Origin of the sequence: Christiangramia sediminis (assembly GCF_020552705.1) — a bacterium.
GTDB lineage: Bacteria > Bacteroidota > Bacteroidia > Flavobacteriales > Flavobacteriaceae > Christiangramia > Christiangramia sediminis.
The window spans coordinates 57,672-288,357 of the sequence record NZ_JAJBZG010000002.1; the positions used below are offsets into that span (position 1 = coordinate 57,672).

General features: G+C 36.8%; 182 protein-coding genes (2 of these 182 only partly in view). 57 read left to right on the top strand and 125 right to left on the bottom strand.

Going from position 1 to position 230,686, the window contains the following annotated elements; genetic code table 11:
- Both LGQ90_RS04695 and LGQ90_RS04700 read left to right on the top strand, forming a co-directional pair.
- Window positions 1-238 carry the 3' portion of a sulfur reduction protein DsrE gene (locus tag LGQ90_RS04695; RefSeq protein WP_229338675.1) on the top strand. It extends 185 nt beyond the left edge of the window, so 238 of the gene's 423 nt are visible here — the last part of the coding sequence; its start codon lies beyond the left edge, outside the window; its stop codon occupies window positions 236-238.
- Window positions 239-303: 65 nt separating this feature from the next.
- The gene (locus LGQ90_RS04700) at window positions 304-1,893 is read left to right on the top strand and encodes a bifunctional metallophosphatase/5'-nucleotidase (protein ID WP_423738443.1); all 1,590 of its coding nucleotides are present in this window, start codon (window positions 304-306) and stop codon (window positions 1,891-1,893) included.
- A 573-nt stretch (window positions 1,894-2,466) separates the two neighbouring features.
- On the opposite strand, the gene LGQ90_RS04705 is transcribed toward LGQ90_RS04700, so the two are convergent.
- From LGQ90_RS04705 to gntA, 5 genes are all read right to left on the bottom strand, one after another.
- Window positions 2,467-6,957 carry an AAA family ATPase gene (locus LGQ90_RS04705; RefSeq protein ID WP_229338679.1) on the bottom strand — a complete coding sequence of 1,497 codons (4,491 nt, stop codon included), beginning with the start codon at window positions 6,955-6,957 and terminating at the stop codon, window positions 2,467-2,469.
- A gap of 116 nt (window positions 6,958-7,073) precedes the next feature.
- Window positions 7,074-7,502 carry a hypothetical protein gene (locus tag LGQ90_RS04710; RefSeq protein ID WP_229338681.1) on the bottom strand — a complete coding sequence of 143 codons (429 nt, stop codon included), beginning with the start codon at window positions 7,500-7,502 and terminating at the stop codon, window positions 7,074-7,076.
- A gap of 181 nt (window positions 7,503-7,683) precedes the next feature.
- Window positions 7,684-7,965 carry a hypothetical protein gene (locus LGQ90_RS04715; RefSeq protein WP_229338683.1) on the bottom strand — a complete coding sequence of 94 codons (282 nt, stop codon included), beginning with the start codon at window positions 7,963-7,965 and terminating at the stop codon, window positions 7,684-7,686.
- Between the two features lie 60 nt (window positions 7,966-8,025).
- On the bottom strand, window positions 8,026-8,583 hold the full coding sequence (locus tag LGQ90_RS04720) for a hypothetical protein (protein ID WP_229338685.1): 558 nt from the start codon (window positions 8,581-8,583) through the stop codon (window positions 8,026-8,028).
- A gap of 16 nt (window positions 8,584-8,599) precedes the next feature.
- A complete protein-coding gene (gntA, locus tag LGQ90_RS04725; protein WP_229338688.1) occupies window positions 8,600-9,262 on the bottom strand; it encodes a guanitoxin biosynthesis heme-dependent pre-guanitoxin N-hydroxylase GntA in 663 nt (220 codons plus the stop codon).
- Between the two features lie 172 nt (window positions 9,263-9,434).
- On the opposite strand from gntA, the gene LGQ90_RS04730 reads away from it, so the two are divergent.
- From LGQ90_RS04730 to LGQ90_RS04755, 6 genes are all read left to right on the top strand, one after another.
- Window positions 9,435-10,451: a helix-turn-helix domain-containing protein gene (locus LGQ90_RS04730; protein WP_229338690.1), complete on the top strand. Its 1,017-nt coding sequence runs from the start codon at window positions 9,435-9,437 to the stop codon at window positions 10,449-10,451.
- Window positions 10,448-11,185 (top strand): DUF3891 family protein, encoded by a 738-nt coding sequence (locus tag LGQ90_RS04735; protein ID WP_229338692.1) that lies wholly within the window; start codon window positions 10,448-10,450, stop codon window positions 11,183-11,185. The genes LGQ90_RS04730 and LGQ90_RS04735 overlap by 4 nt, the downstream gene beginning before the upstream one ends.
- A gap of 47 nt (window positions 11,186-11,232) precedes the next feature.
- Window positions 11,233-11,679 carry an MgtC/SapB family protein gene (locus LGQ90_RS04740; RefSeq protein WP_341481954.1) on the top strand — a complete coding sequence of 149 codons (447 nt, stop codon included), beginning with the start codon at window positions 11,233-11,235 and terminating at the stop codon, window positions 11,677-11,679.
- A gap of 143 nt (window positions 11,680-11,822) precedes the next feature.
- Window positions 11,823-12,332 (top strand): hypothetical protein, encoded by a 510-nt coding sequence (locus LGQ90_RS04745; protein ID WP_229338694.1) that lies wholly within the window; start codon window positions 11,823-11,825, stop codon window positions 12,330-12,332.
- A gap of 1 nt (window position 12,333) precedes the next feature.
- Window positions 12,334-12,735, top strand: coding sequence for a hypothetical protein (locus tag LGQ90_RS04750; RefSeq protein WP_229338696.1), 402 nt, complete (start codon window positions 12,334-12,336; stop codon window positions 12,733-12,735).
- 107 nt (window positions 12,736-12,842) lie between these two features.
- Window positions 12,843-14,165, top strand: coding sequence for a DUF5723 family protein (locus LGQ90_RS04755; RefSeq protein WP_229338698.1), 1,323 nt, complete (start codon window positions 12,843-12,845; stop codon window positions 14,163-14,165).
- Window positions 14,166-14,208: 43 nt separating this feature from the next.
- Here LGQ90_RS04755 and LGQ90_RS04760 read toward each other — a convergent pair whose 3' ends face one another.
- Window positions 14,209-14,913 carry an arylesterase gene (locus LGQ90_RS04760; RefSeq protein WP_229338700.1) on the bottom strand — a complete coding sequence of 235 codons (705 nt, stop codon included), beginning with the start codon at window positions 14,911-14,913 and terminating at the stop codon, window positions 14,209-14,211.
- Window positions 14,914-14,984: 71 nt separating this feature from the next.
- Between LGQ90_RS04760 and LGQ90_RS04765 the strand changes: the two genes are divergently transcribed.
- The 4 genes from LGQ90_RS04765 to LGQ90_RS04780 all read left to right on the top strand — a co-directional run bounded on the left by LGQ90_RS04765 (window position 14,985) and on the right by LGQ90_RS04780 (window position 21,881).
- Window positions 14,985-15,665 carry an ABC transporter ATP-binding protein gene (locus tag LGQ90_RS04765; RefSeq protein WP_229338702.1) on the top strand — a complete coding sequence of 227 codons (681 nt, stop codon included), beginning with the start codon at window positions 14,985-14,987 and terminating at the stop codon, window positions 15,663-15,665.
- Window positions 15,666-15,667: 2 nt separating this feature from the next.
- On the top strand, window positions 15,668-18,226 hold the full coding sequence (locus LGQ90_RS04770; RefSeq protein WP_229338704.1) for an ABC transporter permease: 2,559 nt from the start codon (window positions 15,668-15,670) through the stop codon (window positions 18,224-18,226).
- A gap of 105 nt (window positions 18,227-18,331) precedes the next feature.
- A complete protein-coding gene (locus LGQ90_RS04775; protein ID WP_229338706.1) occupies window positions 18,332-19,363 on the top strand; it encodes a helix-turn-helix transcriptional regulator in 1,032 nt (343 codons plus the stop codon).
- Window positions 19,364-19,742: 379 nt separating this feature from the next.
- The gene (locus LGQ90_RS04780; RefSeq protein WP_229338708.1) at window positions 19,743-21,881 is read left to right on the top strand and encodes a M3 family metallopeptidase; all 2,139 of its coding nucleotides are present in this window, start codon (window positions 19,743-19,745) and stop codon (window positions 21,879-21,881) included.
- 162 nt (window positions 21,882-22,043) lie between these two features.
- On the opposite strand, the gene wrbA is transcribed toward LGQ90_RS04780, so the two are convergent.
- A complete protein-coding gene (gene wrbA / locus LGQ90_RS04785; protein WP_229338710.1) occupies window positions 22,044-22,646 on the bottom strand; it encodes an NAD(P)H:quinone oxidoreductase in 603 nt (200 codons plus the stop codon).
- A 96-nt stretch (window positions 22,647-22,742) separates the two neighbouring features.
- On the opposite strand from wrbA, the gene LGQ90_RS04790 reads away from it, so the two are divergent.
- Window positions 22,743-23,327: a pseudouridine synthase gene (locus LGQ90_RS04790; protein WP_229338711.1), complete on the top strand. Its 585-nt coding sequence runs from the start codon at window positions 22,743-22,745 to the stop codon at window positions 23,325-23,327.
- A gap of 19 nt (window positions 23,328-23,346) precedes the next feature.
- Here LGQ90_RS04790 and LGQ90_RS04795 read toward each other — a convergent pair whose 3' ends face one another.
- From LGQ90_RS04795 to LGQ90_RS04810, 4 genes are read right to left on the bottom strand one after another with little or no spacing between them, the layout of a single operon-like run.
- Window positions 23,347-23,922 carry a biliverdin-producing heme oxygenase gene (locus tag LGQ90_RS04795; RefSeq protein ID WP_229338713.1) on the bottom strand — a complete coding sequence of 192 codons (576 nt, stop codon included), beginning with the start codon at window positions 23,920-23,922 and terminating at the stop codon, window positions 23,347-23,349.
- Complete coding sequence (locus LGQ90_RS04800) at window positions 23,885-24,445, bottom strand: response regulator (protein WP_229338715.1); 561 nt, start codon at window positions 24,443-24,445, stop codon at window positions 23,885-23,887. The genes LGQ90_RS04795 and LGQ90_RS04800 overlap by 38 nt, the downstream gene beginning before the upstream one ends.
- Window positions 24,446-24,504: 59 nt before the next feature.
- On the bottom strand, window positions 24,505-26,718 hold the full coding sequence (locus LGQ90_RS04805; protein WP_229338717.1) for an ATP-binding protein: 2,214 nt from the start codon (window positions 26,716-26,718) through the stop codon (window positions 24,505-24,507).
- Between the two features lie 7 nt (window positions 26,719-26,725).
- Window positions 26,726-30,385: a chemotaxis protein CheB gene (locus tag LGQ90_RS04810; protein ID WP_229338720.1), complete on the bottom strand. Its 3,660-nt coding sequence runs from the start codon at window positions 30,383-30,385 to the stop codon at window positions 26,726-26,728.
- Window positions 30,386-31,003: 618 nt separating this feature from the next.
- On the opposite strand from LGQ90_RS04810, the gene proC (LGQ90_RS04815) reads away from it, so the two are divergent.
- The 3 genes from proC (LGQ90_RS04815) to LGQ90_RS04825 are packed head-to-tail and all read left to right on the top strand — an operon-like array spanning window position 31,004 to window position 33,855.
- A complete protein-coding gene (gene proC, locus LGQ90_RS04815; RefSeq protein WP_229338722.1) occupies window positions 31,004-31,813 on the top strand; it encodes a pyrroline-5-carboxylate reductase in 810 nt (269 codons plus the stop codon).
- A 32-nt stretch (window positions 31,814-31,845) separates the two neighbouring features.
- Window positions 31,846-32,619 (top strand): glutamate 5-kinase, encoded by a 774-nt coding sequence (proB, locus tag LGQ90_RS04820; RefSeq protein WP_229338724.1) that lies wholly within the window; start codon window positions 31,846-31,848, stop codon window positions 32,617-32,619.
- Window positions 32,620-32,655: 36 nt separating this feature from the next.
- Window positions 32,656-33,855: a glutamate-5-semialdehyde dehydrogenase gene (locus LGQ90_RS04825; RefSeq protein WP_229338726.1), complete on the top strand. Its 1,200-nt coding sequence runs from the start codon at window positions 32,656-32,658 to the stop codon at window positions 33,853-33,855.
- Between the two features lie 66 nt (window positions 33,856-33,921).
- On the opposite strand, the gene LGQ90_RS04830 is transcribed toward LGQ90_RS04825, so the two are convergent.
- Window positions 33,922-37,896: a T9SS type A sorting domain-containing protein gene (locus LGQ90_RS04830; protein WP_229338728.1), complete on the bottom strand. Its 3,975-nt coding sequence runs from the start codon at window positions 37,894-37,896 to the stop codon at window positions 33,922-33,924.
- Window positions 37,897-38,048: 152 nt separating this feature from the next.
- Here LGQ90_RS04830 and LGQ90_RS04835 point away from each other — a divergent pair, with 152 nt between their 5' ends.
- The 4 genes from LGQ90_RS04835 to LGQ90_RS04850 all read left to right on the top strand — a co-directional run bounded on the left by LGQ90_RS04835 (window position 38,049) and on the right by LGQ90_RS04850 (window position 45,279).
- Window positions 38,049-39,923, top strand: coding sequence for a M61 family metallopeptidase (locus LGQ90_RS04835; RefSeq protein WP_229338730.1), 1,875 nt, complete (start codon window positions 38,049-38,051; stop codon window positions 39,921-39,923).
- A 116-nt stretch (window positions 39,924-40,039) separates the two neighbouring features.
- A complete protein-coding gene (locus LGQ90_RS04840) occupies window positions 40,040-42,043 on the top strand; it encodes a monovalent cation:proton antiporter family protein (RefSeq protein WP_229338732.1) in 2,004 nt (667 codons plus the stop codon).
- A gap of 47 nt (window positions 42,044-42,090) precedes the next feature.
- Window positions 42,091-43,761 (top strand): AarF/UbiB family protein, encoded by a 1,671-nt coding sequence (locus LGQ90_RS04845; RefSeq protein ID WP_229338734.1) that lies wholly within the window; start codon window positions 42,091-42,093, stop codon window positions 43,759-43,761.
- Window positions 43,762-43,791: 30 nt separating this feature from the next.
- On the top strand, window positions 43,792-45,279 hold the full coding sequence (locus tag LGQ90_RS04850; protein ID WP_229338736.1) for a S10 family peptidase: 1,488 nt from the start codon (window positions 43,792-43,794) through the stop codon (window positions 45,277-45,279).
- Between the two features lie 4 nt (window positions 45,280-45,283).
- Here the strand turns inward: LGQ90_RS04850 and thrC are convergent, their stop codons facing one another.
- From thrC to LGQ90_RS04885, 7 genes are all read right to left on the bottom strand, one after another.
- Window positions 45,284-46,579 (bottom strand): threonine synthase, encoded by a 1,296-nt coding sequence (gene thrC / locus LGQ90_RS04855; RefSeq protein ID WP_229338738.1) that lies wholly within the window; start codon window positions 46,577-46,579, stop codon window positions 45,284-45,286.
- Window positions 46,576-47,496 carry a homoserine kinase gene (locus tag LGQ90_RS04860; RefSeq protein ID WP_229338740.1) on the bottom strand — a complete coding sequence of 307 codons (921 nt, stop codon included), beginning with the start codon at window positions 47,494-47,496 and terminating at the stop codon, window positions 46,576-46,578. The genes thrC and LGQ90_RS04860 overlap by 4 nt, the downstream gene beginning before the upstream one ends.
- Window positions 47,497-47,498: 2 nt before the next feature.
- Window positions 47,499-49,946: a bifunctional aspartate kinase/homoserine dehydrogenase I gene (thrA, locus tag LGQ90_RS04865; protein WP_229338742.1), complete on the bottom strand. Its 2,448-nt coding sequence runs from the start codon at window positions 49,944-49,946 to the stop codon at window positions 47,499-47,501.
- Window positions 49,947-50,374: 428 nt separating this feature from the next.
- The gene (locus LGQ90_RS04870) at window positions 50,375-51,241 is read right to left on the bottom strand and encodes a DMT family transporter (protein WP_229338744.1); all 867 of its coding nucleotides are present in this window, start codon (window positions 51,239-51,241) and stop codon (window positions 50,375-50,377) included.
- Window positions 51,242-51,273: 32 nt separating this feature from the next.
- On the bottom strand, window positions 51,274-51,729 hold the full coding sequence (locus LGQ90_RS04875) for a J domain-containing protein (RefSeq protein ID WP_229338746.1): 456 nt from the start codon (window positions 51,727-51,729) through the stop codon (window positions 51,274-51,276).
- A gap of 253 nt (window positions 51,730-51,982) precedes the next feature.
- Window positions 51,983-53,446, bottom strand: a complete 1,464-nt coding sequence (locus LGQ90_RS04880; RefSeq protein WP_229338748.1) for an AAA family ATPase — start codon at window positions 53,444-53,446, stop codon at window positions 51,983-51,985.
- Window positions 53,447-53,457: 11 nt separating this feature from the next.
- The gene (locus LGQ90_RS04885) at window positions 53,458-54,588 is read right to left on the bottom strand and encodes a vWA domain-containing protein (protein ID WP_229338750.1); all 1,131 of its coding nucleotides are present in this window, start codon (window positions 54,586-54,588) and stop codon (window positions 53,458-53,460) included.
- A gap of 239 nt (window positions 54,589-54,827) precedes the next feature.
- On the opposite strand from LGQ90_RS04885, the gene LGQ90_RS04890 reads away from it, so the two are divergent.
- Entirely contained in the window at window positions 54,828-55,649 is an 822-nt protein-coding gene (locus LGQ90_RS04890; RefSeq protein ID WP_229338752.1) for a phosphatase PAP2 family protein, read from the top strand.
- A gap of 13 nt (window positions 55,650-55,662) precedes the next feature.
- Complete coding sequence (locus LGQ90_RS04895) at window positions 55,663-56,775, top strand: endonuclease/exonuclease/phosphatase family protein (RefSeq protein WP_229338754.1); 1,113 nt, start codon at window positions 55,663-55,665, stop codon at window positions 56,773-56,775.
- On the opposite strand, the gene LGQ90_RS04900 is transcribed toward LGQ90_RS04895, so the two are convergent.
- From LGQ90_RS04900 to LGQ90_RS04910, 3 genes are read right to left on the bottom strand one after another with little or no spacing between them, the layout of a single operon-like run.
- The gene (locus LGQ90_RS04900) at window positions 56,744-57,148 is read right to left on the bottom strand and encodes a response regulator (protein ID WP_229338756.1); all 405 of its coding nucleotides are present in this window, start codon (window positions 57,146-57,148) and stop codon (window positions 56,744-56,746) included. The genes LGQ90_RS04895 and LGQ90_RS04900 overlap by 32 nt on opposite strands.
- 23 nt (window positions 57,149-57,171) lie before the next feature.
- A complete protein-coding gene (locus LGQ90_RS04905) occupies window positions 57,172-60,522 on the bottom strand; it encodes a PAS domain S-box protein (RefSeq protein WP_229338758.1) in 3,351 nt (1,116 codons plus the stop codon).
- A gap of 57 nt (window positions 60,523-60,579) precedes the next feature.
- The gene (locus LGQ90_RS04910; protein ID WP_229338760.1) at window positions 60,580-61,944 is read right to left on the bottom strand and encodes a capsule assembly Wzi family protein; all 1,365 of its coding nucleotides are present in this window, start codon (window positions 61,942-61,944) and stop codon (window positions 60,580-60,582) included.
- A 77-nt stretch (window positions 61,945-62,021) separates the two neighbouring features.
- Between LGQ90_RS04910 and LGQ90_RS04915 the strand changes: the two genes are divergently transcribed.
- A complete protein-coding gene (locus tag LGQ90_RS04915) occupies window positions 62,022-62,756 on the top strand; it encodes a tyrosine-protein phosphatase (protein WP_229338762.1) in 735 nt (244 codons plus the stop codon).
- Here LGQ90_RS04915 and LGQ90_RS04920 read toward each other — a convergent pair.
- The 8 genes from LGQ90_RS04920 to LGQ90_RS04955 all read right to left on the bottom strand — a co-directional run bounded on the left by LGQ90_RS04920 (window position 62,749) and on the right by LGQ90_RS04955 (window position 72,672).
- Window positions 62,749-65,154: an exopolysaccharide transport family protein gene (locus LGQ90_RS04920; protein ID WP_229338764.1), complete on the bottom strand. Its 2,406-nt coding sequence runs from the start codon at window positions 65,152-65,154 to the stop codon at window positions 62,749-62,751. The two genes, LGQ90_RS04915 and LGQ90_RS04920, sit on opposite strands and share 8 nt — an antisense overlap.
- 3 nt (window positions 65,155-65,157) lie before the next feature.
- Window positions 65,158-65,934, bottom strand: a complete 777-nt coding sequence (locus LGQ90_RS04925; RefSeq protein WP_229338766.1) for a polysaccharide biosynthesis/export family protein — start codon at window positions 65,932-65,934, stop codon at window positions 65,158-65,160.
- 8 nt (window positions 65,935-65,942) lie between these two features.
- Window positions 65,943-67,910, bottom strand: a complete 1,968-nt coding sequence (locus LGQ90_RS04930; RefSeq protein ID WP_229338768.1) for a polysaccharide biosynthesis protein — start codon at window positions 67,908-67,910, stop codon at window positions 65,943-65,945.
- Between the two features lie 4 nt (window positions 67,911-67,914).
- Window positions 67,915-69,075, bottom strand: a complete 1,161-nt coding sequence (locus LGQ90_RS04935) for a DegT/DnrJ/EryC1/StrS family aminotransferase (protein ID WP_229338770.1) — start codon at window positions 69,073-69,075, stop codon at window positions 67,915-67,917.
- Complete coding sequence (locus tag LGQ90_RS04940) at window positions 69,068-69,682, bottom strand: acetyltransferase (RefSeq protein WP_229338772.1); 615 nt, start codon at window positions 69,680-69,682, stop codon at window positions 69,068-69,070. Before LGQ90_RS04940 ends, LGQ90_RS04935 begins: the two co-directional genes overlap by 8 nt.
- The gene (locus LGQ90_RS04945; RefSeq protein WP_229338774.1) at window positions 69,682-70,287 is read right to left on the bottom strand and encodes a sugar transferase; all 606 of its coding nucleotides are present in this window, start codon (window positions 70,285-70,287) and stop codon (window positions 69,682-69,684) included. The genes LGQ90_RS04940 and LGQ90_RS04945 overlap by 1 nt, the downstream gene beginning before the upstream one ends.
- A gap of 45 nt (window positions 70,288-70,332) precedes the next feature.
- Window positions 70,333-71,496 carry a glycosyltransferase family 4 protein gene (locus LGQ90_RS04950; RefSeq protein WP_229338776.1) on the bottom strand — a complete coding sequence of 388 codons (1,164 nt, stop codon included), beginning with the start codon at window positions 71,494-71,496 and terminating at the stop codon, window positions 70,333-70,335.
- Window positions 71,497-71,571: 75 nt separating this feature from the next.
- A complete protein-coding gene (locus LGQ90_RS04955) occupies window positions 71,572-72,672 on the bottom strand; it encodes a hypothetical protein (protein WP_229338778.1) in 1,101 nt (366 codons plus the stop codon).
- Between the two features lie 398 nt (window positions 72,673-73,070).
- On the opposite strand from LGQ90_RS04955, the gene LGQ90_RS04960 reads away from it, so the two are divergent.
- Window positions 73,071-74,039, top strand: a complete 969-nt coding sequence (locus LGQ90_RS04960; protein ID WP_229338780.1) for a glycosyltransferase — start codon at window positions 73,071-73,073, stop codon at window positions 74,037-74,039.
- Here LGQ90_RS04960 and LGQ90_RS04965 read toward each other — a convergent pair.
- The 30 genes from LGQ90_RS04965 to LGQ90_RS05110 form a co-directional block, all read right to left on the bottom strand.
- Complete coding sequence (locus LGQ90_RS04965) at window positions 74,036-75,004, bottom strand: polysaccharide deacetylase family protein (RefSeq protein ID WP_229338782.1); 969 nt, start codon at window positions 75,002-75,004, stop codon at window positions 74,036-74,038. The two genes, LGQ90_RS04960 and LGQ90_RS04965, sit on opposite strands and share 4 nt — an antisense overlap.
- An 11-nt stretch (window positions 75,005-75,015) precedes the next feature.
- Window positions 75,016-75,918 carry a hypothetical protein gene (locus tag LGQ90_RS04970; protein WP_229338784.1) on the bottom strand — a complete coding sequence of 301 codons (903 nt, stop codon included), beginning with the start codon at window positions 75,916-75,918 and terminating at the stop codon, window positions 75,016-75,018.
- A 304-nt stretch (window positions 75,919-76,222) separates the two neighbouring features.
- Complete coding sequence (locus LGQ90_RS04975) at window positions 76,223-77,125, bottom strand: GNAT family N-acetyltransferase (protein WP_229338787.1); 903 nt, start codon at window positions 77,123-77,125, stop codon at window positions 76,223-76,225.
- 18 nt (window positions 77,126-77,143) lie between these two features.
- The gene (locus tag LGQ90_RS04980) at window positions 77,144-78,253 is read right to left on the bottom strand and encodes a glycosyltransferase (protein WP_229338788.1); all 1,110 of its coding nucleotides are present in this window, start codon (window positions 78,251-78,253) and stop codon (window positions 77,144-77,146) included.
- A gap of 113 nt (window positions 78,254-78,366) precedes the next feature.
- Entirely contained in the window at window positions 78,367-79,461 is a 1,095-nt protein-coding gene (locus LGQ90_RS04985; protein WP_229338790.1) for a glycosyltransferase, read from the bottom strand.
- Window positions 79,448-80,608, bottom strand: coding sequence for a glycosyltransferase family 4 protein (locus LGQ90_RS04990; RefSeq protein WP_229338792.1), 1,161 nt, complete (start codon window positions 80,606-80,608; stop codon window positions 79,448-79,450). The genes LGQ90_RS04985 and LGQ90_RS04990 overlap by 14 nt, the downstream gene beginning before the upstream one ends.
- Window positions 80,601-81,344 carry a glycosyltransferase family 29 protein gene (locus LGQ90_RS04995; protein WP_229338794.1) on the bottom strand — a complete coding sequence of 248 codons (744 nt, stop codon included), beginning with the start codon at window positions 81,342-81,344 and terminating at the stop codon, window positions 80,601-80,603. The genes LGQ90_RS04990 and LGQ90_RS04995 overlap by 8 nt, the downstream gene beginning before the upstream one ends.
- Window positions 81,335-81,967, bottom strand: a complete 633-nt coding sequence (locus LGQ90_RS05000; protein WP_229338796.1) for an HAD family hydrolase — start codon at window positions 81,965-81,967, stop codon at window positions 81,335-81,337. The genes LGQ90_RS04995 and LGQ90_RS05000 overlap by 10 nt, the downstream gene beginning before the upstream one ends.
- 15 nt (window positions 81,968-81,982) lie before the next feature.
- On the bottom strand, window positions 81,983-82,738 hold the full coding sequence (locus LGQ90_RS05005; RefSeq protein WP_229338798.1) for a glycosyltransferase family 29 protein: 756 nt from the start codon (window positions 82,736-82,738) through the stop codon (window positions 81,983-81,985).
- Complete coding sequence (locus tag LGQ90_RS05010) at window positions 82,728-83,471, bottom strand: 3-deoxy-manno-octulosonate cytidylyltransferase (protein ID WP_229338800.1); 744 nt, start codon at window positions 83,469-83,471, stop codon at window positions 82,728-82,730. Before LGQ90_RS05010 ends, LGQ90_RS05005 begins: the two co-directional genes overlap by 11 nt.
- Before the next feature lie 33 nt (window positions 83,472-83,504).
- Complete coding sequence (locus tag LGQ90_RS05015; RefSeq protein WP_229338802.1) at window positions 83,505-84,206, bottom strand: acylneuraminate cytidylyltransferase family protein; 702 nt, start codon at window positions 84,204-84,206, stop codon at window positions 83,505-83,507.
- 10 nt (window positions 84,207-84,216) lie between these two features.
- Window positions 84,217-85,755: an aldolase catalytic domain-containing protein gene (locus tag LGQ90_RS05020; protein WP_229338804.1), complete on the bottom strand. Its 1,539-nt coding sequence runs from the start codon at window positions 85,753-85,755 to the stop codon at window positions 84,217-84,219.
- A gap of 2 nt (window positions 85,756-85,757) precedes the next feature.
- Window positions 85,758-87,419: an ABC transporter ATP-binding protein gene (locus LGQ90_RS05025; protein ID WP_229338806.1), complete on the bottom strand. Its 1,662-nt coding sequence runs from the start codon at window positions 87,417-87,419 to the stop codon at window positions 85,758-85,760.
- A 222-nt stretch (window positions 87,420-87,641) separates the two neighbouring features.
- A complete protein-coding gene (locus tag LGQ90_RS05030) occupies window positions 87,642-88,913 on the bottom strand; it encodes a hypothetical protein (protein WP_229338808.1) in 1,272 nt (423 codons plus the stop codon).
- A gap of 14 nt (window positions 88,914-88,927) precedes the next feature.
- Window positions 88,928-89,605 (bottom strand): acylneuraminate cytidylyltransferase family protein, encoded by a 678-nt coding sequence (locus tag LGQ90_RS05035; RefSeq protein ID WP_229338811.1) that lies wholly within the window; start codon window positions 89,603-89,605, stop codon window positions 88,928-88,930.
- Entirely contained in the window at window positions 89,605-90,648 is a 1,044-nt protein-coding gene (locus LGQ90_RS05040) for a nucleotidyltransferase family protein (RefSeq protein ID WP_229338813.1), read from the bottom strand. Before LGQ90_RS05040 ends, LGQ90_RS05035 begins: the two co-directional genes overlap by 1 nt.
- Before the next feature lie 2 nt (window positions 90,649-90,650).
- The gene (gene neuC, locus LGQ90_RS05045) at window positions 90,651-91,808 is read right to left on the bottom strand and encodes a UDP-N-acetylglucosamine 2-epimerase (RefSeq protein ID WP_229338815.1); all 1,158 of its coding nucleotides are present in this window, start codon (window positions 91,806-91,808) and stop codon (window positions 90,651-90,653) included.
- Window positions 91,809-91,811: 3 nt separating this feature from the next.
- Window positions 91,812-92,822 (bottom strand): N-acetylneuraminate synthase, encoded by a 1,011-nt coding sequence (gene neuB, locus LGQ90_RS05050; protein ID WP_229338817.1) that lies wholly within the window; start codon window positions 92,820-92,822, stop codon window positions 91,812-91,814.
- Window positions 92,819-93,442, bottom strand: a complete 624-nt coding sequence (locus LGQ90_RS05055; RefSeq protein WP_341481955.1) for an acetyltransferase — start codon at window positions 93,440-93,442, stop codon at window positions 92,819-92,821. Before LGQ90_RS05055 ends, neuB begins: the two co-directional genes overlap by 4 nt.
- Window positions 93,432-94,574 (bottom strand): LegC family aminotransferase, encoded by a 1,143-nt coding sequence (locus LGQ90_RS05060; protein ID WP_229338821.1) that lies wholly within the window; start codon window positions 94,572-94,574, stop codon window positions 93,432-93,434. Before LGQ90_RS05060 ends, LGQ90_RS05055 begins: the two co-directional genes overlap by 11 nt.
- Window positions 94,574-95,758 carry a UDP-N-acetylglucosamine 4,6-dehydratase gene (locus LGQ90_RS05065; protein ID WP_229338823.1) on the bottom strand — a complete coding sequence of 395 codons (1,185 nt, stop codon included), beginning with the start codon at window positions 95,756-95,758 and terminating at the stop codon, window positions 94,574-94,576. The genes LGQ90_RS05060 and LGQ90_RS05065 overlap by 1 nt, the downstream gene beginning before the upstream one ends.
- 7 nt (window positions 95,759-95,765) lie before the next feature.
- On the bottom strand, window positions 95,766-97,160 hold the full coding sequence (locus tag LGQ90_RS05070) for a nucleotide sugar dehydrogenase (protein ID WP_229338826.1): 1,395 nt from the start codon (window positions 97,158-97,160) through the stop codon (window positions 95,766-95,768).
- A gap of 2 nt (window positions 97,161-97,162) precedes the next feature.
- A complete protein-coding gene (locus LGQ90_RS05075; RefSeq protein WP_341481958.1) occupies window positions 97,163-98,443 on the bottom strand; it encodes a nucleotide sugar dehydrogenase in 1,281 nt (426 codons plus the stop codon).
- A gap of 102 nt (window positions 98,444-98,545) precedes the next feature.
- Window positions 98,546-99,688 (bottom strand): dTDP-4-amino-4,6-dideoxygalactose transaminase, encoded by a 1,143-nt coding sequence (gene rffA / locus LGQ90_RS05080; RefSeq protein WP_229338829.1) that lies wholly within the window; start codon window positions 99,686-99,688, stop codon window positions 98,546-98,548.
- Complete coding sequence (locus LGQ90_RS05085) at window positions 99,672-100,391, bottom strand: GNAT family N-acetyltransferase (protein ID WP_229338832.1); 720 nt, start codon at window positions 100,389-100,391, stop codon at window positions 99,672-99,674. Before LGQ90_RS05085 ends, rffA begins: the two co-directional genes overlap by 17 nt.
- A gap of 29 nt (window positions 100,392-100,420) precedes the next feature.
- Window positions 100,421-101,419, bottom strand: a complete 999-nt coding sequence (locus LGQ90_RS05090) for an SDR family oxidoreductase (protein ID WP_423738447.1) — start codon at window positions 101,417-101,419, stop codon at window positions 100,421-100,423.
- 106 nt (window positions 101,420-101,525) lie between these two features.
- Window positions 101,526-102,395 (bottom strand): glucose-1-phosphate thymidylyltransferase RfbA, encoded by an 870-nt coding sequence (gene rfbA / locus LGQ90_RS05095; protein ID WP_229338836.1) that lies wholly within the window; start codon window positions 102,393-102,395, stop codon window positions 101,526-101,528.
- Window positions 102,392-103,126, bottom strand: coding sequence for a hypothetical protein (locus LGQ90_RS05100; protein WP_229338838.1), 735 nt, complete (start codon window positions 103,124-103,126; stop codon window positions 102,392-102,394). The genes rfbA and LGQ90_RS05100 overlap by 4 nt, the downstream gene beginning before the upstream one ends.
- Before the next feature lies 1 nt (window position 103,127).
- Window positions 103,128-104,186, bottom strand: a complete 1,059-nt coding sequence (rfbB, locus tag LGQ90_RS05105) for a dTDP-glucose 4,6-dehydratase (RefSeq protein WP_229338840.1) — start codon at window positions 104,184-104,186, stop codon at window positions 103,128-103,130.
- A gap of 9 nt (window positions 104,187-104,195) precedes the next feature.
- On the bottom strand, window positions 104,196-105,203 hold the full coding sequence (locus LGQ90_RS05110; protein WP_229338841.1) for a LacI family DNA-binding transcriptional regulator: 1,008 nt from the start codon (window positions 105,201-105,203) through the stop codon (window positions 104,196-104,198).
- Between the two features lie 117 nt (window positions 105,204-105,320).
- On the opposite strand from LGQ90_RS05110, the gene LGQ90_RS05115 reads away from it, so the two are divergent.
- The 4 genes from LGQ90_RS05115 to LGQ90_RS05130 all read left to right on the top strand — a co-directional run bounded on the left by LGQ90_RS05115 (window position 105,321) and on the right by LGQ90_RS05130 (window position 107,838).
- Window positions 105,321-105,785, top strand: a complete 465-nt coding sequence (locus LGQ90_RS05115) for a thiol-disulfide oxidoreductase DCC family protein (RefSeq protein WP_229338843.1) — start codon at window positions 105,321-105,323, stop codon at window positions 105,783-105,785.
- 242 nt (window positions 105,786-106,027) lie between these two features.
- Window positions 106,028-106,348 carry a phosphoribosylpyrophosphate synthetase gene (locus LGQ90_RS05120; RefSeq protein ID WP_229338845.1) on the top strand — a complete coding sequence of 107 codons (321 nt, stop codon included), beginning with the start codon at window positions 106,028-106,030 and terminating at the stop codon, window positions 106,346-106,348.
- Between the two features lie 98 nt (window positions 106,349-106,446).
- Window positions 106,447-106,944 (top strand): Dps family protein, encoded by a 498-nt coding sequence (locus LGQ90_RS05125; protein WP_229338847.1) that lies wholly within the window; start codon window positions 106,447-106,449, stop codon window positions 106,942-106,944.
- A 12-nt stretch (window positions 106,945-106,956) separates the two neighbouring features.
- Entirely contained in the window at window positions 106,957-107,838 is an 882-nt protein-coding gene (locus LGQ90_RS05130; protein WP_229338849.1) for a mechanosensitive ion channel family protein, read from the top strand.
- 73 nt (window positions 107,839-107,911) lie between these two features.
- Here LGQ90_RS05130 and LGQ90_RS05135 read toward each other — a convergent pair whose 3' ends face one another.
- Window positions 107,912-111,631, bottom strand: a complete 3,720-nt coding sequence (locus LGQ90_RS05135; protein ID WP_229338851.1) for a metallophosphoesterase — start codon at window positions 111,629-111,631, stop codon at window positions 107,912-107,914.
- A gap of 56 nt (window positions 111,632-111,687) precedes the next feature.
- On the opposite strand from LGQ90_RS05135, the gene LGQ90_RS05140 reads away from it, so the two are divergent.
- Window positions 111,688-112,872 carry a Pycsar system effector family protein gene (locus LGQ90_RS05140; protein WP_229338853.1) on the top strand — a complete coding sequence of 395 codons (1,185 nt, stop codon included), beginning with the start codon at window positions 111,688-111,690 and terminating at the stop codon, window positions 112,870-112,872.
- Here LGQ90_RS05140 and LGQ90_RS05145 read toward each other — a convergent pair.
- The gene (locus LGQ90_RS05145) at window positions 112,864-115,230 is read right to left on the bottom strand and encodes a GAF domain-containing protein (RefSeq protein ID WP_229338855.1); all 2,367 of its coding nucleotides are present in this window, start codon (window positions 115,228-115,230) and stop codon (window positions 112,864-112,866) included. The genes LGQ90_RS05140 and LGQ90_RS05145 overlap by 9 nt on opposite strands.
- A gap of 136 nt (window positions 115,231-115,366) precedes the next feature.
- Between LGQ90_RS05145 and LGQ90_RS05150 the strand changes: the two genes are divergently transcribed.
- The gene (locus tag LGQ90_RS05150) at window positions 115,367-116,488 is read left to right on the top strand and encodes a TlpA disulfide reductase family protein (protein ID WP_229338857.1); all 1,122 of its coding nucleotides are present in this window, start codon (window positions 115,367-115,369) and stop codon (window positions 116,486-116,488) included.
- A gap of 48 nt (window positions 116,489-116,536) precedes the next feature.
- Here LGQ90_RS05150 and LGQ90_RS05155 read toward each other — a convergent pair whose 3' ends face one another.
- Window positions 116,537-117,223, bottom strand: coding sequence for an SIMPL domain-containing protein (locus tag LGQ90_RS05155; RefSeq protein ID WP_229338859.1), 687 nt, complete (start codon window positions 117,221-117,223; stop codon window positions 116,537-116,539).
- 49 nt (window positions 117,224-117,272) lie between these two features.
- Window positions 117,273-117,920 (bottom strand): rhomboid family intramembrane serine protease, encoded by a 648-nt coding sequence (locus LGQ90_RS05160; protein ID WP_229338861.1) that lies wholly within the window; start codon window positions 117,918-117,920, stop codon window positions 117,273-117,275.
- A gap of 52 nt (window positions 117,921-117,972) precedes the next feature.
- Between LGQ90_RS05160 and LGQ90_RS05165 the strand changes: the two genes are divergently transcribed.
- The gene (locus tag LGQ90_RS05165; RefSeq protein WP_229338863.1) at window positions 117,973-118,878 is read left to right on the top strand and encodes a lysophospholipid acyltransferase family protein; all 906 of its coding nucleotides are present in this window, start codon (window positions 117,973-117,975) and stop codon (window positions 118,876-118,878) included.
- A 190-nt stretch (window positions 118,879-119,068) separates the two neighbouring features.
- Here LGQ90_RS05165 and glmM read toward each other — a convergent pair whose 3' ends face one another.
- Complete coding sequence (glmM, locus tag LGQ90_RS05170) at window positions 119,069-120,454, bottom strand: phosphoglucosamine mutase (RefSeq protein WP_229338865.1); 1,386 nt, start codon at window positions 120,452-120,454, stop codon at window positions 119,069-119,071.
- Window positions 120,455-120,578: 124 nt separating this feature from the next.
- Between glmM and LGQ90_RS05175 the strand changes: the two genes are divergently transcribed.
- On the top strand, window positions 120,579-121,172 hold the full coding sequence (locus LGQ90_RS05175; protein ID WP_229338866.1) for an acyl carrier protein phosphodiesterase: 594 nt from the start codon (window positions 120,579-120,581) through the stop codon (window positions 121,170-121,172).
- Window positions 121,173-121,219: 47 nt separating this feature from the next.
- On the opposite strand, the gene LGQ90_RS05180 is transcribed toward LGQ90_RS05175, so the two are convergent.
- The 6 genes from LGQ90_RS05180 to LGQ90_RS05205 all read right to left on the bottom strand — a co-directional run bounded on the left by LGQ90_RS05180 (window position 121,220) and on the right by LGQ90_RS05205 (window position 130,366).
- On the bottom strand, window positions 121,220-122,326 hold the full coding sequence (locus LGQ90_RS05180; RefSeq protein WP_229338868.1) for a M12 family metallopeptidase: 1,107 nt from the start codon (window positions 122,324-122,326) through the stop codon (window positions 121,220-121,222).
- Window positions 122,327-122,537: 211 nt separating this feature from the next.
- Window positions 122,538-123,581: a M12 family metallopeptidase gene (locus tag LGQ90_RS05185; protein ID WP_229338870.1), complete on the bottom strand. Its 1,044-nt coding sequence runs from the start codon at window positions 123,579-123,581 to the stop codon at window positions 122,538-122,540.
- A gap of 453 nt (window positions 123,582-124,034) precedes the next feature.
- Window positions 124,035-125,612 (bottom strand): hypothetical protein, encoded by a 1,578-nt coding sequence (locus LGQ90_RS05190; RefSeq protein WP_229338872.1) that lies wholly within the window; start codon window positions 125,610-125,612, stop codon window positions 124,035-124,037.
- Window positions 125,613-125,700: 88 nt separating this feature from the next.
- Window positions 125,701-127,425, bottom strand: a complete 1,725-nt coding sequence (locus LGQ90_RS05195; RefSeq protein ID WP_229338874.1) for a hypothetical protein — start codon at window positions 127,423-127,425, stop codon at window positions 125,701-125,703.
- An 80-nt stretch (window positions 127,426-127,505) separates the two neighbouring features.
- A complete protein-coding gene (locus tag LGQ90_RS05200; RefSeq protein ID WP_229338876.1) occupies window positions 127,506-128,963 on the bottom strand; it encodes a hypothetical protein in 1,458 nt (485 codons plus the stop codon).
- A 395-nt stretch (window positions 128,964-129,358) separates the two neighbouring features.
- Window positions 129,359-130,366, bottom strand: a complete 1,008-nt coding sequence (locus LGQ90_RS05205) for a response regulator transcription factor (protein WP_229338878.1) — start codon at window positions 130,364-130,366, stop codon at window positions 129,359-129,361.
- A gap of 382 nt (window positions 130,367-130,748) precedes the next feature.
- Between LGQ90_RS05205 and uvrA the strand changes: the two genes are divergently transcribed.
- From uvrA to LGQ90_RS05230, 5 genes are all read left to right on the top strand, one after another.
- Window positions 130,749-133,580 (top strand): excinuclease ABC subunit UvrA, encoded by a 2,832-nt coding sequence (gene uvrA, locus LGQ90_RS05210; protein ID WP_229338881.1) that lies wholly within the window; start codon window positions 130,749-130,751, stop codon window positions 133,578-133,580.
- Window positions 133,581-133,592: 12 nt separating this feature from the next.
- A complete protein-coding gene (locus LGQ90_RS05215) occupies window positions 133,593-134,282 on the top strand; it encodes an LOG family protein (protein WP_229340053.1) in 690 nt (229 codons plus the stop codon).
- Between the two features lie 77 nt (window positions 134,283-134,359).
- Window positions 134,360-137,173 carry a gluzincin family metallopeptidase gene (locus LGQ90_RS05220; RefSeq protein WP_229338882.1) on the top strand — a complete coding sequence of 938 codons (2,814 nt, stop codon included), beginning with the start codon at window positions 134,360-134,362 and terminating at the stop codon, window positions 137,171-137,173.
- A 194-nt stretch (window positions 137,174-137,367) separates the two neighbouring features.
- Window positions 137,368-139,767, top strand: coding sequence for an alpha-ketoacid dehydrogenase subunit alpha/beta (locus LGQ90_RS05225; protein WP_229338884.1), 2,400 nt, complete (start codon window positions 137,368-137,370; stop codon window positions 139,765-139,767).
- Window positions 139,768-139,907: 140 nt separating this feature from the next.
- On the top strand, window positions 139,908-140,780 hold the full coding sequence (locus tag LGQ90_RS05230; RefSeq protein ID WP_229338886.1) for an alpha/beta fold hydrolase: 873 nt from the start codon (window positions 139,908-139,910) through the stop codon (window positions 140,778-140,780).
- 63 nt (window positions 140,781-140,843) lie between these two features.
- On the opposite strand, the gene LGQ90_RS05235 is transcribed toward LGQ90_RS05230, so the two are convergent.
- Both LGQ90_RS05235 and LGQ90_RS05240 read right to left on the bottom strand, forming a co-directional pair.
- Window positions 140,844-141,683 carry a 1,4-dihydroxy-2-naphthoyl-CoA synthase gene (locus LGQ90_RS05235; RefSeq protein WP_229338888.1) on the bottom strand — a complete coding sequence of 280 codons (840 nt, stop codon included), beginning with the start codon at window positions 141,681-141,683 and terminating at the stop codon, window positions 140,844-140,846.
- A 102-nt stretch (window positions 141,684-141,785) separates the two neighbouring features.
- Window positions 141,786-142,190: a DUF2059 domain-containing protein gene (locus tag LGQ90_RS05240; RefSeq protein ID WP_229338890.1), complete on the bottom strand. Its 405-nt coding sequence runs from the start codon at window positions 142,188-142,190 to the stop codon at window positions 141,786-141,788.
- 153 nt (window positions 142,191-142,343) lie between these two features.
- Between LGQ90_RS05240 and LGQ90_RS05245 the strand changes: the two genes are divergently transcribed.
- Complete coding sequence (locus tag LGQ90_RS05245) at window positions 142,344-142,793, top strand: hypothetical protein (protein WP_229338892.1); 450 nt, start codon at window positions 142,344-142,346, stop codon at window positions 142,791-142,793.
- On the opposite strand, the gene LGQ90_RS05250 is transcribed toward LGQ90_RS05245, so the two are convergent.
- From LGQ90_RS05250 to LGQ90_RS05270, 5 genes are all read right to left on the bottom strand, one after another.
- The gene (locus LGQ90_RS05250; RefSeq protein ID WP_229338894.1) at window positions 142,790-143,629 is read right to left on the bottom strand and encodes a CvfB family protein; all 840 of its coding nucleotides are present in this window, start codon (window positions 143,627-143,629) and stop codon (window positions 142,790-142,792) included. The two genes, LGQ90_RS05245 and LGQ90_RS05250, sit on opposite strands and share 4 nt — an antisense overlap.
- A 98-nt stretch (window positions 143,630-143,727) precedes the next feature.
- The gene (locus LGQ90_RS05255; protein ID WP_229338896.1) at window positions 143,728-144,072 is read right to left on the bottom strand and encodes a DUF2853 family protein; all 345 of its coding nucleotides are present in this window, start codon (window positions 144,070-144,072) and stop codon (window positions 143,728-143,730) included.
- Between the two features lie 67 nt (window positions 144,073-144,139).
- A complete protein-coding gene (gene menD / locus LGQ90_RS05260) occupies window positions 144,140-145,873 on the bottom strand; it encodes a 2-succinyl-5-enolpyruvyl-6-hydroxy-3-cyclohexene-1-carboxylic-acid synthase (RefSeq protein WP_229338898.1) in 1,734 nt (577 codons plus the stop codon).
- 50 nt (window positions 145,874-145,923) lie between these two features.
- Entirely contained in the window at window positions 145,924-147,075 is a 1,152-nt protein-coding gene (locus tag LGQ90_RS05265; RefSeq protein ID WP_229338900.1) for a chorismate-binding protein, read from the bottom strand.
- 2 nt (window positions 147,076-147,077) lie between these two features.
- Window positions 147,078-147,497 (bottom strand): PaaI family thioesterase, encoded by a 420-nt coding sequence (locus LGQ90_RS05270; protein ID WP_229338902.1) that lies wholly within the window; start codon window positions 147,495-147,497, stop codon window positions 147,078-147,080.
- A 45-nt stretch (window positions 147,498-147,542) separates the two neighbouring features.
- Here LGQ90_RS05270 and LGQ90_RS05275 point away from each other — a divergent pair, with 45 nt between their 5' ends.
- Both LGQ90_RS05275 and LGQ90_RS05280 read left to right on the top strand, forming a co-directional pair.
- Complete coding sequence (locus LGQ90_RS05275; RefSeq protein ID WP_229338904.1) at window positions 147,543-148,178, top strand: alpha/beta hydrolase; 636 nt, start codon at window positions 147,543-147,545, stop codon at window positions 148,176-148,178.
- Between the two features lie 99 nt (window positions 148,179-148,277).
- Window positions 148,278-149,540: an Nramp family divalent metal transporter gene (locus LGQ90_RS05280; RefSeq protein ID WP_229338906.1), complete on the top strand. Its 1,263-nt coding sequence runs from the start codon at window positions 148,278-148,280 to the stop codon at window positions 149,538-149,540.
- 117 nt (window positions 149,541-149,657) lie between these two features.
- Here the strand turns inward: LGQ90_RS05280 and dnaK are convergent, their stop codons facing one another.
- From dnaK to LGQ90_RS05295, 3 genes are all read right to left on the bottom strand, one after another.
- Window positions 149,658-151,583: a molecular chaperone DnaK gene (gene dnaK / locus LGQ90_RS05285; RefSeq protein ID WP_229338908.1), complete on the bottom strand. Its 1,926-nt coding sequence runs from the start codon at window positions 151,581-151,583 to the stop codon at window positions 149,658-149,660.
- 105 nt (window positions 151,584-151,688) lie between these two features.
- Window positions 151,689-152,984 carry a Y-family DNA polymerase gene (locus LGQ90_RS05290; protein ID WP_229338910.1) on the bottom strand — a complete coding sequence of 432 codons (1,296 nt, stop codon included), beginning with the start codon at window positions 152,982-152,984 and terminating at the stop codon, window positions 151,689-151,691.
- Complete coding sequence (locus LGQ90_RS05295) at window positions 152,981-153,349, bottom strand: S24 family peptidase (RefSeq protein WP_229338912.1); 369 nt, start codon at window positions 153,347-153,349, stop codon at window positions 152,981-152,983. The genes LGQ90_RS05290 and LGQ90_RS05295 overlap by 4 nt, the downstream gene beginning before the upstream one ends.
- Before the next feature lie 107 nt (window positions 153,350-153,456).
- On the opposite strand from LGQ90_RS05295, the gene LGQ90_RS05300 reads away from it, so the two are divergent.
- The 3 genes from LGQ90_RS05300 to LGQ90_RS05310 all read left to right on the top strand — a co-directional run bounded on the left by LGQ90_RS05300 (window position 153,457) and on the right by LGQ90_RS05310 (window position 156,809).
- Window positions 153,457-154,890 (top strand): L-serine ammonia-lyase, encoded by a 1,434-nt coding sequence (locus LGQ90_RS05300; protein WP_229338914.1) that lies wholly within the window; start codon window positions 153,457-153,459, stop codon window positions 154,888-154,890.
- A gap of 14 nt (window positions 154,891-154,904) precedes the next feature.
- On the top strand, window positions 154,905-155,609 hold the full coding sequence (locus LGQ90_RS05305; protein WP_229338916.1) for a CPBP family glutamic-type intramembrane protease: 705 nt from the start codon (window positions 154,905-154,907) through the stop codon (window positions 155,607-155,609).
- A gap of 165 nt (window positions 155,610-155,774) precedes the next feature.
- Window positions 155,775-156,809, top strand: a complete 1,035-nt coding sequence (locus LGQ90_RS05310) for a formylglycine-generating enzyme family protein (RefSeq protein WP_229338919.1) — start codon at window positions 155,775-155,777, stop codon at window positions 156,807-156,809.
- Here LGQ90_RS05310 and LGQ90_RS05315 read toward each other — a convergent pair.
- Window positions 156,806-157,264: a nuclear transport factor 2 family protein gene (locus tag LGQ90_RS05315; protein ID WP_229338920.1), complete on the bottom strand. Its 459-nt coding sequence runs from the start codon at window positions 157,262-157,264 to the stop codon at window positions 156,806-156,808. The two genes, LGQ90_RS05310 and LGQ90_RS05315, sit on opposite strands and share 4 nt — an antisense overlap.
- A gap of 64 nt (window positions 157,265-157,328) precedes the next feature.
- On the opposite strand from LGQ90_RS05315, the gene panB reads away from it, so the two are divergent.
- Genes panB through ypfJ form a run of 3 tightly spaced genes read left to right on the top strand, consistent with a single transcriptional unit; the run spans window position 157,329 to window position 159,807 of the window.
- Complete coding sequence (gene panB, locus LGQ90_RS05320) at window positions 157,329-158,147, top strand: 3-methyl-2-oxobutanoate hydroxymethyltransferase (RefSeq protein WP_229338922.1); 819 nt, start codon at window positions 157,329-157,331, stop codon at window positions 158,145-158,147.
- A 59-nt stretch (window positions 158,148-158,206) separates the two neighbouring features.
- Window positions 158,207-158,911, top strand: a complete 705-nt coding sequence (locus LGQ90_RS05325; protein ID WP_229338924.1) for an RluA family pseudouridine synthase — start codon at window positions 158,207-158,209, stop codon at window positions 158,909-158,911.
- Between the two features lie 50 nt (window positions 158,912-158,961).
- Window positions 158,962-159,807 (top strand): KPN_02809 family neutral zinc metallopeptidase, encoded by an 846-nt coding sequence (gene ypfJ, locus LGQ90_RS05330; protein ID WP_229338926.1) that lies wholly within the window; start codon window positions 158,962-158,964, stop codon window positions 159,805-159,807.
- Between the two features lie 10 nt (window positions 159,808-159,817).
- Here ypfJ and LGQ90_RS05335 read toward each other — a convergent pair whose 3' ends face one another.
- Entirely contained in the window at window positions 159,818-160,687 is an 870-nt protein-coding gene (locus tag LGQ90_RS05335; protein ID WP_229338928.1) for a DMT family transporter, read from the bottom strand.
- Window positions 160,688-160,697: 10 nt separating this feature from the next.
- Window positions 160,698-162,242, bottom strand: a complete 1,545-nt coding sequence (locus LGQ90_RS05340) for a hypothetical protein (RefSeq protein ID WP_229338930.1) — start codon at window positions 162,240-162,242, stop codon at window positions 160,698-160,700.
- 148 nt (window positions 162,243-162,390) lie between these two features.
- Between LGQ90_RS05340 and LGQ90_RS05345 the strand changes: the two genes are divergently transcribed.
- The 4 genes from LGQ90_RS05345 to leuB are packed head-to-tail and all read left to right on the top strand — an operon-like array spanning window position 162,391 to window position 166,695.
- Window positions 162,391-163,563 carry a 2-isopropylmalate synthase gene (locus LGQ90_RS05345; RefSeq protein WP_229338932.1) on the top strand — a complete coding sequence of 391 codons (1,173 nt, stop codon included), beginning with the start codon at window positions 162,391-162,393 and terminating at the stop codon, window positions 163,561-163,563.
- Between the two features lie 5 nt (window positions 163,564-163,568).
- A complete protein-coding gene (gene leuC / locus LGQ90_RS05350; RefSeq protein ID WP_229338934.1) occupies window positions 163,569-164,951 on the top strand; it encodes a 3-isopropylmalate dehydratase large subunit in 1,383 nt (460 codons plus the stop codon).
- Window positions 164,951-165,574 (top strand): 3-isopropylmalate dehydratase small subunit, encoded by a 624-nt coding sequence (gene leuD, locus LGQ90_RS05355; RefSeq protein WP_229338936.1) that lies wholly within the window; start codon window positions 164,951-164,953, stop codon window positions 165,572-165,574. Before leuC ends, leuD begins: the two co-directional genes overlap by 1 nt.
- Before the next feature lie 5 nt (window positions 165,575-165,579).
- Entirely contained in the window at window positions 165,580-166,695 is a 1,116-nt protein-coding gene (gene leuB, locus LGQ90_RS05360) for a 3-isopropylmalate dehydrogenase (protein WP_229338938.1), read from the top strand.
- Between the two features lie 65 nt (window positions 166,696-166,760).
- Here leuB and argH read toward each other — a convergent pair whose 3' ends face one another.
- The 34 genes from argH to LGQ90_RS05530 all read right to left on the bottom strand — a co-directional run bounded on the left by argH (window position 166,761) and on the right by LGQ90_RS05530 (window position 208,227).
- Window positions 166,761-168,038 (bottom strand): argininosuccinate lyase, encoded by a 1,278-nt coding sequence (gene argH / locus LGQ90_RS05365; RefSeq protein ID WP_229338940.1) that lies wholly within the window; start codon window positions 168,036-168,038, stop codon window positions 166,761-166,763.
- Window positions 168,039-168,185: 147 nt separating this feature from the next.
- Complete coding sequence (locus LGQ90_RS05370) at window positions 168,186-169,256, bottom strand: M20 family metallo-hydrolase (protein WP_229338942.1); 1,071 nt, start codon at window positions 169,254-169,256, stop codon at window positions 168,186-168,188.
- Window positions 169,256-170,032 (bottom strand): acetylglutamate kinase, encoded by a 777-nt coding sequence (gene argB, locus LGQ90_RS05375; protein WP_229338944.1) that lies wholly within the window; start codon window positions 170,030-170,032, stop codon window positions 169,256-169,258. The genes LGQ90_RS05370 and argB overlap by 1 nt, the downstream gene beginning before the upstream one ends.
- Window positions 170,033-170,119: 87 nt before the next feature.
- Window positions 170,120-171,070 (bottom strand): N-acetylornithine carbamoyltransferase, encoded by a 951-nt coding sequence (locus tag LGQ90_RS05380; RefSeq protein ID WP_229338947.1) that lies wholly within the window; start codon window positions 171,068-171,070, stop codon window positions 170,120-170,122.
- Window positions 171,071-171,211: 141 nt separating this feature from the next.
- A complete protein-coding gene (locus LGQ90_RS05385) occupies window positions 171,212-172,360 on the bottom strand; it encodes an aspartate aminotransferase family protein (protein WP_229338949.1) in 1,149 nt (382 codons plus the stop codon).
- A 2-nt stretch (window positions 172,361-172,362) separates the two neighbouring features.
- Window positions 172,363-173,157 carry a pyrroline-5-carboxylate reductase gene (proC, locus tag LGQ90_RS05390; protein WP_229338951.1) on the bottom strand — a complete coding sequence of 265 codons (795 nt, stop codon included), beginning with the start codon at window positions 173,155-173,157 and terminating at the stop codon, window positions 172,363-172,365.
- 116 nt (window positions 173,158-173,273) lie between these two features.
- A complete protein-coding gene (gene argC, locus LGQ90_RS05395) occupies window positions 173,274-174,239 on the bottom strand; it encodes an N-acetyl-gamma-glutamyl-phosphate reductase (RefSeq protein ID WP_229338953.1) in 966 nt (321 codons plus the stop codon).
- Complete coding sequence (locus LGQ90_RS05400) at window positions 174,236-175,423, bottom strand: argininosuccinate synthase (RefSeq protein ID WP_229338955.1); 1,188 nt, start codon at window positions 175,421-175,423, stop codon at window positions 174,236-174,238. The genes argC and LGQ90_RS05400 overlap by 4 nt, the downstream gene beginning before the upstream one ends.
- 177 nt (window positions 175,424-175,600) lie before the next feature.
- The gene (locus tag LGQ90_RS05405; RefSeq protein ID WP_229338957.1) at window positions 175,601-176,239 is read right to left on the bottom strand and encodes a GNAT family N-acetyltransferase; all 639 of its coding nucleotides are present in this window, start codon (window positions 176,237-176,239) and stop codon (window positions 175,601-175,603) included.
- 337 nt (window positions 176,240-176,576) lie between these two features.
- Complete coding sequence (gene ilvA, locus LGQ90_RS05410; protein ID WP_229338959.1) at window positions 176,577-177,851, bottom strand: threonine ammonia-lyase IlvA; 1,275 nt, start codon at window positions 177,849-177,851, stop codon at window positions 176,577-176,579.
- Window positions 177,851-179,320: a ketol-acid reductoisomerase gene (gene ilvC, locus LGQ90_RS05415; protein ID WP_229338961.1), complete on the bottom strand. Its 1,470-nt coding sequence runs from the start codon at window positions 179,318-179,320 to the stop codon at window positions 177,851-177,853. The genes ilvA and ilvC overlap by 1 nt, the downstream gene beginning before the upstream one ends.
- The gene (gene ilvN, locus LGQ90_RS05420; protein WP_229338963.1) at window positions 179,317-179,856 is read right to left on the bottom strand and encodes an acetolactate synthase small subunit; all 540 of its coding nucleotides are present in this window, start codon (window positions 179,854-179,856) and stop codon (window positions 179,317-179,319) included. The genes ilvC and ilvN overlap by 4 nt, the downstream gene beginning before the upstream one ends.
- The gene (gene ilvB, locus LGQ90_RS05425; RefSeq protein WP_229338965.1) at window positions 179,856-181,589 is read right to left on the bottom strand and encodes a biosynthetic-type acetolactate synthase large subunit; all 1,734 of its coding nucleotides are present in this window, start codon (window positions 181,587-181,589) and stop codon (window positions 179,856-179,858) included. The genes ilvN and ilvB overlap by 1 nt, the downstream gene beginning before the upstream one ends.
- Window positions 181,590-181,600: 11 nt before the next feature.
- Complete coding sequence (gene ilvD / locus LGQ90_RS05430; protein ID WP_229338968.1) at window positions 181,601-183,274, bottom strand: dihydroxy-acid dehydratase; 1,674 nt, start codon at window positions 183,272-183,274, stop codon at window positions 181,601-181,603.
- Between the two features lie 302 nt (window positions 183,275-183,576).
- Window positions 183,577-185,100, bottom strand: coding sequence for a carbon-nitrogen hydrolase family protein (locus LGQ90_RS05435; protein ID WP_229338970.1), 1,524 nt, complete (start codon window positions 185,098-185,100; stop codon window positions 183,577-183,579).
- Between the two features lie 87 nt (window positions 185,101-185,187).
- A complete protein-coding gene (locus LGQ90_RS05440; protein WP_229338972.1) occupies window positions 185,188-185,820 on the bottom strand; it encodes a response regulator transcription factor in 633 nt (210 codons plus the stop codon).
- Window positions 185,795-186,601 carry a sensor histidine kinase gene (locus LGQ90_RS05445; protein WP_229338974.1) on the bottom strand — a complete coding sequence of 269 codons (807 nt, stop codon included), beginning with the start codon at window positions 186,599-186,601 and terminating at the stop codon, window positions 185,795-185,797. The genes LGQ90_RS05440 and LGQ90_RS05445 overlap by 26 nt, the downstream gene beginning before the upstream one ends.
- A gap of 827 nt (window positions 186,602-187,428) precedes the next feature.
- Window positions 187,429-187,818, bottom strand: a complete 390-nt coding sequence (locus tag LGQ90_RS05450; protein ID WP_229338976.1) for a hypothetical protein — start codon at window positions 187,816-187,818, stop codon at window positions 187,429-187,431.
- Window positions 187,819-188,904: 1,086 nt separating this feature from the next.
- Window positions 188,905-189,141 (bottom strand): hypothetical protein, encoded by a 237-nt coding sequence (locus LGQ90_RS05455; RefSeq protein WP_229338978.1) that lies wholly within the window; start codon window positions 189,139-189,141, stop codon window positions 188,905-188,907.
- Between the two features lie 438 nt (window positions 189,142-189,579).
- Window positions 189,580-190,449 carry a 5-oxoprolinase subunit C family protein gene (locus tag LGQ90_RS05460; RefSeq protein WP_229338980.1) on the bottom strand — a complete coding sequence of 290 codons (870 nt, stop codon included), beginning with the start codon at window positions 190,447-190,449 and terminating at the stop codon, window positions 189,580-189,582.
- On the bottom strand, window positions 190,439-191,170 hold the full coding sequence (pxpB, locus tag LGQ90_RS05465; protein ID WP_229338982.1) for a 5-oxoprolinase subunit PxpB: 732 nt from the start codon (window positions 191,168-191,170) through the stop codon (window positions 190,439-190,441). Before pxpB ends, LGQ90_RS05460 begins: the two co-directional genes overlap by 11 nt.
- On the bottom strand, window positions 191,170-191,910 hold the full coding sequence (pxpA, locus tag LGQ90_RS05470; RefSeq protein ID WP_229338984.1) for a 5-oxoprolinase subunit PxpA: 741 nt from the start codon (window positions 191,908-191,910) through the stop codon (window positions 191,170-191,172). The genes pxpB and pxpA overlap by 1 nt, the downstream gene beginning before the upstream one ends.
- On the bottom strand, window positions 191,911-193,131 hold the full coding sequence (locus LGQ90_RS05475) for an Nramp family divalent metal transporter (protein ID WP_229338986.1): 1,221 nt from the start codon (window positions 193,129-193,131) through the stop codon (window positions 191,911-191,913). It abuts the gene before it with no gap.
- A complete protein-coding gene (locus LGQ90_RS05480) occupies window positions 193,128-194,291 on the bottom strand; it encodes a DUF2891 domain-containing protein (protein WP_229338988.1) in 1,164 nt (387 codons plus the stop codon). Before LGQ90_RS05480 ends, LGQ90_RS05475 begins: the two co-directional genes overlap by 4 nt.
- Before the next feature lie 118 nt (window positions 194,292-194,409).
- Window positions 194,410-195,948 carry a YifB family Mg chelatase-like AAA ATPase gene (locus LGQ90_RS05485; RefSeq protein WP_229338990.1) on the bottom strand — a complete coding sequence of 513 codons (1,539 nt, stop codon included), beginning with the start codon at window positions 195,946-195,948 and terminating at the stop codon, window positions 194,410-194,412.
- Between the two features lie 165 nt (window positions 195,949-196,113).
- Entirely contained in the window at window positions 196,114-196,974 is an 861-nt protein-coding gene (locus LGQ90_RS05490) for a BadF/BadG/BcrA/BcrD ATPase family protein (RefSeq protein WP_229338992.1), read from the bottom strand.
- Window positions 196,975-197,072: 98 nt separating this feature from the next.
- Window positions 197,073-198,071, bottom strand: a complete 999-nt coding sequence (gene gap, locus LGQ90_RS05495; RefSeq protein WP_229338994.1) for a type I glyceraldehyde-3-phosphate dehydrogenase — start codon at window positions 198,069-198,071, stop codon at window positions 197,073-197,075.
- A 16-nt stretch (window positions 198,072-198,087) separates the two neighbouring features.
- Complete coding sequence (gene pfkA / locus LGQ90_RS05500; protein ID WP_229338996.1) at window positions 198,088-199,074, bottom strand: 6-phosphofructokinase; 987 nt, start codon at window positions 199,072-199,074, stop codon at window positions 198,088-198,090.
- Window positions 199,075-199,199: 125 nt separating this feature from the next.
- A complete protein-coding gene (locus LGQ90_RS05505) occupies window positions 199,200-200,645 on the bottom strand; it encodes an alpha-amylase family glycosyl hydrolase (RefSeq protein WP_229338999.1) in 1,446 nt (481 codons plus the stop codon).
- A 30-nt stretch (window positions 200,646-200,675) separates the two neighbouring features.
- Window positions 200,676-202,535: a glycoside hydrolase family 13 protein gene (locus LGQ90_RS05510; protein ID WP_229339001.1), complete on the bottom strand. Its 1,860-nt coding sequence runs from the start codon at window positions 202,533-202,535 to the stop codon at window positions 200,676-200,678.
- A 57-nt stretch (window positions 202,536-202,592) separates the two neighbouring features.
- Window positions 202,593-204,899 (bottom strand): glycoside hydrolase family 65 protein, encoded by a 2,307-nt coding sequence (locus tag LGQ90_RS05515; RefSeq protein WP_229339003.1) that lies wholly within the window; start codon window positions 204,897-204,899, stop codon window positions 202,593-202,595.
- Entirely contained in the window at window positions 204,899-205,564 is a 666-nt protein-coding gene (gene pgmB / locus LGQ90_RS05520) for a beta-phosphoglucomutase (RefSeq protein ID WP_229339005.1), read from the bottom strand. The genes LGQ90_RS05515 and pgmB overlap by 1 nt, the downstream gene beginning before the upstream one ends.
- Window positions 205,551-207,071, bottom strand: coding sequence for an MFS transporter (locus LGQ90_RS05525; protein ID WP_229339007.1), 1,521 nt, complete (start codon window positions 207,069-207,071; stop codon window positions 205,551-205,553). Before LGQ90_RS05525 ends, pgmB begins: the two co-directional genes overlap by 14 nt.
- 127 nt (window positions 207,072-207,198) lie before the next feature.
- Complete coding sequence (locus tag LGQ90_RS05530; protein WP_229339009.1) at window positions 207,199-208,227, bottom strand: LacI family DNA-binding transcriptional regulator; 1,029 nt, start codon at window positions 208,225-208,227, stop codon at window positions 207,199-207,201.
- 224 nt (window positions 208,228-208,451) lie between these two features.
- On the opposite strand from LGQ90_RS05530, the gene LGQ90_RS05535 reads away from it, so the two are divergent.
- The 5 genes from LGQ90_RS05535 (at window position 208,452) to LGQ90_RS05555 (ending at window position 218,650) form a co-directional block, all read left to right on the top strand.
- A complete protein-coding gene (locus LGQ90_RS05535; protein WP_229339011.1) occupies window positions 208,452-211,400 on the top strand; it encodes a SusC/RagA family TonB-linked outer membrane protein in 2,949 nt (982 codons plus the stop codon).
- 24 nt (window positions 211,401-211,424) lie between these two features.
- Complete coding sequence (locus LGQ90_RS05540) at window positions 211,425-213,035, top strand: RagB/SusD family nutrient uptake outer membrane protein (RefSeq protein ID WP_229339013.1); 1,611 nt, start codon at window positions 211,425-211,427, stop codon at window positions 213,033-213,035.
- An 18-nt stretch (window positions 213,036-213,053) separates the two neighbouring features.
- Window positions 213,054-214,214 carry a SusE domain-containing protein gene (locus tag LGQ90_RS05545; RefSeq protein WP_229339015.1) on the top strand — a complete coding sequence of 387 codons (1,161 nt, stop codon included), beginning with the start codon at window positions 213,054-213,056 and terminating at the stop codon, window positions 214,212-214,214.
- A gap of 64 nt (window positions 214,215-214,278) precedes the next feature.
- Window positions 214,279-215,736 carry an alpha-amylase gene (locus tag LGQ90_RS05550; protein ID WP_229339017.1) on the top strand — a complete coding sequence of 486 codons (1,458 nt, stop codon included), beginning with the start codon at window positions 214,279-214,281 and terminating at the stop codon, window positions 215,734-215,736.
- A gap of 358 nt (window positions 215,737-216,094) precedes the next feature.
- Window positions 216,095-218,650, top strand: coding sequence for an adenosylcobalamin-dependent ribonucleoside-diphosphate reductase (locus LGQ90_RS05555; protein ID WP_229339019.1), 2,556 nt, complete (start codon window positions 216,095-216,097; stop codon window positions 218,648-218,650).
- A 311-nt stretch (window positions 218,651-218,961) separates the two neighbouring features.
- Here LGQ90_RS05555 and LGQ90_RS05560 read toward each other — a convergent pair whose 3' ends face one another.
- From LGQ90_RS05560 to LGQ90_RS05570, 3 genes are all read right to left on the bottom strand, one after another.
- Entirely contained in the window at window positions 218,962-221,541 is a 2,580-nt protein-coding gene (locus LGQ90_RS05560; protein WP_229339021.1) for a glycoside hydrolase family 5 protein, read from the bottom strand.
- Between the two features lie 21 nt (window positions 221,542-221,562).
- A complete protein-coding gene (locus LGQ90_RS05565; RefSeq protein WP_229339022.1) occupies window positions 221,563-222,462 on the bottom strand; it encodes a hydroxypyruvate isomerase family protein in 900 nt (299 codons plus the stop codon).
- A gap of 77 nt (window positions 222,463-222,539) precedes the next feature.
- On the bottom strand, window positions 222,540-223,244 hold the full coding sequence (locus tag LGQ90_RS05570) for an NUDIX hydrolase (protein WP_229339024.1): 705 nt from the start codon (window positions 223,242-223,244) through the stop codon (window positions 222,540-222,542).
- Window positions 223,245-223,353: 109 nt separating this feature from the next.
- Between LGQ90_RS05570 and galK the strand changes: the two genes are divergently transcribed.
- Together galK and LGQ90_RS05580 are read left to right on the top strand one after the other, a co-directional pair.
- Window positions 223,354-224,517 (top strand): galactokinase, encoded by a 1,164-nt coding sequence (gene galK, locus LGQ90_RS05575; protein WP_229339026.1) that lies wholly within the window; start codon window positions 223,354-223,356, stop codon window positions 224,515-224,517.
- Window positions 224,518-224,521: 4 nt separating this feature from the next.
- A complete protein-coding gene (locus LGQ90_RS05580; RefSeq protein WP_229339028.1) occupies window positions 224,522-225,562 on the top strand; it encodes a UDP-glucose--hexose-1-phosphate uridylyltransferase in 1,041 nt (346 codons plus the stop codon).
- 63 nt (window positions 225,563-225,625) lie between these two features.
- Here LGQ90_RS05580 and LGQ90_RS05585 read toward each other — a convergent pair whose 3' ends face one another.
- The 4 genes in view from LGQ90_RS05585 to LGQ90_RS05600 are tightly spaced (at most 36 nt apart) and all read right to left on the bottom strand, a layout consistent with a single transcriptional unit that may run on beyond the window.
- Window positions 225,626-227,275: a solute:sodium symporter family transporter gene (locus LGQ90_RS05585; protein ID WP_229339030.1), complete on the bottom strand. Its 1,650-nt coding sequence runs from the start codon at window positions 227,273-227,275 to the stop codon at window positions 225,626-225,628.
- Between the two features lie 36 nt (window positions 227,276-227,311).
- On the bottom strand, window positions 227,312-228,310 hold the full coding sequence (locus LGQ90_RS05590) for an aldose epimerase family protein (protein WP_229339032.1): 999 nt from the start codon (window positions 228,308-228,310) through the stop codon (window positions 227,312-227,314).
- Window positions 228,311-228,316: 6 nt separating this feature from the next.
- Window positions 228,317-230,137 (bottom strand): DUF885 domain-containing protein, encoded by a 1,821-nt coding sequence (locus LGQ90_RS05595; RefSeq protein WP_229339034.1) that lies wholly within the window; start codon window positions 230,135-230,137, stop codon window positions 228,317-228,319.
- 4 nt (window positions 230,138-230,141) lie between these two features.
- Window positions 230,142-230,686, bottom strand: partial view of a CocE/NonD family hydrolase gene (locus LGQ90_RS05600; RefSeq protein WP_229339036.1) — the end only. 1,309 nt of this gene lie beyond the right edge of the window; the window shows 545 of its 1,854 coding nt (coding positions 1,310-1,854); the start codon falls outside the window, past its right edge; the stop codon is at window positions 230,142-230,144.

Below are 230,686 nucleotides of genomic sequence, written 5' to 3' on the forward strand. Positions count from 1 at the left end.
AAAATTCGAGATCATTATCTGCGGTAAGAATATTGGTGATATTACCGATCCTGCCAAAATGGAAAAATTCATCACCAAAGCTGAAAATTTAGGTGTTAAGCTCGTAGCCTGTGGATTTTCGATGAACAAATTCAAAGTAGACAAAAAGGATGTGCCCGGGAAGATGGAAATAGTTGAGAATGGGATTCTTTATAATTTCCAACTTCAGAAAAAGGGATATATAAGTTTAAGCCTGTAAGTATGAAAGGATCTAGAACCCAAATTATTAGCTCAATAAGTTTGTTTGGACTACTTCTTCTAACGATGAGTTGCAAAACAGATGGAGAAAGTAAGAACAAAGCTTCAGAATCGCAGGATACATTAAGTATCAATATTTTGCAAACTGCCGATATACATGGACAGCTGGATACGCATCCGGAACTTTTCTGGGAAGATGGCGAGATCATCTTTAAGGATAGAGGTGGCCTGGCCAACATAAAAACGCTATTTGAGAAGGAACGTCAACAAAACCCAAATACAATAATCGTTGATGGCGGTGACCTAATCCAGGGAAGTGGTTACGCTGCTCTTTCTAAAGGCAGGGTTATTCCAGAAATCATTAAAAATATGGGATACGATGTCATAATCCCTGGTAACTGGGAAGTTGTTTATGGAAAAGAGATCATGCTGGAGGTGATGAATTCTTATGAGACTCAGGTGGTTGCCCATAATATGTTCCACGAAGAAAGCGAGGAGCCGCTTTTCCCTCCTTATTGGATCAGGGAAATCGAAGGTATTAAGATCGGTTTCGTTGGACTCAATGACCCAGATGTACAGGTACGGCAAAACCCTATTTTTAGCAAGGGTATCGGGTTTACTGGATTAAATAAAGAATTTGAAAATACACTGAATAAGCTCAAAAAAGAGAAAGGAGTAGATGTTCTATTCCTTGTAACCCATATTGGTGTATTCAAACAGGTAGAACTGGCTAATAATCCTATTGCCAAGGATGTGGATTATATCCTGGGAAATGACACCCATGAAAGAATAAGGCAGCCTGTACAGGGGAAATATGCGAAGGTGACCGAACCCGGAGCTTTTGGGTCATTTGTAGGAAAACTAAAGCTTGATTTTGTAAATGGAAAATTGGTTCAGGATTCCTATGAGCTCATAGAAGTAGATCCAAATAAATACCCAGCTAATAAAGAATTACAAGCGATGGTAGACAATGCCAAGACTCCATATAAAGAGAACCTGGAAACAGTAATTGGCTATACCAAAACTCCACTTTACAGGTATCTTACGGTAGAAAACCCCATGGATAATATGATCACCGATGCGGCGAGATGGAAGACGGGAGTGGATATCTCAATTTCGAACGGATTTAGATTTGGAAATCCTATTGTACCAGAAAACGGCAAGCCTGCTCCTATCACCAGGGCGAACTTGTGGAACTTGTTACCCGTAAATGAAAAACTTAAAACCGGGAAAGCATCTGGAAAACAGATAAAGGACTGGCTGGAACAGGAAATGCACAATACTTTTTCTAAGCAACCTCTGGACCGTTTTGGTGGCTGGTTAGTCCGGTTTTCAGGAATGAAAGTGGAATTTGATAGCCAAAAGCCAAAAGGTGAACGTATAGATAAGATTACCGTTAATGGAGAACCTATACAGGATGATAAGCTTTACAGTATTTCTGCCTGTGTGCGTCCCGGCGATCCATTAGACAATCTCTGCCGGATGCCTAACGTGAAGGATGTAGAAGTAATGGATTATACTATTCATGATGTTGTTGAAGAGTATTTAAAGAAGCATTCACCGGTATCTCCAGGGTTAGAAGGTCGTGCCTACTGTGAATCCCTTGGAGAATACTCTTTCTCTACAGTTCCCGGTACCGAATATAATTTCCAATAATCTCAATTTTTAAGACATGAATAAAACCAAAAAAACTATACAATTTGCCGTAATTGCTATTATAGTCCCGAATTATAGGCGACCGCACTACATTCCAAATGTGATAGGCTTTGTCCAGCGAGATTCCTGATTTAAGGAAAAAAGAATGATTGTCCGGACATCGGTTTCCCCCGATCTGGATCTGGAACTTCATAAAAAAGTGTTTTCAGATTTTGTAACGCAAATTTAAATCTCTTAAGCTTAAAGCTCTTCCTTTTGCAGGTTCGGAATTTTTATAAATCACTCCTATTCGAAGTGAAAAATACCTTTTTTGAGGTATAGTACTAAACCTGGTTGATTGATATATTTGTTCATAGGAATTAAATCAATGAAAAAACTAATTAAACAGGACAAAGAATTCAAAGAAGAATATTTAGCAACAAAAGAAAGTATACTCGTTCTTAGTTTGACGATTATTGCTATTTCTTCACTTTTGATTACAGTTATAATTAAATACCTATAAAACAAATTCTTTCAAGCCAATTTACCGCTTCTAATTTAGTATATAAGAGGTCTTTTAGATTCGAGTAACAATTACTTCAATACTACCCCTACTCCAATTTTATCCAGCAAATAAGGATTATGATCAATGATTAGTATGTCATTGGCTTTACTTAGTTTCTTCAGAATAGTATACAAAAGATCAATATCGGCATAATGCAATCCTGTGCTGGGCTCATCTAAAATATAAAGTACATTTTTAGCCTGATCCTGCAGCCAGTTTAAAAGCAATAATCGTTGCCGCTCTCCAGATGAGAGGGATTGTACAGGCTGATCTAACCTGAGATGTGCCAGGCCTATTCCCTCTAATTGATCTAAAAACTCAAGATTTTTAGCTGATATTTTATTCTGTAACAACCAACTTCTTAACTCGAGTATATTTAAAGCAAGTACCTGAGCTATATTTTTTGATTGAACTGTCTGAGCTAAGATGTGATCCTGATAGCGTTGCCCCTTACATATTTCACATTTTTCAATTGCATTTGCCGCTACATCTAAACTTGTTTCTATATAGCCTTTCCCCTTACAATTTGGACATTGACTGGTTTTTGTCTTATAAGAAAAGTCACGAGGCTTCAAACTGGATTCCGCAGCAAAAATTTTACTGATGTCTGCTAGCAAATTCAAATAAGAAACTAACAAAGTATTCTTATGTGATCTCAATTTTTTAGATTCAAAATAGTGCGCTTCCTTATACTCCTTCGGAAAACTGATGCTTTCGCAATTCACCGGTTTTTTAGTCTCTATACTGGGAATTAGTATATCTTTGACCAAAGTAGTTTTCCCAATTCCCGATTTACCGCTAATAGCAGTAATTCCTCCAACATAGACATCCAGTTTATTTTTCACTAACGTATGCCTGGACAGTTTATTAATACCAATAGTTTCTTTAGCAGTCTTCAAACTAACAGCTCTGGAGGGAGCTTTTAGGTAAGGGTGACTTTCACTTTGTTTCAGAAAATCCTGGGGTGTTCCCTGAAAAGTAATATTGCCTCCAAGTTTACCGGCTTGCGGTCCCAGCTCAATTAACCTATCTGCAGCCAGAATGATCTCCTTGTTATGTTCTATTACCAGAACCGTGTTCCCTTTTTCAATAAGTTCTTTCAGAATGTTAATCAGGTCCGGGATATTGTTGTTGGATAATCCTGCGGAAGGTTCATCCAGAAGATAAGTGATGCCTTTTAAGGGGCTGTTCAATTGTTTGATCAAAGCAACGCGTTGATTTTCTCCCCCAGAAAGCGTGGTAGATTTTCGATTTAATTGCAAATGATCTATATGCAACTGCTTTGCTCGTTTTATAGTATTAATTAGATAGGATTCAATTTTAGAAATCAATTTTTGATCTATTTCTTCATAATTTTCAATTACAGATATCCATTCTTTAACTGCTTTAAAATCAAGGGATTTTATATCATGAATCGATTTTTTACCAATCTGAAATTCTAAACGCTCAGGTTTTAGTCCACTTCCATCACAATGACTACATTTTGCAGAAGTAAATAATGATGTAAGCCTTTCAATATGTTTGTTTTTTCGGGTCTTATAATATTCTTCTTTTAAGTACTGGAAAAGTCCCTGCCATTTCATGCTCACCGCTTGAGTACCTTCTCTGGTTTTAGTTTTAAATGTCCATTCGGTTTTCCAAACTTTATCTCCTGTACCCTTAAATAATATTTCTTTTTGCTCATCTGTTAGTTCTTTAAAAGGAGTTTCCAGTGTAAACCCTTGTACTTTTCCCAACTCTTTCACGACTGCCATGTACTGACTGCTGGCCTGCCCGTAATAAGCTAAAGATTTATTGTGCTCAAAAAGTCCGTCATTAATACTTCTATTTGGATCAAGGACGATTTTATCAAGATCTGGTAGCAGCTCTTCGCCCAATCCATCGCAAATAGCACATTTTCCTAATTCATGATTATTGGAAAAATGACTGGCAGATAATTCTTCTCCTTTATACTGGGCTTTCCTGGAAAAGGCAAATCGCAACAACTTATCTATTCCGGTCTGTTTGGAAATATCTGAACGTTCGGTAAAACTTTTTTGTTTTCGAGTGACACAAATTGTGGGGCTTAAACCTTCAATATGATCCACTTCAAACTGAAAATTCACCCCAACCCTGGATTGCTGATAAGAGGAGAATTGCTTGGTCATCTCCTGTAATCCAAAGCCATGTAGTGTATCAATAACCAAAGAAGATTTTCCTGAGCCTGAAATTCCCGTGATTACCGATAATTGATTCTTCGGAAAATCTATATCCAGATCTTTTAAATAATGGGTTCGAGCACCCTTTATAGAAATTCTATCTCGTAATTGATCATTTACTTCTTTAAACTCTTGTTTATCGGCTTTCAAGGCATTCTTTACCTGCGTATCACAGGAAGCATTGAAAAGAGGATGATTTTCAAAACATATAATACCGGCAGTTTGTTTTTTAAGTTCATGCATCGCCTTTATTAACTGACGTACATTTTGCTGGTGTAAACCTATACTGGGTTCTTCAAGCAACAATAATGTCTTTTTAGATTGTTTGGCGAAATGCTTGGTAAGTTTAATTCGTTGTGCTTCTCCACCAGATAAAGTATTAGACGGTTGTCCCAGTTTTACATATCCCAAACCTAACTGTAACATCAGGGATAATATTTTTGTGATCTGCTTTTCCTCGTTAAAAAAGTCGAAAGCCTCCTCTATACTTAGATCATAGATCTCTGCGATAGTTTTATTATTCCAATGCACTTGCAGTACTTCAGGCTTAAAACGTTTCCCATTACAGCTCGGACAGATCTGATTGATCGTACCCATAACGTTCATTGAAAGTGTGATAACCCCGGCTCCTTCACATGTTTCACATCTTCCGGTCTTGTTATTAAATGAGAAAGCTCCTTTTGCTAATTTCAACTTTTTAGCCTCGGCAGATTTAGCCAGAAGATCCCGTATCTTATCGGCTAATCCTGTATAAGTTGCAGGATTACTACGTGGGGTTTTACCAATAGGTTGATCTGAAACTGTTAGCAGATTCAAATCTTTCTTTTCGGCGAACTCAGAAAGCAACTCCATTATTTCAGGTGTTTTTCTGCTAATTACGGTCAATTCTCCATTTTGAGGTTGAAAAGAACCTGCTGAAGTTTGCTTTGGTCTTTTATCAGTTTCTGAAATGGATTTCTTTAATTCAGAAAGTGTTGGACTAAAAAGATCTTCCGCATTTAAAAATTCCTGAATAGGACCATTGAAGATTACTTCTCCTCCATTTACCCCGGCTTCAGGACCTAATTCAACGATCCATTCAGCAGATCTTATAAAGTCCAGATCATGCTCCACTACCATCACCGTATTCCCACGACTAATCAATCTTTTCAGAATATGTCTCAAATAATACTGATAATCTTCAGATAAGCCGATAGAGGGTTCATCAAATACATATAGAATGCCCTGCAGACTGCTGTTTACCTGCTTGATCAATTTAATTCGCTGGCCATCACCCGAAGAGATATCCAGGCTTGGAGTGCTTAGCTTATATTCACTCATTCCCAAACGTATCAGATCGTACAATTGAACACAGATCTTATCGGCTAATACCTGCTCCCCTGCAGTATATTTCTGCTTCGTAAGTAAATCGTACAATTCACTTAAAGAAAGTTCCATCCAATCATTAAAATTCAATCCTTTCCATTTGAATTTTAAATGTTCAGCTTTAATTCGTGCTCCCTTACAACTGGGACAAACACTGGAACTGGCAAATTTTAGGATATTTGGGTTACGATCCCTCTTCAGAATATCGCTCATAATTGGAAGAATTCCTTTATAAAACCCTTCTTCCCGGGGCTTTGCTTTAAAACCTTCCCATCTTAAACGCGACTCCAAAGTATGTTTCCCATAAAAAACTTTAATGCGTTCACTCCCATTGAGCACCACATTCTTTTGATCTTCAGATAATTCTTTCCAGGGCATATCCACATTAAATCCGTGGGCTTCACATACCTTATTCAATTCATCTACTGTGATCTGAGAATAGACAATATACCCGCCAGGCAAGGTAGTTGTAATGGCGCCCTCCCTAAGCGTTTTGTTTTCATCCCCAACCAGTTTATTAAGGTCGATATATTCTGCTTCCCCAATTCCGCGACAGGTTCCGCAAGCTCCTTTTGGATGGTTAAAAGAAAACAATGATTTACTCATCGTTTCAGCCGCGGAATACCGGGCAAATATGATCCTGAAAACTGAAGCCAGCTCAGACAATGTCCCAAAAGTGGTATTAATAGATTGAAACCTTTTTGACTGCTCCACTTTTATCACCGGGGGCAAAGCTTCAATATCATCTACTTCGGCAGTTGGGATTAATTGCGCATTTTGTTGATTATATGCAGGAAGGCTTTCTAAAAAATAGCGATAGCCTTCATTAGCAATGACGTCCATGGCCAGCGATGATTTCCCGGAACCTGATAAACCGGTCACTACAATGAGTTGATTTTCAGGAATGCTTAAATGAATGTTCTTGAGGTTGTTCTGGTGGGCATTAAGGACGCGCATAAAGGCTTATTAGTTTTCTTTTGAAAAAAAATAAATATAGAAAGATTTTAAAGTCTTCCTATGTCTTTTGGCAATTGAAAAAAGATCTTTTAAACCTGATCGAGAAAGTGAAAAAATCAGCCTTCACTTAACACTACTAAAACTATAAAGCTTAAGCTAAAGATCACGTGAGCCACAATTAACTGAGCATAGAATTTATTTAAATCGATGTCTGGTGGTTGGGGATTAAGATAAAACATCACCTGCCAGCCAAGTATTCCTAAAACTCCCGCGATAATTCCAGAGATTAAACCGAATATCAAATAGGAAGATAACTCAAAGAAATCCCAGACCAGGGACATAATTACACCAAATACAAAGCCTATAAGCAGATGCAGTAACCAGCCCAGGACACTTTTTTTCCCGGCTTTTAGGGGAATCCTACTTGTATTTATTAATTGGTTAAGTAATTCTGGTTCTCTGAAATTATTCCCCGTGAGCATGGTACATACATAACTAAATGCCGTCATTAATAAAGTCGCCAGAATAGAGAATATCAAAAGCATTTGTATCAATTAATATCAGGTTTGTAAAACCAGGTAAAATATTTTTTTTTCAGACTTTTCTAATCTTTTCCTGAAGTTAATAAAACGAATTAAATCTTAAGATTATCAAGACTTAATTCATATGCATGATCGCTAAAAAAATAAAAGTCTTTTCAATTTAAAATTATAAAAACCCTAAACTTTACGATACGGCATTATCATTCACATAGATTGGCTTAAGACAAATAAAACTGACCTTTTTTGAAAGTTCATCTTCATATATTATTCTGATCTTATAATTTTCTTTTCTTTCTTCCGGATAAAACTCACCTGTCTTAACATCAAAACCGCCATCAGTAGTAAAAGCTATACTATTGATGCTATACTTTTTAATATTTTCTAATATTTCTTGCTCCTTCAAAGTAAAATCATACTTTGTTTTAAGATGTTCTATAACCTGAAGGTGCTTATCCTGGCAGTGCATCGTTTAAATTTTATATAAATACTTAGAGTTTCTAAAAGTTCATATAACCGGCATAAATTTTCAGCCAGACATTTCAGGACTTTTTTCTCTTTCTCTTTCCTTTTCGTTTGAAACCATGCGGTGATCACTCTTAAGTCCAACAATATGAATCATATTGGTAATTGTGGTATAAAGCATTAGCACCACCGTAATCATAGTCCCGTTAAGAATTGATGACAAAATCAGGCTGATCCAATATATGGCAGAGTACCATTTTACAGAAACCTTATCTGCCTCAATAATGGGAATATTAAATAACTGGAACATAACCAAAGCTCCTACTAATAGAACCGTATCTATTTTGGCAATATCGAGTACCTGATAATAATGCTCACTTTTAAGTTTTGATTCTGTTCCGGTGCTTATTCCCAATAGTGTCAATAAAAGGGTTAGGATGGTTGCTGAAGCCAGTATGATGGTATTACAGAGCATATTAATACCTTCATGAGATGAGATGATCAATTGCTTTGCCTCATAGCCGGAAACCTGACCAATTAAGAAAACTCCCAGGCCAGTAAACATAGTAGCCACCATTCCTCCATAAAGTGCTTTCTTATTTTCCTGAAAAAAATTTTTCATTTGTATTTAATCAGTTTTAGAATTTATTTAGCAAAGATTTATTAAGAAAAGGACATACCCATTCCTCACCGGTAGCTTTACCGCTATATTGTTTTGCTTCACTACTCTCGCCAAAATCCTCTAACATAGGATTTATAGAACCCTGCAGGTGGATATCCCTTTCCCTGATCTTATCCCGCACTTTATGATAAGCTCCCATCTCTCTTAATTTCTCGAACTGAATATGTAGATTAAATGCGATAGACGGGTAAGGACTCCTTCTGGCTTTTCTGGAACTTTTTGGATGCATTCCCACCACGTAAAAAGCGTGTCCCGCAAGACTGAAACTAAAATTTTCATCTTCTGGGTCATTACTAACGCTAGGATCCCAGGCATGATTATCGGTCTTATTAAGGTCTGAAAGTTGTTTCCACAGAACTAATTCAAACTCATCTTCATCAACTATTTTAGAATCAGAGAAAACGGCTATGAATGATTGAAAATCATTAGATTCAAAATCGTAATTTTTAATATAATACTTAAGATCTTTCAAAAGCCTTTGAGTAGTCGTGGGAAAACCTATTTTGCTATAATCCCGAACAATTACATTTTCCTGACTAAACACGGTTTGAGACATGATACAGGGATGATCCTCTTCCAGGATCCACTGACTGTATTTTTTTTCCAGATTAGTCTTCATAATTTCAACTTTTATTTAATTTTTAAAGTTGCCATTTTGAATAAAATATCCTGTGCGTTTTTACGAAGAGGCTTGACGATATTCTTCTTGTTATGAAAGGTTTAACTCAAATCAATAAAAAACTATCCTGTTGTGTTAATAAATTAGCATAACAAACTTAAACTAACCAGTAATGAAGACGATCTCAATAAGAGAAACCACTGCTAGCGGAATTTTACCAAGGTTAGCAGAAGAATTTAATGCAAGCTCGAAGGAACAATATGGAGAGTATTCTTTGAAAATACCATCTAAACATGGCCAGGGAACTATCTCAGGAATTAATTTCCCAAATGGAGTAGGACTTTTCAAATTTGACCTCCAGTTTAAAAATGACTTGTGTCTGGATTTTTGTTCCACCCTGGTACACCCCTTTAAATTTATATATGTTATTAATGGTAATCTAACGCATCAATTCACCAATGAAGAAGTTACCCATGAAATAGATGAAGGCCAATCTGTAATTTTAGGTGCCAGTTATAACAGTGGAAATAAAATTATTTTCCCTGCGAATAAAAAAATCCAGGTCATTTTTCTGGATGTGGACCGAAAGAAATTTGTTGACCAACTTACCTTTCCGCTGGAAGAAATGGATGAAATCTATCACCGAATATTTGCAGATACAAATGCCATACGCAGCCTCTATCATCACACACAATATAGCCTGAAAATGGCGCATCTGGTTAATGAACTAAACAATTTTAAATCCACTGGTTTAGAAAGAACAAGCTTTAATGGGGCTAAAGCTTTAGAATTATTAACCTACATGCTTATGTTATATAAGGATGATTCCCAGAATGAAGAGCAACAGACAATTTTGAGAAAAAGAGATCTTGTTAGAATAAAAAATGTGGTGCGGGCGATAGATCAGAATATTGCAGAATTAGACAATATAAGTTTGCTTGCTGAAAAAGAACAGATTAGTGAAGTAAAACTTCAGGAAGGTTTCCAGATATTATTCAACAGTACCGTGCATGAGTACATACAATCAAGACGTTTAGAAACGGCAATGCAGTTATTACTTAAAACCGATAAAACAATAAGCGAGATTGTATATGCCATCGGTTTGAATAGTCGCAGTCATTTTTCCAAAATTTTTAAGGAAAGATACGGTGTGTCTCCCCGTAACATTAGACAAAATAACAAGGTATGATTGTCAATGCAAAAAATGAAGGTTGGGAAATATTCTCACATTCTGGTCATGGGTTATTAGCCGGTAAAATTGCGAATGAAATCCAGGACAGGTATAAAAATGACAATTGGGTAGCTACACTTGTCGCAATAATAGAACATGACGACAGACAGTTGAATTTTGGAGAAAAAAATTATTTGACCAAAACTGGGGCTCCCAGGGATTTTTTACTCGACACTAGAAGCGTAAATGAAATAGTTAAACGGTCCAAAAGATTACTAAATCAGGCTGAAGAAAAATCTACCTGGATAGCGATGCTGATTATTCAGCACCTTAAATTTATTTACGAAGAAGATGCGAAGGATAAAAAAACCATTTTCAATTTTCTGAAAGAATTAGAAAAGACCCAGCATCAATTTATTAAAGAACATGGTCTTACAAAAGCAGAAGTAGATGCCATATATCAGGTGATGGTATTTGCCGACAGATGTTCGTTGATTTTATGTCAGGATGAAATACCAACTAAAAATCGTACCCTCGAAATAAATTCAAGTATTGATGGAAAAAAATTCTGGATAAAAGAAAAAGAGTCATCAGACATACAAATAGAACCATGGATTTTTGAAAAGGATAGTTTTACGCTAAGTGCTGAATATAAACTATTGAAGAAAAATTCCTTTTCCAGTAATAATGAATTTAAAACCCTGTTGAAGGAAAGTCCTGTACAAATAAAAAAATGGAAATTTAGCAAGTAATTCACCCCAAGTCCACTTTTACATTGTCAATATTCAAAATTAAAAAAATGATGGAATTAGATATCTGGGAGTTTATAATAAAAATTGGTGCTGCCGCCTTTAGTGGAGCCTTGATGGGATTGGAACGAGAATATAAAGGAAAACCTGCAGGTTTAAAAACTTATTCGCTGGTGGCACTGGGTGCGGCTACTTATATCACTATTTCATTATTGTTTGAAACTTCAGAAAGCACAGATATGACCAGGATCGTGGGCCAGGTGGTGGTTGGAGTTGGTTTTTTGGGAGCCGGGGTAATTTTACACAATAAGAATAATACCATGGTAAGAGGGCTTGCCACCTCGGCAACCATCTGGTGTAGTGCTGCCGCCGGATGCCTGGCGGGGTTCGGTCTCTACCTGCCCTTGCTGGCTTTTACTATTTTTGTTATCCTGATAAATCTGATCTTTGGATATTTTAATGGCAAATTCAAAGATGAGTCAAATAATAATGAATAATAAAAACTAAGAATGTTTATCTAATATAGATACTACATTTTTAAAGTTTTTTCTGATTTTTGCAGCCATTAGATTCACATAACTCGATATTCCTTAGAGTGCAAAAATTATATAAAAAATTACCTGTTTTCATCTTTCTAGTATTGCATTTTTTATTTCTCATAATTGCGATATTTGAAAATCAGGGAAAATCTTATCCAGCCATAGTTTTATCTATAATAGCTATTTTCCTTGTTTTTTTCTATTCCAGGAAGTTAGAAATAGATAATTCCCAACTGAAGAAAATTGATATTCTCCTGGTTCTCTTTTGCGTTCTGGGGGCACTTTTAACTTACTGGTTAAACACTGAATTTAAGGTGGGAGCCGTTCTTGCCTCAGGCATTGTAGGTTTATTAGGTTCATTCATACCATTTATCAACAGAAGATCTGATCTTCTACGTGAATTTCCTGTGCCCTTATATTGTGGTTCTTTTGCAGGGATGACCGCCCCGTTTATTGCAAATGGATATTCTTTTATATTTTTTTCAGGCCTTTTCTGTGGAGTTATTTTAGTTATTTCTAAGAATACTTTGCACGGCTATGGCGGGAAACTGGGTAGCGTAGCCTTTGGAGGTGTTACTCTAATGTCGTTAATCCTCTTCCTGTTTTTTTAATATGGATATATCACTCATTCTTATTGCGGGAATACTAAGTGCGATAGTCACTTTTTACCTGAACAATCAAATGCAACTCGGCGGGGTAATGGCTTCAGCAGGAGTTTCTGTTGTTGCAGGAGGCTTTTTCTATTTGTTCCCTGAACTTCTCAATTCTTATTTAACTACGAATTTACCGCTGATTATTATGGGAGCTTCCTTTGTTGGAATGGCTACTTCCAGAATAATTAAACAAACCTGGATCATTGGAGTTTCAGGATTATTCTTTTCTATAATTTTTCTTTTTACCGGTTCATTTTTTGAAGGTTATGGAGGTAATCTTGGCACTACCGCTGCTATTTCACTATGCTCTGCCTTCGGACTGAATCTTTTAATAAGAAAGGCTAACTTCTTTAAAATTTGAATCCTTAGTTCATATTTCCCTCATTATCTCTAAAATATACCCACATCAGGGTATTTTCTTGAGTTATCCTATCATTTAAGTTTGAATTCTAATCAATTCAAAACGAGATGAAAAAGATCAATTTAGCCTTTGCCTTTATGTTTATGGGGTATTTTGCGTTAAATGCCCAGTCTTATATTGGACATAGCGTAGACAACTATAGCGGTATTCATGGGATTATTCTTAATCCGTCATCAGTTGTAGATTCCCGAATGCGTACAGATATAAACATATTTTCACTAAGTGTTTTTGCGGGCAGTGATTATTACGCTATAGACTTAGGTAATCTTGCAGACAGCGATGACGGATTCGAAATAAGTGAGAATACTGAGAAATTCCCAAAACAGAATAATCAGTTCTTCTTAAATATCGATGCTTTAGGACCTTCTTTTATGTTCAACTTATCTCCAAAACATAGCCTGGGATTTACTACCAGAGTACGGGCATTCTTCAATCTTAACAATATCAACGGGGAATTATATGAAAACTTCAGTAATGATTTTGACCTGGCTGAAGATTTTAATTTTAATGTGGAAGATTTTTCCGGAACTATTCATTTATGGGGAGAAGTTGGGGCTACCTATGGAAGAGTTCTTCTTGAAGAAAATAAGCATTTTCTCAAAGGAGGAATTACTTTAAAATATCTGAAGGGCGGTGGAAGTGCCTTTAGCAGTAGCCCTTCGTTTTCGGGTGATTATAGCGGAATGAACGAGGTTCTTTCTACCATGGGATCGCTAAACTATGGGGCTACGATGGATTTTAATAGCGAAGATGTGGGATTTGACAGCAGTGCCTCAGGTTTTGGAGGGGATATTGGGGTAACCTATGAGTATCGAAATCCTCAGGGTCTTGATTCACTTGGCAAAAAGGACAATAAATATAAATTTAAGATTGCACTCTCTTTAACCGATATTGGAAGCATCACCTATAACGAAACCTCTAATACCAATTACAATTTAAATGGACAAATTCAAAAAACTGAGCTTTCAGAGAAAAGTCTTTCTGAAATATTAGAAGATAATTATACTGGTTCTGAAGAGCTGCTGGATAGTAAAATAAATCTGCCAACGGCTCTACACCTGGTTGCCGATTATAACATTCGGAAACGCTTATTTGTTAGTCTCAACGGTTCTTTTTCCCTGATTGGCCATGACAAAGAACAGGCAAACCGAATTATTAACACAGTTACAGCCACTCCCCGACTGGAAACCAGATTCTTTAGTTTCTATTTACCACTCAGCAAACGGCAGTATGATGGATTTGCAGCAGGAGCGGGATTGAGATTAGGCCCGCTAACCGTGGGGTCAGCATCAGCAATAACCAGCCTGTTATCTGATTCCAGTAAAACTGCAGATGTGTATGTTGGGTTGAAAGTTCCTATTTATCAATAGAAGGTCAGGTTTGAATTAGCTATATACTTGCTTTAAAAGACATCTACATTTGGGTGTCTTTTTTATTTTGAAGCACATCTTTCAGAACTTCCCATACATTATCGGCCACGATCTCCTGTCCTTCCACAGTTGGATGAATCCCGTCCTGTTGATTCAGATCAGGATTTCCGGCCACATCTTCAAGTAAAAATTTAATAAGATGAACCTCATTCTTTTTTGCAAGTTCCGGGAATATGGCTTTAAATTCAGAAGTATAATCCTGTCCCATATTTGGAGGAATTTGCATTCCTGCAAGAATAATTTCAATATCAGGATTCTGTTCTCTAACAAAATCTATTATTTGCTGAAGGTTATTTCTTGTTTCCTCTAAGGGAATTCCCCGTAAACCATCATTAGCTCCCAGTTCAAGAACAAATACATCCACATTTTGTTTAAGCACCCAGTCTATTCTATTCTTACCTCCGGCAGAAGTTTCACCGCTTAATCCAGCATTTACTACCTGGTAGGAAAGTCCTAAAGAATCTATTTTTTCCTGCAGAATTTCTGGAAATCCCTCGCCCTGTTCCAATCCGTAACCCGCGGTAAGACTATCTCCAAAGAAAAGGATCACCTTTTTCTTTTGTTGAGCGCTGTTTTCATTTTCTACTGATTCTTCTGAAGTCTCTTTTTCTTCCTTTTTTGTAGCCTCGCCACATGAGGAAATACTGATAAGTATAAACAATGATAAAAACAATGTGAAGCTTCTCATGTTCGGGTAGATTTTATTGAAATCATTTCTTTATTTTGTTCGTGCTGATAAAGAAACCTAAAACTTATAAGATGGCAAAAATTTTAAACGTTCAAAATCTGAAGAAAAGCTACAATAGTGGTTCCAAAGAGCTAACTGTACTTGAAAACATCAGTTTTGATATTGAAGAAAAGGAAACTTTCGCCATTGTTGGACCCTCAGGAAGCGGTAAGACAACTCTTTTAGGACTTTGCGCAGGCCTGGATCAACCAGATTCCGGAAAAATTGAACTTTGCGGAACTTTTATAAATGAATTAAGTGAAGACCAGAGAGCTCTATTAAGAAATAAAAAGGTAGGTTTTGTTTTTCAGGATTTTCAATTGATCCCCACACTTACCGCCTTAGAGAATGTAGCAGTTCCCCTGGAACTAAGAGGCGATAAAAAGGCTACCCAGGTTAGTAAAGAGCTTTTAGAAAAAGTTGGTTTAGGGGACAGGTTTGATCATTATCCTTCTCAATTATCAGGTGGAGAACAACAACGGGTAGCTTTGGCAAGAGCTTTCAGTAATAAACCAGATATACTTTTTGCTGATGAACCTACCGGTAATCTTGATGAAGAAACGGGAAAAAAGGTGGTAGAACTTCTTATTGAATTAAATCGGGAATCTGGCACCACGCTGGTGATCGTAACGCATGATATGGAACTTGCTAAAAAGACCCAGCGCATCTTAAGATTAAAAGGCGGAAAAGTATTGGAAACTATAAACGTCTAAATATGCCAGATTCAAAATTCAGTAAAACGAAAAAAGCTGACTTCGGCTGGCTATTAAAAATGGCTATAAGAGATGGAAAGGCCAGTAAAAGAAAACTGGTACTTTTCATGGCCTCTATTGTTCTGGGGATTGCTGCCGTGGTTTCCATTCAATCTTTCAGTAATAATTTAAAAGATAATATTGCGCTCCAGTCCAAATCCCTAATGGGAGCCGATTATACTATAGACAGTGACAAGCTACCCAATGAAAGAGTTTCCTTTATAATGGATTCCCTCGGCGGGCCCGAGGCTGAAGAAATAAGCTTTGCATCTATGGCAGCTTTTCCTGGAAAAGAAGGCACTAAACTGGTACGGGTACGTGGTATAGATGGGGATTTTCCATTTTACGGTGAACTGGAAACAGAACCTGTTTCAGCGGCAACAGCATATCAAACGGAGGGTTCAGCGCTGGTAGATGCCACACTCATGCTACAACTTGGCATTAAACCCGGCGATAAAATCAAGATTGGAAGTGTAGAATTGCCTGTGGCAGGCGCCCTGAAATCGGTGCCGGGAAGTGCAGCTATATTTAGCTCTATTGCACCTCCGGTTATAATTCCGCAGCGGTTTATTGAAGAAACCGGGCTGGTTCAGGTAGGTAGTAGAATTGGATATAAATATTACTTTCTGGCAGATCCTAAATTAGATCTCGAAAAGTTCGATGAAAAAATAGATCCAATACTTGATGCCAATGATGCCGATCTGGATACCCATACCTCAACCAGCGAAAGACTGGGTCGACGCTATGAAAATTTTGGTAAGTTCCTTAATCTTGTGGCCTTTATTGCCCTGTTATTGGGATGTGTGGGAATTGCCAGTGCTATTCATATCTACATTAAAGAAAAGCTGAGATCTGTTGCTGTTCTAAAATGCCTGGGAGCTTCCAAAAAACAAACCTTCTTTATTTACCTGATTCAAATTGCCATAATTGGTCTAATTGGTGGAATTGTAGGGACTGCTTTGGGATTAATATTACAACAATTATTCCCACTAATTTTACAGGATATTATTCCCGTTAACGTTGAAATTTCCTTTGACCCCCGTACCATTTTTATGGGTATATTACTGGGTGTTTTAATGTCTATTTTGTTTGCACTATATCCCCTGATGGGAACTTTATATGTTTCTCCTCTCCAGGCTCTTCGTGTAATTAATACTGAGGAATCAAAATCCCGGAAAGCAGGATTCTTTGTTCTTTGCGGAATCTTTCTTTTCATTTTCTTATTTGCCTTCTGGTTACTCGAAGACTGGAAGTATTCCATATTTTTTGTTCTCGGTATTATTATTACTTTTTCTTTACTGGCTGGGGTTGCTAATTTGTTTATGAAAGCAATAAAGAAGTATTTCCCTTCAGGCTGGGGATTTATTGCAAGACAAAGCCTGCTAAATTTATTCCGCCCACAGAATCAAACCCTCATCCTTGTGCTGGCGATAGGGATTGGAACCTTCCTGATTAGTACACTGTATTTTACCAAAGATCTTTTATTAGCGCAGGCTTCCCTTGAAGAACAGGCAAAAAGTCCCAATATGATCTTATTAGATGTTCAGTCAGGACAACAGGAAGCGGTTACCCAAACAATCAATTCAAAAGACCTGAAAGTCATTGAAAATATTCCTATTGTTACGATGAGGGTTGAGAACCTGAAAGGAAGATCGGTGAATGAAATACGGGAGGATACAACTTCAAAAATAAATGGCTGGATCCTGCAACATGAATTTAGAACCACCTATAGAGATTCTTTAATTTCATCCGAAGTATTAGAACAGGGCAAGTGGATTGGGGAAGATCCTCAAAATGAAACGATCCCCGTTTCTGTAAGTAACAATTTTGCCGAAGATGCAAAAGTAGAAATAGGTGATAAAATAGATTTCAATGTACAGGGCGTGTTATTGAATACGGTGGTTGAAAGTATCAGGACGGTTGACTGGAGCAGAATGCAACTCAATTTCTCCATTGTTTTTCCTTCCGGTGTGCTTGAAGATGCTCCGCAATTTCGGGTACTTACCACTAAAGTTCCCGATGAAAATAGTTCGGCCGATCTACAGCAAAGCCTGGTAGAGAAATTTCCCAATGTCACCATCATAGATTTAAGACAGGTCCTTACTCTGATAGAAAAGATATTGAATAAGATCTCCTGGCTTATCAATTTTATGGCCTTTTTTAGCATACTAACCGGCATCATTGTTCTAATTGGTGCAGTGAGAACCAGTAAATACCAGCGAATAAAAGAAAGTGTTTTACTCAGAACGCTGGGGGCAAAAAGCGATCAGATCTTAAAGATTCTCGCTTTGGAATATTTTTACCTGGGTTTGTTAGGAGCTCTTTCAGGAATATTATTATCTCTTGTGAGTAGTCTCTTATTGGGGTATTTCGTTTTTGAAACTACATTCATCCCATCCTGGATTCCATTCTTAGTACTTCTTCCAGGAATTATATTATTGGTGATGGCTATTGGGCTTGGAAATAGTCTTAGCGTAATTAAAAGTCCGCCCCTGGTGGTGCTCCGAAAAGAATTAAGATAGCAGTAATTTCAAGCAAGGTTTTATTAAAAGTTTAACTGATATTTTTATGCTAAAGTTTACAGGAGACCGTATTTTTAGGATTGGCTAAATTTTAACCAATCAAACATGGAAAATTATCATTTAGAATTAAATGATGTAGATGAATTTATCCCTCAACTGGCAAATGAATTTGGGTGTGATTTTTCCGAGCATCTTGGAGAATTTCAACTTAAAATTCCTGAAAGTAAAGGTAGAGGCACTATTAAAGGAATAAATTTTCCAAACGGGATAGGGCTTTATACCTACCACTGTAAATTAAATACAGATATAAATCTGGCGGTTTCTCAGCCGTTTATTAAGCCCATTCGGTTTATTTACTGTGTGAAAGGCGAAGTGGAAAGTTATTTTAATAAAAAAGAGGATCTAAACAATATTACAGATCACCAGTTTTTAATTGCAGCGCCTAAAGATAATGAGGTCCACAACTTAAATTTTATAAAGGACAGGGATATAATAATGTGTTACCTGGAAATTGACCGGTTAAAATTTCAACAATATTTCTCGTTTGATCTTCATGATCTTGAACCAGTCTTTTATAAGATCTTTAGTGATATTGAAGCATTGAATAGAATTTCTGAAACCGGAAGTTTCAGTCTTAAAACTGCTGATGCTATCAAGGAAATAAGGCATTGTGACGCCACCGGATTTCCCCGGGTAAATTTCATAGGTGCAAAAGCTCTTGAGGTCTTAAGCTATATGCTGGCCAGGTTTAAAAAAGAAAGTCAGCGTTTTGAAAACACTGAAATGCGGGAGAAAGACAGAAAAGCTATTGAGACTGCAGTAAATTATATAGATTCCAATATTTCTCAAACCGGTACCGTAAATGATCTTGCTCAAATTGCAGGGGTTAATACCAATAAACTTCAGGAAGGTTTTCAGGCTATCTATGGAAAAACTGTAAATGGCTATATTAGAGATGTAAGACTGAGTAAATCTCTTACAATGCTTTCGGCCGGGAATAAGAATGTAAGTGAAGTAGTCTATGAGCTGGGACTCTCCAGTAGAAGTTATTTTTCTAAAATATTTAAAGCGAAATATGGAGTTTCTCCACGAAAAGTACTTTCAGGAAGGTCCATCTCCGAAAAGTTTCATAAATAATTTTTTATTTACTGTATTTCTGCTACCCTATATCAAAATAGGGTAAAAATCCCCTTTCGTAATACACTATAATAGAATACTTTAAGCTTTAATCACTTCAAATAAAATGAAAATTTGATATTAAAATATAAGCAAGAAGATATGGGGTTATCATTTATCAATCATTATCATTTCAATAAATTAAAGGTTCTTATCTTCTTTTTTATAATTTCTCAAAAGGACCATATTGATTATTCCTGAATTAGCCATTTATAATATCAGATTTTCATTTTTTGCTTTTAAACCCTCCTTCTTTTAATTTCTAAAGATAATTGATAGAAACCTCCTTCTCAAATTTTTAAATCTTTGTATATTCAGGGCTATTTTCAAAGAAAAAAACATGAACCCAAGACTTAAAAAAGGCCTGAGTGTATTTGCTCTGGTTTCTATTATTGGCTATACTCATGGTCAGGAAAAAGAAAAAAAATCTATGAACACGAATCCTTTATTATCTGAATGGACCGGACCTTATGAGGGAGTGCCTGCCTTTGATGAAATGCAGGTAGACCTAATAAAACCTGCGATTAGAAAAGGTATGGAATTACACCTTGCAGATATTGATAAGATAACTGCAAATAAGGATAAACCTACTTTCGAAAATACAATTATTCCTATGGAAAAAGCGGGACAGGAACTGGATCGAGCTTTTACCTATTATGGTATTTATAGTAGTAATGTATCCAGTCCTGAGTTTAGAGAAGTTCAAAAGGAACTGGCTCCAGAGATCTCTGAATTTTCTTCAAAGATCAGCCAGAATAAAGAGCTTTTTAAGCGTATTAAAACAGTATACGAGAACTCTCAAAAAGAACCACTCCCAGCTGCAAAACAAAGAGTCGTTGATCTTATTTACGAAGATTTTGCCATGCAGGGAGCAGATCTTAATGAGGAGGATAAAAAAAGATATGCAGCAATAAATAAAGAATTATCAGGTCTTTATACCAAATTTTCCAATAATGTTCTGGCAGATGAAGAGAATTATGTGACTTACCTGGAAAAAGATCAGCTGGATGGCTTGCCAGAATCCTATATAAAATCTGCCGCTCAGGCAGCAGCAGATCGTGGGAAAGAAGGTAAATATGCGGTTACTAACACACGTTCGTCTATGGATCCATTCCTAACTTATTCAACCGAAAGAGAACTTCGTGAAAAAGTCTGGAACAATTATTATTCTCGAGGGGATAATGCTGATGAGTACGACAATAACGAGATCATAAAAAAGATTCTGAAATTACGTGATGAACGGGTAGAATTACTTGGTTATGAAAATTACGCACAATGGCGTTTGCAAAACAGGATGGCTAAAAATCCTGAAAATGCCATGGATCTTATGATGAAAGTCTGGCCTGCGGCTCTGGCGAGAGTCAAGGAAGAAGTGAGCGATATGCAGAAACTAGCTGATGCTGAGGGAAAAGACATTAGTATAAAACCCTGGGATTATAGATTTTATGCTGAAAAAGTTAGAAAGCAAAAATATGACCTGGATAGTGAAGAAGTGAAACAATACCTGGAATTAGGCAATCTTACCCAGGCTTTATTCTTTACCGCAGGAGAATTATTCAATTTTGAATTTACACCGGTAGAAGAAGGTAGCGTACCTGTTTTTCATGAAGATGTAAAAGTATGGCAGGTGAGTGACAAAGATTCAGGAGAGATCGTGGGACTATGGTACCTGGATCCTTATGCCAGGCAGGGTAAACGTTCTGGAGCTTGGGCGACAACCTATCGCAGTTACAGTGAATTAATGGGTGAAAAACCTGTGCTATCTTCAAATAATTCAAATTTTATTGAACCTGCTCCAGGGGAACCTGTTCTGGTTTCATGGGACGATGCTACTACCTTTTTTCATGAGTTTGGTCACGCACTGCATTTCCTTTCTGCAGATATTGAATATCCAACGCTTAATAGCGGAGTAAGAGATTATACAGAATTCCAGTCACAGCTTTTGGAAAGATGGTTATCTACAGATAAAGTGATCAATCAATTTCTTAGACATCATGAGACCAATGAAGTGATCCCGCAAGACCTGGTGAAGAAGATCCAAAAAGCTTCTACATTCAACCAGGGATTTGCAACTACAGAGTTTCTTGCTTCAGCGATCATGGATATGAAATATCACACAACAGATCCAGATAAAATTGAGCCCGATACTTTTGAAAGAGAAACGCTGAAAGAGCTTAATATGCCTGAAGAGATCGTAATGCGTCACCGTACGCCGCATTTTGGACATGTATTTTCTGGCGAGGGATATGCAACCGGTTATTACGGATATTTATGGGCAGATGTTCTCACTTCTGATGCTGCGGAAGCATTTTCAGATGCCCCGGGCGGATTCTATGATAAAGAATTAGCGCGTAAATTAGTTAAATATCTTTTTGCGCCAAGAAATGCCATGGATCCTGCAGAAGCCTATAAAAAATTCAGAGGGAGAGAGGCTAAAATCGATGCTTTGATGAGAGACAGAGGTTTTCCAGTAGATTAGATTTTTCTCTAATATTACAGGCATAAATTAAGTGATCCTGAAAATATTGATAAATTGTGTATTCTCAATTTACTATATTTTCAGGATAATCTTTTTTAAAAACTTCCTTTAAATTACATGATTATCGCTTTTAAACTATAAAATATTGAAAGCTATATCTCTCTAGCTCATTCCATTTTTGATGCTTTCAGCAACTTGAATAGTACGCATCACCTGATGCTGAATCGAAGTTTTAGATTGTTCATCAAGATTATCAACTCCCCCTTCAGAACTAAATCCGTAAGGATTTCCGCCAGTTTTGAAAAGCTCTGGTGAAGTATACCCCGGAGCGGCAACAATTGCTCCCCAGTGAAACATACTCTTATAAAGTGAAAGCAGTGTAGTTTCCTGGCCACCATGTGGATTTTGTGCGCTAGTCATGCCTGAAACAACTTTGTTTACCAGTTTTCCTTTACTCCATAAGCCACCGGTAGTATCAAAAAACGCCTGGACCTGAGAAGGCATATTTCCATATCTGGTTGGAAAACTAAAAATTATAGCATCTGCCCAATCTAAATCGTCGAGCTCAACTGTCTCAACATCCTGGGTTTCCTGATGATGCTTTTTCCAGGCTTCATTAGATTCCATAGCTTCCTGTGGTGCGGTTTCACGGAATTTTCTAAAGCGTACTTCGTGATTTCCTTCAGTTTTTGCAGCTTCAGAAGCCCATTGGGCCATTTTATGGTTTGTACCCGTTGCACTGTAATAAATTATCGCAATATTCATAATTAAGATTTTGATTTCATATTCTCTGTAACTTACTTAGATTAGTCCGAAACATCTTTTAAATTTTTTATAAATTTTTAAATGATTCCTATAAATATGAGTTTAGAACAACAGAGACATTTCAAGATATATAAGCCATATGGATTTCTAAGTCAGTTCATTACCAAACAAAGACCTGGCGGTAAACATAAATTATTAGGTCAGTTATATGATTTTCCGGAAGGAACAATGTCCATTGGCCGACTTGATAAAGATTCTGAAGGTTTGCTTTTATTAACCACCAATGGTAAACTCAGTACTAAGATCACCGCTGGAAATTGTGAAAAAGAATATTATGTTCAGCTTGATGGTAATATACCCGATCATGCTATAGCTGAATTAAGAAAGGGTGTAGAAATAAGTATTTTTGGTAAACCTTATAATACCCTCGAATGTAATATTAGGAAATTAGAAGGAGATCCAAGTCTTCCAGAACGCTCAAAGAAAATAAGGGATGAACGTCACGGCCCCACGAGCTGGGTTAGTATTATTCTTACTGAAGGAAAATTTCGCCAGGTAAAAAAAATGACCGCGGCTGTTGGATATCCAACGCTAAGACTTGTGAGAGTCCGAATTGGAAATGAAAAGATTGAGAATATGCTTCCCGGGGAAGTTATTGAACTGGAACAGGTAGCTCTCTAATTATAGTTTAAACCATAGGTTAGCAACTGGAAAGTGTGTAATTAAAAGCCTCTTTAAAGAGTAGAAAGGTCTCCTGTGCCTTTTTGGTTGCAGTTAATATCTCCTGCTCGTTGAACTCACGTGATCTAAGATATTTTAGGTATGCATTCCAACCAGTCATACTACTTCTTTCTCCATTAAAAAAATACTGATCTTGTAATGAACTGAGAGAAGTACAGTTTTTGATCTCTTTACCAATCAGCATCCCGCCCATTGCAGACCCCTCAATAACATAGGCTGCACCAATAGCTTCTGCTTCGTTCGAACATTTAAATTCAAGTTCGCAATCAAAATTTGATAGTCCAAGGTTTTCCAAATCCTGTTTAAGTCTATCGGTCTTATCTGTTCCGTAATTCGGTAAAAATTTATCAATTTCAGATTCTGCAGATTTATAAGCTATATAATTCTGGAAAAGCAGAAGTTTATATTCTTCCAGGCTAATGGAATTATCCATTATTTTATTGGCGATATTGTCTTTTTCAATATCATTATGTAGTTCTTTTGTCTCTTCCCGTAAATTACTCAGCATTTCCATCACCCATATTAAAACTGTCAATTGCCTCCTTTATCTGCTTGATATTTTCACGCTGTTCTGCGTTATCTGAATTAATTTTATCAAGATAACTATAGATCTGGTTAACAGTGATCTTATTATTTCTAATTCGCTCACGCAATTCACCCCTGGCTACCATATTAATCACCACTTTTTTAAGGAGTGGTTCTAATTTTTCACCAAGATTATTCATGTGTTTTTTCAGAATATAGCCAGAAGCTCCATTCAAAATGGTATTGGCAGCCAATTCTTCGTCATTGATAGTACCTGTAATAAAAATAAATTCCAAGGTGTCATCATGATCTTTTACCAATTCCAGAATATCAAGACCGGTACAATTTGGCAAATTATAATCTGAAAGAACCACATCTGGTGCAAAGTTCACTAGTAGATCTTTACAATCTTCAAGATTATCGGTCACTTCAATAACAGGTTCAGACAGGATCTTATGGATCTGCCTCTTTATCAGAAAAATATCATTTTGATTGTCCTCGACTAATAGAATATTAAGTTTTCTCCGGATCATTTGCTACAGGAATATGCGCGAAAATAGTTGAATCTATACTATTAAACAATGCTTCACAGTTAAACATAAAAGTAAAATGCAGAACCGCTATTTTCTTTACTTTCTGCCCAGATCTCACCACTATGCTTTTCAATAATTTTTTTCACGATAGCCAGTCCAATTCCGGTACCCGGATAATTGTCACCTGAATGTCTTGAAAATAAATTAAAGATCTCTTCTTTAAATTTCGGATCAAAACCTATTCCATTATCTTTCACATAATATACTGTTCTCCTCCCCTGAATCTCACTACCAATCTCTATTTGGGGGTTTTCAGCTTTTTCACTGTACTTCAGTGCATTGGTGATAAGATTAGACCAGACTTGGATTAGCATACGTTTATCCCCTACTATTTTAGGCAGGTTTTCTTCCACAATAATCCTGGTATGGGGATAATTAGATTTTATATTAAAAGAGGAAAAAATATCCTTTATCATGGTATCGGTAGAGTTCGTATTCTTATTGATATCCTGATTCGATACTCCGGCGAAAGAAAGTATATTGTCAATCAACTCCTGCATTTCTTCTACAGAACTCAGGATCGTATCAACAGCCATTTGTCCTTCCTTATGTAAATCGGTATAATGATCTTCTTTTAAAATATGGGCATAACCATCAATTCCTCTAAGTGGAGCTTTAAGATCATGTGATAATCCCTGACTAAACAATTCCAGTTCATTATGAGCTTCGATTAGCTGCTCATTTAGGGTATCTATTTCTTTCTTTTGATTTTCCAGAATAACATAACTCACACTTTCGCTTAGCTTTCTGGCTCCACTAATTTCAAAATCTTTCCAGGTATCAGAAACCCCGGTTAATTGTTCGGTCCATTTTTCAAAAGATTTCCGTGGCGTTAAGCGCTTTTTCTCCTGATCGTAGGTAGCTTTATTCTCGGGATTTCCTCCCCAGTCTACACTTTGTATAATTTCTGGTCTAAACCAGATAAGAAAGTCCCTTTCGCTTTGTCCTAATCTTAAACTCAATATCCCTGAACCTGTATTCTTGAAATTTTGAGACTCGGGAAAAAAATTTGAAAGATGATTGCTGAAGAAAAGACTATCCTTTTTCTTTGCTAGGAATTCTCTGGTAAGCTTTTTAATTTCTTTTTTACCAGGTGTCTCCCCTACCAGTTTTATTTTTCCATTTAATACTATTGCAGCTCCGCTACATTTAATTAGGTCTGTAAGCTTTGTAGATTGCGAACTCAATCCTTTTTTAATACTATTTTCCTGGTGAATCTGGCTGATAAGTTTAATTCTTAACTCATCCAACTTTTCAATATTTACCAGAAAATTATTGGAGCTCTTAAGTGAAAGTTCGTTGGAGAATATCTGGATTAAAAATTCACAGGTTTGACGCTGATAATAATTTATAAATTTTGGCTTGTAATGGTGGCAGGCCAAAAGTCCCCATAATTTCCCATTGCTTATAAGTGCCGCGGTTAACGATGCTCCCACCCCCATATTCTGAAGATATTCTATATGTATAGGTGAAACCCCTCTTAACTTAGAATTTGTTAGATCCAGCGGTGAATTGGTTAAAGGAGATAATTGTGGCAAGATCTTTACCGGAGAGTAATTTACATCTGATATAGTGCGAACCCGGTTCTTAAGAAATAGTTGCCTGGCTTGTTTTGGGATGTCACTTGCCGGATACTGGAGTCCAAGCCAGCTTTCCATTCCCTGATTTAATTCTTCAGCAATTACTTTTCCATTCCACTCCTCATCAAACTTATAGATCATTACCCTGTCATAACCGAAAATCGATTTCGTGATCTTCGCGGCATCCTCACAAAGGCTTTGGGAATCTTCAGAAGCATTTAAGGTATTTAAAATACTACTAAGTTCTTTCTGAAATTCGAAACTACTGGTCCTATCCTTTATTGGCTCAATATCCAGAATCAGGTTTTCGCTGGTGGTATGCGGAATTACTATAAACCGGTTGCCATTCAGCTTAGTCTCTTCAATGGGAAATACTCCTTCCTCCTTAATTGCCTGAAAGATTTTTTTTATATGATCCTCCTCAAGAATAGATTCAAGACCTGATCCCAAAAGCGATTCCGCAGGAATACCAAAATATTCCTTGCAATTTTCACTAACCTGACTAATTTTTCCTGTATCCTTCTCACAGGCAACTAATACACCGTTAGCCTGAGTAACTCCAATAATATGTATTGGTTCTTTTTCACAACTGGAAAGGTCAACTTCCTCAGGATACCGATCATTATCAGTCATTATGGGTTTAGGCTTTTAATTTAAAGTAGAAAGTACTTCCTACTCCTTCCTGTGAATCTACCCAGATAGAACCTTCATGCAACAGCACGATTTTTTCTACATGAGCCAGACCAACTCCGGTTCCTTCCATATCATCATTCCCCGGAACTCTGTTGAAGATCGTAAAAATGTTGCGCTGATCTTCTTTAGAAATACCCACTCCATTATCTACAATAGAGAAAATCCAATATTTATCTTCTTTGTAAGCTGAGATCCTGATTTCAGGATTTCTTTCTTTTGGAACATACTTTATAGCATTGCTAATCAAGTTCTGAAACAAAAGTCTCAACTCAACCTCATAACCTTTCAACTTTGGTAATGCTCCGGTGTGAATCTTAGCATTGGTATCTTTTATACTTTTTCCAAGGTCATATTTTACAACCTCAACGATCTCTTTAGTATCTACCAGTGTTTTCTTACCGTTTTTACCAATTCTGGAATGTTCCAGTAATGCACGGATCTGAGCAGATAGCCTATCGGAAGCATTTTTGATGTATTTTATATAATTTTCCCCTTTTTCATCCAACTTGCTTGCATACATTTTTCCAAGTACATCACTACCAAATTTTATAGTAGCTAAAGGTTCCTGAAGGTCATGAGAACATATAGATACAAATTGTTCAAGATCTCGGTTAGCTCTTTCAAGATCGTTTTTCTGCTCTTTTAACTGTTCCTGAGCTTTCTGTAATGCTGAAATATCTACGCAGGTATACCGAATCGTTTTTAAGTTATCATGTTCATCCTTTTCAGCAGTTGCATTAAGAATAACCGGCAAAATTTTACCTTTCTTAGTGGTCATGTTCTGCTCGATATTAACGAGTTCACCAGATTTCTTAATACTAGATTTTAGCTGAACCGTATTAAGCTGTGAACCTTTATCGAACAATTCCACAATAGATTTCCCTATAAGGTCTTCTTTAGAATCGTAACCAAGTTTTTGAACAGCTTTTCTATTACACTGGACGATTTCTGAAGTTTTTGGGTCTACACTTATATGCAGTACCGGATCATCTTCATAAAATGATTTGAAACGCTTTTCACTGGCAATTAATTTCTCTTTCGATTTTTGAATGGTTTCAATATCTATAAAAGAGATCACCACGCCGTTTATCTCGTCGTTAGATTCCATATAAGGAGAAATCCTTTGCAGGTAATTTTTTCCTTCCCTGGATACAATGTGCTTTTCGAGCGTTTTTCCTATTCGCAATACTTTCTGGCAGCGATCAAGAAAACTTTGTTTTCTGGTTAGCCCGAAACTATTGGTAAAATTATCAATAGGTCTTCCTATATCCCCGTTTATAAGACTGAAGTGTTTTTTAATTGCCGGGGTGAATTTCCTGATCTTTAAGTCTGAATCCAGGAATATAACCCCAATATCAGTACTTTTAAGAAGATTATTCATATCGGCATTCAATGCTGCGAGATCATCCATTTTCTGAATATTCTCCGCATTTACCGTATTAATTTCTTCGTTTACACTCTGAAGTTCCTCGTTAGTACTTTGTAATTCTTCATTCGAAGCCAGCAGCTCTTCATTCGCTGCCTGTAATTCTTCGTTACTGGTTTCAATTTCTTCTAAAGAGGTTTGAAGGTCTTCCTTGGTTTGTTTTAATTCATTCTCAAGACTGCCAACATATTCCTTGGTCTGACTGGAAGGACTAATTTTAGCAACCTCTTCTACTCCATCAATATTAAGTTCTTTCTCTATAAAAGTGATCACATAATTTGTTTCTCCTTCCAGACTATGATCTTTGAAAGGCTTCACAATAATATCTGCACCTATTTTTTTATCTTTCTGCTGAACCACAGCATCGCGATAAACTACTTTTTTATCTTCTTTAAATGCTTTGTTGAAAGTAGACTGAACAGAATATTTAAGTTCGGTATCGAGCATGTCCAATAGGTTTATAGAAAAACCACTTACAGGCAGATTCGCATATTTTCTAAATTCTCCAACTGCCTGAAGAATGTTATAGTCAGAATCCACAAAAATTGAAGCTCCCCCGAATTGATCTAATATAGTTTCATTTAATTCGCCCTGCAGTTTTTGGCGAATTGGGTTGGATTGAGATCTATAGACTTTTCTTTCCCTGTCAGATTTATTTTCCAGCAGTGCGGCCGTAGAACTTCCTGTGGCTGACGCATGACTTATTCCGTTTTTAAGTCTCGTACTGGGTTTTATATTTTTATAGATCTTCCATCTGCGATCTATCTCACTAAAATTTTCTTTAAGGCTATGAACACTTTCACTAGTTCCCAGAACCAAAACCCCATTTTCTTTTAGAGCATAGTGCAACATATTAAGTGCCTTCTTCTGAATACTATTTTGGAAATAGATCAGAAGATTTCGGCATACCACCATATCCATATTGCTAAAAGGTGGGTTTTTAATAATGTTATGCCTGGAGAATATTACAGATCTTCTTATCCGGTCTGAAACCTGGTATCCATTGCTTTTACTTAAAAAATATTTAAGTAAAAAATCTTTGGAGACATCTGCCACAATACTTTCAGGATAGATCCCTTTACTACCAATATCCAGGTGAGGTTGGGAAATATCTGTAGCAAAAATCTTGATCTCAATATCTTTTCCCTGGTGTTGCATTTCTTCATGCAAACACATAGCGAAAGAATAAGCTTCTTCCCCGGTACTGCAGGCAACATCCCAAACTTTTAAAATATCTCCATCTTTCTTTTCCTCGATCATCTTTGGAAATACATCTCTTTTTAGTACTTCCCATACCTTTTCATCACGAAAGAATTTTGTAACCCCAATAAGGAATTCTCTGTATAGAATTTCTACTTCTTCTTCTTCTTTCGTTAAAAAGTCGTAGTATTCTTTTAAATTTTGACACTTACAAATATTTACCCGGCGGGCTACTCTTCTGGCCAGGGTTGCATATTTATATTCTCTGAAGTCCAGCCCTGCTTTCTCATCTATATAATTAAGGATCTTGTTCAATTCCTTTTCATCGTATTGAACATCACCATCCTTAAAATGAAATATAGGAGGACTCGATATAAAGTTTCTTAACTCAGGACCCATTTCATCAACAGAAAGAATATAATCTACCAGGCCCGTATTGATAGCACTTTTGGGCATACCGTCAAATTTAGCCTCTTTGGGATCCTGCACCATTATCATTCCGTCATTCTCCTTGATCGCACGAGCGCCCCTGGTTCCATCACTTCCCGTACCACTCAAAACAATACCTATAGCTCTTTCTTTCCGCTGTTTTGCCATAGACTCAAAAAACATATCTATAGGCAAATTTAAAGTCTGATTCTTGGGCTTTTCGGTTAGCCTTAAAATTTCATCTTCCAGGATAAGGTTATTTGCAGGCGGGATAAGGTAAACATGCCCATGTTTAACCTCCATTTGATCTTTAATCTGTACAATTGGAAGATTCGTGTTCTTTTTTAGAAGTTCCCCCATCATACTTTTATAATCCGGAGATAAATGCTGAATCACTACGTAAGCATTTTTATCACTTGCAGGAATTTTCTTAAAAAATGCTTTGAGGGCTTCCAGTCCGCCAGCACTTGCTCCTACTGCAATTATTCTTGGTTGGTCAACATTATTTTCATTTACAGTTTCTACTGTAGAAGTCTCTTTGGTACTTTTCATTAATTTGAGTAGTAGTGTTTTACATCAACAATCTCACAGATTATTAACAATCTGTAATAATATAATTTTTTTCATTTATTTAATACTACAAAACGAACATTTATTACGTCAAATGCTTCGTATTCATTGATAGTATTCGCAATATACCGCTCATTTAATGGAAAATTCATGCCAAAGATAAATCTGAAGACTTTCTAAACATTTTCATAGACCATAAAAAACCTGACATAATTGCATAAGCTTGCCATTTCTGCAAAGATTCTGAATCTTTAAGAATTCTAAATTAGAAATAACATTTTTTTAAGAAACGCGGAATTAGGTTGAAATTTTGGAATAATCGAAAATTACATATTCCCATAAAAGGGGATATTCTACCCAAAATACGATATATAAAACACTGAAAACCTGAAGAATCTATATTTTATGATGCCGAAAATTTAGAATTTAGTATAGGAATTTAAGTTTTTATTAATGCAGTCTTTCACAAAATCAGCCTAAATTATCTTTTGTAAATAATAACTAACCACAATTATTGGCATTATCGCATGGTCTTTGTCCAATAAGAGGCGGAAATTAATTGGCAAAATGCTAATATTAAATTGAACCAAAAAAGTAAAAATGAAGACACTAGTTATTGGAGCTGGAAATATGGGACTAACTTATGCCGAAGGAATGGCACAGTCTGCTATGCTTAACCGAAGAAACCTGATGGTTTTTGATAAGTCTGCAGATGTGATCGCAAGATTGAGAGATCTTGACCATTTCGATGTATATGAATCCCTGGAAGAATGCCTGCCCAAAGCAGATATGGTTTTTATAGCAGTAAAACCTTACCACTGCGATGATCTTTTTGCAGAAATGAGACCCATGGTTAATAAGGAGCAAATTTTTGTATCCCTTATGGCCGGAATTACTATAGGAAAAATCCAAGAAGGACTGGGAGTCAAGAAAGTTGTACGTTCTATGCCTAATTTGCCGGCACAGGTTGGAAAAGGTGTTACTTCTTATACTGAATCAAAAGAAGTTTCGCGTGTTGAATTATTAATGGTAAGAAATCTTCTGGATACTACCGGTGAATCTATACATGTAGAAAATGAGAATTATATAGATGCTTCAACTGGTATCTCTGGTAGTGGACCAGCTTATGTGTTCTATTTCATGAACTCCATGCTGGAAGCTGCCCAGAAAATGGGATTCTCAAAAAATGATTCTAAAGTACTGGTAAGTCAAACCTTTGAAGGTGCCGTTGAATTATTTAACCAAAATGATCTGTCTCCAGATACCTGGATGGATCGTGTTGCTTCAAAAGGAGGTACCACCAGAGCTGCATTAGACTCTATGGACGATAATAACGTAAAAGAGTTAATTAAAGATGCTGCTTATGCTGCATTTGATCGTGCTGTAGAATTAGGAGAAGAGAAAAAATAAATTCAAAATTTAGATAACGAAAGACCTTAAAAATGGATAAAAAGAGAAGAATCGTTGTAAAAGTTGGTACTAACGTAATGACCAATAAAGACAATAGAATTTTAGGTCCTGTATTAAAGAACCTGGTTACACAAATCGCTACTTTGTATGAAGAAGATATTATGGTGGTTCTTGTATCTTCAGGTTCAGCAATAGCCGGGAAAGAGATCCTTGGAGAAATTAAAATTGAAGATGCAAGTAAACGTAGACAGGTATACTCTTCAGTAGGGCAACCTAGAATGATGCGTCACTACTATAGTATATTCCATGATTACGGAATGCGTTGCGCACAGGTTCTGGCGACTAAAAGAGATTTTAGTCCCGGAATCCACAGAGAGAACATGATCAACTGCTATGAATCATTACTTTCAGAAGGAATTATTCCTATTGCAAATGAAGATGATGCCGTTTCAGTAACCATGTCTATGTTCTCTGATAATGACGAACTGGCGAGTCTGGTTGCAGAACTGATCGGAGCTGAAAAGCTTATTATATTAAGTGATACTGAAGGACTTTATACCGGACATCCCGAGCATGACGATTCAGAAAAACTGAATAAAGTTCAGGTTGATGAAAATGTTGAAAAATACGTTCAGGAATCTGACAAAGGTGAAGGTGAAGGCCGGGGTGGTATGGAATCCAAAATTAAGATCGCCAAAGGTACTGCTGCCAAAAACATTACCACCTATATCGCAAATGGTAAGCGTGAGAATGTAATTATAGATATTATGGCAGGTAAACCTGTAGGTACCAAATTTACCTCATAAAAAAATTAGATTAACTAAACTAAAGAAACGAAGAAAATGAAGTTGATAAAATCTGAAATAAAAAATAACGTACTTAAATCCATGATGAAAATTCTGGATAGAAGACGTGAAGAAATAATTGCCGCCAACAAGAAAGATCTTGATGCCTTTAACAAAGAAGATCAGGCTATGTACGATCGTTTGATCGTAAATGATAAGAAGGTCGATGGCATGATCCAGTCTGTAAAAGAAGTGATGGACCAGGAGGATCCTGTTGGAAAGACGATCGAACACAAGAAATTGGACACAGGCCTTGATATTACCAATAAAACAGCCCCTTTTGGAAACATCATGATCATATATGAATCAAGACCCGATGTAACAATTGAAGCTGCTGTTCTTGCTTTTAAAGCTAATAACAAGATTTATCTTAAGGGTGGTAAAGAAGCCATAAATAGTAACAAGATTCTTGAGGAGTGCTGGCATGAAGCATTGAAAGAAAATGATCTGGATACTAACTGGATTGAACTCCTGCATTTGGACAGAACTGAGACTCAGGAATTCCTTAAGAATCCACCGGTACAACTAGACCTTATCGTACCCAGAGGAGGAGAACGCTTGATCGCTTTTGTAAAAGAACATTCTACAGGAGCCGTATTAGTGAGTGGTAGAGGAAATAACTTCCTCTATGTTTCTAAAAATGCCGATATGGGAGTGGCTAAAAAAGTGATGCTGAATGCTAAAATCGATAAGATCTCAGGATGTAACGCACTAGATAAAGTACTTATAGACAAGAACCTTCCTGATTTTGAGAATAAAGTGAAGGAACTTTACGATATGTTCACCGAAAATAAAGTGAATATTCTGGTTGATGATGAAATTGCCAAAGTACTTCCTGAAGAAGATAAGATTCCTTCAGAAGATACCTGGTACGAAGAATTTCTTGCCATGAGAATTGTACTTGGTTCTATTGATGGTACGAATGCCGCAATCGAAAAGATAAATAAATATTCGGGAGGACACTCTTCCGTAATTATCACGAAAGATAAAGAAGAGGCTGCTACATTTATGGAGCAGGTAGACAGCGCTGCTGTGTATCACAATGCTTCTACCCGTTTCACCGATGGGGGACAAATGGGAGCAGGTGCAGAACTTGCTATTAGTACCGATAAACTTCACCACCGTGGACCGTTAGGCCTTAAGCAATTAGTGACCAATAAGTACTATGTGCTAGGTGAAGGACATATTAGAGAATAAGGAATTCAATTCCTGAAAAATAAAAAAGGCGCCGATGGGCGCCCTTTTTATTGATTAATATTTAGCCTATTTCTTAATGATCTTTAATGGCTGACTTTCCACATTTCCTTTAGTGATCTGAACTATGTAAATACCAGAATTGAAATTAGAAATATTCAACGGATGATCTGATTCACCTTCATTTAGAGAAATCTTATGAGTCATTCTCACATTTCCATTCATATCATAAACCCAAAGTATGGCTTTACCTTTACTGGCTCCTCTAATTCTAATAGTTGTTTCAGATTTCACAGGATTTGGAAATGCTGCGATCTCTTCCAGCAACATTTCAGAATTTCCATCACAACTACCCAGTTTAGCACCTTTTCTTAAGAAAGCCGGAACCGCGTTAGGCGATACACAAATTGAGTTCCCATTATGGCAAATCTGAACTTTATCTCCTTTCTTACCACAGCTAACATCAGTAATATTTACAGTTATTTCTTCAGTTGAAGAACATCCATTTGCATCGGTAACTGTAAGACTATAATTTGTAGTTTCCTGTGGCGACACTCTTATAGATCTGGTAGTCTCTCCAGTGCTCCATTCGTAGGAATACTCACCTGTTCCACCAGTCAACGTTTGAGGTTCTAGTACTACTGCTTCCTGTAAATATCCAATATTGACGTTCTTATCATCTAGCATAGTAATTGAAATTGGGGTAACAGTTTCGATAGTTATTTCTGAAGAAACAGAATTCCCAAGTTCATCTGTAATTTTTACAGAATAATCTCCGGCAGTTAATCCTGTAGCCGTTTGAGTTTCCTGCCCATCACTCCATAAATAGGTATAGGGAGCAATTCCTCCTTTTACGTTGGCGGTGGCAGTTGCAGTAGCAGTCTCTGCGCATACAACAGCCGTAGTTTCCACAGAAGCCATCGACAGGATTTCTGCCTGAAGTCTCACTGAAACTGGAAAGTGATCTGAAGCCGTATATTCATAATCTCCATCATAAAATTCATAATGAACCTTTGCAGATCCTTTTATATAACTCGCTTCAATTTCGTTGCTCGCCATAATATGGTCTATCATATTGGGATAGGAAATCGTTGAACGATATCCATTTTCACTTAGTTCCTTACTCAAAAAACTATAACTGGCAGCATCCTCTTTGTAAGAAATATATGAAGTAATAGCTGGTATCACTCCATTTGCGACCGTTTCATCTACATCATCATTGAAATCTCCAAGTACCATAATCTTTTCCTGAGGATAATAAGTATCAAGAGAGTCTTTTAAAACTTCTACATCATACTTCCTCATCGCATAATCTTTAGGCTGATCGCTTCCCGTATTAGCCCGCGCATGCAATGCTATAAAATTAACTTCCTGGGAAACACCATTTAATGTGACAGTAGCATTCATTATAAAAGGTAATCTACCACTGGCAAAGAAACGTTCGGGAGAATCCGGGTAATCTGCCAGTAATTCAGTTTGGGTTGCCTCATAAAATGGATGAACAGATGTAAGCATGGCCCGGGACGAATTAACCGAAACTGTTTTTGTGTTATAAACGAAACCAAGTTTTTGTCCTCCGGGACTATCAGGATAAGAAGTAGCTTCAGAAAGTATATAATCATAACCTTCCATTTCTGAGATCATCTCAGCAAAAAGAACCTCATCGCTAATTTCCTGTACTGCTATAACATCAGAATTTAAACCAAGTAAAATTTCTTTTACAGCTTCTTTTTGAACCTCATCAGAATTTTCATTGTAAGCAGCAGGTGAATTATTATCATCACCAAACCATTCAATATTCCATGTAGTTAGATCTATGGTTAGGTCTCTCGAAATATCTGAACCAGGATAAGAAGGATTGAATGCTTCGGCACAAGGCAGATCTTCAGCATTCCTTGGTTGAAGTTGATTTATATCATTATATCGCCCTACTACTCCAACTACAGCTTCACAAATATCTGGTTGTGTTTTTCCAACAAGAGCACTCACGTCTGAATCTATTCTTAAATGAGCGGATCCACTTACATCTGAAACTTCGTAATTTGAATTTCCGAAGAAGAGCTGGCCCGGTTGCGGGAAAACCATATCGGTTATTTCAACAAGTTCACCTCTGTGATTCTCTAATTCTGAAAGTGTTATTTGTTTTGCTTCAATTTGCATCTCCGCAACTCCTAAATATTCAACTTTTTCTAAATCTGAGATCTGAATTAATTCATTGTATTCAGCTCTGATTCCGGTAACTCGAAGGCTATCCCCAATTGCATAAAGACCTTCTTCAGTAACCAGGTCTCCAAAAATGGCCATTCCGCCGGTCTTATCCTGTATATAAGCAGTATTTCCAAAATGATCGGTCACAGTCAAAGTTCCTTCAATGATCACTTTTTCTCCCAGGTTTAAAGCCCTGGCTTCGGCAATCGTAATTGGCTCTGTAATTTCAGGTTCTGGCTCCGGTTCAACGACAGTTCCGCCGAAAGACTGGCCAGTATTTATACTTCCAAAAGTATTGGAAGCAGGTTCGCTCCATACAAAATCTTCATATACTTTCCCTTCCCCTGTCAATTGAAGAGACTGTCCTATAGAAGTTGAACTCGTTTCCTGAACTCCAATATCTGTACTAAGGATTCCTGAAGCTGGACCATCAGCAGCTGTGAAACTACCTTCGTAACTTAAAAACTGGATTACTTCCTCTCCTTTGATCAAGGCAAATCCGTCAGGTGCTCCATTTTGGATTCCTGAGATAAAGAATTCTAAAGTACCATACCCATTATCCTGGTTTGGAAGAATTCCGCTTAAATTAATGATATCATCTGCTTCCTGATCGTTTCCATTATATAGAACGATGCTATATGCCGAAAGATCTGTTCCGGCAGTTCCGGCTATTTCGATACCTTCTCCGGTATCGCCCCCGGCATTGTCGTAATGAAGTTCATTTACAAAGACCACTGGTTCCGGAGAGATAAATGTCTGATCATTATTTACTGCTCCAAAAGTATTCGATGCAGCTTCAGCCCATTCAAAATCTTCATAGAAACTTCCTTCGCCGGTTAATTGAAGAGAATATCCCACGGCGGTTGAACTTGTTTCCTCAACTCCAACATCAGTACTGGTCAATTCCGCAGCTTTTCCGTCCAGAGCAGTAAAACTACCCTCATAACTTAAAAACTGAATTACTTCATCGCCCTTTATTAGGGCAAAACCATCTGGAGCTCCATTCTGAATTCCGGAAATAAAGAATTCTAAAGTCCCATAAGCATTTTGCTGGTCAGGAATAATTCCGCTTAAATTAATCGTATCATCTGCTTGCTGATCATTTCCATTATATAGAACGATGCTATATGCGGAAAGATCTGTTCCGGCTGTTCCCGCAATTTCAATTCCTTCTCCCGTATCACTACCGGTGTTGTCATAATGAAATTCATTGATGAATACGATGCTATTTTCTGGTTCTGGCTGTGGCTCCGGTTCTGGCTGAGGATCTGGATCAACAACTATCCCTCCAAAATCCTGATTATTATTTAGCTCTCCAAAAGTACTGCTTGCAGGAGCTATCCAGCTAAAAACTGTATAATCCTGACCATCCCCTTCTAGCTGAAGAGAGAAACCGGCAGGCGTACTACCACTTTCCTGTACTAAAATATCGGTACTCGTCATTCCATTGGCAGGACCATCAGTAGCGATGATTTCAGCTTCATAGCTAATGAATTGTAAGACATCCCCGGCGGGATCTACGAGTGCAAGTGCATCAGGCCCGTTTTGAATACCAGACTGACTAAATGCCAACATACCGTATCCTCCCTGCTTGTTAGGAATTATCCCGGTTAATGAAATTGTCTGGTAGACTCCGCCGCCATTGCTATTGTAAAGAGCTACGGTGTATCCGGTAAGATCGGTCCCTTCAGGACCCGCGATCTCTATACCTTCATTGGTATCTCCCCCATCGTTATCATAATGAATTTCATTAATAAAAACCGATTGAGAAAATCCAGGACTTGTAAAAAGTAATAAGCTTAAAAAAATTAAGCCTGAGTGTAATTTTTGTTTCATATGTGGTAGGTTTTTCGCGACGCAAGAAACTGAAATTAATAGGACTATACATTACCAATTTATTAACAAAGCATCAACATCATTGAATTTTTGGGGTTTCCCCTGTAACTTTTCAGTCAAAATTGAGTCATACAATCAAACTTTACGAATTCATGAAAAAAATAATCCTGGGAGTTGCTACAGCATCCATTCTTTTTGCCTGTAAAACTCAAAATGTAACTGAAACAAAACCTGAACAACCTACGCTAGCAAGTATTAATTTGGTAGATGTAGAAGATGATAAAGTCTGGGTTACGGTAGATCCCGACAGGTTTACTACGGATAGTACCACCTTCTATATTCCTAAAACGGTACCCGGAACTTACTCTACTGATAACTACGGAAAATTCTCTGAAAACTTTAAAGCTATTAATTATAAGGGAGAGGAAATGCCTTTTATAAAAGTTGATGAAAATAGCTGGACCATTACTAAGGCCAAAGATCTTGATAAGGTAATGTATCAGGTTAATGATTCCTTCGACTGGGAAGATGAAGGCGGAGTTTATTCAATGGCTGGAACAAATATTCTTAAGGATAAAAACTTCCTTTTAAACCTGCACGGATTTGTTGGCTATTTTGAAAAAACAAAGGAAAAATCATTCCGCCTGGAAATACTTAGACCTGCAGATCTGATTCCGGGAACTGCCCTGGAGGTGGATCAAACAATCAACGGCCAGACTTCTGAAACAAAAACTGATGTTTACAATCTGGACAGGTATTTTGAGGTGATCGATAATCCTATAATGTATTCAAGTCCTGATACCACCAGCTTTATGGTGGAGGATATGAAGGTTCTTATCAACGTGTATTCACCTAATGGGAAATTTTCCGCGGAAAGTTTAAGGCCTAACATGGAGAAAATGATCCGCGCACAGAAAAAATTCCTGGGAGATATCAACAGTACTGATAAATATGCGATTCTTGTTTACTTATCTGCTACCCCGGGAGAAGAAGATGCTGGGAATTTTGGTGCTTTAGAACACCACACCTCTACCGTGGTTGTAATGCCTGAAACAATGGAAGCGGCTGCACTCGATAAAAGTATGACCGATATTGTTTCGCATGAATTTTTCCATATTATCACCCCACTTGGAATACATTCCAAAGAGGTACATTATTTTGATTATAATGACCCTAAAATGTCACAGCACTTATGGCTTTACGAAGGTGTAACCGAGTATTTCGCCAATCTTTTCCAGGTAAATCAGGGACTTATTAGTAACCAGGAGTTCTATGACAGAATGGTTGATAAGATCAATATCTCTAAAAGATTTGACGATACCGTTCCATTCACCGTAATGAGTAAAAATATCCTTACCGACGAGTATAAGGATAGTTATTACAATGTTTATCAGAAAGGAGCATTAATCGGAATGGCTCTGGACATTAGATTAAGAGAACTTAGCGGTGGAAAAATGGGCATCCTCGATCTTATGAAAAAACTGAATGCTAAATATGGAAAAGATAAACCATTTGATGATGATCAATTGATCTCTGATATTGTGGAACTTACCTATCCTCAAATTCAGAATTTCTTTGATACCTATATTACCGGTACCACTCCTATCCCTTATAACGAATTTTTCGCCAAGGCCGGTATTGAAGAAAAAGAAGTGATGAGTGAGGTTGGATACTTCTTAAAAGGACAAACTCCATATATCACCGCAAATCAGGAAACCATGCAGATTATGTTCAGAAATAATATTGAGCTGAATACCTTTCATAAAGCTCTTGAGATCCAGGGTGGTGATACTGTAAAATCTATTAATGGCACAGAATATAATATCAAAAATGTTTACGACCTTATCAGTGCTTCTAATGAATGGAAAGAAGATGATGCAATTACCATGACTATCATTAGAGATGGTGAAGAAATGAAACTGCAAGGAAAGATCACTAAACCAATGGATAATGAAATGAAAATGGTGGAAATCCAGAATGCAGATAGTGAACAAATGGAACTAAGAAATGCCTGGTTAAAAGGATAATATATTTATAAAGAATATTTAAAAAGCGACGGGGAAACCTGTCGCTTTTTTTTGCTTAAAACTCTATATAAACCGCTTAACTTATTATCTTTAATTTTCAAAAAACTAACCAATTCATGGAAATTCCTATTCTTCAGGATATTGTTATTATTTTAGGTTTATCCATCGTGATAATCCTGGTTTTTCAACGATTAAAGCTTCCTGCGATACTGGGTTTTCTTCTGGCAGGAATAATTGCGGGACCCCATGCATTTAACCTCATTAGCTCACGACATGAAGTGGAACTCTTATCTGAAATTGGTATCATATTCCTGCTTTTTGTGATTGGTATAGAATTGTCTTTAAAGGGGCTGGCTTCTATTAAAAAGATCATTTTTGTTGGGGGTAGTTTACAGGTTGGCGGCACGATTCTAATTACGGCCGGTATCTCTTACTTTATAGGTTTACCCTTGAATACCTCTATTTTTCTTGGTTTCCTTTTTAGTTTAAGTAGTACGGCGATCGTACTTAAATTACTTCAGGAAAAAGGAGAAATGACCACCCCACATGGAAGAATAGGTTTGGGAATATTAATATTTCAGGATATCATCGTGGTACCCATGATGTTATTTACTCCGCTTCTGGCAGGAGAAACCCCAAATATTCTATCCACGATCATTATAATGGTCCTGAAAATTTTGCTGGTACTGGTGATCGTATATATACTTGCCCGATTTGTAGCTCCAAAGATCTTTGGATGGGTAGTCAAAACAAAAAATCAGGAACTATTTATTTTAACCGTAGTAGTATTTTGTTTTAGTGTTGCATGGTTAACTTCCACTGTGGGACTTTCACTGGCACTTGGGGCTTTCTTTGCCGGACTAATAATTTCTGAATCTGATTACAGCCACCAGGCTACTGCCAACGTCCTACCCTTTAGAGAGATCTTTATTAGTTTTTTCTTTATTTCGGTGGGAACTTTATTGAACCTGGAATTCTTTTTCAGCAATTTGCTGAATATTTTTCTCCTGGTGATCGGCGTGATCTTACTCAAGATGTTAGTAGTGGGGCTCACCGTGCTCATATTAAAATATCCGGTAAGAACCGTATTTCTGGCTTTATTCAGTCTTTTCCAGGTTGGGGAATTCTCATTATTACTCTCCGGAGTTGGAAAGGAAAGTGCTATAATTCCTGAAAATGTTTACCAGTATTTCCTTGCTATATCTATTATTACCATGGGCGTTACCCCTTTTCTAATCTCTTCAGCGCCCAGGATCACTTATTCCATTCTGAAAGCTCCTATTCCAGCGGCGGTTAGAAAACGACTGGATAACATCAAAAAAAGCTCAAAAGCGGAAGAGGAATTTTCAGAAGAAAGTCTTCATGACCACCTTGTTATAATTGGTTATGGGATCAATGGCTCAAATATTTCTAAAGCTGCTAAAAAAGCTGAAATTCCGTATGTTATTCTGGATGCGAACCCTGAGACTTTTAACAAGGCTAAAAAGAATAAGGAACCTATCATCTTTGGCGATGCCACCAATCTTACGATTTTAAAGCATGCCCATGTCCAGGAAGCACGGGTAATCGTTATTGCTATTTCAGATGCCGGAGCTACCAAAAAAATGCTGAGCAGTATCAGGCAATTTACCCAAACAGCTACCATCATTGTCAGAACCAAATATGTCAAGGAAATGGAAGATGTTATTAGGCTGGGGGCTGATGAAGTGGTACCTGAAGAATTTGAAACTTCTATCGAGATCTTTACCAGGGTTCTTAAAAAATACCTGGTTCCTTTTGATGAAATTCAGGAATTCATCAACCAGATAAGATCTTCAGACTACGAGATGCTTACATCCATGAAAAAAAGTCCGCACTCCCCTGCTCTCCAACATCTCAATATTCCGAATAAAGAGATTGTAACCCTGAAAGTACAGAGAGATTATCACCAGATCGTTGGAAAAAGTATACAGGATTCCGGGATTGGAAAGAATTATCATGTAACTCTTCTGGCAATTCAGCGGGATAGAAAATATCTCACGGAGATCTCACCAGATACTACTATATACCAGGGGGATCTGCTATATTTATTCGGCCATCCCAATAATATAAATCATTTAAACAATTTGCTTTCCTTTTAATGTCCCTTAATTTTATAAATTTAGGCACCTAACCATTTCAAGCATTCATGAGCAATACCCCCGATAAGATCAAAAGATATTATAAGTTCATTCGTTTTATGTTAAAATACTGGAACAGTGATCTATTTCGACAGACCAGTGCTGTGGCCTTAAATAATGAACTTTCAGAAGAGGACGAAGAACATAAATTCGATCAGACGCCAGAAGAATTGGTAGAGGATTTAAAAGAAATGGGGCCCACTTATATTAAACTGGGCCAGTTACTTTCTACAAGACCAGACTTATTACCAGATGAATATCTTAACGCACTCGCGAATCTTCAGGATAATGTTTCGCCGGTTCCCTATGAGGAGGTAAAGAAGATCATAGAAGAAGAACTTGGGACTAAAGTTTCCAAGGCATTTAAAACATTTGATGAAAAACCACTGGCCAGTGCTTCCATCGGGCAGGTGCATCGTGCAGAATTACATTCCGGAAGATCTGTTGCTGTGAAAGTTCAACGACCGGGTATTGCTCAAAAATTCATCGATGATCTTGACACCTTAGATGAACTCACAGCGCTTGCGGTAAATCATCTGGAATCGGCCAAAACCTATGCTATTGATGAAGTTTTTGCTGAGTTAAGAAGGATTCTGTTGAATGAATTAGATTATAAAAAAGAAGCTCAGAATTTAAAGACATTAAAGAAGAATCTTCAGCAATATGAACATTTGATCATTCCGGCACCAGTAGATGATTACAGCTCCAGCAGGGTTCTAAGCATGGAATTTGTAGATGGAAAAAAAATCACATCTCTTTCGCCTTTACGGAAAATGGAAAATGATTATTCTGAACTGGTAGAAGAACTGGTAGAGGCTTACCTTCAACAGATTATCAATGACGGATTTGCCCATGCAGATCCACATCCCGGAAATATTAAGTTTACTGTAGATAATAAGATCGCCCTTATAGATCTTGGAATGGTGGCCAGATTTACACCTCAATTGCAGGAGAATCTAATTGAACTTTTATTAGCCATAAGTCAAAGTAATGGTGAGAAAACTGCACATTCCCTTTTGAAAATGAGTGAGCTTACTGAAGATTCTCAAAAGAAGCAATTTTCAAAAACTGTGAGTGATGTGATCATGGAAAGTGAAAATAGCAGGGCAAAAGATCTGCAAACGGGTAGGATCCTGATTCAACTGAATAGGCTTGCCTTAAGCACCCATATAAAACTTCCTGTTGAAATTAATATTCTTGGTAAGATCCTTTTAAACCTGGACCAGATCGTGGCGATGCTGGATCCGGAATTCGATCTTCGTGCAGCAATTCAAAGGAATGTTCACGAGATCATGAGAAAGAAAATGATAAGTGAACTAAAACCCGAGAATTTCTTTAGTACCCTTATAGAATCCAAGCATTTTCTGGAAAAAATGCCGGAGCGAATGAATCAGATCACTGAAAATCTTGCTAATAATGAGTTCAAGATCAAGATCGACGCGATCGATGAAAAACGGGTGACCGATGGCTTTCAGAAAGTAGCGAATCGCATCACATTGGGGCTGATAATCGCCTCCATGATCGTAGGAGCATCCATGCTCATGCAGGTACCTTCCGACTTTACCATCTTTGGATATCCTGGACTTGCCATGTTGTTTTTCCTTCTGGCTGCGGTTGGAGCCATTGTATTAAGTTATGTGATCATCTTTCGGGATGAAAACTTAAATAATAAGAACTAAATTATAAAAACCCAGAATTCATAAATTAAAATGAGAAAACTTTCCTTACTAATTCTTCTTTTAGCAATCTCAATAATTGAAGTAAAAGCACAAAAAATCGAAATTCCCATAGATACCGCTGTTACTACGCAGCATTCTGTAAATATAAACGGGAAATCTATAGAATACACTGCAGAGACAGGTATGATGCCGCTTTGGAACGAGGACAGAGAGCCTATCGCCAGTCTTTATTATACCTATTACACTAAGAATGGAGTAAAAAATAATGAAAACAGGCCCCTGGTGATTTCTTTTAATGGCGGACCAGGTTCTGCGTCTGTTTGGATGCATATTGCTTATACAGGACCTCGGGTTTTAAAGATCGATGATGAAGGATTCCCTGTACAACCTTATGGCATAAAAGAGAATCCTCATTCTATCCTGGATGTGGCAGATATTGTCTATGTAAATCCAGTAAATACAGGCTATTCAAGACCCATTCCTGATGCCGAAGGAAAGGTGGATAAAAAGAAATTCTTTGGAGTGCAGGCAGATATTGAATATTTAGCTGAATGGCTGAATACCTTTGTTACCCGAAAGAACAGGTGGTTATCCCCGAAGTACCTAATAGGGGAAAGCTATGGTACTACCCGTGTTTCCGGATTAGCTCTGGAATTACAGAACAGTCAGTGGATGTATTTGAACGGGGTTATCCTTGTTTCTCCTACTGAAATTGGCCTGGATCGGGAAGGTCCGGTAGAAATTGCCAATCGCTTACCCTATTTTGCTGCCGCAGCCTGGTATCATAAAGTTTTGCCAGCAGAGCTTCAAAGCCAAGACCTTGATGAGCTATTACCGGAAGTCGAGAATTATGCCATCAATGAATTATTGCCTGTTTTAGTTAAAGGTGGATTTACAGATGAATCTAAAAAAGAAGAAGTAGCAGAAAAAATGGCTTATTATTCGGGAATCAAGAAAGATGTGATCCTGCAAAATAACCTGGAAGTTCCTTTCAGATATTTCTGGAAAGATCTACTAAGAGATAAAGAAGGTTATACCGTAGGCCGCCTGGATTCAAGATATCGAGGACTAGATGCCAAAGATGCCGGTGATAATCCTGATTATAATGCCGAACTGACTTCCTGGTTACACTCTTTCACTCCTGCAATCAATTACTATTTGAGGGAAGAATTGAATTTCAAAACGGATCTTAAATATTTTATGTTCGGACCGGTTCACCCGTGGGATCGAAGCGGTAATAACACTGGGGAAAATTTAAGACAGGCCATGGCTCAAAATGCAAATCTGGATGTGATGATCCAATCTGGTTATTTTGATGGTGCAACCACTTATTTCAATGCAAAATACTCCATGTGGCAGCTTGATCCTAGTGGAAAAATGAAAGACCGCCTCAGCTTTAAAGGTTACCGAAGCGGTCATATGATGTATCTAAGAAGCGAAGATCTCAAAAAAGCTAATGATGATCTTAGAGAATTTATTCAGAATAGTCTTCCTGGAGAAGAAGCTGCGAAATACTAATAGATCAGCTTAATAAATATCCCTTCAGATCTTCATAATTGCTGATTTGAAGGGATTTTTTTTGTTTCTCCATTAAACTCTGAATAGAATCTGGAATAGCTACTTTATTATTGATAGCTTCTTCAACTGTATTCAGAAATTTAACCGGATGTGCAGTCTCTAAAAAGGTTCCATAGTAATCTGGATTTGTCTGTAAAAATTTCTGAAGTCCCAAATATCCAACTGCCCCGTGAGGATCCATAATATATCCAGTTTCAGAATAGACTTCCCGCATGGAATTTTTCGTCTTTTCATCATTAAAACTATATGCTGAAAACTTTTCCTTTAAATAGGCGTGATCATGTTTAAATAATTTCAGGATCCTTACAAAATTGCTGGGATCTCCCACATCCATCGCATTCGAAATGGTAGCCACACTCGGTTTGGTTTTATATTCTTCGGTTTCCATATAACTGGTTATTGTGTCATTTGCATTATTTGACGCTATAAAATGATCGATGGGCAATCCAATTTCCCTGGCCATTAACCCGGCACAAATATTTCCAAAGTTTCCACTTGGGACTGAAAATACCAGTTTTTTATCCATTTTTTGCAATTGCTTATAAGCAAAGAGGTAGTAGAACATTTGCGGAAGCCATCTCGCTACATTAATGGAGTTCGCAGAAGTTAGTTTTCGCTCATTTGTTATATCTGAATCTAGAAAGGCCTTTTTCACCATGACCTGGCAATCATCGAAGGTCCCTTTAACCTCCAGCGCAGTAATATTCTTACCCAAAGTAGTCAGCTGTTTTTCCTGGATTTCGCTAACTTTTCCTTTCGGATATAAGATCACTACATCAATCCCTTCAACTCCAAGAAATCCGTTTGCGACCGCTCCCCCGGTATCTCCTGAAGTTGCCACCAAAACCGTAATTTTACCAAGATTTCCTTTTTTGATAAAATATCCCAGACTACCGGCCATAAATCTCGCGCCCACATCTTTAAAGGCCAGGGTTGGACCGTGAAATAATTCCAGACTTCCAATTCTATCATTTATCTCTACAATCGGAAATTCAAAATCTACCGTTTGATCAATAATATCGATCAACGCGGAATTGGAAATTTCATTTCCCACGAAAGATTTAATTGCTTCAAAAGAAATTTCGGTTTTGTCCAGGTTCTGAATATTGTTAAAAAAAGAAGCAGGTAATTTATCAATGTTTTCAGGAAAGTATAGCCCTTTATCGGGAGCCAGTCCACGTACCACGGCATTTTCAAAATTACTTGTATGTTCCCTATTATTTAAGCTGAAATACTTCATAATACTTTCACTCCTTTTTTATTGATTCCCGATAAATGCAGATCAAAGTCAATAGATTTATCTGAATAAAACTCCTTCATAGCATTTTTAACTTTCAATGCAGTTTGATCTCCCTTACATAAAGCGTAAACAGAAGGTCCCGAACCAGATATACCAAAGCCCAGAGCGCCATTTTCAGCCGTTAATTTCTTCAATTCCTGGAAATAAGGAATTAAAATCGACCTAACCGGTTCTACAATTTCATCCTGAAGGCTTCTTCCCAGCAGTTCATAATCTTCTGTGTAAAGCGCACTGACCAGAGCACCCAGGTTTCCCCATTGATTAATGGCTGATTTTAAACTTACATTTTGTTTGATGATGGAACGGGAATCTTTCGTTTTAATTTCTATCATAGGGTGTAGCACCACTACCTTTAATTCTGGTGGAACAGGTAAACTAAGTACCTCTAAGGGACAATAACTTCTTACCAGGCTGAAACCTCCTAACAGGGCTGGGGCAACATTATCTGCATGCGCATTCCCACTTGCTAACAACTCCCCCTGCATTGCAAAAGAAATCAGTTGGTTGGAACTAAAAGGTTCTCCCAGGATCTTGTTAACGGCAAAAACTGCTCCTGCTGAACTCGCCGCACTACTTCCAATTCCACTTCCGGGTTTGATATTTTTTGAGATCTCAATATCAAATCCCTGTTTCGAATCGATCTCGCCAAGAAGTGCTTTTACCGCAACCCCGGCGACATTTTGATCAGCTTCCATTGGTAATTCCTGACCGGAAACTTTTGTAATTCGAATCTTATTAAGATCATTTTTTTTAATGAGCATTTCATCCCCAACTGAATCAAGACAGCAGCCTAGAACATCAAATCCGCAGGAAAGATTGGCCACTGTGGCCGGAGCAAAAACTTTGATCTGTTCCATAATTATTTCTTTCCAATTCTTATAATATCGGCAAAAATTCCTGAAGCAGTAACCTCCGCTCCTGCTCCCGCTCCTTTTACTATCAAGGGTTGTTCAGGATAACGTTCAGTAAAGAAGAGCACTATATTATCACTTCCGCTAAGATTCGCAAATGGATGTTGTGCCCCTACTTCCTGCAATCCAACTTTCCCTTTACCATCTTCCAGCTGGGCGACATATTTTAATTCTGCATTATTCGATGCAGCATTCTGATACATTTTTTTAAAATCTTTTTCGTCTTCTTTCAACAACTCAAAGAATTTCTCATTTGTTTCTGAATTCAGACTTTCCTGAGATAGAAAATCTTCTCTCTCGATATCTTCCAACTCGAGTTGCAACCCAGATTCCCTGGAAAGTATGAGAATCTTTCTGGCAACATCCACTCCGCTAAGATCAATTTTGGGATCGGGTTCGGTAAAACCTTCTTTCATGGCGGTTTCCACAACTTTATAAAATGGCTCGGTTCCATTGTAATTATTGAAAACAAAGTTTAGACTCCCCGACAGTACCGCCTGAATTTTCTTTATCCTATCCCCGGAAGCTACCAGGTTTTGCAGAGTATCGATTATAGGTAATCCTGCACCAACATTGGTTTCATATAAGAATGAAGCACCATATTCCCTGGCGAGGTTTTGTAAATTCTGATAATTCTCAAAGGCATCGGCGCAAGCGATCTTGTTACAGGTAACTACAGAAATAGAATTTGCCAGGTAATTCTTATACCAGTCTGAAATTTCAGGACTTGCCGTATTGTCGACAAAAATGCTGTTTCTTAGGTTTAGCTCTTTTACTTTATCAAAGAATTTCTGTTTATCGGCTTTTTCACTTTTTTCAAGGTTTTCTTTCCAGTTTTGAAGGTCTATTCCATCCTCATCGAAAAGCATTTTTCTTGAATTGGAAAGACCCAGAACTCTAACCTTCAGTCTTAACTTATCCAGAAGATATTGTTCCTGCTTTTTAAGCTGATCCAGAAGTTTACTTCCCACATTTCCTACACCGGTGATAAACAAGTTCAATTCCTTTGAGGGAACTTCAAAAAACTGCTCATGAAGTGTATTCAAAGCCTTTACCACGTCTTTTTTAGCGATCACTGCCGATATATTCCTTTCGGAAGATCCCTGCGCTATGGCTCTTATATTGATATTATTATTCCCCAGGGCACTGAACATTTTACCACTAAGACCGTGGTGACTTTTCATTCGATCTCCTACCAGCGCAATAATGGAAACATTATCTTCAATTTCTACAGGTTTGATCTTTTTGTATCCGATCTCCACCTCAAATGCTTCATCCAGTGCTTCTTTGGCTTTTTCCGCCTCATCGGCCTTCACCGCGATACAGATACTATGTTCTGAAGAGGCCTGAGTTATAAGCACAACATTAATATGTTCCTGAAAAAGTATTTCAAAGAATCGTTTTGAGAAGCCAGGAATACCAACCATACCACTGCCCTCAATATTTAAAAGTTTGATGGCATCTATATGGGTGATCCCGGTAACCCACCTGAAATTCTTTTTACTCGATTTTGAGATCACCGTCCCTGGATCCTCTGGTGCAAAGGTATTTTTAATGTGTATCTCAATATTTTTATCCAGTAAGGGTTGTAATGTTGGCGGATACAAAACCTTAGCTCCAAAATGGGAAAGTTCCATGGCCTCTTCATAAGAGATATGTTTCAAAGAATACGCCTGCGGAACTAGGTTCGGATTTGCTGTGAACATTCCGTTTACATCTGTATAAATAAGCACTTTATCAACTTCCAAAGCTCCGGCAATGATGGCGGCAGTAAAATCTGAACCACCACGACCAAGTGTACTTGGAACTCCCTGATCATTCTTTGCTACAAAGCCGGGAACAATAAAGAGATCGGCTTTATTTTTTTTGAAGTATTCAAGGAGGTTAGAGTTCGTTTTTTCATAATTCACCTGAACTTTCTCATTTACATTTTTGCAAACGATCAGTTCGCTGGAATCTACCCACAAACTATCAATCTTCAGACTTTTAAAATATTCAGAAATAATGAGAGAACTTAAGGTCTCGCCAAAACCAGAGAGCACATGTTTAGTTTTATCTGAAAGCTCATTTAAGAGAAAAACACCCTCATAAAGGGTTTCAAGTCTATTGAATTGATTTTTCACCTTGCTCAGGATAGCACTTTGAGAGGTAACAGGGATCAAATCTTTAACGGCCTCAATATGTCTTTTTTCGTTCTTTTCCAGGATCTCTTTATAAGAGACATCTTCTTTTTCGGCCAGCTCTGCCATTAACAACAGGTCGTTGGTAACTCCGCCAAACGCTGAAAAGACACTTACGACTTTATCTTTTTTAAGATGATCTTGGACGGTTTTGGCAACCAGTTTAATACGTTCAGGAGAGGCTAAGGATGAACCGCCAAATTTCAGGATATGCATAGCTGAAATTGTTTTAAAAAAATTAATAAGAAATTAAAAATATACAGGTGTACGGACGAAAGTTATATAGCAAGGACCCCACAAGGGGTAATACCTGTCATGGTAATATCAATAACTGTAATACGGAAAGAATTTTTTCCAGCTGTAATATTGATATTTTTTTGAAGTTCTTTCACGGTTTTTCTTCGTAAACTTATTTAAAGGTATTCAAATAAATCTACCGGCAAAACTTTTTTAAGAAATCATATTTAAATTTATGAAATCGATAATTTGAAGCAATAAAAAAATCAATAATATAATTTATAGGGTTGATTTTTAAATATTTAAGAATCTATTTATCTTCTGTTGTAATCAAAATGCTTGATGTATTTCAAATTTATAAAATACAGATGTGGGGAATATTCCTTCTATTTTGAAATTAAAATAAATCAGGTTGAGGATGCAAGCTCCTTTTTTCTATTCAATTTGGAGATATAAAAACTACTGATAAGAATTGTGGCGCCTCCCGCCAGGATATTCCAGCTTAATTTTTCATCTAAAATAAAATATCCCAGCACAATAGCACTCACAACTTCCAGATACATTAAAGTGGTAGCGGTAGCTGCTGTTAACTCTTTAAGTCCGTAAAAGAATAATTTAAAAACTACTATTCCAATTAGTAGTCCATATAAAACACCAATTCCAATTTGAGGTAATCCTATTCCAGGTAAACCAATTAAGAATGGCATAAAAACCAGAGCTCCAATGAGGTTTTGATAAAAAATAAGCTGATTCTTACTATAATTTTGGGTTTCAGATTTGAACAGGATTACGGTAATCGCGTAACCAATAGAAGCTCCAATAGCCGATAACATCCCTATGAAATCATTAGAAGCAAAACTAAATGGTTTTCCGGCATAGGTAATCACGATCCCAATAAAGGCAAGGAGTAAAAACCGGGTTTGTGATTTTTGTAACTTCTGCCCAAAGAACAAATATTCTATAGCTGTCACAAATAAGGGATAGGTATAGAAGAGCACCACCGCATTGCCTATGGACGTGTATAAAAAAGCAAGGAGATATAAATACATTCTAATGGCATTGATAAACGAGGCCAATAGCATTTTTTTTGGAGTTCCCCTGAAATGTAATTCTCTATCCTTTACCAGGAACGGAATTAAAAACAACACCGGAACTGCCGTTCTAAACCAGGCTATTGAGCCAGTAGACATACTGGCCATCGATTTAATTAACAAGCCATTATTCCCAGCGAGTAGCGCACAAATAATTACCGCATAGATCGCTTTTCTCTCCATTTACTTACACGTATAATCTCAGAGTTTGTAATCTATACCGTCTGAAGATCCAGATCTTTCTTTGATTTTCTATATAAAAAGGAATTAAAAATGTTCCTTTTCGCAAAGCGATATTGTTTTGGAGAATTGATGAGTTTAATATAAAGTGGTTTCGTAACACCAAAATATTCGTAGGTAGTTCCGTCTAAAAAAGAGATTTCCAGAACATTCCCTTTATGCTGAAAATCATAAATTCCACTTTCCGAAATAGTTTGATTATAGGAATCCAAGTTTTCAGCTTTAGTTTGTGGCGCGATACTTACTAAAAAATGGTAGCCGTCAATTATTTCCTTACTCTTTATTTCGGCCTCTGCATGCTTTTCATCCCCTTCCGGAAATTTGTCAGGATGCCATTGTTTTACCAGGTTCCTATAATTAGTTTTTAGTTGTATCAGGTCAATTTCCTGTTCTACACCAAATAACTTTTTATATTTATTAACACGCTTCATAATCCAATTTTTTTAAGCCGCGAAATTACTCCTTTTTATCTGATAAAGAGTACTTTCTTTAATTAGAAAATTTACCGGGATTTTGAATGGAATGCGAGGAGTTATATAATTTAAAAAAAGAGGATTGATGGAGAAAACAAATATTTTTTATATCCATTTGATATATGTCCTTTCTTACATTATAAAAAATAAGAAAGCGCGATATAAAATATCGCGCCTTCCTCATTTCTGAAATTAATTTCTCAAGACCAGATCATAATCCACTAATATAACTTCCATACAGATCCTTGAACTGAAGTCCTTTAGAGAATCTTTTCTTGCTTAGTTTTTTATATTCAACCAAGGCCCAAAGCAGGAACTCTTTCATGAAGTATTTATCTTCATTTTTACTTTCTGGCTGGTATTTTTCAATCAGTTTACTTAAAGGTTCTATGGAATCTAATTTCTCTTTGTATTCAGAATCTGAAAGATCATCTGGCAATTCAAATCCCGAGCTTTCAAAAAACCATTCGATAAGATCATCATAGGGGGTAGTTGCATCGGGTTTCTGAAGTTTTTCTATCTGCGGAAAATAATCAGGGAATATTGTTTTCACTGAATCTCCTATAAGCTGCTGTGCAACGAAAGCGGCTCCCTCCTGCTCTCCTTCATAAACTAATTCCACTTTACCAGTTATCGATGGAATCACCCCAAGAAAATCGCTAAATCTCAACAATGTTTTATCTTCATCATTTCGTGTAGCTCTTCGCTCAGCAGTACTTAGTAAGTTTTCAAAAGCGGTAATGCTCATTCTCGCACTCACCCCGCTTTTGTGGTCTATAAATTCACTATCACGGGCTTCAAAACTGATCTGTTCCAAAAGATCTCTGGCTATTTCGGGAACATGAACAAGTTCCCTTTGTCTTTCATCCAACTGAGCTTCCTGTTTGGTAATCGTCTTGGCGATCTCAATATCTGAAGGGTAATGTGTGAGAATCTGAGATCCTATCCTATCTTTTAACGGAGTTACGATACTTCCCCTATTGGTATAATCTTCAGGATTGGCGGTAAAGACGAATTGCATGTCTAAAGGCAACCTTAATTTAAAACCTCTAATTTGAATATCTCCTTCCTGGAGTATATTGAAAAGAGCTACCTGTATTCTCGCCTGTAGATCGGGAAGTTCATTGATCACAAAAATACTTCTGTTGGCACGTGGGATCATCCCGAAATGGATTACCCGGTCATCTGCATAGCTTAATTTTAAATTAGCCGCTTTTATAGGATCTACATCACCAATAAGATCTGCCACCGTAACATCTGGAGTCGCTAATTTCTCAAAGAAACGTTCATTCCTGTGCACCCAGGCAATGGGAGTATCATCTCCTTTTTCTTTGATAAGCTCCCGGGCATACCTGCTAATTGGTTTTAGGGGATCATCATTGATCTCTGAACCTTCCACCACGGGCATCCACTCGTCCAGTAGGTTCACCATAAGCCTGGCCAATCTTGTTTTCGCCTGACCTCTTAAACCAAGTAAATTAATATTGTGTCGTGAAAGAATAGCTCTTTCCAATTCAGGAATTACGGTATAGTCGTAACCATGAATTCCTTCAAAGGTATTTTCTTTGTTTTTTATTTTCTGCTTGAGATTATCCCGAAGCTCATTCTTGATACTTTTACTTTGATATCCGGATTTTTTGAGCTCTCCAAGATTCTTTATTTTATCTTTATTCATATGCTTTTTTCTTAACCTCTAATTCTTTTTTTTCTATTGATCTCATAATCTTCAAAGATCATTTCTCCAAGACCTTTTAGACCTGTGTAAAATGCCTTACCCTGATTTGCCATTGTAAACTCCTGAACAAAACGCGTAAGATATGGATCCTGGGCGATCATGAATGTGGTAATAGGTATCCTAACTTTTCTTGCCTGCCTTGCCATATTATAACACTTATCCACCACATATGGATCCAGGCCCATACTGTTCTTATAATAACTACCATCCCTTTCTTTAATACAGCTTGGTTTCCCATCGGTGATCATGAAGATCTGCTTGTTGGTATTTCTTTTACGACGTAAAAGATCCATCGCCAGTTCCAGTCCGGCCACCGTGTTAGTATGATAGGGACCAACTTTTAAATAAGGTAGTTCCGCGATGGAAATTGGCCAGGCATCATTCCCGAATACCAAAATATCCAGAGTGTCTTTGGGATATCTGGTGGTTATAAGTTCAGATAAAGCCATGGCAACTTTCTTGGCCGGCGTAATCCTATCTTCCCCATAAAGTATCATACTATGGCTAATATCTATCATTAGCACCGTACTCATCTGGGATTTATAATGAGTTTCTTCCACTACCAGGTCATCTTCAGACATAGAAAATTCACCGATACCATGATTGATCTGGGCATTCTTTAAACTCTCGGTCATCGAAATTCTACTTAAAGAATCTCCAAACTGATAAGACCTGAAATCTCCGGTATGCTCATCTCCCCGACCTATCTGATTTGTTTTATGATTTCCGGAGGAACCTTTCTTCAATTTACCAAAGATCTGTTCCAGGGCTTGTTGTCGAATAGCTCTTTCCGTTTTGGCAGTAATGGCCATGCTACCATTACCTTCCTGATCTATTTCTTCTTTTATATATCCCTTCTTTTTCAAATCTTCAACAAAATCATCCAGGGTATAAGCATCGTCCGTTAATTGATATTCCTCATCCAGTTGCGCTAGCCAGTCTAAGGCTTCATCAAGATCTCCAGAAGTATGGGTGATGATCTCTTTAAATATTTCAAATAATTTATCAAAAGGAGAAACTTCCGGCGCATCATATTTGTCAAATATGAATCCTCTTATCTCCTTGTCTGCATTCCTTTTCATCTATCTATATTATTCTTTTCTAGGTGTGAGATCCAATATTCAATATAATTAGTTTGAAAATTGTTTCGTTTTCCATCCTTAAAATTAAACCTTTTTAAAGAGAAAGTAAACACTAGCATCGTAAACACAAACTAAACTTTTGTTAATGGAAATTCCAGAATTTTCAGGGTTTGCTGTTATTCTTTTCTTAATTACTTCCCATTATTTTACAGGATATAGGAGATTTGAAAAAAAATTAGATGAACAAATATTTTTATTTTCTGCTGATTGGTCTTATTTCCTTTAATGTAAGTGCCCAGGAAAAAAAGTCCCCTTACCAAACCGATTTCTGGAAAGATGGAGCATGGATAGCTGGATCTGTTGGTTTAAATGTTTTAGGTGTTATTACGATTCAAAATAAGCCTGATCTAACTGAAACAGAACTTACTAATCTCAACGGAGATGATATTTGGGGAATTAACCGTGGTGCCGTTGGGAATTATTCTGAAGAGGCTGATGAGCTAAGTTATATACCTTTCTATGCATCTTTTGCAACCCCGCTTCTAATGCTACTAGGCGAAGATGAAAGAAGTAATTTCGGGCAGATTTCCGTGATGTTTATAGAAACTATGGCAACCACGGGAGCTTTTTTTACGATCACTGCTGGGAATGTCCAAAAGAGCAGACCGCTGGTTTATAATGAAAATTTAAGCACGGAAGACAGATTAGATTCTGATGCACAAAGATCTTTTTTCGCAGGGCATACGGCTGCAACTGCAGCAGCAACTTTTTTTACAGCTAAGGTCTTTCACGATTTCAATCCAGATTCACCTGCCGTACCATTCGTCTGGGCCGGAGCTGTAGCAGTCCCTGCTTATGTAGGATATTTAAGAACAAAAGCAGGAAAACATTTTTTTACAGATAATTTAATTGGTTTTGGAATTGGTGCTGCTTGTGGTATCTTAGTGCCTGAAATTCACAAGATCGGGAATGAGAAATTGGATATATATCCAACAGTGAATACAAATGTAATGGGAACCGGCATAGATACTAAAGGAATAGGGTTTAACTACTCCTTCTAAAAGAATCTTTTCTATGACAATTGGAGAAATAATATTGCTGTTTTTTACGGTATTAATGTGTATTCCCACCCTTGCCTCCCTCACCAGATTTGACCAATGGTGGGTCAGAGGTTTTGATTTTCCCAGGATTCAGATAAGTTTTCTAATTATCTGTGTAATAATAGCTTCTGCCCTTACGTATGATTTTGATGAATTATGGCAAATTATTGCTGTAAGTACACTGTTTTTAAGTCTTTTATATCAGTTCAAAAAAATTTTTCCCTATACTTATATTTCCAGGAAACAGGTTTTGAAATTTAAAGGTTCAGATCCAAATGCAGCTATTTCAATATTAGTGAGCAATGTTCTTACTCCTAACAAAAGAAGTGATAAGCTTATCTCTCTCGTTAATGAAAGAAATCCAGACATTCTTCTGACCCTGGAAACAGATAAAAGATGGGAAGATGAACTTTCTGAACTAGAAGACGATTATAAATACACGGTGAAAATTCCCAAAGATAATCTATACGGGATGCATCTATACTCCAAACTGGAATTAGTAGATGTGAAAGTAAGATATCTGGTACAGGAAGATATTCCTTCTATTCACGGCTATGTAATTCTTAGAAATGGTAAAAAGGTGAGACTACATTGTCTGCATCCTATGCCTCCAAGCCCTACTGAAAGTGATACTTCGACAAATCGTGATGCCGAATTACTGATGGTGGGAAGGGATATTGATGCTGAAAAAGACTCTATCCTCGTGGTTGGAGATCTTAATGATGTGGCCTGGTCCAGAACAACAAGGCTTTTTCAGAAATTAAGTGGGTTAATGGATCCCAGGATTGGAAGAGGCTTTTTTAATACCTTCCATTCAAAATATTTTTTATTGAGATGGCCCTTAGATCATGTTTTTCATACGAAAGACTTCACCCTAATAGATATAGCCAGGGAAAAGAATATAGGTTCAGATCACTTTCCCATGTATATAAAGCTCAATTATGAACCCTCTGCAGAGGTGATCAATGAAGATACAGATCATGCAGATGAAGAAGAAAAAGAATGGGCAGAAGAAAAAATCAAGAACGCTGACCCAATAAGGCAGAAATTAGACTTTAACTCTCTTCAAAATAAACTGACAACTTAGAGATACCTTTCAATTTAGCACAATGCCTGGCTGAAACAGGTTTTTCTATAAAATCCACGACATGCGGATCTTCAGCGGCATCTCTTTTATCTTTTCGATCTATCGATGAAGTTACCATGACTACGTGAAATCTATCATTATCACTAACCTTTTTCAATTTTTCAAGAAATTCCCAGCCCGTCATTTTAGGCATATTAATATCCAGCATAATCAAATAATCTGTTTCTTTATCTGATTCATTTTCCAAAAAATCCAGTGCTTTGTGTCCGTCTTTAAAAACGTAAGGATCAGGATCTAAATCACATTTGGAAATTATTTTTCGCTGGAGAAAAGTAACTATTTCGTCATCATCTATAATTAATGTTCGAAGCATAGGTAGGGTTTTTGGGGTTTGATTTAGAGTTCTTTTTCGGTTTGAACTGCTATTTTCCTGATAATTTCATCAAGTTCATTCGCTGAAGTTAAAATATTATCTAATATTTCTTCAACATTTTCAAGATCATTTTTATAGTTTATAAGTAAATCTACCAATCCCATCACTTTTGCCAGTGGTGCTCTTACAACATGAGATTGGGTCCAGGCAATTTCTTTCAACCTTTTATTGTGGTTTTCAATCGCGATTAAATATTGTTTTCTTTCAGTTATATCCTGCATAGAACCGATAATACGCTTTGGCTTATTATTATCGTCAAGTATAAGGTAGCTTCGATCTAAAATATATTTATAAGAATCGTCGGCACACTTAAACCTGTATTCTATAGTAAGATTTTTTATCCCCTCCTCCTGCATTCGTCTAGCAAGAGATTTTACGTTTTCATAATCATCAGGATGTATTTTACTATTCCACCACTTTCCAGAATATATTCCCTCCTCATTGTAATAACCAAAAAGTTCAGATGCAACCTCGCTAACTTTCATTTCATCTTTCTCAATATCATAATCGGTGATAAGATCGCTGGTCGCTTTCGCTACAATATCGTATCGCCTTAAACTATCCCTAAGCTCTTTCTCCTGTTCGATGAACTCAGTGATATCTCTGGAATTCATAACTATTCCTTTAATTGCCGGATCATCGCTAAGATTAGTAATAATCGTTTCAATCCATCTCCATTCATTTCTTGAATTTTTAATACGATATGATGGTAATTGTACTCTTTTCTGGGTTTTCAGCATGTTAATATGCTGAATTATATTCTTATAATCCTTTTCGTATATATAATCTTTAAGATTTGTGCCATTCATTTTTGAAGGCTTTAAACCGAAGACCGTTTTAGATGCCGGACTATTATATAAATATTTAAAGTTCTCATCCACGATAGAAATAACATCAGAACCTTCCTGAACAAGAGCTTTAAACCTTTTTTCGCTATGTAAGAGACGTTCTTCGGCTTTTATCCTGGCAGTGATATCCCGCACGAGTGAAATTCTAGCTAGCTGTCCGTTAAAGACCATAGGATTGCTATTCACATTTACAAAAATCCTATCTCCATTTTTTTTAACATGTTCCACCTTCACCTGAAAAAAGCTATCCGCATTTTCAGAAATAACAGGCTCAATCATCTCTTCCTGTTTTGGAGCCCAAAGATCTCTTACCGTCATCCTGGAAAATTCTTCAACACTGTATCCATAGAGCTCTACCGCGGCAATATTTACCTTTAAGAATCTTAATTTCTCTCTATCCAATACCCACATGGGAAGCGGACTAACATCAAAAAGATTTTTATAATTTTGTTCAGAATTTTTCAGTTTTCTCTGAACTTTCTTTCGTTCTGATATGTTTTCTGACAATTCCTGATGTACTGTTTTTAAAGGAGTAATGTCTGTTCCATAAATAAAAACAACATCTTCTTCAGTAAAATAGCGGGAGAATCGCCATGAAATCCATAAATAACCACCGTCTTTCTTTAAGCATCTCAGTTCGAAATCCAAACCATCTACAGAAATATTCTGAATTGCTTTATAAGTTTTATCGAGATCATCAGGGTGAATAAATTGAGTAAAGGGTTTAGTTAAAATTTCACATTCTGTAAAACCAAATTTCTCTACAAAGGAAGGATTGATTTTTTTCACGAAACCATCCATACCAATCACAGCAATAAGGTTAGGTGAAAACTGAAAAAAATCGTTTAATTGATCCTGACTTCTTTTTCTTTCGATCGCAGAGGCGATTTGCAAAGTAATATCTCCAATTACATCTAATTCTATTTTCTTAGTATCCTTGACAGATCCCAAACAAAATATAGAAATGAGATTCCCATGGAAATGTATAGGTATTCCTACTGCAGATTTTATAGACTTGTTATTTGCAAGGATCATATCTTTAAGCAAGCCTGTTTTCTCCTGCTCACGTAAAATTTTCACTTCACCAGAATCCCAAACCATACCTGGAAGACCCTCACCTATAGCGTACGAATTCTCGGGATTTATATTATTTGAAAGATCTTTATCGAGCGGCCAATAAGCTGTCCTTATCAACCTTTGATTATTTGCACTCACCTTATATGCTTCCCCATATTCAAAACCAAGATCTCTACAAAAGATTTTTAAAGTTTTGACCATAGCCTCATTAAATGTTGGCTTATCACCAAAAGCTTTTATAACCTGGAAAATTAATTCCTGTTTTTTATTATGCAGATAAGTTTGCGTAATATCCCTGGCAATCCCAACTAAACCAATAGTTTCATCAGCATTGTTCTTTAATGGCACTTTAGTAAGTAAGAGCATTTCCTGCTTACCTTCGATATTTGTGATTAGATCTGGGCGATTTATAACCGGTTTCCCGCTTTTCATAACCTGCTCATTATCCTCAATAATATCACTGGCTCTGTGTGGGTCAAAATAATCCCTGGGAGAATAACCTTTACTACTTTCATCTACAGATTGACCTAACATTTGCGTATAAAACTTCTTATTGGCTAAGATGGATTTATGCTCTTTATCCTTGACAAAAATATAATCTGGAATATTATCAATTATAGCACGAAGCATTTGACGCTCCTCACTTATTTTATTTTCGGTAAGTCTCTGTTGGGTGACATCTTTAGCAATTCCGTATACACCAATAATTTCGCCATTATAAGTAATAGGAAAGTTGCTTATATCCAAGGTTCTTCTTCCTCCCTTGGTACTCATAAATTTCGCCTGGTAAGTCTGAGATTCTCCTTTAATAGCTTTTGAGAAATGTTCCAAAACCTTGGCCTGATCTTCTTTCAGAATTAATGGAAGAAAATGCATTTTCAGTAACTCATCTATAGATGTTTCAGCAAGCCTTGCTGAGGCTGCATTAGCATTCACAAAATTACCCTCAAGATCGAAAGAGAAAACCGCATCGGGATTATTATAAAACAGATTAGAATATATCTGCCTTTTATACTCTAATTCCCTGGGAAGTGAGGATTTTGAAACAAATTCTTTTAAGGCTTTTTTTTCAATAAATACAGAGATCTGGTTAATCTCAGCATTGATATCCAGAACCGGAGAGAAATAATATTTCAGCTCTAAGTTGCATTCCTCATGGGTAATATTTAATTCCTGGAACCTACCTGTTCGGCATAAGCTTAATTTATCCTGAATTTCATTCTTTAGATACTCTGGAAAAAGATCAGAAAATTTCTCTCCAACAACTAATTGAATTTTATATAATTGTTTGAAGATATTTTCAGCAGCAATATTGTAAGCAAGTATTACCTGCTCATAAGAAAGAGTTATAAAAGCCTCCTGCTGAAAATTGGAAGTTTTCTTGTTCAAGTCGGGTGATAAAAGATTTAGGTACGCGGAAAGTACAAAAAATTAATTAGTTAGAAACTAAAAAATTGTTTTTGAAAAATTTAAACCTATTCCAAAATTAGAATTGTCATAAGACTTAATATCAGCTCCTATTTGGGCTTTTAAAATATAATCGGTATTAATTAACTCCAATTCAAGAAGAGTTGAGATGACTTCTCTGGTTTCAGAAAAAAAGGTTCCTTTCATACCATAATTTTTTCGATAACTCAAAAGAAATCGGTATGGAAATTCCTCAAAAGCTTTTCCTTTCAAGCCTAGATGATGAATAGTTAGTATGTTAGTTCCTATCCTAAACCTGGTATCTTCATTTAAAAGAATAAAAGGAACTCCTAGAATCTGATTTCTATAGGTCCATCCAGAGCGGTACAGATTATTATTAAAATAATTATCTGCTCCGTCTACTTCTGAACTAACTCTTCTTCTACTTTGATTTTTAGTATAATAAAATTCATACATAAAAGCTTTCAACCACGAACTACCCCAGAATGTATCACGGTTATCTTCAAAATAAACAGCATAACGACCATCAGGTAGGTTCCCCCCTTTCATTCCAGAAGCATCTTCAAAAATATGATTGTATAGAAATTGAAAATCAACGTCACGAATCTTTGTTTTAATCTTTAGCTCATAACTGCCAATTTGATTTCCCAGGGCATTAACTTCCTGTCCATCTGCAACATCATTTTCACTCGCCATTCCGGTAAATATTCTCGTGTAATCTTCAAAAGAACCAGGGAGTTCGCCGAATTCTTCAGAATAACCCGCCCATTGCACAAAATGCTGGCCTCCCAGAGAAATTTGAAAATTATTTTTACTCCTATAAACTATATGTCCGCTTTTATGATGCAAACGAGTTTCATCAATAAAGCGATCATCATCCATAATATATTCTTCCAAACTAAACATTACTCCTATTCCATGATCACCTTTCAGAAACAAGGGATCACGGGTAAAAAATCTAATGCCTGGTAAGGGAGATGCATTTAAAGACCATAAAATATTTTCATTAGACGCACTTAGATTTTGAAATAAATCCTTGCGTTGCTTTTTTCCTAAAACAATCCCGAATTTTGGTGAAGTATAGGCAAAGTATGCTTCATCAAGTTTAAATCCATCATCGTAACCATCTTTATAAAGTCCACCTAAGCCAAACTCAGCACTTCTCTCGCCGTCAAAATCTATGTTTGCTTTATAGGATAATAAGCCCGAAAAATGAGTTTTTTCATCAAGTCGACCTCTATAATTAGTGTGCATCCAGAATGGTGATTCCTTATCAGTAAAAAGTTGTGCTTCCCCTTCAAAATCCAAATTATAAGTCACCTGTCCACTCGAAGTATAAAGGAATAGCATAAAAAAAATAAAACTGAGGCAAAAATTTCTCATGTGTTTGATCTAGGAACCTTGCAAATATTACTAATAAGAATTAAAATTATGTAATTTTGAACAGCAAAATAGGAAAGATGTTATCAATATTTCGAAAGAGTACATATTTAGTGGATCTGTTAGAAGGTATAACCGATTTTCATAATCATATATTGCCCGGAATAGATGATGGAGCAAAAACGGTGCAGGAGTCTCTGGGATTAATCCAAGAATTTGAAAACATTGGAATACATAATTTTGTAGCGACCCCTCATATTATAGGAGAATATTATCCGAATACCCCTTTAACCATAGGAAAAGCATTTGATGAAATAAATCCTCATCTGCCAGGTTCCGTAAATCTCAGTTATGCTGCAGAATATATGATGGATCAGCATTTTGTAGATATAATTGAGAAACAAGACATATTACCCGTAACCAAAGCCAAAGTGCTGGTAGAAATGTCTTACTTTCAGCCTCCAATTAATCTAAATGAAATTTTATTTAAAATACAAAACCACTCATTCTCGCCAATCTTAGCTCATCCTGAAAGGTATGCTTACTGGCATTCCAAAGATTTGCAGAAGTATAAGGACATTAAATCCAGAGGTTGCGATCTTCAGTTAAATATGCTTTCTCTTTCTGGTCATTATGGGATTGGCATACAGAAAACTGCCTACAGTTTATTGGAAAATGATTTGATCGAGTATATCTCTAGCGATGTTCATAGATTAGATCATATTAACAAAATCAAGAAGATCAAATTATCAAAAAAGCATATCTCCTTATTAAATAGAATTATTGACAACAGTAAAGTATTATTTATTAATTAAACAGTCTTTTTTTCAAACGTTTCCATTTGCTTTCCTCATCAGCACCATAACCATAACCGTAGCCATATGAATAGCCATATTGAGCTCCATAAGAAAACTTAGAGTAATCTACATCATTCAGAATTACAGCAAGTCCTTTTAATTTGCCCTGTTTCTTAAGATCCTTTGGAAACTCTAGAAGGTTCTTTTCTGTAAAATCTGCTCTGGTAACATATAAGGTATAATCAGCGAGTTGACTAATTAATAGAGTGTCTGTAACGATCATAGCAGGCGCTGTATCCACTATTACATAATTATATTGTGAACGAGCTTGTTGAATTAGACTTTCCATTCTATCATTCATCAATAATTCAGCCGGGTTAGGAGGTATTGGACCAGAAAGTACTACATCTACTTCAATTCCATTTTCTTCAGTATTTGAAATTATATCAGAGGAGGTTATATCATAATCGTACAAATAATCTGATAAACCCTTTTCCTTTGATCCTTCTGTAGCTTTAGTATACCTATGAAGTTTAGGGTTACGTATATCAGCACCTATCAATAAGGTTTTTTTACTTGAACTTGCCAGAGTTCGAGCTAAATTATAGGACACGAAAGTTTTTCCTTCACCTTTAACTGTTGAAGTAACAAAAATTACATTTCCAATATTTTTATCCTTATTTTGAATTAAATACGCCAAATTTGTTCTCAAAATTCTAAAAGATTCTGCTAAGGGAGTTCTATCGTTTAAATGAATAACATCTGTTTGTCCAGTGGCTATTCTTGGCACTTCTCCTATAAATGGTACAGATTTAATCAAAGAAGCAAGATCTCCTTTATGGTGAACTTTAGTATCCAGTAGATTCTTTAAAAAAATAATTAAGATGGGGATAAGCAGACCTATTATAATTCCCCCAACTAAAATCAACCAAGGTTCAGGATCTACAGGATTATTTAACGTAAAGGCTTCATCAACTACTCTGGCAACAGAAGCAGTGGCCGCAAAAGATATTGCAGCTTCTTCTCTACGTTGTAAAAGAAATAAATATAGCTGTTCTTTTATTTGCTGTTGTCTTTCAATCCCACGCATTCCTTTTTCTAATCCCGGAAAATTACTAAAAGATCCCTGAGCTCTATTTTCTCTTTGATTTAATTCGCCAAGCCTAATATTGATTGACTGCCTTGTACTTACAATATTTTCAAATAAATTATTTCTCAAACTATCTATTTGATCTGAAATTGTAATTACAACGGGATTTTTCTCTGTTGAACTTTTTAAGTAAGCATTTCGCTCCATAACCAAAGCGTTATAGGAGTTTATAAGTCCAGAAATCCCACCCTGGTCCATTCCAACTTCTGGCAAGAAATCATACCGCCCTTGTTTACTTAATAGTTCTTCAATTGAATTTAGAACAACCTTTTGAGTTTCTAGCTCAAAGATTTCTTGCTCTGCTGCAGAGAATTTCGATTGAAATTGATTAGCTCCCGCTTCAACATTCATAATCTGATTTTCTCTTTTGAATTCTGCGATACCCACTTCAACAGAGTCCAGTTCAGATGTAATCATTTGCAGTCGATCCTGTATAAATTTTGTAGTATTTTCAGCTACCTCCTGCTTATCTTTAACGCCTTCTTCGTTAAAACGCTGCATGAGTTTATTTAAAAAGTCCTGTGCTTTTTCACTAGATTCACTTACAATACTTAATTGTAAAATATCTTTAGCCTGTCCTTTGGTTGATATAACGATACTATTGATTATTTGATTCGCAATATCCCTTACCGGACTTATTTTAATTTTAACAGTACTAATATTCTTGAAATAACCTTTCTCTTCACCTGATTTGGGTAATATTGTAAATTTTAGATTCTCAAAACTTATAATCTCACCAATTTTATGAACCTCAGAGTAACTCTCGTTTTGACCACTTTCTAACAAGAAATCAGTCTCTGATTTTGGAGTAATAAATAAATCTAAGTCTTTATTGTTTACAAGTGAATCTGGGCTTACGAATTCTATTAAAATTGGGCTAGATCTGTAGGCTTCAACAGTTATAACATTCCCCTCTATAAAATAGGAAACATTAAGGTTAAGTTCATCAATAACACTTTCAACTAACTGTTTTGATTTTAATTTTTCAATATGATTTTGTATTCCATCATCTGCCAAAGAGAAAACAGTACCACCTCCTGACGGTAATGCACTCATGGCATTATTTTCTTTTTCATCTACAATGAGCATAGTAGACTGTGTTCTGAATTTGGGAATGGTGTATCTATTATACAGGTATGCTAATAACCCCCCAAGTAATAAGCCAAATAAAATCCATTTCCAATATGCCAGATATTTAAATAATTCTGCTTTAAGATCAAAATTAGATTCCTCTTTTTCTTCATTAAAATCCTGAAGTTCTTCCATAGATTAAAGGCTATTTATAAGAAGGTACATACTTATAATCGTAGTTCCAATTGAAATTAATCCCTGATAACTGGTAAAAAAACCAGCAGATTTAACTGCCCTGTAGGTAGGTTCCACATACACTATATCATTCTGTTTTAGATAAAAATAAGGACTTGAAAATAAATCGGTCGTGGTCATATCAATCGTACCTATACTTTTCACCCCATCCACTTCTCTTATTACGGTAATATTTTCTCGTCTACCATCATAAGTAATACTTCCTACACTTGCCAACAGTTCAGGCATACTTATTCTTCCATCGGTAATTTGAACTCTTCCCGGACTACCAACTTCTCCAAGCACAGTGACACTAAAATTAACTATTCGGACATCCACTATGGGATTTTTTAGATAGACTTCTATTTCATTCTCCAGCTTTTTCTGGATTTCCGTTCTAGTTAATCCTTCTACTTTTATTTCACCTAGCACAGGAAAATTTATTGTTCCCCCAGGACTAACCAGATATCCGGTTAATGAAGCATCTTGATTTCCACCACCACCCTGTCCTTGCTGGCCTCCGGTTTTCATTTGAAAAGGAGCGACGATTTCTTCATTAATTGAAGAAGATGAAACATTTATTCTAAGAACATCATTCTTCTCAATTTCAGGCTCATAATCCAGAAGATTTTTCTGGCCTTCAAGAGCTTCCTTACCTTCATAAAAAAACACGATATCTTCTTTTGTGGCACAACTATTTAAACTTAGAGCTAATAGTATTAAACTAATGATTCTCTTCATAAATTATATTATTCTTTCTTTAATTCAGCTAAATTGTCCAACCTTTCATAAGAAGAGTTGTTACTTTTAAATTCAGGGATTAGTTCCTTTAATTTTGCCACCACCTTGTCGTTTTTCAGCTTACTGGCAGATTTAATGATTTTCTCGACCTTATCATTAATCATCTCGTAATCCCTTACTACTTCCTGACCAATCATTATTTTCTTATGATGCGTAGGCAAGGTTTTACATTCGTCATTAAGCAGCTCTTCATAAAGTTTTTCTCCAGGTCTTAAACCTGTGATCCTTACTTTAATATGTTTATTAGGTTGATAACCTGCAAGTTTTATCATTTTAATGGCTAAGTCCATGATCTTTACAGGTTCACCCATATCAAAAACAAATATTTCTCCTCCATTTCCCATAGCGCCAGCTTCCAGAACTAACTGGCAGGCTTCAGGAATGGTCATGAAGTATCTTATGATATCAGGATGGGTTATAGTTACAGGCCCTCCTGCTTCAATTTGCTTTTTAAATAAAGGAACGACGGAACCATTAGATCCTAAAACGTTACCAAATCTTGTGGTAATAAATTTAGTACCATTAGGATTGACCTTTATATTTTCATGATATAGAGATTGTACATACATTTCTGCAGTTCTCTTGGACGCACCCATTACATTACTTGGGTTTACCGCTTTGTCGGTGGAAACCATCACGAAATGTCCTACATGATACTTTACCGCTAAATCTGCAAGATTCTTTGTTCCCTGAATATTTACAAAAATTGCTTCGTGAGGATTACTTTCCATTAGGGGAACATGCTTGTAGGCAGCAGCATGATATACCACGTCGATATTCTGATTTTGAAACATCAGTTCTAAACGCTTTTGATTACCCACATCACAGATAATAGCCTTGAAGTTTAAATCTGGAAATTTTGATTCTATTTCCAATTGTAAATTATGAAGCGGTGTTTCCGCCTGATCCAGTATAATCAGCTTTTTAGGATTATATTCTGCTACCTGTCGTACGATTTCACTTCCTATTGAGCCAGCAGCGCCAGTAACTAAAATAGTTTTTCCGGTTAATTGATCAATTTTATTTTGTACTTCTAGCTGTATAGGTTCTCTTTCAAGAAGATCTTCAATTTGTAATGTTTTTACTTTCTTAGCAATGGGTTGATTTTCATCCCAGGATGATACCAGGGGTGCATTATAAACCGCTATATCATGTTCAAGACATTCCTCTACGAGTTTAAATTTTTCTTCAGGAGTAAAACTATTTTCTGAAAAGATAATAGCCTTGGCTCCAAGAGAATGTACTTCTTTATGAATCTTTTGAGTATGCTTTAATACTGGCTTATCTAAGATTCTTAACCTTTTGTGAGAATTTTGAGTTAGAAAACCGACAATTTTAAAACGTTTGGGATGTTCAATATCCAATGCCCCGGCTATAGATATCGCATTTTCATCTACTCCCAGAATGACAGCCTTAATTAAAGCTTCATTTTTTTGAACTATTTTAAAGTATTCATATACCTGCTTAACTCCTAGTCGGAATAAAAATAAAAGAGAAAAAGAGATCCAAAGATTAATCAGTAAGCCACCGATTAAAAATATTTTTTCGCCAATTATAAAATAGGTCGCATAATTAATAATCAGTAAACTTATAAACGACCCAATGGTCGCAAGTAAAAGTTTTAGGGCATCGATATTCGAGGAATATCGAATTATACCCGCATAGGTTTTAAAAATATAAAAGAAAACAACATGCGTGGCGATTATGATAATCCCTTTATCAAAGAAACTTAATAAAGTATATTGAAACGGAGATAAATCAAGTAAAATAAAGATGGTAAGAACTGTAGAAATAGTTACCAGCCCTATATCAATCAAAAATACCGCCCAACGAGGAAGATATTTTAAATTACGAATATCTAAAGCGTTGTCGGGACCGGTAAGAATATTCTCAAGGGCTCTGTTTATTCTACCCATAATTTTAAACTATATTTTTCAAACAGTTTAAGATTGCCTGCTCTATTCTGCTCCTATCATTATCAGAAAGGTTAGAGCCACTTGGCAAACATAAACCATTTTTGAACATCTCTTCGGCAATTCCCGTGCCGTAATACGGATATTTATTAAAAACTGGTTGCATATGCATAGGTTTCCATAGTGGTCGGCATTCAATATTTTCAGATTCCATGCACTTTCTCAAGTCCTCCCTATTTACTCCCCCTGTTTTGGTTTCATCAATATTAATAACACTTAACCAGTGATTACTGTGAAAATCATCGTTTGGTTCAGTAAATACCTTTATTCCGTCAATATCGCGGAATAAATTTACGTAAAATTGAAACATATTACGTCTGCCCTGTACTCTTTTATCCAGAACCTCCATTTGTCCCCTACCAATTCCTGCTGAAATATTACTCAATCGATAATTATAGCCAATCTCGCTATGCTGATAATGCGGTGCGTCATCCCTGGCCTGAGTGGCCAGAAAAATCGCTTTTTTCTTAGTTTCAGAATTTTTAGTGATCATCGCACCACCTCCGGAGGTTGTAATAATCTTATTTCCGTTAAAAGAAAGTATAGAAAAATCCCCGAAAGTTCCACATTTTCTACCTTTATAAGTACTCCCAAGAGATTCGGCACTATCCTCTATTATGGCAATACCATATTTATCAGCAATCGCTTTTATTTGATCTACCTTATAAGGCATTCCGTAGAGATGAACCGCAATAATCGCTTTAGGTTTCTTTCCTTTTGAAATTCTATCTTTAATAGCAATTTCCAGTTGATCCGGACAAATATTCAGAGTTTCCTCTTCACTATCAATAAAAATAGGAGTGGCACCCAGATAAACGATGGGATTAGCAGAGGCTGCAAAGGTCATGCTTTGACAAATTACTTCATCTCCTCTTTCCACACCAGATAAAATCAAAGCCAAATGTAAGGCGGCTGTGCCTGAACTCAATGCTGCTACTTCTAACGAACCAATTTCTTCAGACGTCAAATATTCTTTAATATCTGCTTCAAAACCGGTTACATTAGGACCTAAGGGAGCGATCCAGTTTTCTGCAAAAGCCTCGTTAATATATTTTAGCTCATTACCTCCCATGTGCGGGGATGAAAGCCATATTTTTTCGTTATTCATTTTTAATAGTATTAAACTTAATGACCTTTCCAGGAGTTCCAACAACCACTGCAAAATCTGGTATATCATTAATAATTACAGCTCCGGCACCAATAGTTACCCATTTTCCAATCTTAATTCCGGGAATTATAGTCGCAGCGGCTCCAATATGGCTACCTTCTCCAATTTTAACATTACCGGTTACCGTCGCTGATGGTGAAACATGAACATAATTATCAATAACAACATCATGCTCTATCACTGAGCCGGTATTAATAATACAATGCACTCCAATTTTTGAAGCAGAATTGATTACTGCATTTGGCATTATCACCGTACCTTTTCCAATTTCTGTATTTTCAGAAATAACAGCAGACTTATGAACCAGAGCCTCACAAAACAGCCTTTGAATTTTATTAGCGACCACCTTTCTTGTTAAATTATTTCCAATGGCAATAACAGCTATTTGATCGACCATCTCTTGAGTCAAATCATGAGTCACCTTAAAATCAAGAAGTTTATTTATAGACCTGTCGTCGTCAATTATAAAGTCTATAGAGTCATAATCCTGAGAAATGATAATATCTATTATTACCTTGGCATGACCACTAGCACCGTATATAATCATTAATTGTTTCCGTTAAATGGTTCTGTTGTTGCCATATTCTGTGTGTTTATTCCTTCTGATATCAATACTTTTTTTATTGTCTTAAATAATATTTTCAGGTCCAACCCAAAAGAAATATTTTCAACATACCAGATATCATATTCAAACTTTTGCGTCCAACTTATTGCATTTCTACCATTTACCTGTGCCCAGCCGGTAATACCAGGCCTAACTTCGTGTCTTCTCCCCTGTCTTTTTGAATATAATTTCAAATATTGTGGCAACAAGGGCCTCGGTCCAATAATGCTCATATCACCTTTTAAAACATTAAATAGCTGCGGGATTTCATCAATTGATGTCTTTCTAACAAATTTTCCTATCGTGGTCAATCTCAATTCATCAGATAAAGGTTCCCCATCTTTATCTACAGCATCGGTCATCGTTTTAAATTTAACAATTTTAAAGTTTTTACCGAATTTACCGGGTCGATTCTGAAAAAAGAAAGGTTTACCCTTATTTGCCAAGCTCAGTAAAATTGTAATTAGAATTAGTAACGGACTAAGGATAATCAAGCCGATAAGGGAGACAATAAAATCTGAAACTGGCTTAATAATCTTACTATACATTAACTAATTGTAAAAATGAACCTGATTTTAACTGCGGCCGCGAATTTAATCATGTTTATTTAGGGCTTCTAATTCTTTGTATTCTTTTAACAAATTTTCCCAAAATAGCCCGCGCTCATAATTCATTTGGATCAATTTACGTGCGTTTTGAGCTAATTTAGACCTTAGAACGGTATTTTCTATAATTTCTGACATTGAATTCAGCAAAGCGTTTCTATCTTTTACGGGGATAATCATACCGTTGATTCCTTCTTCGATTATCTCATTACATCCATTAATATCAGACACAATCGCAGGTAGTCCCATCGCATTGGCCTGCATAACCACGTTCGGGAATCCTTCCCGATAACTTGGAAATGCTAGCACATCTGAAATAGAAAAATAAGCCCTAACATCCTGTTGATAGCCAGTGGTGAAAATTTTTGGGTGAGATTTAATATTCTGGAAAACTTGGTGATCTAATGGATCTAATTCCTGTTCAAAAGGCCCCACCAATAATAAAGAAATATCAGGTTTACTTTTCTGAAGTTCTATAAACGATAAAACCAACTCGTTAATTCCTTTTTCAGAAACCAGACGCCCCACAAATATAAAAGTGAAGTCTTCCCGTGGGATTCCCAACTCACTTTTAAGTTTAAATTTTTCCTCCTGGTTAAATTGTGAGGGATCAAAGTAACCTGTATCTATGCCATTAGAGCTACCCTTCCCCAATACTTTTAATTTCTGTGGTTTTGCATAGCCATGGTCTACAATGATTTTTCTTAATTCAAAAGAGTTTGGATAAACCCGTGTAGCAAGCCTATAGGTAAAAGCCTCTACCCAATCCAGAATTTTTCTTTTATTCCCCTTAGTTTCAAGCAAGGGAAGACCGGCAACAGTATGCAGTCTAATGGGAACACCCGCTAGTTTTCCAGCTAATATGCCTACAATACCAGCTTTTGGAGTATGCGTGTGTACAATAAGTGGCTTTTCCTGCTTAAAGAACCTGTAAAGCTTCACTAATGCCTTAATATCCTCTAAAGGCGTAATAGCCCTGGTCATTTCAACCCAGAAAGTTCGAACTTTATTATTGGTCCCGTATTGAGCTAACCTCTCCTTTTCTGCGGAAACGGCAATAACCTCATAATACTGATTCATGAATGTTAACTGACCTTCTAAAAGTTTCTCTAAAGAGAGAGGAATGGTGGTAATCCTGACTAATTTCTGCACTAATTTAGAATGGTTTTTGCTGGCAAATTTAAAGTTTTAAGTTTGGAAAAAATTCCATTTCGATAAATATAAATATTATATTTTAAATGCTTTATTTGAAGCGGAAAGGCTTAATCTTTCTAATTTCATTTTTACTTCATTAGATTTCTCATAAGCCAGGAAATAGCAGATCACAAAAAACATAAAATACATAATCATAGTTTTCTGTCTAATCATTATTCCCAGATTTGACATTATAAAGGTCATCGCAAAAGAAGTAAGAATAAAAATCATTAGACATGATTTAACCTGAGAAGGAGCATTCTTCCAGAATTTAAAGAAATTTAATCTTAGAATTTTTCCGAAGAGAAGTAAATATATAAGATTTTCAATAGAAACAATAACTCCTAAAATCCCCGGTGCATCTATAAATAAGGGTCTAAACCAAAACGTGAATATTTTTTCCGGTAAGCTATAACCGGCCATATTCACTCCCGAAGTTGCCGAACTCAAATCTTCTGATCTAGTCTTAGAGAAAGAAAGAAAATCTGAGATCATGTTGCTGGATTGATCCAAACTAACCACTGCTAAAATTTTATCCTGTAAAACAAAAAGGCATAATAATATTATTCCCGCAGCGTATATTTTTTTCCTTTTAGAAATAAGATTCTTTCCGAAGAACAATCCATATAAGGATCCAACAGAAATCAATAGGAACATATGGGGTCTTACAGAAAATATTAAAACAGAAGCTATAATTAATCCCCATTTTCTTCGAAATGGCTTAGCAAATGAAAATACAAAAAGCATAAGTCCGAAGAAAATTAATGGTCCTTTTCCTAAGGAAGCCGTCCAGAAATGCATATTTGGCAAGAATAGGATCAATGCCAGCAAATTAACCTTCCTGAACACCCTTACCTTTTGTGGTATATTTTCTTTAAAGAATAAGAATCCAAAAACGAATCTCCAAAAACCTATCCAGGTAAACGATAGCATCATTATCTCGTAGGTAAATCCAAAATACTGGATAAATGGATATGCGAAAAAATCTATAAAAGATGTTTCTAAGCCGAAAATATCCAGCCAGCAACCCTGAAATTCTGAAACCCTTTGGAAATATTGAACGCTATCTGATGGATTGTTGAGAGCGAACAGTAGTAGATTATTCCGAATATGAGATGGTAGAAGAAAAGACAATTGACTTTTCTAGAATTCTCCTTCAATTGTTTCGATCCAATCAAATTGTAAATACTTTGATTTAAGTCGAATAATAAAGGAATTAAAATTAAGCTATCAAGAATTTTTAATATTAAATCTATTTCCAAAATAAATAATTTACCTTACAAAGTTCAAAAATTCTGTCTTAGCAACATTAACTATTGCAAACCTGATGAAGGCGCGCAATCAGTAACGAATCTTTAATGTTTTGAAATTTCAATAACTGTTGATATATACAATTTTTATTTATAACTGTGGATTTTATTCCTAACGATAAATAATCGTCTAATAAAATGGAATTTTTCGAGTTTAGGTTAATAGTAAACACTTAAACAGAATTTTTAAGTATTTTTGAATCAGAAATGTGAAGCATATAAATGACTTTTGAAGAATTCCAGAGAAAATTTCAAAGAATTGAAGTAGAAGAAGTTGATAATTGTGTTGCAGCTGAAATTATGGTATCTGTTTGTATTCAAACTTACAATCAGGAAAACTATATTTCACAATGTCTTGAAAGTATTTTGAGCCAAAAAACTTCTTTTAAAATTGAGATTTTAATTGGTGAAGACTCCTCTAGCGATAATACTAGAGAAATTTGTATTGAATATGCGAAGAAGTACCCAGATAAAATTAGACTTTTTCTTCATCATAGGGCTAATAACATACTTGTTCAGGGAAGAAATACTGGACTTTTCAATTCTTTTTTCAATGTTTTCTCTTCAAAAGGAAAATATATTGCGTATTGTGACGGAGATGACTACTGGACTGATGAATTAAAATTAGAAAAGCAAGTTAGCTTTTTAGAGAATAATGCTAATTATTCCCTTTGTTACCATGATGTAAGTACTATAGATGAGAATGGGGAAAAAATTTTTAAAACATATTTTGAGGAAGTAAAGAGAGATTTCAATTCAGAAGATCTAAAAAGGGTATTAGTACAACCTCCAATTTCTACCTGGTGCTTTAGAAATATTATTAATGAAATTCCTTTTGAAATGACACAAACCATTAATGCTGATAATTTCTGGATAAGTCTGTTAGGTTTTCATGGTGCCGGTAAATATTTAAATTCAATAAAACCGTCTTTTTATAGAATACATTCTAAAGGGATTTGGAGTTTAATTGATAGAGAGGCTCAAATAATTTCCAAGAGAAGGACTTATGAACTCTTATCTAAGTTTTACCAGGAAAGAGACGATAAAGAATTAAGTGATTTTTTTAAAAACAGGTCTCTTAAATTTCTAAAAATGCTAATTTTTGGCCGAATAAAGAAACTTAATTTTCAATACGTCCTGATAAATATTCCAAAGTATTTGCGATTAAAATACCAAAAATCACAAATTTAGGAAAGTTCGGTGCATTGATCGTCCATACTAAATGAATTAAAGCCATGTCTATTTTTTAGAAATTTAAAGTGATTTAATATAATTTCTAAATCCTCAATATTCTTTATAGAGTTTTCACCAAAGTTGTGCGGATGCCACCATAAGTGATAAATTTCTCCACCAATAGCAGCTTTTTCCATCTCAGATAGTATTCTCTTCATCCTCAATTTATTTAAATTCATATTGCTTCCATGAGGCCTCAAAAATCTACTCGCCTTTTGTAGATTATACCCATCTGAATGACTTTGAAGAATTGCGCTTTTATAGGACTTATCATGAATTCCCAGGTAAGCATCTCCAGTTCTGAAAACTTTTTGAATCAAATTATTTTTCTCGGTATTTTTCCAATACCAATTATCTGGATTTGTACGGATATTTTCTAAACCAAATTCAGTGCATACCTTAAGGTAATCTGGATTGAATTGATTTCTAGGAAATACTAAAGATTTTAAATTTACGTCAAATTTTGATGATAGCTCCTTAGCCTTTTTAAGATCTTCCCCAAACTGACTGATAGTCTGCCCATTCTCCAAACAGTAATAATGAGAATAAGTATGCGTAGCCATTTCCTGGTCTTTGGTTGATATAATTTCTCTAATTAATTCAGGAGCAAAACATAGATTCTCAGTATCCTTATTTTGAATAGAATTCCCGAAATTATATGCACATAACTTTTTATTAGAATAAGTTGGTATTTCTTCTGGAATATTACTATTCCATTCATCCCAATCACTATTAAATAACATCCCTACCGTCGCCCAGGTAGCTTTAATATCATTCCGTTCGAACTGCTTGAGTATTTCGGCAATGATTTCCCGGGTATTAGAGAAGTACGCTCTTTTATCTTCCAAATTCACTTTATCAAAAACTCCCCATAATAACTCAAAATCAAGAGAAATCACCAAGCCGCCGGTATCTTTAGACATCGAAATTTAATTTAAGTATAACTAATTTGGTTTTTTAAAGCATTTTCCTTTTTCCTTCTAAGGGCCATTATTTTGTCATATTTCTCCTGTGCGAGGAAGTAATAAATCACGAAAAACAAGAAATACATTACCATCGATTTTTGTCGCATTATAATTCCCAAATTAGACATAATGAAAGTCATTGCTAAGGAAGAAAGAAAAAACACAGTGAGACTCATTTTCACCACAATTGTAGATTTTTTTAAAAATTTAAAAAATGATTTCCTGCAAATTTTTAAAAATAGAATTAGATAGATTAAATTTTCTACGGAAACAATAAGTCCAAAAATACCTGGAGCATCAAAAAAAAGTGGTCTGAACCAAAATGTGAATAATTTTAAAGGTAAAGGATACGATGACATATCTACTCCTGAACCTGAGCTGGATAAATCATCAGACCTATCTTCTGAAAAACTTTCAAAATCGGAAACAAGATCGTCAGAGCCCTGAAGACCAGCAACACCAAGAATTGCATCTTGCGCTAAAACCAGACCTCCAATCATGGCGACGTACACCATTGCTTTCTTCCAAAAACTAATTTTCTCTTTACCAGTCATAAATCCTAACACGGCTCCTATGGCCACGAATAAGAAAACATGAGGACGAATTTGATAAATAATAATCGAAGAAAAAATAAGGGTGAAAATTCTCGCTTTTGGTTTATTTATGGCGTATGCAAAAATCATTAAACCCATAAATATAGGAGCTCCTTTGCCTAATGAAGCTGTCCAAAAATGCATATTCGGTAGAAAGAGTACTAGTGTTAAAAAATCAATGTTTTTGAAAACATTGATCTTAATAGGAATATTTTCCCTGAAAAATAAATATGCATATACAAATCCAATATATCCAAACCATGCATACAAAACCATCATCATTTCATAATTGAAATTCAGAATATTTACAAAAGGCCAGGATAAAAAATTAATAAAAGTTGTGCTTGTTCCAAAATGATCAAACCATTGCATATTTGGATCCTGAGGATGCTCGAAATAGGCCTTAGAGTCTGAGTTATTTGAAAGAGCATATACATAATAAACTATGAAGAAAAAAATATGATAGAAATAAAGAATATTCATCAATTTCTTAGAGAAAAAAGGGTGCTTTGATTCAAGCCCTGAAAAAAGAGCCTGATTAATTATGAACAGTAAGAAAATAATAAATATAGCTCCTATCATTCTAGAATAATTCTAAGTCTCCTAAACTATTGTTCCAATAATTTATATTCTTTAATAACTTTTTTTCTGTAGTACTTAAATTTAAATCTTTTAAAGTTAAGACCGGACCAATTTTCTTCTGTACACCAATTTTAAAAATACTTTGAGAAGATGTAATTAAAAATGTTTTAGATTCTTTAGCCCAATTTGATATCTGTTTTAATGCAGACGGGTCATTTGTATTTCCAATAAATTCTGAAATACGCAATTCTTTGAAATATTTATGTTTTTTTACATAAGCTGCAACAAACAGATCTTCACGTTCAAAAATTAAATAATCCTGGAGTATACAATTTTTGTATCGCCAATCTAAGAAATGAGAATCTTTTGGTGTAAAAATCAGACCTTCTTCCCTTTTAATCTTTAGATTTTCTTCCAGGAAATCAGCTAATATTGTTTGAGATTTAATCTCATTAATTTTACCAAATGGCATAAAAGGAGTTAATACTACTGGGATTCTATCTACAATTTCCCATCCCATTTTCAAATAGCCCGGCTTACTCTGCTCATTCGGAGTATTAAAAACAAAATCGTCTCCTTCTTCAATTCCTAAATCCAGTGCTTTTAATGTTAATTTCTTGAAAATGCCTCTACCTTGAAATTTTGGATCTGTAGCAGTATCTACCGCTCTAAATGATAAATACACCTTTTCTGCTTTCTGCCATTTCCAGCGCATGAATGCTCTTACGCCAACAATGACTCCCTCTTCTTCTGCTACAAGCACCAATGATTTTCCAAACGGATTATCTATATGCTTATATCTCCAAACAGCTTCCGTTTTTTGGGAAGAAGTTTCTCCGAGACTAAGTCTTAGCACATTTAGAATTTGAGGTATATCTGCTTCGCTGGCTTGCCGTATTTTCATAAATTCACAAATTCGAAATTAATTAATAACGATTTCGGAATAATTCTTTTCAAGTTCATCTACCATATTCCTTAAACTAAAAGAGTTCACCACGCGTAATCTAGCAGCTTTTTTAAAATTTGTAAGTATACCATGATCATTTATTAAGATGTTGACATGTTCTGGAATGGATTTCCAGTTTGCAACATCTACAATAATTCCGTCTTCATTATTGCGAATGACCTCTTTAATCCCTCCTGCACTTGTAGCTACGATTGCACACTCCATACTCATAGCCTCGAGCATCGCTATAGGTAAACCTTCAAAGGAAGATGTCATCATGAAAACATCCATCGCTTCAAAATATGGCTTCACATTAGTTTGTAGTCCCGTAAAAAAAACATTCTCCTGTAGACCTAACTTTTCCCATTCTGCTCTTATTTCATTTTCCAAAGGACCTGCCCCAACAATAACGCCAAAAACATTAGGGTTCGCTTTTACAATGTCAGACATCACTCTTAACCATTCCACAAGTCTTTTTTGAAAACGAAATACAGCTACATTTCCTATTAAAATAGCATTTTCAGGAATTCCTAATTCCTGTCTTATATTTGATTCATTACCTGGCTTATAGTGATTAGTATTAACGCCATTTAATAGAGTTTCTACTTTTATATTTGGCTTAATATTCTCTATAATTGATTTTGTAACCTCTTGAGAAACTCCGAAAGCAATATTCTGAAAATTAAAGCTAATTTTATTTAATAGTTTAGTAGCCAAATGGTATCGTTCCTGCATGTTATGTTCTGTATATAACACCGGGATTTTTGTTTTGAAATGAACAATTCTACCAACAAAACCAGCCCATGGCAAATGGCAATGAATTAGGTCAATTTTATTTACCTTACAGAAATCAATAATTTCTCTATACTTCAATATAAGTTCAATATTGTTTTTAGCATCAAGACAAATAACTTTCCCGCCTGCTTTTTCAATATCATCGACTAATTGATCCTTCCATGGTAAAAAATAGATATAAAAAAACTCAAATTCTGATTGAGAATGAATTTTTAGAGTCTCAGGCAGCAAAGTTTCAGCTCCACCACGGCCGAGAGATTTTATAATATGTAAAACTTTAATTTTACTCATAACATTAAATTGTCACCTTACAGATTTCTAAAAGTTCATACTTTTTGAAGTTGTCATACAATTCTTGAAAATTGCTATTTATAGGAATTTATTATAAAATAATTGTCAACGAATTATTTTATAATTAATTCAGTATAAGCATTCAAGAATCTCTTTGCTATGATTCCATTAAGAAATTTTTCATGAACCATTTGTTTAGCGTTCGATAGTTTATTTAGGACGGAAGGATCCTTCATTAGAGCATCTTTAGTATATTCAATAAATTTCGATTCATCATTCTTTTCTGTAATGAAGCCAGTATTTGAATTCACAATTTCGGAAACGCCTCCAACATTATACGCAACAACCGGGGTCTCACAAAACATTGCCTCTAATATAACTCCAGGTAAACCTTCAATTAAACTCGGTAATACAAATGCGTCTGAATGCTTTAAAATCTCAAGAACATCTGTTCTATAACCCAGAAAATGAAAGTTTGAAGCAAGTCCCTTATCTTTAATTAACTCAAGAATTTCCTCTTCTTTATTTCCTTTACCAATTAATAATACTATTAAATCAGGAAATTCTATAGCTAGTTGCTGTACAATATTTACTAATCCCTCATGATTCTTTTCAGTTACAAAACTACCAATATGTGTAATAACTTTAGAATCTTTGAATTTCTCCTCTAAATCATTAGGTAATTTCGTAATAGCTACATCTTCAACGCCTATTTCAATAGTTTCAATATTATGTTGATTAAAATTAAAGGTTCTGGAAAAATCATATTCACACTCCTTGCTAACTGATATTACGTAATCTAATTTACCTACTAAAAAATTATTTAAATGCCACTTCAGCTTGCTATTGATAAAATCACCCATTTTATTAGCATTCCTAAAAACTAATTTAGAATCAGCAAGACCATAGAGTAATTTTGCGCTTATTAAAAATTTTAAGGTGTCTGCAGCATTAGCTTGTATAATATCAGGCTTAAAATTCTTGACAATTTGTGAAAACATTTTCCAGCCTTTAAGATCAAAAAATCTTTTTTCGATGGGTCTATCCAGATGTATAATTTTGCCATTAAACGGCAATTTTGATTGACCGAAAAAAATAGAAACAACAATTACTTCATGTCCCAGTTGAAGTAAATGATTTGAAAGTTGACAAGCAAATAATTCTGCTCCTCTGAATTGAGGTTTCTGGATTAAGTTAATTATTTTCATCAAATTTCTTTTTAATAATTTGCAAAATATTAGCGGCATTAGAGTCCCATCCGTAATTTTCACGTACCTTAATATTTCCAGTAGAAGCGATTCTCTTCCTTTCCATCTTATTCTCTAGTAAAAATATCATCTTCGCTGTTAAATCATCTTGAGATTTCTTTACTAATAATAAATCTTCTCCATCTTCAAAAATTTCTCTTACAGATGGTATATCGGGACCTATTACCGCAACACCAACTGCCATATACTCGAAAATTTTCAAAGGACTCATGTAAGGATTTGCAGAATGGTGTATTGCTATGTCTAATTCACTTAAATTATCTGCGACCTTTTTATGATCAACCCATCCAGCAAGATGAACTGCTTTATCTAAATTTAAAGAATATATATAATCCTTCAAATCTTTATACATTGGACCATCTCCGAAAATTTTTAAAGAGACTTTATCTCCATGTATCGCATGCACATTATTAAATGCATTTATTAAGCTCAGTAAATTTTTATGGTAATCTAAAGTACCCACATACCCAAAAGTGGTTCTTGAAGGGTCCACGTCAAAATGCATTTTGGTTGGAAAGGAATCTAAGGCAACACCATTATGAACTACAAAATCTCTAGAACTTTTCGTTTCTGTCATTATAGTCTCCTTTAAGTATTCGGAAACGAAGAAATTAGCGTCGGCTTCTTGTAAACACTTCTTCTCTGCATTTTTATAATAATCTCGAAAGGCAATATTTTGAAAATTTTCGTCAAATGGAGATGCATTAACTTCCGTTGTTATAATGAGTTCTGGAAATCGTTTTTTTAACTTTGGAATAATTAAAAAATTAGAATCTACTCTGATATGTAAAACATCAATTTTAGACTCACTTTTATTAAGAACTTCTACGATTTCCTTATAACTATTAAAATTTCTTCGGTAGAAGAAAAAAGCTTGGAGCAATGAATTCTCTTTTAATTTTTTTTTTAGTCCCTTATTAACTACTTTATCTCCAGAAGTATTTACAATCTCAGGAGATGGATAAGGTTCTATATTTGATACACTTGGATGTAGGGAAGCTTCTTTTAAAAAAGCTTCTGAATGAAGCCTTCCCCCGTGATTGGCAATAAAAGCATTAGAATAGTACAAAAGGTTTAGCTCAATCATTATTTTCTGAATTAATAATTTCAGTTAGCTTTTCATCTAGAACAATTGACTTACATAATGACGTTTTTAATTCATTTTTAAAAAGTTGATATTCCAAATCTGCATCATGCACTCCTTGTTTTTTAAAGTGTTTTTTATTTTCTTCTAAATCTATTACATGATCTCTATAACCTTTAGCATAAGGTGTTTTCCAGAATGTAAAGCCCGTAATATATAATTCCTTACATTCAGAATTCAAAGCAGAGTATAATCCTGAAAACCCTATAGTTGGCTTTAAAACATTCCCAAATGATCTATCTCGTTGAGCACAATGCTTGTTTGACAAGTGGTAGGTTCTATACGACTTATTATATTTCTTATAAAAATTAAATGTTCGTCTGTAGGCATCAAAATCATTTCTTGGATTAATCAAATAATTAACACCCATTTTATTATACAACAAAATATCAAGTGGACCACCACCTCCACTATCGTTATTTTCAAAAAAATTATGAAATAAGATATCTGTTTTACTACCTATGAATTTTGACTTCTCAATATTCCACGTATGAATGGCCCTATTTATTCTGATCACAATATCAAATTTATTAATGTAATCCCCATTAGGCTCAGAAAATGCAGAATCTGCACCACCAATTATGGCTACTCTTTTATTATGCAGAACACCATTAATATCTAATTTTTGAACATTCTGCAACATTAGGACTCCACCTTTAATTGATCTTATTAAACGCATATTTCACTGAATTTATCAATATAACTTTCAAACTTTAATAATTCAGGATTATTATATCCAATAAAATCTATGCCATTATATTCTGCAGCATCGAAATCATTTATAGAATCACCAATTAATACGCAATCATCAGGACTATAATTTTTTTCAGATAAAAGTTGGTTTACTAATTCTTTTTTTGCAACCGGAGAACCATTAATGGTAATAAAAAAGATATCAATGTTCATTTTTTCACATAAGTATCGAAGTTCCTCTTGATCTGATCCTGATACAATATGCATTTCAAAATCATTCTTATGCGCTATTACAAAATCTAAAGAATCCCTAATCAATAATTTTGATGAAATGAGTTGCTTTTTCATTATTAAGGAAAATTCTTTGGCAAGTGCATCTACTTCGTGATTCGTTATAGATTCCTGTCTTATAATCTCAAAAAAATATCTGAATTTTACATATCTAGATAATCCCCCATTTGCACTATGGTACTCCATTAATAAATCTACCTCATCTACGGGATAATTCTTTAAGACTTCTCTAAAACCGTTATCTCTAACAGGCATCGAATTCATTAAAACCCCATCAAAATCCCATAAAATAACTTTCTTTTTTTTCAACAATAACATATAAATTTTTGTGAATTATTTTTGTGAATTTAAATTTTCCTCTACAATGATTTTTAATTTCGAGTCATAGATTAATTCCGCATCGGAATTTCTAATTAATTTCAAAAAATTGGAAAATTCTATTTCTGGATTATGAGCACCTCTTTCCTTCATATGTTTCGAGTTAACCTCCATATCTTTTAATTGATCGCGGTAACCATCAGCATAAGGTGTTTTATAAAAAGTAAATCCAGTAATAAAAACCTTTTTCGGTTTTGAATTTAATACCATGTGAATAGCTCTAAATCCATTAGTAGGACCATATCCATCAAATAACTCCTCACATTTTTTTGCCATGCTTTTTTGAAGAATATATATTCTATTCCATTTCAGGTACTTTTTATAGACATTAAAAACATTGCGGTGATTAGTTATGTCATGCTTCGCATTAACTAGGTATTTAACATTGTGCTTTTGAAATAAATCAAAATCAATTGGACCACCGCCCGTAAAATCTGATTCCAAAAATGAATGTATTAATACATCTGTTCTTTTCCCTAAAAACTTTTCATTATGACTCTTCCAAGTGGTAATCGCTTTATTAATCCTAATAACATAATCAAATTGATCAATGAAAAAACCATTTTCCATATCGTATGCCGAATCAGCTGGTCCGACGATTGCGACGCTTTTTTCTGTAAAAAGTTTTTCAGGTTTAAAGATCTTAACACGTAATAACATTAGGCATAAACCTACAATAGATCTGGGTACTCTAGTTAATTTATTCAGCATTTAAATTTTCATTTAAAAATTTTTCAACTTTCAATACATCCTCTGGATGATCAACCGGTATTGACTGAGAAGATAATTCAATCATATTAACCTTATAGCCCAATTCTAAAAATCTTAAAATCTCAATATCTTCCTGTTCCTCAAGAGGTGTTTTTTTTATTTTACTAAAATTCTTTAGCGCTTCATTTGGAAAAGCATAAATACAAACCTGCCTCCAAGCTTTTATAAATTTAGATGACTTATTTCCTGGAATAGGGGAACGAGACATATATAACAATTCACCATTTGGTTTAAATACCACCTTAGGAACTGAAACACTATTGTATTCCGAAAAATTTTTAATTGATGTATAACCATTAATTATAGTAGATTCATCTTTAATAGAATCTAATTTCCGTAATACTACTTTTATATCATCAGGATTAAACACCGGTTCATCCCCCTGCACGTTAATATAATACTTGGCTTCAATTTGTTCTGCAACTTCACATACCCGATCTGTACCAGTTAAGACATCCTTTGAAGTCATTAATACATTCATATTTAATGCCTTACAATGGTCATATATTCTAATACTATCCGTTGCAATATAGATTAATTCCTTCTTTACCGCCTTTAAACATTGCTCATAAGTCCTTTGTATAATGGACTTACCTTTAATTAGAATTAAGGGTTTTTCTGGCAATCTTGTAGATTGTAATCTTGCAGGTATGACTATAATAAACTCTTTCATATTACTTTTCATGCATTTTAAAATATAGGTTTTTCAATCTTCAAATTTTTCCTGATTAAAGGATTGAAAAATTGCTTCAGCAAGTTTGAAGTCTCTTTTCCAATCTACATCAACAGAAGTAATTTTATCCATTTCATACAAATAGGGGTTTGCACCTACTCTATCGATCTTAGTTCTATATATTTCAATTGGACTTATGAAAACTGCACTGTTTAACTCATAGATTTTTTTTAAATTTTGAGTTTTAGGCCATCTTTCGTCTCCTATTCTGTTGATAATATCATTTGATTGAATATCCCATAAAAAATTTTGAATTGTGGTTACAGACATTAATGAATCGTACCCATTATTTAAAGCATTAATATAGGTCTTAATACAATCTTTATAAACAGATGTACTGACCATAGGTGAAGTAACATGCGTCCATAAAATATTATCACTTGTAGTTAAATCTGCAGCATACTTTATAAGATCACTTAAATTGGTATTACTTGAAGCCAAAAAATCAGGTCGAATATCAATTTTTAATCGGGGAAAAACAGGCATTATTTTCTTTGCTATTTCAATCGATTGCTCATCGTTTGTCGATAAAATCACCTCATCAACATTTAAAGTTGATAGCTGCTTCAATTTTAATTCCAGCAAGCCTCCATCATACCCCGAGAACTTTCTGGTATTTTTATTTTTAACTCTTTCACTTCCTTTTCGAGTCGGTAAAAAAACTGCTATAGACATACATTATTTACTAGATTAAAGAAAAAACTGAGCGAGAATCTAAACTTTCGTATAAAGAAGGTGTAATAGAATTTATAGAAAGATTATGATTCCTTTTTAAACTTTCAATGACATATTCATTTTCATTAAATAATTCCAGTTCCTGCGGTTTAATATCTTCTTTGTAACCATCATAGCCAGCAAAATAAAAATTCTCCACACCTAAATGTAATGCAGTCTCAATTGCAAGTGAAGTAACAGATTCATGATATTTATCTGTGAAAGTTATATCCGTTAACTGAAATGCAACCGGCTCTAAACCTTTAGGAATATAAGTCCCCATAGTTCTTGGATAAGGCGGAAGTATTACTAATTTGTCTTTGATAATTATATCTTCATAAATCTCTTCTAACCTATGCCCTTCATTCCCCGCCAGACAATGAATTTGAAGATTCTTTATATCTTTATACTCTTGAGCATTTTTTGAACTAACATGAATAACACATAGTTCTTCATGCTTTTTGATAAACTCTTTAATAGCCTTAGAGTGCATTTTACCAGTTGGACCACCTCCAATAATCAAGGCTGATTTATATTTTTTATCCTCATCAAGATTTTTCAAATCAATATTATCTTTTAAGCCTTTTGATTGATTAGATAGAGCACGAATGATACTATTTAGAGAATAGAATCTTTTTGTTACCCAGGACATTACATCTTTTTGAGGTAACGAATTAGCCCCGGAAACCATGTAAGGTAAATTTGTCCCCCACTCATAGTCTTTTTGCATCTCGGCGAAGGGATCCACAACTTTACTTAAGGAATTAAAATCGAGATCTAAACCATTTTTGGCATTTAAAGCAGTTAATAAAAGTTCAGTCTGAAGATTTCCAGCACCCCTTCCCATTCCCGTCACAGTAGCATCAACGATGCTTGCTCCACAATCAATTGCAGTAAGCGTATTAATCAAAGCTAATTGTAAGTTATTATGACCATGAAATCCTATAGCTGTATTAGTTTGATTTCTTACAATATCATAGGTTTTCCTTACATCTTCAGGATAGACTCCTCCAAAAGAATCAACCATATAAAAATAATCTGCTATGCCATCTACCTCCTTGATTTGACCCAAAAATTCTTTCTCAGATTCCCAGTTAGACATGTACATTACATTAAAACCAACTTCAAAGCCTAATTTTTTTACAGCAGTGGCCAGAGATAAGGCTCTCTTGAAATTTTGGGGATCGATAGCTATTCTTACTAAATGAATATATCCAACACATGGCCCCAATAGATCTGGTACATGTTCAGCTCTCACATCCTTTTCATTGAGAATGATTACTAATTTTTTATTACTTAAAGAACTAGATTCTTCCAGAACATATTGAGGACAATAAAAATATTCTCCTAAATAACTATTCATAGGACTAGATCGGTAACCTATTTCTAAATAGTCAACCGGAAGATTATTAAAAGCTTCAAAATAGGTCCTAACCAAATTTTTATCAAAATCCCAATTAGTATAATATCCACCGTCTCTAAGTGTACAGTCTAAAATCTTAAAATTCATAATTATTTCAATTTATTAATATAATTTTCCTTCTCAATACTCATGCCTTGAAGTGAGATCATTTCTCTAAAACTCTCTGAAATATCTAGAAGTTCTAAAAATGAGCCTATAGCCTCAATTTCTCCATCTTTTAATAATATTATTTTATCTGCATTGATTATAGTCGCTAATCTGTGAGCAATCATAAATATTGTGTACTTGCCTTTTAGTTGGTCAATATTAGACTGTATTGCCCTTTCTGTTTCACCATCCAAAGCTGAGGTAGCCTCATCCATGAATAAAAAATCGACATCCTTGAATAATTCTCTCGCTATTGATAATCGTTGTCTTTGCCCCCCGCTAATATTAATTCCATTATTCCCAAGAAATTCATTTTCCTTATTTTCAAGAGTATATACAAAATCAAAAATTTCGGCTTGTTTTAAAACCATATTAAATTTCTCCAAATTATCACTAGATTTTGTAGCCCATAAAGTAACATTATTATAAATGCTGTCATTAAACATAGGAGCCTCTTGAGATATATAGCCTATCCTTTTTCTATAGCTATATAAATCCAAATCTCTAGTTGAAACACCATCAATATAAAGTTCTCCTCTTTCTGGAATAATTAAACCAGCTAAAATATTTATTAATGTTGTTTTACCAGACCCGCTTTCGCCAATTATTGCTACACTTTCATTTTTAAAAATCTCAAAATTTATATTTTTTAAAATTATATGAGAATCATAATGAAAGGTTACATTATCCAATTTCATTTCCTTTTTTAATCTATCAAATCTTTTATCTCCATTTTTCTCCTTTTTCAAACGTAGCTGTTTTGTAAAGTCTTTTAAATTATCCAGAGCACCTGAAGAGGCCAGAAATTTATTCCAATGTTCTTGTAAAGACATTAAAAACGTCATCGCTCGATATAAAAAAAGTAGACTTAAAATTATTAAACCAATATCCGGATTAAAATACTTAACCTGAATTAGAATCGCTATAACAACAATCATAATGGTTATTGGCTCCCTTAAAGCTTTTAATGTTGAGTCAACTATCCCTAGTTTTTTCTGCACCTCCTCTAACTCATCAATTTGATCTATAAGCTTGCCTCCATAACTTTTATTATAACCAGTAGCTTTCAAGTATTTATAAATTGCCACATGTTGAATTAAAAACCCCTGAAACCTATGTGCAATCAAAGTATATTTTTTAGAGAAAAATTTTGTTCTTTTAAATAACCACTTGAAAAGAAAATTACTTATTGTCCCTCCTATAGCTACAATGAGTGCAAATTCTGCATTGGCAGTAAATGCTAAAATTACATACACCAAAACTAGAACACCATATTCTATAGCTCGAAAATAACTTTTGTACGCCATATTTACTCTTCCCACTTCAGCACTCAAAGTATTCTGAATTCTTCCCGGATCGGATTTTAGGAAGGACTTAAATGAATAGGTATTAAGAAGCTTTATATTAGTGATCCGAATATCTCTCATGAATAATTGCTGGTACAAGACTTTCAAATAACTCTCAATAAATGTTATAACACCCTTAAGAATAAAGAATGCAAGTATTATTAATAAAACATTAATAAGATTTAACGGAAAACCAATTTGTTCAAAGAAATCTGGGAGAAAGCTCAACCTACCTAAGTCATCGTTATCATTATCCATATCATTTGACGTCGTAGCCGAATTTGATATTCTAAGTAAAGGTATGAACATAGCTAGACCAAAACCATCTAAAGTTCCCTTTAGAATACTTAACCCGAAGGATATGAATATTCTATACTTTAAATAACTATAAAAGTATATGAAGTATTGGAAATTATTCCTTAACAAGGATTTTAAATTCATTCAAAAAAACTTTTAAATTTCTATTAATATTGTTGGAAACTAACTGTTCGAACTATTAGGATCGCTAAAATTATTTAAATAATTAGATATTTTTGAAACCCCATCCACATCACCTTTATAAGATGCATCATAAAATGATAATAATTCTTTATTAAATTGATAATTTTGAAAATTACTTTTAATAAAAGGGATTAGCTCTCCTAATTCAGATATAAATGGACAAACATTCTTAATCCGGAAGCCGTATAAATCTTGAAATGGAGAATCTGATAGATTTTTTAAAAAAACATTTGTTTCCAATAGTGCTGCTTCTAAAACAATATTTGAATCTCCTGAAATTAAAAATTTAATTCTCTTAAGAAAATCCACAGAACTCTCTAATGCTGGATTAGACATTTCAGTCCTTGTATGATCTATTTCTAAAAAATTGGTAATACTTGGATGTGGTCTAAGTACTATTGAATAATGGTCAAATATAGAATTAGACAGCAGATCATCCACTAATTTTTTTACTACAAAACTGGAGTCTAGCGTATTATAAGTAACACCGATTATTAATTTATTATTCTTAACAGAGCCATTGTTCAAATTTCTATAATAATTAGTTTTATAATTTCCTGCCAGTACAATTTCAGTTTTATTTTCATAGCTCCAATTCTCTGCGATTTTCTCATACTTATTTTTCATATCCATACCCTCCAAAAATGCAACATCCATTTCAAGAGGGGGAAAAATCTCACTAACTGACGCATGAGGAATATATGCTGTTGGAACATTACAATGCTTCGCAGCAAATAATAAAGCTCTATTTTTATAAGAGTGATCAGTAAAAATCACAACTACATCAATCTCATTAGACCTAAATATTTCGAGATAATGTTCATATAATAGAATTCCATTAATCACAATTGGGAGATTGTTTTTGAAAACTATGGATTTACCATGCTTTTCATACTCAATAAAAATCCTGAAATATTTAACTAATTTTATATAACTGGAAAAAATCCCATTAGAAATATTTATTTCTTTCCCTCCCTTAATAATTTGATCGGTATTATTATGATAGATTGCATTATGCACATTTGGAATTAAAAGTTCAGCTTGGCTGGCATGTCTTGTATTATCAATGTAAAATAATGCTCCTTTATAAAAATTTGTAGGTTTTTTTCTTAAAAATGAAATCAATATATTCATCAAAAGCTTGAAATACACCCAAATTCTATTTTCTCTAGATTTATTTGGCTGCCGCATATATGCTTTATCATATACAAGCCAGTCAATATTTCTATTTTTTAAATCATCTAATATCATAAGGACTTTATAATTTATAGACGTGATTTAATTGTTTCCGCCATTATCCAATCAAATTCCGTATCAATATCTACAGATGAAATATCATCCATTATATATTTTTTGATCTTTTTTAATGCGCCTATTGAATTTTCCTTAATTGAGCTTATACGTATAATATAGATTGCTCCATTATATTCCCAAACTTTGGGGCAATCCTGTCTTCTATCAAAAACGCCCTCTTTGGAAGGATGTAAAAATCCATACTCATCTTCCTCAAATAAAATATAGTATGGGTTCGCTTTTGTTTCTTTTACCGAAACTACCATATCAACATCACTATTCTTAAAGATCTCCAGAGCTTCACTTATATGCTCGGAATTTCGAAATGGTGAAGTAGGCTGTAAGATCATAATGTCTGTATACATCCTACCAAGATTTTCCATATGCTGAATGGCATGTAAAATCACCTCATAAGAACTTGAAGTATCTGTTGCAAGATTTTCAGGTCTTAAAAAAGGTACAGAAAGACCAGATTTTTGTACTATATCCTTAATTTTTAAATCATCTGTACTTACTAAAATATCTTTATCATCGAACAATTCTCTTGCTGCTTCAAGAGTATAATAAATTAAGGGTTTACCATTTAAAAGCTTAATATTTTTACCTGGCACTCCCTTAGAGCCACCTCTTGCAGGAATTAGTACTAACATTATTCAATATGTTTAATGAATTCTTGGGCCTGCTTATAATCAATTGGCTTACCAATATCTATCCAATATCCTAAAATTGGATTATGGATTAGTTTGCCCCCTTCATTTACCAAATTCTCCATTAAATCCGTAATATCATAATAAGAATTTTTAGGTATTCGATCTATCAAAGACTTTTTCAAAATATAAATACCAGCGTTAGAATGATATACATAAGTTGGTTTTTCCTTAAAATTAACAACTTTATCGTTTTTAGTTTCAAAAACTGCATAGGGAACATCGATTTTATATTCAGTAGAAGCTACAGCCATATCCGCACCATTCTTTACTAATTCTAAGTATAAGTCTTCAAAATCAACGTCAGTAAACAAATCACTGTTCATTAGTAGAATATTTTCAGTCTCAAAATTCTCAACTAAGGATAGTGCTCCAGCAGTTCCTAATGGTTCATCTTCCCATATATATTCAATTTTTATACCTTTATTTTCACCATCTCCAAAATAATCCTGGATCTGTTCTCCAAGGTACTTCACCGATATATATATTTTTTTGATTCCAAAGGATATTAATCTATCGATATTATGTTCAATGATTGGCTTACTTCCTAGTAGTAACATCGGTTTAGGAACAGTGTCTGTCAAAGGACTTAATCTTTTCCCGCGTCCACCTGCCATTATCATGCATTCCAACGGTAGAACGGATTTGATTCTTTCAAGATCAATAATCCGAATTAATTGTCCATTCACATCCAAAATTGGCAAGATCTGAATATCCTTTTTTTTGAAAGATTTTAGATCTAGAAAACTTTCTTTTTCAATTTGATAAACAAAATTTTTATTGCAAATATCCTTTACCTTGATATTTAAATCTCCATCTTTCGCCAAGGACCTTCTAATATCTCCATCTGTCAATGATCCAATGATTTTTCCATTAGAATCTGATACAAATAATATTAATCTACTTACATCACGAATAGCATTTAATTTGACTAGAGCTTTTCTAATTGATTGTTCGGAGTCAATTACAATATTTTTTATATCCATTTCTAAAAATTAATGTCGTGAAATTTCTTTTTCAAATCTTTAATCTCCACCTTAGATAGAATATCAATTATTTTTGATGAAGAATTTCCGTCGCCGTAGATTTGTTTTTGATTTTTGATTTTTACTCTGAAGTCATCACTTAATGCTAATTTTATACCTTGTAGGATAGAGTTCTCATCATTTTTTGTATGAATAACGCTTTCTGCAGCTATTCGACCTTTTTGACGATCCCCAATATTAATTGTTGGAATATTAAAAAATGGCGCTTCAAGAATTCCGCTGGATGAATTTCCAAGTACACAATTCACATATTTTAATGCTGATAAATAGCGTAAATGCCCCAAAGAATTATAAACGACAGCTCTTTCACTATTTTGAGATACAAATTCTTCAATCATTTCATTAATAATCCGTCCATCTTTATCTGAATTAGCGTAGGTAAAAATGAATTTCCCACCTTCAATTTTGTTTAAAATATTTAAAATAGTTTTAAACTGATCTTTAGCCGTTTCAGACTCTAATGTTACAGGGTGATAAGTAATCAAAAAATTGATAGGACCCAATTTGAAATCTATCGATTTTTCAAATTCAACCTTATTCATTAATTCCAATTCATTCACAGAATCCAAGCCCATTGCTCCTACATTAAAAACTCGATTTGGAGATTCACCTAATTGAATTACTCTTCTCTTATAAATCTCCGTGGATGTAAAATGCAAATAGCTCATTTTAGTTATTGCATGCCGTAAACTTTCATCATAGGCACCTTCAGTAGTTTCTCCACCATGGATATGAGCAATAGGAATGTTTGCTATGGTTGCAGCTGTTGCCGCAGCTAACATCTCAGATCTATCTCCTAATATAATAATAAGATCTGGAGAAATTTCATCAAAGGCTTCTGCAAAACTTATAAGGGCTAAACCTATAGATTTTGAAACTCCTACAGCAGTATCTGAAGACAATAGGCATTCTATTTTTTTATCAACTTTAAATCCAGAAGCTTCTATATCCTTTATGGTGTATCCAAACTCAGGTGACAGGTGCATTGCGCAGGCTACAATCTGTAATTCTAATTCTGGTTGATTATTTATCTTCTTGAGCAATGGAGTCAAAATTCCAAACTCAGCTCTTGTTCCTGTTATGACTGCAACTTTTTTCAAACCTTAGATTTCTATCAATTCATCTTCTTTAAAATCCCTAGAAGCAGTCTCGCCTAACACCTTGTCCCATTTCATCGGACTAATTCCATTTCCTGGGCGTTTTACGGTTAAGTTATCCTCAGTAAGTTTATCCCCCTTTTTAATCTCCTTTGAGGCAATAATACTCTTCCTTGCAATATCTTTATTTTTCATTTCAGATTTGGAAGGTTCCTTTTTTCCACTTCCAGAAATGGCTTTTTCTATATTTCTTATAGACTCAACCATCAACTTTAATTCCTCGGGCTCCAATGAAGCTCTATGGTCTGGGCCCGGTAAATTCCTATCCAACGTAAAATGCTTTTCTATCACTTTTGCTCCCAAGGCTACAGCAGCAATAGGAACTTCAATTCCTAGGGTGTGATCTGAATAGCCGATTTCAACATCCAGTTCCTTTCCTATTCTATTCATCGCCCTTAAATTCACATCATCCATAGGAGTTGGATACTCCGTATTACAATGCACAATTGTGATGTTTTCCTTTTTCAATCCTGCATTTACAAGTACATCAAAAGCCTCAGTTACCTCCTGCATACTAGCCATTCCTGTTGACATAATTACAGGTTTTTTGAAACTAGCAATCTTTCTTAAATAAGGTAGATTAGTGATTTCTCCGGAAGGTATTTTAAATAACTCAATATTCAGTTTATTAAGAAACTCAAGAGTATCTAAATCGAATCCGGTCGAAAGAAACTTAATTCCCTTAGACTTACAATATTCAATTAAAATATTATGAGCATCCTCCGAAAGTTCCAGTTTCTTCAACATTTCATATTGAGAATCGCTATTTTCAGTATTATAGTTTTGGTATGCTGCTCTTTCTGCAGATTTAGTAACAAGCCCGCTGGCTTTAAAAGTTTGAAATTTTACAAAGTCAGCACCTGCAATAGATGCCTTATCAACTAATTCCTTAGCTGTTTCTAAATTACCATTATGGTTCACTCCTGCCTCTGCGATAATCAAAACTTGATTTTTCATATTTCTTTACCTGGATTACCTACAATTTTTTTATTATCGGGAATATCATTTAGAACCACAGATCCCGCACCTACAATTACATTCTTTCCTATTTTAACTCCTTGTTTTATTATAGAATTTGCTCCAATAAAACTATTCTCTCCAACTTGCACATTCCCGGCTAATACCGCCCCGGGAGCAATATGTACATTAGCTAATATTTCACATTCATGTTCAATTATAGCTCCCGTATTAATTATGCAATTTTCGCTGACAGTAACAAGAGGATTTATAATAACATTGGCCGATATGAAAGTTCCCCTTCCGATAGTTGCTATTTTTGAAATACAGACACTAGGGTGAAAAATGCTTATTAACTGTCCTCCTTTCTTACATATCATCGAAGCCAATTTACTTCTCAATGCATTATCCCCAATACCAATAATGAAATTATATGGTTCTTTCCAGAACATATCGGACAGATTATTTTCTGTACCTAAATATTGTAATCCAAAAGGATTCTTTTCTTTTTTCTCTAAATCTATATAACCCTGTAATAAAAGGTCAGATTCGTTAATTGCATCTGCCACAACTAGCCCATGTCCTGAATAACCGCATAATATGATTCTACTATTTAACACTGCTAGGTATATTTACAATTCGGTCCTCAAGAAATTCAGCGTTTTTTTGATGGTCTCTAAAGCAATTTTCATACATAGGTAGTTTGTACATTAGTTTCCAAATAGGCCGTGTCATTACCTTAGACTCATTAGTGTATTTCAAAAATGCATCTCTTTCTTTTTTGTCATTTAATTGAACACACATCAACCAATAGTTTGCTTTTGCTTCTTTTTCCTCTGTTCTAAACTGGACATCTGAATTCTTAAAATGCATTTGGTAATTATCCGCCAATTTTCTTTTAGCGTCTATAAACTTCTCCAGACTTTCTAATTGTGCACAAGCCAGAGCAGCATTTAAGTTAGGCATTCTATAATTATAACCTAACTCATCATGTACATATTCATATTCGTGAGGTTTCTTAGCTGTTGTAGTAATATATTTGGCCATTACACCTAACTCTCGATCATTGGTCACGATAGTGCCACCACCACCACTTGTGACGATCTTATTACCGTTAAACGAAAAAACTCCTATTTTCCCAAAAGATCCAGTTTGTTCTCCCATATATTTGCTACCAAGTGATTCCGCTGCATCTTCAACTACCGGTATTTGCCATTTAGAGCAAATATCTAATAAGTCTTTAATTTTTACGGGGAAACCAAAAGTATGCATCGGTAGACATGCTGAAATTCGTCTTCCAGTTTTTTTATTATAACATCCATCATCTCTTAACTCCCCATGTTCTTCTAAAAAATTATTAACTGCAACAGGAGATAAACCCATGGTGCCTAAATCCACATCCAAGAAAACCGGATGAGCATTATTGTATTTAATCGCGTTAGCAGTTGCAACAAATGTTAGAGCCTGGGTTAATACCTCATCATTCGATTTTACACCAACGAGTCTTAGAGCTACTTGAATTCCAGCAGTTCCATTTACAACGGCAACCGCTTTATTCGTAGAAGTAATACTCTCCATCATCACCTCAAATTTGTCAACATACTTTCCAACGGATGAAACAAAGGTAGAATCAATTGTTTCTAAGACATATTTCTTTTCGTTACCTCTAAAACGTGGCTCATGCAAAGGAATAAATTCCCTCGTATTATAATAATCCTGTATAAAGGAAATTGAACTTTTTACTATATCCATTACATTTTTGAGTCTAAATATTTTCCAGTCTCCTTGTGTGCAAAATCTGGAATCATTTTAAAAAACAATTCAACTATCTCATCTTTTGACCAAGACCCCTTTTCCCTCATCCTCTTAATTTCATTCTCAAACAATGCGAGTTCTGTAAAAACATTATATTGATTTTTTATTATTCCGAGATTAGAAAATTTATCTAAATCAATTGTCTCATTATCAGTATAGAACTCTTCGTAGTCCTTTTCTCCTGTAGTATCACTAGCTGTAAATAAACAAGGCCATTTTTTTTGTTCTGGAAGCGTATCAATCAATTCTCTAGCTTCGTCCTCATTTTCGCATTGATATGCCTCAAATCCTCTTTCCTTCAAGTATCTTACGGCAATATCCGCAAACGATATTAAATGAAGTGATTCACTCAATTTTGGAAAGAATATATCTCTATTCTCACCAAAGATACATGACATTAAGCATAACTCTCCACTCTCCTGAGGCGTTACGAAATACCTTTTTACATCGTGAGGAGCAACGATTGGTTGCCTTTTTAATATACGTTGATTAAAACCATGTAACAGCGATCCATCAGAAAAAGCCACATTAGCAAAGCGTGCAGTAGAAATTGTAATATCTTTACTTGAACGCATTATAAACATTTCCATGATTCGCTTTGAAGCTCCCATCATGTTTACAGGGTTTGCCGCTTTATCGGTAGAAACGCAAAAATATTTTTTAGTTCCATATTCAATAGACTGAAGCAAAGTTTTGTCAGTATTAAAAATATTCACATCAATCATTCGCATTAAAGTAAAGGGATCCTTTTCGCTCCTTACATGCTTTAGGGCGGATAAATTGAGTACATAATCAAAATTACCGTCAGACTCTATAAATGCGTCATATTCTTTAGATCCTATATCTAATGCAAATGTTTTAAAATCTCCATCGATATAACCAAAAGAGCTTCTAATATCTCTGACAAGCTCTACCATATTGTTCTCACTGATATCTACTACATGTAGTTTCTTCGGTTTTCTTTTAAAAATTTCTTTAGTAACAGCTTGACCAATAGAGCCAGCGCCACCTAAAACTAAGAATGAAGATTGGGAAATAATATTAATCAGTTCCTCATTATATTTTTCCACATCCTGGGAGAAAAGTTGATTTCTTCTTCCTATTAACTCAAGTATGTTCATAAAATTTTTAATTCCCTATAGCGTAAAATTCAAATCCTATCTTTTCTTTTTCTTTTCTATCCAAGAGACGTCTACCATCAAAAAGAAAAGCTGGTTTCAACATATTTTTATAGATATCGTCCCAGTTAAGTTCTACAAACTCATCCCATTCAGTTAAGACCGCTACAGCATGAGCCTTATCTCCAGCTTCATATGGACTATTGACTACCTTGACTCTCTTACGGTTTTCCTCCTCTGGCCGGGAATTCAAATAATCCAGGTCTGCATATACCTGTTCCGCTTTCACCTTAGGATCATAAACAGTTATTTCAGCCTGTTCATTCAAAAGGTAATCTGTAACATAAATAGCCGCTGACTCTCTGGTATCATTAGTATCTTTCTTAAAAGCCCAGCCTAGAACGCCAATTTTCTTTCCAGAAACAGTATTAAATAAGGTTTTGACAATATTGGCTGCAAATCTTCTTTTCTGATGATCATTCATTAAAATCACCTGTTCCCAATAATCGGCTACCTCATTAAGGCCTAATGACTTAGAAATATACACTAAATTTAAAATATCCTTTTGAAAACAAGATCCTCCAAATCCAACTGAAGACTTAAGGAACTTAGAACCAATTCTGGAATCCATCCCCACCGCCTTGGCAACTTCATTTACATCAGCACCGGTCTTCTCACAAAGTTCAGACATTGCATTAATGCTTGAAACTCTTTGGGCCAGAAAAGCATTAGCTGTTAACTTAGATAATTCCGAAGACCAAACATTCGTAGTTAGAATTCTCTCCTTCGGAATCCAGTTTGCATAAATCTCCACTAAAGAACTAACTGCTTCCTTTCCTTCCGTAGAATCAATATCTCCACCAATTAACACACGGTCTGGATTTAGTAAATCGTCCACTGCTGTTCCTTCTGCTAAGAACTCAGGATTCGAAAGAATTTGAAAATTCACCCCGTTCCCGGTGTTTTCAAGAATGTTTTTTAAAGCTTGAGCTGTTCTAACCGGAAGAGTTGATTTTTCAACAACGATTTTATCGCTTTTCGCTACCCTGGCTATTTGCCTTGCACAAAGCTCAATAAACTTCAAATCTGCTGCCATTCCTTTTCCTATTCCATAGGTCTTGGTTGGCGTGTTAACGGAAATGAAAATCATATCAGCTTTATCAATAGCTTCATCAACATCCGTAGAAAAGAAAAGGTTTCTATCTCTAGCTTCAGCAACTATTTCGGAAAGACCCGGCTCATAAATTGGAATGTTATTTACATCCTCATCGTTCCAGGCTGCGATCCTATTTTCATTTATATCTACTACTGTCACATTGATTTCTGGACATTTCTGCGCAATAACAGCCATTGTTGGACCTCCAACGTAACCAGCACCAATGCAACAAATATTTTTAATCTTCATTATTATAATTTACGATCACATTTATCTCCAAGCACGCCTTTTACGTCATAAACAACAGCACCTGGCTTTTTTAGTTCAGATAAATCAATATCCAGAAACTGGATATGAGCTACAGTTAGAACAATAGCATCGAATTTATCTTCAGGATTGTTTTTAGTAGTTTCCAATCCATATTCATGCTTTACCTCTGAAGGGTTGGCAAGTGGATCGAATACAGTTACCTCTACCCCGTAGTCTTTTAAACTTTTAATAACATCAACAACCTTGGTATTTCTAACATCAGGACAATTTTCTTTAAAGGTTATACCTAAAATTAAAATTTTCGCACCCTTTACCTTGATATCGTTCTGTAACATAAGTTTTACAACTTCTGCCGCTACATATTGCCCCATAGAATCATTCATTCTTCGGCCAGCCAGAATAATTTCAGGATGATATCCAATTTCCTGTGCTTTTTGAGCTAGGTAATAGGGATCAACTCCAATGCAATGACCTCCTACAAGACCTGGCTTAAATGGTAAAAAATTCCATTTTGTGCCGGCAGCTTCCAATACATCCTGAGTATCTATACCCATCATATTGAATATTTTGGCAAGCTCGTTTACGAAGGCAATATTAATATCTCGCTGAGAATTCTCTATTACTTTTGCAGCTTCTGCCACTTTGATAGTAGGAGCTAAATGGGTACCTGCAGTAATTACCTCAGCATATAATTCATCTACTTTTTTGCCTATTTCTGGTGTTGAGCCAGCAGTGACTTTTAAAATTTTATCTACAGAATGTTCTTTATCGCCTGGATTAATTCTTTCGGGAGAATACCCAACAAAGAAATCTTCATTAAATTTCAAGCCACTAACTCTTTCCAATACGGGCACACACTCATCTTCCGTAACCCCTGGATAAACAGTAGATTCGTAAACAACGATATCTCCCTTTTTTAAAACTTTACCCACAGTTTCACTGCTTTTATATAAAGGAGTTAAATCTGGTCTATTATTTTTATCTACTGGTGTGGGAACTGTTATAATATAATAATTACAATCTTTTATTTCTTTTAAATCGGAAGAACAATACAATCCATTCTCACTATTATTTTCAGTTTTCAGAACTGTTTTTAGCACATCATTCTCCACCTCTAAGGTAGAATCAATCCCACCCATTAGTTCCTTGATTCTAGCTTCATTAATATCAAATCCAACAACCGGATATTTTGTAGCGAATAATCTAGCTAAAGGTAAACCAACATAGCCCAAACCTATTGTGGCGATTTTTTTACTCATTATTATTGGTAATAATTATTTAGGAACTGCAAAATTAGTTTTTAAATGCTAGATATTCTTAAAATAGGGTTAAAAATGAATCTAACCTTTATTCTTAGAAGTAGGTTAATTGAAATTTTCGAGAACTACTTCTCTGGTATTGGAGATGATGTAAGTTAATTCTTCATCAGTCATATCAGGATATATTGGCATCCGTACAATTTTTGATGAAAGCTCATCTGTAACTGGCAAATACTCTGTATTAACTTTTAAGCTTTTACCCATTTTAGAGGAATGAAGAGGTACGTAACCAATATATGCGGGTATTCCTCTATCACTCATTTTTTCCATAAATAGTTTTCTATCCGCATTAGAGTGCATATGTATCCAAAATGAATGATAGTTCACCTTCATGAATTCTTCGATTTTGGAAGTGCGAATAATGAAGGATTTTAAATCTGAATTAAATAATTCGTGATAAGCATTGTAAATTATTTTTCGCTTTGCTATGATAAGCTTTTCTTTTTCAAATTGCGCAAGTAATATTGCTGCCAATATATCAGATAGAATATAACTAGACCCATTAGAAATCCAACTGTATCTATCCTGAAGTCCTTCTAACATTCTCTTTCTGTCTGTCCCTTTTTCCTGAATGAAAGCAGCCTTTTCAAACCATTCTTTTCGATTAACCAGTAAAGCACCGCCTTCACCACAACTCAGGTTTTTGGTTTCATGAAAGCTAAAGCAAACTAAATCAGCTTTTTCACCAACTGGTTTATCAAATAAATAAGATCCATATGATTGAGCGGCGTCCAGCATTATAATTATTCCATGCTTCTTTGCAAGTGTGGATATCTCATCCATATCACAAGGAATACCAGCATAATCTATAGGAATGATCATTTTGGTTTTCGAGGTTATGAATTGCTCTACTGAAACCGGGTCTAAATTCATAGTTTCAGGATTTATATCACAAAATACCGGTATACCACCAAATACTAAAACTGCGTTAGCGGTAGAACTAAATGTGTAGGACGGCATTATTACCTCATCTCCCGGCTTAATACCACTGAGCATAACGCCCATTTCCAAAGCCGCACTACAAGATGGAGTTAAAAATACATGGCTATTGGGATACTTTTGATTAATTCTGGATTTTAGCTTTCTGGAAAATTCCTTATTCCCTGAATGATTACCAGACTGAAGAGCTTTTCTAACACTATTAAGCTCCTTATCATCGAAATATGGCTTATTAAAGCTTATCTTCATACAAAACCTTTTTGAAGTCCTTTTTCCAAAAATGATAGACATAAATACCTTTACCAAATTCACATCCCCACCTCTCGTAAATTTTAAGTGCCTTGCGATTCACTTCCTGTGTAGAAGAGACTAAAAACTCACAACCATGATCGTACATTTCAGATTCAACCGCGTCCATAATAGCAAAAGACACCCCTAAGCCTTCAAATTTTCTATTTACAGCCAATAAAGGAGCATAACCAATATTACCATCTATTGATATTGTTGCAAAACCTATAATTTTCTCCTCTTCTTTATAAACAAGAACTTTTGATGCCATTTCTCCACTAACAGATTTCTCAATCCAAACTTTAAATAATTCATTAAACTTTTCCTCACTAATTCTAGGATCAACTTTAAATCGGGTATGGCTTCCTGCTAATTGTGCCAGCTGAACCAGTTCCTCATTGGCCTTTTCCTCGGAATAAACTGAAATCTTAGGGTTGACTTTTTTTCGGGTGAGTGTTTTCTTAACCGGAATTTTTAGATCAACCAATAAATACTCGTAAAATTTCGAGGAAAAATCTTCTGATAATGGCTCCTGACTGTAGTAGTAAATTAGATCAATTTTTTTACTAAAGAGCTCTTTTAATAAATCTTCCTGGTCACCAAGTGGTTTATCCGCGGTTAATTTACCAACTTGAATTCCAAAGAAATTTGAGTCCCAACTCAAAAATTCAAAATTATTTACCATAAGCTAGCCTATTTCAAATTATCCCAATACCAGTTTACAGCTTCCTTAAGCCCGGCATCAATCTTATGAGTTGGTTTATACCCCAAGAGTTTTTCAGCTTTTTCTACCGAAGCTAATGAATGAGGTATGTCTCCTGGACGATTTGGGCCATGCTTTACTTCGACTTTTGCAATTTCAGAATCATATTCTGAAAGGTGCTTTTTCAAAAGCTCAGTAAGCTCTACGAGATTTGTTCTATCACCCACAGCTGTATTATAAATCTGGTTTACAGCTTCAGGATTATCGGTTAACATTGCTAGTAAATTCATCTGAATCACATTATCAATGTAAGTAAAGTCACGAGAATAGGTGCCGTCACCGTTTATCAAAGGGCTTTCGTGCTTCATGAATTGCATAACAAACTTGGGTATTACTGCTGCGTATGCTCCATTTGGATCCTGCTTTCTTCCAAAAACATTAAAATACCTTAATCCAATGCTGTCAAAATCATAAGATTTCTTGAAATTACCTGCATATAATTCGTTTACATATTTTGTAATTGCATATGGAGATAATGGTTTACCTATCTTATCCTCCACTTTTGGCAAAGCTTCTGAATCTCCGTAGGTTGATGAACTGGCTGCATAAACAAAACGCTTCACGCCGGCATCTCTACTAGCTATAAGCATATTCAAAAATCCAGATACATTTACCTCGTTACTAGTTGCGGGATCTTTAAGTGATCTTGGAACAGATCCAAGAGCTGCTTCATGAAAAACATAATCAATATCTTTGCATGCTGCATTACAGGTATCAGCATCCCTTATATCGCCTTCCACTAATTCAAAAGAAGAATGCTCCATAATAGCCTCGAGATTTTTCTTGTGGCCAGTAGCAAAATTATCCAGGCAGCGCACTTTGCCGCCAAGAGATATTAAAGTTTCACAGAGGTTGGAGCCAATAAAACCTGCTCCACCAGTTACTAATATTTTTAATTTTTTAATTTTTTCTTTCTGAGGTTCAGTAATCAAGATGTGAATTTTTATGAATTTGCAGTGCGCAAATATAAAATATCTCTATGAAGTTTTGTTAATGCCATTCTTAAAGAATTGCCAAAATAGAAATGAGATAATTTCAATACATATCCAATAAATACTTTCCATATTCACTTGAGGCCAATCCGGCAGCAAGATTTTGCAATTCTTCTTTGGAAATAAAATTCTTTCTGTAAGCAATTTCCTCAAGACAAGCCACTTTTAAACCCTGGCGTTTTTCAATTGTCTGTATAAAATTAGATGCTTCCAATAATGAATCATGTGTCCCCGTATCCAGCCAGGCATAGCCCCTACCCATCAATTCCACGTTCAATTCGTTTAACTCTAAATATTTCTGGTTAACGCTGGTAATTTCAAGTTCTCCACGTTTACTTGGTTGGCAGTTTTTTGCAATTTCGATCACAGAATTAGGGTAAAAATAGAGTCCTGTAACTGCATATTTACTTTTTGGGTGTGTAGGCTTTTCTTCAATACTTAAGGCTTTTCCATGCTTATCAAAATCTACCACTCCATATCTCTCAGGATCTTTCACATAATATCCAAATACAGTTGCCTTTTTATCAGTTTCACAAACATCAACTGCATTTTTTAAAAGTGAACTCATGCCCTGCCCATAAAATATATTATCCCCCAATACAAGACATACATTTTCATCTCCAATAAATTCTTCACCAATTATAAACGCTTCCGCCAGACCATTTGGGCTCTCTTGCTCCTTATACTTGAACTTCAAACCTAATTTCGAACCATCTCCAAGCAGCTTTTTAAAATTTGGCAAATCATTAGGGGTGGAGATTATTAATATATCTCTGATTCCCGCCAACATCAAAACAGAAATCGGATAATAAATCATTGGTTTATCGTAAACGGCTAGCAATTGTTTTGAGATACTTCGGGTAAGGGGAAATAACCTTGAACCAGTACCTCCTGCTAAAATAATTCCTTTCATATATTGTAATTCAAAATTTCATTAATCCTTTGGTTTATATTTATTAAATCATTTATACGATTAGAATTTGTCCGGTTAAGCTTAATGACAGGAACATTAGCCTTTTCTAAAAAATTAATTTTATCTTGTGTATGTGAATTTTTCTTTTGCAAATAATCTCTTATCTCTTTCGGCGAAAATAAACTAAATGATTTCATCCCTCTTGATTCAAAACTATTGGAGTTTTTTATTTCATTAGCTACTTCTAAGACGTCTGCCTCTAAATAAACTACCAATTTTGGGAAAAAATAATTGTGCTCAATAAAATTTTGTAAATCTATATTCTTGGAATAACTGTTATAAATTATACCTTCATCCAAAAAAATAGGTTTTGAGAGATAAAGGTTTGAGTATTTCGAAACTTTAGTAATTAAATTTGAATAAAATAAAATTAATTTAAACTTAAATTCAGTGGGCAGTTCTAATGAATTTACTCCCTCTCGATGTATTCTAATTAATTCCTTCCATTTTTGTTCTTCATCAAACTTTTGATTTGACAAAAATTTAGCTTGAAGTAATTTATTCGACAATTGAAAATTACCTAGTTTTATATTTTTAATTATTCCACACTTTACTGTTTCTTCAGCATACCAGGTTTCTTTTGTGTCATTCTTAATGGAACTACTTTTTAAATTTTTTAATAAAGTAGATTTCCCAGCACCTGGTATCCCTAAAATTTCTATCCATTCCATATTAGGAATATTGCTTTTTATAATATTCTATATAACTTCCTTTAACTACATTCTGTATCCATTCCGGATTTTTTAAATACCATTCAATCGTCTTAATTAGACCTTCCCGAAAGTTAATTGAGGGTTTCCAGCCTAATTCTTTTGCGATCTTTGTAGAATCTATAGCATAGCGCCTGTCATGCCCCGGTCTGTCTTTAATAAAATAGATTAATTTTTCCGAAGATCCTTTTTCCCGATCTAATTTATCGTCGAGAATCTCACAAAGCAAACTAATCACCTCTATATTTTTCCACTCATTGAGTCCGCCAATATTATAAGTTTCTCCTTTGCGGGCTTTATGAAAGATTAAATCTATTGCTTCTACATGATCCTCAACATATAACCAGTCCCTGGTATACTTACCATCCCCATATACTGGCAATTCCTTTTGCTCAATGATATTATTGATCATTAGGGGTATTAGTTTTTCAGGAAACTGAAAAGGTCCGTAGTTATTAGAACAATTAGAAACAACATATGGAATTCCATAGGTTTCACCATATGCTCTTACAAAGTGATCTGAGCCGGCCTTTGATGCTGAATAAGGAGAATTTGGCGAATAAGAGGTGGTTTCCTTAAAGAGTCCGGTTTCTCCCAGGCTACCATATACTTCATCTGTACTCACGTGGTAGAATAATTTACCTTCAAAATTATCCTTCCATATAGATTTAAAAGCATTTAATAAATTAAGCGTTCCTATAATATTAGTTTTTACAAATGCTAATGGATTTGAAATTGATCTATCCACATGAGATTCAGCCGCTAAATGGATTACCTTATCGAACTGATATTTATGAAAAAGTTCAGCTATCATTGTTTCATCGGTGATATCTGCCTTGATAAACTCATAATTTGAAAGCTCTTCTATATCCTTTAAATTCTCAAGATTGCCTGCATAAGTCAAACTGTCTAAATTATAGATTTTATAATCGGGATATTTTTTTACAAAATGACGAACTAAATGAGAGCCTATAAACCCTGCACCTCCCGTAACTAATATAGATTTACTAACCTTATTCATTTTTTATTATTAAAACCTCGTCGACTCCAAATGCATCAAAGTCGTGGAGATTATTTTTTCTTCGAATTTTCCTGACTCATATTTACCGTCCAGGCGATTGTTTAAAACCTCCACAGCGGTAGAACCCAATTCCTGGGGATGTTGCTCAATATAACTTAAAGAAGGAGTTAAAAATTCAGCAATATCCTTACTTATATAGCCTATTAATTTTAGGTCTTCCGGGATTTTTATTTTCTCTTCATAAGCCACCCGTGTCGCCATAATAGCACTTTCAAAATCTGTACAGAGTAAGGCCTCCACTTTTTTACCCGCTATTAGTTCTTTGATTTTTCGTTTTAATTCTGAAGGTTTGGTACTGGTCGCCATTAAGGCAGAATATTCATTATTCAGTGCTTTTTCGTAGCCTTTTATTCTTAACTTTCCTATACCAACATGATGAATCGCTGAGGCAAGACCAATCTTTTCTAATCCCTTTGCCTTAAAGTACCTAGTAGCATCATAAAAGCTCTTTTCATCATCAACTCCCACCTTATCTGCAGGTAATCCCAAATTTATCCGATCATATATCACAACCGGAATATCATAATCCAGCAGCGCAAAAAGATGATCATATTCCTGTTTTTTCTGAGTTTCTTCTGAAACGGCAATTAATACCCCATCTACAAATCCGGAGGTAAGCATGTCACAGATTTGCTTTTCTCTTTCAATAGATTCATTGGAAATATAAGTGATCACCTGCTGTCCATGCTTCTGAGCTTCCGCTTCCATTCCTGAAAGAACGCGGGCGAAAAAACTATTCGAGATATTGGGGATCACCACTCCTATGGTCTCCGTCTTGCTTTTTTTAAGATTAACAGCTACAGGATTTGGCCTGTAATTATGTAAAGTAGCCAGTTCCTTAACTCTTTCGGCAGTTTTAGGACTTATCTCCGGACTGTCATGTAAGGCCTTAGAAACCGTGGAAACACTCACATTCAGCAACTTTGCCAATTCTTTTAAAGTTATTTTACTTTTCATAGGCCATAGGGAAATTAACCATAAAGGTTAAAAAAATTCCTGAATTGGCACAAATAAAGATTTTAGATTTGATGTACCCCATTTTTTTCAGTCCTTTACTATTAAAAGAATTTCAACTTGTTTAAAAAAATTCAATATACCCAGCATCCACCTTCCAGTAATATATTGATCTGGGATGGTGACTGCGGATTTTGTAAATTCTGGAAAACCAGATGGCAAGCCAAAACAAAAGGAAAGGTTGAATTTAAAACCTATCAGGATTATGCACAAAATTTTTCAGATATCCCGATTAAAGAATTTAAAAAGGCTAGCAGACTTATAGAGACCGATGGAAAAGTTTATAGCGGTCCAGATTCTGCATACCGCAGTATTTGGCATGCCGGGAATAAACTATGGCATCAAATGTATGCTTCAAATCCTATTTTTCAATCTTTAAGCGACCATGGTTATAACCATATTGCTAAAAACAGATCTTTCTTCTTTAAACTGACTAAACTTTTCTTCGGAAGAGATCCTCTTAACCTTAAACCCTACTGGCTGCTATATTTGATCCTTCTTGTTATTATAATTAGTATCCTATGAAACTTCCAAAATCATACTGGTTTTATATAATTGCCGCCTTTGTAACAATAATTGGAATAATAACAGGTTGGTATTTCTTTCTATTATTGGTTTTTCCACTCGGTATTTTCGGTTCTAAATCCAGGGACCAATAAGCGCTCAACATCCTATACTAGCGAGTTAAACTTATCCTAAACCGCCCTTAGTTTTTGCTTAAACGCTGCTTTCAGCGTAATTTGATTTTAATTAAAAATTGAACTAAAATGAAAGATTACGGTACATTATCGCAAGCGATAAATAAATTGAAATTAGAAGAAGGTTACGAAGAGGATTTTAATTTACTTGATGAAAAAATTGAGCTGAAATCTAAAAAAGAAACTTTTGGAGTAGAAGAGTTTGAAGTAGATAAGGTATTGCGTTTTGAAGGGATGAGTAATCCAGATGATAATGCCATACTTTATGCCATTACAACTTCTAAAAATCATAAAGGTATTCTTGTAGATGGTTACGGAATTTCCAGCGGTCAGATTTCCAAGGAAATGATGAAAAAGCTTGATTTAAAAGATCATCGCGCTCTGGATTAACCAAAGTTAAACTTCTATTAAATCCATACTCCGCTTTGGGCAACCCAGCCCATGATTGTATTTTTGAATTGAATTAAAAAAAACAATAAATAAAAACTATGAATTATTTAGGTTTAGACTCCAAGAAAACAAAGACCACCGTTGAAGAACTTAATATACTTTTAGCTGATTATCATTTATATTATCAAAAACTAAGGAATTTCCACTGGAATGTAATTGGAAAAAATTTCTTTGATCTTCATGAAAAATTTGAAGAATTATATGATGACGCCAAACTGAAAGTTGATGAGATTGCAGAAAGAATTCTTACCTTAAGATATCAGCCCACCAGTAATTTAAGCGAATATCTTAAAGCTTCAAATCTTGAAGAATCCCCATCGGATATTTCAGATAGTAAAATGATCGAACTGCTATTAAAAGATCACGGCTTGCTTCTTAAGCAAATGAGGAAAGTTGTGGAAGTTGCTGATGCAGGCGGGGATGAGGGAACTATTGATCTTATTGGAGCTTATATTAGAGAATTAGAGAAAACGAGCTGGATGTTGGATTCGTGGAAAATGAAAACCAGCGAACAACATAAACCCGTAAAAAAATAATTTCAATAAAGCATGCAAGACTTCAACATTCAGGATTCAATAAAAGGTATCTGGGATAAATTAGAAGGTTGGATGGACACTATAATCTTAGGTCTCCCCAACTTTCTTTTGGCTATCCTGGTTTTCATCATATTTATTTTTATAGCAAAATATGTTGGGAAAATATTCGATAAAATTTTCCACAGAAGTATAAAACAGGACTCCATTCGTCAAATGGCTGTAAAAGTCATTAAAGCAATTGTAGTATTAATCGGATTTTTTATCGCTCTGGGCTTATTAAATCTGGACACTGTGCTCACTTCAGTACTGGGAGCTGCCGGTGTGGTTGGTCTGGCAATAGGACTTGCTTTGCAAGGGACATTAAATAATACTTTTTCCGGGTTAATTCTAAGTTTCCTCCCAGAACTCCAAATTGGTGACTGGGTAGAAACTAATGGCTTTGCTGGTTCAGTAATGGAGATCAACCTTAGGAACATCGTTATAAAACAGTCTGATAACAACTACGTGATAATTCCAAATGGAAAGATCATTGAAGAGCCTTTTAAGAATTTCACCAGGACAGCCAGATCCAGGGTTTTTGTGAATTGCGGAGTTGGATATTCTTCAGATCTTGAAATGGTGAGAGATCTTACTATTAAAACTATTGAAGATATCTTTCCGCAAAGAGGAAATGAAGAAGTTGAGCTAATGTTTCAGGAATTTGGGGATAGTTCTATCAACTATGTACTTAGATTCTGGACAGACGTAAGTAAAAACCGGGATATTTTAATAGCCCAGAATACTGCAATTATTGCAATTAAGAAGGCTTACGATGCTAAAGGAATCAACATCCCATTCCCTATTAGAACTATTGATTTCACTAATAAACTATCAATTAATAAGAATTCAGATTAAACAATTTCTGATCTAATAAAAAAAGCCGGTTTCAATTGAAACCGGCTTTTTTTATTATCAATAATATTGTTTATTAAAACTTTAGACCCAGGGCAAACTGGAGTCTTGGACCTTCACTCCCGGCAAACATACTTAGTTTCCCCTGAATAGCATCAGCGCTATTTATCCAAAGACCTCCCCCATAGCTATCATGCCATACCTTGCTATTCTCATCTTCAGTCCAAACCCTTCCCAGATCATAGCCTCCATAAACTCCTAATTGAAAAGGCAGAAAACTAGTTTTGATGGTATTGAAAGAATAACGAAGATCAGCTCCGGTTCCAAAAGAACTTTTACCAGAATACCTTTCCAGTCTATATCCTCTTAACCCACTTTCAGCTCCCAGCTGGGCAGATTGATAGAATTCATATTCTGTTCCAATATTGATATGAGCTTCTGCGCGTGTCTTAATTACAAGTTTTCTATTACGCGTTAAAGCATTATAGAATCCCATATAAGGTTTAAAATAACCATATTGACGATCAGCTTCTGCAGTATTCATCTTGGCGCCAAGATTTAATTCAAAAAGCATCCCCCGGGTTGGGTTCAATCGGTCATCGTAGCTTTCATACCTATACATGGCATCCAGTCCTGCAAAATATTTTCTCTCGAAAAGATCAGGATCTGTGCTAACAAAATTCTCGGTGATATACCTTCCCTCATCATCCTGCACCTCAATTCCTTCAAAACTTGCAGTAAAACCAAAGAAACTACCAAAAGGGGTTTTGTTAACCAGGGCAACTTTCCCTGCATATTCCTGTAAACCTACCCGGTTATAATCCATGTCCAATTCGTCATCAAAATTTTCGGTTTCATTTCCGAAACCAAAGAAATTTTCAGAATAATCGGGGCTGGCATAATTTACACCAACCAATAGATTATAATTACCTACAATATTGGCAAATTCAGCCTCATAACCTAATTCAAAGCCATTTGTTGCGGAATGATATTCCCCAGTAAATGTATACTGGGAAGTAAATGGATTCCTTTTAAACTTATTAACTGACTTTATAAACTCCAGACTAAAAGAAAATGCATCGTCTGGATTATAACCCATTTCCGGAAGTATAGAGCCCGAAGAAAAGGTCTTTTTATCTTTATCATAAGTATTGATCTCATAATCATCAGTAAATCTCAACCTGGCATTATCAAGTTTATTCACTGTATTTGGCAATGATTTATGGTCATAAAGCTTTAGATTACTTCCATTCTCAACAGTATAAATATCATTATTCTGCCCCCCTATTACCCTAACAAATATTTTGGAAGGTCCGTTTCCTTTTACCTGAATGTTATCGTCATCATCCAGGCCATACACCCAAATCTCTTTAGTTTCATCAATATTGTAAATTTTATCACTGAGGTTTTCAGCCCTTTCACCATCTTTATTTCTGGTAATGGTTACCCTGGTGTTTCCATCTTCAAGGCGTATTACATCTATAAAATCATCCTTATCTGTTCCGGTTACAATGGCAAGTTTTGCCAGTTTACCATAATATCTTTGCGCAATATCAACGATATTATTACGTCTTCCTTTTACATTATCTATAAGTCTCTCTGTGGTTTCTCCTCTGGTTTCTTCAGGCAATTTTGAAAATGCTTCCATAATGGCTTCATCTGTAACATTCTCCTGAATATATTTGGCTTGTTCCAGCCATGTTTCTTTTCCTGTATTCTGAAGAAGAGATCTATCAAGACCCATTGCCGCTATATTGAACCATTCTACATCTTTAATATCATCACCATAAACGGCGAACTGATTGGCGAATCCGGTAAGAGCTCTTAAAGTTCCGAAGAAAGCTCCGTCAAAATTTGAAAAGACCTGATCGCGATCTCGTGGAATAGGTTCAAAATGATGTTTTCCATCCGCATCTTCTATTTCTGCCCAGCGCCATTGGTCCTGGTGCCGGTCCCAGTCACCGATGAGCATATCGAAAATTCTCGCTCTTATATATGCCGATTCATCCAGGACATACTTTTCATCCCTACGCAATCTTTCAAGCATATCTGAAGTACTTACAATATCATGATCTGGACTTCCAAAATATTCATAACCTGTCCATCCCTCTTCCGGCCTTTCCACGATCATATAAATATCATCTCCATGCACCGAATTATATTTACCAAGAGCTTCCTGCTTTGGCAGATAGAAAACTTCAGGATTTGTATGATAAACTCCAGCCGCTTCACTCAGATCTGGAATTGCAAGAAATCCATAAGGATGTGCAGCCGTATAAAAATCTGTAAGGAGATTTTCAGCAACGGTATTTTCCATTTTATTTTCTACAGGCTGGTTCTTAAAAGCTACACTCTGCAGAAACAATAAAGCATCCTTCTTTAGCCTCCTAATATTATATTCCCTCCCCAGGCTATCTTTCACTCTTAAGGAAACTGTTTGGTGTCCTCCACCTTCTCGCACAACTTTGAGTCCGCCATATAGCGTATCCAGATCTGCTACTCTTAATTTTACATCTGTACCATACAACTCCCGATACCTTTCACCCCAGACAGTTTCATGCACCGGTCCTTTTTCGGCGTTTTCTTCGTCATATATAGAGGCTGTGACAGATTGAGGTAAGTTATCTGGATACTCTTTAAATTCGAAAGGCACCGGAGTTTCCAGGATCTCTTTTTGAAAAAACAACTTGGGTTTATTTTCCTCATTTCCATAAAAACTAACCCACGAAGAACCATCCTTAAAAATATCCAGAACTGCAAAACCCTGCCCGTTATAAGCGAATACTCCATCATTACTTAATGTGGCATAAGATGCCTTGGATCCCGATCCCGAAACGATCTGTTTTACACTATCATGCTCTATATACTGAAGTGAATGTTCATGGCCCGAAGCAAATATCACTCTTTCATAGCCCTGGGCTATAACAGATAATCTATTGGCAAGGGATTTATACCTGTTATTCTGGGCATCCTGAATAGATACACCTCCGGTAGTCCTTATTAATGTGGCCAGTGAACCAAGAATTGGTAATGGAATTTTTTTCTGGGATGGATATATATGTCTGTCAATAGTATACTGCCCTCCATGCACGCCGTTTGTATAAACGGGATGATGCAGAGCTATCAAAACAGTCTTATTCTGATTTTTCTTAATCTCTGACTCCAATTCCAAGAACATTGCTTCCCGAGTCTTTATTTGGGCACAGTCATCATTTATCTTAGGGTTTTTGTCCCAATCTTCAAGATACCACTGAGAATCAATTACAATAAGCTGAATATTTTCAGAAATCTCTAAAGACTCTAAACCACAGCCAATTTCCGGGCTCCATAACAAAATATCTTCAAATTTGCTTTTCAGGTAATCCTTCTGTCTTTCCAGTCCGTTCAATTTCTCATTATACCAGTCATGGTTTCCAGGTATGAACACCACTTTTCCTTTATAATTTTCTATAGCATCAAGCTGGGCATCCAACCGATATTCTGCCGCCTCCCGTTCAGGTGATCCTTTTGGGGGCATCCCATCTGGATAGATATTATCTCCAAGGAATATGGTATAATTTTCTGTTTTATTTACTGAATCCAGAAATGTTTTAAAAGCAATGAGCCCCAAAGAAGTTCCCCCAGGTGGAGAATAACCGCCATCTCCAAGTAAATAAAAAGACTTTTCAATTTCCTTATTAACGGGATATCCAAAATTGGACTTTGCCTCTCCATCTCTATATTTAGGCTCTACCGTAGCACAGGAAAAAACAAGGAAGAGGACAAAAAACGGGGCTAAAAGTTTAACTTTTTTCATAGAAAATATTGGTCAATTTTTTTTGTAATTTGGTCGAGTAATAAAGAACTTCATGTATGAATAATCTCATTGAGAAAGCTGATAAATTTGTTGAAGAATTATTTAAAGAAAAACTGCCAAATACCTTTATATACCATAACTACCAGCACACAGAGCGCGTGGTTAAAAGTACTAAAGAATTAATCGATAATTCTGAAATTAATGTTAAAGAGGCTGAGGCATTAATACTTGCAGCCTGGTTGCATGACACCGGCTATATTCATACTTATAAAGGACATGAAGAAAAAAGTGCTGAAATCGCTGAAACTTTTCTGAAGAAAAATAACGCTACTGAAGAACTAATAGAAAAGGTTAAACAATACATTCTTGCTACCAGGTTTTCTAATACTCCAACCTGTTTAGAAGAGAAGATTATCAGGGATGCTGATTCTTCTCATTTTGGAAAAGACTATTTTGAGGAAACCAGTGAATTTCTAAGACAGGAGCTTGAACTTCATAATATTAAGAATTTCACCAATGCAGAATGGCTTGAAGAAAATATCCTGGTTTTTACTGAAAAACACCAATATTATACAGATCACGCCTTAGAAGAGTGGAAACCTAAAAAGGAGGAAAATCTTTTAGAACTTATTGAAAGTAAAAATAAACAGGAAAAGAAACTTACCAAGGAAGAACATAAAGCCAGAATGAAGGCTAAATATAAGAATGAGAATCCTGAACGAAGTATTCAAACCCTGTTTCGTGTTACCCTTAGAAACCATATAAAATTAAGTGATATTGCTGATACCAAGGCGAACATCCTGCTTTCAGTAAACGCAATCATCATCTCTCTGGCTCTGGCAAATCTTATCCCAAAACTGGAAGCTGCATCTAATAAACATCTACTTATACCCAGTCTTATTTTGGTGCTTTTTAGTGTAGCCTCTATAATACTTTCTATAATGTCCACCCGCCCAAATGTTACCAGTGGTGAATTCACCAAGGAACAGGTGAAAAACAGAAGTGTAAATTTATTGTTCTTCGGAAATTTTCATAAAATGCCCTTTAAACAATTTAAATGGGGAATGAATGAATTGATAAAAGACAAAGATTACGTCTATGAAATGTTAATGCTGGACCTTCATTTACTGGGTAAAGTACTACACCGTAAATATTTTCTTTTACGTCTTACCTATACTGTTTTTATGACGGGAATAATTATTTCGGTAATCGCATTTATACTTGCATTCTACCTAATGTAATTCTTCCATTAGATCTTCATAGGTTATAGTTTTCTCAGGATGGTTACTGTCTGGAGAGTAAAGAACATTTACTCTAATAGCCTTTAGTCCCACGACGCCCTGTACGTCTTCTAATTCCAGTAGTTCTATATCTTCACCAAAATATTTCTTGGCCTGAAGATATTTTATATACTGCAGATATTCTCTTTCATCACTGCTTTGAGAATAGACTATGGTCATTTTACCTTTTTGGGTAACACGCTCTTCGGTTCCCTTTACAAAAGCTTTATCTATACGCTTTTTAATGATCTCATACCTGGCATTGTAAGTGCCGTCCACATCAAATTTCTTTTCATCCATTCTATATCGAATAGACATCGTACTGTTATACACAAGAATTAGAGATGCAGCTTCTAGTTTCGTGGGTGTATTCTCCTGTAATTGATAAAAACGATTTTCCATTTCACACATCGTACTAAGCTGCCATAATCTCAAATTGAACAAATAGACTTTATTAAATGGTCTTTTGTTTGCCATGGAAGCTCCTATATACATATTGTGATCTACGCCGTCTGTTTTATATCTTTCAAAATAATGCGGATATATCTCCTGCGCCTGGATCTGCTTTTTATCTATATATCTGGACATCGTCCGGTTTATTTGCTGAACTGTTTCATCATATTTTTTACGATGATTGTAAACCAGGCCGGTTTCAGGATTTAGCATTTCGGTATATTCCTTTACGAGTTTCCTTATATCTTCAGACTGTTTTTTTAAATGACTCATTAAGGGATTCACTTCTTTTTTAAGAAGATTAAATACCTTTTGTTCACTGCTGGCATTAAGGTTCTCCTGGAGTTCTTCCTTAAAATCTGAAATTCTATATTTTACCTGATCATAAATTGGTAATTCCTCAATATCATAGGCTTTTTTAATAATATCGAGAATAATCTCCAATTGATCCAGAAGATCTTTTTTAATTGCGGAATTTCTAGCTTCCGAAGAGGCCACTATATCTATTTGTCCATATAATGGATACACATCTTTAAAGGAAATATCCTTAAAAGAAGCCAATCCATCCTTGTCATAATCCTTTATAAACTTTTTGGCTTCTTTTTCAAAAACCCAAAGTACACTAGGATGAATAGATGTACATTCACTCTGAATCACCGCTTTCACCCTATTTTCAAAATCGTTTCGGTTTCTTTCTACGGTAGTCACTATATAAGGTAGAATATCGTCCAGCTTAATAGCATTGATACTGTTCAGTTCATTCTTTCTTTCTGAAGCAAGTTCCAGAATCCCCAGTAATTTTCCGTTTTTAGCAATTGGCGCGAGCAAACAACTTTTAACCTTATTCTTTTTAAGGTTTTTTGCCAGAAGATTATTATTGTTCTTTATATAATTATCTACATTGGATATTGTGAAGTAAGAATTATTATCAATTAGCTTCTGAAAACCTCTTTCACATATACCCGTAGCACAATCGTTCACCATTTTTTCATCCAGAATAAAGCTTTTTGCCTCTTCGTTTTCCATTCTTTCAAAAACCATATCCCGACGGTTAAAAACGGTGAACCCAACCCGCAGATCTGGTATTTTATAAATAGATCTGAAAATTTCCTGTAATTTCTGAAGTTCTTCCGCCTCGTTCACTTCCTCAAATATGAGGGTGGTTTTTAGTTCTGAGATCGCATCGTCTATAGTTACATCGGTAAGATTTACAATAGTAAAACCTTTAAAAACATAACTATTTGGAGGTATCTTTTCCTTCCACAAGTCAAGATCATCCACATTCTGCAACAAAACATCTACATCTTTTTGAGTGATCTCCGGTGCATTATCTTTTTTAAAGATCTCCACAAAATCAGCATTCATAGCTATTCGGTAATGCCTTTTTATTCCATCTTTATCGGGAATGTCATAATACATAGGTCTTGAGACATCTACCTCATAGTTATAATATTGACGGAGAATTTGTATACAAGCGAATATGTATAAAACTTCTTCATTCATATTTCTAAAACTGACCTCAAAATCCTCTCCGGCATTATTAAGAATTTCCTTTAGTCTTTTGGAGGAGTTAAAAAGAATATTATGAAAAGGCACCGACGCGGCTTTTATCTCATTATTGGTCAAAATACTTGGAAATAAATCGTCCAGTAGTATCTTTATTGGCTCCTTATATTTTTTTAAAAGCTTAGGATCTTCAAAACCCTCCGTTAATTCCGGATAATCAGAAATATACTCAAGCATATTTTCCATATACTGCCTGGAAATACTACTCTCAATTTCCTTGACCTCCTGTTCATACTGGTCTATCACCTTATGAAAACTGATACGGATGTCGAAAGGAAAATCTTTTAATTGCTGCATCATAACCGGATAATTTAAGGTAAAATTAAAAGTTATGGAAACCTCTGAACAGGAAGCTCGTTTAAATTAACAATAATTTATAAATATTGGATTACTATGAGTCCTGAGTTCTTTACTTTTGTATAAAATTTAAACAAAAATGAAAAAAATATCTATAGCCTTTTTTGCACTCACGCTTTTATTAGCAGGATGTCAGGAGGACAAAGGTTACTTTCTGAATGGAAAAATTTCGGGAATAGAAGACGGGAAGCAGGTTTATATTTCTGAATACGATGCAGAAACTAATTCAACCAAAGCAATCGACACTACCACTATCGAAAATGGAAAATTTGAGTTGGATATGGAAGACCAGGATCTTCCTAAACTTAGTTTCTTAAGATTTGAAGGAGTTAACGGCAATGTTATCTTCATTTCTGAAAATCAGAAGATCAGCTTTGATATTAATAAGGATAGTCTTAGAAATACTAAGCTTAGTGGTGGTAAGGAAAATAAAGCTCTTTCAGAATATTTGAACCATTTAAACGAAATGAACCGCAAAATGGTGAATATGCAGCAGGATATGAGAGAAGCTATGACCTCAAGAGACACCGCTAAACTAGCCAGTTTACGAGAGGCTCAGCTGGAATTGAGAGATAATGATGAGAATTTCAAAAAAGAATTGTTTAATAGAAATAAAGATTCATATCTATCGGTCATGTTGCTTACAGATATGATGAAAATGAGAACTCTTTCCTCGGCGGAAGTGAGAGAAATGTACGAGGGAGTTTCAGACAGAATCAAAGAAACACCCATGGGGCAAAATCTTAAGCAAACGCTAGAGCAATTTAAAGCTGCGGAAGTTGGAAGCAAAGCTCCTGAATTTTCAGGTCCTACCCCTGAAGGGGATGAACTTTCTCTTAAAGATAACCTGGGAAAAGTGACTATTGTAGATTTTTGGGCCGCCTGGTGTAAACCCTGTCGTGTAGAAAATCCAAACCTTGTGAGAACTTACAATAAATATAAGGATGAGGGCCTTAATATTATTAGCGTTTCTTTAGACAGACCTGGACAAAAAGACAAATGGATTCAGGCAATTGAGGAGGATAATCTGGAGCAATGGAATCATGTTTCTAACCTTCAATTCTGGAATGATCCAATTGCTAGAAAATATAGAATTTCAGCAATTCCGGCCACTTTCATTCTTGATGAAAATGGTGTTATAGTAGCAAAAAACTTAAGAGGAGATGCTTTGGAAAATAAGATTGGAGAACTTCTTCAATAATTCAATATTATCTATAAAATAGAAAAGCGCCTCTCGGCGCTTTTTTTATTACTTCAGCTCAAAGCCTACATTTACTTTTATCTTTATTTCCAGTTCTCCGGGTGCAATTGTTTGCTGACTTCCCTTCGCTGCACTCATTTCTACCGCCTCATCCATTCTATATACTGGCTGAAAACTATTATAATCCATTTCACTTATAGAAACTGCTTTTCCAATATCCTGTCCCAATGGTTGTGCTAATTCTCTGGCTCTATTCTGGGCATCAAGAACTGCTAATTTTCTGGCCTCTTTCTCATATTTCTCCATCTCTGAAGATTTAAACTGAATGCCGTCAATTCTATTTAAGCCATTTTCTAAGAGGCCTTTCATAATTTTCTCATAATCTTTTAGATCCTGCAATCTTATTGAAATGGCCTGATTAGCCACATAACTATAGGTCTTATCATTATAATCATACCGCTTATTCAGGTTAATATATTCAGTTTTGATATCCTTTTCCTCAATCTTTTGAGATTTCAGATATTTAATAACCTTATTTACAACCTCATCATTCTGCTTTTTCACCCCTGCCGCTGAAGGACCTTCATGTTCAATCCTGGATTTAATAAGAACTTCATCCGGCTCTACTTTTACCACACCTTCTCCCGTAACATTTACGACCGATCTTTCTAGGTTTTGCTGAGCGAAAATTGGCATTGTGGCAATTACTGCCAGTACAAAAAATAACTTTTTCATATTAAATAGTTTTTAGTTTCAGTTTTAGATAACCAATAAGAATACCAAACTATATATATCCGGTCCTTTGTAGGATAAAAAGTATCACAATGGGGATGGCCAGAAGCACGACCATTAAAAGATGACTTTCAAAAACCCATGGAGCAAGTAACATAGTAAGGAGATATCCACCGGTAGCTCCTCCAAAATGAGCGTCGTGACCAATATTATCTGTTCGTCGTTTCATTCCGTAGATCGTATAAAAAAGATATCCTATCCCAAAGATATAGGCAGGGATGGGAATAATAAAGAATAGGCCTAAAGTCATATCTGGCTGTAACAAAATAGCCGAATATAAAATTCCCATCACCGCACCACTTGCTCCTACGGCTGTGTAATTCATATCATTCTTATGAAAATAATAGGATAGCAGATTACCCAATAACAGGCTTCCCAGGTAAATGATAAGAAATGCAGGAGCCCCCATCGCATAAATGACCACATTTGCGAAGAAATAAAGAGTTAGCATATTCACAAATAAATGGCTCGTATCTACATGAAGGAAGCCGGAAGTTAAAATTTGAAATTTTGATCCTCTCTTTATATCACCAACATTAAATTTATATTTATTAAAAAATGCCTGATCTTTGAAACCCTTAAAAGAAATTAAAACATTTACCGCAATAACGCCAAGCGTCACAAGGCTTAATTCTCCCATATTTGCATAAGTTTAATTTCAAATATACCATATATTTGCGGAAAGAATTTTTATGCAAGGCTTAGTTTTCTGGTTAGTTTACCCTATCCTGTGGCTTATTTCCATTTTACCTTTTCGAATCTTTTATATGGTATCAGACATGGTATTCGTACTGGTTTATTATATAATTGGTTACAGAAAAAAAACGGTTCGTGAGAACCTTGAATTGGTCTTTCCGGAGAAATCTGACTCAGAAATAAAAAAAATCCAGAAGAAGTTTTATAGCCATATGTGCGACATGTTTCTGGAAATGATAAAAAGCATCAGTATTACTGAAAAGGAAATAGAAAAGCGTTTCACCTTTACCAATATAGAATATCTTAGAAAGCTGGAAAGCCTGGACAAAAGTTTAGTGGTAATGTTAGGACATTACGCCAGCTACGAATGGATAAATGCGCTGCAACTATATGGTCTGAAATACAGAACCTACGGTATTTACAAGAAAATTAAGAACAAACAATTTGATAATTTGGCGAAAAAAATTAGGGGTAGATTTGGTGGAACCCTAATTACTACCTACCAAACTACAGAAATCATAAGGCATAACCAGGAAAAAGGAGTTTTAGGTAATTACGCGATGATTGCAGACCAGTCACCAAAACTTCGTCGGGCGAAAATATGGATTGATTTTATGGGAATTAAAGTTCCTGTATTTGATGGATCTGACAGGCTGGCGAGAAATATGGATATGGCGGTTGTATATCTTCACGTGGAAAAAGTTGGCCGCGGATATTACCAGGCTACCTTGAAACCAATTACTGAAGATGCTCCTAATGAACCTCAACACGCCATTACTAAAAAATTCGTTGGATATCTGGAAGAACAGATTCGAAAGAAACCTGAATATTATTTATGGACTCATAAACGATGGAAACACCGCAATGAGCCCATTCCTAAAAATGCTGAAATAATAGAATAAAAATTTCTTAAAATCGTCTATCCTCGAGGCAGGGCCATATAACTATTACGTCAGTTTATTTTGACCTCTGGGTCAAAACCCGAAATTTTATATTTATCCCTCACCCGGAACTGTAAAAAAGAGTTCCGACCTCTCCCCAGGGAGAGGTAAAGCGGAAACACCGATGCGAAAGCATCGGAAAATTATTAGATTAGGCTATTATTGATTCTATTTCCCTGATCATTTTTTGTGCAAGATCATCAGCTTCCTGCTGAGATTTTGCTTCTGTATAAATTCTAATAATAGGTTCTGTATTAGACTTTCTTAAATGCACCCAGTTTTCTGGGAAGTCAATCTTAACACCATCAACCGTAGATATTTCTTCTTCAGAATGTCTCTTTTCAACAGCCTTGAGTACTCCATCAACATCAAGATCTGGGGTTAACTGTATTTTATTTTTACTCATAAAGTAAGCCGGATATTCATTTCTGATCTCTGAAACCTTCTTTCCTTTTTCAGCTAAATGAGTAAGAAACAGAGCTGTTCCAACAAGACTATCTCTTCCGTAATGAGATTCAGGATAGATAATTCCACCGTTACCTTCGCCTCCAATGATCGCTTTATTATCTTTCATTAGTTGCACTACATTCACTTCCCCAACCGCACTAGCTTCGTAATTCCCATTGTGCCTCTTGGTTATATCCCGTAGCGCTCTGGAAGATGACAGGTTGCTAACCGTATTACCCGGAGTTTTGGAAAGCACATAATCTGCACAGGCTACCAGGGTATATTCTTCCCCGAACATTTCTCCTTTTTCATCTATAAATGCCAACCTATCCACATCTGGGTCTACCACAATACCGAAATCGGCTTTTTCTTTCTTTACAAGCTCGCAGATATCAGTTAAATGTTCTTTCAAGGGTTCAGGGTTATGCGGAAAATGTCCGTTAGGATCACAGTAAAGTTCAATGACCTCAACACCCATTTTCTTTAATAACGCGGGAATTGCGATTCCCCCTGTAGAATTTACGGCATCTACGGCAACTTTCAAATTCGCTTTGGCTACTTTATCTGCATCTACCAGTTTTAGTTTTAAAACTTCTTCAATATGCCTGTCTATATAATCTTCTATAGTCGAAATCTCTCCAAGATCATCAACTTCTGAAAATTCAAAACCTTCACTTTCTGCAATCTTAAGAATTTCTGCTCCCGCTTCACCATCTAAAAATTCACCTTTACTATTTAATAGTTTAAGAGCGTTCCATTGTTTTGGATTATGGCTAGCGGTTAGAATAATTCCACCATCTGCATTCTCCAATGGGACTGCTATTTCAACTGTAGGAGTAGTAGACAGACCAAGATCTATGACATCAATCCCCAATCCAGTCAAAGTATTCATGGTTAGATCCTGGATCATTCTGCCAGATATTCTGGCATCTCTACCCACTACCACTTTTAATTTCTTCTTACCCGATTCTTTTTTCAACCAGGTCCCGTATGCAGCGGCAAACTTTACAGTATCTAATGGCGTTAGGTTATCACCGGTTTTTCCTCCTATGGTTCCTCTTATTCCGGAAATTGATTTTATTAATGTCATATTACTTCTTAATATTTAAATCTAAGTCACTTTTAATATGTAGCAAATATACAGGGCTGTATATCTTCTGTCCAAAACTTAACAAAAATTAACCCTGGTATTCTATTATTTGTATCTTCCCATAATGAACTTTTTGGCGCATATTTATTTATCTGGTGATAATGAACAGGTGAAAATTGGTAATTTTATGGCCGACTCCATTAAAGGCAAAAAATACCTGAAATATCCTGAAGATATTCAAAGGGGAATTATTCTTCATCGGGCTATAGATTATTATACGGACACCCACCCAGTTTTTAAACAAAGTACCCAACGATTATTTTCCGGCTATAGTCATTATAGTGGAATTATCGCCGATATATTCTATGATCATTTTCTGGCAGCTAACTGGGAAAATTATTCCGATATTCCTTTAAAAGAATATACCCTCGAATTTTATGATCTTCTAAAGAACAATTTTGAGGTATTGCCACCCAAGGTGAAAAACTTTTTACCTTATATGGTAAATGATAACTGGTTATTAAGTTATGCAGATATTGGAGGTATTGAAAAAGTACTTTCAGGCATGAACAGGCGAACTGGTAGAAAGTCCAATATGCATTTAGCGGTTAAAGAATTGAAGGATTATTATGAGGAATTTGAACAGGAATTTGAACTCTTCTTTAAGGATATTATTGAATTCAGCAGAATAAAAATTAAAGAGATTGAGGTGAAATAAAAAAAGACCGGATTACACCGGCCTTTCTATTAAACTAAAATTCCATCTTATTTAACAAATCTCCATCGTCCATTAATTAATTCAACTTCCTTAAGGTTCTTGCCTTTTTCTACCCACCATTTATCATCTTTTCTCAAAACCATTACACCTTCAATCACATAATATTCTCCATTGATATATTCTGGCTCTGGATTAGTAGGTTCCGGCTCGGTAGGCTCTGGTTCAGTAGGCTCCGGCTCAGTAGGTTCTGGTTCAGGTTCAGTTACCGAACCTGGATACATTACATTTACCCCTTCAATATCTCCATTTGAAAGTTCAGAACGCTGAACTGAATAAAGAGAACCATCTTTTTTGGTTATAGTTGGTTGACCAGTTGCAGAAAATGAATAAGGACTATACATCATAATTGATCCAAGGTCCAAACCAGCTGTATAATCTGCACCGTCCCAACCAGCTTCTTCATAGGTATAGAAATTATGTTCTCTGCCTGAAAGAATATTATCAAAATGAACTGTAATAGTTTGATCTCTGTCTGCTCTACTTTGCTCGTGCCATAATCCTACTGCATGACCAATTTCATGAATCGTGTTACCGGTTGAACAGGCATCTGCTAAAGTAATTGGCTGTCTTCCTCCAACCATACCTACATAAGAAGAACATCCTCCTCCTGGAGTAAAGTAAATGTAATTAGACTCAGCAGAGCGCTGTATGAACTTTACCGCTGTATTACTTTCCCAGTGATTAATAGCATCTAATACACGTTGCTGATTAGGTAGCGATGAATCTATTTCGTAATAAACTATATTGTCTGGCCAGAAATACTGTGTTCTTCCCACACTTTTATTAAGCGTACCAAGATCTTCATTAGGTTCCAGGATCAAATCTACCGGGCTTTTTGAAATATTAGATTCAGGTAGAAAAATATCTCCTTGATATACATATTTACCATTCAATTCTTCAACCGGAAGTTTTCTTCCTGCAAAGTAGATGTCAGAAACATTACCAGTTTCACCGGGAAAGGCAATTTCTGTAAAATTATCATTTAAAGAAGATTTGGTTTGATTTCCCTCAATGGAAGAATCAGAGATACTATCTTCACTACAGGAAATAAATGCCAGTAGCGGAACTGCTAAAAGATACTTTAGGTTTTTCATAAGTAGGTTATTTGATTTAATTTGAATTGACAGTTTAAATTAGATTTGGTTTAGAACCCAAACTGTGTTTTGTTACTTGGTCGACAATAATTACCGTTCATCGATTTTAGAATTTATCAGCTGTTTTGATGTTAAAAAATTAACTGTGTAAATAATCCTCAGAACTTGTGAATTTAACATTTTATTTACACAGTTAATTTTAGCTATTTACCTAAAAAACATATCGCCATCTTCCATCCACTAGCTCTACTTGCATCCAACCAATCGTTGAATTATAGAACCATCTGTCCCAGTTTCTAAGAACCCTAAGACCTTGTATGGTGTAATATTCTCCATTTATATAAGTAGACGTACCTCCTCCACCATCAGCAGGATACATAGAATTAATTCCCTGTACATCTCCACTAGACAATGCTGATCTCTGTACTCCGTAAGTAGATCCATCTCTCTTTGTAATAGTAGGTTGTCCATTTCTAGAGAAAGCATATGGGCTATACATCATGATAGATCCAAAGTCAAGATTAGTAGTGAACTCTTTTCCATCATAATTGTTTTCTGCATAGGTCTCGAAATTATATTCTCTTCCACTCTGTATATTTTCAAAATGTATGGTGATATGATTATCTCTATCCACACGACTTTGTTCGTGCCATAGCCCCATCGCGTGACCTATCTCGTGAATAGTATTACCAGTAGAACAAGCATCAGCAAGCGTAATATTTTGTCTTCCGCCAACCATCCCTACATAAGAGGAACAACCTGATCCAGGTGTGAAATAAATATAATTTGACTGTCCGGAACGTTTTACAAATTCAATATTCGTTTTCGACTCCCAGTGATTAATCGCATCGTAAACTCTGTCTGTATTGGACAAACTTCCATCTATATCATAATAGACGGTGTTATCTGGCCAGTAATGAGAAGTTCTTCCGACACTTTTCTGTGGAGGAGTTTCTCCTTTTTCGTAAACTAATTTTACCGGGCTTTTGGTAGCTTTAGATTTAGGGATAATGATATCACCTTCAAAAACGTATTGTCCATTTACACTTTCAACGGGCATTTTAATACCTGTATAATAAACATCTGTTACGCTCCCTTTTTCGTTTGGAAAGGCAATCTCAGTAATATCATCACTTGGAGTTGTAATTTGGCTTTGTGTTTCATTTTCGTTGTCGATTTGATCTGAAATAGGGTCTTCGCTACAACCAATAAAAATAAGAGAGGGTAGCAAGAGGATCAACTTCAATTTTTTCATAAGTAGGTTTTTTAATCTAATTTTTAAATATTATTTTTTTAGTTCGCTCAGTGATTTGCAAAGTCTATTCCACAAATATTAACTAAAATTAAATTTAAAATTTTAATAATCAATTTCTTACAATTTTCTTATTAGTAAGGAATCGATTAAGATTTGGGTTTCTAACTTTACCTTCTTTTTAAATCTTAAGAACTTCTGAAACCATTATATTTTTCAATGTTTTCTAATATAAAGCCTGGCTTCAATCACTTACAAATTACTGGCAAACAGCATCTAACATATCATTTTTTTTAAATCATATACAAATTTTTCTTTTTTTAAATAAAAAAAGGCTGTCTGGAAAGATCCAGACAGCCCATACAACATTCTCAATAAGAGAATGAGTAAATTAACCCGATAAATTAGTCACCCCCCGGTTTAATAATTCATTCGGGTTAATATTTTTCAAATTAGTTATTGAGGAGTACAAACATTTCCTGTTACTCTAATATAAATTGGATAAGTGAAGGTTCCTTCTACCGTACTGTTAGGATCATTTTGATCTACACAAAATACATCTCCATTCTCACTATCCTTAATTTCAACTAGATATTCAGGCACTGTCGCACTTCCAGAATTCCAATTATACTCTATTCCCGCACCTGTTAAGGTAATGCCAAATGTAGCTGCATCAATTAAAGGTTGAGAAGCATCAACTATTGGAATTCCGGTATTTTGATTTACCTCTGCATAAGAACTGGCTGTTTGATCTAATACAATTGCTCTAAAGCATCCAGTTGAAGGATCTGAAATTGTCAAATCACAAGCTGTCGGCTCCACAGTTCCACAGTCTGGGCTAGGATTATTTACACAACCACTCGCTTCCTGTCCATTAGGAATGTCATCTCCATCACAATCAAAACCTGCATAATTAGGATTATCTGTATCACATTTATTTAGAGTATCATCATCATCACAATCCGCTTCTGGATTCGAAGGATTACAACCACTTCCATTTCCTCCACCGCCTATAGTCTCATCACCTTCCAAAGCATCTTCACATTCACCAACAAGTAAATGTAGATATTCATTGGTAGAGCCATCAGAGTTAAGTAATTCTTCCACGGCTTCCCAAGTCAATAATACGGGAACAGGAGTATTATCTATATTACCAGTTCCATCCCAGTCTTGAGGATAAACAATTAAATATAAATAAGGCTCGTCATCATCAAGATTTGCAGGGGGACCTGGAATTACCAGACATAGAGGATCAGCATAATATTCACCATCTCCATAATCTCCGGTAGTAGCCATTGCACTTGCATCATCCTCATGGTCGTATAATTGAATACCTGTATCATCAGTACCGAAGTAAAGATCAACAGAGTAATCAGCTACATAATGTCTACCGTTTTCATCACAATAATTCACAAAAAGACATAGTGGATAAATTGTTTCTGGTAGTATATCAAAGAATACATATCCATATTCATTTACCATACGGCGATCAAAACAAAGTACTTCAACACTTATATAAGGTTTAGTACCATCTTCTACCTCAAAGTCAAAAGGCAATGATCGATCTACATATCCATCAAATTGGTCAAGAGGAGCACCCTCTGTTCTTTTTGGAGCAATCCAAATTAAGTCACCATCTCCCTCTGGATCTCCATCATATACCATAAATCCATTCAGAGTTACTGTGACAGAACTATTATTTGCTACTGGTATTTTTAAAACTTCAGAATAATCTGTAAAATATCCGTTTTCATCTTCCAGGATATCAACCACTGCGGTGTAATCGCTTCCTCCATAGGAAAAATCAACTACCGCAACAGCGGGCTCTCCTTCTGAACAGTCTGGGATTTGATCAAAATGAGCTTTATTCATACCCCTGTTGGCCAGATCATTCAGCAGTGCTCCAAAACTTAGGTCTACTGAAGTAGCCTCCGGATCGTCAGAAGCGACAGGACTTGTTTCATCCTTGCTACAGGAGGTAAATAGCAAAGCTACAATTGCAACAATTGCTAAATATTTATTGATAATTTTCATAATATATATTTTTGTTTAATTTTTAAAATGGTTAAAAAATCCCACCCTGGAAGTTAATAATACCTTCCAGGATGGGATAAGTTTTAATCTAATAACAAGCTACTCCGTGAACAATTATCCAAAAACTGGTATCGTCACTGGTACGCTCTAAAGTGAAATCTAAATCACTTGAACTAACTTCGTCATTTCTATTATACTGACCTGGACTTTTTGCTGTATTTCCAGGGTTATCTTCACTTAAATAAACGTGAAGATCATCCAAACTAACTCCTGATTCAAGATCAATATCAAAATTCACCTCGTCTCCATCAACAGTAATTGTTACAGTTCCTACAAGTTCTCCTTTGCTAGTATCATTTTGACCAGCTCCAGCCCAGAAATTGAAAGTTTTACTATTACCATCAATTGTGGTGTCAAAGTTTTCAGCCCATCCCCAACGGTTGGCATTTGAAATGTCATTGATTTGTGTATCTCCAAACATGAATGCTGTTTCACATGTATCACCACCATTATCTTCTGGACAACCATCATTATCTTCTGGACCCTGTGTATCTGGACACAGATCATCACAATCTACTACACCATCATTATCAGTATCAGTGGTACAATCATCTAGGGGACAACCAAAATTATCAGCTGTACCAGCTTCATTAGGACAATCATCACAATCGCCAAATAAACCATCTCCGTCAGGATCGGTTCCTGGGCACTCATCATCAGGACATCCAAAATTATCAACAGTACCTGGTTCATCAGGACACTGATCATCTGGCACACAGTCACCATCTGGATCTGAAGGTGTTGGAACACCTGGGCACTCATCTATAGGAGTATCACAACCTATAAACAAATGGATATATTCCGCTGTTTCTCCATCTGCATTCAAGAGACCATTCACATCATTCCAGCTTAAACCAACTTCTATTAGCGGAGTATTATCAATATCTCCATAACTACCTGGCCAATCTAATGGTGTAATCACGTAGAATAAGTAATCTGTATCTGGATTCTCAAAAGGTGATCCCGGTACTACCAAACAAAGTGGATCGGCAGAGTTATTATCATCATTAGTATTAGGACTTGAACCCGCATCTGCACTATTATATAATTGTACTCTGGTTTCTCCATCATCATAATAAAGATCTACAGCATAATTACCTACATAATGTCTACCATCCACGCTTGGGCAATAGTTTGCAAAGAAACACAGTGGGTACAACTCTCCTGGAACCAGATCAAAGAATGGATATCCATATTCATTCACCATTCGGCGATCAAAACAGAGTACCTCTACATCTATATATGGTTTTGTTCCGTCCCGAACTTCGAAATCATATGGAAGAGGGTTGGTTACATACCCGTCAAATTCTCCTTCAACACTTTCAATTGGAGCAATCCATATTAAATTATCATTACTATCATAAACCATAAAGCTTTCCAGAGTCACTGTTGTAAATCCTTCATCCTCTACAGGAATTTTTAATAGCTCAGAATACTCAGTGAAATAACCATCACTATCTGAAAGAATATCCAATGTAATAGGACCTTCAGTATTTGCTGGCTGACCGTCATAACTGATTTCTAATACCACATAAGATGGCGGCTCTGCAGAGCAATCAGGGATATCATCAAAATGATCTTTATTAACAGAGGCTGCCCTGTTTACTAAATCGTTCAAAGCGGCTCCAAATGTAATTTCTACAGATTGTAGATTTGGATCATCTCCCGGAGAAGTTGTCTCCTCTTTGCTACATGAAGTGAAAAGCAATGCGAAGATCGCAAACACACTTATGCTAATTTTTAATTTTTTCATTTTTAAATTGTTTTAGTTAAATAATTAGAATGGTTAATAAATAATATGACTGCCCGGTTTAACGGGCAGTCATTAAAGTTCTATTCTACTAATTCAAGTTCACCGCAAGCGACCGGTCTAGTTGGATCGCCAGGAACACCATGCACTACAATCACTTTTTCATCCAGCGTTGTTAGCGCAGCTTTTTGAGTAGCGTCAAGTGTAAATGTTCTATTATATAAATAAGTACCAGAACCACTAGGCGTTGGAAAATCTCCTCCAACATTATCTAAAGCCAATTGTACTCCTCCATAGAATGGAATTCCTTCGGTTAAACTGATTATTCCATCATCATTGGTATCAGCTTCATCCGGAGGACAAGTAGCATCTCCTGTATCAAATCCATGAATATGTTGCAGGTGTTGCATTCCGGTAGCTATATTCATCGCTATAATACTTACTTCCAATTTAGATCCTTCAATACTCGCTGCTGCCAAAGCCACAACTCCTGAATCATTCAATCCCTTTGCGCAGGTTTTGTATGTCATTTTATTATCTCTTGGATCATCAAAAATTGGAGGGGTATCTGGTTCGTCGCATCCTTCAAAGAAGTGGAAGTATTCCAGGTTATCATCTCCGTCGAAGAAAGTACGAACCTCCTCATCAGATAAAATAGTTGTTCTAATAAGCTCTCCATCATTAGCATTATAGTTTGGTCCGTCCTGAATTCTAATTTCAATTCTATAACGGTCTTCTTCGCCAATTCTGTCTGGTAATACGATACATAACGGATCTGCTGCTAATTCACCGGCCTCATTCTCGCCAACCTCTCTGGTTAAATCATCATATAATTGATCTACATTTTGATCATTCTCATCAACTGTCCATACGTCCACACTATAGGAAGCAACATAATGCCTACCGCTTGGAGGACAGAAGTTTCCGAAAATACAGAACTCTATAAGTTCGGTATTTTCAAGATCGAAGAATACATAACCATATTCATTGACCATACGTCTATCATAACAAAGAACCTCTACTGGTATATAAGGTTTTGTTCCGTCTCTTACTTCAATTGGTAGTGGTAGTGGATTATCAACATATCCATCAAACTGGCCTACTTCAGAAGAGATAGGCGCAATCCAGATTTCCTCACCCTCAGCATTAAAAACTATAAATTCATTTAAAGTAACCACGGTCATACCACCATTATCAACTGGTATCTTCAAATCTTCAGAATAATCTGTGAAATAAACGGTTCCATCAAAAAGAATGTCAATAGTTATGATATCATCCGGATCACTTTCCTGTCCGGCATAAGAGATCTTTAACTCAACATAAGCTGGAGTTGTGCTGGAACAATCAGGAATTTGATTAAAATGATTTTTGTTCACAGAGGCGGCTCTGTTCACCAGGTCATTTAATGCGGCCTCAAAAGAAAGTTCCGCATAGGCTATAGTATCCGGATCTTGAGTTGAGGAAGCTTCATCTTTACTACACCCGGCCAGGAGAAGCGCGAAAATTGCGCAAAATGCCAGATAATGATTAATTTTTTTCATAATACAAAGTTTTGGTTAATAAAAATTTAGAATGGATAATAAACTGTCTGTTCCAATCATGGCACATAAGTCCACAAGGAATAAGTTTCAATAAGAAAATCGGATTGCTACACTGGGCAGCCGTTGGGAGTGACTAAGTTTTCATAATTAGTAGTGTTAGTTAATATTATTTAGAATGGTTAATAAATTATATATACAGACCTCCCCTAGGGAGAAATTATGTATCAATTCAAAAAACTAAAAAGATTCGGGGGCCATGTGTAGGTTCAATATAGAGAAGGGGGGAATTATTTATATTGAATGAAGTAAATGTATAAAAGACTGTGGCTATTGCTTATAGGGGATTTCCCCTATATTACACAAATAAACTTCTAATTAACAGTGATTTAATATTTTTACGACATTGGGAAATCAACCAATTTATGATTAATCGCATAAATCACACTTTCTAAAATTGTTTCAGAATTAGTTCTTTTTATAATGTTAGACCGGTGTTTTTCAATTGTTTTTGGGGAGATAAATAGCGCCTCAGATATTTCCTTGGTTTTATATCCTTTACATAAAAGCGCCATGATCTCCTTCTCTCTTTTAGTGAAACTAAAATCGGTTAATTCACTATTATCTTTAAAACATTTTTCTATCTGGTCTGCATGACTACCAATTTTTTCGTCGATGAAATATTCATCTCCGGAAAAATCAATAAGCATGATAAATTGATCTGATATATTACGACTTAGCTTAGAAAAACTTATTCGGGCATTTCTTAATTTATCCTTATTAATTAATAATGAAGTCGTGGTTACAGCTTTCAAATGTTTTCCACGGGCAAAATTTCGGAGGCTGGTTTTAACTTTGGCTTTATTTTCTATATTAACCAAATCCGTTAATTTTAAACCTTCAGACTTTTCAATTTTAAAAGTCTTTTTGAATGCGTCATTCATCGCAATTATATTATTTTGCTGAAGTAAAACGATGGGCTGAGCCATTAAGTTAAATAAGCCCATAAAACAGTCATGCCAATAATTAAAATTTTTAGGAGGACTCTTTTTCAAAATCAGGGAAGCAATATGTTCCAGGCTTAATCGCTCCGGTAGATATTCATCGATCAATGAATTATATTTCTTCTTCATGATCGTTAAATCTGTACTTCTACCATATACTATCAGGAAGCTTTTGGTGAGAAAATGGGTGGCTTTAAAATTTTTAAGGTTTCTAAAATCAGAAATTTTAGTATAGGAAGTCTTATCAAAAAAAATAGTATCGGGCAACAGATTAAGGGCGATATTATAGGCCACATGAATAGATTTTTCAGAAGTAACCTCAAAATTCACACTAACTTTTTCAATAAGTTTATCTATAAAATCCTGATTTCTGCTAACAATTAAAATCTGTCTTTTTTCCATCTTCAATCAACATTAAAAAAATTAATAATTTTCTTTTGAATACAAGGGCTAGTATTCCAAACATCAAAAGATGTCATTTTAGATTTAAAAGAAAGATTTGGGAAAGAGTTTTTAACTTATCAAATATAGGGGATTTCACTTATTTTCGATAAAAATTATAGTAATATTACACTGACAATCAGTAATTTAATAAGGAGTTTAAAGTCTTATTTTAAGGTATTAAAATCATTCTTTAACTTTTCAATTTGGTATGGATATTCTTTTTGTATTTATCGGAAAGCAGCTATAACGTCAAAATTTACAGCTATCTTAACATCAGTAGATTGCCAATAGCTTTCTAAATAATAATACAATAAGTAACTTTGCCACCTTGAAAAAATATATGGCAAAAACTGAAGATAGAATTGAAGTACTCGGAGCCCGGGTTCATAATTTAAAAAACATTGATGTTAATATTCCCAGAGAAAAGCTTGTGGTTATTACAGGTCTTTCCGGTTCGGGTAAATCATCCCTGGCTTTTGATACTATTTATGCTGAAGGACAACGGCGCTATATTGAAACCTTTTCAGCATATGCACGTCAGTTTCTGGGAAGCCTGGAAAGACCGGATGTAGATAAAATTGAGGGCCTTTCCCCGGTTATCGCCATAGAACAAAAAACCACCTCTAAAAATCCCAGAAGTACTGTAGGTACTATTACAGAGATCTATGATTTTCTCCGGTTACTTTTTGCCAGGGCCGCAGAAGCTTACAGTTATAACACCGGCGAGAAGATGGTAAGTTATACCGACTCTCAAATTAAGGACCTGATCCTTGAAAAATTTAAAGATAGAAAAGTTAGTATTCTGGCCCCGGTTATCCGAAGTAGGAAGGGTCATTACCGGGAATTATTTGAACAGATCGCAAAGCAGGGTTTTATAAAAGTCCGGGCAGATGAAGAATTAGTGGATATTGAAAAAGGTATGAAGCTGGACCGCTACAAGACTCATGATATCGAGATCGTTATTGACCGTTTAAAGATTGAAGACAAACCAGATTCTGATAAGCGCCTCGAAGAAAGTATTAAAACAGCCATGTATCATGGAGACGATACTTTAATGATTCTTGATCAGGAAACAGAAAATATAAGGTATTTCAGCAGGAATTTAATGTGTCCTACCACAGGGATTAGTTATCCCAATCCAGAACCTAATAGTTTTTCTTTTAATTCTCCTAAGGGGGCTTGTCCTAATTGTAATGGCATTGGTACTCTTTATACGGTTAACACTGATAAAATTATTCCAGACAGGGGGAAAACTATCAAAAATGGCGGTTTGGCACCTCATGGCCCACAGAAGAAAAACTGGGTATTTTCTCAGTTGGAATTGATCTCGGAAAGATTTGATTTCAGCTTAAATGATCCCATCAAAAAGATTCCTGAAGAAGCACTGGAAATGATCCTGCATGGGGGAAAAGAAAAATTCTCCCGTGAGTCTAAAGCATTGGGTATCACCCGGGATTATAAAATTGATTTTGAAGGGGTTGCCACTTTTATTGAAACCACTTATAGAAATAACGATTCCACCTCTTTAAGAAGATGGGCTAAAGAATATATGGACAAAGTTATTTGTCTTGAATGTGAAGGATCAAGATTAAAGAAAGAAGCTCTTTACTTTAGGATTCATGATAAAAATATCGCTGAACTTGCCCATCTTGATATTACCGACCTCTATAAATGGTTTGAAGGGATTGAAAAAAAACTTAGCGATAAACAGCTTCAGATAGCGGAAGAAGTCATTAAAGAAATAAGAACGAGACTCCAGTTTTTACTGGATGTGGGATTAACATATCTTAATCTTAACCGTGGATCAAAATCACTTTCAGGCGGGGAAGCGCAGCGAATTAGGCTTGCTACTCAAATAGGATCTCAACTGGTTGGAGTACTATACATTCTTGATGAACCTAGTATAGGCCTGCATCAAAGAGATAACGAAAAACTGATCAATTCCCTGGAATCCCTCCGTGATATTGGTAACACCGTTATTGTGGTGGAACATGATAAAGATATGATTGAGAGAGCCGATCATGTTATAGATATAGGTCCCAGAGCAGGTAAGCATGGTGGTGAGATTATTAGTGAAGGTACCCCTGCCGAACTTATGGAACATGATACGCTCACGGCAGATTATCTAAGTGGGAAAAAAGAAATTCCGGTTCCCCAAGAGAGAAGAAAAGGAAATGGCAAAAAAATAGAACTTAAAGGAGCCACTGGTAATAACTTAAAAAATGTAAATATCAGCATCCCCTTGGGTAAGATGATCGCGGTTACCGGAGTTTCAGGTAGTGGAAAATCCACACTTATCAACGAGACCCTCTACCCTATCATGAATGCGCACTATTTTAATGGGGTAAAAAAACCTAAACCATATAAAAGTATAAAAGGCCTGGACCATATAGACAAGGTGATAGATATCAACCAGAGTCCTATTGGTCGTACCCCAAGATCCAATCCTGCTACCTATACCGGGGTGTTTTCAGAAATACGAAGTCTTTTTGCCAAGACGCCTGAGGCGCTGATAAGAGGTTATAAACCGGGTCGTTTCAGTTTCAATGTAAAAGGAGGAAGATGTGAAACCTGCAGAGGTGGCGGTCTTAGAGTAATTGAAATGAATTTTCTTCCCGACGTATATGTTGAATGCGAAACCTGCCAGGGAAAACGTTTCAACAGGGAAACACTGGAAATTCGTTACAAAGGAAAGTCTATTTCAGACATACTGGAAATGACCATAGATGAGGCTACTCCATTCTTTGAAAATATCCCGAAGATCTATAGAAAACTAAAAACCATACAGGATGTAGGTCTTGGCTATATTAGCCTGGGACAGCAGTCCACTACCCTATCTGGTGGAGAAGCCCAGCGAATCAAATTAGCCACAGAACTTTCAAAAAGAGATACCGGGAATACTTTCTATATATTAGACGAGCCAACCACTGGTTTACATTTTGAAGACATCAGAGTGCTAATGGATGTTCTAAATACCCTGACCAACAAAGGAAATACCGTTTTAATTATTGAACATAATATGGATGTTATCAAGATGGCAGACTATATTATTGATATTGGGTATGAGGGAGGAAAAGGTGGCGGAGAAGTTGTTGCCACCGGTACTCCTGAAGAGATTGTTAAAGACAAAAAAAGCTATACAGCAAAATTCCTGAAAAAGGAATTAAACTAACCAAAAATAATGATGAAGACGCATAGTACAAATAAGGCCTGGAACGAAATAAAAACGAATGACTCCTGGGCGATTTTTAAGATAATGGGAGAGTTTGTCAACGGCTATGAAAAGCTAAGTCAAATTGGACCTTGTGTATCTATATTTGGTTCTGCCAGGACCAAGCCAGATATGAAATACTATAAACTGGCAGAAAGAGTTGCTAAAAAAATTGTTGACCATGGTTACGGAGTGATCACCGGTGGTGGCCCAGGGATCATGGAAGCAGGTAACAAAGGTGCTCATCTTGCCGGGGGAACTTCTGTAGGCTTGAATATTGATTTACCTTTTGAACAACATGATAACCCATATATAGACAACGACAAAAGTCTCGATTTTGATTATTTCTTTGTACGTAAGGTAATGTTCGTAAAATATTCTCAGGGTTTTGTGGTAATGCCCGGAGGTTTTGGAACACTGGACGAACTTTTTGAAGCCATCACCCTTATCCAAACCCATAAAATCGATAAATTCCCGATCATACTGGTAGGAAGTGAATTTTGGGGCGGCCTGGTAGACTGGATCAAAACAACCCTTTTAGATAGCTTCAATAATATTAGTGCAGTAGACATAGATCTGGTCCAGGTGGTAGATACCGAAGATGAAGTGATAGAAATCCTTGATCAATTCTATGATGAATATAATCTTAGTCCTAATTTCTAGTTAACAGGCCTGTTGAAGGTATCAAAGTTTGTTTATATTTAGCCCTGATTGCTTATCAGCACTAAAACTATTGCTAGTTGAAGAACCTTTCGTTATTCCTGATTCTTTTCATTTTTTCAGGGTGGCTTTCTGCTCAGAATGTCATCAATGTGAAGGCGCGTCTTATAGACAGCACACATACCCTGCAAATAGATCAGGATATTACGTTTGTTAATACAGAAGAAAGAGAACTGGTAAGTATTTATCTAAATGACTGGAATAATGCTTTCAGCTCAAAAACCTCTGCTCTGGCAAAACGTTTTGCTGAAGATTATGCAAGACGTTTTCACTTTGCCAAAGATAGAGAGCGCGGGTATACTACTATAAATACAGTCGAAAAAAAATCTGGATCTAGCCTGGAATGGGACCGACCGGGAAATGTTGTGGACCTTCTTCGAATAAAGCTGGAAGAACCCTTAGCTCCCGGGGATTCAATAGATTTACATTTAAACTATGAAGTAAAAGTTCCGGATGATAAATTCACCCGTTACGGCCGGGATGGGGAAGGTAATTATAAATTAAGGTATTGGTACATGGTTCCTGCCCCATTGGATAATGGCTGGAAATTATATAGTCACCAGGACCTGGGATTACAATATTTACGACCTCATAAAGTAAATATTTCCATAGATGTTCCTACTGAATTTTATGCGGCTTCGAGCCTGGACCTATTAAGAACAATTACAAATCAGGGGTACAAAACCATCATTTTTTCTGGAGAAGATAGAGTGGATAGTAAAATATATCTGACGAAATCTTTCATTTTTGAATCTTTAAAAGCGAATTCAACCCAGGTCATTACTAATATTGAAGATGAAGATATTCAGCTGGATGTTAAAAATACATTACTCGACAGGACTGTTGGTTTTCTCAATAAGAGGCTGGGTGACTATCCACACAAGAATATTTTTGTCACTCAGGAAGACTATTTGAATAGCCCGATTTATGGGTTAAATCAACTTCCAAGTTTTATTAGACCCTTCCCTGATGGTTTTCAATATGATTTAAAACTATTTAAGACTATCACCAATAACTATCTTCAGAATACTATTCTTTTGGATCCAAGAACAGAAAAATGGGTCACCGATGCAATCATGGTTTCTTTAATGATGGATTATGTTGATGAGTACTATCCTAAAATGAAATTAATAGGAAACCTGAGCAAGATCATTGGGGTTAGATGGTTTCATGCTGCCGATCTGGAATTTAACGATCAGTATCAATTCCTGTATATGAATATGGCCAGGATGAATTTAGATCAGCCACTTATTACCAGTCAGGATTCCTTGGTGAAGTTTAATAAGAATATCGCCAATGCCTATAAAGCAGGAGTGGGAATTAAATATTTAGAAGAATTTCTGGGTGATGAATCGGTAAAAGAATCAATTTCAGAATTCTATTCAGAATATAAACTGAAGCCGGTAACCGATGATGATTTTGTTGGTGTGCTTCAAAAAAATGCCGAAAAAGATATTTCCTGGTTCTATGAAGATTATGTTAGTACCAATAAAAAAATAGATTTTAAGATTACAAATATTGAGAGACTCGAAGATTCTTTGGAAGTAACCATTAAAAATCTTAGTGATACAGAAATGCCGGTTAGCTTATATGGCTTAAAAGATGGAGAAGCGGTTTATAAGGAATGGGTTGAGAATGTTCGAAATACTAAAACTGTAAAAATTCCAAATACTGATAATTTTGAGCGCCTTGCCCTTAATTATGAACAGGAAATCCCTGAATTCAATCAACGAAACAATTACGAGGGAGTTACAAAATTACTTGATAAGCCCTTCCAGTTCAGGTTTTTTCAGGACGTGGAAGATCCACGCTATAACCAGGTATTCTTTATGCCTGAATTTGAATACAACCTCTATGATGGTGTTGCTATAGGTCCAAAATTATACAATAAAACCGTTCTAAGTAAGACCTTTAATTTTTCAATTTCTCCAAAATATGGTTTCAACAGTAAGACATTTGTAGGTTCGGCTTCATTCTACAACTCACATCAATTTGAGAATAAAGAACTTAATTTGATCTATTATGGAATTGGAGGCTCCCGCTTTTCTTACGGCTACAATCTTTTCTACGAAAAATTTACCCCATTTTTGGTATTCTCTTTTCGTAACTCCTATTTAAGGAGCAATGAAAGACAACGCCTTTCTATTAGAAATATAAATGTAAGCAGGGACCAAAATCCGTTAGATCCTCTCCTGGTTCCAGATTACAATGTTTTTAACGTTAATTACAGCTACAGTAATCCCAATTTTCTCAAGCATCTTACTGCCTCTGTAGATTATCAGCTATCAGATAAATTCAGTAAAATTTCGGTGACCGGGGAATACCGAAAATTATTTACCAATAACAGGCAAATTAATTTAAGATTTTTCGCGGGTACTTTTCTATATAATGATGTGCGATCTAATGATTACTTCAGTTTTGCCCTGGACAGGCCAACAGATTATTTATTCGATTATAATTATTACGGTAGAAGCCAGGGAAGCGGACTTTTCAGCCAGCAGATCATCGTAGCCGAAGGTGGTTTTAAATCCCAGTTACAACCCGAATATGCCAACGAATGGATTACCACCATGAATGCCAGCACCAATATCTGGAAGTGGATCTATGCCTACGGAGATGTGGGTATAGTTAAAAACAGAGGTGATAACGGTGAACTTTTATATGATTCCGGAATAAGACTTAGTCTTGTGCAGGATTATTTTGAACTTTTCTTTCCTGTATATTCTAGTCTAGGCTGGGAGATCGATGAACCGGATTATGACCAGAGAATTAGATTTATTGTAGCACTAGATCTAAATACCTTGATCAGATTGTTTACGAGGCGCTGGTATTAAACTATAAATCAATTATTAAAACATCCTTAGCTTAATTTCGGTATTGTCAACGAATTCTTAATAAGTAGATGTTTAATTCTAAAATAAATAATAATTAAAGGTTAAAATTGCATTATTATCATTTTTAGGTCGAAAATTTGAATTGTATTTAATCATACTTTTCGCTACATTTGTTACCATTCAAAATAATGTTCATGCAAAGCGAGACACAAACTGAAAATTCTATTTCATTTGATGAATTCAAATCTCAGGTTCTTGAAGACTATAAAATTGCTGTTACCAGTAGAGAATGCAGTCTTTTAGGAAGAAGAGAAGTACTTACCGGGAAGGCGAAGTTCGGAATATTTGGAGACGGAAAGGAAGTACCACAGCTAGCTATGGCTAAAGCTTTTAAAAACGGAGATTTTAGATCTGGTTATTACCGTGATCAAACCTTCATGATGGCTATCAATGAACTTACTCCTGAACAATTCTTTGCCGGACTTTACGCTGATACCAATATTGAAAATGAACCTATGTCTGGAGGGCGCCAAATGGGTGGTCATTTTATGACACATAGTCTGGACAAAAATGGAGATTGGAAATATCTTATGGAACAGAAGAATTCCAGTTCAGATATTTCTCCTACTGCTGGACAAATGCCACGTCTGCTGGGACTTGCACAGGCTTCAAAAATATATAGAAATGTTGATGGAATTCAGGCTGAAAAATTTTCTGACAAGGGAAATGAAGTGGCCTGGGGTACTATTGGAAATGCAAGTACTAGTGAAGGTCACTTCTGGGAAACCATTAATGCGGCCGGGGTATTGCAGGTTCCTATGGTAATGAATGTATGGGATGATGAATATGGAATCTCTGTTCATGCAAAACACCAAACCACCAAAGAAAATATCTCCGAGATCCTGAAAGGATTTCAAAGAGACGAAAATAATAAGGGATATGAGATCTTTGTTGTAGAAGGTTGGAATTATCCCGCTCTCGTTGATACTTATGAAAAAGCATCACAGATCGCTAGAAAGGAACATTGTCCCGTGCTTATTCACGTGATAGAATTAACACAGCCTCAGGGTCATTCAACTTCTGGGTCTCATGAGAGATATAAGTCTGAAGAAAGACTTAAATGGGAGAAAGAACATGATTGCAATCTGAAGTTCAGAGAATGGATGATCGAGAATGATTTTGCTACTTCAGAGCAATTAGATGAACTGGAGAAGGAAATTAAAAAAGAGATCAGAGGTGCCAAGCACAAAGCCTGGACAGCCTATTTAAATCCTACTCTTACCAAGCAAAAAGAATTGCTTAAACTTCTTGAGAATGCCGCAGGGTCAAGTTCAAATTCGAATTTCATTAGATCTATAAAGAAAGAGATCGCAGGACTTAAGGAACCATTTAAAAAAGACCTTGTATCTGCTGCAAGAAAAACGCTTAGATACCTAATTGGCGAAAATACTTCTGAAAAAACCGCTATTATTGACTGGTTGAATGAATTTTCAGAACTGGCCTATAATGATTATGCCTCTCACCTTTATAAAGAAGAGGATACGAAAATTGAAATACTTCCCACATTTGATGATGATTCAGAAGAAGTTGATGCCCGGATTATTTTAAGGGATAATTTTGATGCTATTTTCAGTAAATATCCTGAAACTCTGATCTTTGGGGAAGATTCAGGAGAAATTGGAGATGTAAATCAGGGACTTGAAGGACTTCAGAAGAAATACGGAGAATTTAGAGTTTCTGATACCGGTATTAGAGAAGCTACCATCTTAGGACAGGGAATTGGAATGTCTATGAGAGGTTTAAGACCAATTGCTGAAATTCAATACCTTGATTATGTGATGTACTGTCTTCAGGGGATGAGTGATGATCTCGCCACCGTACATTATCGTACCAAAGGAAAGCAAAAAGCGCCTCTTATCGTAAGAAGCAGAGGTCACCGGCTGGAAGGTATATGGCATAGTGGCTCTCAAATGGGCGGCATGCTGAATTTACTTCGAGGTATGTATGTACTGGTTCCGAGAAATATGACCAAAGCTGCCGGGTTCTACAATACTTTATTAGGGCTTGATACTCCGGCTATGGTCATTGAATGTTTGAACGGATATAGATTAAAAGAAAAACTTCCAACGAACTTAGGAGAGCTTAAAACTCCTATTGGTGTAACCGAGACCGTTCGTGAGGGAAGTGATATCACTTTGGTCTCTTATGGATCAACCCTGAGAATTGTGGAAGAAGTGGCCAGAGAATTGAACGAAGTTGATATTGATGCAGAGGTTATAGATGTTCAGTCATTACTTCCATTCGATATTAATCATGATATTGTAAAAAGCGTCGAGAAAACAAACCGACTTTTAGTAATAGATGAAGATGTTCCGGGAGGAGCTTCGGCTTATATTCTACAAAAGATCCTGGATGAGCAAAATGCGTACAGATTTTTAGATAGTAAACCTCAAACCCTAACGGCCAAAGAACACAGACCGGCTTATGGGACGGATGGAGACTATTTTTCAAAACCATCTTCTGAAGATATCTTTGAAAAGATCTATTCTATTATGCATGAATCAAATCCTCAGAAATATCCAAAATTGAGATAAATCAAACACTTATATAAAGAGGAAGCCGCGGAATAATTCGCGGCTTTTTTTATTTCTTTTAACCTTACCTTATAAATTACTTTTCAATAAAGGAAGACTAAAACCGTACTTTTAATATAATCTGAAAATAGTAAGGTATTATGAGTCAGGAAGTAGGAAGGCTTATTAGAGAGCATGAGCGATCAGGAAAATATTTAGAAATAAATGGAATAAGAACCTTTGTTTTGGATAGAGGAAGCGGTGAAGCCGTATTTTGTGTACATGGAGTTCCCACTTCATCATTTTTATACCGAAAGCTTATAGATTCCCTTGCAGAAAAAGGATATCGCGGAATTTCGGTGGATCTCCCCGGTCTTGGGCTTTCAGACCGACCTGAAGATTTTATATATGATTTTAATAATTTCGCCGATTTTCTTGCGGAAGCAATAAAAGAGCTTAAAATCGACAAATTTCATCTTGTAGTTCATGATATCGGCGGACCTATAGGTTTTGCTTTAGCTGCAAAAAATCTCGAAAAGGTGCGCTCTCTTACGATTCTTAATACCATGATAGATATTAAGTATTTTAAGAAACCATTGGTGATGCGTCCTTTTGAAAAGAAACTATTGGGTGAGGCCGAATTAAAAACTATTACCCACCTCACCTGGCCTGTTATGTTCTCACAGATGGGGGTAAATGATACTTCCAATATTCCCTCCGCTGAAATTAAGGCTTATGTAGATCTTTTAAAAAGAAACGATGACGGTAAAGCATTTCTTAAGATCATGAGAAATTTCAATCAATCTGATAAATTTCAGGCTTTAGTTCTGAAGGCCTTAAAGAACGTTGATTATCCCATCCAGGCAGTCTGGGGAAAAGATGATCCTGCGCTTACCTACAAACATTTCAGTAAAGAATTGGAAAAATATACCGATACTCAGGAAACACATTTACTTTCCTCCCGTCATTTATTACAGGAAGAAGTTTATGAAGAAATCGCTGAAAAAATACATGAATTCGCTAAGGAAGCTTAACCAAGTTCCTGCAGTTAGTTCAAGTAATTCTGATTACTGTATACTGGAAACTAGATACTGAAATTAAGGGATCCACTTTTTTTCAAAATTCGGTTTCCTTTTCTCAAGAAATGCATCTCTACCCTCTTTGGCCTCGTCTGTCATATAAGCCAGTCGGGTTACTTCTCCAGCAAAAACCTGCTGACCAACCATTCCATCATCTGTCATATTCATTGCGAATTTTAACATTTTGATGGAAGTAGGTGACTTTTCCATGATCTCCTGTGCCCATTCATAAGCCGTATCTTCGAGTTCATCATGAGGAATTACAGCATTCACCATCCCCATTTCGTATGCTTCCTGGGCCGAATAATTCCTACCTAAAAAGAAGATCTCACGTGCTTTTTTCTGTCCAACCATTTTCGCAAGATATGCTGAACCGTAACCAGCATCAAAACTGGTAACATCAGCATCGGTTTGTTTAAAAATAGCGTGTTCCTTGCTTGCCAGGGTAAGGTCACAAACCACATGTAAGCTATGCCCTCCTCCTACGGCCCAGCCCGGCACTACACAAATAACTGCTTTTGGCATAAAACGAATTAATCTCTGAACTTCCAGAATGTTTAATCTATGATAACCATCCTCACCCACATAGCCCTGCTTACCTCTTGCTTTTTGATCCCCGCCACTACAAAAGGCCCACTTTCCGTCTTTGGAAGAAGGTCCTTCTGCCGATAATAAAACTACTCCCACCGAGGTATCTTCGTGAGCGTTATGGAAGGCATCAAGAAGCTCTGAAGTGGTCTTAGGCCGGAATGCATTCCTAACATCAGGTCGATTAAATGCGATCCTGGCTACTCCGTTAGACTTTTTATAGGTGATATCTTCGTATTCTTTTACTGTTTCCCAGTGAATTTTAGACATGGTAATTATTTTAATGTAAAAATAGAACTTTCCATTCGTTTCAGAAAGCTGAATAAAAAAAGCCTGCTGTGATCCAGCAGGCTTTGATAAAAGTAATTATGATTACTTCATATATTTAGCCATTAATGGCTGGAGTTCCATTCCCCAGGCCTGGCCTATTTCCATTCCCTTTTTAGTAAGTTCAGGAGTTACCGCTACCATTTTCTCACCTACGGGTGTGGCGTAGAAAGCTAAAATCTTATCAATTTCCTCTTCAGTAAAACTTTCAGTATAAACTGCTGCCATTTTTGTATAAAGACCCTGGGTACTTTCCGCAAGTTCTTTTTTGAAAGCTTCGCGATTTTCTTCAGGAACCATTTTAATGATAGGTTCGGTCATAATATCAAATTGCTGACCTGCGGTTAACTTAATAAGCTTTACAGCTTTTGCCTCAAAACTTGAAGCCTCCTGTGCAAAAGATGTTAAACTGATTGCCAGAAAACTTAAAGTGAAAATAATTTTTTTCATAATAAAATATAGATTGAATAATTCCAGGACGAAAATAAAAGATTATTGCATTTCTTGGATGATACTAAAGTATTTTTTCAGGAATATTTTACTTTCAGAAGATAAAACTTATAAGTTTGCATTGTTTTTGATATAATTTCAAAAAAGAATTAGATGAAATTTCGGTTGCTTATTTTATTAATGTTATTGGGATCTTCCTTACAAGCTCAGGAATACTGGGATCGTGAGGATTTTGAAATCAGTAACAGAAGTATTGATAACACCTGGAGGGATTTCAGTTTCAACTGGCAGACCCAATCAAACTTCAGTCTACCCGATGGTTCATTTTTACATTTGAAAAATGATATACAGGATGACCAGATAGATATGCTTGCAGTGATAGATAAGATGAACAGAAATCGTGTTCAACAGGAAGTTGATCTTGGCTCTCCGCTACCACGGCGAAAAAAAGAAAAGAAAATTTTTGAAATTTCAGGAGACTTGCGAACCAGAGATCAGGATGATATTTTCATGAACCCCTATTATCCTACTTTTTTAAATAGCTATAATCAACGTGGCTTCGGCACCCGTAGATATACCTCTCCTTATAATTACAATTATTAGTCTGATTCTTTTAGCAGGAGTCCGTCTTCCTTGATTTCTATCAGACGTTGTTTATAAAGTGTTCCCACCGCCTTTTTAAAGCTTTTTTTACTCATTTGAAGCCGGTTCTTAATATCATCTGGAGCAGATTTATCGGTTAGATCTATAAATCCACCAGCGGTTTTCAATTTATCCAGGATCTTCTGGGCATTGGGTTCTATACTTCTGTATCCAGGTCTTTGCAGACTAATATCAATTTTATTGTCTTCACGTATTTTCTTAATAAAACCTTTGATCTCATCTCCGATATGCAATGGCTTAAAAACCTCATCCTGATAAATAAGTCCAAGATGAAGCTGATTGATGATGACATTAAAACCGAGATCTGTTTGATTGCTAACCAGTAGATCTACCTCTTCAAATGGCTTTACCGTTAAAACCGAATTATCCAGGAAAGAATGAACTTTAGAGGAAGCGGCAAGCCTTTCAGTCTCAAGATCCAGATAACAAAAAACAAGATATCTTTCGCCTTTTTGCATCGGGATCACCTGCTCTTTAAATGGAACAAAAAGATGTTTCTCCAATCCCCAATCAAGAAAAGCTCCAAATTTACTCACCTCCACACAAGTAAGATTTGCAAACTGGTCTCGCTTAATTTTTGGTTTTAGTGTTGTTGCAACGGGTCTCTCATCATGATCCAGGTATACAAATACCTTGATCTTATCATGAACCATCCAGGTTTCAGGCACATATTTGTTAGGCAATAACACCTCATCACCCTCCTCATTTTCAAGATAGATACCATGATCGGTTTCCCTAATAATTATCAAATCGTGAAATTCCCCTAACTGGATCATAAAATAAATTTTAGCGTACAAAGATACTGTTAATCGTATATAAAAAAATCCGTTTTAAGGATTATCCCCAAAACGGATCTATTTTCTTATTCTTATTTCTAATTGAATATACTCTCTTTTCCAAAATGTTTGGTAAGAAGATAGTACACCACTACCCTGTATTTATTTCTATTGGACTTTCCGTATTTCTCGAGCACCTGGTTAACCGCTTCGTTTACCTTTCCTTCATCTGTAATTCCAAGCTTCTTCATCACGAAGTTCTTTTTTACCGTTTCCACTTCAGATTCGCTGGAAGCAGAAACAGTTTCAGCATCAGCATTATAAATGCTTGGCCCCATAGATGCTGCAATTTTCCTGATAAGATCAACATCAGGATTGTCTTCTCCTACTTTTGATCTTACATCATCTATATACTGTCCTACCTTTTCGTCAAGTTTACTCATAATAATATTTTTGGTTAAACTTCCAGTAATATAAGAATTTTGAATCTTAAGAAGTGTTATATGAAGTTTAAGATTTCATAAAATTGAAATACTCCAAAAGAACTTGGTCATTAAGCTTTCTTGGTGTAAATATTTCAAGAAGCTTGGGCTTTCCAGATTCTGAAAAGAAATCCCGCATAGCATCCTGAATATCTTCTTCTGAATTTGCCTTTTGATATTCTAAATTATATAGATCACATATAGGTTTAGCTTTGAGATCATGGATAGTCTCAAAATATTTTTCGAAATTCTCTGAATCCTTATTTCCCGGTAATATTCTAAAAATTCCTCCTCCATTATTATTCAGAATAATAATCCGGAAATTCGATGGAATATAATTATTCCAAAGGGCGTTACTGTCGTAAAAGAAGCTCAGGTCACCAGTTATAAGGGTAACAGGGTCTTTTGAACTAACAGAGGCTCCTACTGCAGTAGAAACACTTCCGTCAATCCCACTGGTTCCTCGGTTACAATACATTTTCAAACTTTTATGCCACTGAAAAAGCTGTGCATACCGTATGGTAGAACTATTTCCAAAATGTAAAACCGAATTTTCCGGGATGAGTTTATAGATTTCCTGCATAGCTTTAAGGTCGGAATATGGTATTTCTGCCATATATTCCTCATGACGTTTCTGTCTTCTCTTTTTAATTTCTTTCCAGAAAGAGCCATAGTCACTTTCAGTTCTTTCAGTAAGCAGGAAGAATTCTGAAAAAAACGAATTCACATCTGTCTCAAAATGCTTATTAAGACAGAAGAACGTATTGTAAGCCTTTTTTGAATCTATATGCCAGTGGTGTTTAGGACTATAATTTCGGAGAAAAGATTTGATCTTTTTAGACACGATCATTCCGCCAAAAGTTAGAAGAATATCTGGCTGTAACTTATTAAATAGATCCTTTTTATTTTCATCTTTTTCAATAGGACCAATCAAGGTGTCAATTCTGGTGAAAAACTCTTTCTGATGTAAATTTGAAGTAGTCTCGGTCAGGACGATGACGCTTGGATCTTCTGCAAGATCATCTAAAAATTTTTGGTTAACAGCATTTGGCTGTGCTACTCCGACGATTACCATTTTTCGTTTTGCAGCATTCCATACCTCGGCATAATTCTGAAGTTGATTTCTAGAATAATGTCTTTCCTTGATCTCCGGAAATATTTGAAGCGGATTCACTTCTATATTCTCCACGGTATCGTAAAGTGGTTCATAAAATGGAACATTGATATGCACCGGCCCCTTTTCCTCTATAGCTTTATTAAGGGCAAGATTCACTTCCCGCTCATTATGCTTTTGAGCCTCAAATTGCTTTTGCTGAAGTTTGAGGTCCTGAGTTTCATTTTCCAGCACCAGTTCTGAATAAAGATTGGCCGAATAAACAATATGATTTTCAAAGACGTTCTTTTGCCTGATCGTTTGACCATCACCAATATCTATTCGCTCCACCGGCCGATCTGATGAAATGATCACCAGGGGAATATCGCTGTAATAAGCCTCGGCAATCGCAGGATAATAGTTAAGTAATGCCGATCCTGAAGTACATACCAGGGCAACAGGCTTCTTTAATTCCTGAGCCATTCCCAGGGCAAAGAAAGCCGCACAGCGTTCATCTACGATACTGTATGGAGTTATTTCGTCATGATGGGTAAAACCTATGGTGAGTGGTGCATTTCTGGAACCTGGAGAAATTACCACATGTTTGATATCTTTTGCCACACATAGTGCAACCACTGAGCGGGCAACGGGAATTTTCGAATATTTCATAGAAGCTCAAAATTACAATTTACAGGCAATTTTGCAGGCAGTTTTTGAGCTTATTTAACAAGTACAGATTTCATGGTCTGCGATTTATTGACAGTTTCCATCCATTCATCGGCCGCATTTGAATCTTTTGTAATTCCGCCACCTACAAAGATCCGGGCATTTCCATCTTTTAATTTCATGCAGCGTAAATTCACAAAAAGATCTGTTTTTTTTGAAATAGCTGTAAATTGCTGATTTTCCTGATTCCTTCTATTAGAATTTCTTTTATGCTCAGATTTCATATTTAACTCTCCCAGATATCCGGAATAGAACTCCCTTGAATGCTCTTCATTTTCCAGAATAAAACTCAAAGCTTTTTGTTTAGGTAGACCGCAAACCGCGGGAGTTGGATGTAAAGTTTTTACAAGTGCTCCCAGGTCTTCCTGGCTATTCAAACTTCCGGAAATATCAGTACAAATATGAAGCAGATTTCCTGCTTTTGCCGAATAAGGCTTGCTGTAGCTTACATTCTCTACTCCTTTAAGTTTTTCAAGAGACTCAAGAATGTAATCCTTTACAAACTCCTGTTCCTCTACCTCTTTTCGTCCCCACGCTACATCAATTTTACCTTTGTAGAGCTGAGTCCCTGCAAGCGCCATCGTTTTAAAACGAGTTCTTTCAACATTTAAGAGGCTCTCCGGAGTTGCTCCCAGCCAGTAATCAGTATCAGGATGAAACCATAGATAAACAAAAGCCTGGGGATATTTTTTAAGAAGCTTCCTGAAGATACGTGTGGGATCTGGATCATACACCTGTACCTTTTCAGATCTTGCCAGCACTACTTTCTGAAATTCTCCCTTTTTAATAGTGTCGATCCCCTTTTGAACCAGTTGCTCATGGTTTTTTTGATCTACCTCCATAAACTCAAAATCTACCCCGGAAGATAAATCATCCTCAGAGCTGTCATCTAAGGAAGTTTCAGCAGGAAAATTAAATTCGAAAAAATCAGATTCCTCAACTGGAATTAAATAAGGAGTAGCTTCAACATTGAAAGGAGCAAAAGCAAAGCCGCTTTCAGAAAAATCATTAAGCCTATGCGAAATTGAATCTTTTTGCAACAAGGCTTTAACAGAGCTTGAACCCGGTTTTCTATAAACTACAAAGGCTCTTTTATCTCTTAAGAAATCATTTAAATTTTGAAAAAAATCAATCGACTCAGTCATTTTTATTTCTTTGGTAGCGCTATAGTTGTAAGTTTTACGATTGAAATAAGGTTTGCCGCCTCATCTGTAATCCTGATCTCAAAAAGCTGCGTAGTTCGACCTTTATGAATAAAAGTTGCTTTGGCAAATATCCAGCCTTCTTTAATACTTTTTAAATGATTTGCTGAAATTTCAATTCCCCTCACAAAAAATTCATCGGTATTTAAAAAAACATAACTGGCCATACTTCCCACACTTTCTGCAAGGGCAACACTGGCACCACCGTGCAGAACGCCATCGGGTTGGTGTACCCTTGAATTAACCGGCATTTTTGCTATAAGAAAATCATCGCCAATTTCAGTAAATTCAATTTCCAGAGTTTCCATCAACGTATTTTTACATACTTTTTTTGAAAGCTCAAGCAGTTCTTCCTTCGTCATCATTTAAAAGATTGGTTACTTTGTAAAAGTACAAAACCGCAAAGAACCATGAGCAAAGAGAAAAGTCTTTCTTACACTATATCCAACACCTATTCTACTCTAAATGCAAGAACCGACAAGACCAAAACAGTCTGGCTGGTATTTCATGGTATCGGCTACCTGAGTAAATATTTTCTGAAATACTTCAAACATTTAGACCCGGAAGAAAATTATATCATCGCACCGCAGGCACAGTCTAAATATTATTTGAATGGTGAATACAGGCATGTTGGAGCATCATGGCTTACCCGTGAAAATCTGGAAGAAGGAATTGAAAATACGCTGAATTACCTGGACAAAGTATTTGAAGCTGAAAATTTATCTGAGGTCAAAAACCTGAATATTTTAGGTTACTCCCAGGGAGTTTCTGTGGCGACTAGATTTGTAGGCAGAAGGAAGATTCAGTGTAAAAATCTTATCATGCTTTCCGGAAAAGTTCCGCAGGAATTAAAAACGGATGATTTTAGTTTTCTCAAGGAAACAAAATTTAGTTTTATTTATGGACTAGAAGACGAATATCTAAAATCTGGAATAGTAAAAGTAGAAAAAGACCGACTGCATGAGATCTTTCCAAAAAATCTGGAGATACATACATTTAAAGGTGGCCACGAAGTAAATACTGAATTGATCTCGAAATTTGCTTAATTTGATCGACTTCTTGATCTGACCATTATTTCAGGATATCTCCAATTAATGATTTTTGTCATTTCGAACAAAGTGAGAAATCTCAATCCTATTGAATCAATGAAAAAAAAATTATCTGCTAAAACATCTATTTTCAAAACCCTGGGTCCCGGATTTCTTCTAGCCGGAGCCGCCATTGGAGTTTCACATTTGGTTCAGGCTACCCGGGCGGGAGCAGATTATGGTTTTTTATTATTGTGGGTGTTAATACTTGCCTGTATTACCAAATATCCCTTTCTGGAATTCGGTCCGCGCTATGCTGCAGGCACAGGAAACCATTTAATAACCGGATATAAAAAACTGGGAAAATTCCCTTACTGGACCTTTATAATAATTACCGTAGGCAGTATGTTCATTATACAGGCTGCAGTAACCATTGTTACCGCTGGTCTGGCAGAAAAATTATTCGGAATGGGCTGGCCTTCTTTTACCTGGAGTTTTGTAATTATAGGAGTTTGTATCGCCCTGCTGCTTATAGGAAAATACCCGGCACTGGATAAAACTATGAAAGCTATTGTAAGCCTTTTAGGCCTGGCCACTTTAACCGCGGTAATACTAGCCTTTGGAGACGGAAGACTTGAAAATGCCATAGCGGTGGAAACACCAGATGTATGGAATAAATTAGGCATTGCTTTTATAATTTCTTTTATGGGCTGGATGCCAATTCCGCTGGATGCTTCGGTGTGGCATTCTATCTGGACCAAGGAGAAAGCCTTGGGAAATAACAGGCGAACTTCTTTAAAAGAGGCTTTTACAGATTTTAATGTGGGTTATTTAGCTGCAGCGATCATAGGGCTATTATTCTTTTTAATGGGAGTTTTGATTATGTTTAGCAGCGGTGTTAGTTTTTCCGGCAATGGAGTTGAATTTTCAGGTCAGCTGATAGATCTCTACGGAAAAACTCTTGGTGACTGGAGCAAACCTTTAATTGGTGTAGCTGCATTTATCGCCATGCTTTCCACTACCCTTGCCGTAACTGATGCTTTTCCCAGAGTGATCTCTGAAATTTTTGCCGAAGAAAGACCGAAATGGAAAAAAGAGCAAAAATGGAAAAGCTATAAACTAAATGTTTTTATTATCCCCATTCTTTCATTGCTTATCCTCTATTTCTTTACCGCTTCATTTACGGTACTGATAGATTTTGCCACCGCTCTCTCCTTCCTGTCTGCTCCTTTCCTCGCCTGGTTTAATTATAAACTTGTCACTGGAGATCAAATGGCTGCAGAAGACAGACCAAATAGAAATTATCGAATTTTCAGCCTGATATGTTTCGTCTTATTGGTCATTTTTAATTGTATTTATATCTACACGTTGTTCCAATAAAAAAGCCCCGCATTGCTGCGAGGCTTTTCATTTATATTATGTGATTTCGTAAAGATCCCTCGCTTTGCTCGGGATAAGCGATTCACAAGATTTTGCAAGGCAAAATCTGTTCTCTGCTTACTTTACCTCCTCAAAATCTACATCTTCTACATCATCTCCACTCTTAGTGTCTCCGCCTTCAGCACCGGTTGCACCTTGTTGTGGTCCACCTGGCTGTCCGTTTGCGCCACCTTGAGCATCTGCCTGAGCTTTGTACATCTCTTCTGAAGCTGTTTTCCATGCTTCATTGATCTTTTCTAAAGCTGGAGTGATCGTTTCAACTTCTTTAGTTTCGTAAGCTTTCTTAAGCTCTTCCAAGGCATCTTCAATTGGTTTCTTCTTATCATCAGATAATTTATCACCAAACTCTTTCAACTGCTTTTCAGTCTGGAAGATCATTGCATCAGCTTCATTCAGCTTATCAACTTTCTCTTTTGCCTGCTTATCAGCATCAGCATTTGCTTCAGCCTCTTTTTTCATTTTATCGATCTCTTCTTCTGTTAATCCTGAAGAAGCTTCGATACGAATATCCTGAGACTTACCAGTTGCTTTATCTGTAGCACTTACTTTAATGATACCGTTAGCATCAATATCGAAAGTCACTTCAATTTGAGGAGTTCCTCTTGGCGCTGGTGGAATTCCGTCTAAGTGGAATCTACCAATTGTCTTGTTATCTGTCGCCATTGGACGCTCTCCCTGTAACACGTGAATTTCAACCGATGGCTGGTTATCTGCCGCCGTAGAGAAAGTCTGTGACTTTTTGGTTGGGATCGTGGTATTGGATTCGATCAATTTTGTGTTCACTCCTCCCATAGTTTCAATACCTAGAGAAAGTGGAGTAACATCAAGAAGTAATACATCTTTAACGTCCCCTGTAAGTACACCACCCTGAATCGCAGCACCAATTGCCACAACCTCATCTGGGTTCACACCTTTAGAAGGTTTCTTTCCAAAAAATGCTTCAACTTCTTCCTGGATCTTAGGAATACGGGTTGATCCACCAACAAGAATTACCTCATCAATATCACTTTTAGAAAGACCTGCATCACTAAGCGCCTTTTTCACAGGCTCCATAGATCTTGTTACCAATTCAGCAGCTAACTGCTCAAATTTAGAACGAGAGATTGTTTCCACAAGGTGTTTTGGGCCACTAGAAGTAGCAGTAACATAAGGAAGATTGATCTCTGTTTGAGAAGAAGAAGATAACTCGATCTTCGCTTTCTCGGCAGCTTCTTTCAAACGTTGAAGTGCCATAGGATCTTTTCTAAGATCTATATCTTCAGCTTTCTGAAAGTTGTCTGCAAGATAATCGATCAATACTTCATCAAAGTCATCCCCACCAAGGTGCGTATCACCATTAGTAGACAGTACTTCAAATACCCCGTCACCTAGTTCAAGAATAGAAATATCGAATGTACCACCACCAAGGTCATACACAGCGATCTTTTGATCCTGAGATTTTTTATCCAATCCGTAAGCAAGTGCTGCTGCGGTTGGCTCGTTTATAATTCTTCTTACTTTAAGACCTGCGATCTCACCAGCTTCCTTTGTTGCGTGACGCTGAGAGTCATTAAAATATGCCGGTACGGTAATCACCGCTTCGGTCACATCCTGTCCAAGATAATCCTCAGCAGTTTTCTTCATCTTTTGAAGTATCATTGCTGAAAGTTCTTGCGGAGTATAAAGACGACCATCTATTTCTACACGAGGAGTATCATTATCACCTTTCTTTACAGTATAAGGTACTCTACCTGCTTCTTTAGAAGATTCAGAATACTTATTACCCATAAATCTTTTAATAGAAGAAATAGTTTTTGTTGGGTTAGTTACTGCCTGACGTTTTGCAGGATCACCAACTTTTATTTCACCACCTTCTACGAATGCGATCACAGACGGTGTAGTTCTCTTTCCTTCGGCATTGGGTATTACCGTTGGCTCACTACCTTCCATTACGGCAACGCAGGAGTTTGTGGTACCCAAGTCAATTCCAATTATTTTACTCATAACTATATAACTTGTTTTTTACGTTAGTTTTATCAATTTTACAGTCACAAGAAGTCAATCATTATGCCAGCGCAAAACATCTGACAGGTTGTCATAAGTTTTTTCTCAAAAGGCTTTTCCGGTATTCTGTGGGCTGCAAATTTTGAGTAATTCCTGCCATTGAGTAGTGTATCGGGGGCTGCGTTGCTTTTTTATCAGCTCCCATTCTTCTTTTCGGCTGCCGGTAGTTGCCGATGCCAGGGTGGATTTGCCATATTTATTATTGATGCTATCAAAGATCTTCATAAGCGCAGGATTTGAAATTTTTGGGGGTTCTTCAAATAAATTTCCCTGAATATATTCCTGTGGAATAATTCCGCTTAAATTAACCCCTACTTTTTTATAGCGGAATCCTTCTTTATAAATTTTATACAAGGCTTTTTTTGCCTCTGTAACAAGTAAAAAAGTGTTATTAGTAGGTATCGTTAAGGTAACCGTACAACTTTGAGAGTATTGCCTGTCAAATTTACTGTGATAATTAGTATGTACAAAAACCTGGATATAGGAGGCACAGGACTTTTGAGCACGTAAGACTTCACTAACTTCACTTACATAATAGGCACAGGCCTCCTCGATCATATTTAAATCTTCCAGACGTTTTCCAAAAGATTTTGCTGTCCCTATTCCCTTTTTTGGTTCGGGGACTGTAGTAAATTCTATACAGGATTCTCCTCTTAGTTCCCGCCATAATCTTTCACCTACTACCGTCATTTCTTTACGTACCCAGGATACAGGAGTTTTTTCAGCGAAATCGTAGGCGGTGAAAATTTTATTTTCCTGTAATAATTTTGCGTGCTGTCTCCCAATTCCCCAAACATCTCCAATTTTGGCACTTTTTAAAGCTTTTATCCTGGTTTCATCGGTTTCAATCACACAAACATGATCGTATTTATGCAATTTTTTAGCCATCCTATTTGCTAACTTCGCCAAGACTTTAGTGGGAGCTATGCCCACCCCTACAGGAAGTCCCGTATATCGAAAAATTTTATCCTTGATCTCTTTTCCGTAGGTCTTTAAATTGATATGTTCCAACCCACTCAACTCTACAAAAGATTCATCTATACTGTATACTTCCACTAAAGGAGAAAAAGTACTTAAAATATTCATTACCCGTTGAGACATTTCTCCATACAAGGTGTAATTTGATGAAAAAAGAGTCACCTTATTCTTTATAAGTGTTTCCTTAATTTTAAAAACAGGCTCAAACATTGGGATATGAGCCAGGGATTTAGCCTCTTTATTGGCAGCAATGATACAACCATCATTATTACTTAAAACCACTACGGGTTTTCCCCAAAGGTCTGGCCGGAATACCTGCTCGCAAGAAGCATAGAAGCTATTACAATCTACCATTGCAATCATAATACATCCTTAATTATATAGCTAACCACACCCCATAATAAAAATTCAGATTTTGCCTGGTTTTCTGAAAATCTTATAACATCAAATTCACCCTCCTGCACCACCAACGCCAGTCTATTTTGCTTAAGTTTTAGAGCGCGATCTATAATTAATACATCATTATGCCGAATATTAAATTTACTCCAGGAATTTCCTTCTACCCTGATAAAAAAAGTTGCATCCTGATTGTATACCAGTTCGTTATGCAAGTCTATGGAGGCTTCGTGATAATGGGTAGCCGCGCTGGGAAAGCCGGTCTGTAACGAGACTTCAGGAGCATGCCTGTCTTTACTTCTCTTAATTTTTCCTGAAACTAATTTTTCCATTTTTCAAAATTAGGAAATATTCCTAATTATTATGGAATATTTCCTAATTCTTTTAAGCTATTTATCTCAAAGAAAAACTTAATTTTGCCAACAAATCTTACAATTGAATGCGGAAAATAGAATGCATTAGCGTTTTTGATATGTTGAAGGTAGGTGTGGGTCCTTCTAGTTCACATACTTTAGGTCCCTGGAGAGCTGCTCAGCGTTGGATAGGAGAACTGAAGAAAAAAGGCTGCTTTAAAGAAGTTGAAAAAATTCATATAGATCTTTATGGGTCTTTAAGTCTTACGGGGAAAGGTCATGCTACAGATATTGCCACACTGCTTGGTTTATTGGGTCATGATCCTGTGACTATGGATATTTCTATTATTGAAGCTGAAATTGAAAGGATCAAAGAAACAGGCAAATTATTGCTGAATGGAGAAAGAGATATAAATTTCAGTTTTGCTGAAGACATTAAATTCAATAGAAAGTTCCTTGAATTTCATCCCAACGGAATGACCTTTAGGGCGTGTCTTTATAATGGCAAAAAATCTTCCTCTTCTTTTTATTCTATCGGCGGTGGTTTCGTGGTAAAGAAAGAAAGAAAGAACGCTAGTAAGAAAATGAAGAATTTTCAGGAATTTCCCTTTCCTGTAGAAAAAGCGACCGAATTACTTCAATATTGTAAAGCTGAAAACAAACCTATTTCAGAAATTGTTCTTGAAAATGAACGCTCTTTGAGAACCGAAGAAGAAATTGATGCCGGATTTAAGCAGATTTGGCAAGTGATGTTGGAGTCCATGTATATTGGCTGTCATACAGAAGGCACGCTTCCCGGCGGTCTTAATGTGAAGCGACGAGCCTTTGAGATGCATCAGCGATTAATTGGCGAGACCGGCTATACAAATGTAGAAGACTGGATCCCGGCAATTAGACAAACTGAAGTGAAATTCAGGCAAATCCTTAAATGGGTTACCTGTTTTGCTTTGAGTGTAAACGAGGTAAATGCCTCACTTGGCCGGGTAGTTACTGCTCCTACCAATGGTAGCGCGGGTACTGTTCCCGCAGTTTTAATGTATTACCTGTGTATCGAAAACCATGATGCCAAATACGAAGACATTAAAAAATTCATGCTTGTAGCCGGTGAAATAGGAAGTCTATTTAAAAAAGGTGCTACTATTTCTGCAGCGATGGGAGGTTGCCAGGCAGAAATAGGTGTATCATCAGCCATGGCTGCTGGAGGATTAACCGAACTTATGGGAGGAACTCCTGAGCAGGTTCTTATGGCCAGCGAAATCGCCATGGAACATCATCTTGGGTTAACCTGTGATCCTATTGGAGGGCTGGTTCAGGTACCCTGTATCGAGAGAAATGCTATGGGAGCTATCAAGGCTATCAACGCGGCAGAGATCGCGATGGAAAGTGATGCCAGCCGCGCCAAAGTGCCTCTGGATAAAGTGATTGAAACCATGTGGGATACCGCCAAGGACATGAATAAAAAATACAAAGAAACTTCTGAAGGTGGCCTTGCTGTAAGAGTTAGTTTAAGTGACTGTTAAAACAGAATTGAAATTTGAATGTATTAAGAGATAACAATCTTGAAACTAAAGTGAAGAACCTAATCAGGAACTTTTCTTTAATGATCTTGTGCTATTTTCTATTTTTCATCGTACTCCAGTTTCTCAGTGTATTTATTTTTGAGCTGGACCTTCAAAAATATGAGCAGATTGAAATTCTGGAAAGCCTGAAAGAAAATCCTTTAAAATTTATATTCCTCGCGGCCATTGCTGCTCCTGTAATAGAGGAGAGTATTTTCAGAAGCATTCTTAAACCTAGCGCTACAAGTCTGAAGATCTTTATATGTGCGATTCTATATCTGTTTGGTCTTATCTTAATTCCTGAAAATGCTCACTGGGCTTTGAAATATATATTATTACTGGGAGTTCTCGCTTTGATATATTATGCCATGGGAGAGCTAATTCCTGAAAGATATTATAGACGCGCCTGCTATTGGCTGCATAGGTATTACCTTATCATCTGGATTCTGGGAGCGATCATATTCGGTTTCGTACATATTTATAATTATGTAGACACTTTTCAATTAGATCTGGTGCTATTTCTTATGATCTTCCCTCGCATTATCGCCGGCTATTTCTTCGGAAAAATTAAGCTGGAAAATAAAGGAATGATCTGGCCCATTTTAATGCATAGTATGAATAACTCCCTGGTATTGATTTTTGTTCTTCCCTTTACTCTTTCCCATTTTACATGGTCCTGAAGCATTCTTGTATGATAATTTGAAAAAATGATGAATAATAAGGCAAGGTTTAGAGTGTTGCTTAAACCATAGCTCCATTAATACTAAGCTTAAGAAACCGGGAAATCAAAATTTTGATTTCCCGGTTTTTTTATATTTATATTTGAAGCCAATTTATCGATCAAAATGTCATCATCTATAAAATCTTACTTACTAGTTCTCTCTGCTTTTTGTTTCATGCTTTCCTGCAATGAAAATAAAAAATCGAAGCCTATACAGGTAATTGAACAAGAACCCGAAGTAAATACTGTAGACTATCACGAAAACTATTTAAGAGAGATCTCCTTTATAAAAACCCGTGAAGATTCTGCTTCTACAAAAAATATGATAAAGCTGGAAGGCGGTAGCTATATGATGGGTGGAAATAGCAATCAGGCGAGACAGGACGAATTTCCACGCCATAAAGAGAATATTGATCCTATCTGGGTTGATCAAACTGAAGTCACCAATGCCCAATTTAGAGAATTTGTAGAAGCAACAGGCTATGTGACCACAGCTGAACGTTCTTTCGAAATAAAAGGAAAAAAATATGAGCCGGGTGCATTGGTCTTTGATCCCTACAATCCTGAATGGTGGTGGAAATTTGAAAAAAAAGCTAACTGGAAACATCCTACCGGCCCCGACAGTGATATTGAGGGCAAGGATAATTTTCCCGTAGTCCAGGTTTCCTGGTACGATGCCATGGCTTATGCAAAATGGGCTGGAAAAAGATTACCTACAGAAGCAGAATATGAATATTTTAATCGCGCAGGCAACGACACTTTGATCTATCATTGGGGAAATGATTTTGAAAAGGCTACTGATATGGTCAATTTTCACCAGGGAAATTTTCCCAGACAAAACACGGTAGCCGATGATTTTGAAAAAAAAGCACCCGCTAAAAGTTTCCCTCCCAATGCCTATAGATTATATGAAACTTCAGGTAATATTTGGGAATGGTGCCTCGATACCTACTATCCCGATGCCTATTCAAAAATTGAAAAAAGAGAAGACGGTTATTTTAAAGATTTTATCAATATGGAACAGCAAAAGGTGATCCGTGGTGGCTCCTTTCTTTGCAGCGAAAGTTATTGCACGGGTTACAGAAATTCAGCCAGGATGAGCTCTGCTCCCGATACCGGACTTGAACATACAGGATTTAGGTGCGTCAGGGATATTTAATCACAATCTTTTTTAGTTCGGGTATCAATCAGATAAACTATTTTCCATTCTCCCTGGAAGTTTACCAGTTGAAAACTATTAACCCCGCAGTGTGAAAGATTTCCGTTAAAATAAAATGAATATGGAGTAGTGACGGTGGCCAGTAAACCATTTCTCTCAACCCTGAACTCATGTAATTTTTCTTCAAAAGTTGCTTCCGAAGGGATTGAAGCGATACTTTTTATGAATTTAGAATAATCATCTGAAGTTAGTTTTGTATTCCCTTCCGCATCTATAGATACAGATTCCAGTTTCACTCCCTCTACAGAAAAGCTTTTAAGTTTTACGGTGTCCTGTGCATGAAAAGCCTCAAAGAAATCTTTCACCAATCTCTCAGGTGTTTCTGAAGGTTCATTCGTTTGGGCAAAAACCGCAATATTGGTGATCAACAGAAGTACAATAATTATTTTTTTCATGCCTAAGTAGTTTTGAATGTGGTTAACGAATTTACTACTTTTACTCAAATTTAAAATCAAGTACATGTCTGTTGCAAAAAAGGAATACAAACGTATCACCACCAAGTCTCTTGTAGATATGAAATCTAATGGTGAAAAGATAAGTATGCTTACGGCATACGATTTCACTATGGCTCAAATTGTGGATGGTGCGGGAATAGATGTGATCCTTGTGGGCGACTCTGCCAGTAATGTAATGGCGGGACATGAGACTACACTTCCAATCACTTTAGACCAGATGATCTATCATGCTACCAGTGTGGTTAGAGCTATAAATCGTGCATTAGTGGTCGTAGATCTTCCCTTCGGAAGTTACCAGAGTGATCCAAAAGAAGCTTTAAGATCTGCCATTAGGATCATGAAAGAAAGCGGCGGCCATGCGGTTAAACTTGAAGGCGGAAAAGAAGTAAAGGAAAGTATCAAAAGGATCATGCATGCCGGGATTCCGGTGATGGGACATTTAGGTCTTACTCCACAGTCAATCTATAAGTTCGGGACCTATACGGTTAGAGCGAAGGAGGAGCAGGAAGCTGAGAAACTTAAAGCTGACGCAAAAATGCTGGAAAAAATAGGTTGTTTTGCTATTGTGCTTGAAAAAGTACCTGCCAAGCTAGCTAAAGAAGTGGCAGAAAGCATTACCATTCCTGTTATCGGGATTGGAGCCGGTAACGGTGTGGATGGTCAGGTGTTGGTGGTCCACGATATGCTGGGAATGACGCATGAATTTAACCCAAGATTTCTAAGACGCTACGCCGATCTTCATGGCGAGATGACCAAAGCTTTTCAGAATTATAAAGATGATGTAAAAAGCAGCTCTTTCCCGTCTGACGACGAGCAGTACTAAGGTAAAAAAGAAAATTTTTCTAATTAAATTTCTGGAATTTTTCGAAAAAGTAATCCATATTGAGTTCAGAAAAAATACTTTCAAACAAGGACAATCTTCAGGTTTTACACGAAGATAATCACATTATTATTGTCAATAAGAGAGCGGGAGATATTGTGCAGGGGGACAAGACCGGCGACAAACCCCTGAGCGAAGTTGTAAAGTCTTATTTGAAGGAAAAATATAATAAACCCGGAGAAGCCTATCTAGGCGTTGTTCATCGCCTGGACCGACCCACCAGCGGAATTGTAGTTTTTTCAAAAACTTCTAAAGCCCTGCCCAGGCTTAATAAATTATTTCAGGATAAAGAGGCTAAAAAGACCTATTGGGCGGTGGTTAAAAATCCACCGCCACATGAATCAGGCGAGCTTGTGCATTTTATGAAAAGAAATTCCAAGCAAAATAAATCCTACGCTCATAAAAATGAAGTACCAGATTCTAAAAAGGCGATCTTAGATTACCGATTAAAAAAGAAACTGGATAACTATTACTTGCTAGAAATAGATCTTCATACCGGAAGACATCACCAAATTCGTAGTCAGTTATCGGCCATTGGCTCTCCCATAAAAGGAGACCTGAAATATGGTTTTGACCGAAGTAATAAAGATGCGAGTATTCATTTACATTCAAGGGAATTGAAATTTATCCATCCCGTAAAAAAGGAACCCATACATATTATTGCTCCTCCCCCGTCAGATCCTATTTGGGACGCAATTGTGAAATAATTAATTTTTCGCATTTCTTAAATTAGTATTTTTAATTAAAACTTTAAGAGATGAAATGGCGTGGCAGAAGACAAAGCGATAACGTGGAAGACCGCAGAGGTTCTTCATCAAAAGGAAAACTTATCGCAGGAGGCGGAATCATAGGGGTGATCTTTGTGATCGCCCAGTTTATTTTAAGTGATGGTGATGTTTCGGTACTTCAACAACTCGAAGGCACCGGAGAAACTCAAACAGAATCAAGAGAACTTACTGCTGAAGAAAAGGAAATGGGAGATTTTACTGCCACTGTCCTTGCAGATACCGAAGATATCTGGTCTGAAATATTTTCTGAAAACAATAGGCAATATCGCGAACCGGGATTAGTACTTTTTACTGATGCCGTTCAAACTGCTTGTGGAGGAGCTTCTGCAGCCAGTGGGCCTTTCTACTGTCCCGGTGATCAAAAGATATATATGGATCTTCGCTTCTTTGAACAGCTTCGAAGCAGGTTTGGAGCGGAAGGTGGAGATTTTGCCATTGCTTACGTAATGGCTCATGAGGTTGGGCATCACGTACAGAATTTGTTAGGAACAGCCTCAAAAGTAAGACAGCTACAGCAGCAGGGAAATCAAACTGAAGCCAATGAATTATCTGTAGCTCTGGAATTACAAGCAGATTTTTATGCCGGTGTCTGGACAAAATATAACCAGCAGTATCTAAGCGAAGGTGATATTGACGAAGCTTTGAGCGCTGCAAATGCTGTAGGCGACGATGCTATTCAAAAAAGGACCAGCGGCAGGGTTAATCCCGACTCTTTTACACACGGTACTTCTGAACAACGAAAAGAATGGTTTATGAAAGGTTATAGAACTGGCGATATTAGTCAGGGTGATACCTTCAGTGAAGTTCTAAATTAGAAAAGTTTAATTATGTTCTTCTGAATGAAATTAAGCTTTCAATAACTACCGCACTTATAATCAAGGTTCCGCCAATTAAAGTTTTTAACGAAGGAATTTCGCTCAGGAAAAATATACCTAATAAAATTCCATATACCGGTTGAATACTGCTCATAATACTCGCTGCAGTAATACTGAAGTTTTTAAAGCTCTTCAAAAATAAGGTATGACCGATACAGGTGGTGAGCACAGCAAGGATAAAAAGCGGTTTCCATTGAGCTAATACCGAATCAAATTCACTGAAAAATAGCGACGGGATCAAGAATATAGAAATCACCAGGATCTGGTAAAACATCAATGCCGAACCGTTATAGCGCTCCACTTCCCGTTTCATTAAAAGATTTCGGAAAGCATAAAATATTGCCGAGGCTACTCCGAAAATAATCGCGATGAAATAATCATTTTCCAGGTCAAATTCCGGACTTAGAAAATAGATCCCTGCCAGTACCAAAAGACCCAGCGCAATATGTATTTTATTGAAGCTGGTCTTAAAAAGTATAGGCTCCAAAAATGCTGTGATCACCGGGTAAGTGAAGAGTGATAATAATGCGATTGCCACGCTGGAATATTGCAGGGAAAAGAAATAAGTGATCCAATGGGCACCCATCAAAATACCACCAAGAATCAATTTAAGCAGATCCCTTTTATTTTCAATTTTAAGATCTATTTTCTTCCAGCGGCAATAGAGATAGAAAACCACCACAGCGATCATACATCTGTAAAAAATAGTGGTAACGGGATGCAAATCTATATATCTGCCCAGAACACCCGAGGTACTTATAAGTAATACCGCAAGATTTAATTGGAGAATATTGGTTAAATACTGACGCCTTTCTGACAAATCCTGAGTTTTATCTTGAGTATTCCTGACTCTTTTCCATAATAATCTCTTTTACCGGCCTGTTTTCAATATTGCTTTCCAGCCAGGAGATAATATCCAGATAAAGAAAGGCTCTGCGTTCATATGGATGGTCTTCAAATTTTTTCAAAGTAGCATGCAATTTTTTAAATTCAGTTTTGATCTCCAGGGGCGACACATCGGGTAGATTTCTGATAAATTTTATCATTTCTTTCTGAACTCCATGCATGTCATCCATCTTGATCAAAAACTTATAAGTGGATTTCACCAGGCTGTCCAAATGATAATCCATTCCCGCTTCATAATGTGCTACTAAATTAAGAATGCGGGCAAAACACATAAGATCCTGTCGCATTTCAAGCGATTTATTATTAATGATCTTTTTAAGGAATTCAATACACTTTTTATTGTTCCCATCCCCAAAATACAAACAGGCGATCTTGTAATAAAAAACCATGATATGGTGCTCGTCTAACCTACCTCTGAACTTTATGATCTTTTCGTTGATCTTATCAATCAATTCTTCAGAATTACTAAACTCCCCTTTCATAAATCTAAGGTTAAGTTTATTTGAATACACGTAAAGAAATGATAGCGCAGAGATATTGTCGTTATGAGGAATTTTAGGATCCCTCAAAGAGTCTTCCAGTTGTTTTAAGGTTGCTTCAAAAAGACCGGTATGATTCAGATAAAAAAGAGATTCTAATAAATAATGACTTCCTTTTAAATAGGAAACAGGATGTATGGGAATCAAATGTTTATATTCAATAAAAAGATCTTTCCATTTCATGGAATATCGATAACATCCTAAAAAATCCTGAATCAAAAAGCTGTACCAGAGATGTACCTTGTACAACCACAGCCGTTCTCTAAAACCTAATTCCTGGTAATTATATTCCGGCAGCTTTTCCTTGAAATAGGACTTGATCTCATCTGCTTCCTCCTGACTTTTGCAATATCCTTTTTTCAGAAAAATAGAATATAATTCCAAAGACAAATTTGATAGTTTTCCCCAAATCGTGTTCAGCTTACTTATTTCTTCGGTTTCCTTTATTAATATATCTGCCCGATTGCTCATACTCCGCGTGATATACTGGGATTCGATGATCTTTTCCAGCTCCAGTATTTCGTAAGTGAGATTTTTTTCCTCGTAATTAATTGCCAGGCTTTTAACTCTATCTAACAATTTCAAACTTTGCTGGTAAAGCCCTTTATGATAAAGTATATATGCAAAATCTACCTGTTCTCTTATCTGCACCGGGATACTTTGATGCGCGGGATTAAGCCTAAGTGAAATAAGCAGTTGCTTATAAAGGTGTGATTTTACATTAGAAAGCTGAAGTTTTGTGATCCTGGTACTCTTAAGAATTTCAGACTCATCATACTTTTTTTGACGAGACATGACCTTGTATAAATTCAAAAATTTTGAATCAGAATTCACTCCTACCCTTCCAACATATAGAGAGAATTGCCTTTTTTCAGAAGCCGATAAAGACTTTATTAAAGAAAATAGGTTTTCGGTTAAGTCATTGGTCATTGTAAATCAAAAATTTCCAAACCACTATAAAACAATGATTTACGAGTTTATATATCTACTTCAAGTATCGTAACACTTTCAACTAATCAAATGTAAAAGCATAATCATTCCGATACTTTAGATAAAGATAAAGTAAAATAAATCTCATATGCGTACTGAAAAGGTAGAAATTTTTGACACTACGTTGAGGGACGGAGAACAAGTCCCCGGCTGTAAACTGAATACACAACAAAAATTAAAAATTGCTGCGCGACTGGATGAACTGGGTGTAGATGTGATCGAAGCAGGTTTTCCTGTTTCTAGTCCCGGTGATTTCCAATCGGTAAATGAGATTTCAAAACTCGTTAAAAATGCTACTGTTTGCGGTTTGACCCGTGCTGTGAAAAATGATATTAAAGTCGCTGGGGAAGCACTTAAGTATGCCAAAAAACCAAGAATACATACCGGGATTGGAACATCAGATTCTCATATAAAATATAAATTCAAATCCAGCAGACCTGAAATTATTGAAAGAGCCGGTGAAGCTGTCGCTTACGCCAAAAGCTTTGTTGATGATGTGGAATTCTATGCCGAAGATGCCGGAAGAACTGAAAATGAATTCCTGGCCAAGGTTTGTACCGAAGCAGTAAAAAATGGTGCTACGGTACTTAATATTCCTGATACTACGGGCTATTGTCTTCCGGAGGAATATGGAAAAAAGATCAAATATCTTAAAGAAAATGTCGTGGGAATAGAAAACGTGATCATTTCCTGTCATTGTCATAATGACCTTGGATTAGCTACAGCGAATGCTATTGCTGGAATTACTAATGGCGCCAGACAAATAGAATGCACCATTAATGGAATTGGTGAACGTGCCGGAAATACTGCTTTGGAAGAGGTCGTCATGATCTTGAGACAACATCCATACTTGCAATTGAATACAGATATAAATCCGCAATTGTTGTACGACACCAGTAAAATGGTCTCCAGGGAAATGGGCATGTACGTCCAGCCTAATAAGGCGATCGTCGGTGCGAACGCATTTGCCCATAGCTCGGGTATCCACCAGGATGGCGTCATTAAGAATAGAGAAACATACGAAATTATAAATCCAGCCGATGTCGGGGTAACCGAGTCAGCTATTATTTTGACTGCTCGTAGCGGTAGAGCGGCATTGGCCCATAAAGCGAAGAAAATGGGTTATAATTTAACTAAACTGGAATTAGACATTGTCTATTCCGAGTTTCTGAATTTCGCTGATGCCAGGAAAGAAGTAGCAGATCATGATATTCATACTATTATGGATATCTATAGAAAAAGTTCAAGAGCAATTGCTTAATTGATATGAAGAAAACTTTATTTGACAAAATATGGGATTCCCATGTTGTGGAAAGCATTCCTAACGGGCCGGACATTTTATATATCGATAAACATTTGATACATGAAGTGACCAGCCCACAGGCTTTTAATGAACTGAAGGAAAGAAATATTCCCGTGTTTCGACCAGAGCAGATTGTTGCCACGGCAGATCATAATACGCCGACTAAAGATCAACACCTTCCGGTTAAGGACTTATTGTCCAGAAAACAACTGAAGGAATTAAGTCAGAATTGCGAAGAGAATAATATTACGCTTTATGGTTTAGGTCATCCTTATAATGGCATCGTACACGTCATGGCTCCGGAACTTGGTATTACTCAACCAGGAATGACCATAGTTTGTGGAGATAGTCACACTTCTACTCATGGTGCCTTCGGAACCATTGCTTTCGGAATTGGCACCAGCCAGGTCACTCAGGTTTTTGCCAGCCAGTGTTTGCTGGTGGAAAAACCGAAAAGACTTCGGGTAAATGTGAATGGAAAACTGAAGAATGGAGTACTGCCAAAAGATGTGATCCTATATATTATTAGCAAACTGGGAACAAATTCCGGAACCGGATATTTTTGCGAATACGCCGGAAATGTTTTTGAAGACATGTCTATGGAAGGCCGAATGACGGTTTGTAATATGAGTATCGAAATGGGTGCCCGCGGCGGATTGATCGCTCCCGACCAGACTACCATAGATTATGTGGAAAGCAGAGAATTCGCTCCAAAAGATGCGGAATTTGAAAAAATGAAAGCGCACTGGAAAACATTGAAATCTGATGAAGGCGCTGAATTCGACCAGGAATATTCTTTTGAAGCTGAAGATATAGAACCTATGATCACCTACGGAACCAATCCGGGGATGGGTATCAAGCTTACCGGTTCTATCCCTGTTGAAGGGAATAAAAGTGATGCCAAGGCACTGGCTTATATGAACTTTAAAGCTGGTGAGACCTTACTGGAAAAGCCCATCAATTATATTTTTATAGGTAGCTGCACAAATTCCAGGATTGAAGATTTCAGGGTTGCCGCGTCTTTTATTAAAGGAAAAAAGAAAGCTAAAAATGTAAATGCGCTTATCGTTCCGGGAAGCCGACAGGTTTCAGAACAGATCAAATTAGAAGGTTTGGACAAGGTATTCGAGGAAGCAGGATTTACACTGAGACAGCCGGGTTGCTCTGCATGCCTGGCCATGAACGATGATAAGATTCCTGAAGGAGAATATTGTGTCTCTACCAGTAACCGGAATTTTGAAGGAAGACAGGGACCCGGTTCCAGGACGATTCTGGCCAGTCCCCTTACAGCTGCCGCAACAGCGATTTCAGGAAAAATTTCAAATTACACCCAAACACTGAATTGATGGAAAAGTTTATAAAACTAACAGATACGGCAGTGCCTTTAGATGCTGAAAATGTGGATACAGACCAGATCATCCCGGCCCGTTTTTTAAAAGCCACAGATAAAGAAGGATTTGGAGATAATCTTTTCCGTGACTGGCGCTTTGATAAAAATGGAGAACCCAATAAAGATTTTGTTTTAAATCAGGATAAATATTCAGGGTCCATATTGGTGGCCGGCAATAATTTTGGCTGTGGTTCCAGCCGTGAACATGCGGCATGGGCAATCAAATCTTATGGATTCAAGGCGGTGGTGTCCAGTTATTTTGCAGATATCTTTAAAGGAAATGCCTTAAATAATGGTTTATTACCAGTACAGGTGAGTCCCGATTTTCTGCATAAATTATTCGCTGCAGTAGAAAAAGATGCGCAGGAAAAGATCATAATCGATCTCGAAGAACAAAAAATAGGTATCCAATCTTCTGGCGAATCAGAAAATTTCGATATAGATCCCTATAAAAAAACCTGCCTTATCAATGGCTATGACGATATAGATTTTTTAACCAGCAAACTGGAAGCCATTAAAAAATTTGAACAAATAAGAAACGGAAACCAGGCAGTTCCGCAAGAAACCCTACAAACTTAAAACATATGAAATTTAATATAGCTGTACTTCCCGGAGACGGGATTGGTCCTGAAATAACGCAGCAGTCAGTGAAAGTGCTGAGAGCTGTTGCCGATAGATTTGATCATGAGTTCAATTTTGAAGAAGCTGTCGTGGGTGCAGCTGCAATAGATTTATTGGGGGATCCATTGCCTGAAACCACGCTCGAACTATGTAAAAAATCTGACGCTGTGCTATTCGGGGCAATTGGTGATCCAAAATATGATAATGATCCTTCGGCTAAAGTAAGACCGGAACAGGGACTTCTAAAACTTAGAAAAGAGCTCGGACTTTTCGCCAATATCAGGCCTGTTAGGGCTTACGAAAGTTTACTTCATAAATCTCCCCTGAAACCTGAAAATATTGAAGGTGCAGATATGGTGATCTACCGGGAATTGACCGGCGGAATATATTTTGGAGAAAAGAGTACTGCAGAAGATGGAAAAAGCGCTTCAGATCTTTGTACCTATTCCGTAGAAGAAATTGAACGTATTGCCCACCTGGCTTTTAAAGCTGCACAAGAAAGAAGAAAAAAATTAACCCTGATCGATAAAGCAAATGTTCTGGAAACCTCCCGTTTATGGAGAAAAACGGTTGCAGAAATTTCAAAAGAATATCCCGGGGTAAAGGTCGAATATTTATTCGTGGATAATGCTGCCATGCAAATGATCTTAGACCCAAAACAGTTTGACGTGATCCTAACCGAAAATATGTTTGGAGATATCATTTCTGATGAAGCCAGCGTAATTGGTGGAAGTATCGGACTCCTAGAGTCGGCCTCGGTAGGAACTAAAAATGCGCTTTTTGAACCTATACATGGTTCCTATCCCCAGGCAACAGGTCAGGGAATTGCCAATCCTATAGCTTCAGTACTTTCCGCAGCTATGATGTTGAATCATCTTGGTCTTAAGGAAGAAGCGGAAACGGTGAGACTGGCAGTAGATCTGAGTATAAAACTGAACGTTTGCACCATAGATATTAATAAAGATAATCATTACTCTACCGAAAGAGTTGGAGATTTCCTTGAAAGTGTGATCAGCGATACCGAGGGTCATATTGTAAACAATGAAAACCTCAACCTGGGGCAGATGACCATAATATAAAGATTAGTTCATGCTTGTTTAGACAGCTGCCTCCTGCAAGATTGATCTTCAGGAGGCATGTCTTTTTAAAGCTGTTGAAGTTTATTCTTTATCATATTCAGCGAAAGATTGTCTTTACTTCCAGAATGTGAATGTTGCATTCCTTCGGTAGCTTCATATTTGCCATTTTGAATCTGCTCCCCTATTATTTTATAGGCATCCCTGAATGACTTCCCCTGTAATACCAACTCATTAATACTATCTACGGTAAACAAGTATTTATATTTTTCATCCTTTAGGTCTACTTCCTTCACTTTTATCTGGGCGATGGAATGGGTAAAAACATCCAGTATCTCCTTTATATTCTCTACCGCGTAAATACTATTCTCTTTTATAAGCTGAAAATCCCTATGGTAACCACTAGGAAGATTATTAGTGATCAAAATCATTTCATTCGCGATCGCCTGAAGCTTATTACATTTCCCTCTGATCAGTTCAAAAACGTCAGGATTCTTTTTATGCGGCATAATGCTGGAACCGGTGGTTAACTCATCGGGGAAGGTAATAAAATCAAAATTCTGACTCATATACAGGCAGATATCCATAGCAAATCTTGAAAGAGTATTGGCTAAAGAAGCGATATTTGAAGTTACCGTCCGTTCACATTTCCCCCTGCTCATTTGCGCAGCCACCACATTAAATTTCTGAGTTGAAAAGCCCAGTTCCTGAGTAGTAAACTCTCTATCTATTGGAAAAGATGAACCATATCCCGCTGCCGACCCTAAAGGATTCTGGTCAACGATCTTTAAGCCTGCATCAAGTAAGTATAGGTCATCGATTAGCAATTCGGCATAAGCTGAAAACCATAGTCCGAAAGAGGATGGCATGGCTACCTGCAGATGAGTATAGCCCGGAAGTAACTTTTCTTTATGCTCATCAGCCAGACCTAAAAGCACATCGATAAGTGCCTTTGTTTTTCCGGAGATCTGCTGGAGGTTATTCTTGAAATACAATTGCTGGGCCACTAAAACCTGGTCGTTTCTTGAGCGGGCCGTATGTATCTTCTTTCCAGTATCGCCAAGTTTTTTAGTGAGTTCAAATTCTATTTTAGAATGAACATCTTCAAAATCTTCCTCAATATGAAATTCTCCTTTTTCAAGCTGACCTTTCAATTTATCCAATTCAGAAAGTAAAGCTTCCACTTCCGCATTATTCAATATTCCGATTTTCCCGAGCATTTTTGCATGCGCTTTGGAAGCCTGAATATCATATTCGGCCAGGTGCATATCCAGTTCGCGGTCATTGCCTACAGTGAACTTTTCTATCTGTTTATCTATTGAAATACCTTTATCCCAGAGTTTCATATTTTCTTGTTTTTGTTGGTGTCATTCCGAAAGAGTTTACGACTGAGGAATCTTAGATTTCTCACTTCGCTGTGCTACGTTTCGAAATGACATTTTTCATACTTTTCTGTCGCACTTCGACAGGCTCAGTGCGGCATCCTTAGTTTGCTATTTCTTAAGCGCTTTCTCCAGCAGTTTTATATATTTTTCTATTCCTTCCTCGATCTCATTTATATAAATAAATTCATCTGCCGAATGCGACCTGGTAGAATCACCTGGGCCTAATTTCAAGGACGGACAACTTAACATCGCCTGATCTGAAAGTGTTGGTGAACCATACGTTTTCATACCAATATCAATTCCCGCTTTCACCAGTTCGTGATCGATTGGAATTGAAGATGAATTCAATCGTAAACTCCTGGCAGTGATCTCATCAACCGGAGCTTTTTCATTTAGAATTTTCTCAATTTCCGCGTTAGTATATTTATCATTCACCCGAACATCGATCACCAGGTGCGTTTTTGCCGGTACTACATTATGCTGACTGCCCGCATTAATCTGGGTCACGGTTACTTTTACCTCTCCCAGATTTTCTGAAACCTTTTCCAATTTAAAATTTTCGAACCATTCCAGAACTTTAGCAGTTTTATAGATCGAATTATCAGTATTCGGATGGGCGGCATGCGAAGGAGTTCCTTTTACAACGGCATCGAAGACAATCAGGCCCTTTTCAGCAATTGCAAGATTCATCAACGTGGGTTCTCCTATGATAGCCACATCTATTTTGGGAATTTCCGGTAGTAAGGCGGCAATGCCATTTTTTCCATTAATCTCCTCTTCCGCAGTTCCCGAAAAGAGAATATTATGAGTTAAATTTTCTTCTGAATATAAATAAGTGAATACAGCCAAAAGGGAAATAAGACATCCGCCGGCATCGTTACTACCTAAGCCGTATAATTTACCAGTTTCGATCTCTGCCTTAAATGGATCCCTGGTATAGGCTGAATTTGGTTTAACGGTATCGTGATGCGAATTCAACAAAAGCGTAGGCTTAGATTCATCAAAATTCTTATTGACCGCCCAAACGTTATTTAAAAACCTCTTATGCGGAATTTTATGTTCCCTGAACCATTTTTCCAGAAGGTCGGCAGTTTTATTCTCTTCACCGGAAAATGACTGAGTCTGGATCAGGTTTTTCAGTAATTCAATGGCTTGTTGCTGAAGTTCTTTTAACCGCATTACTTTAAAATTTTAGTATGTATTGAATCTTCTTTCAACAAAGAAGCATCTCCCAGAATCACCTTAGAAACTCCACGCTTGATGGCTTCAAAACAATTATGAAGTTTCGGAAGCATTCCATCGGTGATCACTTTTGAAGCTACCAGATTATTATAATTTTCAGAATTCAATTCAGAAATCAACGAGGTTTCATCTGAGATATCGGTTAAAACTCCTTTCTTTTCTAAACAGAAATAGAGCTGAGTTTCATAAAACTTGCTCATAGCAATCGCGATCTCTGAAGCTACAGAATCTCCATTGGTATTCAGCAAAATCCCATCTTCAGTACATGATATTGCCGAAAATACCGGAACAATTTGCTGCATCAGAAGTGAATCTATAAATTCTGTATTTACATGATCTATATCGCCAACAAATCCGTAATCTATATCTTTAACTTCTCTGAGTTTTGAGATCAGGACGTTTCCATCTGCTCCGCAAAGTCCAATGGCATTTTGCTTTTTCGATTGAAGCTTTGCCACGATACTTTTGTTTAAAAGTCCACCATAAACCATCGTGATCACTTCCATAGAATTCTTATCTGTGATTCTTCTTCCATCGATCATTTTGGTTTCAAAACCGAGTTTCCCGGCTACCTCGGTAGCTTTATTACCTCCACCATGCACGAGGATCTTCGGACCTTTCATTTGAACGAAATCTTCCAGAAAGGAATTCAGGAAAGCTTCATTTTCGATAAGCTTACCTCCTATTTTTATTATTTTCAGGGTTTGTTTCATTTTCAACTTTTCATTCCAGATGTGATTCCGAAGGAGTTCACGACTGAGGAATCTCAGATTTCTCACTGCGTTCGAAATGACATTCAATTATTCCTTTCTACACTCCAGTATTCTCTTCAAAACCGCCTGTGCAGCATAGGTCCTGTTATTCGCCTGCTGAATCACAATTGAATTTTCGCTATCCAGGACATTATCTGCAATTACCACATTTCGTCTTACCGGAAGGCAATGCATCACTTTCGCATTATTGGTATTTTTCAATTTAGCCTGGTTAACGGTCCAGTTTTCTTTAATATCCAGAATCTGACCGTAATTCTCATAACTACTCCAGTTCTTAACATACACGAAATCTGCATCTTTAAATGCTTTTTCCTGGTCATGTTCCACCTTTACATCCTTCCTGATATCAGGATCCAGATCATATCCTTCAGGATTGGTGATCACAAAATCAACATCCAGGCGCTGCATCATTTCTGTAAAAGAATTCGCAACAGATTGTGGTAAAGCTTTTGGATGCGGCGCCCAGCTCAAAACAACTTTAGCCTTTTCAGCTTTATTGAATTCCTGAATTGTCATAGCATCGGTTAAAGCCTGCAACGGATGACCGGTTGCACTTTCCAGATTTACCACCGGAACTGAAGCATATTTTTTAAAACTATTAAGTACATATTCAGATTCGTCCTTTTCTTTATCCTTTAAACCCGGAAACGCCCTAACCGCAATGATATCGCAATACTGAGAAAGCACTGCCGCCGCTTCTTTTATATGTTCGGCTTTATCAGAATTCATTATTGCCCCATCCTCAAATTCCAAAGCCCAGCCATCTTTATCGGCATTCATCACCATCACCTCCATACCCAATAACTTCGCAGCTTTTTCAGTGCTTAACCTGGTGCGTAAACTGGGATTAAAAAAGAGCATCCCCAAGGTTTTTCCTTTTCCCGTATTGGATGCGGTGTTTTTAGATTTTAAACTTCTGGCTTCTCCAATCAGACCATCGAGATCATGGATGTCTGCTAATGTGGTATAATTTTTCATTTATTTCCTTTTTTGTCATTCCGAAGAAGTTTGCGACTGAGGAATCTTAGATTTCTCACTTCGTTCGAAATGACATTCCCTTTCTTTTATTTTTCGTCAAGCTGAACTCGTTTCAGCTTCTCTAGAGATCCTGAAACAAGTTCAGGATGACCTCGTAACTTGATTTTTTAATACTTTTTTCAACGTCTCAAAGAAAATTTCAAAATGTTCCTTTTTAATATTCAATGGTGGCAGAATTCTAAGCAGTTTCTTATTTGAGGATGCTCCGGTAAAGATTTGGTGTTCAAATAGCAATTCCTTTCTTAGGGCAGCGATTTCAAAATCGAATTCCAAACCAATCATCAAGCCTCTTCCTTTGATCTTTTTAATTTCTGAAATTTTCGAAGCTTCTGCCATTACAAATTCTGAAACAATCGCGGCATTTTCCATCAAATTCTCCTCCTTAATAATATTTAGGACAGAAATTCCCGCAGCACAGGCAAGGTGATTTCCACCGAAAGTAGTACCCAGCATGCCATATTTCGGCGGAATATGGTTATCGATCAGAATTCCTCCAGTAGGGAATCCGTTACCCATTCCTTTGGCCATGGTTATAATATCCGGACGAATTCCATGTTTCTGAAAGGCAAAGAAATCACCGGTTCTTCCGTAACCCGACTGTACCTCATCAGTGATTAACATCACTTTATTTTCTTTACATAATTCGGCTGCCCGCTTATAAAAATCAGCTTCAGCTTCATCCAGTCCACCAACGCCCTGTATCACTTCAAAAATAACCGCGGCTACATTCCCTTTTTCGATCTCCATTTTCAAAGATTCAGTATCATTAAAAGCTAATTTCGTTACTTTATGAAAATTATTAAAAGGAGCTTTTATAGACTCATTATCGGTGATCGCCACTACGCCGGAAGTTCTTCCGTGGAAAGCATTCTCAAAATAAATGACCCTGTCCTTTCCGGTTTGAAAAGAGGCCACTTTTAAGGCATTTTCATTCGCTTCAGCCCCCGAACTGCATAAAAACAGGCTGTAATCTTTGATACCTGAGATTTTCTCCAGTTTATCGGCCAGTTCCTGCTGTAAAGGATTTTTTATAGAATTTGAATAAAAACCAAGTTTCGCCACCTGATCCTGAATCGCTTTCACATATTCCGGATGCGCATGACCAACAGAAATCACCGCATGACCCCCATAGAGATCCAGGTATTTTTTTCCGTTTTCATCAAAAACATAGCAACCATCTCCTTTCACCGGAGTAATATCATAAAGCGGATAAACGTCGAATAACTCCATAATTACTGTTCTGAAATGTTATTGATTTTTTTGAAGGATGCCTGAATCCCTTTAATAAGTGAAGAACTGAGTCCATTATGTTCCATTTCGTTAAGTCCTTCGATAGTGCAACCACGTGGCGTAGTTACCTTGTCGATCTCTTCTTCGGGATGTTTGCCCGACTCAATTAATAAACTCGCGGCACCCAGGCAGGTTTGCATAGAGAGTTCCTGAGCGTCTTTCGCGTCAAAACCGAGTTGTACCGCCCCCTGGGTGGTTGCTCGTATCAAACGCATCCAGAAAGCCACTCCACTGGCGCAGATCACGGTAGCCGCCTGCATCTTATTTTCAGGAATGATGATACTGGTGCCTAATCGGTTGAAAATAGCTTCTGCGATAGCGATCCTTTTTTTTCCTATTTCATTATTGCAAAGACAGGTCATAGATTTACCCACGGCGATCGCAGTATTCGGCATAGATCTGATGATGAAATGATGCTCACCTACGATACTTTCCATTCGTGGGATTTTGAATCCGGTGACCGTAGAGATCAACACATGCTTATCGGTGAGTTCATTTTTGATCTCCTCCAGGATCCGTTCAAATTGTGTGGGTTGCACTGCGAAGATTAGAATATCAGAATTTTTTACCGCATCCGGGTTATTGGAAGTGATCGTCACTTTATTATATTCCGAAAACTCCTGAATGTCTTCGGTTTTCCTTTTGGTAAGATACAACGTGGTAAAAGCATTGCTAAAGATCAATCCCTTCGCAATGGAAACTCCCAGATTTCCCGCGCCGATAATTGCTATTTTCATTTTCCTATAATTTTATTTAATCCGTCAAGCTAAATTTATTTCAGCTTCTCTGAGATCCTGAAATTCGTGTAGTTTCAAATAAGACCTCACAGGTTTTGAAATCCTGTAAGGTTTCCTTAAAAATAACTGGCTTTTAAATTCAGTCCCATTTTTTCTTCCAGGCCAAACATTAAATTCATATTCTGAACTGCCTGTCCCGAAGCTCCTTTTAATAAATTATCCATCACACTGGTGATTAATAAGTTATCCCCAAATTTTTGTAATCTCATCAAACATTTGTTTGTATTCACCACCTGCTTTAAATGCAATTCTTCCTCAGTTACAAACGTGAAAGCCGCGTCATTATAAAATTCCTGGTAGAGCTTTCTCGCTTCTCCTAGGTCTGCGGAAAACTTAGTATAAGCAGTCGCATGTATTCCTCTGGAAAAGTTCCCGCGATTCGGAATAAAATTGATAGCCGCTTCATGATCTGCCTGCAACTGTTTTAAACTCTGGCCAATTTCGTGCAGGTGCTGATGTTCAAATGATTTATAGGCTGAAAAATTATTATCTCTCCAGGAAAAATGTGTGGTTTCAGATAGCGAAGTTCCAGCCCCTGTTGCTCCTGTTACAGCATTTACATGAACTTCGTCTTTCAAAATGCTATTTTTGGCCAACGGGAGAATTGCCAGAGTGATCGCCGTGGCAAAACAACCCGGGTTTCCGATGAAATTAGCCTTTTTGATGTGATCTTTATTTAGTTCAGGCAAACCATACACGAAATCATGATCTTCAGATTTTTGTCTGAAATCGGTGCTTAGATCTACAATTTTCGTCTTTTCTGAAAATTGATTTTCTGCGAGGAACTTTTTAGAGTTTCCGTGGCCGAGACAAAGGAAGATAACATCAGCTTCGCTATTAATCTTATCGGTAAACTTAATCTCAGTTTCTCCAATCAAATCCTGATGAATACTACTTAATGGTTTTCCAGGTTGTGAAGTGCTGAAAACGAAATTCAGATGCACTTCCGGATGATTTAGTAAAATTCTGATCAATTCCCCGGCAGTATAACCTGCTCCGCCAATGATTCCTGCTTCGATCATGATTCCTGATTTACATGTTGATAGATCTTTCCAGAATTTGAAAGGATCTTAATAAATCCTTTAACCTCATCTGCCGTCCAGGCTTTATTTTCCTCACCGTAATTTCCGAAACTACTATTCATAAGATCATTTGGAGATTTGATTCCGTCTAAAGTAAATCTGTATGGATGCAGCGTAACAAAAACATCGCCAGTAACCTTGTTCTGGGAACTTTGGAGTTGCGCTTCGAAATCCCGCATCACCGGATCCAGATACAAACCTTCATGCAGGTGCATACCATACCAATTTGATGTATAATCTTTATGCTGAAGCTGCCATTTGCTAAGCGTATGCTTTTCAAGTAAATGGTGCGCTTTTATGGTTATTAGCGCCGCTGCAGCTTCAAAACCAACCCGTCCTTTAATCCCGATAATGGTATCTCCCACGTGAATATCCCGGCCAATGGCGTATTTTGAGGCTATTCTTTCCAAAATTTCGATATTTTTCTCAGGTGAATTCTGCTCATCATCGATAGCCGTAAATTCTCCTTTGGTAAAACCCAATTTAACCTGTTTTGACTCGATTTCATTTAACTGTGAAGGATATGCAGATTCTGGTAAAGGTTTATCTGAAGTCAGCGTTTCTGCTCCTCCCACACTGGTTCCCCAAAGTCCTTTATTTATTGAATATTTGGCTTTTTCCCAGTTCATTTCGACACCTTTACTTGTGAGGTATTCGATCTCTTCCTGCCTGCTTAATTGCTTATCTCTAATTGGGGTGATGATCTTAATTTCAGGAGCAATTATCTGGAAGATCATATCGAATCTTACCTGGTCGTTTCCTGCACCGGTACTGCCGTGAGCGATATATCCAGCGCCAACCTTTTTAGCATAATTTACAATTTCAATGGCCTGAATGATCCTTTCGGCACTAACGGATAAAGGGTAGGTATCGTTCTTCAAAACATTTCCGAAGATGAGATATTTCACCACCTTTTGATAAAAGGAAGAAATGGCATCGATATTATTATAACTGCTTGCTCCTATCTTTTTGGCATTATCGCCAATCTTCTGAATCTCGTCCTTTGAAAATCCACCGGTATTTACACTCACGGCATGAACTTCAAAACCTTCTTCTTCCGATAAATATTTCGCGCAGTAAGAGGTGTCCAGACCTCCGCTATATGCTATAACTACTTTTTTCATTTGTATATTCTATTCATTTCGTCAAGCTGAACTTGTTTCAGCTTCTCAAGAGATCCTGAATCGAGTTCAGAATGACGCTCTATTTATATTTCTTTTTTGCCACGAATGCACTAATTTTTATGCTCCCATCCTTCAAAAAGGAGGGGTGTCCGGTACTGTCGGGCGGGGTGCTCAGTTTTATTTTTCAGCCTTTTCCTTTTTATAAAAAAGCGTTTGTTTAATATGTTTTAATCTCTGGAATGCCTTTTCGTTGAATTTACTTTTAGGCTTTTCAACTTTTTTGGTTTCTCTCTTTTTCGCAGGATCATATAACATCCCTGTACACAAACACATTTTGTGATCTGTCCTGGTAAGCACATCGTAATTCTTACAGGTCTGGCAGCCTTTCCAGAAAGATTCATCATCGGTAAGTTCAGAGAAAGTGACCGGTTGATATCCAAGATCATAATTGATCTTCATCACCGCCAAACCGGTAGTGATCCCAAAGATCTTTGCCTCGGGATATTTAGTTCTGGAATGCTCAAAAATGACATTTTTGATCTCCTTGGCCAGTCCCTGATTTCTGAAATCGGGATGCACGATGAGCCCGGAATTAGCCACATACTTATCATGGCTCCAGGTTTCTATGTAACAGAAACCGGCAAATTTTTCACCATCCAGAGCGATCACGGCATTTCCCTTCTCCATCTTATTGATAATATATTCAGGAGTTCTGCGCGCGATCCCAGTACCACGGACCTTTGCCGACTCTTCTATAGTATTACAAATGATCTCAGCGCAAGAAGCATGAGATTTATTAGCAATGAGAATTTTCATCTGCTAAAAAATTTATGTTGAAAAATATGTTTTGATTTGGGTTTTCGAGGGCGGAACCGGACTCACCTAAGTTCCATAGATATATTGACGCACTTACGTGCGACGGGGGAAACTGCGGCGCATAGGAGAAATATCAGAAAATGTCCTGATATTAAGTTTGTATTCTATGCTGTTTAAGTAATTCAAAGTGGAAAAAAATCAAATAATATTAATAGAAAATCGTTTCAGGGCCAACCGACTAGAAGCGGCGGGGCCTAAAATTGAAACGGGGTAATATTATTTGTCTGATAGAAATCATGTTACAAATGTATACAAATTTTTAATTCACAGGTATTTACTAGATCAAAAATTGAAATAAATTTGGATTATTGTTTAAATATTCCCCGTAGAAATTTCTCTTTTTCATCCTGTCTACCAATGGTTCGAAGTCATTGGGATCTTTTAATTCGATACCCACAACCGCAGGACCGTTAGACCTGTTGTGCTTTTTAGAGTATTCGAAATGGGTAATATCATCATTAGGCCCAAGAACTTTTGCTACAAATTCCTTTAAGGCACCTGCTCTCTGCGGAAAAACCACCACGAAATAATGCTTCAAACCTGAATAAAGCAAAGCTCTCTCCTTGATCTCTGCCATTCTGATTATGTCATTATTGCTGCCACTAACAATGCAAACCACATTCTTCCCTTTTATCTTTTCAGCATAAAAATCTAAAGCAGAAATCGCCATAGCTCCTGCGGGCTCTACGACCATAGCATCCTGATTATAAAGATCCAGAATGGTCTGGCAGATCTTACCTTCAGGAACCGTGATCATTTCGTCAAGATTCTCTTTACAAATGGAAAAATTTCTTGTTCCTACCTTCTGCACCGAAGCACCGTCAACAAACCTTTCGATATTATCCAGCTCTACCACTCTACCCTCTTTTAAGGAAGTTTTCATGGAAGGTGCACCCTGAGGTTCTATACCTATAATTTTCGTGTTCGGCGACAACTCCTTAAACATAGAAGAAATACCTGCCAAAAGTCCACCACCGCCCAGGGGAGCGAAAATATAATCTATAGGCTCATCTGCCTGCTCCAGGATCTCCAAGGCAATAGTCGCCTGGCCCTCGATCACTTTTTCATCATCGAAGGGATGAATAAAAACAAGACCCTGTTCATGCATGCGTTTCATGGCACTTTTAAAGGAATCATCATAGGTGTCACCCTTTAAAACCACTTCAACCCATTCCCCGCCAAACATTTGAGTTTGCTCTACTTTTTGCTGCGGTGTTGTACCAGGCATATAAATCACTCCTTTCACCCTCAGTTTATTACAGGCGAAAGCCACGCCCTGTGCATGATTCCCGGCACTGGCGCAAATAACTCCTTTTTCAAGCTGTTCCTTCGGAAGGCTGGAAATCTTATTATACGCCCCCCGAATTTTGTACGATCTCACCTGTTGCAGATCTTCCCGCTTCAGCATGACATTGGCCTCAAAGCGTTTGCTATAAGTGAAAGATTCGGCTAAAGGAGTTCTTAAAACTACTTTAGAAATTCGTTCTGAAGCCTGTTTAACGGCTTCGAGACTCGGTTTGTATATTTTTTCTTTTTCCAGCAAAGTATCCATTAGGCGTATATTTTCTTCATTGCGGTCATGGCAGATCTCAATTTCGCTCCGACCTTTTCAACAGGATGATTTCTTACTTCAGCATTTACTTTCTCCAGTTTCTGATTCTCTGGTTCTTTTCCTTCGAATGTTTTTCCTGCAACCTCTGGCTCAAGGGAATTCACATAATCCTTGATCAAAGGTTTGGCAGCATGATCGAACAGGTAACAACCATATTCAGCTGTATCTGAAATGACTCGATTCATCTCATACAATTTCTTCCTAGCGATGGTATTAGCGATCAGCGGAGTTTCATGTAGCGACTCATAATAAGCCGATTCTTCGATGATCCCGGCATCAACCATAGTTTCAAAGGCCAGCTCAACTCCCGACTTTACAAAGGCGACCAGCAAAACTCCCTTATCAAAATATTCCTGTTCAGAGATATTTTCAGAAGTTGCTTCGGTTTTTTCAAAAGCAGTATTCTCGGTTTCGGCTCGCCAGGTATGCAACTCGGTATCATCATTAACCCAGTCTTTCATCATTCGACTACTGAACTCACCTGAAATAATATCATCCATATGCTTTTGAAAAAGCGGACGCATCGTTTTCTTAAGGTCTTCAGATATTTCATAGGCTCTTAATTTGGCCGGATCTGAAAGCCTGTTCATCATCTGGGTAATTCCACCATGTTTTAAAGCTTCAGTAATTGTTTCCCAACCACACTGAATAAGTTTTGCAGCGTAATTCTTATCTACACCTTCAGCAACCATCTTATCGAAAGTGAGGATCGAACCGGTTTGCAGCACCCCGCAAAGAATGGTCTGCTCTCCCATAAGATCTGATTTCACTTCAGCTACAAAAGAAGATTCAAGCACTCCGGCTCTATGACCACCTGTAGCATAGGCATATGCTTTTGCCCATTCCAGACCAATTCCTTTCGGATCGTTTTCAGGATGCACGGCAATTAGGGTTGGTACACCAAATCCACGTTTGTATTCTTCGCGAACTTCAGATCCCGGGCATTTTGGTGCTACCATGATCACGGTGATATCTTCACGGATCTTCATACCTTCTTCCACGATATTAAAACCATGGGAATAGGAAAGAACTGCCCCTTTTTTAAGGTGTGGCTGAATGGCTTTAATGACGGAAGTATGTTGCTTATCTGGCGTAAGATTGATCACCAGATCTGCTTTCGGAATTAACTCATCGTAGGTGCCTACTCTAAAATCATTTTCCGTGGCATTTTTCCAGGATTGTCTTTTCTCCCTGATTGCTCCTTCTCTTAAAGCATATGAAATATCGAGACCGCTGTCACGCATATTAAGGCCCTGATTAAGACCCTGAGCACCGCAGCCTACAATGACTATTTTTTTATCTTTCAATGCATCTGCTTCGTTACTGAATTCATCCAGCTCCATAAATCTGCAGGTACCTAATTGATTAAGTTTTTCCGCTGTAGAAAGGCTGTTAAAATAATTGGTCATGATAATGAGTTTGTGGTATTAAATTTTTCTAGTATTCCTGATATGGGCATTTCGTTCTTGGTAACCGCAATGGTTCCCGATCTTACAAATTGCATCAATCCGTAAGGTTTTAATTTTTCGTAAAGAGCATCCACCTCGCTGCGTTTCCCTGTTTTTTCTATCACAAAGAATTTTTTGGTAACGGTAACAATGCGGGCATTGGTCTCTTTTATAAAATCCTGGATATTATGATCATCCAGGAATTCTTCAGATTTTATCTTGTACAAGGCTGTTTCCTGATAGATTGTCTCATCATCGGTATGATAAAAAGCCTTGATCACCTCGATCTGTTTTTCTATCTGGCCCACGATCTTTTTGATCTGTTCTTCGGTAACACTTACAATAATGATGAAACGCATTACTTCGTTCACTTCACTTGGCGAAGCGGTGATACTTTCAATATTGATATGTCTTTTCAAAAATATAGCGGCAATCCTGGATAAGAGACCAAGATTATTTTCGGTATAAATTGAAACGGTATAATTTTTCTTTTCCATTACTCTAATAATATATCTGAAACTGCCGCTCCCGTCGGGATCATCGGGAACACATTTTCTTCCTGTTCAACTTTCACTTCAAGGAAATAAGCATCCTCGCTTTCCATCATTTCCTTCACGGCCTCTTTTAACTGACTTCTTTCGGTAACCTGTTTTGCCTCAATATGATATCCTTTAGCGATGGTAATAAAATCCGGATTTATCATTGTGGTAGAGGCATAGCGCCTATCAAAAAACATTTGCTGCCATTGTCTTACCATCCCCAGGAATCCGTTATTTAAAAGCACAATTTTCACCGGAACCTTTGTTTGAAAAATGGTACCAAGTTCCTGGATAGTCATCTGGTATCCACCGTCTCCAATAATTGCCACTACATCTCTATCTGGTTTTGCCATTTTAGCTCCGATAGCTGCGGGAAGGGCAAAGCCCATGGTTCCCAATCCTCCGGATGTGACATTACTTCTTGTTCCGTTGAATTTAGCATAACGGCAGGCCGCCATCTGGTGCTGACCAACATCTGAAACGATGATCGCATCTCCCTTAGATTGTGTATTGATCTGCTGAATAACCTCTGCCATCCCCAGATCTTTTTTATTAATATCAAGATTTCCTTTGATGACCTTTTCGTATTCAGTTTTGTACATATCTTTGAACTTCTGATGCCATTCCTTATGGGAATTAGGCTCTAAAAGTTCCAGCAGGGCTTTCAGGCTTTCCTTTACATCGCCCAGAACTGGATAATCTGCTTTTACATTCTTATTTATTTCGGCAGGATCTATTTCAAAATGGATCACTTTTGCCTGTTTCGCATATTTTTCAAGATTTCCGGTCACCCGGTCATCAAAGCGCATCCCGATGGCGATCAAAACATCACATTCGTTGGTAAGCATATTCGGCGCGTAATTTCCATGCATGCCTACCATGCCAACATTCAGTGGGTGATCTGTAGCAAGTGCGGAAAGGCCTAATATGGTCCAGGCAGCCGGGATTCCTGATTTTTCAACTACTTTTTTGAAAAGTTCTTCCGCCCCGCCAAGAATCACTCCCTGGCCCCAGACGATCATTGGTTTTTTAGCATTATTAATCACATCAGCGGCACGTTCAACTTCCAAAAGATTTAATTCCGGATAGGGCTTGTAACTTCTAATGCCGGAACATTTTTTATAACTGAATTCCAATGAAGCGAATTGAGCATCTTTAGTGATATCAATAAGTACAGGTCCCGGTCTTCCAGATTTAGCAATATAGAAAGCTTTGGCAATCACTTCCGGAATCTCTTCTGCTTTCGTAATCTGGTAATTCCATTTAGTGATAGGCGTTGAAATACCTACAATATCGGTTTCCTGAAATGCATCACTACCCAGCAAATGAGAACCCACCTGCCCGGTGATACAAACCAGGGGCGTAGAATCTATCTGGGCATCAGCAATTCCTGTGACCAGATTGGTAGCTCCCGGACCGGAAGTTGCTACGGCAACCCCTACTTTTCCTGAAACCCTGGCGTAACCCTGAGCGGCGTGCGTGGCACCCTGTTCATGCCTGGTGAGGACATGGTGAATTTCCTTTTGATATTTGTACAACTCATCATAGACGGGCATGATCGCCCCTCCAGGATAACCGTAAATAGTTTCCACACCTTCTTCTAGCAAACATTTAATCACCGCTTCAGCTCCTGAAACGGTCAAAGTGTTCTTAGTGTTTACCTTTTCGAAACTTGCTGTCTTTACCTGCATAATTCACCATATTAAAATTCATCTGTAACACAGCCTTCTGAAGCTGATGCTACCATTTTTGCATATTTATAGAGTACTCCTCCCTTTACCTTAAAAGCCGGTGCTTTCCAGGCTTTTCTTCTCTTTTCGATTTCCTCATCACTAAGATGGGCTTCAATTCTGTTAGTTTCAGCATTGATACTTATCTCGTCCCCATCTTTCAGGAGTCCGATTAAACCACCTTCCTGGGCTTCCGGAGTGATATGTCCCACTACGAAACCGTGAGTTCCTCCTGAAAATCTTCCGTCGGTGATAAGGGCCACGCTTTTACCAAGTCCTGCTCCCATGATGGCGGAAGTTGGTTTCAGCATTTCCGGCATTCCTGGTCCGCCTTTGGGGCCCTCATAGCGAATGACGACGACATCTCCTTTTTGAACCTTTCCGGAGGAAATCCCTTCATTAGCTTCAAATTCACCGTTAAAAACTCTTGCCTTCCCTTTAAATTCCAAACCTTCCTTTCCCGTAATTTTCGCTACGGAACCTTCCGAAGCCAGATTTCCGTATAAAATTCTGATATGTCCGGTGGCTTTGATAGGTTTTTCCACAGGGTGAATTACATCCTGATCGAATGGTAAAGGCTCAACATCTTCGAGATTTTCGGCGATAGTTTTTCCGGTAACGGTCATACATTCGCCATGAAGTAATCCTTTTTCCAACATATATTTCATCACCGCCGGGATTCCCCCGATTCTGTGAATATCTTCCATCAAATATTTTCCGCTTGGCTTAAGATCTGCCAGGAAAGGAGTTTCCTCGCAAATCCTTTCAAAATCCTTTAAGCCGAAACTTATCTCTGCAGCCTTGGCGATCGCTAAAAAGTGAAGCACGGCATTGGTTGAGCCACCCAGAACTGTTAGCAACCTGATCGCATTTTCCAGTGATTTGGCGGTGACGATATCTTTTGGTTTAAGATCCTTTTCCAGTAAATAGTGCATTGCCTCTCCAGCTTTTACACTTTCCTGAACTTTTTCAGGACCGGTTGCGGGATTTGAACTATTAAAGGGCAGGCTCATTCCTAAAGCTTCGATTGCTGAAGCCATGGTATTGGCGGTGTACATCCCCCCGCAAGCGCCTGCGCCGGGACAGGCTTTTTCTATCACCTGCTGATATTCTTCTTCCTGCATTTCACCGGAGACTTTCGAACCCCAGGCTTCAAATGCGGAAACCACATCCAGTTTTTTACCATTATGACAACCTGAAGCGATCGTTCCGCCATACACTAAAACAGAAGGTCTGTTCAGTCTTAACATGGCCATTAGTGCGCCGGGCATATTTTTATCACAACCAACCACAGTAACCAACCCGTCATAAGACATACCTCCAACTACGGTTTCCATGGAATCTGCAATAAGATCACGAGAAGGCAGCGAGTAACGCATCCCGGGAGTACCCATAGAGATACCATCACTTACGCCGATGGTATTAAAAATGAGTCCGTTAATTCCCGTCTTTTGAGTTCCTTTTTTTACCTCTTTAGCAAGATCATTTAGATGCATATTACAGGGATTACCTTCATAACCGGTACTTCCTATTCCTACAAAAGGTTTTTTAAGATCTTCCTTACTTAATCCTATGGCGTGAAGCATCGCCTGCGAGGCAGGTTGAGAATCACTTTGGGTTATAGTGCTGCTATATTTGGTATTCATTTAATTCGTTTCGGTTTCAATAAGATTTAAAAATACTTGGTTAACTATAGTGTTTGGGGAAGTTTATAATTGCTGAATTAATCCCAAACTGAATTTGTAAATCATAAACACTTGTTTTTCAATACTTTAAATCATTTTGTTTTACGATAGCTAATAAATCCTAATTGGTCAAAATTAAGTTCAGGGTATAAAAAAAAAGCCATCAGAAAAGATGGCTTTGATTTATAATAATTAGATCCCGCAGTGAGGAATCTCATTTTAAAAGAGATTTCTTCTTTCAGTCGAAATGACAATCTTATTTATTACTTCTTCTTTTTAAGTGAGTAAAGATCTTTTCTTCTATCCTTCATATTACGAACACTTCCAAAGTTATGCAGCTCCTTTAAAAGATCAAGGTCCACATCTACCAGCAAGGTACTTTCAGTATTTGGCGTAGCTTCGGCTTTTATCCCGTTCACCGGGAAGGCAAAGTCTGATGGTGTTAAGACCGCGCTTTGAGAATACTGGATATCCATATTATCAACCTTTGGTAGGTTTCCTACAGATCCCGCCATGGCCACGTAGCATTCATTCTCTACTGCCCTGGCCTGCGCACAGATCTTAACCCGGGAATATCCGTTCTGGGTATCGGTCATAAACGGCACAAATAGTATATTCATACCTTCTTCTGCCAGTAATCTTGAAACTTCAGGGAATTCAATATCGTAACAAATAAGCACTCCTATTTTCCCACAATCGGTATCAAAGGTTTCCAGTTTGTTGCCGCCTTTCATTCCCCAGGCCGTTTCTTCAGCCGGGGTGATATGCAGCTTTTCATATCGCTCGTAGCTACCATCTCTTCGGCATAGATAACCTACGTTATACATATGTTCTCCTTCCGGTAGAGGCATACTTCCGGTAATAATATTTATATTATAGTTGATCGCGAATTCTCTGAAAGTCTCCAGCAATCTTTCCGTATAATCTGAAAGTCCGCGAATCGCTTCGGGTTCAGACAGATGATTGAATTGTGCCATCAAAGGAGCATTGAAAAGTTCGGGAAAAAGGATAAAATCACTCTGATAATTACTTACCGCATCCACAAAAAATTCGATCTGAGAAACCAGCGCATCATAATCTTTGAAAAGACGCATCTGCCATTGCACCAATCCGAGTCTTACCACTGTTTTGGTGGTATTCACCAGTTTCTGAGGTTTGGTGTAATAAATATTATTCCACTCCATTAAGGTGGCGAACTCCTTGCTCTCATGATCTCCCGGCAGGTATCCCTTGATCACTTTCTTTACGTGAAAATCATTTTTCAGCTGAAAGGATAATACGGGATCATGAATCTCCTGAAGTTTTACCTTGTCTATATATTTTTTCGGAGTCAGTTCATCGGCATATTTGGAATAATTGGGGATACGCCCGCCAAAAATGATCGCCTTTAGATTTAAATGCTCACAAAGTTCTTTCCTGGCTTCATATAGCCTACGACCCAAGCGCATTCCACGGAATTCTGGATGGATAAAAACATCTATTCCGTAAAGTACATTTCCATTTTTGGTATGCGTGGAGAAATTTTCACCGCCAATGATCTCTTCATAATTATGAGTATCATCAAATTTATCATAATCTACGATGATCGATAAGGCACAACCGGCGATACGATTGTCGATAACAATACAAAGCTGACCTTCAGGGAACTTATTTACCAGGGTCTTGATCTCTCCCTTGCTCCAATATTCATCGGGCATCGCCTGGTAACTTTTTACCATGGAGATCTTTAGTTCCTCATAGTCTTTAACCTTTAAATTTCTAAGTTCAATTTTTGCTGAATCTATCACGGCAATCTAATTTTTTAATAAACGAAGATACTGCAGAAATAGCAGTTTTAGAATTAGAACAAACAGAAAGAATCGAAGAATGAATTTTTAAACTTCGCAAATACCTTCCTTAATCGCGAAGATGACCAGACCCACCCTACTTTTTACGTGAAGCTTATTAAACAGACTCTCACGATAATTTTCAACGGTCTTAGGACTAAGGTTCATTTCAGCCGCGATCGCTTTATAGGTAAGTTCGCTACAAGCATGGTTTAAAAACTCCATTTCTCTTTCCGTAAGCTCTTCATATTTAAGCTTTCTTTCCTCTTTATTTAAAGCTTCTGAGATTGTTTTATTTGAATAATACCCGGTGCGATCTATAGCATTTAGTGCCTGTTCAAACTCTTCAGGGTCTATATCTTTTAAAAGATAACCTCTGCAACCCAGTCTCAACATTTTAATAATGGTCTCGTCTTCCTGATCTACCGTCAGGGTAAGTACTTTCTGGTTTGGATGATTTTCTTTTAACCATTTCATGGTTTGCATACCATCCATCACTGGCATTCGCATATCCAGCAAAATAAGATCTGGCCTAGGATTTCCTGCCTGAAGGTAATTTACAAGCTCTTCCCCATTTTTACAAACTTCAATCACTTCAAAACCGTCAAAAGAATTGACCAGAATTTGTAGGGATTGCGCAAAAAGTTTATGATCGTCAACGATTATTATCGTTTTGTTCATTTGATTTAATCTTGGTTGGATATTGTAAAGATAGCCAAGTTCCTTCTCCTATAGAAGAATTCAGGGAGAAATTGGTATTTATCAATTCTGCACGACTGCGCATATTCAACAATCCCGAACCTGTTTCCTGGTGCTCCATTTCAAAACCTCTTCCGTCATCAAATGCATAGATCTGAAGATTCTCAGAATTATAGGTGAATTTCACTTCAAGTTTTGAAGCACTGGCATATTTAATGACATTAGAAAAGAACTCCTGTAATATCCTAAAAAGTATAATACTGTCTTCCTGCGGAATGCTATAACTCTCACCTTCTACTTCCAGCTTAGCATTGATAACTTCTAATCTATTAAAACGATCTATTTCATTTTTTACGGAAGCTTCCAGACCTACATAATCTATAACTTCATTATTCAATGATCTTGAAAGCGCTCTAACTTCAGCAAGGGAATCGGCTACCAGATCTTTAACTTCCTTCAATCCATTTTGATTTTCCTTAGAAACTTTCTTGTTCAATATATTCAACTGAATGCTGGCTACGGCTAATAATTGACCAATATTATCATGCAATTCCCAGCTAACATTTTTTAAGGTAGCTTCCTGTATCTCCAAACGGACGTTGGTCAATTCTGTTTTAAAATTCTGTTCAGCCTGGAATTTCTCCTGAAGGATCTTATTCTTTCGCCTTTGATAGGTTATAAAAAATAAAATGGTAAAACCTGCCAGAAAAAGAATGACCAGGATAAAATAAACAATTAGTAAGATCTCTTCTTTACGAAGCATTTTAGTAGCTGATTAGACTAACAAGTATACATAAAATAAGTAAAATGAAGGAAAACCGGGGTTTCTAGTTTTGGATCAGATCTTCTGCTTTTCTGTTAAATCTATAATCCATATAGAAACCCAAAAGAAACATAGAATACAAAAAAATGTTGGCATAGAGTAAAACAGTAGCGTACAACTTAATAAATTCAGGATTTGAATAATTAAAATATGAAGTATAGATTTTTATAGGAACTATGCATAATTGCCATATAAAAATAGCGATTCCAATATAGAAAAGAGCATCAACGTTCACATTCAAAATTCTATTGGATAGTAATACTTCAAAGAAGAATGCGATCAGGCAAAAAAATACGATAAACGTTCCTATTAGTATCACCGAGATATCTTCGGCGTATAAAAAATTTCCAAATGTACTGAAGCAAATGATAGAGTAAACCCCAAAAAATAATAGAACCCAGTGCAATATTTTTTTCAGATGATATTTTTTAAGGATTTCAATTTGGGCCACAAAGAGATTACCTATTACCAGATAGTTTACCACCCTGACTATATTATACAACCAGAAATTTCTATGGAAAGGTGAGTCTTTAAGAAAGGGCAGGGTCTCAAAATTATCATAAAAAGCCCAAATAGGGTACAGACCAAAAGTATCTGCAAAAAAGATAAAGCAGAGATAAAAGATAAAATACTTCATTTCCCTTTTTAAGCTGTCTTTAAACTTAAAATAATAAGCTAAAGATGTGCACATCACCAAAAATTCAAATATGGGGATGACGTAAAGCTTATTTTCAATAATAAATTCTACCACTTAGTATTTTCTATAATTAGTAAGCAAAGGGTGGCCAAAGTCCGCCATTTTCATTTAATGGTTCAATCTCGGTGTTTTCTTCATAATCTCTTCCTGAACCATCATCTTCAGTAGTATTTTTCTTTTTGGTTGCTGACAAGAAGATAGTACTCAAATTGGGTCTGTTTTCTTTAGCCTTATAAGCACCTAACCAAATATTGATGCCTGGATTGGAAATATTAGCTTCTTCAGATTTCTCCCTTACATAATCAAGATATTCTTGTAATTCGTCTAAAGTGAAATGAAACTCACAGGTATCTTCATGCTTACTCCCATTAGTTGTTACATCAAGTCTTGTTTTCCACCATTCTTGTTGAATTTCGCGAGCCTCTTGAATTGTAATACACTTGTTTGGTTTTTCCATCATTGAAAAGTTTGGTTAGCATTTGTTTTTGAATGAGGTTAAAAATAGAATTATTCAGAAGGAAATCTATATAACAACTACAAAAAGGGGATTTTTCCCCTTTTCACCAACGAAGTTCTGGTCTATATTTGTTTCAGTCATTTTAGTAAAGCTAAAGTGTTTTGGGGCAAAAAAGTGTCGGCAAAGATTTGTTATAGTTTTGAGTAGGGTCTTTACTATAGCGCTAAATCGAGTAGGCACTTTTTTATATTAAAGCTATTTTCTACTTTTTTTGGTCTCTCCAGATTCTTGGCCTTGTTTTAAATATACACCACAAGTTTAAATAAATTCTAGCGAAAGCCTATTACAAACTCAGGTGGGAGCTTCATTTTTAATTTGTGATCTTTTTTTAATACCGCAGTTTAAGAACCCAAAAATAAACAGGCTATAAAAAAAAATATTCATTGTAGCTAATACCATCCTTTGCAACTCTACAAATTCCATATTAGTAGCTTCATAATATTTACTGTAAATAAAAAAAGGAGTAATAGATAAATACCATAATAAAACTCCTACGGAAACATAGAAGGCTAAGGACCTGTAGAAATTTAATATTATATCGCTTTGCAACATTTCATAGAAATACCTAAGAATTAAAATTAGGTACATAAGAGCATTAACAAGGATAGTAAACTGGGAATACGATTGAAAGTAGACATCCGAAATGATTAAGTTTAAAATCATTGCGGGCACCAATAAAAAAGCGAAAGTTTGTAGGAGCTTTTTAAAATTAGACTCTTTAAGCTGACTTAAAAAGAAAAGTATATAGATAATATATTCAATTATATTACGAAGATTATATAGCCAGTAATTGCGCTGAAAATTACTTCCCTTTATAAAACCAAAATATTCGTAGTTAGAATAATAAGCTATTATTGTATATAAAGCTGCAATTTCCACAAAGAAACTGAACCATAGAAACCCAACCAATAGCTTGTATTCATAGGTGGGACTTATAGCTTTCTTCAAATAATAAATCCCAGCTAGGGCAGCTAATAATTCTAACAAGAATACCGGCAGGGAGTTAAGTAAATGATCTAACAAAAGAATCTAATAATTGATTGGTGGTTCACCACCCTGAGATGTATTGAAAGGATCAATTTCATAGTTGTTTTCCTGATTAATAGCAGCCCCCAGATCTCCTTCTGCAGAAACTTCTTTAGTGGGAGCTAAAAAAATGGTAGCATAGCTTTTCTTTTCATTTGATTTCGGGTACAAACCAAAGTAAATACGAACTCCGGCTTTTTTTACTCCTTGCTTATTAGATTCTTCTTTTACATAATCCAAATATTCCTGTAATTCCTCTAAGCTATACCAGAATTCGCGGGTATCTTCATAGCCCTGAACATTGTCTATTTCTTTGGCTCGGGTATTTTTCCAGTCTCCCTGGAGCTCTCTAGCCCTTTCTTTACTGATACATTTTTGGGTTTTTGCATTTTAGGTGTATTTGTTGATATATTGGATAGTAAAAATGAAATAATTCTGTATTATTTCAAAGCCGTTTAAAAACAAAGGGGAATTTTCCCCTTTTCACCAACGAAGTTCTGGTCTATATTTGTTTCAGTCATTTTAGTAAAGCTAAAGTGTTTTGGGGCAAAAAAGTGCTATCCAAGGTTTGTTATAGTTCTGAGTAGGGTCTTTTCTATAACGCTAAACCGCGGTGGCACTTTTTTATTTGGCCTCACCCGGAACTGAAATTCAGTTCCGACCTCTCCAAAGGAGAGGTTATAATTCAGGATATTTAACTTCTTTAAAATTTATTTCCTCTCCAGGAAATTTTTGTGAAAGCACCTGGATCCCTTTTTCCGAAAGTTGCAAAATCCTGGGATAACCACCCGTAGTCTGGCAATCTCTCATTAAAACAATTATTTTTCCTGAAGGAGTTAACTGCACAGTTCCCGGCATTACCGGAGAGGTAATAATTGGCTGAAGTTCATTTATAAGGTCTTCCTTAAACTGAACCGCCATCCTATTACTGCTATCATCAGTTTTGAACTGGGAATTGAAGATTTGATCTTGCTGTGTAGCACTAAGCTGATCAAATTCCGGTCCCGGGTACACCTCAACCTCATTCCTATTCAAGTAATTTATATCTAACTTTAAATTTGAATGTGTCTCAGTTATTGCTAATCGTTGTGACTTATAGCTTAGTTTTATTCCTTTCCTCAATCTGAAATTTTCGGTAAGACCTTCATACCAGCTAAAACTTTCCATTATAAATTCTGTCTGAAAACCGCCAAGAATGCCCAGATAGCTGCGGAAACCAGATTTACGCGTTCCGAATTTAAGGATGTCCCCTTGCTGAATCTCAATAAATGTATTATTCTCGATAGGTTCCCCATTTAATTCAGGAGAAAGATCAGCTCCGCTTATACAAATTGATGTTGGAGCATTAAATTTTAATTGCGGTCCCTGCATAGTAATTTCTAAAACTGAAGCTTCTTCAGGATTACCCAGAATCAGATTACAAATGCGCATGGCATATCTATCCATAACTCCACTGTGAGGGACACCAAATTTTTGAAATCCAAATCTTCCGAGATCCTGAATTGTTGAAAATAATCCGGGTTGTAAAACTTCAATTTCAGCCTTCATGATTTTCTGTTTTCAGCTTATAATTTCCCTTTTCAATTTGCTTTTCGATCTCATAATATTCCTCTTTGGAAGTCGCTATAAATTTTATTTTATCACCTGCGGAAAAAGGACTTGGCTGAACATTATTTTTATCAAATAAATTAACGGGAGATCTCCCTATAACCTGCCATCCTCCAGGGCTGTTTTTTGGATAGATTCCAGTCTGGTTTTCACCTATCCCAACGGAGCCTTTTTCAACTGATCTTCTGGGTGTTTTTTTTCGGGATATTTTGAGCTTTTCGTCAAGTCCTCCCAGATATAAAAAACCAGGTAAAAAACCGATAAAATAAACCTGATAAATCGGTGCAGTATGCAGTTGAATAATTTCGCTCTTGGTTAGATTATTTACCCTGGAAATATAATCGAGATCAAGGCCAAATTTCTTATCATAACATACAGGAAGATGAAAAATTCTATAGTTCCTTTTTTTTGATATATTAGCCTCCTCAATAAGTGATTTTAATCTTGAAAACTCACTATAGATATCTTCTATAGTGAACATATAAATAATTAATAATGAATTGTATGTGTTAGTTACTTCAATCTTTTGTTTAAACTTCGATTTTTCTATTTTCGACTTGTAAAACAACACTTTTTTAAGAGTCTCAGGACTGATCTCATCCCCGAAACTGATCAAAATTCCCCGGTCTCCCAGGGGTGCTATTTTTGGAAATTCTGCCATTAAGTGTTCGTTACTCCTATTCCTTTTTCAGCAAATTTTTTATGAAGAAAATCGATAATTTCAACTGAGGAAGGGGTGTCACTATGCACACAAAAAGTATCTGCTTTAGCTTCTATTTTCACCCCGGAAAGTGCCCTTATTTTCTTATCATTATACATAGAAAAAACATGCTCAAAAACCTTTTCTTTTTGAGTGATCAATGCATCTTTTTCCGACCTTGAAACCAGGTCGTAATTTTCCTTATAATTACGGTCTGCAAAGCCTTCAAAAAAGAGATTGAATTTACCCATAGCCAGCTCTGAAATTTTAGAATTTACAGGCACATAAAGTCTGAAATCTTCTTCCAGTTCTTCCAGACATTCTACGATTATCCTGGCGATATTTTCATCTTTTGCAGCATCATTATAGAGTGCTCCGTGAAGTTTAATATGTGTTAGTTTTCCACCTTCAGATTCAGCGATCTGTTTTAAACTTAAGATCTGTCCTTCGATAGAAAGTTTGAGATCTTCTGCAGACATTTCCATATGATCCCTTCCAAAATTCTGTTTATCGGGATAAGATGGATGTGCACCCATTTCAACATTATGCTCCATGGCCAGCCTCACCGTTCTATGCATTGTTTCCAAATTCCCGGCATGGCCACCACAGGCAATATTACAGGCTGAAATAAGAGGCATTAGCGCTTCATCAAATTTGCCGCCTTCCCCAAGGTCGCAGTTAATATGTATCATTTTTTCCATCTAAAAATTCTGTATAACATTAAAAATAGATTTTGCTCCAAGGAATACGGCAAGCGCTATAACCGCTATACCAGTGATATTTTGAAATAGACTGTTCTTATGCTCACCCAATACCGATCTCTGGTTCACTATCCAAAATAAGAAAATTGCGATGATTGGGAGCACCAGACCATTGGCAATTTGTGCAAACTGAATAATTTCTACTGGTTTTATCCCCAAAGAAGAGAACATTACCCCGAGAACAATTATGCTCATCCAGACCATTTTAAATTTCCTGGACTTCATTCCGCCTTTCCATCCCAGACATCCCTGCACCACATATGCGGCGGCTAGCGGTGCTGTAATCGAAGAGGTGATTCCTGCGGCCAGCAAACCTATGGCAAGAAATATCGTCGCTGAATTCCCAAATAAAGGTTCCAGGCCTAAAGCAAGATCTCCCGCATCTTCTATTTGATCTATATTGGAAGCTGCAGCACAGACTACTATTGCCATGGAAACCAGGCCACCAAGAGCTAATGAAAAAACAAGTTCTTTTCTAACTGCCCCCAGATATTTGGATCCGGTCCATTTTTCGCTTACTAAAGAAGCGTGAAGAAAAAGATTATAAGGCACTACGGTAGTCCCAACCAGCGCAATGATCGTCAGTAGTCCGGCATCAAATGAACCGGGAATAAATCCTTTGAATATTTCAGAGATATCTGGCCGCGTTAAAACTGCCGTTAAAAGGAAAGAAATACTCATTAAAATAACCAGTACAATAAAGACCTTTTCCAGTTTCTTATAACTTCCCAAAAGCAAAAGGGTGAAGGCTATTCCGCCAATAAACAAGCTCCATATATTCAGATCAAAAGCTCCAATTTGAAAATTCACCGATGTAAAAACTGCCTCCATACCCAGTACAGCCCCGGTGATATTTCCAGCTTCATAAGCAGCATTACCTATTACGATCGCAGAGAATATAAGGAAAAGGGTAAAAATCCTTATTACCGGGTTCTTCATTTCTTCCCGAATACATTCACTTAAACCCTGCCCGGAGATAAGTCCCAGCCGGGCAGACATTTCCTGAAGAATTATACAGGCAAAAATCGAAATTAGCAATGCCCACAGTAGCGAGTAACCAAATTCTACTCCGGCAATACTACAAACGGTCACTGTACCCGGACCAATAAAAGCCGCTGAAACTAATATACCCGGGCCTAAATTTTTGAAGAAATTCTTCAATCCTTCGGCTTATTCCCCGATTCCTGTAAAGCATAAAGAGCAAAACTTCCCAACCAATGGCCTCCTTCATACGTATCTCCTACCAGATTGGGAAACGAATAAGATACATGTTCATTGGCAAGCGACTTAAGATGTCCAAAACTTTCGGGATATTGATTAGCGAGACCATAGAAAGCCCAGGCCCTGCTAAAATTGAGTCCGTCGAGATGCACCAGTTTACCATCGGTGCGATCTGAAACTTCTCCAACTTCCATTTGAAAATCTTCATTCTTGAGCTGTGGCATAAAATCGTCCATCCATAGACTGAAAGCATTCTTAGGGAGAACCCTTCTCATAATATCAATTTCAGCAAGACAGGGAGATAGAAAGTCGTAACCGCTTGGTTCCCACGAAACCGGACAATTATCATCCCTGAGGTAAAATTCCTGAGCACGCTTTTTCACCAGTTCTAAAAGCTCTGTATGCTCTGTGGTTTTAGCATAATCATAAGCGAATGCAAGACCGAATGCCGTGTTGGTATGCTCTCCCACCCGGATTGGGTAATTTAATTTAGGAAGGAATTCCATATACTTTTGAACAATGAGATCTGAAAGTGGCTGTAGGTTTTTTGATAATTCTTGCCCCAGTGGATCTTCCCAGGTCTTTAGTTCTTCAGCAAGTTTTAACAGCCAAGCCCAGCCATAGGTGCGCTCATAAGAATCACTATGTTCTCTTTTAAAATATTCTATCTCTGCCTGGATATTTTCAGCAGTTAATGAATTCTTTAGACTCTCACGTATCGCTTCTTTTTTCTCAACATCTGGAAATCGTTTTATAAGGCTCACCAGAGACCAATGTGCGTGAACCGAGGAATGCCAGTCAAAACACCCATAAAATGCGGGATGAAGCTCATGAGGTTCTCCCATAGCCTCTTTGTTCTCCAGGGTTTGGCCAAGTTTATTTGGATACTCAGTATCCAGGCAATTAAGCGGTAATTCTACCAGTTTATTAGCTTCCTCCAGGTTTAACACCACTGCTTTATTGGTCTTTAATGCTTCAGGAATTAGATCTTCTGTATTTAGACTATCTGTAGTAGTTTCATTATTATTTACTTCTTCAGGTTGATCGCCCTTACAAGAGAAAATACCAAGGCAGAGCAGGATTAAAAAAATTTTTTTCATCAGTTTAGGTTGTTGGTTTCTGAAGAATTTAATTTCAGAAATTGTAGACTGGTTTTTATTGGTCTTCCCAAAAATATAAAAAAGCAGGTTAGGTTTAGTTAATTAAAGCTCAAGATATTCAGGCCAACCAACCTTCTCTATCTAAACTTCGGTATTGTATCGCCTCACTTAAATGATCTCCTTTGATAGATTCGCTATTTTCAAGATCGGCAATAGTTCTTGAAACTTTCAAAATCCGATCATAGGCCCTCGCAGATAAATTAAGTTTTTCCATGGCTGTTTTAAGCAAGTGTTTAGAACTATCTTCCAGTTTACAGAATTCCCTTATTTGCCGTGGTCCCATTTGCGCATTGTAATGAATATTTTCAAGCTCTTTAAATCTTGCAGATTGAAACTCCCTGGCATGAGTCACTCTTTCTCTAATGGAGATACTGCTTTCTCCCCTTCGCTCCTCGCTAAGCTTTTCAAAAGGAACCGGAGTCACTTCTATATGAATATCTATTCTATCTAATAAAGGGCCGCTGATCTTTCCCAAATATCGCTGCATCTCCATTGGCGATGAAGTTACCGGAGCACCCGGATCGTTGAAATATCCGCTGGGACTTGGGTTCATACTTGCAACCAGCATAAAACTTGAGGGATAGGTAACGGTGAATTTTGCTCTTGAAATAGTCACCTCCCTATCTTCCAGTGGTTGCCGCATTACTTCCAGAACTCCGCGTTTAAATTCCGGAAGTTCGTCCAGAAATAAAACACCATTATGGGAAAGGGAAATTTCTCCCGGTTGTGGATAAGCTCCGCCGCCAACAAGGGCAACATCTGAAATCGTATGATGCGGACTCCGGAAAGGTCTTTGCGCCATCAACCCAACATTATCTTTAATTCTTCCGGCGACACTATGAATTTTGGTAGTTTCCAGGGCTTCCTGCAAGGTCATGGGAGGTAAAATACTCGGTAATCTTTTTGCCAGCATGGTCTTCCCTGCCCCGGGCGGGCCAATTAAGATTATATTATGACCGCCGGCCGCAGCGATTTCCATACACCTTTTAATTGATTCCTGTCCTTTTACATCAGCAAAGTCAAATTCAAAATCGTTCAGACTCTCATAGAAAATCTCCCGGGTGTTGATTTCGGTTCTTTCCAATTTCAGATCAATATTAAAAAAGTCTATTACCTGCCTGATATTATTTACTCCATAAACGTCCAGTCCTGAAACTATAGCTGCTTCCCGTGCGTTCTGTTCCGGAAGTATAAATCCTTTAAAACCTTCTTTTTTCGCCTGAATAGCGATGGGTAAGGCTCCTCTTATAGACTGAAGGCTTCCATCCAGGGACAACTCTCCCATTATTAGATAATCTGATATATTCTCTGCTTTGATCTGATCTGAAGCGGCCAGGATACCTAAAGCAAAGGTTAGATCGTAAGCAGAACCTTCTTTCCTAAGATCGGCAGGAGCCATGTTGATAATGATCTTTTTACCGGGAAGCTTATAGTGATTGTTTTGCAGAGCGGCAGCAATGCGATAACTGGATTCTTTTACGGCATTATCTGGAAGACCTACTAAATGATATCCAATCCCTGAAGCCACATTAACCTCCACAGTTATGGTGGTAGCTTCCACACCAAATACAGCGCTGCCGTAAACTTTTACAAGCATTATTCCTTGAATTTATAAAAGGTAGGGCTTTAGATTGATTGAATTAAATGTAATATTTTTTCTATAAGAAATGCACTTTCAGCTATTTACATTTTAAAATTTCAGAATGTATAACAAAAAAAGCCCCGCTTTTGCGAGGCTTTCCAAATATTTTGAAAATGAGTTTTATGAAATTTTAATCACATTCTTTCTATAATATTCAATTAAAGCATCAATAGGTCTTCTCACGATATTACCTAATTCTATCCCATAGGGTTGTAACACCGCGCGTATAATATCTTCGCTGAAAAATGCGATGGTTCCAATAAAGTGCACGGGAACTGAATTTACCTGAGGATAACTCATCACGCGGGAATGCACAAAATCTGTTAATCCCTCATGCAGAAGCTTATAAAAATACCCATTACGCTCATTCTTAAAAATAAATTCAGCAAAATGGGCCAGATATGTATTTGGATTATCTTTTCTGTAAAGATTCATCTTAATCGTATCTGAATTTAAATCGAATTCTTTTTCGAACTTTTCAGCGATCTCAGGAGGCATTCTTTTGTAATAATAATCCCTGATAAGTCTTTTTCCGAAGTAATTTCCACTAGCTTCATCCATAAGAATATAGCCCAGAGAATCTACTGCCTGATGGATCTTTTCTCCGTCAAAATAACAAGAGTTAGAACCTGTACCAAGAATACAAACGATTCCGGGTTCAGTAGTTGCCGCATATACTGCAGCTACCGTATCTTCCATTACCAGCACCTCATCGGCATTGGTAAAATAATTAGCGATGATGCTTTTTAGCAGTTCTCTTGGAGTTGGGGTACCACAACCGGCACCATAGAAATGAACTTTCTCTATTTTATCCCTAACCTCAGCAAGTTCAGGATTCTCAGCCAGTCTTTCTTCCAATACTGGCTCCTTAAAAACCGCTGGATTCAACCCCTTACTTCTGGTCTTAAAAACCTGCTCACCTTCATTATTCAGAAGTATCCAGTCACATTTGGTGGATCCTCCATCAGCAATTAATATCATATTCTTTTATGATTAAAATAAAACCTGGAAAAACTTGAGACTTTAAAAATAAATTTGAATAAATCTACATTCTCAATTTTTTCCAGATTTAAAAAGTTCTATAAAGTTGCTACGTGAGCAGCAAGGTCTACCAGTTTGGAAGAGTATCCATACTCATTGTCATACCAGGCGATCAATTTGAAGAATTTATCATTCAATTCAATTCCTGCTCCTGCATCGAAATTACAGGTATGAGGATCTGAAACATAATCCTGGCTTACTACTTCCTCTTCTGTATAAGAGATCACTCCCTTGTAGTCTCCTTCAGCAGCCTTTTTGAAAGCAGCTTTGATTTCCTCATAGCTGGTAGACTTTTCAGTTTTTACGGTAAGATCTACTACAGACACATCTGTAGTTGGAACTCTAAATGCCATTCCCGTAAGTTTTCCTTTAAGAGAAGGAATTACTTTAGTTACTGCTACGGCAGCTCCTGTTGAACTTGGGATGATATTGGCCATGGCGCTTCTTCCCAGTCTGAAATTCTTCTTAGAAGGTGAATCTACTGTAAATTGAGTAGAGGTAGTTGCGTGAACTGTGGTCATTAAACCTTCAACTAGACCAAACTCATCATCGATCACTTTTGCAAGTGGTGCCAAACAGTTAGTGGTACAGGATGCATTAGAAACAATATTCTGATCTGCTTTTACATCCTGGTGATTCACACCCATTACGAACATTGGTGCCGTTTTAGAAGGTGCTGAAATCACCACTTTTCTAGCTCCCGCATCAAGGTGGGCTTTTGCATTGTCAAGATCTGTAAAGATCCCTGTACAATCCATTACCACTTCAACACCAGCGTCTCCCCACTTAAGATCTGCAGGATTCTTTTCTGATGTTACTCTTATTTTATTTCCGTCAACAAAAAGATTTCCATCTTTTACTTCAACAGATCCCTTATATTTTCCATGAACTGAATCATATTTAAGCAAATAAGCCAAATGATCCACATCCAGTAAATCGTTAATAGCTACAACTTCTACATTCTCATTTTGGGCAGCAATTCGAAAGGCAATTCTTCCAATACGCCCAAATCCGTTAATTCCAATTTTTGTACTCATTTTCTTTGGTTTTTAATTATACCGAAGTGATGTCTGCCACCCTTCGTAATTCTTTATCTACTTTAGCATCACCTTTAATAGCGGTAATCAAATCTACGTGAACTACCTTTTGATGATGTATACCTATCATTATTTCAGACTTACCTTTCATAAGAGCTTCCACGGCTCCTACACCAAGCTTACTGGCCAGAACACGATCAAAACAACTTGGTGAACCACCACGCTGAATATGACCCAGAACTGAAACTCTAATCTCATATTCGTCCATATTCTCTTCAATATACGATGCCAGTTCAAAGATGTTCTTCCCGCTCTTATCCCCTTCAGCAACAACTATGATGCTGGAAGTTTTCCCTGATTTCTTACTTTTTCTCAAGGACTCCAGCAATCTTTCCACTCCAAAATTCTCTTCGGGAATAAGTATTTCTTCAGCCCCTGCACCAATACCACTATTTAAAGCAATATCTCCTGCATCACGTCCCATTACTTCAATAAGAAATAACCTGTTATGTGAACTTGCGGTATCTCTAATCTTATCTATAGCTTCTACCACTGTATTAAGGGCAGTGTCATAGCCCAGGGTATAATCTGTGCCATTAATATCATTATCTATCGTAGCTGGGATTCCCACTGTTGGAAAGCCGAATTCTTTGCTAAAAAGCTGGGCTCCGGTAAAGGTTCCATCTCCTCCAATGACTATTAATGCATCAACATTATGTGCCTTTAGGTTTTCGAAAGCTTTCTTTCTTCCTTCTTTTGTTTCAAATTCTTTGGAACGGGTGGATTTAAGAAAAGTTCCACCTTTGTTAATTATGTTTCTAACCGAACGGGCATCAAGGTTTTCGAAGTCGGCTTCTATAAGTCCCTGATATCCCCTAAAAACCCCTGTGCATTCAAGTTTATAGAATGAACAGGCACGAACAACTGCTCTTATGGCAGCATTCATTCCCGGAGCATCTCCTCCAGAGGTTAGAACTGCGATGTTTCTAATATTTTCAACCATTTAACTCAAAACTAATCCCTTTCATAGCGATAACCTAATTTCGGAAAAAACTAAAACGTTTTCGGTTAATAACTAATAAAAAAAGCCACTATTAAGTGGCTTTTTGCAAATATTTATGAGTTTAATTACTTATTTATCAAAATTTTATACTCCCAGGCTTTAAAATTCATTTCCTGGCCCTTTGAAATTGATAGTTCAGAATCGTTCATACAATCTATAAATTCTCCTTCCATTTCTGCAGTAAAAGTCACGGGTTTGTCAGTCATATTCGCAACATAAAATAAAGTCTCTCCATTTTTTTCTCTTTTGAACAGGAGTACCTTTTCTTCTGCCGAATTCTTTACAGCAGTATATGAAGCCTTATTTTTTCCACCGTGCAATGCGACATTCGTATTCTTTAATTCTCCAAGTTTTTCAAGTAGCGGGTATACCTTTCCTTTGGTTTTTGGAATGGTATCTTTCTCGAAGAATAATAATCTTTTATCCATGTCATATTCCTGACCGCTATAGATCAACGGCATTCCTGGGATCGTATAGCTCATCGCCAGCATAGCTTCAGAAGCATCGCCCATTCTCTCCCTTACTGTTCCGGCCCATGAATTCTCATCGTGATTGGTTACGAAATTCATCAGGAAATCATCTTTTTGAAAAGTAGTGTCGATCTTTTTCATATAATCATCCCAGTCCTTGGCAGTTTTCTTACCCTGCGCGATCTCATTCATTAAATGATGACCTTCCCAGTTATAACCCATTTCAAAGGCACTGTGAAATAGATCTTTGGGATCTTGGGCTTCTGCCAGCATAATTAATGGCTTCACTTCATTAAGCTTTTTTGCGGCCGATTCCCAGAAATCTGTTGGAACTGAATGGGCTGCATCTGCTCTAAAACCATCAATATCGTGCTCTTTTACCCAGAACAGCATTTCTTCAGTCATCTTTTCACGGAGTTCTTGGTTGTCAAAATTAAGATCTGCCACATCTGTCCAACCCCATGGTTCTCCAGTTGCGTCATTGATAGGATCTGTGATCTCCCCATCCTTTCCTTTAGTGTAATACTCAGGATGTTCCGTGATCCATGCGTGATCCCAACCGGTATGGTTCGCCACCCAATCCAGGATCACATACATTCCATTGTCATGAGCTGTTTGTACCAGTTCATCAAAATCTTCCATATTCCCATGTTCAGGATTCACCGCGGAGTAATCTGAAATGGAATAATAACTCCCCAGATATTTTTTACGTTCTTCCGGATCTTCGATATCTTCAACATCCTGACCTCCGGTGGCTTTTCTATTTTTCATAGAAATAGGATACATCGGCATTAACCAGATCACCTTTACTCCAAGCTCCTTTAATTGCGGAATATCTTTGGTAAAAGCATCGAAAGTTCCCTCTGGTGAATACTGGCGGATATTTGCTTCGTAGATCACGGCCGTTTCCATCATATCATCACTAACCGGCGCAAGGCTGTCTTTTTTAGTTTCTTCAACAGAAGAATCTTCTTTGTTTGAGTCATTTTTACATGATATCAGAAAAGTGGATATCATTAAAAGCAATGCAAGTTTTTTCATTAAAAATTGTTTTGAATATTAATTAAGTTTCTAGTTTAGTTTAGTTGTAAAGAAATAAGCTCCTCTTTCTGAAAGCGTGAGTGTGTTACCCCACTGAATTTTTTCTCCTGATATCAAATTTTTCTTAGATGAACCCTGAAGCCCTAATTCCTGAAATCTTTCCAGATCCAGTTCTATTGTCTCATCATTTTTATTTAAGATCAATACTACTTTTTCCTTTTCTGAAATTCGGGATATCAGGTAAACTTCATTTTCCGGAGCGAAATGAATGGTCTTTCCGTTTTGGATCGCCTCACTATCTTTACGATAGTTAAGTATCGTTTTCAGAAAAGACTGCATATCTTTTTGCTCTTCCGTAAGTCCTTCACCGGTAAAGGCATTCGCTTCGCTATCTTCCCAGCCGCCAGGAAATTCAGTCCTTATCAATCCATGGTCACCAGGATTCTCGGTATCATCCATCAGGATTTCCGTACCATAATAAATTTGCGGAATTCTGGGAAGCACCAGTAAATAACTCAATGCCATTTTGGTATTGGGAATATCCTCTCTGAGCTGCGTATAAATTCTGCTCATATCATGATTATCCGGAAAGATCATAATATTTTCGGGAGAAGCGTATGCGAAATCATTGGAAAGACCCGCATATAATTTATGCAGTCCTTTTTCCCAGCCGGAATCTTCATTTAAACCTTCAACAATTTTAGACTGCATGGCAAAATCCATGGTACTTTTAAGGTTGGAATCATAGCCATTATCAACACCATCCTGCCAGTATCTTATAAGTAAGGGATTATTACTCCATTCTTCACCTACTATATTAAAATTTGGATACTCGCTCATGATCGCGCCGGCCCAATTGCTCATAAATTCTTTATCGGGATAAGGATAAGTATCCTGACGAATTCCACCCAAACCAAGAGTTTCGATCCACCAAATACTATTCTGAATAAGATATTTCGCCATAAAAGGATTACGCTGATTAAGATCTGGCATCGTGTCTACAAACCAGCCATCGTTCATTTGTTTTTTATCGAATTCTGAAGCATATAGATCCTGATTGGTAGTTCTCTTGTGATTTGAATAAATAATCTTTTCACCATTTTCATATAGTTCCTGATAATTTATCCAGTCACTAAAAGGAAGATCATCCATCCACCAGTGTTCTACACCCGCGTGGTTAGCTATTTGATCCATGATCAGTTTAATTCCTCTTTTTTCGGCTTTATCAGCTAGTTCTTTATATTCTTCTAATGTTCCAAAGCGTGGATCAACTCTATAGAAGTCGGTCATAGCATACCCATGGTAAGAACCAGATTTCATGTCATTGATCAATAAAGGAGAAGACCATAAGGCCGTAAAACCCATTTTATCTATATAATCCAGATGATCTATAATTCCGCGAATATCGCCACCATGACGAGCATAGTCATCACTTCGGTCTATAGTTTTCTCATTAAGGCTTTTATCTGTATCGTTTGAAGTATCGCCATTGGCAAAACGGTCTGGAGTGATAAGATATATAGCATCTGTATTATCAAAACCTATATAATCTTCAGCAGGTTTTGTACGCGCTTTTAATTCATACTCATAAGTTTCAGCAGAACCATCAGGCATTTTAAAAGTTAGATCAAAAGTTCCGGGTCTGGCTTCATTTGAAATATTTAAGTCTAAGAACAGGTAATTAGGACTATCAGCCTGGTTCACTTTCTTTATAGTTACTCCACTATAATCCAGAGAAGGTGTTGCTTTTCCTATATTTTCACCATAGACCATTAACTGAAGACTGGATCCTTCAAATCCCACCCACCAGTTAGGTGGCTCCACTCGTTCTATTTGAGAAAATGCATTTAAACTAAGCAGTGATATTAAAAAGTAAAAGATTGGTTTCATAAGGGGGGAGTTGCATAAAAAAGGCTTTCTGAAAAAAATCAGAAAGCCTCTAATTATTTAAACACTTACAGGTGTATTGGGTAAAACTTCAAGGGATTTGCCATTCACCAGGATATCGAGTGAATCGTTTCCTTCAAGGGAGAACTCGGTTTTTTCTACAGATACCTGCACCTTTAAAATTCTATCCCTAAAATTCACTTTAAAAGAGTAAGCTTTCCATTGTTCCGGGATCTGAGGTTTGAATGATAATTGATTATTTTCCACTCTCATTCCACCAAAACCTTCTACAATACTCATCCAGGTCCCAGCCATACTTGTAATATGGCAACCTTCTTCTACCTCTTTATTATAATCATCAAGATCCAGTCTTGAAGTTCTTACATAGAACTCATAAGCTTGCTCCATCCTACCCAGCAATGCCGCCTGAATACTGTGAACACAAGGAGAAAGTGAGGATTCATGAACCGTTAAAGGCTCGTAGAAATCAAAATGTTTTTCCAGATTTTCTTTACTAAAGTGATCTTCAAAGAAATAGAACCCCTGTAGCACATCGGCCTGCTTAATATAGCATGATCTTAAAATCCTGTCCCAGCTCCATTTTTGATTAATAGGTCGTTGTTTCTTATCCAGGTCTGAAACCGGAATAATTTCTTTATCGAGAAAACCATCCTGCTGAAGGTATACCCCATGTTCTTCTGAATACGGAAAGTACATTTCTTCAGCTACTTCCTTCCATTTAGATAATTCTCCTTCATTCAATGAAGTGAGTCCCATCACCCGCAGGTAGTCTTCCTGATATCCATCTTTCACCTTATCTATCATTTCCAGACAGTACTCGATACACCATTTTGCGATATAATTAGTGTACCAGTTATTATGGACATTATTTTCATATTCATTAGGTCCGGTCACGCCCAGGATAACGTATTTATTCTTTTTCTTACTGAAGTTGGCCCGCTGATGCCAGAACCTGGCAATAGCGATCATCACTTCCAGCCCTTTTTCAGGAATATAACTGAAATCGCCCGTAAAACGAACATAGTTATAAATTGCAAAAACCATCGCTCCGTTACGGTGAATCTCTTCAAAAGTGATCTCCCATTCGTTATGGCTTTCTTCACCATTCATAGTAACCATAGGGTATAAAGCAGCTCCATTTGAAAATCCAAGCTTACTGGCATTTTGCTGGGCTTTCTCTAAGTGATTATAACGGTAGGAAAGAAGTTTTCTGGCTACTTTTTGATCTTTAGTAGCCATATAAAAAGGAATACAATAAGCCTCAGTATCCCAGTATGTACTACCGCCATATTTTTCCCCGGTAAATCCTTTGGGTCCAATATTCAACCTTTCATCTTTTCCTAAATAGGTCTGGTTAAGCTGAAAAATATTGAACCGAATTCCCTGCTGTGCTTTTACATCTCCGGAAATTGTAATATCTGCCATTTCCCAGATCGCGGCCCAGGCTTCTTTTTGTTCCTTTTTAAGTTGATCAAAACCTTTATCTACTGCTTTATTCAATACCGAAGAAGATGCAGAAATTAGATCTGCTCTATTATGGTTCATATCGGTTACATAACCGGCATATTTTATAATTGCAGCTGTTTCAGCTTTTTTAGTATCTATTGAATAGGAGAAAGAAACCCTGTCTTCTCCGGTTATTCCTTCCTGAGATTGTGTTTCCTTTTTTCCATTCAGAAAAATTTCAGACTGCATATAGGTGCCAACATGAAATTCGGTTTTCAGCGTTTTAGAAACTATAAAAGCTCGGTCTTCTTTAGTTTTAACCTCCAGGGTCTCCCAGAAACGTTCTTCCCAGTTCGCATCGGTATTGGTGATACTTCCGTCTAAATAGGGATCAAAACGAACAGTCGCATCCATATTTACGGGTCTAACTTCAAACTTTATCGCTCCCAGCTCATCATTAACTATAGAAAGGAAACGAACTGCTTTTACTTCAACCTCAACCCCATTAGGCAGGGTAGCTTCAAAAGATCTGGCCAGAAAACCTTCTTTCATATTTAATTCCCTGCGGAAATTCTTTACTTTTTCGCAGGTATTAAGATCCAGAGCTTCATCATTCACAAAAACATTAATCCCAATCCAGTTTGGAGCATTCAATACTTTGGCGAAATATTCAGGATAACCGTTCTTCCACCAGCCAACTTTTGTTTTATCTGGATAATATACTCCTCCAATATAGCTTCCCTGAAAACTAGGTCCTGAATATTGTTCTTCAAAATTAGCACGCTGGCCCATGGCGCCGTTGCCGATACTTAACAAACTTTCTGAAGATTTTACTCTTCCCGGGTCAAACTCTTCTTCTATGATAGACCACTCATCAGGTTTTATATAATCTTGATTCATTACTTCTCGTTTCTCAATAATTTTTCAATAAATTCTATTTCAATCTCTGTGAAATCTGTGAAAACATAATCTGCTTCCTGCAGTACTTTTTTATCACCGATTCCCACACTTATCATTTTACCAATATTTGCAGCCTGAACTCCGGCAACCGAATCTTCAAATACCACGCAATTCTCTGGTTTTGTATTCAATTTTTCAGCCGCGATCAAAAACACTTCCGGATCTGGCTTTGCCTTACTAACATCTGTACCATCAACGATTGCATCGAATTTATCGTCCAGATCAATTTTTTTTAGAATGGTTCGGGCATTCTTACTAGCCGACCCAAGCGCAAATGGAATATCATTCTCCTTAAGATAATCCAAAACTTTTGGCACCCCCGGAAGAATTTCAGCATTGTCCATTTCATCTACATAAGATAGGTAATTTTCATTTTTAAGAGCCATTTGCCGGTTGAATTCCTTTTCAGAAAGTTTCATATCACCCCATTTCAGGATCTTTTTTAAGGATTCTACCCGGCTTACTCCTTTTAATTGCTCATTCTGTTCTTCGGTAAAATCGAATCCAAGATCATTCGCCAGTTTTCTCCAGGCCAAAAAATGAAATTTGGCCGTATCTACTATCACGCCATCCAGATCGAATATGAATGCTTTATGATTGCTCATCTATATTTATTCTTTTATTTGTTTGAACTCTTAAAGTTAAAAGTCCTGATAAGATCATGGAACAACCTCCTACCATCAAAGCATAGATAGGTTCTCCATTGAATAATTCCTTTACAAGGAAACCAAGAATTGTTGCCGCTACAATTTGCGGGATAACAATAAAGAAGTTAAAAACTCCCATATAATATCCCATTTTAGAGGAAGGCAACGCACCTGAAAGCATTGCATAAGGAATAGATAGTATACTGGCCCAGGCCACCCCTACTCCAACCATTGCTAACAACAGTCCCACTTTATCTCCCAGAAAATAAACTGAAATCAATCCTAATCCTCCCATGCAAAGAGCAAGAAGGTGAGTTATCTTATTACTGGTTCTTCGGGCCAATACGGGTAATAAAAATGCCACGGCCGCTGCAACTCCATTATATACGGTAAACATAACTGTAACCCAGTCTGCGGCATCATTATATAATTCTGAAGTGGTATCATTGGTTCCAAAAACATGTCCTGTTACTGCCGGAGTTGTATAGATCCACATAGAAAATAATGCGAACCAGGAAAAGAATTGCACCCAGGCTAATTGTTTCATTGCAGGTGGCATATTCAGCATATCGGTGATAATTATTGTAAACCCGTTACGCACCTGTTTTTTCCGTAAAGTAGAAACGAGCATAAATAAAACCCCGGCAATGATAAGACCTACAAACAGTATATATAACTCTTTAGTAAGCCCGTTCTGAAAAATAAGGAATGAAACGACCGCTCCAATCGAGGCCATTATTGCTCCGGCAATAAACTGATTGCGAATATTCTTTGTTTTATCTACAACTTCAACGCGCGCAGGCTTATCTTTAAGTTTTTCCTTTTCAAAAGCTTCAAGTTGTTCCGGAGTATATTCCTTAGATTTAATAACGGTCCACATAACTGCAAGAAAGAATACTACTCCCCCCACATAGAAGGACCATTTCACCGAATCTGGAATAATACCTTCAGGAGCTGTGTTGCTTATTCCAAACCAATTCGTGAACATATAAGGAAGCAGCGAACCTACCACTGCACCTATTCCAATGAAAAAACTCTGCATGGCAAACCCAAGGGTTCTTTGCCTATCTGGCAGGTTGTCCCCAACAAAGGCCCGGAACGGTTCCATGGAAATATTGATAGATGCATCCATCATCCATAAAGTTCCGGCGGCAACCCACAGCGTTGGTGAATTTGGCATTATAAAAAGTGCTATGGAAGAAAGGATCGCTCCTATAAGGAAATAAGGTCTTCTTCTGCCTAATCGTGTCCAGGTGCGGTCACTAAAATAACCTATAATTGGCTGAACAACGAGTCCGGTAACCGGTGCGGCAATCCAAAGAATAGGAATATCCTCCACATTTGCTCCAAGAGTTTCAAAAATTCTTGAAGTGTTGGCATTTTGTAAGGCAAAACCAAACTGAATTCCCAGAAATCCGAAACTCATGTTCCAAATCTCCCAAAAGCTTAAGGTACGTTTCCGCATATCGTAAATTTTAATTATCACGACAAGCACTAAGACTTATCAAAACTTAATACAGGTAGGAAGTAAAAATATAAGTTCTGATAAATTTCAACTAGGGCAAATATAAATATTTTTTAAAGCGAACGCTTTATTTCTTTGATTTTGTTGAATTTCGGGTCACAAGTTCAGTTTCCACAATGATGGTTTTGTAGTAATCATTCTCAGTCGGTGTACGTTCCAGTTTCTCAATTAATAGGCGGGCAGATTCTTCTCCCATTCTAGTCCCATGCTGACTTACGGTGGTTAAACTTGGAATAAATCTTTTGGAAAGTTCTCCATCTGTAAAACCGATTACCGAAACATCATCAGGCACTTTTTTACCTTGCTCCTGAATTGTTTTGATCGCAGAAATGGCAAAATGTTCATTTACTGCAAAGACCCCATCCACTTTTTTGTTTTTCAGAAATTCTTCAATTTCGACTTCACTGTTTTCTATCTGCTCGATCTTTAAGATAAGATCTTCATTTATTTCAATATTATTTTCAACCAGAGCCTGTTTATAGCCATGGGTGCGTAATTTACCTACACTCACATAATCTACTGTAGATATTAAGGCAATATTTTTGCATCCGCAATCCACTAAATATTGAACCGCCTTTTTCCCTCCATTTACATCATCTATAATTACCTTATCGCAGGCAATCTCGTCCACTACTCTATCAAATAAGACTAATGGCATCCCCTGGTTAATTGCTTCCACAAGGTGATGATAATCTGCTTTTTGCATGGTCTCTTTGGCGAGAGAAAGGATAAAACCATCTGTACTACCATTGGCAAGCATCTCCATATTCAGGACTTCCTTGTCAAAAGAATTATCTGAAAGGCACACAAATACGTTATACCCCATTTCATTGGCGACTTTTTCTACTCCGCTTATAACGGTAGTAAAAAAATGATGCACAATTTCCGGAATGATGATCCCTATAGTCTTGGTTTTTCGGTTCTTAAGACTAAGAGCTATATTATTGGGTTTGTAATTATAATGTTTGGCAAAAGCTTTAATTTTTTCCCGGGTTTCTTCACCAATTTCGGGACTATCGCGCAGAGCTTTGGAAACCGTAGAAATGGATACATCTAATTCTTTCGCAATATTCTTTAGGGTGAGTTTCGGCTTCATTTAGATTCAATATTCTCTATTAGAGTAGGGTTAAATTTTCATTTCAACAAATCTAGCATATTTAAATTATGAAGTCCTTAAGAAAAAAAAGTTTTCAACACGAAAACGTTTTCGTCGCAGCAATAACGGCCATTCCCCGATTATTGCCTCAGAATTTACATACATTTAACCTCAGGAAGTGAAAATATAAGGTTTAATTTTTATTAAAAACCAATAGAAAATTTATGAGAACTTTAATTAAAAGCACATTGATTTTGCTGTTTATGCTACCAATGAGCTTTTTTGCCCAAAACACCGTCAGCGGTAATGTGACCGAAAGTTCCACAGGACTGCCTGTTCCAGGTGTTAACGTAATTGTTCAAGGAACCTCAAACGGTACTACAACAGATTTTGATGGTAATTATACTATTCAAAATGTTTCAAATGATGACATTCTCGTATTTTCCTTTTTAGGCTTTACTACTCAGGAAATTCCATACGAAGGACAGTCAACAATAAATATTAAACTCGATGAAGATGCTGCTTCACTAGATGAAGTTGTTCTAATTGGATACGGAGCCACCTCTGAACAGGATGCTACCGGTGCAGTAGAGAAAATATCTTCTGAATCATTTAATCAGGGAGCGGTAGTTTCCCCCGAGCAGTTAATCGCCGGTAAATCTGCCGGAGTGCAGATAACTCCGGGCGGAGGTGCTCCGGGACAGGGAGGTACGATTCGTATTCGTGGTGGCTCCTCTCTTTCTGCATCTAATGATCCTCTTATCGTGGTAGATGGAGTACCATTAGATCAAAGAGGTGTTGCAGGATCACGAAATGCCTTAAACTCTATTAATCCAAATGAAATTGAAGACTTTACCATCTTAAAGGATGCAGCAGCAACTTCTATCTATGGTTCCAGAGCTTCTAATGGGGTGATCCTTATTACCACCAAAAAAGGTAAGAAAGACTCCCCTTTTCAATTTACTTATGACCTCAAAACCTCTATAGGAAATGTCACAGATAAAGTGGATGTTTTAAATGCCGAGGAGTTCAGGACTTTGATCAATAATACTCCTGGAACAGATCCTTCTCTATTAGGAAATGCTGATACAGACTGGCAGGAGCAGATTTATGAAACTTCAGTAGGTGCAATTCATAACCTTACTGCTACTCAGGGTGTGGGAAATTTCTATTACAGACTTAACTTTAACCAGACAGCAGAAACAGGAGTTCTTTCAGGTGATTATTATGAAAGGAATGCTTTTAACATTGCTCTTAATCAGGATCTATTTGATAACAGTCTGAAACTTACACTTACCTCTAAGAACAGTCTGGATAAAAATAATTTTGCCAATCAGGGAGCTATAGGATCTGCCGTTGCGTTTGATCCTACTCAACCAATTTATGATGATAGCCTTCCTTTTGGTGGATATTTTGAATTTTCCAGACAATCTGGAGATGAAATCGTTCAACAAAACCTGGCTACAAGAAACCCGGTTGCTTTATTGGAGCAAAACACTGACGAAAATCAGACCAGAAGATCTATTACCAATTTGAATGCGGAATATAAAATTCCTTTTCTTACGGGATTAAAAGCCGTAGTAAACGCTGGTTTTGATTATGCTGAAGCCAGAGGAAACACATTTCTTCCTTTAATTGCTGCTTCCAACACCACTAATATAGATCAGTACAGTAATTATGAGAATATCAACCGTAACTTATTATTAGATGCCTATCTAAATTATAAGACAGATGTAGATTTTCTTAATACTACTGAAGTGGATGTCACCGCAGGTCACTCTTACCAGGAGTTCTATTCTTTTTCTGATGTATTTGGTACAGAGCAGGATCAAAGAGTAGATTTCCCAGTAGACATTAACAGAAATGCCCTGGAATCATACTTCGCCAGAGCAAGTTTCGATATTAATGATAAATACCTTATTTCTGGAAGTATTAGAGCCGATGGTTCTTCCAGAGTTGCTCCACAAAACAGATGGGGATATTTCCCTGCAGCGTCTATAGGTTGGAAAATACATAATGAATCATTTCTACAAGGTTCCAACCTGATTTCTGAATTGAAATTAAGAGGTGGTTACGGGGAAACCGGTAACTATGAAATTGGAGGCTCAGATCCAACTCGAGGAAATTATAGTTATTTAGGTCTATATACTCCCAGCCAGGGAGGAGCCAGATACCAGTTTGGCAACACTTTTATACCAACTTTAAGACCTGAAGAATATGATGAAGATCTTAAATGGGAAAGCCTAATTAATTATAATGCGGGTATAGATTTTGGTTTCTTCAGTAACAGATTAAGCGGATCTGTGGATGTATATTACAGGGAAACCGAAGACCTTATTGCCACCGTACCGGTTCCGGCAGGGGCAAACCTCTCAGACCAGTTGCTCACCAATGTTGGAACAACCGTGAGTAAAGGTGTGGAAGTTGGACTTAGCGGAGACCTTGCAAGATCTGAAGATTTTAACTGGACCCTTAATTACAATATTTCTTTCCAGGAATTGGAGATCACAAAGTTATCCTTAGGAGACGATCCTAACTTTTTTATCCCCCAGGGAGGAATTAGCGGGGGTGTTGGAAACAACATTCAACTTTGGAAAGAAGGCTATGACCCAACAACCTTCTTTGTTTTCAGACAGGTATATAATGAGCAGGGACAGCCTATTGAAGGTGCTTACGTAGATGTGAACGGTGACAACCAGATCACTGAAGCAGATAAGCAACCTTATAAAAAGGCTACCCCAGATTATTATATGGGACTTACAAATACCATGAACTATAAGAATCTTGATCTAAGCTTTACGTTTAGAGGAAGTTTTGGAAACTATAACTACAATAACACTCAATCTGCGAATGGATTCGTAGAAGCAGGAACCAATACTCCTTCAGATTATTACTCAAATTTCAATGCGAATGTATTGGAATCTGGATTTGAAAACAGTCAGTTTTTCTCAGATTACTACCTGGAAGCTGCAGATTTCGTAAAACTGGATAATATAAGTATTGGGTATACCATACCTGGTGAAGAACTGGATTTCAGGATCTCTGCTACTGCTACCAACGTGCTGGTAATTACCAATTATGACGGACTGGATCCTGAAGTATTTGGAGGGATAGATAACAATTTTTATCCTAGATCCAGAAGATTTGTTCTGGGACTGAACTTTATATTTTAATGAATAATAGAAAAATTATAAGATATGTTTAATAAGATAAAATCAACCTTCCTGGTACTTTTCGGAATGGCGATATTATGGTCATGCGAAAGTGATTTAGACCTTACGCCAGAAGATAACAGGGAGACCGCCGCTTCTGCATTTAAAGATCCTGCCGCCTATAAGCAATTCCTGGCAAAACTTTATGCGGGATTTGCGATAAGTGGTCAGGATGGTCCTGCCGGGGATGCCGACCTTTCGGGTCTGGATGAAGGTTTCTCTCAGTATATGCGTTTATACTGGATGGTGCAGGAACTTACTACAGATGAAGCCGTAATTGGATGGAACGATGGAACCATAAAAGACCTTCACAACCAAAACTGGACTTCAGGAAATGAATTCATTAGAACCATGTATTCAAGAATCATGTACCAGATCGCACAGTCTAATGAGTATCTAAGACAAACCGAAGCTTCTGTGCTCGATGGTCGTGGCGTGGATAGCAGTATAAGAACTGAGATCGATACTTACAGAGCTGAAGCAAGATTTCTTCGCGCTTTAAGTTACTGGCATGCTCTTGATTTATACGGCAACCCTCCTTTCGTTACTGAAGAGGATCCCGTTGGAGCATTCCTTCCAGAACAAACTAATAGCGCTGAACTTTTTAATTATATCGAAAGTGAATTGCTAGCTATTGAAGATGACCTGAGAGCACCAGGAGCAAACGAATATGGACGTGCAGACCAGGGAGCGCTTTGGATGTTACTTTCCAAACTTTACCTGAATGCTGAAAAGTATACGGGTACAGGCAGATATAGCGATGTGGTTACATATACAAATAAGGTAATCAACTCCGATTACAGTCTGGTTGAAGATTATCAGAAATTATTCCTTGCTGATAATAATAGCAACGGTGCTCAAAACGAGATCATTTTTCCAATCACGTTTGATGGAATAAACACCCAGGCTTATGGAGGTATGACCTTTATTATTCATGCGGCTGTAGGCGGCGAAATGGATCCAGATGACTTCGGAATCAATGGTGGATGGGCTGGTTTAAGAACCACTTCTGCGCTGGTAAACAAATTTCTTGATAATGAAGAGGCTGAAATCACCGAAGTTGAAGACGATAGGGCTTTATTCTTTACAGAAGGTCAGTCTAAAGAGATCGATGATATTTCCAGTTTTACCGATGGGTATGCCGTTGCCAAATATAAGAATGTAGATGTGGACGGAAACGCAGGATCAGATCCTACAGGTGATTTTCCAGATACAGATTTCCCTATGTTTAGATTGGGAGATGCATATCTTATGTATGCTGAAGCAGTTGTGAGAGGTGGAGGCGGAAGCCAGGCCGATGCTGTAAGCTACATCAACGAACTTAGGGAGCGTGCTTTCGGTGATTCAAGCAATAACATTTCTACTGCAGATCTTGATCTAGAATTCATTTTAGCTGAAAGAGCCAGAGAACTTTATTGGGAAGCACATAGAAGAACAGATTTAATTCGTTTTAATCAATTTTCTGAAAACGGGATCTGGCCATTTAAAGGTGGTGTTCCTCAGGGAGCAACTACCCAGGCTTATAGAAATCTAATGCCAATTCCGGCTTCAGATCTAGGTGTAAACACCAACTTAACTCAAAATCCAGGATATTAATATTTCAATAGAATCAAAATGAAAAAGTTTTCAATTTTCTTATTAACGATAATAGCTTTTGTAGGATTTACTTCCTGCGAACATGACGACGATGTGGTATTCGTCGCGCAACCTGATGCAGATGGAATTTCATTTGTAAATTCAACTGCAGCTACATATACCCTTACCAATCAAACCGGTTCTAATATCGCAGAGCGCTTTGTATGGTCTGAGGTAGAATTTGATGCCCCCACCACCGTAACCTATGAACTTCAAGGCTCTACAACTTCAGATTTTAGTAACGCAGATATTATTGGAACTACTTCTGAGAATAATCTGGCGGTTACAGTTAGCCAAATGATGTCTTTAGCCGCAGATGCAGGTCTTGATAACGATCCAACTACGGAAGAAGCTCCAAATACCGGAAGCATTTTCTTTCAGGTGAGAGCATATGCTGGAACAGATGGAAGTAATGGATTAAATGCGACCTCTGAACCCATTTCAGTGAATGTAACCCTACCAGAAGCTGCTGAAGAAGGAGAACCAGCAAAAATGGACCTTTTCTTAGTTGGAGATGCTACCCCAACTGGATGGGATAATACTGCTACTAGCAATAATTATCCATTATTCAGAGATTCTGCCAATGATAACATTTATTACTATACCGGGAAATTTACTGCCGGTGGAGTAAAAGTTATAGAACAACGCGGTGCCTGGGCGCCCCAGTATGGAGGTGAAAACGGAAGCTTAATCTATAGAGCCACCGAAGCCGATCCAGATCCTTCGCCGATAACAGTAGATTCTGAAGCTTATTATACTTTCACCATCAATATTGAAGAAATGACTTATAGCCTGGAGCCTTATGACGCTTCCGCAGCTACAGAATATGACCAGATTGGACTGGTTGGAGCAGGAACAACTGTAGGATGGCCTGGTGATGATAACCCAACTCCAGATATTCTATTAACGCAATCTTCTGTAGATCCACATATATGGTATACTAAAGATGTTGAACTTTCAGAAGATGGAATTAAGTTCAGAGCTAACCTTGCCTGGGACGTAAACTGGGGAGGTGGAGAAAACTTCCCAAGTGGTCAGGCTACCGGTGATGATATTATTGTCTCCAGTGCAGGAACCTACAATGTTTGGTTCAATGATTTAACCGGCAGATATATCTTCATTCCTGTGGGTGAGGAATAGAATAGATTCAAATTAAAGGGGCTAAAGAATAGCCCCTTTTTTTATCTTTTAATTGAACTTAATTATGAAAAAAAATAAATTTTTAGCAATAATTCTTTTGAGCTTTTCCCTGATTCTAGGATCCTGCTCAAAAGACGATAATGGTGAGACGACTGATCCTGCAGATGATGTTACAGGTACACCTCAACTTCAACCGGGAACTGATGAACCTGAAGCAATAGATCTTTCTGCATATGATAATGGCAGCCGGGTAATGATGCAGGCTTTTTATTGGGATGTAGAACCTAGATTCGCCTGGTGGGATAATCTTTCAGAAAAAGTCCCAGGCTGGGCCGATGCTGGTGTAGAAAGAATATGGATCCCCTCTCCTGCTAAAGGGCAATCCGGTGGTTATTCTATGGGATATGATCCATCAGATTATTTTGATTTCGGAAATTTCGAGCAACACGGAACTGTAGAAACCAGGTTTGGTTCCAGAGAAGAATTGGAAAATTTGATCGCCGTTTCTCATGATAATGATGTTGAAGTTATTGCAGATATCGTACTTAATCATAATTCCGGGGGAGGTTTGCAATACAATCCTTACCGCGATTATGAAACCTATACCCTATTTAATGAAGAAAATGGAAATGCTTCAGGCATGTTCAACAGGACCTATGAAGATTTCTATCCAAACAGCGTGAGTGAATACGACCCGGGAAGTTTATTCTATGCCGAAACCAATCTTGACCACCACCGGGAAAGAGTTCAGGACTGGCTTTGGAAAAATGACAATTCCGTAGCTAAATATTATAAAAATGTGATGGGCTTTGACGGCTGGCGATTTGATTATGTAAAAGGATTTGAACCTTGGGTAGTAAAAGAATGGAATGAAGCCGTTGGTGGATTTTCTGTTGGAGAAAATTTCGACGGTAATCCAGATGTCTTAAGAGATTGGATAGAAGCTTCCGGATCTCCGGCTTTCGATTTCTCTACTTTCTACAAACTTGAAGAAAGTTTAGATCGTTATGAAGATCTTACCAACCTTGAGAAGGACATGCTCTGGAAAACACATCCTGAAAGTGCAGTTACTTTTACAGCAAATCATGATACCGAGAAAGATAGCGAAGAAGATAATTATATCATGACCTCCAACAAGATGAAAGCCTATGCTTATATACTTACGCATCCTGGATATCCAACCATATTTTATTCAGATTATGAGAACGAAAACTTTAAGGAAGAGCTAAAAACGCTCATATCGATTCATAACAGTATTGCTGCAGGGGACACAGAAATCCTATATGTAGATCAAGATGAGTATGTTATGAAAAGAAGCGGGACGGGCACTAATCCTGGATTAATTCTGTATATTAGCCTCAACAATAGTACAAAAAGACGTACGGTAAGTTCAAATTGGAATAATGTTACACTAATGGATTATAGTGGTAACTCAACTTATAAGCCTACCTCCGATGAAAATGGGATGGTTCAGATCGAAGCCCCGGCTAAGGCTTACGCAATTTATTCGATTACAGAATAGAACTTTTTAATTTTGAATTTTCATAGGTGTTAATTCAGATAGGACCCCGCTCTATGCGGGGTCTTTCTATTTCCTAAGGCTCCCACTCTCTTCTTTTCGACAAAAATTTTCGATGTTTTCGTTTGGAATTCTAATCCCTTTACGTAGTAATGTTTAAATAACAAAATTCAAGTAAGAAATTTATTATTTTCATTATTTGTCAACTTTTCATTGTTAGTAAATTTTTAATTTATTGATAATCAAACTATTAACAGTTTTTACTTGATAACTTTTTCTAAAGAATTTGTTAATAATATCAAATCTTTGTTTAGTTTTATACCACTCGAAAACGAAATTCTAATCTAAAAATCTCATTTATATGCCTGTACAAGAAAAACCAGTCGTTCCACAAACATATACCCAGGAACAGGCTTATGAAGCATCTCTGAAATATTTTAAAGGAGATGATCTCGCTGCAAGGGTTTGGGTGAATAAATATGCCCTAAAAGATTCCCAGGGCAACATTTACGAACTTACTCCAGATGATATGCACAGGCGTATCGCCAAAGAAATTGCACGAGTTGAAAAAAAATATCCTAACCCAATGAGTGAGGATGAAGTTTTTGACCTAATCAAGAATTTTAAATACATAGTACCTCAGGGAAGCCCGATGGCTGGCATCGGGAATCCTTATCAGGTAGGATCGCTTTCAAATTGTTTCGTTATTGGAAATGAGGGGGATTCTGATTCTTACGGAGGGATTATGAAGATAGACCAGGAGCAGGTTCAGTTAATGAAACGACGTGGCGGTGTTGGTCATGACCTTTCCCACATCCGTCCAAAAGGATCGGCTGTTAAGAATTCTGCACTAACTTCTACCGGAATTGTTCCGTTTATGGAGCGTTACTCCAATTCAACCCGGGAAGTTGCTCAGGATGGACGCCGTGGAGCTCTAATGCTATCAGTATCCATCAATCACCCCGATGCGGAAGATTTTATCGATGCTAAAATGGAACAGGGCAAAGTTACAGGCGCCAATGTTTCTGTAAGGATCGATGATGAATTTATGAAAGCGGTTAAGAACAATACGAATTACACTCAAAAATATCCGGTTTTCAGTAATGAGCCTAAATTCTCTAAGGATATTGAAGCCGATAAACTTTGGAAGAAAATCGTGCACAATGCCTGGAAATCTGCCGAGCCGGGAATCCTTTTCTGGGATACCGTAATTAATGAATCGGTACCAGATTGTTATGCTGACCTTGGTTATAAAACAGTTTCAACAAATCCCTGTGGTGAGATCCCATTATGTCCTTATGATTCATGTCGATTATTGGCGATCAATTTATTCTCCTATGTAGATGAACCGTTTACCGATAAGGCAAGTTTTAATCACGAACTTTTCAAAAAGCATATTGGAGCCGCTCAAAGAATCATGGATGATATTATTGATCTGGAATTGGAAAAGATCGATAATATTCTTGCAAAAATTGATGCAGATCCCGAAAATGAAGAAGTAAAAGCCGTTGAAAAAAACCTTTGGCTGAATATCCGCAAGAAAGCCTACGAAGGAAGAAGAACCGGAATTGGTATTACTGCTGAAGGAGATATGCTTGCGGGCCTTGGTATTAAATATGGTAGCAAAGATGGAATTGATTTTTCAGTAGATATCCATAAAAATATAGCGCTATCAGCTTATAGAGCTTCTGTAGATACCGCTAAAGAAAGAGGTGCTTTCTCCATTTTTGATTCAGAAAGAGAAAAAGACAATCCATTCATATTAAGATTGAAAGATGCCGATGAAAAGCTCTATTATGATATGCTGGAATATGGAAGAAGGAATATTGCTCTTCTAACTATTGCTCCGACAGGGACTACGAGTTTGATGACCCAGACAACTTCCGGAATTGAGCCTGTTTTTCTACCGGTTTATAAAAGAAGAAGAAAGGTAAATCCTAATGATAAAAATTCACGAGTAGACTTTGTAGACGAAGTTGGTGACTCCTGGGAGGAATACGTTGTTTTCCACCACCGTTTTAAAGAGTGGATGAAAGCAAATGGTCATGACACCGATAAAAATTACGATCAGGAAGAACTGGATAAACTGGTAAAGTTATCGCCATACTACCAGGCAACTTCCAACGATGTAGACTGGTTAAGTAAAGTGAAAATGCAGGGAGCTGTTCAAAAATGGATAGATCACTCTATTAGTGTGACCATCAACCTTCCGAATAATGTAGATGAAGAACTTGTCGGAAAACTTTATCTGGAAGCATGGGAAGCCGGATGTAAAGGAGTGACTGTGTATCGTGATGGCTCACGTTCCGGGGTGCTTATTTCTAATGAGGAGAAAAAAGAAGAAGAAGCAGAACATGCCGAAGGAACTTTTCCTCTAAAAAGACCGGAAACACTTACTGCTGATGTAGTTCGTTTCCAGAATAATAAGGATAAGTGGATCGCCTTTATAGGTCTGGTAGATGGGCGCCCGTACGAGATCTTTACCGGATTTGCTGATGATGAGGAAGGGATCCTAATTCCTCGTTGGGTAAATGAAGGTCTTATTATCAAGAATAGAAATGAGGACGGGTCTTCCCGTTATGATTTCCAGTATGAGAACAAACGTGGATACAAAACCACCATTGAAGGCCTTTCGCATAAGTTCAATCCTGAATTCTGGAACTATGCAAAACTGATCTCCAGCACACTGCGTCACGGAATGTCCATTGACAATGTAGTTGATCTTATTAACAGCCTGCAATTGAACAGTGAATCTATTAATACCTGGAAAAACGGGGTGGTTAGAGCTCTTAAGCGTTATATTGCTGATGGAACTGTTGCCAGGAAAGAAAAATGTACCAACTGTAACTCTTCCAATCTGATTTACCAGGAAGGTTGCTTAACCTGTAAGGACTGTGGTTCTTCGAAATGTGGTTAATTTTTTCTGTTATAACTGCAAAAAAGGTCTCGCTAATTAGCGGGACCTTTTTTGTTTACAAAAATCTGTTATTTCGATACGAAGCGCAGCGAAGTTCGTAATCTCTTGAGATTCCTCTTATCGTCGGAATGACAACCACATGTCATTCAGAGCGAAACAAAGTGGAGCGAAGAATCTTTAAGCTGTGATTACCAGGATAAGATTCCTACTGGCGTTGAAATAACCTATTATTAAAAACTTTCATTTCGATACGAAGCGTAGCGTAGTGAGAAATCTTTTGAGATTCCTCCTATCGTCGGAATGACATAATATTACTCGAGTATAACATTTCTAATTCCAATAGCATGTGGTTTTTGAAGCTTCTTTTGTTCAATGTCAGGTCCAATCGAAAATTGTATGCTTTCCACATCTTCAATTTTAAGATCCCCTGAATAAGAATGATCAAAATAATAAGGTAGAAAGCCCGGATAAGGTCTTGGGAGAGTTACCGTTTTAACCGGTTTCAGATCTTTCAGAAGTATCTCTATTTCCTTAATTTCACCCGTGAGCTGAATTAACTTTCCAAAAGAAGCTCCATTATCCATTACCAAAGCGACCATGAGTTTTTCAGGTTGTTCACCAAGAGCTCTTGCGGTAATTACTAGTTTATTTTTATCTGACAGGTTCCTGTTTCCAATTTTCTTCAGAAAGTTATATCTGAAAGAATAATCATATATAGGATCTGCGTTCATATTCTCTACATCTTCCTTGAACAAGCTATCAATTTTCACCTGGAATTCCGATTCATTTTCATTTATCGGAATTACATTGTTTTTATGTGACCAGCCGATGACCATTTTATCTGAATCTTTGGCAGCATTAAAAAGGTTGACCGGGGAGTCCTTTTTTAGAATTCTTGTTTCATAGTGCGCTTCAGAATGAAAATCCCAATCTGCAGGACTTCCGGCTACACCGCCCGGGAAAGTGACAGTATCTTTATTTGTCGAAACTATGATGCGATAATTTAAAAATCCATTTTTAAGCAGGTTATCCGGAACCTGGGCAGAATAATCATAATTATTCTCCGCTTGAAGTTCTACTGTTTCATAGGTATTTCCATTTTTGAACCAGGCCTCAACTTTTTCAATTTCATTATTTGAAACTACGGTAGCAGCAATTTTTAACTCATTTTCAGCCGATGCATTTTTTGTGGGCTCATGCACCAAGTAGGTTTTATCTACCGTACTTTCTTTTGCTTCAAAGGCATTGATCTCAAAATTCCATCTATTATCATATTCGGCTAGATCAAATTGCTTAGTTGCCGACTTCAGTAAATAAGTTCCCGGTGATATTTTAAAGGAATTTCCATCGGCAGTCATTGCAACTGTATTTTCTTCATTTAAACCTGAAATTTTAAAATTTTCACCCAGCTCGTTTAAATTCAGCTTCATTTTATTCTCTTTCCAGCTAATTACCGCGACAGTTTTTTCCAGACTATTACTTCCAAATGGATCTTTAATTAGTATTGGATCGGGCATTACTTCCAGTCTCGATACCCCCTCGTCAAGTTTATCCAGAAAGTAAGCACCTTTTCCTTCATATTTTACAATTTCAGAATTCCCATGGCCGGCAATTTTCTGTAATTCAGAAGTATCTTTTGGTTTTAAAGTATTCGAATTGGTATAAATAAAGGTGTCCCCGGAGTTATAACTGGCAATATCCCCTTTATAACTGATCTTAAAGTCACCAAATTCCAGGTTTTCAGGGTAGGTTCCCATATCTTTTCCCATAGGAACTTCATGGAAAATTTCCGAAGCGATCATTAAAGCCAAAGCTTTATGCGGAGTATAATTCAGGTTCATATAATGCGTATTATACTCGGTATTGGCATAAGCCAGAAAACTGGGATCATAGGCGAAATGGGTGGCTATCTGTATACCTGCCTCACGAAAACTCCGGGCCATGGCAGGATACATATAGGATTTATTCACATCGGCGGCATCAAACTCATAAACCAGTTTCGCTTTTTTATTTTTTTCGATAACATCCTCAAAAGGAATATCATAATCATTCACGTTAGGAAGAAGATTCCCTTCCAGTTCCTGTTGAAAGCCTAATCCGGTAGGATACCATTGAAAAGTTCCGCCATCTATATTAGAAGTAAAATAAGTATCTGCGAGCTGAATACTATGGCTTACATTGTAGAAAATAGGTTTCCGGGTTCCGGTTTTGCGCATGGCCGCAAGCATTTTATTGATGAAATCCTTCACCTCTTCCGGCGTTCCCCTGTGGTGTGGCTCATTGCTGACTTCAAATGCGATTAAATTAGGCTCATTTTTATAGGCGATTCCGGTATAAGGATTCACATGATTAAGAAATTGCTCTAAGTAATTTTGCTGAGCTTTTATCGCTTCAGGATCGGTGAGACTATTCTCTTTACCGTATTTATTGGAAAATCCAGGAGTATTCTCGTTCGGTTCCGGCCAGCCATTCCCCCAATAAGCAATAGGGGTAATTACAAAATTGATATCACGTTTCTTTAATTCACTCAGTAAATAATCAAAAGTCTCTAGATTCTCATTTTCAAGAAGGTTCCCTTCCTCATCACTGATCTCTGTGTCCCAGACATGAATACGGTATAAATCAAAATTCAGCCTTGAAAAATGATAAATATCCTTATCTATTTCAGCTTTAATATCCAGTCCTTTCTTTTGAGCAGACCTGAATGCATGAGCAAAAGGAGCGGAATAGTTGACTCCAAATCCATGAACTTCCTCATTATTATTACCCCATCGCATAACTCCCTCCTCATCGACATATACATCATTTTTAAGTCCCGACTGTGCGATCATTCCTGAAGTCAGCAATAATAAGGCAATAAGAATTAGGCTAAAATTTACTTTTAGGTTCATAATTTATAAGTGGATTTTTAATTAAATATCGCAGATACTGATTCCTTCTCTTAGCGCGGCAAGTTTATCATCATAGGTTGGAATAAATTCCTGGGCCACGAATCCCTCAAATCCTGTAGCATAAATAGCTTCCATAATTGCAGGATAATTGAGCTCCTGGGAATCGTTTATTTCATTCCTTCCAGGAACACCACCGGTATGATAATGATTAAAATATTGATGATTTTCTCTTATCGTTCTTATCACGTCTCCTTCCATGATCTGCATATGGTAAATATCATAAAGGAGCTTAAAATTGGGTTGATCCAGTCTTTTAGCCAGTTGAACGCCCCATTCAGTATGGTCGCACATATAATTTTTATGATCTACCTTGCTATTAAGCAGCTCCATTACCAGATTCACATTAAATTCCTGGGCATATTCCAAAAGTGGCGTCAGACCTTTTATACAATTGACGATTCCGGTTTCATCATCCATCCCATTTCGGTTTCCGGAAAAGCAGATCACATTTTTAATTTTATGTTCCGAAGCCTTTTTAATAAGTCCTTTATATTTTTCGTGAAGGTGGCCGTGGTTTTTTAGATCATTAAAACCTTCCGTAAGACTGGCAAAATCATCGGTAGCCATGGAACAAACGAGACCTTCTTTTTCAACAATATCCCATTCTGAAGGCTTTAAAAGATCGATGGCCTGAATTCCCATTTCAGCACAGGCTTTTGCAAATTCCTGAAGTGGTATATTCTGATAACACCATCTGCAAACCGAATGATTTATTTTTCCTGAACTCAAGGAATTACCTGTAAAGTCTTTTGCCGGTTTCAGATTGGAAGCCATTACCCCAGAAACTCCGGTAAAACTTAACAATCCTGCACCAAGACCGAGGTTCTTAAGTAACTTTCGTCTGTTGATCTTATCAGCCATAGAATATATTTTTCTAAAATTAATAATAAATGTAAATATTACGGTTATTAATCAGAAAAAATATTCTTTAGGCTGGATCAAGCGATCTCAAAATTATAGCCCGATTTTAATAATTTCTGATAATTCTCGTAATTGAATTTATAAAGGAATGCTCCCCTTTTGCTGGTAGTTTTATCTTTTTCATCCAGCTTTTCCAGAACATTCAGAGATAAAACCTTCTTTCTGAAATTCCTGGCGTCCAGCTCGCGTTGATAAATAGCTTCATATAAGCTTTGTAATTGGGGAATGGTGAATTTTTCAGGTAGGAGTTCGAAACCTATAGGTTTGTATCGGGCATTTTGTTTTAACTGCATTAATGCGTCATGAACCATTTCATTATGATCCAATATCAGAAGTGGTAAATGATCTATTTCATACCAGCGTGCACCGTGCTCTTCAACCAGTTTCTCATCATACTCATCAATCCTGATAAGTGCATATTGAGCAACCGAAATGCAACGATACCCGGGATCTCTATCCTTCTTTCCGTAAGTTCTAAGCTGTTGCATAAAAACATCTTTCAGCCCGGTAGTCTCTGTTAAAACCCTCTGCCCTGCCACTTCCAGATCTTCATCCAGACGAACAAAACTTCCTATTAATGACCATTCTCCCTGCAATGGCTCCACCCTTCTTTTAAAAACCAAAAGTTTTAAGTTTCCTTCATGGAAACCGAATATAATACAGTCTGTAGCCACATACATTTTTTCCTTGACCTGGTAAAGATCTATGGTTTCTTGAGTCATTCCGGGTTGAAATTTTGATAAAGATAGATATTCTTAAAATTTGTTCAAATTAAAATGAATGTACTTTATACATTTATTACCTTTGGATTACACACTAAAATTCTAAGTCTTGACGAATATCAGATCTTTTTCATCGAAGCCAATCGTCTTTGAAAATAACAATTATGAAATCACGGTAGCATCACCCGGACGTATTAATCTTATAGGTGAACATACAGACTATAATGAAGGTTTTGTGATGCCTACTGCTATTGATAAAAAGATCATCTTAAAATTTCAAAGAAATCATACCGAAAATTTCTGCCGGTTTTACAGTGAAACTTTTAATACAGGATTTGAATTTCATCTGGATAAAGAATTTGAAAAAGCTTCCGGATGGGAAAACTATATTTTAGGTGTTATTCAGGAACTTCAGTATCATAGTGCTAAACTTGAAGGTTTTGATTGTATCATAGAAAGCAAATTACCGGTGGGTGCCGGGATTAGCTCCTCTGCCGCTTTGGAATGTGGTATTGCCAGTGGTTTAAACCAACTATTTGAGCTGGGGTTGACTGAACTGGAAATGGTGAAATTGTCTCAAAAAGCAGAAAATGATTTCGTAGGTTCTAATTGTGGCATCATGGATCAATTCTCTTCGGTAATGAGTAAAGAGGGACACATTATTCTTTTGGACTGCCGCAGCCTAAAAGCAGAATTTATTCCAGCAGATTTTAAAAGCTGTAAGTTATTGCTTCTAAATACCAATGTTTCTCACAACCTGGCCGATAGTGATTATAATTCACGACGGGAGGAATGTGAAGCCGCGGTTAAAATAATTCAAAAAACAAAGCCTGAAGTAAGATCGCTTAGGGATGTGGATTTTGAAATGCTGGATACATTTAAAGAACAACTTACAGCTAAGATGTATGCAAGGTGTTTATACATTTTAAAAGAGAATGAACGTGTCTTGGCAGCGGCAAACGCACTTAAAGCGGGAGAATTACAAAACTTTGGCAAATTCATGTATGCTTCTCATGAAGGCCTTCAGCATAATTACGAAGTAAGCTGTAAAGAACTGGACTTCCTCGTAGACTATTCAAGAGAAAAAGAATTCATTTACGGTTCCCGCATGATGGGCGGCGGATTTGGTGGATGCACCATAAACCTCATCGAGGAAGAAAGGATCGATTCATATATAGAAGAAGTGTCTTCTGCTTATTATAAAAAGTTCAATATAAAATTAGATGCGATAAGTGTACTTCCTGCAGAAGGCACAAAAATAACCATACATTAAGTCTATGAATACCGAACTAAATAATACTCCACATAGAAGATATAACATTTTAACCGGTGAATGGATCCTGGTTTCGCCACACAGAACCAATCGACCCTGGCAGGGAAAAACCGAGAATAGTAAAGCTTTAAAAAAAGAAACTTACGATGCCACATGTTACCTATGTCCCGGAAACACACGCGCCAGCGGAGACACCAATCCCGACTACAGGGAGCCATATTCCTTCGTAAATGATTTTTCCTCCTTACTTCCTGATTCTCCGGAGATCGATTTTCAGGAGGGATTATTAAAAGCTGAAAGTGAGAAAGGGATCTGTAAGGTTGTTTGTTTTTCACCCGATCATTCGCTAACCCTTCCTCTTATGGAAGTTGATGATATTACGCAGGTGATCAAAATTTGGAAAAATGAATATCTGGAATTAGGTTCAGAAAAAGACATCAATTATGTGCAGATCTTTGAGAATAAAGGAGCGATCATGGGCTGTAGTAATCCACATCCACACGGGCAAATTTGGTCTCAGTCATCTGTACCTACTGAAGTGCTGAAAAAGTCAGCTAAATTCAGGGAATACTGGAATAAAAATAAGCATAGCCTTTTATCAGATTATTTAGAACAGGAATTGGAAGCCGGTGAAAGGATCCTGGATGAAAATGAGCATTTTGTAAGTCTTATCCCCTATTGGGCAGTCTGGCCTTTCGAAGCGATGATCATCCCGAAAAGACATTTTCAGCATATTGGTCAGTTAAGTGAGGCCGAAGAGAAAGCATATGCTGAAATTATAAAGAAACTGACCATTAAATACGATAATTTATTTGAAACTTCGTTTCCTTATTCCTCAGGGATTCATCAGGCTCCAACGAATGGAAAAGACTATCCTGAATGGCATTTTCATATGAGTTTTTACCCTCCTCTGCTACGTTCAGCAAGCGTTAAAAAATTTATGGTGGGTTACGAGATGTTTGCGGGACCTCAGCGGGATATCACTGCAGAAGAGGCAGCAAAAAGGCTGAATGAACTTTCTTCAATTCACTATTTCAATAAATGACATAAAAAAAGCCGGAAGATATGTCTCCCGGCTTTACTTTATTATTATATATAATTGGATTCTTTATGCGAAATAAGCGTAAATACCCACTACTATAACTATTATTCCTATTCCTACAGGTTTTACAAATCTCCATGGTGTAATATCAACCTGCTTGGTATGCTCCTGTAAATAAGGAGTTTTCCTTGGCCAGATCTTACCGATTACAAGCATGATCGCGACATTCAAAGCAAATAATATAGCCATAACATCTAGAAAATGAGGATAGGCGCTTGCCTCTATAGCCGCTAACTCAGCAACTCCCGTTACTCCATTTAGCTCAGCATCTGCCACAGCTTCTGCCTGAAAATATGGTTGAAGGAAAAACTGGCTGATAATGTATAATACCGATCCTGACAAAAGTCCGATTTTGGCAGCAATAGCCGGAACATATTTTGTTAGATATCCAACTACTATAATGGTAAGAATTGGAATACTATAAATACCATTAACTTCCTGTAAATAGGCAAATAAACTACCGGCATTTGCAATAAAAGGAGCAATAAACATCGCTGCTATCGCTAAAAAGGTTCCGAAGATTTTCCCGTATTTAACTACCGTTTTTTCATTAGCGTCTTTATTGATATGCTGCTTGTAGATATCGATCCCGAATAGGGTCACCGAACTGTTAAGGACACTATTAAAAGAACTCAAAATAGCCCCGAAAATAACCGCTGCGAAGAATCCTATCAGGTAGCTTGGCAATACTCTATTCACAAGTAATGGATAAGCTTCATCTGCATTCTCCAGGTCTGCACCAAAAATATGGAATGCGATGATACCCGGAAGAACTACGATAAGCGGTCCTAATATTTTTATGAAAGAAGCCAGCATTAATCCCTTCTGACCTTCTTTTAAATTCTTTGCGGCTAGTGCTCGTTGTATAATTTGCTGGTTTGTTCCCCAATAAAATAATTGTACCAGCATCATCCCTGTAAATAAAGTATGAAAAGGAACCGGACTGGTTTCATCACCCATAGACTGGAACTTCTCCGGATTTGTTTCCATCAAGGTAGTTATCCCTCCAAAAAAATCACCATCTCCAATAATTATCAAACCGAAAATAGGAACCAGGATACCTCCAATTAAAAGACCAATTGCGTTAATACTATCCGAAACTGCTACTGCTTTAAGTCCGCCAAATACAGCATATATAGAACCTACAATTCCAATTCCCCAAACACAGATCTTGATCGCAGCATCATCTGAAACATTCAGCAAGGCTGGAACATCGAACATCCCGCTTATAGCAACAGAACCGGAATAAAGGATAATTGGTAAAAGCACCACGACATACCCTGTTAAGAACAAAGCAGAGGTTAATGTTTTAGTAGTAACATCGTAACGTTCGGCTAAAAACTGAGGCACTGTGGTAAGGCCTCCTTTAAGATATCTTGGTAACAGGAAAATTGCGGTCACCACAATGGCTATAGCGGCTAAAGTTTCCCAGGCCATTACAGAAAGGCCATTTGCATATGAACTTCCATTCAAACCAACAATCTGTTCGGTAGATAGATTGGTAAGTAATAAAGAACCGGCAATTACTCCGGCAGTAAGACTTCTACCTCCTAAAAAATAACCGTCGCTGGTAGATTCATCAGTTTTCCTGGTTGCAAAATAGGCAATTACAGCAACCAGGGCTGTAAACCCAACAAACGATAGAATTCCAATCATAATGTTATCTTAAATTTCCGGTTAAATATAGAATTATTATTTTACAGAAAAAGCAAAAGTGATATTGTTTTCGTACAATTCTCCGGGCTTTAATAAGCTTGAGGGAAAATTTCTAAAATTTGGAGCATCAGGGTAATTCTGAGCTTCCAAAGCCACGGCCGGAAATTTCCTATCCATTTCACTTAAATATGTCCAGGTATCTGGTAACGTTTCCGGAGAATAAACAACCAGAACTGACTGATTGCTACTCAACTTCATCTTTACTCCGCTTAATGATGAAAAAAGCTGCGCTTGCACCTCATTCTCCATAACATCCAGCACGAAAACATCATCAAGCTCCCTGTTCCCAAGTAATGTATTTTCCCTATAGTCTTTAGGACTTTTTTTTAACTTGGTAAGATTTCCCGTGGGAAGGTTCTTTTCATCCAATTCCAGTATTTTAGACGCATTTACCTGCATAAAGTGATCACTCACACTTCCTCCACCATTCAAATTAAAATAGGAATGATTGGTTAGGTTAACGATCGTGTCTTTATCTGTTTTTGCAGTGTAGAAAACTTTTATTTCATCAGTTTCAGTAAGAGTATATTTCGCTTTCACCTGAAGCCTGCCAGGATAACCCTCTTCCATATGTTCACTTGTATGTGAAAGTGTTACTGAAGGATTTTCTCCTTCTTTCACCTTGTCTACTTCCCATAATTTATATTGAAATCCAAATTCACCTCCGTGTAAATGCACTCTTTCCTCTTGTTGGTATAGTGCATATTCATCGTCCTCAATTTTGAATTTGCCGTTAGCGATCCTGCCTGCAAATCTACCTATAGTTGCACCGAAGCACTTATTCTCCTCACGATAAGTCTGAGTTAAATAATCTTCAGCTTGCATTGGTCCCACAATTAGATTAATGAATTCCTCATTTTTATTGTACATCTTAAAACTGAAGATAGTAGCACCATAATTAAGTATCTGTAACCGACTTTTATTCGAATTAACAAGGTCTATGACCTTTAGATCAGATTTTTGGATGTCGCTCAAATTTATTTATTTTTTTGATTTGACCCAGGAGTCTACTCTGGATTCTAAAACCGTAAGTGGTAAAGCTCCATCTGTAAGTACTACATCATGGAATTCTTTAATATCAAAATTATCTCCTAATTGTTCCTTAGTCTTTTCTCTAAGATCCAGGATCTTGTTCATCCCAATTTTATAAGCTGTTGCCTGTCCCGGCATTACAATATGTCTTTCCACCATTTTTACGCAGGCACTTTCAGCTGCAGGAGTATTTTCTTTATAATAATCTATTCCCTCCTGTCTGGTCCATTTCTTTGCATGTATTCCTGTGTCAACAACAAGTCGGCAGGATCTCCATAACTCCATGGCAAGTCTTCCAAAGTCTGAATACGGATCTTCATAAAATCCTATCTCTTTAGGAATATACTCGCTGTATAATCCCCAACCTTCCACATAGGCGGTATAAAAACTGAATTTTCTAAACTCGGGGATGCTATCCAGTTCCTGAGCGATGGCTATCTGCATATGGTGTCCAGGAATTCCTTCATGGTATGCCAGTGCTTCCATTTCATATTTAGGCATGGCGGCCATATCATATAAATTGGCGTAATAAGTACCAGGTCTTGAACCATCTATGGCAGGCTGCTGATAAAAGGCTTTTCCGGCACTTTTTTCACGGAAAGGCTCCACGGCTTTTACGACAATATCAGCTTCGGGCATGGTATTAAAAAGCTTAGGAAGCTCTGCGTTCATGGTATTGATGATATTCTTCGCTTCTGTTAAATAAGCGGCTTTTCCCTCTTCAGTATTTTCGTAATAGAATTGCTCATCGGTCTTCATAAATTCGAAGAAATCATCTAACGAGCCTTCAAAACCAACTTCTTCCATGATCTTTTCCATTTCACCATGAATCCTGGCAACTTCGCTCAAACCGATCTCATGGATCTCATCTGCCGTAAGATTTGTGGTGGTAACTCTTTGCAGGGCATTATTATAATATTCTTCTCCTTTAGGAAATTTCCAAACCCCGGCATCTTCTGTAGCTCTCTTTTGCTGATTTTCCAGAAAATCCACCAGGCTCTTATAAGCAGGCTGAACATGATCTACCAGGGCAGTTTCGGCTTCCCCAATAAGCCTGGTTTTTTGTTCTTTTGAAATTTCAAGCTTTTCGACCTTGGAGTTAAAGTCTTCCATTAAAGTACTTGCTTCCGCAGAATTCGTAAATGGTTTACCCTTTACGATATTTCTGGAAGCGTCCAAAGTTCTGTCGAAAACAAATTTTGGCGGAATAACACCATTCTGTTCTCTTAACTTCAATTGCTCAATAATATTCGACATTACTTTTTCAAGCCCCACCAGCCTCGAAATATAAGCCCTGGCGTCTGAAATGGAATCAACACGGTGCATATTGATCAAAAAGGCAGGTAACTCAGCATGCAAACCATGCATCTGCTCAATAGGGTAATCATAAAATCTAAAATCGTAATCGTCAATTTCATTTTTTACCTGTCTTCGGAAAAGCTCATAACTTAATTTGGTCTCCTCGTCTAAAGCTTCCGTATTTACTTTATCAAGATAGTCTAAACGGGTTTTTGCCTGCTCGAGGTCTTCCGCATATTTAAGGTTGGAAAAATCATCCCATTTGCCGTAATCGGTCTTCATTCCCATTCGGGTTTGCAACATAGGCGACTCATCGATCTCTTTTTGAAACTCTTTATCGAAGTAATTATTTAGCTCAGCTGAAGCTTTTTGCTTTTCTTCAGAAGAATAACTTCCTTCTTTTTTCTCCTCTCCACAGGAAATCATTATCGCCCCGAATAAGATCAATAAAATATTGTTTCTAAATTTCATAATTCTATTCTTCTAATACAGAAAATTTAATTGCTGAATCTCCATAAACGGTATGTGTCTGCTTCTGAAAATCTTCTTCTTCCGCTTCGAAAATATTATCCACATAGGTTTGCGGATTTCTATCTATCAAAGGAAACCAGGTACTTTGAATTTGCACCTGAAGTTTATGGCCTTTTTTAAAAGTATGATTTATTCCCTGTAATTTGATATTCACATCGGTCTTTTTATTAGCTTCAAAAGCCTGGGGATCTTCAAAACTATCTCTAAACCTTCCGCGCATCACCTCACTTCTCACCATCATATGATAATTGCTCATTTTAAGATGCGGCATGGTTTCTTCGTAATTCTTCGCATCTGGAGGATACACATCTATTACTTTCACTACCCAGTCTGCGGCAGTTCCGGTAGTAGCAACTTTCAGCATTGCCTCAAGTGGTCCGGAAATCTTCATGTCTTCTTCCAGAACTTCAGTTTCAAAGACCAGTACATCGGGTCTTCTGGCTGCAAAACGCTGATCCCCCGTCATATACTCACGCGGAGTAAATACCA

What these genes read in the sequence shown, in the direction of transcription:
- LGQ90_RS04700 (WP_423738443.1), top strand. Translation starts at nt 304, where the DNA reads ATGAGTTGCAAAACAGATGGAGAAAGTAAGAACAAAGCTTCAGAATCG.
- LGQ90_RS04705 (WP_229338679.1), bottom strand. Translation starts at nt 6,957, where the DNA reads ATGCGCGTCCTTAATGCCCACCAGAACAACCTCAAGAACATTCATTTA.
- LGQ90_RS04710 (WP_229338681.1), bottom strand. Translation starts at nt 7,502, where the DNA reads ATGCTTTTGATATTCTCTATTCTGGCGACTTTATTAATGACGGCATTT.
- LGQ90_RS04715 (WP_229338683.1), bottom strand. Translation starts at nt 7,965, where the DNA reads ATGCACTGCCAGGATAAGCACCTTCAGGTTATAGAACATCTTAAAACA.
- LGQ90_RS04720 (WP_229338685.1), bottom strand. Translation starts at nt 8,583, where the DNA reads ATGAAAAATTTTTTTCAGGAAAATAAGAAAGCACTTTATGGAGGAATG.
- gntA (WP_229338688.1), bottom strand. Translation starts at nt 9,262, where the DNA reads ATGAAGACTAATCTGGAAAAAAAATACAGTCAGTGGATCCTGGAAGAG.
- LGQ90_RS04730 (WP_229338690.1), top strand. Translation starts at nt 9,435, where the DNA reads ATGAAGACGATCTCAATAAGAGAAACCACTGCTAGCGGAATTTTACCA.
- LGQ90_RS04735 (WP_229338692.1), top strand. Translation starts at nt 10,448, where the DNA reads ATGATTGTCAATGCAAAAAATGAAGGTTGGGAAATATTCTCACATTCT.
- LGQ90_RS04740 (WP_341481954.1), top strand. Translation starts at nt 11,233, where the DNA reads ATGATGGAATTAGATATCTGGGAGTTTATAATAAAAATTGGTGCTGCC.
- LGQ90_RS04750 (WP_229338696.1), top strand. Translation starts at nt 12,334, where the DNA reads ATGGATATATCACTCATTCTTATTGCGGGAATACTAAGTGCGATAGTC.
- LGQ90_RS04755 (WP_229338698.1), top strand. Translation starts at nt 12,843, where the DNA reads ATGAAAAAGATCAATTTAGCCTTTGCCTTTATGTTTATGGGGTATTTT.
- LGQ90_RS04760 (WP_229338700.1), bottom strand. Translation starts at nt 14,913, where the DNA reads ATGAGAAGCTTCACATTGTTTTTATCATTGTTTATACTTATCAGTATT.
- LGQ90_RS04765 (WP_229338702.1), top strand. Translation starts at nt 14,985, where the DNA reads ATGGCAAAAATTTTAAACGTTCAAAATCTGAAGAAAAGCTACAATAGT.
- LGQ90_RS04770 (WP_229338704.1), top strand. Translation starts at nt 15,668, where the DNA reads ATGCCAGATTCAAAATTCAGTAAAACGAAAAAAGCTGACTTCGGCTGG.
- LGQ90_RS04775 (WP_229338706.1), top strand. Translation starts at nt 18,332, where the DNA reads ATGGAAAATTATCATTTAGAATTAAATGATGTAGATGAATTTATCCCT.
- LGQ90_RS04780 (WP_229338708.1), top strand. Translation starts at nt 19,743, where the DNA reads ATGAACCCAAGACTTAAAAAAGGCCTGAGTGTATTTGCTCTGGTTTCT.
- wrbA (WP_229338710.1), bottom strand. Translation starts at nt 22,646, where the DNA reads ATGAATATTGCGATAATTTATTACAGTGCAACGGGTACAAACCATAAA.
- LGQ90_RS04790 (WP_229338711.1), top strand. Translation starts at nt 22,743, where the DNA reads ATGAGTTTAGAACAACAGAGACATTTCAAGATATATAAGCCATATGGA.
- LGQ90_RS04800 (WP_229338715.1), bottom strand. Translation starts at nt 24,445, where the DNA reads ATGATCCGGAGAAAACTTAATATTCTATTAGTCGAGGACAATCAAAAT.
- LGQ90_RS04805 (WP_229338717.1), bottom strand. Translation starts at nt 26,718, where the DNA reads ATGACTGATAATGATCGGTATCCTGAGGAAGTTGACCTTTCCAGTTGT.
- LGQ90_RS04810 (WP_229338720.1), bottom strand. Translation starts at nt 30,385, where the DNA reads ATGAAAAGTACCAAAGAGACTTCTACAGTAGAAACTGTAAATGAAAAT.
- proC (WP_229338722.1), top strand. Translation starts at nt 31,004, where the DNA reads ATGAAGACACTAGTTATTGGAGCTGGAAATATGGGACTAACTTATGCC.
- proB (WP_229338724.1), top strand. Translation starts at nt 31,846, where the DNA reads ATGGATAAAAAGAGAAGAATCGTTGTAAAAGTTGGTACTAACGTAATG.
- LGQ90_RS04825 (WP_229338726.1), top strand. Translation starts at nt 32,656, where the DNA reads ATGAAGTTGATAAAATCTGAAATAAAAAATAACGTACTTAAATCCATG.
- LGQ90_RS04830 (WP_229338728.1), bottom strand. Translation starts at nt 37,896, where the DNA reads ATGAAACAAAAATTACACTCAGGCTTAATTTTTTTAAGCTTATTACTT.
- LGQ90_RS04835 (WP_229338730.1), top strand. Translation starts at nt 38,049, where the DNA reads ATGAAAAAAATAATCCTGGGAGTTGCTACAGCATCCATTCTTTTTGCC.
- LGQ90_RS04840 (WP_229338732.1), top strand. Translation starts at nt 40,040, where the DNA reads ATGGAAATTCCTATTCTTCAGGATATTGTTATTATTTTAGGTTTATCC.
- LGQ90_RS04845 (WP_229338734.1), top strand. Translation starts at nt 42,091, where the DNA reads ATGAGCAATACCCCCGATAAGATCAAAAGATATTATAAGTTCATTCGT.
- LGQ90_RS04850 (WP_229338736.1), top strand. Translation starts at nt 43,792, where the DNA reads ATGAGAAAACTTTCCTTACTAATTCTTCTTTTAGCAATCTCAATAATT.
- thrC (WP_229338738.1), bottom strand. Translation starts at nt 46,579, where the DNA reads ATGAAGTATTTCAGCTTAAATAATAGGGAACATACAAGTAATTTTGAA.
- LGQ90_RS04860 (WP_229338740.1), bottom strand. Translation starts at nt 47,496, where the DNA reads ATGGAACAGATCAAAGTTTTTGCTCCGGCCACAGTGGCCAATCTTTCC.
- thrA (WP_229338742.1), bottom strand. Translation starts at nt 49,946, where the DNA reads ATGCATATCCTGAAATTTGGCGGTTCATCCTTAGCCTCTCCTGAACGT.
- LGQ90_RS04870 (WP_229338744.1), bottom strand. Translation starts at nt 51,241, where the DNA reads ATGGAGAGAAAAGCGATCTATGCGGTAATTATTTGTGCGCTACTCGCT.
- LGQ90_RS04875 (WP_229338746.1), bottom strand. Translation starts at nt 51,729, where the DNA reads ATGAAGCGTGTTAATAAATATAAAAAGTTATTTGGTGTAGAACAGGAA.
- LGQ90_RS04880 (WP_229338748.1), bottom strand. Translation starts at nt 53,446, where the DNA reads ATGAATAAAGATAAAATAAAGAATCTTGGAGAGCTCAAAAAATCCGGA.
- LGQ90_RS04885 (WP_229338750.1), bottom strand. Translation starts at nt 54,588, where the DNA reads ATGAAAAGGAATGCAGACAAGGAGATAAGAGGATTCATATTTGACAAA.
- LGQ90_RS04890 (WP_229338752.1), top strand. Translation starts at nt 54,828, where the DNA reads ATGAACAAATATTTTTATTTTCTGCTGATTGGTCTTATTTCCTTTAAT.
- LGQ90_RS04895 (WP_229338754.1), top strand. Translation starts at nt 55,663, where the DNA reads ATGACAATTGGAGAAATAATATTGCTGTTTTTTACGGTATTAATGTGT.
- LGQ90_RS04900 (WP_229338756.1), bottom strand. Translation starts at nt 57,148, where the DNA reads ATGCTTCGAACATTAATTATAGATGATGACGAAATAGTTACTTTTCTC.
- LGQ90_RS04910 (WP_229338760.1), bottom strand. Translation starts at nt 61,944, where the DNA reads ATGAGAAATTTTTGCCTCAGTTTTATTTTTTTTATGCTATTCCTTTAT.
- LGQ90_RS04915 (WP_229338762.1), top strand. Translation starts at nt 62,022, where the DNA reads ATGTTATCAATATTTCGAAAGAGTACATATTTAGTGGATCTGTTAGAA.
- LGQ90_RS04920 (WP_229338764.1), bottom strand. Translation starts at nt 65,154, where the DNA reads ATGGAAGAACTTCAGGATTTTAATGAAGAAAAAGAGGAATCTAATTTT.
- LGQ90_RS04925 (WP_229338766.1), bottom strand. Translation starts at nt 65,934, where the DNA reads ATGAAGAGAATCATTAGTTTAATACTATTAGCTCTAAGTTTAAATAGT.
- LGQ90_RS04930 (WP_229338768.1), bottom strand. Translation starts at nt 67,910, where the DNA reads ATGGGTAGAATAAACAGAGCCCTTGAGAATATTCTTACCGGTCCCGAC.
- LGQ90_RS04935 (WP_229338770.1), bottom strand. Translation starts at nt 69,075, where the DNA reads ATGAATAACGAAAAAATATGGCTTTCATCCCCGCACATGGGAGGTAAT.
- LGQ90_RS04940 (WP_229338772.1), bottom strand. Translation starts at nt 69,682, where the DNA reads ATGATTATATACGGTGCTAGTGGTCATGCCAAGGTAATAATAGATATT.
- LGQ90_RS04945 (WP_229338774.1), bottom strand. Translation starts at nt 70,287, where the DNA reads ATGTATAGTAAGATTATTAAGCCAGTTTCAGATTTTATTGTCTCCCTT.
- LGQ90_RS04960 (WP_229338780.1), top strand. Translation starts at nt 73,071, where the DNA reads ATGACTTTTGAAGAATTCCAGAGAAAATTTCAAAGAATTGAAGTAGAA.
- LGQ90_RS04965 (WP_229338782.1), bottom strand. Translation starts at nt 75,004, where the DNA reads ATGTCTAAAGATACCGGCGGCTTGGTGATTTCTCTTGATTTTGAGTTA.
- LGQ90_RS04970 (WP_229338784.1), bottom strand. Translation starts at nt 75,918, where the DNA reads ATGATGGTTTTGTATGCATGGTTTGGATATATTGGATTTGTATATGCA.
- LGQ90_RS04975 (WP_229338787.1), bottom strand. Translation starts at nt 77,125, where the DNA reads ATGAAAATACGGCAAGCCAGCGAAGCAGATATACCTCAAATTCTAAAT.
- LGQ90_RS04980 (WP_229338788.1), bottom strand. Translation starts at nt 78,253, where the DNA reads ATGAGTAAAATTAAAGTTTTACATATTATAAAATCTCTCGGCCGTGGT.
- LGQ90_RS04985 (WP_229338790.1), bottom strand. Translation starts at nt 79,461, where the DNA reads ATGAAAATAATTAACTTAATCCAGAAACCTCAATTCAGAGGAGCAGAA.
- LGQ90_RS04990 (WP_229338792.1), bottom strand. Translation starts at nt 80,608, where the DNA reads ATGATTGAGCTAAACCTTTTGTACTATTCTAATGCTTTTATTGCCAAT.
- LGQ90_RS04995 (WP_229338794.1), bottom strand. Translation starts at nt 81,344, where the DNA reads ATGCGTTTAATAAGATCAATTAAAGGTGGAGTCCTAATGTTGCAGAAT.
- LGQ90_RS05000 (WP_229338796.1), bottom strand. Translation starts at nt 81,967, where the DNA reads ATGTTATTGTTGAAAAAAAAGAAAGTTATTTTATGGGATTTTGATGGG.
- LGQ90_RS05005 (WP_229338798.1), bottom strand. Translation starts at nt 82,738, where the DNA reads ATGCTGAATAAATTAACTAGAGTACCCAGATCTATTGTAGGTTTATGC.
- LGQ90_RS05010 (WP_229338800.1), bottom strand. Translation starts at nt 83,471, where the DNA reads ATGAAAGAGTTTATTATAGTCATACCTGCAAGATTACAATCTACAAGA.
- LGQ90_RS05015 (WP_229338802.1), bottom strand. Translation starts at nt 84,206, where the DNA reads ATGTCTATAGCAGTTTTTTTACCGACTCGAAAAGGAAGTGAAAGAGTT.
- LGQ90_RS05020 (WP_229338804.1), bottom strand. Translation starts at nt 85,755, where the DNA reads ATGAATTTTAAGATTTTAGACTGTACACTTAGAGACGGTGGATATTAT.
- LGQ90_RS05025 (WP_229338806.1), bottom strand. Translation starts at nt 87,419, where the DNA reads ATGGATAATGATAACGATGACTTAGGTAGGTTGAGCTTTCTCCCAGAT.
- LGQ90_RS05030 (WP_229338808.1), bottom strand. Translation starts at nt 88,913, where the DNA reads ATGATATTAGATGATTTAAAAAATAGAAATATTGACTGGCTTGTATAT.
- LGQ90_RS05035 (WP_229338811.1), bottom strand. Translation starts at nt 89,605, where the DNA reads ATGTTAGTACTAATTCCTGCAAGAGGTGGCTCTAAGGGAGTGCCAGGT.
- LGQ90_RS05040 (WP_229338813.1), bottom strand. Translation starts at nt 90,648, where the DNA reads ATGGATATAAAAAATATTGTAATTGACTCCGAACAATCAATTAGAAAA.
- neuB (WP_229338817.1), bottom strand. Translation starts at nt 92,822, where the DNA reads ATGAAAAATCAAGTTTTGATTATCGCAGAGGCAGGAGTGAACCATAAT.
- LGQ90_RS05060 (WP_229338821.1), bottom strand. Translation starts at nt 94,574, where the DNA reads ATGGATATAGTAAAAAGTTCAATTTCCTTTATACAGGATTATTATAAT.
- LGQ90_RS05065 (WP_229338823.1), bottom strand. Translation starts at nt 95,758, where the DNA reads ATGAACATACTTGAGTTAATAGGAAGAAGAAATCAACTTTTCTCCCAG.
- LGQ90_RS05070 (WP_229338826.1), bottom strand. Translation starts at nt 97,160, where the DNA reads ATGAAGATTAAAAATATTTGTTGCATTGGTGCTGGTTACGTTGGAGGT.
- rffA (WP_229338829.1), bottom strand. Translation starts at nt 99,688, where the DNA reads ATGAAGATAAGCTTTAATAAGCCATATTTCGATGATAAGGAGCTTAAT.
- rfbA (WP_229338836.1), bottom strand. Translation starts at nt 102,395, where the DNA reads ATGAAAGGAATTATTTTAGCAGGAGGTACTGGTTCAAGGTTATTTCCC.
- LGQ90_RS05100 (WP_229338838.1), bottom strand. Translation starts at nt 103,126, where the DNA reads ATGGAATGGATAGAAATTTTAGGGATACCAGGTGCTGGGAAATCTACT.
- rfbB (WP_229338840.1), bottom strand. Translation starts at nt 104,186, where the DNA reads ATGAATAAGGTTAGTAAATCTATATTAGTTACGGGAGGTGCAGGGTTT.
- LGQ90_RS05110 (WP_229338841.1), bottom strand. Translation starts at nt 105,203, where the DNA reads ATGAAAAGTAAAATAACTTTAAAAGAATTGGCAAAGTTGCTGAATGTG.
- LGQ90_RS05120 (WP_229338845.1), top strand. Translation starts at nt 106,028, where the DNA reads ATGAAAGATTACGGTACATTATCGCAAGCGATAAATAAATTGAAATTA.
- LGQ90_RS05125 (WP_229338847.1), top strand. Translation starts at nt 106,447, where the DNA reads ATGAATTATTTAGGTTTAGACTCCAAGAAAACAAAGACCACCGTTGAA.
- LGQ90_RS05130 (WP_229338849.1), top strand. Translation starts at nt 106,957, where the DNA reads ATGCAAGACTTCAACATTCAGGATTCAATAAAAGGTATCTGGGATAAA.
- LGQ90_RS05135 (WP_229338851.1), bottom strand. Translation starts at nt 111,631, where the DNA reads ATGAAAAAAGTTAAACTTTTAGCCCCGTTTTTTGTCCTCTTCCTTGTT.
- LGQ90_RS05140 (WP_229338853.1), top strand. Translation starts at nt 111,688, where the DNA reads ATGAATAATCTCATTGAGAAAGCTGATAAATTTGTTGAAGAATTATTT.
- LGQ90_RS05145 (WP_229338855.1), bottom strand. Translation starts at nt 115,230, where the DNA reads ATGATGCAGCAATTAAAAGATTTTCCTTTCGACATCCGTATCAGTTTT.
- LGQ90_RS05150 (WP_229338857.1), top strand. Translation starts at nt 115,367, where the DNA reads ATGAAAAAAATATCTATAGCCTTTTTTGCACTCACGCTTTTATTAGCA.
- LGQ90_RS05155 (WP_229338859.1), bottom strand. Translation starts at nt 117,223, where the DNA reads ATGAAAAAGTTATTTTTTGTACTGGCAGTAATTGCCACAATGCCAATT.
- LGQ90_RS05160 (WP_229338861.1), bottom strand. Translation starts at nt 117,920, where the DNA reads ATGGGAGAATTAAGCCTTGTGACGCTTGGCGTTATTGCGGTAAATGTT.
- LGQ90_RS05165 (WP_229338863.1), top strand. Translation starts at nt 117,973, where the DNA reads ATGCAAGGCTTAGTTTTCTGGTTAGTTTACCCTATCCTGTGGCTTATT.
- glmM (WP_229338865.1), bottom strand. Translation starts at nt 120,454, where the DNA reads ATGACATTAATAAAATCAATTTCCGGAATAAGAGGAACCATAGGAGGA.
- LGQ90_RS05175 (WP_229338866.1), top strand. Translation starts at nt 120,579, where the DNA reads ATGAACTTTTTGGCGCATATTTATTTATCTGGTGATAATGAACAGGTG.
- LGQ90_RS05180 (WP_229338868.1), bottom strand. Translation starts at nt 122,326, where the DNA reads ATGAAAAACCTAAAGTATCTTTTAGCAGTTCCGCTACTGGCATTTATT.
- LGQ90_RS05185 (WP_229338870.1), bottom strand. Translation starts at nt 123,581, where the DNA reads ATGAAAAAATTGAAGTTGATCCTCTTGCTACCCTCTCTTATTTTTATT.
- LGQ90_RS05190 (WP_229338872.1), bottom strand. Translation starts at nt 125,612, where the DNA reads ATGAAAATTATCAATAAATATTTAGCAATTGTTGCAATTGTAGCTTTG.
- LGQ90_RS05195 (WP_229338874.1), bottom strand. Translation starts at nt 127,425, where the DNA reads ATGAAAAAATTAAAAATTAGCATAAGTGTGTTTGCGATCTTCGCATTG.
- LGQ90_RS05200 (WP_229338876.1), bottom strand. Translation starts at nt 128,963, where the DNA reads ATGAAAAAAATTAATCATTATCTGGCATTTTGCGCAATTTTCGCGCTT.
- LGQ90_RS05205 (WP_229338878.1), bottom strand. Translation starts at nt 130,366, where the DNA reads ATGGAAAAAAGACAGATTTTAATTGTTAGCAGAAATCAGGATTTTATA.
- uvrA (WP_229338881.1), top strand. Translation starts at nt 130,749, where the DNA reads ATGGCAAAAACTGAAGATAGAATTGAAGTACTCGGAGCCCGGGTTCAT.
- LGQ90_RS05215 (WP_229340053.1), top strand. Translation starts at nt 133,593, where the DNA reads ATGAAGACGCATAGTACAAATAAGGCCTGGAACGAAATAAAAACGAAT.
- LGQ90_RS05225 (WP_229338884.1), top strand. Translation starts at nt 137,368, where the DNA reads ATGCAAAGCGAGACACAAACTGAAAATTCTATTTCATTTGATGAATTC.
- LGQ90_RS05230 (WP_229338886.1), top strand. Translation starts at nt 139,908, where the DNA reads ATGAGTCAGGAAGTAGGAAGGCTTATTAGAGAGCATGAGCGATCAGGA.
- LGQ90_RS05235 (WP_229338888.1), bottom strand. Translation starts at nt 141,683, where the DNA reads ATGTCTAAAATTCACTGGGAAACAGTAAAAGAATACGAAGATATCACC.
- LGQ90_RS05240 (WP_229338890.1), bottom strand. Translation starts at nt 142,190, where the DNA reads ATGAAAAAAATTATTTTCACTTTAAGTTTTCTGGCAATCAGTTTAACA.
- LGQ90_RS05245 (WP_229338892.1), top strand. Translation starts at nt 142,344, where the DNA reads ATGAAATTTCGGTTGCTTATTTTATTAATGTTATTGGGATCTTCCTTA.
- LGQ90_RS05250 (WP_229338894.1), bottom strand. Translation starts at nt 143,629, where the DNA reads ATGATCCAGTTAGGGGAATTTCACGATTTGATAATTATTAGGGAAACC.
- LGQ90_RS05255 (WP_229338896.1), bottom strand. Translation starts at nt 144,072, where the DNA reads ATGAGTAAACTTGACGAAAAGGTAGGACAGTATATAGATGATGTAAGA.
- menD (WP_229338898.1), bottom strand. Translation starts at nt 145,873, where the DNA reads ATGAAATATTCGAAAATTCCCGTTGCCCGCTCAGTGGTTGCACTATGT.
- LGQ90_RS05265 (WP_229338900.1), bottom strand. Translation starts at nt 147,075, where the DNA reads ATGACTGAGTCGATTGATTTTTTTCAAAATTTAAATGATTTCTTAAGA.
- LGQ90_RS05270 (WP_229338902.1), bottom strand. Translation starts at nt 147,497, where the DNA reads ATGATGACGAAGGAAGAACTGCTTGAGCTTTCAAAAAAAGTATGTAAA.
- LGQ90_RS05275 (WP_229338904.1), top strand. Translation starts at nt 147,543, where the DNA reads ATGAGCAAAGAGAAAAGTCTTTCTTACACTATATCCAACACCTATTCT.
- LGQ90_RS05280 (WP_229338906.1), top strand. Translation starts at nt 148,278, where the DNA reads ATGAAAAAAAAATTATCTGCTAAAACATCTATTTTCAAAACCCTGGGT.
- dnaK (WP_229338908.1), bottom strand. Translation starts at nt 151,583, where the DNA reads ATGAGTAAAATAATTGGAATTGACTTGGGTACCACAAACTCCTGCGTT.
- LGQ90_RS05290 (WP_229338910.1), bottom strand. Translation starts at nt 152,984, where the DNA reads ATGATTGCAATGGTAGATTGTAATAGCTTCTATGCTTCTTGCGAGCAG.
- LGQ90_RS05295 (WP_229338912.1), bottom strand. Translation starts at nt 153,349, where the DNA reads ATGGAAAAATTAGTTTCAGGAAAAATTAAGAGAAGTAAAGACAGGCAT.
- LGQ90_RS05300 (WP_229338914.1), top strand. Translation starts at nt 153,457, where the DNA reads ATGCGGAAAATAGAATGCATTAGCGTTTTTGATATGTTGAAGGTAGGT.
- LGQ90_RS05310 (WP_229338919.1), top strand. Translation starts at nt 155,775, where the DNA reads ATGTCATCATCTATAAAATCTTACTTACTAGTTCTCTCTGCTTTTTGT.
- LGQ90_RS05315 (WP_229338920.1), bottom strand. Translation starts at nt 157,264, where the DNA reads ATGAAAAAAATAATTATTGTACTTCTGTTGATCACCAATATTGCGGTT.
- panB (WP_229338922.1), top strand. Translation starts at nt 157,329, where the DNA reads ATGTCTGTTGCAAAAAAGGAATACAAACGTATCACCACCAAGTCTCTT.
- ypfJ (WP_229338926.1), top strand. Translation starts at nt 158,962, where the DNA reads ATGAAATGGCGTGGCAGAAGACAAAGCGATAACGTGGAAGACCGCAGA.
- LGQ90_RS05340 (WP_229338930.1), bottom strand. Translation starts at nt 162,242, where the DNA reads ATGACCAATGACTTAACCGAAAACCTATTTTCTTTAATAAAGTCTTTA.
- LGQ90_RS05345 (WP_229338932.1), top strand. Translation starts at nt 162,391, where the DNA reads ATGCGTACTGAAAAGGTAGAAATTTTTGACACTACGTTGAGGGACGGA.
- leuC (WP_229338934.1), top strand. Translation starts at nt 163,569, where the DNA reads ATGAAGAAAACTTTATTTGACAAAATATGGGATTCCCATGTTGTGGAA.
- leuD (WP_229338936.1), top strand. Translation starts at nt 164,951, where the DNA reads ATGGAAAAGTTTATAAAACTAACAGATACGGCAGTGCCTTTAGATGCT.
- leuB (WP_229338938.1), top strand. Translation starts at nt 165,580, where the DNA reads ATGAAATTTAATATAGCTGTACTTCCCGGAGACGGGATTGGTCCTGAA.
- argH (WP_229338940.1), bottom strand. Translation starts at nt 168,038, where the DNA reads ATGAAACTCTGGGATAAAGGTATTTCAATAGATAAACAGATAGAAAAG.
- LGQ90_RS05370 (WP_229338942.1), bottom strand. Translation starts at nt 169,256, where the DNA reads ATGCGGTTAAAAGAACTTCAGCAACAAGCCATTGAATTACTGAAAAAC.
- argB (WP_229338944.1), bottom strand. Translation starts at nt 170,032, where the DNA reads ATGAAACAAACCCTGAAAATAATAAAAATAGGAGGTAAGCTTATCGAA.
- LGQ90_RS05380 (WP_229338947.1), bottom strand. Translation starts at nt 171,070, where the DNA reads ATGAAAAATTATACCACATTAGCAGACATCCATGATCTCGATGGTCTG.
- LGQ90_RS05385 (WP_229338949.1), bottom strand. Translation starts at nt 172,360, where the DNA reads ATGGAGTTATTCGACGTTTATCCGCTTTATGATATTACTCCGGTGAAA.
- proC (WP_229338951.1), bottom strand. Translation starts at nt 173,157, where the DNA reads ATGAAAATAGCAATTATCGGCGCGGGAAATCTGGGAGTTTCCATTGCG.
- argC (WP_229338953.1), bottom strand. Translation starts at nt 174,239, where the DNA reads ATGATCGAAGCAGGAATCATTGGCGGAGCAGGTTATACTGCCGGGGAA.
- LGQ90_RS05400 (WP_229338955.1), bottom strand. Translation starts at nt 175,423, where the DNA reads ATGAAAAAAGTAGTTATAGCATATAGCGGAGGTCTGGACACCTCTTAC.
- LGQ90_RS05405 (WP_229338957.1), bottom strand. Translation starts at nt 176,239, where the DNA reads ATGAAAATTCTCATTGCTAATAAATCTCATGCTTCTTGCGCTGAGATC.
- ilvA (WP_229338959.1), bottom strand. Translation starts at nt 177,851, where the DNA reads ATGGATACTTTGCTGGAAAAAGAAAAAATATACAAACCGAGTCTCGAA.
- ilvC (WP_229338961.1), bottom strand. Translation starts at nt 179,320, where the DNA reads ATGACCAATTATTTTAACAGCCTTTCTACAGCGGAAAAACTTAATCAA.
- ilvN (WP_229338963.1), bottom strand. Translation starts at nt 179,856, where the DNA reads ATGGAAAAGAAAAATTATACCGTTTCAATTTATACCGAAAATAATCTT.
- ilvB (WP_229338965.1), bottom strand. Translation starts at nt 181,589, where the DNA reads ATGCAGGTAAAGACAGCAAGTTTCGAAAAGGTAAACACTAAGAACACT.
- ilvD (WP_229338968.1), bottom strand. Translation starts at nt 183,274, where the DNA reads ATGAATACCAAATATAGCAGCACTATAACCCAAAGTGATTCTCAACCT.
- LGQ90_RS05440 (WP_229338972.1), bottom strand. Translation starts at nt 185,820, where the DNA reads ATGAACAAAACGATAATAATCGTTGACGATCATAAACTTTTTGCGCAA.
- LGQ90_RS05445 (WP_229338974.1), bottom strand. Translation starts at nt 186,601, where the DNA reads ATGCTTCGTAAAGAAGAGATCTTACTAATTGTTTATTTTATCCTGGTC.
- LGQ90_RS05450 (WP_229338976.1), bottom strand. Translation starts at nt 187,818, where the DNA reads ATGATGGAAAAACCAAACAAGTGTATTACAATTCAAGAGGCTCGCGAA.
- LGQ90_RS05460 (WP_229338980.1), bottom strand. Translation starts at nt 190,449, where the DNA reads ATGAAGGCTGAAATTGAAGTTTTACAACCCGGATTATTTTCAACAATT.
- pxpB (WP_229338982.1), bottom strand. Translation starts at nt 191,170, where the DNA reads ATGGCAGAATTTCCAAAAATAGCACCCCTGGGAGACCGGGGAATTTTG.
- pxpA (WP_229338984.1), bottom strand. Translation starts at nt 191,910, where the DNA reads ATGGAAAAAATGATACATATTAACTGCGACCTTGGGGAAGGCGGCAAA.
- LGQ90_RS05480 (WP_229338988.1), bottom strand. Translation starts at nt 194,291, where the DNA reads ATGAAAAAAATTTTTTTAATCCTGCTCTGCCTTGGTATTTTCTCTTGT.
- LGQ90_RS05485 (WP_229338990.1), bottom strand. Translation starts at nt 195,948, where the DNA reads ATGCTTGTAAAAGTTTACGGCAGCGCTGTATTTGGTGTGGAAGCTACC.
- LGQ90_RS05490 (WP_229338992.1), bottom strand. Translation starts at nt 196,974, where the DNA reads ATGATATTAATTGCTGATGGAGGATCCACCAAATGTGACTGGATACTT.
- gap (WP_229338994.1), bottom strand. Translation starts at nt 198,071, where the DNA reads ATGAGTACAAAAATTGGAATTAACGGATTTGGGCGTATTGGAAGAATT.
- pfkA (WP_229338996.1), bottom strand. Translation starts at nt 199,074, where the DNA reads ATGGTTGAAAATATTAGAAACATCGCAGTTCTAACCTCTGGAGGAGAT.
- LGQ90_RS05505 (WP_229338999.1), bottom strand. Translation starts at nt 200,645, where the DNA reads ATGAAAAAACTTGCATTGCTTTTAATGATATCCACTTTTCTGATATCA.
- LGQ90_RS05510 (WP_229339001.1), bottom strand. Translation starts at nt 202,535, where the DNA reads ATGAAACCAATCTTTTACTTTTTAATATCACTGCTTAGTTTAAATGCA.
- LGQ90_RS05515 (WP_229339003.1), bottom strand. Translation starts at nt 204,899, where the DNA reads ATGAATCAAGATTATATAAAACCTGATGAGTGGTCTATCATAGAAGAA.
- pgmB (WP_229339005.1), bottom strand. Translation starts at nt 205,564, where the DNA reads ATGAGCAATCATAAAGCATTCATATTCGATCTGGATGGCGTGATAGTA.
- LGQ90_RS05525 (WP_229339007.1), bottom strand. Translation starts at nt 207,071, where the DNA reads ATGCGGAAACGTACCTTAAGCTTTTGGGAGATTTGGAACATGAGTTTC.
- LGQ90_RS05530 (WP_229339009.1), bottom strand. Translation starts at nt 208,227, where the DNA reads ATGAAGCCGAAACTCACCCTAAAGAATATTGCGAAAGAATTAGATGTA.
- LGQ90_RS05535 (WP_229339011.1), top strand. Translation starts at nt 208,452, where the DNA reads ATGAGAACTTTAATTAAAAGCACATTGATTTTGCTGTTTATGCTACCA.
- LGQ90_RS05540 (WP_229339013.1), top strand. Translation starts at nt 211,425, where the DNA reads ATGTTTAATAAGATAAAATCAACCTTCCTGGTACTTTTCGGAATGGCG.
- LGQ90_RS05545 (WP_229339015.1), top strand. Translation starts at nt 213,054, where the DNA reads ATGAAAAAGTTTTCAATTTTCTTATTAACGATAATAGCTTTTGTAGGA.
- LGQ90_RS05550 (WP_229339017.1), top strand. Translation starts at nt 214,279, where the DNA reads ATGAAAAAAAATAAATTTTTAGCAATAATTCTTTTGAGCTTTTCCCTG.
- LGQ90_RS05555 (WP_229339019.1), top strand. Translation starts at nt 216,095, where the DNA reads ATGCCTGTACAAGAAAAACCAGTCGTTCCACAAACATATACCCAGGAA.
- LGQ90_RS05560 (WP_229339021.1), bottom strand. Translation starts at nt 221,541, where the DNA reads ATGAACCTAAAAGTAAATTTTAGCCTAATTCTTATTGCCTTATTATTG.
- LGQ90_RS05565 (WP_229339022.1), bottom strand. Translation starts at nt 222,462, where the DNA reads ATGGCTGATAAGATCAACAGACGAAAGTTACTTAAGAACCTCGGTCTT.
- LGQ90_RS05570 (WP_229339024.1), bottom strand. Translation starts at nt 223,244, where the DNA reads ATGACTCAAGAAACCATAGATCTTTACCAGGTCAAGGAAAAAATGTAT.
- LGQ90_RS05580 (WP_229339028.1), top strand. Translation starts at nt 224,522, where the DNA reads ATGAATACCGAACTAAATAATACTCCACATAGAAGATATAACATTTTA.
- LGQ90_RS05585 (WP_229339030.1), bottom strand. Translation starts at nt 227,275, where the DNA reads ATGATTGGAATTCTATCGTTTGTTGGGTTTACAGCCCTGGTTGCTGTA.
- LGQ90_RS05595 (WP_229339034.1), bottom strand. Translation starts at nt 230,137, where the DNA reads ATGAAATTTAGAAACAATATTTTATTGATCTTATTCGGGGCGATAATG.